General features: G+C 39.2%; 203 protein-coding genes, 12 tRNA genes, 1 other RNA gene, 1 pseudogene and 1 riboswitch (1 of these 218 cut by a window edge). Of the genes and pseudogenes, 147 read left to right on the top strand and 70 right to left on the bottom strand.

All coding sequences use genetic code 11. From position 1 onward, the window contains the following. Positions 1-649: the 5' portion of a DUF350 domain-containing protein gene (locus PX700_RS03355; protein WP_415637533.1), read on the bottom strand. It extends 245 nt beyond the left edge of the window; the window shows 649 of its 894 coding nt (coding positions 1-649); it begins with the start codon at positions 647-649; the stop codon falls past the left edge of the window. Positions 650-726: 77 nt separating this feature from the next. On the opposite strand from PX700_RS03355, the gene glnE reads away from it, so the two are divergent. Next, a complete protein-coding gene (gene glnE, locus PX700_RS03350) occupies positions 727-3,522 on the top strand; it encodes a bifunctional [glutamate--ammonia ligase]-adenylyl-L-tyrosine phosphorylase/[glutamate--ammonia-ligase] adenylyltransferase (RefSeq protein WP_479519852.1) in 2,796 nt (931 codons plus the stop codon). 285 nt (positions 3,523-3,807) lie between these two features. On the opposite strand, the gene PX700_RS03345 is transcribed toward glnE, so the two are convergent. From PX700_RS03345 to tolC, 3 genes are all read right to left on the bottom strand, one after another. Beyond that, entirely contained in the window at positions 3,808-4,380 is a 573-nt protein-coding gene (locus tag PX700_RS03345; RefSeq protein ID WP_415637535.1) for a TcpQ domain-containing protein, read from the bottom strand. Between the two features lie 46 nt (positions 4,381-4,426). After that, complete coding sequence (lpxL, locus tag PX700_RS03340; protein ID WP_479519851.1) at positions 4,427-5,356, bottom strand: LpxL/LpxP family Kdo(2)-lipid IV(A) lauroyl/palmitoleoyl acyltransferase; 930 nt, start codon at positions 5,354-5,356, stop codon at positions 4,427-4,429. Positions 5,357-5,466: 110 nt separating this feature from the next. Then, on the bottom strand, positions 5,467-6,822 hold the full coding sequence (tolC, locus tag PX700_RS03335; RefSeq protein ID WP_415637537.1) for an outer membrane channel protein TolC: 1,356 nt from the start codon (positions 6,820-6,822) through the stop codon (positions 5,467-5,469). A 151-nt stretch (positions 6,823-6,973) separates the two neighbouring features. On the opposite strand from tolC, the gene PX700_RS03330 reads away from it, so the two are divergent. The 10 genes from PX700_RS03330 (at position 6,974) to PX700_RS03285 (ending at position 18,006) form a co-directional block, all read left to right on the top strand. Next, positions 6,974-7,600, top strand: a complete 627-nt coding sequence (locus PX700_RS03330) for an ADP-ribose diphosphatase (RefSeq protein WP_479519850.1) — start codon at positions 6,974-6,976, stop codon at positions 7,598-7,600. Positions 7,601-7,638: 38 nt separating this feature from the next. Continuing rightward, complete coding sequence (locus PX700_RS03325) at positions 7,639-8,097, top strand: DUF1249 domain-containing protein (RefSeq protein ID WP_479519849.1); 459 nt, start codon at positions 7,639-7,641, stop codon at positions 8,095-8,097. After that, positions 8,084-8,869 carry a metallophosphoesterase gene (locus PX700_RS03320; protein WP_479519848.1) on the top strand — a complete coding sequence of 262 codons (786 nt, stop codon included), beginning with the start codon at positions 8,084-8,086 and terminating at the stop codon, positions 8,867-8,869. Before PX700_RS03325 ends, PX700_RS03320 begins: the two co-directional genes overlap by 14 nt. Further along, positions 8,854-9,414: a YqiA/YcfP family alpha/beta fold hydrolase gene (locus PX700_RS03315; RefSeq protein ID WP_415637540.1), complete on the top strand. Its 561-nt coding sequence runs from the start codon at positions 8,854-8,856 to the stop codon at positions 9,412-9,414. Before PX700_RS03320 ends, PX700_RS03315 begins: the two co-directional genes overlap by 16 nt. 108 nt (positions 9,415-9,522) lie before the next feature. Further along, entirely contained in the window at positions 9,523-11,412 is a 1,890-nt protein-coding gene (gene parE, locus PX700_RS03310) for a DNA topoisomerase IV subunit B (RefSeq protein WP_479519847.1), read from the top strand. 29 nt (positions 11,413-11,441) lie between these two features. Continuing rightward, positions 11,442-12,536, top strand: coding sequence for a PQQ-dependent sugar dehydrogenase (locus PX700_RS03305; RefSeq protein ID WP_479519846.1), 1,095 nt, complete (start codon positions 11,442-11,444; stop codon positions 12,534-12,536). Positions 12,537-12,546: 10 nt separating this feature from the next. Continuing rightward, the gene (gene parC, locus PX700_RS03300) at positions 12,547-14,841 is read left to right on the top strand and encodes a DNA topoisomerase IV subunit A (protein ID WP_479519845.1); all 2,295 of its coding nucleotides are present in this window, start codon (positions 12,547-12,549) and stop codon (positions 14,839-14,841) included. A gap of 182 nt (positions 14,842-15,023) precedes the next feature. After that, on the top strand, positions 15,024-15,737 hold the full coding sequence (locus PX700_RS03295) for a 1-acylglycerol-3-phosphate O-acyltransferase (protein ID WP_479519844.1): 714 nt from the start codon (positions 15,024-15,026) through the stop codon (positions 15,735-15,737). After that, positions 15,737-16,072 (top strand): ribonuclease E inhibitor RraB, encoded by a 336-nt coding sequence (gene rraB, locus PX700_RS03290; protein WP_007376503.1) that lies wholly within the window; start codon positions 15,737-15,739, stop codon positions 16,070-16,072. Before PX700_RS03295 ends, rraB begins: the two co-directional genes overlap by 1 nt. Before the next feature lie 752 nt (positions 16,073-16,824). Next, positions 16,825-18,006 (top strand): polysaccharide lyase family 7 protein, encoded by a 1,182-nt coding sequence (locus tag PX700_RS03285; RefSeq protein ID WP_415637545.1) that lies wholly within the window; start codon positions 16,825-16,827, stop codon positions 18,004-18,006. Positions 18,007-18,096: 90 nt separating this feature from the next. Here the strand turns inward: PX700_RS03285 and PX700_RS03280 are convergent, their stop codons facing one another. Beyond that, positions 18,097-19,068, bottom strand: a complete 972-nt coding sequence (locus tag PX700_RS03280) for a zinc transporter ZntB (RefSeq protein ID WP_479519843.1) — start codon at positions 19,066-19,068, stop codon at positions 18,097-18,099. A 286-nt stretch (positions 19,069-19,354) separates the two neighbouring features. On the opposite strand from PX700_RS03280, the gene PX700_RS03275 reads away from it, so the two are divergent. Genes PX700_RS03275 through PX700_RS03265 form a run of 3 tightly spaced genes read left to right on the top strand, consistent with a single transcriptional unit; the run spans position 19,355 to position 21,742 of the window. Then, positions 19,355-19,789, top strand: coding sequence for an ATP-dependent zinc protease family protein (locus PX700_RS03275; protein ID WP_479519842.1), 435 nt, complete (start codon positions 19,355-19,357; stop codon positions 19,787-19,789). A 2-nt stretch (positions 19,790-19,791) separates the two neighbouring features. Next, on the top strand, positions 19,792-20,697 hold the full coding sequence (gene rimK / locus PX700_RS03270) for a 30S ribosomal protein S6--L-glutamate ligase (protein WP_002961977.1): 906 nt from the start codon (positions 19,792-19,794) through the stop codon (positions 20,695-20,697). Then, positions 20,684-21,742 carry a succinylglutamate desuccinylase/aspartoacylase family protein gene (locus PX700_RS03265; protein WP_479519841.1) on the top strand — a complete coding sequence of 353 codons (1,059 nt, stop codon included), beginning with the start codon at positions 20,684-20,686 and terminating at the stop codon, positions 21,740-21,742. Before rimK ends, PX700_RS03265 begins: the two co-directional genes overlap by 14 nt. Before the next feature lie 104 nt (positions 21,743-21,846). Here the strand turns inward: PX700_RS03265 and PX700_RS03260 are convergent, their stop codons facing one another. The 4 genes from PX700_RS03260 to recQ all read right to left on the bottom strand — a co-directional run bounded on the left by PX700_RS03260 (position 21,847) and on the right by recQ (position 26,474). Then, positions 21,847-22,419 (bottom strand): mechanosensitive ion channel domain-containing protein, encoded by a 573-nt coding sequence (locus PX700_RS03260; RefSeq protein ID WP_479519840.1) that lies wholly within the window; start codon positions 22,417-22,419, stop codon positions 21,847-21,849. A 69-nt stretch (positions 22,420-22,488) separates the two neighbouring features. Further along, positions 22,489-24,198, bottom strand: coding sequence for a BamA/TamA family outer membrane protein (locus PX700_RS03255; protein WP_479519839.1), 1,710 nt, complete (start codon positions 24,196-24,198; stop codon positions 22,489-22,491). 160 nt (positions 24,199-24,358) lie between these two features. Beyond that, positions 24,359-24,643, bottom strand: coding sequence for a DUF3630 family protein (locus tag PX700_RS03250; RefSeq protein ID WP_479519838.1), 285 nt, complete (start codon positions 24,641-24,643; stop codon positions 24,359-24,361). Between the two features lie 7 nt (positions 24,644-24,650). Next, a complete protein-coding gene (recQ, locus tag PX700_RS03245) occupies positions 24,651-26,474 on the bottom strand; it encodes a DNA helicase RecQ (RefSeq protein ID WP_479519837.1) in 1,824 nt (607 codons plus the stop codon). A gap of 133 nt (positions 26,475-26,607) precedes the next feature. Between recQ and PX700_RS03240 the strand changes: the two genes are divergently transcribed. Both PX700_RS03240 and rarD read left to right on the top strand, forming a co-directional pair. Next, on the top strand, positions 26,608-27,063 hold the full coding sequence (locus PX700_RS03240) for a thioesterase family protein (protein ID WP_197177943.1): 456 nt from the start codon (positions 26,608-26,610) through the stop codon (positions 27,061-27,063). 51 nt (positions 27,064-27,114) lie between these two features. Beyond that, positions 27,115-28,032 (top strand): EamA family transporter RarD, encoded by a 918-nt coding sequence (gene rarD, locus PX700_RS03235; RefSeq protein WP_415637552.1) that lies wholly within the window; start codon positions 27,115-27,117, stop codon positions 28,030-28,032. A 16-nt stretch (positions 28,033-28,048) separates the two neighbouring features. On the opposite strand, the gene PX700_RS03230 is transcribed toward rarD, so the two are convergent. Next, on the bottom strand, positions 28,049-29,284 hold the full coding sequence (locus tag PX700_RS03230) for a GGDEF domain-containing response regulator (RefSeq protein WP_479519836.1): 1,236 nt from the start codon (positions 29,282-29,284) through the stop codon (positions 28,049-28,051). Between the two features lie 85 nt (positions 29,285-29,369). Further along, positions 29,370-29,744, bottom strand: a complete 375-nt coding sequence (locus PX700_RS03225; RefSeq protein WP_166421308.1) for a MaoP family protein — start codon at positions 29,742-29,744, stop codon at positions 29,370-29,372. A 91-nt stretch (positions 29,745-29,835) separates the two neighbouring features. On the opposite strand from PX700_RS03225, the gene PX700_RS03220 reads away from it, so the two are divergent. From PX700_RS03220 to ung, 8 genes are all read left to right on the top strand, one after another. Beyond that, on the top strand, positions 29,836-30,708 hold the full coding sequence (locus tag PX700_RS03220) for a LysR family transcriptional regulator (protein ID WP_007583736.1): 873 nt from the start codon (positions 29,836-29,838) through the stop codon (positions 30,706-30,708). Positions 30,709-30,874: 166 nt separating this feature from the next. Beyond that, positions 30,875-31,807 carry a porin gene (locus PX700_RS03215; RefSeq protein ID WP_479519835.1) on the top strand — a complete coding sequence of 311 codons (933 nt, stop codon included), beginning with the start codon at positions 30,875-30,877 and terminating at the stop codon, positions 31,805-31,807. 103 nt (positions 31,808-31,910) lie between these two features. Continuing rightward, positions 31,911-31,976: riboswitch (cobalamin riboswitch) on the top strand. 185 nt (positions 31,977-32,161) lie between these two features. Then, positions 32,162-32,974 (top strand): ABC transporter ATP-binding protein, encoded by an 813-nt coding sequence (locus tag PX700_RS03210; RefSeq protein ID WP_479519834.1) that lies wholly within the window; start codon positions 32,162-32,164, stop codon positions 32,972-32,974. Between the two features lies 1 nt (position 32,975). Further along, a complete protein-coding gene (locus tag PX700_RS03205; RefSeq protein WP_479519833.1) occupies positions 32,976-33,980 on the top strand; it encodes a FecCD family ABC transporter permease in 1,005 nt (334 codons plus the stop codon). A gap of 4 nt (positions 33,981-33,984) precedes the next feature. Next, positions 33,985-35,469 carry a cobyric acid synthase gene (locus PX700_RS03200; RefSeq protein WP_479519832.1) on the top strand — a complete coding sequence of 495 codons (1,485 nt, stop codon included), beginning with the start codon at positions 33,985-33,987 and terminating at the stop codon, positions 35,467-35,469. Beyond that, positions 35,462-36,061 carry a cob(I)yrinic acid a,c-diamide adenosyltransferase gene (gene cobO, locus PX700_RS03195; RefSeq protein ID WP_165741361.1) on the top strand — a complete coding sequence of 200 codons (600 nt, stop codon included), beginning with the start codon at positions 35,462-35,464 and terminating at the stop codon, positions 36,059-36,061. Before PX700_RS03200 ends, cobO begins: the two co-directional genes overlap by 8 nt. After that, complete coding sequence (locus PX700_RS03190) at positions 36,061-36,927, top strand: cobalamin-binding protein (protein ID WP_479519831.1); 867 nt, start codon at positions 36,061-36,063, stop codon at positions 36,925-36,927. Before cobO ends, PX700_RS03190 begins: the two co-directional genes overlap by 1 nt. Beyond that, positions 36,924-37,586, top strand: coding sequence for a uracil-DNA glycosylase (gene ung, locus PX700_RS03185; protein ID WP_479519830.1), 663 nt, complete (start codon positions 36,924-36,926; stop codon positions 37,584-37,586). The genes PX700_RS03190 and ung overlap by 4 nt, the downstream gene beginning before the upstream one ends. A 270-nt stretch (positions 37,587-37,856) precedes the next feature. Here ung and PX700_RS03180 read toward each other — a convergent pair whose 3' ends face one another. Both PX700_RS03180 and tal read right to left on the bottom strand, forming a co-directional pair. Beyond that, positions 37,857-38,045 (bottom strand): DUF3545 family protein, encoded by a 189-nt coding sequence (locus PX700_RS03180; RefSeq protein WP_166421303.1) that lies wholly within the window; start codon positions 38,043-38,045, stop codon positions 37,857-37,859. A 224-nt stretch (positions 38,046-38,269) separates the two neighbouring features. Continuing rightward, a complete protein-coding gene (gene tal / locus PX700_RS03175; protein WP_479519829.1) occupies positions 38,270-39,220 on the bottom strand; it encodes a transaldolase in 951 nt (316 codons plus the stop codon). Between the two features lie 225 nt (positions 39,221-39,445). Between tal and yaaA the strand changes: the two genes are divergently transcribed. The 3 genes from yaaA (at position 39,446) to PX700_RS03160 (ending at position 43,632) form a co-directional block, all read left to right on the top strand. Then, positions 39,446-40,225, top strand: coding sequence for a peroxide stress protein YaaA (yaaA, locus tag PX700_RS03170; RefSeq protein ID WP_479519828.1), 780 nt, complete (start codon positions 39,446-39,448; stop codon positions 40,223-40,225). A 118-nt stretch (positions 40,226-40,343) separates the two neighbouring features. Next, positions 40,344-41,300, top strand: a complete 957-nt coding sequence (locus PX700_RS03165) for a mechanosensitive ion channel family protein (protein ID WP_479519827.1) — start codon at positions 40,344-40,346, stop codon at positions 41,298-41,300. Positions 41,301-41,661: 361 nt separating this feature from the next. Beyond that, positions 41,662-43,632 carry a methyl-accepting chemotaxis protein gene (locus PX700_RS03160; protein ID WP_479519826.1) on the top strand — a complete coding sequence of 657 codons (1,971 nt, stop codon included), beginning with the start codon at positions 41,662-41,664 and terminating at the stop codon, positions 43,630-43,632. A 220-nt stretch (positions 43,633-43,852) separates the two neighbouring features. On the opposite strand, the gene PX700_RS03155 is transcribed toward PX700_RS03160, so the two are convergent. After that, positions 43,853-44,173, bottom strand: a complete 321-nt coding sequence (locus tag PX700_RS03155) for a BON domain-containing protein (protein ID WP_165727216.1) — start codon at positions 44,171-44,173, stop codon at positions 43,853-43,855. A gap of 410 nt (positions 44,174-44,583) precedes the next feature. On the opposite strand from PX700_RS03155, the gene PX700_RS03150 reads away from it, so the two are divergent. Next, the gene (locus PX700_RS03150; protein WP_479519825.1) at positions 44,584-44,883 is read left to right on the top strand and encodes a hypothetical protein; all 300 of its coding nucleotides are present in this window, start codon (positions 44,584-44,586) and stop codon (positions 44,881-44,883) included. A gap of 54 nt (positions 44,884-44,937) precedes the next feature. Here the strand turns inward: PX700_RS03150 and srmB are convergent, their stop codons facing one another. Next, positions 44,938-46,164 (bottom strand): ATP-dependent RNA helicase SrmB, encoded by a 1,227-nt coding sequence (gene srmB, locus PX700_RS03145; RefSeq protein WP_479519824.1) that lies wholly within the window; start codon positions 46,162-46,164, stop codon positions 44,938-44,940. A gap of 75 nt (positions 46,165-46,239) precedes the next feature. Between srmB and PX700_RS03140 the strand changes: the two genes are divergently transcribed. The 4 genes from PX700_RS03140 to PX700_RS03125 all read left to right on the top strand — a co-directional run bounded on the left by PX700_RS03140 (position 46,240) and on the right by PX700_RS03125 (position 49,915). Next, positions 46,240-46,938, top strand: a complete 699-nt coding sequence (locus PX700_RS03140) for a tRNA1(Val) (adenine(37)-N6)-methyltransferase (protein ID WP_479519823.1) — start codon at positions 46,240-46,242, stop codon at positions 46,936-46,938. 61 nt (positions 46,939-46,999) lie between these two features. Beyond that, a complete protein-coding gene (locus PX700_RS03135; RefSeq protein ID WP_479519822.1) occupies positions 47,000-48,709 on the top strand; it encodes a DUF4153 domain-containing protein in 1,710 nt (569 codons plus the stop codon). 152 nt (positions 48,710-48,861) lie between these two features. Then, positions 48,862-49,308 (top strand): DUF2147 domain-containing protein, encoded by a 447-nt coding sequence (locus PX700_RS03130; protein WP_415637564.1) that lies wholly within the window; start codon positions 48,862-48,864, stop codon positions 49,306-49,308. A 139-nt stretch (positions 49,309-49,447) separates the two neighbouring features. After that, a complete protein-coding gene (locus PX700_RS03125) occupies positions 49,448-49,915 on the top strand; it encodes a YHS domain-containing (seleno)protein (protein ID WP_415637565.1) in 468 nt (155 codons plus the stop codon). A 90-nt stretch (positions 49,916-50,005) separates the two neighbouring features. Here PX700_RS03125 and fldB read toward each other — a convergent pair whose 3' ends face one another. Continuing rightward, positions 50,006-50,527 carry a flavodoxin FldB gene (fldB, locus tag PX700_RS03120; protein ID WP_007583764.1) on the bottom strand — a complete coding sequence of 174 codons (522 nt, stop codon included), beginning with the start codon at positions 50,525-50,527 and terminating at the stop codon, positions 50,006-50,008. 94 nt (positions 50,528-50,621) lie between these two features. Here fldB and xerD point away from each other — a divergent pair, with 94 nt between their 5' ends. The 19 genes from xerD to PX700_RS03025 all read left to right on the top strand — a co-directional run bounded on the left by xerD (position 50,622) and on the right by PX700_RS03025 (position 68,776). Then, positions 50,622-51,548 (top strand): site-specific tyrosine recombinase XerD, encoded by a 927-nt coding sequence (xerD, locus tag PX700_RS03115; protein WP_415637566.1) that lies wholly within the window; start codon positions 50,622-50,624, stop codon positions 51,546-51,548. 62 nt (positions 51,549-51,610) lie between these two features. Further along, positions 51,611-52,339, top strand: coding sequence for a bifunctional protein-disulfide isomerase/oxidoreductase DsbC (dsbC, locus tag PX700_RS03110; protein ID WP_415637567.1), 729 nt, complete (start codon positions 51,611-51,613; stop codon positions 52,337-52,339). Positions 52,340-52,419: 80 nt separating this feature from the next. Further along, a complete protein-coding gene (gene recJ, locus PX700_RS03105) occupies positions 52,420-54,141 on the top strand; it encodes a single-stranded-DNA-specific exonuclease RecJ (protein ID WP_479519821.1) in 1,722 nt (573 codons plus the stop codon). Positions 54,142-54,284: 143 nt separating this feature from the next. Further along, positions 54,285-55,383 (top strand): peptide chain release factor 2 gene (gene prfB / locus PX700_RS03100; RefSeq protein WP_165727224.1). Its coding sequence is split into 2 segments (ribosomal slippage): positions 54,285-54,359 and positions 54,361-55,383, totalling 1,098 coding nucleotides; the frame shifts between segments, so codons are not numbered across the junction. Between the two features lie 26 nt (positions 55,384-55,409). Continuing rightward, the gene (lysS, locus tag PX700_RS03095; protein ID WP_479519820.1) at positions 55,410-56,945 is read left to right on the top strand and encodes a lysine--tRNA ligase; all 1,536 of its coding nucleotides are present in this window, start codon (positions 55,410-55,412) and stop codon (positions 56,943-56,945) included. Positions 56,946-57,484: 539 nt separating this feature from the next. Beyond that, a complete protein-coding gene (locus PX700_RS03090; RefSeq protein ID WP_415636353.1) occupies positions 57,485-57,667 on the top strand; it encodes a hypothetical protein in 183 nt (60 codons plus the stop codon). Between the two features lie 128 nt (positions 57,668-57,795). Next, positions 57,796-57,888 (top strand) — tRNA-Ser (locus tag PX700_RS03085). A gap of 37 nt (positions 57,889-57,925) precedes the next feature. Beyond that, a tRNA-Arg gene (locus tag PX700_RS03080) sits at positions 57,926-58,002 on the top strand. 74 nt (positions 58,003-58,076) lie between these two features. After that, positions 58,077-58,153 (top strand) — tRNA-Arg (locus PX700_RS03075). A 51-nt stretch (positions 58,154-58,204) separates the two neighbouring features. Further along, positions 58,205-58,281, top strand: a tRNA-Arg gene (locus tag PX700_RS03070). 115 nt (positions 58,282-58,396) lie between these two features. Beyond that, positions 58,397-58,473, top strand: a tRNA-Arg gene (locus PX700_RS03065). 696 nt (positions 58,474-59,169) lie between these two features. Continuing rightward, the gene (locus PX700_RS03060) at positions 59,170-60,345 is read left to right on the top strand and encodes an exo-beta-N-acetylmuramidase NamZ family protein (protein ID WP_479519819.1); all 1,176 of its coding nucleotides are present in this window, start codon (positions 59,170-59,172) and stop codon (positions 60,343-60,345) included. A 9-nt stretch (positions 60,346-60,354) separates the two neighbouring features. After that, entirely contained in the window at positions 60,355-62,013 is a 1,659-nt protein-coding gene (gene pbp4b, locus PX700_RS03055) for a penicillin binding protein PBP4B (RefSeq protein WP_479519818.1), read from the top strand. 191 nt (positions 62,014-62,204) lie between these two features. Further along, positions 62,205-63,581, top strand: a complete 1,377-nt coding sequence (locus PX700_RS03050; RefSeq protein ID WP_415636356.1) for a Na+/H+ antiporter NhaC family protein — start codon at positions 62,205-62,207, stop codon at positions 63,579-63,581. Between the two features lie 213 nt (positions 63,582-63,794). Then, positions 63,795-64,271: a hypothetical protein gene (locus tag PX700_RS03045; RefSeq protein ID WP_479519817.1), complete on the top strand. Its 477-nt coding sequence runs from the start codon at positions 63,795-63,797 to the stop codon at positions 64,269-64,271. Then, the gene (locus tag PX700_RS03040) at positions 64,268-64,858 is read left to right on the top strand and encodes a hypothetical protein (protein WP_479519816.1); all 591 of its coding nucleotides are present in this window, start codon (positions 64,268-64,270) and stop codon (positions 64,856-64,858) included. Before PX700_RS03045 ends, PX700_RS03040 begins: the two co-directional genes overlap by 4 nt. A gap of 91 nt (positions 64,859-64,949) precedes the next feature. Further along, positions 64,950-65,816 carry a hypothetical protein gene (locus tag PX700_RS03035; protein ID WP_479519815.1) on the top strand — a complete coding sequence of 289 codons (867 nt, stop codon included), beginning with the start codon at positions 64,950-64,952 and terminating at the stop codon, positions 65,814-65,816. A gap of 203 nt (positions 65,817-66,019) precedes the next feature. Next, positions 66,020-66,727, top strand: a complete 708-nt coding sequence (locus PX700_RS03030) for a hypothetical protein (protein WP_479519814.1) — start codon at positions 66,020-66,022, stop codon at positions 66,725-66,727. Between the two features lie 306 nt (positions 66,728-67,033). Next, positions 67,034-68,776, top strand: a complete 1,743-nt coding sequence (locus PX700_RS03025; protein WP_479519813.1) for a potassium/proton antiporter — start codon at positions 67,034-67,036, stop codon at positions 68,774-68,776. A gap of 374 nt (positions 68,777-69,150) precedes the next feature. Here PX700_RS03025 and PX700_RS03020 read toward each other — a convergent pair whose 3' ends face one another. After that, complete coding sequence (locus PX700_RS03020) at positions 69,151-70,017, bottom strand: FRG domain-containing protein (protein ID WP_479519812.1); 867 nt, start codon at positions 70,015-70,017, stop codon at positions 69,151-69,153. Positions 70,018-70,081: 64 nt separating this feature from the next. Further along, positions 70,082-70,282 (bottom strand): annotated as a pseudogene (locus tag PX700_RS03015) (hypothetical protein); the annotation flags it as partial. Positions 70,283-70,484: 202 nt separating this feature from the next. On the opposite strand from PX700_RS03015, the gene PX700_RS03010 reads away from it, so the two are divergent. Further along, positions 70,485-70,991, top strand: coding sequence for a DUF3087 domain-containing protein (locus PX700_RS03010; RefSeq protein WP_479519811.1), 507 nt, complete (start codon positions 70,485-70,487; stop codon positions 70,989-70,991). A gap of 45 nt (positions 70,992-71,036) precedes the next feature. Continuing rightward, positions 71,037-71,486, top strand: coding sequence for a low molecular weight protein-tyrosine-phosphatase (locus PX700_RS03005; RefSeq protein WP_479519810.1), 450 nt, complete (start codon positions 71,037-71,039; stop codon positions 71,484-71,486). A gap of 49 nt (positions 71,487-71,535) precedes the next feature. Here PX700_RS03005 and PX700_RS03000 read toward each other — a convergent pair whose 3' ends face one another. Together PX700_RS03000 and PX700_RS02995 are read right to left on the bottom strand one after the other, a co-directional pair. Continuing rightward, positions 71,536-72,648 carry an energy transducer TonB gene (locus PX700_RS03000; protein WP_479519809.1) on the bottom strand — a complete coding sequence of 371 codons (1,113 nt, stop codon included), beginning with the start codon at positions 72,646-72,648 and terminating at the stop codon, positions 71,536-71,538. A gap of 93 nt (positions 72,649-72,741) precedes the next feature. Then, entirely contained in the window at positions 72,742-73,854 is a 1,113-nt protein-coding gene (locus PX700_RS02995) for an energy transducer TonB (RefSeq protein WP_479519808.1), read from the bottom strand. A 251-nt stretch (positions 73,855-74,105) separates the two neighbouring features. Here PX700_RS02995 and PX700_RS02990 point away from each other — a divergent pair, with 251 nt between their 5' ends. The 6 genes from PX700_RS02990 (at position 74,106) to csrA (ending at position 80,178) form a co-directional block, all read left to right on the top strand. Next, positions 74,106-74,729 (top strand): GTP cyclohydrolase II, encoded by a 624-nt coding sequence (locus PX700_RS02990; protein ID WP_024594512.1) that lies wholly within the window; start codon positions 74,106-74,108, stop codon positions 74,727-74,729. A gap of 81 nt (positions 74,730-74,810) precedes the next feature. Next, entirely contained in the window at positions 74,811-75,599 is a 789-nt protein-coding gene (locus PX700_RS02985; RefSeq protein WP_007378958.1) for a BPSS1780 family membrane protein, read from the top strand. Further along, on the top strand, positions 75,599-76,051 hold the full coding sequence (locus tag PX700_RS02980) for a regulatory protein RecX (RefSeq protein ID WP_007583805.1): 453 nt from the start codon (positions 75,599-75,601) through the stop codon (positions 76,049-76,051). Before PX700_RS02985 ends, PX700_RS02980 begins: the two co-directional genes overlap by 1 nt. 19 nt (positions 76,052-76,070) lie before the next feature. Continuing rightward, entirely contained in the window at positions 76,071-78,671 is a 2,601-nt protein-coding gene (gene alaS, locus PX700_RS02975) for an alanine--tRNA ligase (RefSeq protein WP_479519807.1), read from the top strand. A gap of 6 nt (positions 78,672-78,677) precedes the next feature. Then, the gene (locus PX700_RS02970; protein WP_479519806.1) at positions 78,678-79,895 is read left to right on the top strand and encodes an aspartate kinase; all 1,218 of its coding nucleotides are present in this window, start codon (positions 78,678-78,680) and stop codon (positions 79,893-79,895) included. 91 nt (positions 79,896-79,986) lie between these two features. Continuing rightward, the gene (gene csrA, locus PX700_RS02965; protein ID WP_004587515.1) at positions 79,987-80,178 is read left to right on the top strand and encodes a carbon storage regulator CsrA; all 192 of its coding nucleotides are present in this window, start codon (positions 79,987-79,989) and stop codon (positions 80,176-80,178) included. 50 nt (positions 80,179-80,228) lie between these two features. Here the strand turns inward: csrA and PX700_RS02960 are convergent, their stop codons facing one another. The 3 genes from PX700_RS02960 to PX700_RS02950 form a co-directional block, all read right to left on the bottom strand. Then, positions 80,229-80,696: a YcxB family protein gene (locus PX700_RS02960; RefSeq protein ID WP_415636370.1), complete on the bottom strand. Its 468-nt coding sequence runs from the start codon at positions 80,694-80,696 to the stop codon at positions 80,229-80,231. 132 nt (positions 80,697-80,828) lie between these two features. After that, positions 80,829-81,020 (bottom strand): hypothetical protein, encoded by a 192-nt coding sequence (locus PX700_RS02955; protein ID WP_002961938.1) that lies wholly within the window; start codon positions 81,018-81,020, stop codon positions 80,829-80,831. 58 nt (positions 81,021-81,078) lie between these two features. Further along, positions 81,079-81,252, bottom strand: a complete 174-nt coding sequence (locus PX700_RS02950; RefSeq protein WP_002961939.1) for a DUF1328 domain-containing protein — start codon at positions 81,250-81,252, stop codon at positions 81,079-81,081. A 519-nt stretch (positions 81,253-81,771) separates the two neighbouring features. On the opposite strand from PX700_RS02950, the gene PX700_RS02945 reads away from it, so the two are divergent. From PX700_RS02945 to PX700_RS02925, 5 genes are all read left to right on the top strand, one after another. After that, the gene (locus tag PX700_RS02945; protein ID WP_007583814.1) at positions 81,772-82,014 is read left to right on the top strand and encodes an OadG family protein; all 243 of its coding nucleotides are present in this window, start codon (positions 81,772-81,774) and stop codon (positions 82,012-82,014) included. A gap of 11 nt (positions 82,015-82,025) precedes the next feature. Next, positions 82,026-83,807, top strand: a complete 1,782-nt coding sequence (gene oadA / locus PX700_RS02940; protein ID WP_479519805.1) for a sodium-extruding oxaloacetate decarboxylase subunit alpha — start codon at positions 82,026-82,028, stop codon at positions 83,805-83,807. A gap of 14 nt (positions 83,808-83,821) precedes the next feature. Continuing rightward, positions 83,822-84,952 (top strand): sodium ion-translocating decarboxylase subunit beta, encoded by a 1,131-nt coding sequence (locus tag PX700_RS02935; RefSeq protein ID WP_007378925.1) that lies wholly within the window; start codon positions 83,822-83,824, stop codon positions 84,950-84,952. Between the two features lie 127 nt (positions 84,953-85,079). Next, a complete protein-coding gene (locus PX700_RS02930) occupies positions 85,080-86,051 on the top strand; it encodes an aldo/keto reductase (protein WP_479519804.1) in 972 nt (323 codons plus the stop codon). 13 nt (positions 86,052-86,064) lie between these two features. Then, a complete protein-coding gene (locus tag PX700_RS02925) occupies positions 86,065-86,241 on the top strand; it encodes a hypothetical protein (protein ID WP_415636373.1) in 177 nt (58 codons plus the stop codon). An 89-nt stretch (positions 86,242-86,330) separates the two neighbouring features. On the opposite strand, the gene PX700_RS02920 is transcribed toward PX700_RS02925, so the two are convergent. Further along, the gene (locus tag PX700_RS02920) at positions 86,331-87,644 is read right to left on the bottom strand and encodes a peptidoglycan DD-metalloendopeptidase family protein (RefSeq protein ID WP_479519803.1); all 1,314 of its coding nucleotides are present in this window, start codon (positions 87,642-87,644) and stop codon (positions 86,331-86,333) included. A gap of 323 nt (positions 87,645-87,967) precedes the next feature. Between PX700_RS02920 and tyrS the strand changes: the two genes are divergently transcribed. Next, positions 87,968-89,167, top strand: a complete 1,200-nt coding sequence (tyrS, locus tag PX700_RS02915; protein ID WP_479519802.1) for a tyrosine--tRNA ligase — start codon at positions 87,968-87,970, stop codon at positions 89,165-89,167. A 256-nt stretch (positions 89,168-89,423) separates the two neighbouring features. Here tyrS and PX700_RS02910 read toward each other — a convergent pair whose 3' ends face one another. The 4 genes from PX700_RS02910 to folE2 all read right to left on the bottom strand — a co-directional run bounded on the left by PX700_RS02910 (position 89,424) and on the right by folE2 (position 92,831). Beyond that, positions 89,424-90,368 (bottom strand): cobalamin biosynthesis protein CobD/CbiB, encoded by a 945-nt coding sequence (locus tag PX700_RS02910; protein WP_479519801.1) that lies wholly within the window; start codon positions 90,366-90,368, stop codon positions 89,424-89,426. Next, complete coding sequence (mtnN, locus tag PX700_RS02905) at positions 90,369-91,076, bottom strand: 5'-methylthioadenosine/S-adenosylhomocysteine nucleosidase (RefSeq protein ID WP_479519800.1); 708 nt, start codon at positions 91,074-91,076, stop codon at positions 90,369-90,371. Between the two features lie 122 nt (positions 91,077-91,198). Further along, positions 91,199-91,795: a DUF2726 domain-containing protein gene (locus PX700_RS02900; RefSeq protein WP_479519799.1), complete on the bottom strand. Its 597-nt coding sequence runs from the start codon at positions 91,793-91,795 to the stop codon at positions 91,199-91,201. 115 nt (positions 91,796-91,910) lie between these two features. Next, the gene (folE2, locus tag PX700_RS02895) at positions 91,911-92,831 is read right to left on the bottom strand and encodes a GTP cyclohydrolase FolE2 (protein ID WP_479519798.1); all 921 of its coding nucleotides are present in this window, start codon (positions 92,829-92,831) and stop codon (positions 91,911-91,913) included. A 232-nt stretch (positions 92,832-93,063) separates the two neighbouring features. Here folE2 and arcB point away from each other — a divergent pair, with 232 nt between their 5' ends. After that, positions 93,064-95,382 (top strand): aerobic respiration two-component sensor histidine kinase ArcB, encoded by a 2,319-nt coding sequence (gene arcB, locus PX700_RS02890; RefSeq protein WP_479519797.1) that lies wholly within the window; start codon positions 93,064-93,066, stop codon positions 95,380-95,382. Positions 95,383-95,398: 16 nt separating this feature from the next. Here the strand turns inward: arcB and arcA are convergent, their stop codons facing one another. From arcA to trmB, 4 genes are all read right to left on the bottom strand, one after another. Continuing rightward, positions 95,399-96,115, bottom strand: coding sequence for a two-component system response regulator ArcA (gene arcA / locus PX700_RS02885; protein WP_002962549.1), 717 nt, complete (start codon positions 96,113-96,115; stop codon positions 95,399-95,401). Positions 96,116-96,604: 489 nt separating this feature from the next. Beyond that, positions 96,605-98,209, bottom strand: a complete 1,605-nt coding sequence (locus PX700_RS02880) for a sensor histidine kinase (RefSeq protein WP_309167587.1) — start codon at positions 98,207-98,209, stop codon at positions 96,605-96,607. 151 nt (positions 98,210-98,360) lie between these two features. Further along, complete coding sequence (locus tag PX700_RS02875) at positions 98,361-99,386, bottom strand: methyltransferase (protein WP_309167585.1); 1,026 nt, start codon at positions 99,384-99,386, stop codon at positions 98,361-98,363. Positions 99,387-99,451: 65 nt separating this feature from the next. Further along, the gene (trmB, locus tag PX700_RS02870; protein WP_309167584.1) at positions 99,452-100,177 is read right to left on the bottom strand and encodes a tRNA (guanosine(46)-N7)-methyltransferase TrmB; all 726 of its coding nucleotides are present in this window, start codon (positions 100,175-100,177) and stop codon (positions 99,452-99,454) included. Positions 100,178-100,338: 161 nt separating this feature from the next. Between trmB and mutY the strand changes: the two genes are divergently transcribed. Both mutY and PX700_RS02860 read left to right on the top strand, forming a co-directional pair. Next, the gene (gene mutY, locus PX700_RS02865; protein ID WP_479519796.1) at positions 100,339-101,400 is read left to right on the top strand and encodes an A/G-specific adenine glycosylase; all 1,062 of its coding nucleotides are present in this window, start codon (positions 100,339-100,341) and stop codon (positions 101,398-101,400) included. A 35-nt stretch (positions 101,401-101,435) separates the two neighbouring features. Further along, a complete protein-coding gene (locus PX700_RS02860) occupies positions 101,436-101,708 on the top strand; it encodes an oxidative damage protection protein (RefSeq protein WP_166419311.1) in 273 nt (90 codons plus the stop codon). 59 nt (positions 101,709-101,767) lie between these two features. On the opposite strand, the gene PX700_RS02855 is transcribed toward PX700_RS02860, so the two are convergent. Beyond that, positions 101,768-104,551, bottom strand: a complete 2,784-nt coding sequence (locus tag PX700_RS02855) for a hybrid sensor histidine kinase/response regulator (protein WP_479519795.1) — start codon at positions 104,549-104,551, stop codon at positions 101,768-101,770. Positions 104,552-104,890: 339 nt separating this feature from the next. Between PX700_RS02855 and PX700_RS02850 the strand changes: the two genes are divergently transcribed. From PX700_RS02850 to PX700_RS02795, 12 genes are all read left to right on the top strand, one after another. Continuing rightward, positions 104,891-104,966, top strand: a tRNA-Phe gene (locus tag PX700_RS02850). Positions 104,967-105,037: 71 nt separating this feature from the next. Continuing rightward, positions 105,038-105,113: transfer RNA gene (locus PX700_RS02845), tRNA-Thr, on the top strand. 67 nt (positions 105,114-105,180) lie between these two features. Further along, positions 105,181-105,256: transfer RNA gene (locus PX700_RS02840), tRNA-Phe, on the top strand. Positions 105,257-105,315: 59 nt separating this feature from the next. Next, positions 105,316-105,391 (top strand) — tRNA-Thr (locus PX700_RS02835). Positions 105,392-105,523: 132 nt separating this feature from the next. After that, positions 105,524-105,599: transfer RNA gene (locus PX700_RS02830), tRNA-Phe, on the top strand. 102 nt (positions 105,600-105,701) lie between these two features. Next, positions 105,702-105,777: transfer RNA gene (locus tag PX700_RS02825), tRNA-Thr, on the top strand. Positions 105,778-106,189: 412 nt separating this feature from the next. Then, positions 106,190-106,858 carry an oxygen-insensitive NAD(P)H nitroreductase gene (gene nfsB, locus PX700_RS02820; protein WP_479519794.1) on the top strand — a complete coding sequence of 223 codons (669 nt, stop codon included), beginning with the start codon at positions 106,190-106,192 and terminating at the stop codon, positions 106,856-106,858. 56 nt (positions 106,859-106,914) lie between these two features. Continuing rightward, a complete protein-coding gene (locus PX700_RS02815) occupies positions 106,915-107,547 on the top strand; it encodes a putative quinol monooxygenase (RefSeq protein ID WP_479519792.1) in 633 nt (210 codons plus the stop codon). A gap of 241 nt (positions 107,548-107,788) precedes the next feature. Beyond that, positions 107,789-108,439, top strand: a complete 651-nt coding sequence (gene budA / locus PX700_RS02810; RefSeq protein WP_479519791.1) for an acetolactate decarboxylase — start codon at positions 107,789-107,791, stop codon at positions 108,437-108,439. 219 nt (positions 108,440-108,658) lie between these two features. Beyond that, positions 108,659-110,074 (top strand): efflux transporter outer membrane subunit, encoded by a 1,416-nt coding sequence (locus tag PX700_RS02805; RefSeq protein ID WP_479519790.1) that lies wholly within the window; start codon positions 108,659-108,661, stop codon positions 110,072-110,074. Further along, positions 110,064-111,383 (top strand): efflux RND transporter periplasmic adaptor subunit, encoded by a 1,320-nt coding sequence (locus PX700_RS02800; protein WP_479519789.1) that lies wholly within the window; start codon positions 110,064-110,066, stop codon positions 111,381-111,383. The genes PX700_RS02805 and PX700_RS02800 overlap by 11 nt, the downstream gene beginning before the upstream one ends. Then, complete coding sequence (locus tag PX700_RS02795) at positions 111,380-114,463, top strand: efflux RND transporter permease subunit (RefSeq protein ID WP_479519788.1); 3,084 nt, start codon at positions 111,380-111,382, stop codon at positions 114,461-114,463. Before PX700_RS02800 ends, PX700_RS02795 begins: the two co-directional genes overlap by 4 nt. A gap of 141 nt (positions 114,464-114,604) precedes the next feature. Here PX700_RS02795 and ssrS read toward each other — a convergent pair. Further along, positions 114,605-114,787: non-coding RNA, 6S RNA (gene ssrS / locus PX700_RS02790), on the bottom strand. Positions 114,788-114,980: 193 nt separating this feature from the next. On the opposite strand from ssrS, the gene PX700_RS02785 reads away from it, so the two are divergent. Genes PX700_RS02785 through PX700_RS02770 form a run of 4 tightly spaced genes read left to right on the top strand, consistent with a single transcriptional unit; the run spans position 114,981 to position 119,271 of the window. Beyond that, positions 114,981-115,544: a UPF0149 family protein gene (locus tag PX700_RS02785; RefSeq protein ID WP_007587323.1), complete on the top strand. Its 564-nt coding sequence runs from the start codon at positions 114,981-114,983 to the stop codon at positions 115,542-115,544. Between the two features lie 38 nt (positions 115,545-115,582). After that, a complete protein-coding gene (gene pepP, locus PX700_RS02780; protein ID WP_479519787.1) occupies positions 115,583-116,905 on the top strand; it encodes a Xaa-Pro aminopeptidase in 1,323 nt (440 codons plus the stop codon). Between the two features lie 15 nt (positions 116,906-116,920). Next, positions 116,921-118,108: a 2-octaprenyl-6-methoxyphenyl hydroxylase gene (gene ubiH / locus PX700_RS02775; protein ID WP_479519786.1), complete on the top strand. Its 1,188-nt coding sequence runs from the start codon at positions 116,921-116,923 to the stop codon at positions 118,106-118,108. Continuing rightward, positions 118,105-119,271, top strand: a complete 1,167-nt coding sequence (locus tag PX700_RS02770) for an FAD-dependent monooxygenase (RefSeq protein ID WP_479519785.1) — start codon at positions 118,105-118,107, stop codon at positions 119,269-119,271. Before ubiH ends, PX700_RS02770 begins: the two co-directional genes overlap by 4 nt. Positions 119,272-119,554: 283 nt before the next feature. Here the strand turns inward: PX700_RS02770 and PX700_RS02765 are convergent, their stop codons facing one another. After that, the gene (locus PX700_RS02765) at positions 119,555-120,754 is read right to left on the bottom strand and encodes an alpha/beta hydrolase-fold protein (protein WP_479519784.1); all 1,200 of its coding nucleotides are present in this window, start codon (positions 120,752-120,754) and stop codon (positions 119,555-119,557) included. 376 nt (positions 120,755-121,130) lie between these two features. On the opposite strand from PX700_RS02765, the gene rpsF reads away from it, so the two are divergent. The 9 genes from rpsF (at position 121,131) to alr (ending at position 127,495) form a co-directional block, all read left to right on the top strand. Beyond that, the gene (gene rpsF, locus PX700_RS02760) at positions 121,131-121,472 is read left to right on the top strand and encodes a 30S ribosomal protein S6 (RefSeq protein ID WP_007378473.1); all 342 of its coding nucleotides are present in this window, start codon (positions 121,131-121,133) and stop codon (positions 121,470-121,472) included. 44 nt (positions 121,473-121,516) lie between these two features. Next, positions 121,517-121,834 (top strand): primosomal replication protein N, encoded by a 318-nt coding sequence (gene priB, locus PX700_RS02755; protein WP_033015549.1) that lies wholly within the window; start codon positions 121,517-121,519, stop codon positions 121,832-121,834. A gap of 12 nt (positions 121,835-121,846) precedes the next feature. Beyond that, entirely contained in the window at positions 121,847-122,074 is a 228-nt protein-coding gene (gene rpsR, locus PX700_RS02750) for a 30S ribosomal protein S18 (protein ID WP_007378475.1), read from the top strand. 35 nt (positions 122,075-122,109) lie between these two features. Then, entirely contained in the window at positions 122,110-122,562 is a 453-nt protein-coding gene (gene rplI / locus PX700_RS02745) for a 50S ribosomal protein L9 (protein ID WP_415636394.1), read from the top strand. 396 nt (positions 122,563-122,958) lie between these two features. Further along, on the top strand, positions 122,959-123,507 hold the full coding sequence (locus tag PX700_RS02740; protein ID WP_479519783.1) for an RNA polymerase sigma factor: 549 nt from the start codon (positions 122,959-122,961) through the stop codon (positions 123,505-123,507). Continuing rightward, the gene (locus PX700_RS02735; protein ID WP_479519782.1) at positions 123,494-123,976 is read left to right on the top strand and encodes a hypothetical protein; all 483 of its coding nucleotides are present in this window, start codon (positions 123,494-123,496) and stop codon (positions 123,974-123,976) included. The genes PX700_RS02740 and PX700_RS02735 overlap by 14 nt, the downstream gene beginning before the upstream one ends. 9 nt (positions 123,977-123,985) lie before the next feature. Continuing rightward, positions 123,986-124,924: a DUF4097 family beta strand repeat-containing protein gene (locus PX700_RS02730; RefSeq protein ID WP_479519781.1), complete on the top strand. Its 939-nt coding sequence runs from the start codon at positions 123,986-123,988 to the stop codon at positions 124,922-124,924. Between the two features lie 112 nt (positions 124,925-125,036). After that, positions 125,037-126,416: a replicative DNA helicase gene (gene dnaB / locus PX700_RS02725; RefSeq protein ID WP_007587308.1), complete on the top strand. Its 1,380-nt coding sequence runs from the start codon at positions 125,037-125,039 to the stop codon at positions 126,414-126,416. Continuing rightward, a complete protein-coding gene (gene alr, locus PX700_RS02720; RefSeq protein WP_479519780.1) occupies positions 126,416-127,495 on the top strand; it encodes an alanine racemase in 1,080 nt (359 codons plus the stop codon). The genes dnaB and alr overlap by 1 nt, the downstream gene beginning before the upstream one ends. A 24-nt stretch (positions 127,496-127,519) precedes the next feature. Here alr and PX700_RS02715 read toward each other — a convergent pair whose 3' ends face one another. Then, positions 127,520-127,759 carry a DUF2960 domain-containing protein gene (locus tag PX700_RS02715; RefSeq protein WP_415636398.1) on the bottom strand — a complete coding sequence of 80 codons (240 nt, stop codon included), beginning with the start codon at positions 127,757-127,759 and terminating at the stop codon, positions 127,520-127,522. A gap of 100 nt (positions 127,760-127,859) precedes the next feature. Between PX700_RS02715 and PX700_RS02710 the strand changes: the two genes are divergently transcribed. The 3 genes from PX700_RS02710 to PX700_RS02700 all read left to right on the top strand — a co-directional run bounded on the left by PX700_RS02710 (position 127,860) and on the right by PX700_RS02700 (position 129,734). Further along, positions 127,860-128,111, top strand: a complete 252-nt coding sequence (locus PX700_RS02710) for a hypothetical protein (RefSeq protein ID WP_197180991.1) — start codon at positions 127,860-127,862, stop codon at positions 128,109-128,111. A 201-nt stretch (positions 128,112-128,312) separates the two neighbouring features. Continuing rightward, positions 128,313-128,930, top strand: coding sequence for a nicotinamide riboside transporter PnuC (pnuC, locus tag PX700_RS02705; RefSeq protein ID WP_479519779.1), 618 nt, complete (start codon positions 128,313-128,315; stop codon positions 128,928-128,930). Between the two features lie 3 nt (positions 128,931-128,933). Continuing rightward, positions 128,934-129,734 carry a phosphotransferase family protein gene (locus PX700_RS02700; RefSeq protein WP_479519778.1) on the top strand — a complete coding sequence of 267 codons (801 nt, stop codon included), beginning with the start codon at positions 128,934-128,936 and terminating at the stop codon, positions 129,732-129,734. Positions 129,735-129,738: 4 nt separating this feature from the next. Here PX700_RS02700 and PX700_RS02695 read toward each other — a convergent pair whose 3' ends face one another. Then, entirely contained in the window at positions 129,739-129,921 is a 183-nt protein-coding gene (locus PX700_RS02695; protein ID WP_415636401.1) for a helix-turn-helix domain-containing protein, read from the bottom strand. Positions 129,922-130,167: 246 nt separating this feature from the next. Between PX700_RS02695 and PX700_RS02690 the strand changes: the two genes are divergently transcribed. Continuing rightward, a tRNA-Arg gene (locus PX700_RS02690) sits at positions 130,168-130,242 on the top strand. A 168-nt stretch (positions 130,243-130,410) separates the two neighbouring features. Further along, the gene (locus PX700_RS02685) at positions 130,411-131,625 is read left to right on the top strand and encodes a cyclic di-GMP phosphodiesterase (RefSeq protein ID WP_415636411.1); all 1,215 of its coding nucleotides are present in this window, start codon (positions 130,411-130,413) and stop codon (positions 131,623-131,625) included. On the opposite strand, the gene PX700_RS02680 is transcribed toward PX700_RS02685, so the two are convergent. Continuing rightward, the gene (locus PX700_RS02680) at positions 131,585-131,908 is read right to left on the bottom strand and encodes a hypothetical protein (protein ID WP_166419289.1); all 324 of its coding nucleotides are present in this window, start codon (positions 131,906-131,908) and stop codon (positions 131,585-131,587) included. The genes PX700_RS02685 and PX700_RS02680 overlap by 41 nt on opposite strands. A gap of 283 nt (positions 131,909-132,191) precedes the next feature. Between PX700_RS02680 and PX700_RS02675 the strand changes: the two genes are divergently transcribed. Continuing rightward, complete coding sequence (locus PX700_RS02675) at positions 132,192-133,439, top strand: outer membrane protein transport protein (protein WP_479519777.1); 1,248 nt, start codon at positions 132,192-132,194, stop codon at positions 133,437-133,439. Between the two features lie 111 nt (positions 133,440-133,550). On the opposite strand, the gene PX700_RS02670 is transcribed toward PX700_RS02675, so the two are convergent. From PX700_RS02670 to pepA, 3 genes are all read right to left on the bottom strand, one after another. Beyond that, on the bottom strand, positions 133,551-136,406 hold the full coding sequence (locus tag PX700_RS02670; protein WP_479519776.1) for a valine--tRNA ligase: 2,856 nt from the start codon (positions 136,404-136,406) through the stop codon (positions 133,551-133,553). 53 nt (positions 136,407-136,459) lie between these two features. Next, a complete protein-coding gene (locus PX700_RS02665; RefSeq protein ID WP_007587285.1) occupies positions 136,460-136,906 on the bottom strand; it encodes a DNA polymerase III subunit chi in 447 nt (148 codons plus the stop codon). A 158-nt stretch (positions 136,907-137,064) separates the two neighbouring features. Further along, entirely contained in the window at positions 137,065-138,576 is a 1,512-nt protein-coding gene (pepA, locus tag PX700_RS02660; RefSeq protein ID WP_024604878.1) for a leucyl aminopeptidase, read from the bottom strand. A gap of 308 nt (positions 138,577-138,884) precedes the next feature. Here pepA and lptF point away from each other — a divergent pair, with 308 nt between their 5' ends. Together lptF and lptG are read left to right on the top strand one after the other, a co-directional pair. Continuing rightward, positions 138,885-139,997 (top strand): LPS export ABC transporter permease LptF, encoded by a 1,113-nt coding sequence (lptF, locus tag PX700_RS02655; RefSeq protein ID WP_166419286.1) that lies wholly within the window; start codon positions 138,885-138,887, stop codon positions 139,995-139,997. Beyond that, positions 139,994-141,061, top strand: coding sequence for an LPS export ABC transporter permease LptG (lptG, locus tag PX700_RS02650; RefSeq protein ID WP_479519775.1), 1,068 nt, complete (start codon positions 139,994-139,996; stop codon positions 141,059-141,061). Before lptF ends, lptG begins: the two co-directional genes overlap by 4 nt. 113 nt (positions 141,062-141,174) lie before the next feature. Here the strand turns inward: lptG and PX700_RS02645 are convergent, their stop codons facing one another. From PX700_RS02645 to PX700_RS02630, 4 genes are all read right to left on the bottom strand, one after another. Beyond that, positions 141,175-141,675 (bottom strand): RDD family protein, encoded by a 501-nt coding sequence (locus PX700_RS02645; RefSeq protein WP_007587274.1) that lies wholly within the window; start codon positions 141,673-141,675, stop codon positions 141,175-141,177. A gap of 170 nt (positions 141,676-141,845) precedes the next feature. Continuing rightward, entirely contained in the window at positions 141,846-142,610 is a 765-nt protein-coding gene (locus tag PX700_RS02640; protein ID WP_479519774.1) for a DUF6515 family protein, read from the bottom strand. 483 nt (positions 142,611-143,093) lie between these two features. Beyond that, on the bottom strand, positions 143,094-143,351 hold the full coding sequence (locus tag PX700_RS02635) for a hypothetical protein (protein WP_197240168.1): 258 nt from the start codon (positions 143,349-143,351) through the stop codon (positions 143,094-143,096). Positions 143,352-143,737: 386 nt separating this feature from the next. Next, the gene (locus PX700_RS02630; protein WP_479519773.1) at positions 143,738-144,877 is read right to left on the bottom strand and encodes an alkene reductase; all 1,140 of its coding nucleotides are present in this window, start codon (positions 144,875-144,877) and stop codon (positions 143,738-143,740) included. A gap of 80 nt (positions 144,878-144,957) precedes the next feature. Between PX700_RS02630 and PX700_RS02625 the strand changes: the two genes are divergently transcribed. Next, positions 144,958-145,875 (top strand): LysR family transcriptional regulator, encoded by a 918-nt coding sequence (locus PX700_RS02625; RefSeq protein ID WP_479519772.1) that lies wholly within the window; start codon positions 144,958-144,960, stop codon positions 145,873-145,875. Here the strand turns inward: PX700_RS02625 and PX700_RS02620 are convergent. Genes PX700_RS02620 through PX700_RS02610 form a run of 3 tightly spaced genes read right to left on the bottom strand, consistent with a single transcriptional unit; the run spans position 145,870 to position 152,369 of the window. Next, a complete protein-coding gene (locus PX700_RS02620; protein ID WP_479519771.1) occupies positions 145,870-146,940 on the bottom strand; it encodes a cytochrome-c peroxidase in 1,071 nt (356 codons plus the stop codon). The genes PX700_RS02625 and PX700_RS02620 overlap by 6 nt on opposite strands. After that, on the bottom strand, positions 146,933-149,608 hold the full coding sequence (locus PX700_RS02615; RefSeq protein WP_479519770.1) for a TonB-dependent receptor: 2,676 nt from the start codon (positions 149,606-149,608) through the stop codon (positions 146,933-146,935). The genes PX700_RS02620 and PX700_RS02615 overlap by 8 nt, the downstream gene beginning before the upstream one ends. Before the next feature lie 13 nt (positions 149,609-149,621). Then, entirely contained in the window at positions 149,622-152,369 is a 2,748-nt protein-coding gene (locus tag PX700_RS02610; protein ID WP_479519769.1) for an Ig-like domain-containing protein, read from the bottom strand. Between the two features lie 299 nt (positions 152,370-152,668). Here PX700_RS02610 and PX700_RS02605 point away from each other — a divergent pair, with 299 nt between their 5' ends. The 6 genes from PX700_RS02605 to PX700_RS02580 all read left to right on the top strand — a co-directional run bounded on the left by PX700_RS02605 (position 152,669) and on the right by PX700_RS02580 (position 160,832). Continuing rightward, the gene (locus PX700_RS02605) at positions 152,669-154,030 is read left to right on the top strand and encodes a TolC family protein (RefSeq protein WP_479519768.1); all 1,362 of its coding nucleotides are present in this window, start codon (positions 152,669-152,671) and stop codon (positions 154,028-154,030) included. Beyond that, the gene (locus PX700_RS02600) at positions 154,027-155,172 is read left to right on the top strand and encodes an efflux RND transporter periplasmic adaptor subunit (RefSeq protein WP_479519767.1); all 1,146 of its coding nucleotides are present in this window, start codon (positions 154,027-154,029) and stop codon (positions 155,170-155,172) included. The genes PX700_RS02605 and PX700_RS02600 overlap by 4 nt, the downstream gene beginning before the upstream one ends. Beyond that, positions 155,172-158,360, top strand: coding sequence for an efflux RND transporter permease subunit (locus PX700_RS02595; protein ID WP_479519766.1), 3,189 nt, complete (start codon positions 155,172-155,174; stop codon positions 158,358-158,360). The genes PX700_RS02600 and PX700_RS02595 overlap by 1 nt, the downstream gene beginning before the upstream one ends. Beyond that, positions 158,360-159,043, top strand: a complete 684-nt coding sequence (locus PX700_RS02590) for a response regulator transcription factor (RefSeq protein ID WP_479519765.1) — start codon at positions 158,360-158,362, stop codon at positions 159,041-159,043. The genes PX700_RS02595 and PX700_RS02590 overlap by 1 nt, the downstream gene beginning before the upstream one ends. Beyond that, positions 159,040-160,332, top strand: coding sequence for a sensor histidine kinase (locus PX700_RS02585; RefSeq protein WP_479519764.1), 1,293 nt, complete (start codon positions 159,040-159,042; stop codon positions 160,330-160,332). The genes PX700_RS02590 and PX700_RS02585 overlap by 4 nt, the downstream gene beginning before the upstream one ends. 155 nt (positions 160,333-160,487) lie before the next feature. After that, positions 160,488-160,832, top strand: a complete 345-nt coding sequence (locus tag PX700_RS02580) for a PDZ domain-containing protein (protein WP_479519763.1) — start codon at positions 160,488-160,490, stop codon at positions 160,830-160,832. A gap of 411 nt (positions 160,833-161,243) precedes the next feature. Here the strand turns inward: PX700_RS02580 and PX700_RS02575 are convergent, their stop codons facing one another. Together PX700_RS02575 and PX700_RS02570 are read right to left on the bottom strand one after the other, a co-directional pair. Beyond that, complete coding sequence (locus PX700_RS02575; protein WP_479519762.1) at positions 161,244-162,101, bottom strand: MBL fold metallo-hydrolase; 858 nt, start codon at positions 162,099-162,101, stop codon at positions 161,244-161,246. 466 nt (positions 162,102-162,567) lie between these two features. Further along, positions 162,568-164,451: a propionyl-CoA synthetase gene (locus PX700_RS02570; protein ID WP_479519761.1), complete on the bottom strand. Its 1,884-nt coding sequence runs from the start codon at positions 164,449-164,451 to the stop codon at positions 162,568-162,570. Between the two features lie 186 nt (positions 164,452-164,637). On the opposite strand from PX700_RS02570, the gene PX700_RS02565 reads away from it, so the two are divergent. Next, a complete protein-coding gene (locus PX700_RS02565) occupies positions 164,638-165,039 on the top strand; it encodes a nucleotide triphosphate diphosphatase NUDT15 (RefSeq protein WP_415636487.1) in 402 nt (133 codons plus the stop codon). On the opposite strand, the gene PX700_RS02560 is transcribed toward PX700_RS02565, so the two are convergent. Then, positions 165,040-166,137 carry a polysaccharide lyase family 7 protein gene (locus PX700_RS02560; RefSeq protein WP_479519760.1) on the bottom strand — a complete coding sequence of 366 codons (1,098 nt, stop codon included), beginning with the start codon at positions 166,135-166,137 and terminating at the stop codon, positions 165,040-165,042. A gap of 898 nt (positions 166,138-167,035) precedes the next feature. On the opposite strand from PX700_RS02560, the gene PX700_RS02555 reads away from it, so the two are divergent. After that, positions 167,036-168,223 (top strand): GGDEF domain-containing protein, encoded by a 1,188-nt coding sequence (locus tag PX700_RS02555; RefSeq protein ID WP_479519759.1) that lies wholly within the window; start codon positions 167,036-167,038, stop codon positions 168,221-168,223. Positions 168,224-168,241: 18 nt separating this feature from the next. Here the strand turns inward: PX700_RS02555 and PX700_RS02550 are convergent, their stop codons facing one another. Further along, positions 168,242-169,240, bottom strand: a complete 999-nt coding sequence (locus tag PX700_RS02550) for an AraC family transcriptional regulator (protein WP_415636431.1) — start codon at positions 169,238-169,240, stop codon at positions 168,242-168,244. A gap of 97 nt (positions 169,241-169,337) precedes the next feature. On the opposite strand from PX700_RS02550, the gene PX700_RS02545 reads away from it, so the two are divergent. Next, complete coding sequence (locus PX700_RS02545; RefSeq protein ID WP_415636432.1) at positions 169,338-169,778, top strand: SRPBCC family protein; 441 nt, start codon at positions 169,338-169,340, stop codon at positions 169,776-169,778. Continuing rightward, on the top strand, positions 169,775-170,596 hold the full coding sequence (locus tag PX700_RS02540) for a sterol desaturase family protein (protein WP_479519758.1): 822 nt from the start codon (positions 169,775-169,777) through the stop codon (positions 170,594-170,596). Before PX700_RS02545 ends, PX700_RS02540 begins: the two co-directional genes overlap by 4 nt. A gap of 1 nt (position 170,597) precedes the next feature. Here PX700_RS02540 and PX700_RS02535 read toward each other — a convergent pair whose 3' ends face one another. Both PX700_RS02535 and PX700_RS02530 read right to left on the bottom strand, forming a co-directional pair. Then, the gene (locus tag PX700_RS02535; RefSeq protein ID WP_415636434.1) at positions 170,598-170,978 is read right to left on the bottom strand and encodes a hypothetical protein; all 381 of its coding nucleotides are present in this window, start codon (positions 170,976-170,978) and stop codon (positions 170,598-170,600) included. Next, complete coding sequence (locus PX700_RS02530; RefSeq protein ID WP_415636488.1) at positions 170,975-171,280, bottom strand: hypothetical protein; 306 nt, start codon at positions 171,278-171,280, stop codon at positions 170,975-170,977. Before PX700_RS02530 ends, PX700_RS02535 begins: the two co-directional genes overlap by 4 nt. A 273-nt stretch (positions 171,281-171,553) precedes the next feature. Between PX700_RS02530 and PX700_RS02525 the strand changes: the two genes are divergently transcribed. Further along, complete coding sequence (locus PX700_RS02525; protein ID WP_002962853.1) at positions 171,554-171,973, top strand: VOC family protein; 420 nt, start codon at positions 171,554-171,556, stop codon at positions 171,971-171,973. Between the two features lie 310 nt (positions 171,974-172,283). Here PX700_RS02525 and PX700_RS02520 read toward each other — a convergent pair whose 3' ends face one another. Beyond that, the gene (locus tag PX700_RS02520; protein ID WP_479519757.1) at positions 172,284-175,724 is read right to left on the bottom strand and encodes a PAS domain-containing hybrid sensor histidine kinase/response regulator; all 3,441 of its coding nucleotides are present in this window, start codon (positions 175,722-175,724) and stop codon (positions 172,284-172,286) included. 412 nt (positions 175,725-176,136) lie between these two features. On the opposite strand from PX700_RS02520, the gene PX700_RS02515 reads away from it, so the two are divergent. The 12 genes from PX700_RS02515 (at position 176,137) to PX700_RS02460 (ending at position 190,134) form a co-directional block, all read left to right on the top strand. Beyond that, a complete protein-coding gene (locus PX700_RS02515) occupies positions 176,137-176,400 on the top strand; it encodes a DUF4212 domain-containing protein (protein WP_007377498.1) in 264 nt (87 codons plus the stop codon). A gap of 10 nt (positions 176,401-176,410) precedes the next feature. Continuing rightward, on the top strand, positions 176,411-178,135 hold the full coding sequence (locus tag PX700_RS02510; RefSeq protein WP_415636436.1) for a sodium:solute symporter family protein: 1,725 nt from the start codon (positions 176,411-176,413) through the stop codon (positions 178,133-178,135). Between the two features lie 125 nt (positions 178,136-178,260). Continuing rightward, positions 178,261-180,099 carry a DUF294 nucleotidyltransferase-like domain-containing protein gene (locus PX700_RS02505; RefSeq protein WP_415636437.1) on the top strand — a complete coding sequence of 613 codons (1,839 nt, stop codon included), beginning with the start codon at positions 178,261-178,263 and terminating at the stop codon, positions 180,097-180,099. A gap of 15 nt (positions 180,100-180,114) precedes the next feature. Next, the gene (locus tag PX700_RS02500; protein WP_479519756.1) at positions 180,115-180,738 is read left to right on the top strand and encodes a 3'-5' exonuclease; all 624 of its coding nucleotides are present in this window, start codon (positions 180,115-180,117) and stop codon (positions 180,736-180,738) included. A 313-nt stretch (positions 180,739-181,051) separates the two neighbouring features. Continuing rightward, positions 181,052-181,801, top strand: coding sequence for an SIMPL domain-containing protein (locus tag PX700_RS02495; protein WP_415636439.1), 750 nt, complete (start codon positions 181,052-181,054; stop codon positions 181,799-181,801). Positions 181,802-181,880: 79 nt separating this feature from the next. After that, positions 181,881-182,543, top strand: a complete 663-nt coding sequence (locus tag PX700_RS02490) for a peroxiredoxin-like family protein (RefSeq protein ID WP_479519755.1) — start codon at positions 181,881-181,883, stop codon at positions 182,541-182,543. A 192-nt stretch (positions 182,544-182,735) separates the two neighbouring features. After that, positions 182,736-183,752 (top strand): erythrose-4-phosphate dehydrogenase, encoded by a 1,017-nt coding sequence (gene epd / locus PX700_RS02485; protein ID WP_197176256.1) that lies wholly within the window; start codon positions 182,736-182,738, stop codon positions 183,750-183,752. 64 nt (positions 183,753-183,816) lie between these two features. Next, a complete protein-coding gene (locus PX700_RS02480) occupies positions 183,817-184,992 on the top strand; it encodes a phosphoglycerate kinase (protein ID WP_024598977.1) in 1,176 nt (391 codons plus the stop codon). Positions 184,993-185,193: 201 nt separating this feature from the next. After that, entirely contained in the window at positions 185,194-186,258 is a 1,065-nt protein-coding gene (gene fba, locus PX700_RS02475; protein ID WP_182733993.1) for a class II fructose-bisphosphate aldolase, read from the top strand. Positions 186,259-186,987: 729 nt separating this feature from the next. Continuing rightward, the gene (gene phoB, locus PX700_RS02470) at positions 186,988-187,677 is read left to right on the top strand and encodes a phosphate regulon transcriptional regulator PhoB (protein WP_006791869.1); all 690 of its coding nucleotides are present in this window, start codon (positions 186,988-186,990) and stop codon (positions 187,675-187,677) included. Between the two features lie 65 nt (positions 187,678-187,742). Next, positions 187,743-189,059 carry a phosphate regulon sensor histidine kinase PhoR gene (gene phoR / locus PX700_RS02465; protein ID WP_415636441.1) on the top strand — a complete coding sequence of 439 codons (1,317 nt, stop codon included), beginning with the start codon at positions 187,743-187,745 and terminating at the stop codon, positions 189,057-189,059. Between the two features lie 106 nt (positions 189,060-189,165). Beyond that, entirely contained in the window at positions 189,166-190,134 is a 969-nt protein-coding gene (locus PX700_RS02460) for a PstS family phosphate ABC transporter substrate-binding protein (RefSeq protein ID WP_197181333.1), read from the top strand. A gap of 257 nt (positions 190,135-190,391) precedes the next feature. Here the strand turns inward: PX700_RS02460 and PX700_RS02455 are convergent, their stop codons facing one another. The 8 genes from PX700_RS02455 to sfsA all read right to left on the bottom strand — a co-directional run bounded on the left by PX700_RS02455 (position 190,392) and on the right by sfsA (position 196,839). After that, complete coding sequence (locus tag PX700_RS02455; protein ID WP_415636442.1) at positions 190,392-190,628, bottom strand: hypothetical protein; 237 nt, start codon at positions 190,626-190,628, stop codon at positions 190,392-190,394. A 32-nt stretch (positions 190,629-190,660) separates the two neighbouring features. Beyond that, positions 190,661-191,509: a pantoate--beta-alanine ligase gene (gene panC, locus PX700_RS02450; protein WP_415636443.1), complete on the bottom strand. Its 849-nt coding sequence runs from the start codon at positions 191,507-191,509 to the stop codon at positions 190,661-190,663. Next, positions 191,509-192,303 carry a 3-methyl-2-oxobutanoate hydroxymethyltransferase gene (gene panB / locus PX700_RS02445; protein ID WP_007587166.1) on the bottom strand — a complete coding sequence of 265 codons (795 nt, stop codon included), beginning with the start codon at positions 192,301-192,303 and terminating at the stop codon, positions 191,509-191,511. The genes panC and panB overlap by 1 nt, the downstream gene beginning before the upstream one ends. A 30-nt stretch (positions 192,304-192,333) precedes the next feature. Further along, positions 192,334-192,819, bottom strand: coding sequence for a 2-amino-4-hydroxy-6-hydroxymethyldihydropteridine diphosphokinase (gene folK, locus PX700_RS02440; RefSeq protein WP_479519754.1), 486 nt, complete (start codon positions 192,817-192,819; stop codon positions 192,334-192,336). A 4-nt stretch (positions 192,820-192,823) separates the two neighbouring features. Beyond that, on the bottom strand, positions 192,824-194,305 hold the full coding sequence (gene pcnB, locus PX700_RS02435; RefSeq protein ID WP_479519753.1) for a polynucleotide adenylyltransferase PcnB: 1,482 nt from the start codon (positions 194,303-194,305) through the stop codon (positions 192,824-192,826). A 78-nt stretch (positions 194,306-194,383) separates the two neighbouring features. Continuing rightward, entirely contained in the window at positions 194,384-195,328 is a 945-nt protein-coding gene (gene gluQRS, locus PX700_RS02430) for a tRNA glutamyl-Q(34) synthetase GluQRS (RefSeq protein WP_479519752.1), read from the bottom strand. 20 nt (positions 195,329-195,348) lie between these two features. Beyond that, entirely contained in the window at positions 195,349-195,792 is a 444-nt protein-coding gene (gene dksA, locus PX700_RS02425) for an RNA polymerase-binding protein DksA (RefSeq protein WP_024611520.1), read from the bottom strand. 327 nt (positions 195,793-196,119) lie between these two features. Further along, on the bottom strand, positions 196,120-196,839 hold the full coding sequence (gene sfsA, locus PX700_RS02420) for a DNA/RNA nuclease SfsA (protein WP_479519751.1): 720 nt from the start codon (positions 196,837-196,839) through the stop codon (positions 196,120-196,122). A gap of 123 nt (positions 196,840-196,962) precedes the next feature. Between sfsA and pepB the strand changes: the two genes are divergently transcribed. After that, positions 196,963-198,258 (top strand): aminopeptidase PepB, encoded by a 1,296-nt coding sequence (pepB, locus tag PX700_RS02415; RefSeq protein WP_166419240.1) that lies wholly within the window; start codon positions 196,963-196,965, stop codon positions 198,256-198,258. A gap of 184 nt (positions 198,259-198,442) precedes the next feature. Beyond that, positions 198,443-199,009, top strand: coding sequence for a phosphoribosyltransferase (locus tag PX700_RS02410; RefSeq protein ID WP_007377478.1), 567 nt, complete (start codon positions 198,443-198,445; stop codon positions 199,007-199,009). Between the two features lie 92 nt (positions 199,010-199,101). Here PX700_RS02410 and PX700_RS02405 read toward each other — a convergent pair whose 3' ends face one another. After that, positions 199,102-199,758, bottom strand: a complete 657-nt coding sequence (locus PX700_RS02405; RefSeq protein WP_415636449.1) for a Crp/Fnr family transcriptional regulator — start codon at positions 199,756-199,758, stop codon at positions 199,102-199,104. Between the two features lie 287 nt (positions 199,759-200,045). Here PX700_RS02405 and PX700_RS02400 point away from each other — a divergent pair, with 287 nt between their 5' ends. Next, a complete protein-coding gene (locus PX700_RS02400; protein ID WP_415636450.1) occupies positions 200,046-200,282 on the top strand; it encodes a uroporphyrinogen decarboxylase in 237 nt (78 codons plus the stop codon). A gap of 586 nt (positions 200,283-200,868) precedes the next feature. Here the strand turns inward: PX700_RS02400 and rdgC are convergent. Both rdgC and PX700_RS02390 read right to left on the bottom strand, forming a co-directional pair. After that, positions 200,869-201,786: a recombination-associated protein RdgC gene (rdgC, locus tag PX700_RS02395; protein WP_024589755.1), complete on the bottom strand. Its 918-nt coding sequence runs from the start codon at positions 201,784-201,786 to the stop codon at positions 200,869-200,871. 113 nt (positions 201,787-201,899) lie between these two features. Further along, entirely contained in the window at positions 201,900-203,669 is a 1,770-nt protein-coding gene (locus PX700_RS02390) for an ATP-binding protein (RefSeq protein WP_415636451.1), read from the bottom strand. A 366-nt stretch (positions 203,670-204,035) separates the two neighbouring features. On the opposite strand from PX700_RS02390, the gene PX700_RS02385 reads away from it, so the two are divergent. The 14 genes from PX700_RS02385 to PX700_RS02320 all read left to right on the top strand — a co-directional run bounded on the left by PX700_RS02385 (position 204,036) and on the right by PX700_RS02320 (position 219,939). After that, positions 204,036-204,404 (top strand): response regulator, encoded by a 369-nt coding sequence (locus tag PX700_RS02385; RefSeq protein WP_415636452.1) that lies wholly within the window; start codon positions 204,036-204,038, stop codon positions 204,402-204,404. Between the two features lie 228 nt (positions 204,405-204,632). Further along, positions 204,633-207,050 (top strand): bifunctional aspartate kinase/homoserine dehydrogenase I, encoded by a 2,418-nt coding sequence (thrA, locus tag PX700_RS02380; RefSeq protein WP_479519750.1) that lies wholly within the window; start codon positions 204,633-204,635, stop codon positions 207,048-207,050. A gap of 9 nt (positions 207,051-207,059) precedes the next feature. Next, positions 207,060-207,995: a homoserine kinase gene (thrB, locus tag PX700_RS02375; RefSeq protein ID WP_479519749.1), complete on the top strand. Its 936-nt coding sequence runs from the start codon at positions 207,060-207,062 to the stop codon at positions 207,993-207,995. Between the two features lie 11 nt (positions 207,996-208,006). Then, positions 208,007-209,290, top strand: a complete 1,284-nt coding sequence (gene thrC, locus PX700_RS02370; protein ID WP_479519748.1) for a threonine synthase — start codon at positions 208,007-208,009, stop codon at positions 209,288-209,290. Positions 209,291-209,560: 270 nt separating this feature from the next. After that, positions 209,561-210,817, top strand: a complete 1,257-nt coding sequence (gene glyA, locus PX700_RS02365) for a serine hydroxymethyltransferase (protein WP_415636456.1) — start codon at positions 209,561-209,563, stop codon at positions 210,815-210,817. Positions 210,818-210,921: 104 nt separating this feature from the next. Next, positions 210,922-211,371, top strand: a complete 450-nt coding sequence (gene nrdR, locus PX700_RS02360; RefSeq protein ID WP_006794272.1) for a transcriptional regulator NrdR — start codon at positions 210,922-210,924, stop codon at positions 211,369-211,371. Positions 211,372-211,373: 2 nt separating this feature from the next. After that, complete coding sequence (gene ribD / locus PX700_RS02355; RefSeq protein ID WP_479519747.1) at positions 211,374-212,498, top strand: bifunctional diaminohydroxyphosphoribosylaminopyrimidine deaminase/5-amino-6-(5-phosphoribosylamino)uracil reductase RibD; 1,125 nt, start codon at positions 211,374-211,376, stop codon at positions 212,496-212,498. A 27-nt stretch (positions 212,499-212,525) separates the two neighbouring features. After that, positions 212,526-213,179 carry a riboflavin synthase gene (locus PX700_RS02350; protein WP_166419234.1) on the top strand — a complete coding sequence of 218 codons (654 nt, stop codon included), beginning with the start codon at positions 212,526-212,528 and terminating at the stop codon, positions 213,177-213,179. Between the two features lie 29 nt (positions 213,180-213,208). Next, positions 213,209-214,321, top strand: coding sequence for a bifunctional 3,4-dihydroxy-2-butanone-4-phosphate synthase/GTP cyclohydrolase II (gene ribBA / locus PX700_RS02345; protein WP_479519746.1), 1,113 nt, complete (start codon positions 213,209-213,211; stop codon positions 214,319-214,321). A gap of 100 nt (positions 214,322-214,421) precedes the next feature. Then, entirely contained in the window at positions 214,422-214,886 is a 465-nt protein-coding gene (gene ribH / locus PX700_RS02340) for a 6,7-dimethyl-8-ribityllumazine synthase (RefSeq protein ID WP_002961753.1), read from the top strand. Between the two features lie 15 nt (positions 214,887-214,901). After that, positions 214,902-215,312, top strand: coding sequence for a transcription antitermination factor NusB (gene nusB / locus PX700_RS02335; RefSeq protein ID WP_024599862.1), 411 nt, complete (start codon positions 214,902-214,904; stop codon positions 215,310-215,312). Positions 215,313-215,357: 45 nt separating this feature from the next. After that, a complete protein-coding gene (gene thiL / locus PX700_RS02330; protein ID WP_415636459.1) occupies positions 215,358-216,332 on the top strand; it encodes a thiamine-phosphate kinase in 975 nt (324 codons plus the stop codon). Then, positions 216,329-216,814, top strand: a complete 486-nt coding sequence (locus PX700_RS02325) for a phosphatidylglycerophosphatase A family protein (protein WP_197142031.1) — start codon at positions 216,329-216,331, stop codon at positions 216,812-216,814. Before thiL ends, PX700_RS02325 begins: the two co-directional genes overlap by 4 nt. 38 nt (positions 216,815-216,852) lie before the next feature. After that, entirely contained in the window at positions 216,853-219,939 is a 3,087-nt protein-coding gene (locus PX700_RS02320; RefSeq protein WP_479519745.1) for a diguanylate cyclase domain-containing protein, read from the top strand. A 236-nt stretch (positions 219,940-220,175) separates the two neighbouring features. Here the strand turns inward: PX700_RS02320 and dxs are convergent, their stop codons facing one another. The 3 genes from dxs to PX700_RS02305 form a co-directional block, all read right to left on the bottom strand. Beyond that, positions 220,176-222,038: a 1-deoxy-D-xylulose-5-phosphate synthase gene (dxs, locus tag PX700_RS02315; protein WP_479519744.1), complete on the bottom strand. Its 1,863-nt coding sequence runs from the start codon at positions 222,036-222,038 to the stop codon at positions 220,176-220,178. A gap of 105 nt (positions 222,039-222,143) precedes the next feature. Further along, positions 222,144-223,031 (bottom strand): (2E,6E)-farnesyl diphosphate synthase, encoded by an 888-nt coding sequence (gene ispA, locus PX700_RS02310; RefSeq protein ID WP_479519743.1) that lies wholly within the window; start codon positions 223,029-223,031, stop codon positions 222,144-222,146. Between the two features lie 2 nt (positions 223,032-223,033). Then, positions 223,034-223,276, bottom strand: coding sequence for an exodeoxyribonuclease VII small subunit (locus tag PX700_RS02305; RefSeq protein ID WP_002961738.1), 243 nt, complete (start codon positions 223,274-223,276; stop codon positions 223,034-223,036). Between the two features lie 322 nt (positions 223,277-223,598). Here PX700_RS02305 and pomA point away from each other — a divergent pair, with 322 nt between their 5' ends. From pomA to PX700_RS02285, 4 genes are all read left to right on the top strand, one after another. Beyond that, entirely contained in the window at positions 223,599-224,366 is a 768-nt protein-coding gene (gene pomA / locus PX700_RS02300; protein WP_166378100.1) for a flagellar motor protein PomA, read from the top strand. 2 nt (positions 224,367-224,368) lie between these two features. After that, positions 224,369-225,289: a flagellar motor protein MotB gene (locus PX700_RS02295; RefSeq protein WP_415636463.1), complete on the top strand. Its 921-nt coding sequence runs from the start codon at positions 224,369-224,371 to the stop codon at positions 225,287-225,289. A 157-nt stretch (positions 225,290-225,446) separates the two neighbouring features. After that, positions 225,447-225,935, top strand: coding sequence for a hypothetical protein (locus tag PX700_RS02290; protein ID WP_415636464.1), 489 nt, complete (start codon positions 225,447-225,449; stop codon positions 225,933-225,935). A 70-nt stretch (positions 225,936-226,005) separates the two neighbouring features. Continuing rightward, entirely contained in the window at positions 226,006-227,946 is a 1,941-nt protein-coding gene (locus tag PX700_RS02285; RefSeq protein ID WP_479519742.1) for a DNA topoisomerase III, read from the top strand. A gap of 46 nt (positions 227,947-227,992) precedes the next feature. On the opposite strand, the gene PX700_RS02280 is transcribed toward PX700_RS02285, so the two are convergent. Further along, entirely contained in the window at positions 227,993-229,303 is a 1,311-nt protein-coding gene (locus PX700_RS02280; RefSeq protein ID WP_479519741.1) for a M20 metallopeptidase family protein, read from the bottom strand. Between the two features lie 111 nt (positions 229,304-229,414). On the opposite strand from PX700_RS02280, the gene PX700_RS02275 reads away from it, so the two are divergent. Further along, on the top strand, positions 229,415-230,272 hold the full coding sequence (locus PX700_RS02275; RefSeq protein WP_479519740.1) for a tetratricopeptide repeat protein: 858 nt from the start codon (positions 229,415-229,417) through the stop codon (positions 230,270-230,272). Positions 230,273-230,686 lie beyond the last annotated feature (414 nt).

Here is a 230,686-nt window from a genome sequence, read left to right as displayed (position 1 = left end):
CGTACACAGCCAGTGCTAAACCAATTGATTTACCTGCGTACCTTATTCCAATAGACGTATTTTCTAGGTTGAAGTTACTTTGTAGTGAAGCACCTTGATTTGCTTTTGCAAAACGGTGCTCTCGTATTTTACTATCAAGTGCAAACATTCCCTGAAGTGTAAAAAAGCTAACGCAAGCAATAAGTAAGTTACTAAACCCTTGGGTATGTGTCCACGTGTATAAACCAAGTGCAATAATACAGTTGGCGATTAACATGCCGGAATCCACCAGTGCTGCACATACATTTTGCTTTAGTATTGCGGCTTCTTCATTAAACCTGTGGAGTATCCATTTTCTATGAATTAAATGGCCCACTTTTATAAAAGTGAATAAAAGAATAATAATAATTAACACTTTTAATGGATTGGATTGCGCGGTGCTAATGCTTATTTCATCAAACAAAAAGGCCATAGTGGCTATTACAACTGATATTTCAGATGCGAAGCTAATACCCATGGCAAAGTTGTCGTGTTGCGCAAGTTCATCTTTAAGCGCTTGTTTTGCTTTGATTTGAGTGACAACTCGTAAACTAAAAATAGTTATACAAATAACCGCAAAACTAATGGCAATCGCAATAAAACTAGTGTTAGATAAAGACAAATATGACATGGTGATCCTAATTAAGTTAACCTTTCTAGGTTTTAGTCATTCTAGTACGGTTATTGATGATATAAAAGAGAGGATTGATGAGTACCGTAAAGCAACTTCCTATTCAATTACAAAAACTTGGCTTAGAGCGCTTCGAACAATTATATCCACAGCAAAGTAATGAAAGCGAAGTTATACGATTACTCGCCTTGAGCGACTTTGCTTGGCGCTGTTTAGAATCACAACCTGATTTAAATACTTGGCTATTATGCAAAGACGAAATACAAAATAGAGTAATAGATTCTCCTTTTAAAAACCTTAATTTAGCTGACATTGATGAAGTGCAGTGCCATAAAGTACTTCGCCAATATCGTGAAAAGTACTGGCTTAAAGTCGCCTTTTTAGATTTATGCTGTAATAACCCCATTGCAGATAGCATTAATTACATAAGCCAACTGGCTGATATGCTAATTAATAGTGCCAACCAATGGGCGCATGCAGAGGTGGCTAAAGTAAATGGTGAGCCGCTTGATGAGCAAAATCAAGCAATGCCATTAATGGTTTTAGGGATGGGGAAGCTCGGTGGACAAGAGCTAAATTACTCCTCTGATATTGATCTTATTTTTGCATATCCGCGCAGTATAAAAACTCAAGGTGGCCGCAGAAGCCTTGAGGCCCAAGTATTTTATACCAAAGTTGCACAAAAGCTCATTGCATCACTTAACCAAGCCACCGGTGACGGACAAGTATTTAGAGTTGATATGCGCTTGCGCCCGTTTGGCGAAAGTGGTCCTTTGGTTATGAGCTTTAACGCTATTGAAGATTACTACCAAGAGCAAGGTCGCGATTGGGAGCGCTACGCAATGTTAAAAGGGCGCTTAATTGGCACGCCTAATAAATATTGGGATGAATTTATTAAGCTTTTAAAGCCGTTTGTTTATCGCCGGTATATTGATTTTTCGGTGATTGAATCACTGCGTAAAATGAAGCTAATGATTGCACAAGAAGTGCGCCGAAAGCGCTTAACTAATAATATAAAGCTCGGTGCTGGTGGTATTCGTGAAGTTGAATTTATAGTGCAAGCCCTACAAATGGTACGAGGTGGGCGAGAGGCTAATTTACAAACTCAATCACTACTTAAAGCATTAAATGAGCTGGCGCTCAACCAAGTTATTGATGAGCAAGAAGCAAGCGAGCTTAAGCGCAATTATCTTTATTTACGAAAAGTTGAGCAGTACTTACAAATATTTGATGATCAGCAAACGCAAACACTTCCCGATGATGAATTAAATCAACAGCGTTTAAATTTATTATTAGAACAAGCCGATTTTGATGCCACTTTAAGCACTATTGAAAAAGTGATGAAGCAAGTTAACGGTGAGTTTGCACTCGTTATTGGCGAGGAAACTGCGCCACTTGATACCTGTGAAGGCGCATTTATTAGTGCTTGGGATCATGGCGATGTGAGCTTTTTAAAAGAAGCTAGAGATGAATGGCAAACACCCCTTAACGATTTTAAATTAAGGCTTTCTAAGGTAAATATAGGTAACCGAGGGCGTGACACTCTTGATAAATTAATGCCTGTTTTATTAAGTCAGTTAAATGACTTTAATGCCAGCGCAGCTGCTTTTACAATGGTTTGCCAAATTTTTAATAAAATAATTTCACGCACTGCTTATTTAGAATTACTGTACGAAAACCAAGGTGCGTTAAAGCAACTCGTTTTACTGTGTTGTCATAGCAAATGGATAGGCGAGCACATTTCTCGCTACCCTATATTGCTTGATGAGCTAATAGATCCGGCGGTTCTTTATAAACCGACACCATTAACGGCTTATAAAGATGAAATAAGACAGTATTTTTTACGAATAGAGCATGACGATTTAGAACTACAAATGGAGTCGCTTAGACAGTTTAAGCAAACACATCAATTACGAATTGCAGCCGCCGATGCAACCGGTGTTCTAGATGTGATGAAAGTAAGCGATCACTTAACAGTACTGGCTGAAGCGATTGTTGATCAAGCTGTTAATATTGCATGGCATAACACTGTTAAGCGTTTTGGCATGCCCCCTGGCACTGATGACGAAAACAAAGGCTTTGCTGTTATTGCATATGGTAAAACAGGCGGCTTAGAAGTAGGGTACGACTCAGATCTAGATTTGGTGTTTGTACACAATCATGATGGCTCAAGCCAAACAAATGGTGAAAAACCGATAGATTCTCGGCAGTTTTATTTAAAGCTCGCTCAGCGCTTAATGCATTTGTTTAATACTCGTACTGCTTCAGGCATTTTGTATGAGCTCGATACACGGCTTCGCCCTGAAGGTGCATCGGGTTTACTGGCTATCAATCTAGAGAGCTTTAATCACTACCAGCAAACTCAAGCATGGACGTGGGAGCATCAAGCACTTGTTCGGGCTCGTCTGATTTTAGGTCAAGATGATCTGATAGAGCGTTTTTCACAAATTCGTAAAAACATACTTAGTCAAAAACGCGACGATGCCGTATTAAAAGCAGATGTGATAAAAATGCGCGAAAAAATGCGCAATCATTTAGCGAAAGGAAATACTGAGCAATTTGATTTAAAACAAGATATTGGTGGTATGGCTGATATTGAGTTTATTACGCAATATTTAGTACTTAAACACGCTAATGAATTTGAGCAACTTACCGTTTATTCAGATAACGTGAGGATATTAACGGATGCAGCAAATATAGGGTGCATTACCAAAGAGCAAAAACAGCAGTTGATCAAAGCGTATATTGATTATCGTTCACGCTACCATACACTTAGTTTAAATCAACAAGGTCGGTTGATATCGCGTTTAGAGCTTGAAAATAATATTAATAATGTTAAATCCATTTGGGAGAACATATTTTTATCAAAATAGTTCGCAAATTTATTTTTGCGCTATTTATTAGATAACGCTATATATCAATCCGCATAATTATATAAGAGTAACTTATTTTTAGAGTTATTATAATTAGCAGTAATACTTAATCAATTTAAGGGACTAACCTGATGTTTACTGTGTTAAAAATCTCTGATGCAGGACAACTAAATAACGAAGTTTTTGCCTTGTTATCGTCAAGGCTTTTTTAGTTCAAAATAGACCACTTAATTAAGTGAATTGGTATCAAGTAACTATTTATATTCAAACGGATTTATCTCACAGTTATACGGTTAACCTAATACAATTAGAACGTACGAATTCAGAGGGTAATTCAGTGATTATAGCAGCACGTTGTTTGTAACAAAAAAAGGTGTAAACTTCATTTACAAAATCATTATTTATAGAACGACTAACTTTATACAAAGTAGTTATGAAGTCCCCATCCACTCTGAAATGATCTTTAACAACATAGTCTTTATCTAAATACCAATAAAGTATGATGTTCTCTTTTTTTGCGTAGTCAGTTAAAACTTCTTTAAGAGTAAAGCCCCTTTCAAAGCGTCTTGCCTTCGTTTCTCCAACCCAGTTAGCTGACATGGGATCTACGGTTCGTCCTCTTGCACTTAAAACTCGATCTAAACTTTGTTCTGGCTTGCTCAAATCAAGTACGTACTTATCACGTTCTTTATCTTCATTTATTTTACTGCGGATAGACTTATAGAATCGAGATAAGCCGTTTGCAGCTGCATTTGTAGAGTTTTTAAAGTTAACTACAGAATCACTATTTAGAATAAAATAAAGAGCGCAAGTAATTAAAGCAACTCCTATCATTATATGTTTAATCCAAGATAACATAATCGTTGTTCTTCTTATTTTGTTATTTATTACGCTATATATACCATTACTTTTTATAAAAAGAAGGGGTATTTTTATCAGGTCGAGTTTTAAAGCGACGGTGCAGCCACATGTATTGTGCAGGAGCTGCATTTATACACAGCTCTACGCGTTGATTAACGCGTGTTACATCAGCTTTATCATCACCACTTGGGAAGTTTTCAAGCTCAGGCACTACTTCTAAATGATATTTACCATTTTCGTCTCTGTAGCTTATTAAGCTCATTGTTTCGCAATTTTTGCTACCAGCAAACATAAGTGTTCCGGTGGTGGTGGCTGTATCGGGAACTGCGTAAAATGGAACAAATTCACAGCGGTGACGGCCGTAATCTTGATCAGGTAAGTAATAACAGACCTTTTTATTTTTTAATGATTTAAGTAAACCTTTTACATCTTTTCGGCCAATTAGGTATTCGTTAGAACGAAGGCGCCCATTAGTTGTAAAGTATTCCATTAGGGCGTTATTGTGAGGACGATAAAAGCCCAAACCTTGGCATTTTAGCCCCATTACACGACTAGTCATTTCAAGATGCAAGATATGGGGTACAAGTAATAAAATACCTTTACCAGAAGCTTGTACGCGCTCAAAATGCTCTAAACCTTTGATAGAGCCATATACACTTTTAACTCGCCACTGCGGCCACCACCATGCCATGCCAGTTTCGACCATTGCAATGCCGGTATTTTCCATATTTTTGAGCACGAGATCTTTTTGATCTGCTTCGCTCATATCAGGAAAACACAGTTTTATGTTTACTTCTGCAATATGGCGGCGGCGTTTCATAAACTTATGAACTAAGCGGCCAAGTTGTTTACCCATCGCCAACTGTAGTTTTTGTGGCAACCAAGAAATTAAATATAAAAATAGAACGCCAACCCACGTTAACCAGTATCGAGGGCCTAAAAAAGATGCTTTAAAAGGAGATGAAGTGACCACAAAAATCTCTCTGAGAATAAAAATGATAGTTTAACGCTAAGCGCTGTAAAATACAAAAAGCCAGCATTTAGCTGGCTTTCAATGTGTTCATACTACACGAGTAATGATATTTAAGCGGCTTTTAAACCTTGGTTTATAGCCACTAAATCTTCACTTGTTAGTGTGCCCGCAGCTTGTTTTAAGCGAAGGGTAGATAACACATAACGGTAACGTACATCAGCAAGGTTACGCTTTGCATCGTATAAGTTTTGCGTACTTACTAGTACGTCAACAATGGTACGCGTACCTACTTCAAAACCAGCTTCAGTTGCTTTAAGGGCACTTTGAGCTGAAACAACGGCTTGCTCTAGCGCTTTGTAAGTAGCAATATCTGAAACAACTTGATTATAAGATGTAATCACTGTGCGAGTTACTGCACGGTAATTTGTTTCATAGTCTTGGCTAGCACCTACGTAAAATGCACGTGCTTGATTTGTTGCAGCAACTGTTGCACCACCTGAATATAAAGGTACGCTAAAGTTAAGCCCTACAGAGCTTGAGTCTGAACGTGGTTGATCATCAAAGTTAGCGCCATTTATTTGATTGTCTGTAAGAGAATCACCATAATTTGCACTTAGTGTTAGCTTTGGATAATGACCCGCTTTAGCTAATTCAATTTGATCTTTTGCAATATCAACCGTTACTTTAGACACTTGCAGGTTGATATTTTTATCTTCAGCTACTTTAACAAAGTCGCTTGAGCGCTTAGTTGGTTTAGTTGTTGAGAAAGTATCTGTATTTAAAAAGTCTAATTTTTCGTGGTATTTACCTGTAATCTCACGAAGTTGCTCACGTGCTGTTTCTACAGCATTACCTGCAATAATTTCTTGAGCTACTGAGTTATCAAACTGAGCTTGCGCTTCGTGTACGTCTGTAATTGCTGTTAAGCCTACCGCATAACGTTGTTTTGTTTGCTCAAGTTGACGTGCAATTGCACGTTTTTCAGCTTCAACAAATTCAAGGTTATCACTGGCACTTAATACGTTAAAATAACCTTCAGCAACGCGTACAATTAAGTTTTGTTTAGCTGCATCGTATAGGCCACTTGCTTGAAGTGCTTGTTTATCGGCAATATCTAACGTATTCCATGCACCTAAATCAAACAATGTTTGGCTTAAACTTACACCACGAGAGAATTGGTCTGTGTCACTTTCAACTTTTACTAGGTTAGATAAGTCGCCAACGCTTTCGTACGACGTTGCATCGCTTTTTGTATAACCCATAGTTAAACCAATTTGAGGTAATAGTGCACTCATCGCCAAATCGCTTTGATAAGACTGCGCATCGGCTTGGGCTTTTGCTTTTAGCACAGTAGGGTCGTTAGCTGTTGCTATTTCAAAAACTTGTAGTAAATCTTCAGCTTTCACTGCTGTTGCACCTAGTGCGCATGATAAACTAACTAGCGCCGCAAGAATGTTCTTTTTCATGTGGGGTTCGGTCCTTAGACAATTTTTGTACTAAAAGCATGTTAACCTGTTTTACTCCATAACAAAAAAAATAATTAGTAAAACAGTATGTTCAAGTGTAACAGAATATATTAACGCATTTTAAAGCTTTAGATAAGTAGGGGGTAGCTACGTGATTGATAAAAAACTCGTTCAATTTACACATAAAGATGTAGATTTGAGGCCAACAAAAAACCTTTATAAAGGTTTTTTTCAGGTTGATTTATACCAGTTTGAACATGCTCTTTTCGCAGGTGGAAAATCTAAAGTAATTAGCCGAGAAATATTAGAACGTGGCGATGCCATTGCAGTACTCCCTTACGACCCAATATCAGATACTGTTCTTTTAATTGAGCAAATACGTATTGGCGCTATTAAAAGCAAGCATTCGCCTTGGCTACTAGAGTGTATAGCCGGAATGACAGACGGCAGTACGGATTACGAATCAGTTGTAAAAAAAGAAGCGTATGAAGAAGCAGGGCTTGAATTAACTGAGCTTGAATTTATGCTTTCGTACCTATCAAGCCCTGGTGGTACAACTGAGCGCTTACATTTATATTTAGCGCGTGCTGACTTAAGCCAAGTAAAATCAGGTGTATATGGTCTTGAAACTGAAGGGGAGGATATAAAAACTCACATTCTATCGGTTGATGATGCGCTAATGCGCCTCAATAATGGTGAAATGGATAATGCGGCAACGGTTATTTGTATGCAGTGGCTTGCGCTTAATCGCGAAAAAATGGCAAACAAATGGGCATAAATTTTTACTAAAACTATTACTTAAATTATGGCGGTACTTTGACAGCACAATTAGCAGCAAAGCGATATATTCAAAACCTCCCAAAGTATTTAACACTTTGTGAGCATAACTATGTGCGACTATTAAAGTTGTTACCGAGCGAGCGCAATATAGGAAGCATTCGTGAAGTAAAACTTGGCAACAGTGAGTTTGCTACAAAAATTGATGGCAGCGCAAAATACACTATGGATATTTCAATTAAGCAGCTAACAGGAATGGTTAAAGGGATTACGCCGCTGTATTTAACGGTGCGCTTGTATCACGATGCCAAAGTGGCTGAAATTGTTCATCACGATTACCATCAACGCATAAAACCATCGTACGGATACCCCAACCCTAAAATGCATCAAAAAGATGAAAAGTATCAACTTAATGCTTTTTTATACGACTGGTTAGTGGCCTGTGTAGAGCACGGGCAAGCAACATTAAATTGGGATGTAAATAATGGCTTGGTTTGATGATACATATACATTTGATAAATCATCTTTGTGCATTGCGCATATTACCGACAGCCATTTATTTGCAGACAAAAGCGGTGAGTACTTTAGTGTAAATACCGCAGCTCATTTTGAGCAAGCCTTAGCGCACATCGCTAAGCAGCCAATAGACTGCATTATTTTTGGTGGCGATTTAACGCAAGATCATAGCTTTGAATCGTACTTACTATTTAGTGAACTTATAAATGCCAGTGACATTGCTTGCCCTGTATTTTGGGTGCCAGGTAATCATGATGAACTAGCAATGCTTAGTCGCATAAGTGGTGGGCAAATAAATTCGGCTAAACATATTATTGCCAACGGGGTTGAGCTGCTTCTTATCAATTCTAAAGGGCCTACACCCGCAGGATGGGTTACTGGCGCGCATTTAGATGAAATAACGGATACTTTAGTCAACTCGAGTAATAGTAAAGTTATATTTTGTCATCATAATCCGCTGCCAATAAATGGCTATCTTGATAAGCACTTATTAGAAAATGGTCCACAGCTTTTAAATATCTTAGTTAATAGTAATAATGTATCTGCGCTTTTTCATGGTCATGTACATAATGATTATGAACAAAGTTTTAGAGGGCTGCCTATATATGCGACCCCAGCCAGCTCAATACAGTTTGTAAAGCACACTCCAGAGTGGGAGCAAAAAAATGCAGGGCCAGCTTACAGAATGCTAAATATAAAGAGTAAAAAAGATAAAGTTGAAGTAAAAACGGAAGTGGTATGGCTAAACGCGTAATTTATATTCATGGCTTTAATAGTTCACAAAAATCATATAAAGCTGTGCGCTTTGGTGAGCTTATGGCAAACTATGACGTTGATTATTGTGTACCGAACTTAAACCACGAGCCCCTACAAGCTATAATTGAGCTTGAGCAATTACTAACGCCAAATACCGTTTTATTAGGTAGCTCGTTAGGTGGTTTTTTTGCCACGTATTTATCGCAGCGTTATCAAATTCCTGCAGTGGTCATTAATCCCGCGGTCGCACCCTATAATTTATTACAGTCGTTACTTGGACCTAATTATAATCCGTATCAAGATTATCATTACGATTTAAATAGCAATCATATTGAGGCACTTAAATTACTCGCTGTAGATAAATTAGCATCCCCTGAGTTACTGTACTTATTACAGCAAACAGGCGATGAAGTGTTGAACTTTCAACACGCAGTAAAATATTATTCACAATGTAAGCAATTGATAGAATTTGGTGGCGATCATAGCTACGTTGAATTTGAACGCACCTTTGCAAGTATTGTAGATTTTCTTAAAATCACGTAAAACTAGTTAACCTAAACAAAGGTTAGTTACTATATTAACGCTTTAGCGCATATAACAATAAAACTAGTAAAACGTATTAGAGCCTTAGCGGATATAAAGACAAAAACTATGAGTGATCAAAATTATAACGCCGAAGCCATTGAAGTACTTAATGGATTAGATCCGGTAAAACGACGCCCAGGGATGTACACAGATACAACACGTCCCAATCATTTAGGCCAAGAGGTTATCGATAACAGTGTCGATGAAGCTATGGCGGGTCATGCTACTCGTATCGACGTCATACTTCACGAAGACAATTCGCTTGAAGTAAGTGATGACGGACGTGGTATGCCTATTGATATTCACCCAGAAGAAGGTATCCCTGGGGTTGAATTGATCTTCACTAAATTACACGCCGGTGGTAAGTTTTCTAATAAAAATTACCAATTTTCGGGTGGTTTACACGGTGTAGGTATTTCGGTAGTAAATGCGTTATCTACGCGTGTAGAAGTAACAGTAAGACGCGATGCTCAGCAATTTAGAATGGCATTTGAAAGCGGCGATAAAGTAGAAGACTTAAACGTAATTGGTACTGTTGGTAAGCGTAACACCGGCACTACGGTTCGTTTTTGGGCTGATGTTAGCTACTTTGATTCACCAAACTATTCAATTACCAAGCTTAACCATTTATTAAAAGCCAAAGCGGTTTTGTGCCCAGGGCTACGTATTAAGTTTGTTAATAAGCAAACAAAAGAAACCCAAGAATGGTTTTACGAAACAGGCTTAAAAGATTATTTAGTTGAAGCCGTTAAGGGTTTTGAAACATTACCGCAAGACCCATTTGTAGGCGAATTTAAAAGTTCAATTGAAGGCGCTGATTGGGCTGTTGTATGGCTGCCAGAAGGTGGCGAATCAATAGCTGAAAGCTACGTAAACCTTATTCCTACCGCGCAAGGTGGTACGCATGTAAATGGTTTACGCCAAGGCTTGCTTGAAGCAATGCGTGAATTTTGTGAGTTTAGAAACTTACTCCCTCGTGGTGTAAAATTAACGCCTGATGACATTTGGGATCGTTGTAGTTACGTGTTGTCGGTTAAAATGCAAGACCCTCAATTTGCCGGTCAAACAAAAGAAAAACTATCATCACGCTCGTGTTCTGCGTTTGTATCAGGGGTTGTAAAAGACTCGTTTAGTTTATGGTTGAATGAACATACAGATACCGCAGAATTATTAGCTGAGTTATGTATTTCAAATGCGCAAACTCGCTTGCGTGCAGCTAAAAAAGTAGTGCGTAAACGTGTTACTGCAGGCCCTGCTTTACCGGGTAAACTAACAGATTGTAGCGCTGCAGATAACGACCGTACCGAATTGTTTTTAGTGGAAGGTGATTCTGCTGGTGGCTCTGCTAAACAAGCACGCGATCGTGAGTTTCAGGCAATTATGCCGCTACGAGGTAAAATTTTAAATACTTGGGAAGTTGAGTCAGGCCAAATACTCGCATCACAAGAAGTACACGATATTTCAGTGGCACTGGGTATTGACCCCGAGTCAACAGATATGTCGGGACTGCGTTACAATAAAATTTGTATATTGGCCGATGCTGACTCCGATGGACTACATATCGCAACACTTTTGTGTGCACTGTTTGTTCGCCATTTCCCAGAGTTAGTAAAAACAGGGCATGTGTATGTAGCAATGCCGCCATTATTTAGAATAGATATTGGTAAAGAAGTTTATTACGCACTTGATGAAGAGGAAAAAACCGCTATTTTGGCACGTATAGAAGCCGAGAAAAAACGCGGAAAAGTAAACGTACAACGATTCAAAGGTCTGGGTGAAATGAACCCGTTACAACTTCGTGAAACCACGATGGATCCAAATACACGACGTTTAGTGCAGCTTACGCTTGATGAAGAAGTGGAAACCATGGAAATGATGGATATGCTGCTTGCTAAAAAACGATCGCCTGATCGTCGTCAATGGTTAGAAGATCATGGTAACAAGGCACTCGTTTAATTACCTGTGCTTAACACTAGGAGAGGCGAATGAAAAAACTACTAGGAAGTTTACTGTTGCTCGGGCTGACTACCGCTCCTGTAATGGCTAAAAATATACTCGATAAGCTCACAGTAGCACCGGGATTTGAAATAAGCTTATTTGCAAATGATGTAGAAAATGCACGTCAAATAGCCGTTTCAAAAAAAGGTATTGTGTATGTTGGCTCTCGTAAAGCGGGCAACGTATATGCGCTTATTGATCATAATAGTGATGGCGTAGCAGATAAAAAAATTGTTGTGGCTAAAGGCCTAAACATGCCCTCTGGCATAGCAATTAAAGATGGCGATTTATATGTAGGCGAAGTACATCGTATTATTCGCTTTAAAAATATTGATACCCAATTAAAAGATCCAAAGTTTGACGTGGTCTATAACAAGCTACCGAGCGAGCGTCATCATGGTTGGAAATTTTTACGTTTTGCACCAACGGGGGAGTTAATCATTCCGGTGGGTGTGCCATGTAATATTTGTGCTGAGGATGAACGTTTTGGCCGTATTTTTGCGCTTGATGTAGACACAAAACAAATAAAAACAATAGCCAAGGGTGTTAGAAACACCGTCGGTTTTGATTTTCATCCAGCTACTCAAGCTTTATGGTTTAGTGATAACGGTCGCGACATGATGGGTGATGATATTCCACCTGATGAATTAAACCGCGTAACGCAAGATGGTGAGCATTTTGGTTTTCCGTATGTTCATGCCGGTGCCATTATTGATCCTGAGTTTGGTGAAGGCAAAAGCATTGCAGATTACACGTCGCCAGCTCTTGCACTTCCAGCGCATGTAGCGCCATTGGGCATTCATTTTTATAACGGTAAGCAATTTCCAGCAAGCTATAAGCAACAATTATTTGTTGCTGAGCATGGCTCATGGAACCGTTCTAAAAAGTCAGGTTATAAAGTAGGGCTGGCAACAATTGAAGTAGGTCGCGTAACTAAATATACGCCATTTATTACTGGCTTTATGAAAGATGAAACAACATTTGGACGCCCTGTTGCATTTGCAGAATTAGGTGACGGCAGTCTGTTAGTAAGCGATGATTACGCCAATGTAATCTACCGTGTAAGCTATAAGAAAAACTAGGTAAGCTTTAATGAGTGATACAGATACCTTGCTAATGCAAGGAATTGAGCAACAAACAATGGGGCGTTTTACCGAAGACGCCTATTTAAACTATTCCATGTACGTAATCATGGATCGTGCCCTACCGCATGTAGGTGACGGCCTAAAGCCAGTACAACGTCGTATTATTTATGCGATGAGCGAACTGGGTTTATCGGCTAACGCTAAGTACAAAAAATCAGCCCGTACCGTGGGTGATGTACTCGGTAAATACCATCCACATGGCGACAGCGCATGTTACGAAGCAATGGTATTAATGGCGCAGCCGTTTTCTTATCGCTACCCATTGGTAGACGGGCAAGGAAACTGGGGCGCGGCAGATGACCCTAAATCGTTTGCAGCAATGCGTTATACCGAAGCGCGTTTATCTAAGTTTTCAGAAGTACTATTAAAAGAGCTTGGCCAAGGCACCGTTGATTGGACACCAAACTTTGATGGCACAATGGATGAACCTGTAGTACTGCCTTCTCGTTTACCGCATATTTTACTAAACGGTATAACGGGTATTGCCGTAGGTATGGCAACTGATATTCCGCCACATAACGTACGTGAAGTGGCTAGTGCATGTTGTTTATTACTTGATAAACCAAAAACAGAGCTTGAAGAATTACTTGAGCTTGTACATGCACCAGATTACCCAACAGATGCTGAAATAATTACCCCAAAAGCCGATATTCATAAAATATATAAAACCGGTCGTGGGTCTATTAAAATGCGTGCGGTTTACACCGAAGAGCATGGCGATATTGTAATTACAGCACTACCGCACCAATGCTCTGGTGGTAAAGTTCTTGAGCAAATTGCAGCGCAAATGAACGCTAAAAAATTACCAATGATTGCCGATTTACGTGATGAGTCAGATCACGAAAATCCAACACGCATTGTAATTATTCCGCGTTCAAACCGCATTAAAGCTGAGCCATTAATGGCGCACTTATTTGCAACTACCGATCTTGAAAAAAACTACCGTGTAAACTTAAACATGTTGGGGCTAGATGGCCGCCCGCAAGTTAAAGATTTACGCTGTATTTTAAGTGAGTGGCTAACATTTAGACGCGAAACAGTGCGTCGTCGTTTGCAGTATCGCTTAGATAAAGTATTAGCGCGTTTGCATATTTTAGAAGGTTTATTAGCCGCCTTTTTAAATATTGATGAAGTAATTGAAATCATCCGCAGCGAAGATAAACCAAAGCCAGTATTAATGGAGCGCTTTGATTTAACTGATACTCAAGCAGAAGCCATTTTAGAATTAAAACTTCGTCATTTAGCAAAACTTGAAGAGTTTAAAATTCGTGGTGAGCAAGACGAACTAGCTAAAGAGCGTGATAAATTAGCGCAAATATTGGGCTCAGAACGTCGTATGTCGACACTGCTTAAAAAAGAAATTCAAGAAGCCGCTGAAATGTACGGTGACGATCGTCGCTCACCAGTGATTGAGCGTTCAGAAGCGAAAGCGCTTAACGAAAAAGATTTAATTCCATCAGAGTCAGTTACTGTAGTGCTATCAGATAAAGGCTGGGCACGCGTTGGTAAAGGTCATGACTTAGATGTACAAGGCTTAAATTACCGCTCAGGTGATGCCTTTAGAGCCTCGGCTCGTGGTAAGAGTAATCAACCAGCTGTATTTTTAGATTCAGCAGGGCGGGCGTTTGCAACCGATGCGCATAGCTTACCTTCGGCGCGTAGCCAAGGGGAGCCAATGACAGGTCGTTTTAACTTAACACCAGGTGCTAATTTTGAGCATGTGGTAATGAGTGAAGACGAGCAAGTATTGCTTATGGCGTCAGACGCAGGTTACGGCTTTATTACCGACTTTAAAGACTTAGTGAGTAAAAATAAAAATGGTAAAGCGTTGGTAAGCGTCCCTAAAGGTGGAATATTACTTTCTCCTATTAGAGTGAACGATGTTGCTAGCGATTACTGTATGGCTATTTCTAACGAAGGTCGCATGCTTTTATTCCCACTGCGAGACTTACCAAAATTAGGTAAGGGTAAAGGTAATAAAATCATTTCTATACCAGGAGCTAAAGTACAAGCCCGCGAAGAGTTTGTAAAAGTGCTTGCTGTTGTGCCCCAAGGAAGCAGTGTTACGCTTCATGCTGGCAAACGTAAACTAACACTTAAACCAAGCGATTTAGAGCATTATCATGGTGAACGAGGGCGTAGGGGTAATAAACTGCCACGTGGCTTACAACGTGTTGACGAAGCCGTTGTTGAGTTAACACCTCAAGATGATGAGCCTGTAGAAGTAATTAATGAAGAATAATTGATTACTTTTATATGATTAAAAACGGTCTGCATTTGCAGGCCGTTTTTGTTTTAAAACCATTTTAAAGCAATATTAAAACAAGCAGCTTAAATATTTCAGCGTACACTTGTGCGCTATAGACTCGTTTGTGTCACAAAATAACGCTATAATAACCATAATTGATTTTTGGAGAAACCCATTTGCTAGCTGTTATACGCGTTTTTATTATGCTGCTGTTTATATTATTCAGTTGTGTTTTTGGTTTATTATTGTCGATAGTAAGACCATTTCATCCTAACAATGTACATATTATATCGGGCTGGTTTGGCTCAATGGCTAAAATGGTTGGCGTTAAGCTAGTTTTAACACGTCATAAAGATGCAGTTGATCCAGGCCCTGCAGTTTATGTTGCTAATCATCAAAATAGCTACGACTTATTTACAGTGCCAGCAATGGTACCTAAAAACTGCGTAAGTTTGGGGAAAAAGAGCTTAAAGTGGATCCCATTTTTTGGTCAGCTTTATTGGTTGTCGGGTAATATATTAATAGACAGATCGAATCGCTCCAAAGCGGCAGGAACTATCTCAAAATCCGCCGAAAAGATTAAAAATAATGGCTTATCTGTATGGATGTTCCCAGAAGGTACTCGAAGCTATGGAAGAGGGTTGCTGCCATTTAAAACTGGCGCATTTCACACCGCAATGAGTGCAAATGTACCCATAATTCCGGTATGTATGAATACAACGCATAAAACCATTAAGCTAAATCGTTGGGATAATGGTACAATTCACATCGAAATGTTAGCGCCTATACCGCTTGATAAAAACATTAGCGCGCGTGAGCATGCTAAAAGCGTGCATAGCATTATGGCTGCTAAAATAACTGAATTAGATGCTCAAGTGAGAGAAAAATAATGGAAAACTGGCGTGAAATAAGTGAAGACATCGTAAGTTCACTACTTGAAGATGGGTCAGACCCTGAAATACTTTATGAAGTAGAGCATCACTTTGTGTGTGAAGACTTTCCTAAATTAGAGCAAGCTGCGCTTGCTGCCTTTAAATTAGGTTACGATGTTGAAGAACCAGCAGAGCTTGAGCTTGAAGACGGCAGTAAAATTTGGAGCTTTGACATTGTAGTTGAAGCTGAGCTAGACGTAGACGTTATTATGGAAGACGTTGATAAGCTAGCGCAATTAGCCGTTGAGTGCGAAGTTGAGTACGACGGTTGGGGCACTTACTTTCAAGAGTAATGTAACTAACGAGTGTTTAGATTAACTAATTTAAAAGCGAGTGTTGTAAAAACACTCGCTTTTTTGTGCCTATAATTAGGGGAGGGGTTATTTATCGAGGTTAAATAAACATCCTGCTGAAAACTCAACCACCAAAGATCAACACGCCCTAGCTAGAGAGTAATAAGCCTAAATGTTTTAGTGTTTTAATATGCTAGTAAATCTCCTAATTAAATCCCCAAATTAAAGCTCCGGTTAGTTATTTCTTCGTACTAAATCTATTTTCAAACTAAGCTATATTAACGCTTTATTGGTATGACCAGTTTTTCTCGATTACAATTTTATCAAAAATAATTTTAGTTTATTCATAAAGTATTAAGCTATTTATGGAAAATTGGTAATAGAGGCTTTTGTTTGAAGTACTACTATTTTCTGAAATTTATAAATAATTACATTCGATAATTTGAAAGTATTTTATTTTCAACTATATGATTTTTCGTTATTTATGTTTGTTTTTGTTGTGTGTTTTAGAATGTTCCACTGATCCCATGGTAACAATTAACTTGTTGACATATTGGCAACAAAAAATATAGCCTTGCTTTACCAGTTTGGTAAGGTTTTTGGTAATGCCAATTTGAATTATTTTAATTCACTTTTGCTATTACCAATTTTTCGAATCGAAAGTCTGTTTATACAATGCGTTTTAAGTTTGGTATTTACTACCAAGTTAAGTTGTTAAGTTATTTGTATACAGATTTAAAGGAATAAAAATAATGTTTAAATACAAAAAGTTACTTATTTGCTCTGCAATTGCTGCGAGCACTTCTTTTGCGCATGCTGCCACGATTGATAACTCGGGTTTTGAAGATGGTTGGAGCGATTGGAATGAAACAGAGCCAGCAGCGCTATCTTCAGATGCATACAAAGGCTCAAAGTCACTGAAAATACAAGGCAGCCCAGGGCGTGTTTACCAGAATGTAGATGTAGATCTGAACACGGAGTATACACTAACTGCGTACGTACTTGGTAAGGGACAAATCGGCATTAATGATCTTAATGGTTTGTTTAAAAGTGAGAAATTTAACGTTTCTTCGTGGACAAAAGTATCTAAAACTTTCACAACAGCTAGCACTAATTCATTGCAAGTATTTGCTAAGCATGACAATAGCTCAAACGATGTTCGCTTTGACAGCTTTTCATTAACTAAGGGAAGTTCTTCTGGCGGCGGAGACACGGGTGATACTGGCGGTGGCGACACTGGTAGTGGTTCCGGCATAGCAAGCAATATCACCAACGGTAGTATTTTTGACCTTGAGGGTAACGATCCTCATCCATTAGTAAATAGTGACACTTTAGAGTTTGTACCTCTAGAAGCGCGTCATATTACTCCAAACGGAAATGGCTGGCGTCATGAATATAAAGTAAAAGAAAGTGCACGTGTTGCAATGACCGAAACCTATGAGGTTTTTGAGGCAACTGTAAAAGTTGAAATGTCAGATGGTGGTAAAACGATTATTTCTCAGCACCATGCTAGCGATACGGGTACTATTTCAAAAGTATATGTTTCAGATACAGATGAATCAGGCTTTGATGATAGCGTAGCGGATAACGGAATTTTTGACGTTTATGTTCGCTTGCGTAACACCAATGGTAAAGAAGAAAAGCATGCACTAGGTACTATTAAAAGTGGTGGTTCATTTAATCTAAAAGTAGTTAATAATTACGGTGATGTGGATGTAACTGCACTAGGTACTACCTTCGGTATTCCGGTAGAAGATGACTCTGAATCTTACTTCAAGTTTGGTAATTATCTTCAATCACAAGACCCGTACACACTCGATGAGTGTGGCGAGTCAGGAAACTCAGATTCATTTAAAGAGTGCTTTAAAGATTTAGGAATTACAAAAGCTAAAGTAACAATGACTGACGTTAGTTATACGCGTAAAACTAACTAATTATTTATTTAATTGTTAAGTAGTTTAAAAGGCCACTCAGTTTAAAGTTGAGTGGCTTTTTTTAATGCTTTTTAAATGTATAAACTTAATTTATAACCATTTTTTATTTTTAAAATACACACCAATACCGCCAGTAAGTACAATCAAAAATATAACAAATGCACTAAATGCATAGGGGCTATCGGTACCCGGAATACCTCCTACGTTTACGCCTAACAGGCCGGTTAAAAAGCCTAAAGGTAAAAATAATGCAGCCACTACAGACATAACGTACATGCGCTGATTTAATTGCTCAGATACTTGGTTAGTGATTGTTTGTTGAATGATTTGTGCACGCTCAATAGAGCTGTCCAGTTCCTCTAAATAACGAATAAGTAAGTTAGTGGTTTCATTTAACTTTGCTTTATCGTCATCTAGTAGCCACGGATAGTGATTATTTACCATTGAGCTGAGTGCTTCTTTTTGCGGTTTTAAATAGCGCTTTAAAGCGATGGTTTGGCGGCGCAATTGCGATAAACCTTGGTTATCAAATTTTTTGCTTGGCTCATCTATTTCTTCTTCAAATTCGTCGAGTGTTTCATCTAGTGAGTCAATAACGCTTTGCATACGTGAGGTTAGTTTTTGCGTTATAGAGCATACAAGCTCAGAAATATTGCATGGGCCTTTATTTTCATTTAAACAGGCCAGTGTATCTTGCACCGATAATAAACGGCGCTTACGGGTGGTAATTAAAATATTTTCGCTGATGAATAAACGGATTGAAACCATGTCTTCAGGGCTTTGTGCTGGATTTAAATTAACACCACGTAGAAATAACATGTGCCCATTAGTTGTGGCCGTAATGCGCGGGCGTGTTTCATCAGCAATTAAAGAATCTAGCTCGTAATCGGTTAGGTGAGACTGTACTTTTAACCAGTCGACGGCTTCACTTTGGCTATAATCCATATGAACCCAAAGTTTACCTTGTCCTGGTTGCCAGCTATTTAGCTCATTAGTGCTTTCAATAGAGCGTGCGCCACCTTTTTCGTCAAGCACAAGGGCATGTAGTAAACCATTAATCATAATTAATTCTCATAATAGTGTATTTTTAATACTGTTAACTATAGTGTATCTACTTAGTTGCTTACAGACTTACCTTTACTTTTAATAAGTTAAGTTTAAATCGCAAAAAATATGCAGAGCCTCTGTGCTGAGTAAAGTGACATAAAGTACTACTTAGCAAGGCGCGCATTGTGTGACCAGTTGCTTAAAAAGATCAATTTAATTTACTAATCGACTAGATAAATTTATTTCGTTGGTGTTTTTTTGCCTGTAGCGTATAAGTCACTTTTTTATTAAGGGCACATTTATGACAGCAAAGATCACCGTTGGTTGGCGTGAGTGGTTAAGTTTACCTGAGCTTGGTATTAACGACATAAAAGCAAAAATTGATACAGGCGCTCGCACTTCATGTATTCATGCAATTAACATTGAAGAGTACGAAGAAGATGGCGAAAAATGGGTTAAATTTACAGCCCAACCACTGCAAGATGATGAGCAAACTCAAATTACTTGCAAAGCAAAAGTTAAAAAAATGAAGTACGTAACCAGCTCAAGTGGGCAAAAAGAACTACGCTACTTTATAGAAACGACGTTGCATGCAGGCGAGCATAGTTGGCCGATAGAGCTTACTTTAACAAGCCGTGCAACAATGAAGTTTAGAATGTTATTAGGGCGTACAGCCATGGAAAATCGTATAGTCGTTGACCCGGCTTTATCTCAACTATTAGGTCGTAAGGTTTAACTATGAAAATCGGTATTTTATCTCGCAACAGAAAATTATATTCAACACGTCGCTTAATTGAGGCGGCAGAAGCACGCGGCCACGAAGTTAAAGTGATTGATGCATTGCGCTGTTATATGAATATAAACTCAGAGCAGCCAGAAATTCACTATCGCGGTGAAAACTTAAAAGAATTTGACGCAATCGTCCCGCGTATTGGTGCATCAGTTACATTTTATGGCTGTTCTGTATTACGTCAGTTTGAAATGATGGGTGTTTACCCTGTTAACGAATCGGTGGCTATTTCACGTTCTCGCGATAAATTACGCTCACTTCAGTTACTTTCGCGTAAAGGCGTAGGTATGCCGGTAACCGGTTTTGCAAGCAAACCCGATGACGTAAAAGACTTACTAGAAATGGTAGGCGGTGCACCTGTTGTAATTAAATTACTTGAAGGCACACAAGGCATTGGTGTTGTACTTGCCGAAACGCGTAAAGCGGCTGAAAGTGTTATTGAAGCGTTTATGGGTTTAAAAGCCAATATTATGGTTCAAGAATATATTAAAGAAGCAGGCGGTGCTGACATTCGTTGTTTCGTATTAGGCGACAAAGTAATAGCCGCAATGAAACGCCAAGCACAAGAAGGTGAGTTCCGTTCTAACCTTCACCGTGGTGGTAGTGCTACATTGGTTCGCATTACGCCAGAGGAACGTAAAACGGCAGTAGCGGCGGCTAAATCAATGGGCTTAAACGTAGCGGGTGTTGATTTACTTCGCTCATCTCGTGGACCACTTGTGATGGAAGTAAACTCATCACCAGGTTTAGAGGGCATTGAAATAGCGACAGGTAAAGACATTGCAGGCATGGTGATTGACTTCATCGAAAAAAATGCTTCAAGTAAAGGAACAGCAACACGTGGCAAAGGTTAAAATTAACCGCCCTTTTTCCTTATTAGGAGAAAGTGTAGGCGTAGGCGAGCGTAAAACGCTTGCCTTAGAGGCAGCTAAACTTTACACCCATTCACCCCTTAATATTCCTATTGAAGTGGTTAACGGTGTAATGGAAGGCCCTGTGCTTATGGTGTGTGCGGCTATTCATGGCGATGAGCTAAATGGCGTAGAAGTTGTGCGTCAGTTAATTGCTAAAATAGACCCAAGCCAACTGCGCGGTACAATAATCGCTGTGCCTATTGTGAATGTGTTTGGTTTTATTCATAAATCGCGTTACTTACCAGACAGACGCGATATGAACCGAAGTTTCCCGGGTTCTGAGCGTGGCTCACTAGCTGGGCGTATGGCGTATATGTTTTTTAATCAAGTAGCGGTACATTGTACTCATATTATTGATTTACATACTGGCGCTATTCATCGAACTAACTTACCGCAAATTCGCGCTAACTTAGAGGACGAAGCAACCGCTGATATGGCTAAAGCATTTGGTACGCCTGCAGTTATAAATGCATCATTGCGTAATGGTTCATTACGAAGTGAAGCTGCAAACCTAGGTATACCGGTTATAACCTACGAAGCGGGTGAGGCACTGCGCTTTGATCCGATCGCGATTGCGGCAGGTGTTCAGGGTGTTGATTATGTTATGCGTCACTTAAAAATGATCCGTGGCAAGCGTCCTAAAAAACTACCAGATCCTATTATTGCAGGTTCAACAAGTTGGATACGTGCTGAAGTTGATGGGATTGTGCGTGCACAAGTATCATTAGGTGAGCATGTAACTAAAGGCCAAGTGCTTGCTTATATAAGCAGCCCGCTGGGCGATTCTGAGCTTGAACTTTTAGCGCCGAAAGGCGGTATTGTTATTGGTCAGCAAACTATGCCATTAGTAAATGAAGGTGATGCGGTATTCCATCTTGCGTATTTTGCTAGTGATAATAGTTTAGTAGAGCAACAGCTAGAGAACTTTATTGACGAGATAAACGATTTAGATGACGAGCTTAAAACAGCTGAGCTAAATAACTAATAGCTAAACTAAATTGTGGTTAGTTAAGCATTAAAAAGCCGCAGAAGTTAATTACTTACTGCGGCTTTTTTGTGAGTATTGCTTTATAAACGATGCTTTTTAAACTATGTTTTTTTAGGGCCAATAATACGCTTTATAACGGGAGCTTTTGTTGGCTTTGGTTCTTTATTTAAAACCATGACAGGGCGTGTCACAAATAAATTATTAGGGTAAATTACACGGTGCCCATCAATATGCTCAAGTACTACATTCATTAAGCCCATTTCAACAATGCGGCCTTCAATATGATTCGCACCATCAATAATTCGTACCCAATAGCCAACACGGCAATCGTTTTGAATAAACATTAGTAAAAATGCGGTGAGGTTACTCAATAATGACCAAGCGGCAAAAAGTGCTACCCCCAACATGGCAAATAAAGAAGAGCCTAAAACCAATAAACCACGCAACTCTATACCCCAAAATACTAAAACCAAACACAGCACGACAAAGGCGAGTATAATTTTTAGTAGCAGCTCTGCACGATACTTTCGGTGTAAATCAACTTTCCCCTTAATTGCTTTTTCGAGTAGTTTTTTGGTTATTTTTAATAGCAGAGGGAAAACCAAAATAGCGATTATAGTTACAACCAACTTATATTGTGATGCAAACAATTCTAAAACTTCTATTATTTCCACATTAGGTCCTGAACTTTCATAACAATGTAATTTAATGCAATTGGTATTAGTTTAACGTGTTTGTATTATTTAAAAAGTGTTTTTAACGCTTACTAGCCACTGGACTGAGTCTACATCGTCGTAGCTATCAATGGGGGCAGCAATATCAATATGAATCATAGTGCCTGAGTTTGCGCGACTCGGTGCTAAACGAAGACCAACACCTACATTTTTTAATACATGTGCGTTTTCGCCATTATTTTCATCGTTAAACCATGCTCGGCCTACGTCTACAAAAGCGGCTCCACCCACTTTAAATAGTTGCAGCAAATCATACTCCCAGTAATAGCGCTTTTCTAGATTAACTAAAAAGCTGCGGTCGCCATGTTGATAATCCATAGGGTAACCACGCAGGCCTGTTTCGCCGCCTAAAGTAAGCTGTTGATCAGCGGTAAGGTTTTTGGCGTACTGCACGCGGGCTTTAACATACCAAGATTGGTTTTCGCTGGTATTTAAATAATATTGTATTTGGCTGGTGGCCATAAAGTTTTCGAGTTTTTTCTGCTCTTTATTCCAATAGCCATCAATGTCTGCGCTAAAGCGCCATAAAGTATTATCGTTAGTAAAGTGGGCTTTTTTGAAATTAAATGAATACACCGCGCGGCTGTCGTCATTACTTAATGACTCATCTGAATAGCCAATTAAGCTTTTAATATTCCAGCCTAAGTTTAAATCTTCTGTGCGCGATATACTATCGAAATTTCGTACTTTTATGTAGTTGTCTTCAAACCAATGGCCGCTTACAAAGGGATAACTTAAACTTCGGTCATCGGCAAGTGGTGCAAATGTCGTGTCTATCGCTTCAAAGGTATGTTGCTCGTCGGTATAACCTAAGGTTAAGCGCTGGGTCCAATTATTATTAAGTGCTTTAGAGTGTCCTATAAATGCACGGTTTAAATCGGTAGTTTGATCAAATTCACTAAACTCTTCGCCGCGTTTATATAGCGACTCTTCGCGCTGCTCAGAATAGCTTAAAATACCGTAACTAAAAGGGGTGTCTATCGCGTAAAATGGATAGGTTAGCTCAAGCAAATGGCGCTTACCGTCGCTGTTATCCGCGTATTCTAATCGACCGCGGTAGCGAGTAGATAAAATATTAGGATCGTCGTAAACAAATAAGTAGCCGCTTCTGTCACTGTCGGTCGTGCGTGAAAAAGAAAGGCGTTTACCCCAGCCAAGCAGGTTTGATTCTCTAAAACCTATACTCGATTTATTTTCTCCGCCGCTACGGCTAAAGTTTACTTCAGGTAAAAGTGTCCATAAATCACGGGTAACCACTTCTACATTAACGTTGCCGTCGCAGTTTTCGGTTGCACTAATTTGTGCATCATATAGGTAGCTTTCTTTACGAAGTAGGCGCTCAGACTCTGCAAGCTTTTTAGCATCGTACTTGTCACCAGGGGAGAATAATAAAAGGTTATTAATGACATCGGGCTCTGTTTGAATATGAGCGCGGTTAGCAAATCGGAATAGGGCATTATTTTCCTCTTCAAGCTCAGTATTAAATACATTAAGTTGTTTGAGCTTTATTGAGGCTATTTTAGCATTACTATTACTGTGCGTGAGGGTTGTTTTGTCTTGAACTTCTCGGCGTAAGTTTTTATTTGTGCTTAAATCTGTCTGTTCTACAAGGCAGTTATCAGTTTTCATTGAAGATTGTTGTGCGAATGCATTAGGCACATAAAAGCTTAAAACTGTTAAGCTAATACAACATTGTGCTATCCATTTCTTGTCCACCATTAAACCTCTTTACTACTGTGTAGCGAATGACTACCGTAATATCAGCTTACATCATTGTTATTATAATGTAAGTAAAAGGTATGGATTTTGAAACTTATTAATTGTTACCTGTTTTCACTTTTGTTAATGAATGCTGCTTTGGCGTGCTCAGCACTTAAAATTAGCCTAAATAAAAGGCAAGTGCAGCTAATAAGTGTTCAGCTTCAACACCTTCGCCATTAATCCAGACACTTTGGCTGTAATGTTCGTAGTTTAAATTAAAGGTATGGTGGTTATAAGTAAAACGAACTTGATGACGATCGGCGCCTGCAGAGTATTCGTTGATGGTTACATCGTCTGAGTGTAAAAATAGGGTACTCCACAGCTCAAAATCTTCGTCGTGTGGAGGCTCGACTGGTGTAATTAAAATGTATTTATGGGCGTGGTCATATTCTATTTGGGTCATAACATTCTTAATTTGTAGCTAGGTAATTGCGAATTGCAGTTAAAAATTCGCCGCCGTATTTATTTAACTTAGTAAAACCGACACCCGACACTTTTAAAAATTCACTGTCGTTTGTTGGCATAAGCTGCGCCATTTCGGCTAACGTTTTATCATTAAATACCACATAAGGTGGTACATCGTCGGCATCAGCAAGTTCTTTGCGAAGTGCGCGCAGGCGAGCAAATAGTTTTTTGTCGTAATTAAATTGCGCTAATTTATCTTGATAAACGTGTTTGGCTTGCAGGCGTGGCTCGGCTAACTGCAGTGCGTACTCACCTTTTAAAATGGCACGCGCGGCTTCGGTTAATCTAAGTGACGCACCTTGCGTTATATCTTGGCTAAGTAAGCCTTGATGAATAAGTTGGCGTAAAATACTGAGCCAAAACTCACTGCTTTTATCCCTACCTATGCCGTAAGTGCTTAACTCATGATGGTTGTTATCGCGTATGCGGCTAGTATTTGCACCACGTAGTAATTCAACAATGTACCCAAGACCAAAGCGCTGGTCAGCTCTATACACACAAGAAAGCGCTTGCTGGGCAACTAGCGTACCGTCAAAGCTTTTTGGCGGATTTAAGCAAATATCGCAGTTGCCGCAAGGCTCACGTTGATATTCACTAAAGTAATTAAGTAATATTTGCCGACGACATGTTTGCGCTTCAGCAAAACTTGCCATCGCGTTAAAGCGTTGCTCTTCTACACGGCGGCGTTGCTCGTCGTCTATGTCTTCAAAAAAGCGCCTTACGCGACCAATATCAGCCGGGTCAAAATACATTATGGCTTCGGCGGCTAGGCCATCTCGACCAGCGCGCCCGGTCTCTTGATAGTACGACTCTATACTTTTTGGAATATCGTAATGCAGTACAAAACGCACATTAGGCTTGTTTATACCCATACCAAAGGCAACGGTTGCGACCACTATTTGTATATCGTCACGGGCAAAACCAGTTTGTACAAATTGTCGTTGCTCGTTACTCATACCAGCATGGTAAGCGGCGGCGTTTAGCCCTGCATCAGCCAATTTTTCGGCAATGTCGTCTACACGTTTACGGCTGGTACAGTAAATAATACCGCTTTGGCTTTTTTGCTCTTTTAAGTAGCGAAGCAATTGCACCATAGGTTTAAACTTTTCTTCTATGGTGTAGCGAATATTAGGGCGATCAAAGCTACCAGTATGAATATAAGGCTGTTGTAGTTTTAGTTGCTCAACTATATCAAAACGGGTGGCTTTATCGGCAGTTGCAGTGAGCGCCATCATGGGTACATGTGCAAAACGTTGCTTTAATTCGTTTAAGCGGAAGTAGTGCGGTCTAAAGTCGTGGCCCCAATGCGATACACAGTGCGCTTCGTCGATGGCAAATAAACTCACATTTAAATGCGATAAACGCTCTAAAAATTCGCGTTGTAATACTTTTTCAGGTGCTACATATAAAAGTTTAATTTGCCCCTGATGAAGCTGTTGATACACCAATTGCTGTTCTTCTCGCGCTAAGCTGTTATTTACGTAAGCGGCTTTTACCCCAAGTGCTTGAAGTTGACTTACCTGATCTTGCATTAGCGATATAAGCGGAGATATAACAATAGTGACGCCTTCAAGCACTAAAGCAGGAATTTGGTAGCAAACCGATTTTCCGCCACCGGTGGGTAGTAATACCAGTGAGTCTTGGCCATTAATAGCAGCATCAATAACTGCTTTTTGACCGTCGCGAAATTCACTGTAGCCAAACACTTGTTTGAGGACAGTTTCGGGTTTACGCACTAGTGTGCTCGAAGGTGGAGTTGATGTGTTCATTGGCGGGTATTTTAGTGGTTTTTTTATGAGATGTCTTTAGCTGAGTTACTTGATAAATTATTTAAGTGAGGTCTCGTAGTTTTACACTATGTATGCTTTACTCATCGTACCAGTTTAAACGTAGAGAATAATAATGAATAAAGAAATGTTAATTGAACAAGTCGGCGCATTGTTTGTAAATGGTATGCCCTTTAATCAGTTTTTAAATATCTCGGTTGAGTCACTTACTCCAGAGCAAGCAAAAATAAGTTTTCCTTGGCAAGATGTATTTATAGGAAACCCTGCGCAAAAAATATTACACGGTGGCATTATTTCAGCCGTTCTCGACAACGTAGGAGGCATGCTCGCGGCAGCGAGTGTAATTGATAAATTAACTGATATAGACATTAAGAGTGTACAGCAAAAGCTAGCAACCCTTGGCACTATTGATTTACGAACCGATTATTTGCGCCCAGGAAAAGGAGAGAGCTTTATAGCGAGCGCCACACTTATTCGCTCAGGTAATAAAGTCTGTGTGTGCAGAATGGAATTACATAACGAACAGTCTGTTCAAATTGCTTTTGGGACTGGCACGTATTTAGTTGGATAAAACACCTATGGCAAGTAAACTGTCGGCCTTTTAAATCACTAAGTGTTTATTATGTCGATTGATACCGAGCAGCGTAAAGGTGCTATTTTTGCTTGTCTTGCTTTTTTAATGTGGGGCCTCGCACCAATATACTTTAAGTTAATTCAGCATGTTACTGCCTTTGAAATTTTAATGCATCGGGTTGTTTGGTCGGTTGTATTTTTAGTACTGGTAGTAAGTGTTTTAAAGTATTGGGATAAAGTTAAACGTATCATTGTTCAGCCTAAGCTTTTGCTTATGCTTGTTATTACTTCTGCACTGCTTGGTTTTAACTGGGGTTTATTTATATGGGCTATAAATAATAACCACATGCTTGATGCAAGTTTGGGATACTACATTAACCCTCTTTTAAATGTATTGCTGGGTATGCTCTTTTTAGGCGAACGCTTACGTAAGTTTCAAGGCGTAGCAGTGGCACTTGCCTTTAGTGGTGTTGTACTGCAGCTAATTAGTTTTGGCTCGTTTCCGGTAGTGGCATTTTCACTGGCCACATCGTTTGCACTTTATGGTTTATTACGTAAAAAGTTACCGGTTGAAGCCTTACCGGGCATTTTGCTAGAAGCACTTATATTACTGCCTGTGGCACTAACTTATTGGTGGTTAATGGTGCCTACACCAACTTCAAGCCTGCCTGCTAATGATTGGCATACTAATGCACTACTTATAAGTGCAGGCATTGTCACTACATTACCGTTGTTGTGTTTTACCGGAGCCGCCAAACGCTTGCAGTACACTACATTGGGATTTTTTCAGTACATTGGACCAAGCTTAATGTTTATACTTGCGGTGGTGTTTTACGGTGAAGTATTTGACGCTGAGAGATTAGTTACGTTTGCATGTATTTGGAGTGCGCTAGCTATTTTTAGTTGGGATTCTTATCACCAATCACGCAAACGTAAAAAAGCGGCTATTACAGCCGCAGAAGTATGATTAACTAATAGAGTGGTCAACTAACTACTTTATTACGACCAGATTCTTTAGCGTCGTAAAGCTTCAAATCGGCCTGTTTTAATAATTCATCAATTTGATAAACAGGCCCATCTGCAAAACCAATAGATATAGTAAACTTGATTTTTTCTTTACTAAACTCTTGGCTATTCATTTCTATAAAATACCTAAATCCTTCAAGCCTTTTTAAGGATTCTTGCTTATCAGCATCTGCAAAATAAACCGCAAATTCTTCTCCGCCTAAACGTGCAACTAAATGTTTTTCAAAATACTTACTAAAACAGATTGATAGCCCTTTTAATACTTCGTCGCCTACATCGTGTCCGTATGTGTCGTTAATCGCTTTAAAATGATCAATATCAAGCATGGCTAAAGCAGCACAACCTTTAGCACGTTTAATTTTCTTTAATGACTTTTCAGCTTCTTCGAAAAAGTAACGGCGGTTTGGTAAATTAGTAAGGTAATCAGTATTAGCCTGTCGTTTTATGGTGGCCATAAGTTCTAACATATCGACGTTTTGGCTAAGTCTGCAATAAAACTCTTCATTATTAAAAGGTTTATGCAGATAATCATTTGCGCCATTTTTTAAAAACAAAGTTGATAAATCAGATGAGTCTGCGGCTGAAATACCTATAATCACTTTTTCATCGTTATTATATAAACGGCGAATTTCGGTACATAATTCATCACCGTTCATATTTGGCATTTCATTATCAGTGATAATAACCGAGATGTCAGGAGCAGCTTCAAGCATCGCAAGTGCTTCTTTTCCATCTTCTGCTTGTAATATTTGATATTTATGGCGTGCAAGTAAATTACATATATAACTTCGTGTAGAGGCTAGATCGTCAACAACGAGTACTTTTACATTTTCGTTGCGAGTTAGTCTCAATAATTGCTTTTCTAAATATTGGTAAGCTTGTTTGTTTTCTTTAATGATGTAATCGATGATTGGATATTTTTCTACTGTATCGCGAGTTTTTTTATCAATATTACCTGTCATTACAATCGTTGGAATGTCAGCATTTACAGTGCAAGGTACTGCCTCGCCAGACGGGGCATCTGGTAAAATAAAGTCGACTACAGCGCAAAAGTAACTGTTTTTACTTATCAGTTCTTTTGTTTGTGCTAAAGACTCTGCTATATCAACTGCATATCCTGCTTTAAGCGCGATATGCTTTTGCACTCGCGCCATTGCAGGTGTATCTTCAACTATTAGTATTTTTCGCGTCACGTAACACCTTGTTTATATTTTGCAAAATGATTTGCTTATATAAGTTGTAACTGTTAAAACGCAAAAAAGCAAATAACTTAAGTACTTACAGGTTATCAGCTTCTGAATAATACTCTTGGCTAATTGGTGCTGGTCCTGACATTTTTGAGCGGCCAAACAAGGTATGAAACTTACTTTTGCAGGTCGTTAGCTTTAAATATTTTACCCAAGCACGTTCAATTGGGTTGGTAGGTTCTTGTGAGCCAGTGACTACTGCTACAAACTGTTCTTGATGTTCGTTTTGCGGCTCAATTGTTTTGCTATATAAGCCTCTTAAAACAACACCGTGTTGTTCTAATATACTGGCTTCTAATAAGGTGAAGTTTCCGCTGCGGCCAAAACCACGTGGAAAATTCTGATCATCATAAAATTGACGTTGGCTAACAAATGCTTGGCGTAGTAATGAAATGTTATTGCTCATAGCTTTATCCTCATACCCTATTAATTAGCTGGAGTATGATGCAAGTTTGGCAATTTATTAAACAAATTATTTTTATCGTGAGGATAAAAAATTGGATATCGATTTATTAAAAACATTTGTTGAAGTAGTGCGTACGCGTCACTTTGGTAAAGCTGCCGAAAACCTTTATATTACGCAGTCTGCAGTGAGCTTTAGAATTCGCCAATTAGAGCAAGGGCTTGGGGTTAATTTGTTTATTCGCCAGCGTAATAATATTCAACTTACCGCACCGGGAGAACGTTTATTACCCCACGCTCAAATGATTATTACAGGTATGCAGCGCGCAAAAGTAGATGTTGCACTTGCCGATAATATGCATAAGCAAATTAGCTTAGCAGGAACGCCTAATATTTGGGATGCTTTTTTACAGTTTGGTATAACAAATATTGTATCGGCAATGCCAGGCGTGTCGTTGGTTGCAGAAGTTAAAGCACAACAAGAAAGCACACGGCTTTTATTAGAGCGCACTCTCGATTTGGCTATATTATTTGATCCACCAAAAGTAGATGAACTCGTAGTAGAGCGTATTTGTGAGTTACCCATTATTCCAGTAAGCGGATACGACACGGCTACCAACGAAAACTTTTTTGATAATCAATATGTGTATGTTGATTGGGGAACCACTTTTTCACTTTGGCATGCGCGCCAATTTACCGGTAAAACGCCTCCTTACTTTAGAACCAGCACAGGACGTATTGCGCTTGATTTAATACTGCAATGTGGCGGTAGTGCATTTATACCGCAAGTATTAGTAGAAGGGCATTTAGAAAAAGGTGAGTTGTTTCATGTTAAAGGGGTAGAAAATACCTCGCGAGACGTATTTATTGCGTATCACAGAGACAACGAGCAAAAAGAGCTAATAGAAACCTTAGTTAATTTACTCTCGCAAATGACGCCAAGCTTGTCATTAAAGCAAGATAAGTAAGTACGGCCGTTTATTAAATTTTCATGTTATTTAGATTTCACATTTAATGCAGTATTATTAATTAAAAAAGACAAAAATGTTTCGGTTGTAATATTACTGTCATTTATCAATGACAAAATGCAGCTGTTTTAAAAATTAGTCTTTTGTGATTATCCAAGGAAATAACATGAAATTTGTAAAATCGAGCTTATGCTTAGCACTATTAAGTGGCTTATCTTTTAATGCACTTGCCGACGTAGATATTTACGGTAAAGCGAATGTAACAGTGCAATCGTCTGACGATGGCGAAGGGTCTTTTACTGAGATTAAAAGTAATGCATCTCGTCTTGGTGTTAAAGGTTCTGAAAAAATAAATGAGAGTTTAGAAGCCGTTTATAAGTTCGAATTTCAAGTTGACGTGTCTGATGCTGATTCAAAAGGCGATAACGATGATAATATTTCTGCGCGTAACCAATATGTTGGTTTAAAAGGTGCATTTGGCCAAGTTGTAATTGGTCGTAACGATACTGCGCTTAAGCAATCTCAAGGTAAGTTAGATTTATTTAACGACCTTGAAGGCGATATTAAAAATGTATTTAAAGGTGAAAACCGTTTAGGAAACACTGTTAGCTACTCATCAAACTCATACGAAGGCTTTAAAGTACTTGCTACTTTTGTAGCTGAAGACGATGTAGACGCAGACAACGGTTACTCAATGGCGGTTACTTACGGTGACGTGGCACTTAAAAATAGTGCGGTATACGCCTCTATTGCAGCCGATAGCGAAGTAAATGGCTACGATGTAGTACGTGCTTCAATCCAAGGTAAAGTTGAAAACTTTAAGTTAGGTGCAATGTACCAAACACAAGAAAAGGTAGACGGCAGCGCAGAAGCTGACGGTTACTTATTAAATGCAGCGTACAGCATGGGTAACAATACATTTAAAGTGCAATACCAAGATATGGATTTTGACGACAGTGATGATAAGTCAGCAATTTCAGTTGGTATTGATCACAAATTAAATAAAAACATTAAAGTATTTGGTTTTTACTCAAGCTTCGACATGGACAACAACGTTGACCAAGATTACGTAGGCTTAGGTATGGAATACAAGTTTTAACGATTAGTCTAATTAGTTAAAACACTCCCTTTTTAACCGTGCTCCTTTGAGCGCGGTTTTTTTTGCTTTAAATTATTTACCCGCCCATAATAGACCCTCATTTGGAATGAGGTGCAAATCCTCAACTATTCCCGTAACTGTAATTAGCGCAAAGCTTTAAGTCAGATACAAATGAGCAATACTAATCAGCATAAATATTTGAACAATTTAACGAATTAAATTTATCACTTAATAGGTTCTATATCTAAATAGATTGGTATAATTTTTTAACGAGCGGGTTTACTCATTTTTATTAATGCACTAGTTATTGTTAGTTGTATTGTTAGTGAGTACACGCCTACCAAGGACTCACTGTTGCACACTAAATCAGCGCTAAACACGCCTTTACTTAACGTTAAAAATGTTTCGTGGGGGATTGCCAATAAAAGCATTTTAAATAATATTAATTTGCAAATATCGCCAGGTAAATTTGTGGGTTTAATAGGCCCAAATGGGGCGGGTAAGTCGAGTTTGCTGCGTTGCTTATATCGTTTTAACCGGCCAATATCAGGGCAGATTACTTTTAATAACCATGATATTTGGCAACTTAAAAGTGAAGATTATGCAAAGCAAGTCGCTGTGGTACTTCAAGAAACACCTTCGCAATTTAACCTAAGCGTATTTGACGTTATTGCACTTGGGCTAACGCCTCATAAATCGCTATTTAGTTCAGTAACTAACAGTGATAAACAAAAAATTACTCAAGCAATAAATACTGTAGGGCTTGAACAACACAGTAATCAAAGTTTCGAATCGCTCTCAGGCGGTGAAAAACAAAGAGCGCTTATTGCTCGTGCTATTGTGCAGCAACCTCAACTATTAATTATGGACGAACCAACTAGCCATTTAGATGTTAAATACCAAATACAGGTAATGGAGCTTGCTAAATCGTTGGGTGTAACGGTGTTTGCATCGTTTCATGACTTAAACCTAGCTGCTGCAATGTGTGATGAGTTAGTGGTTATTAAAAACGGCGAAATTACGCATACAGGTACGCCAACTGAGGTATTAACCGAAAACATGCTAGGTGATGTTTTTGGTGTCTGCGCCCAAGTAAATAGTCACCCGCAGTTATCTAAAGCAGGAAATAGCATTCCTCACATTACTTACTTTTATGGTTATGACTAATATGAGCGCTGTTAATACTCGCCACTCACTTGCACTATGTATAAGTATTGCAGCTGCTTTATTTAGCTTATTTGCAGCACTTAGTTTTGGCGCCGCAGAAACCTCACTTCAAGACGTATTAAATAGTCTTTTACTCTCAAATGATGCGTCTTTTAATACGCGTATTATTTTTGAACTAAGAATGCCTCGCACATTACTCGCCTTTTTAGCGGGCTCTGGTTTAGCTATTGCGGGGCTTATTTTACAAACCGTAACGCGAAACCCTTTAGCCGATCCTTACTTGTTTGGTATATCGTCGGGCGCCTCTTTTGGGGTGGTGCTACTTATGGCATTTGCCGGTATTAGCGCTGGCTTTATGCTATCAACAGCGGCACTGTTAGGTAGCTTACTCGCAATGAGCTTATTAATACTTATTGCAGGTAGGCAGCAAAGTGCACAGGTAGAATCAATGTTATTAGCAGGCGTTGCGCTGTCATTTTTATTTAGTGCGTTTACCAGTTTGTTGCTTTACTGGAGCGATCCTCAGGCGGTAGCTGCTATTTTATTTTGGACACTGGGCAGCTTTGCTCGTGCGCAGTGGGCTACGCTTTGGTTACCTTTATTGGTAATCACATTGTGTACGTTTGTAATGCTGAGCTTTAGAAGGCAACTCAATGCTATGTTACTTGGCGATGAAAGCGCAATTACATTAGGAGTTAGGGTCCAGCGTTTTAGAATACTTATGCTGGTTTTGAGCTCATTAATTACCGCTGTGCTGGTGGCTATGTGTGGCGGTATTGGATTTGTCGGTTTAATGGTGCCGCATATTGTGCGCTTTTTTATCTCCCAAGGCACTATTGCAGGTTTACTGGTAACTAGTTTGGTAGGTGGTACGTTTATGGTGTGGGTTGATGTGCTTTCGCGCTCATTACTAAAAAACCAAGAGTTACCTGTAGGTGTTATAACCGCTGCTATTGGTAGCGTGTTCTTTTTAAGTTTATTATTTTTTAGAAAGCGAAGGGTGTAATTCCATGAAAACCTTAATGGTGCAAGGCACTACATCAGATGCTGGTAAAAGCACCTTAGTTGCAGCCCTATGCAGAGTATTTGCTAAGCGTGGGGTAAAAGTGGCGCCTTTTAAACCACAAAATATGGCACTTAATAGCGCAGTAACAAAAGATGGTGGCGAAATTGGTCGTGCGCAAGCTTTGCAAGCAATAGCGGCTAAAGTAGAGCCCGAAATAGACTTTAATCCCATATTGCTTAAACCTAATAGCGACACGGGCGCACAAGTTATTATTCACGGAAAAGCCATTAGTAATATGGAAGCGGGCAAATATCACGACTATAAAAAAGTGGCGATGGATGCAGTAATTACCTCACATAACCGCTTAGCTAAACGCTTTGATTTACTCCTTGTTGAAGGGGCTGGTAGTCCCGCTGAAATAAACCTACGCGAAAACGATATTGCCAATATGGGTTACGCCGAAGAGGTAGATTGCCCTGTTATTATAATTGCCGATATAGACAAAGGCGGCGTATTTGCACATTTGGTAGGTACGCTTGCTTTGTTAAGCGAGTCAGAACAGGCGCGCGTAAAAGGCTTTGTTATAAACCGCTTTAGAGGCGATATAGGTTTGCTGCAAGGCGGGCTAGATTGGCTTGAAAAATACACAAACAAACCCGTACTTGGTGTATTACCTTATTTGCACGATCTCGCGCTTGACGCTGAGGACGCCGTCGCAATTGATAATAACGTAACCAACGCCACCATTAATATTGCAGTGTTGCTTGTTCCACACATTAGTAACCATACCGATTTTGATGCACTACGTTTGCACCCAAACATTAATATAAATTATGTGCGTCACACGCAAATGATCCCCGACGTTGATCTAATAATTCTACCAGGCAGTAAAAACGTGCTGGGGGATTTAACCTTTTTAAAAAATGAAGGCTGGGATTTACAAATTAAACGCCACTTACGTTATGGCGGCAAAGTACTTGGCATTTGTGGCGGTATGCAAATGCTGGGTAATACGCTCAACGATCCCGAGGGTATTGAATCGTCATTAAAGCAAGTAAATGGGCTTGCTCTGTGCGACTTTGAAACCATACTCACAACACAAAAAGTATTAACTAAAATAACCGCTACACTACTTTTAAATAACCAACAAACACCGTGTAGTGGTTACGAAATACATGCAGGAATTAGCCAAGGTACAGCGCTTAATAAACCGTTTTTAACCTTTAATGAAAACCACCCAAATGGCTTTAAAACAGATGGCTTTATTAGCGATGATAACGCCATTGCAGGCACCTATTTACATGGTTTATTTGATGAAGCTGATGCTACATCGCAAATTTTAAAATGGGTAAAGCCAAGCGCTACCATTAATCCTATTAGTATTGCCGATCACCGCGAGCAGCAGTTAGAGCGCTTAGCAACCATGTGCGAAACGCATTTAAATATACAGCAAATTATCTCGATTTATGAAGGGCACAATAATGACTGAACAAAATAACGATAAGCACCAGCAGCGCCAGCAAAAAGTAAAAGAGCAAGTAGATGCGCGCGTTGCTGCCGCGCAAGATGTAAAAGGTATTTTTCAGGTAATTACCGGTAATGGTAAAGGTAAATCAACCTCAGGTTTTGGCGTTGTAGCTCGCTGCGTAGGGCATGGTAAAAAAGCCGCTGTGTGCCAATATATTAAAGGCACGTGGGAGTGTGGTGAGCGTAATTTATTACAAGGTGCAGGCGTTGAGTTTGTAGTAATGAACACCGGTTTTACTTGGGATACACAAAACAAAGAAGCCGATACAGCCGCTGCACAAGCAACATGGCAAGAGTCAAAACGTATGCTTGCTGACAGCAGTATTGATTTAGTATTGCTTGATGAGCTTACGTACATGGTGACTTACGGTTACGTTGACTTAGATGAAGTAGTAACCGCGCTTAATAACCGCCCACCCATGCAGTCGGTTATTATTACAGGGCGTGCAGCGCACCGTACTTTAACCGAACTTGCCGACACAGTAAGCGAAGTGCGTAATGTAAAACATGCATTCGATTCAGGCATAAAAGCGCTTGAAGGGTTTGATTACTAATGTTTAAAGCGTTTTTTATTGGGCTACTGCTTTTTAGTGTATCGGGCAGTGCACTTGCAGAGCAGGCGCAGGCTGAGGATTCTAAAAAGCTGCGAATAATTGCGCTTGCACCGCACATAGTCGAAAACCTATTTGCGATAGGGGCGGGCGATAACATTGTGGGCACAGTTGATTACGCTGATTACCCAGCTGAGGCTAAAAATATTGAGCGAATAGGGGGCTATTACGGAATCTCGCTTGAAAAAGTATTGGCGCTTAAACCTGACTTAGTTATTGCGTGGAAAAGCGGAAACCAAAGCGAAGATTTAGCCCAAATAGAACGTTTAGGCATAAAATTATATTTGAGTGATCCCAACACAATCGCTGGTGTAGCCGACGAGTTACTTACTTTTGGTGAATTTACAGGAAATGTTGAGCAAAGCCAGCAAGTAGCAAATGCATTTATTACTAAGCTCCAAAATATTAAAAAACAGCAGCAGGGCAAAAAAATAGTCACTGCATTTTATCAATTATGGTCAGAACCGATGATGACAGTAGGTAAAAATACGTGGATAAACCAACTGATTGAAACATGCCATGTAAGCAATGTATTTTCCGATAGCACCACAGATTATCCGCAAATTAGTATCGAAAATGTCATTGTTACTAAGCCACAAATTATTATTATTCCTGATGAAAAATCAAAAACACCACAGCCGGTTGTTAATTGGCAAAAGTGGCCAGAAGTGCCCGCTGTTAAAAATGATCAATTTATTAGCGTAAATGCCGATTTATTACATCGTTTTACCCCGCGTATGCTAGATGGACTTACGGATATGTGTGATAAAATAGACGCATCACGTAAACAGATTAAGAGTACACAATGAGCGATTGGGCCACATTTTTAAAAAGTGAATTACAGCAACCTTACATGCAACAAACGTTAGAGTATGTGGCTAATCGCCGCAATGAAGGAGTTGCTGTTTATCCGCCTGAACCTCAAGTGTTTAGCGCTTTTGATGCCACCGCGCTTAATAACATTCGCGTTGTAATTTTAGGGCAAGACCCTTACCACGGTGAAGGGCAAGCACATGGTTTGTGTTTTTCGGTATTGCCTGAAGTTAAAAAACTGCCACCGTCGCTTAAAAATATGTATAAAGAGTTAGCTACCGACATTACTGGTTTTACTATTGCTGATCACGGGTACCTGCAAAGTTGGGCAGATCAAGGCGTGTTTTTACTTAATACCGTACTGACCGTTGAGCAAGGGCAAGCGCATTCTCATAAGCATTTAGGGTGGGAGCAATTTACCGATAACGTAATAGCGCACATAAATAAGCACTGCGAAGGTGTAGTCTTTATTTTATGGGGCGCACATGCACAGAAAAAAGGTAAGGGCATAGACAGCGCTCGCCATCATGTTTTAAAAGGGCCGCACCCATCGCCACTTTCAGCGCATAGAGGCTTTTTTGGTTGTCAGCATTTTTCTCAAACTAATGAGTTGTTACAAGCCCAAGGTAAAAAGCCGATTAACTGGCAGGTGTAAATAATACCAATTCCAATAAATAGCTGATCTATTTTACTTGCTAAAACAACCCATTTCTTTGTTGTAAATTTCGCAAAGGGAACAACCATTTACATCAATTTACGCCTAGAACTGAATTGTTTTTTCGGCGTAAAATTTAGATCACATACTTAATGGAATTGGTATAACCTGGGCTCTGAATAATAAATTTATCTCATGCAGCTAATTTCAGCGCATTAAAAAAGGCTTTCATATAATGAAAGCCTTTTTGTTTAGTTGGGGCGTATTGAATTAAAAATTTAGCTCATCAATCGCAATACTGTCTGTAAAAAAATCATATTCCTGTAATTCTTTACGTAAGCGGTGTTTGTCTTTTATTGCTTCTATTTCCCGCCATTTTCTTTTTTTATTTTTCTGAGAGGTTTTCCTTGTTGTATCTGGTCCTTCTAATATCTCTAATATATCGTTTAGGCTATCCATGTACTTCTCCTATTGATTTTATTGACCTCAAGAATACCTATACCACAGGCCTAGCTAAAATAGAATAAAAAAGTGACAGTAATGTTACGAGGATGTGATGAGTTGATGAAGGTTTATACGAAGATTGTATGAAATGATATCAAGATTTATATTAAGGAATAGCGTATTTTAGGCATAAAAAAACGCCGCAATAGCGACGTTTTTTAAAGAACGTTTAAAGCAAATTACATTGCTTTAAAACGTGCTTCTAGTTGTTCTTGTGCATCAGCAAAAGAGCGAATACCTTCAGCTAGTTTTTCAGTAGCCATAGCATCTTGGTTATGTAACCAACGGAACTGTGCTTCTGTTAAAGGCTCTGGTTTTGGCTCTTGTGGAACATCGCTTTCTAGCAAGTATTCTTGTGCGTCTTCTAAGTTACCTAAATCTTCTAAAAGATTAGGGCTAATAGTTAGCTTGTCACAACCAGTAAGTGCAATAATTTCGCCTGTATTACGGAAACTTGCACCCATCACAACTGTTTTGTAGTCATGACGTTTGTAAAATTCAAAAATGCTACGTACAGACTGAACACCTGGATCTTGTAGTGGATCGGTTGGTTTTTCCATGCCGTTAGCAACGTGCCAATCTAAAATACGACCAACAAATGGCGAGATTAAAAATACATTTGCATCGGCACACGCGCGGGCTTGGGCATCGCTAAATAATAAAGTAAGGTTACATTTAGTGCCTTCTTTTTCTAGCTGCTCAGCGGCTTTAATACCTTCCCACGTAGACGCAACTTTAATTAAAATTTTGTCTTTGCTTACGCCTTCTTTTTCGTAAAGGCTAAGTAGGGTATGTGCTTTATCAATTGTAGCTTGCGTATTAAACGAAAGGCGTGCATCTACTTCAGTAGAAATATAACCAGGTACAATCTCGCTAATTTCTTTACCTAGTAATACGGCAAAGTAATCGCATGCTAGTTCAAGTTGCTTAGCAGGCTCTTGCTCGGTTTCTTTTGCATAGCTCCAAGCTTTATTTAGATAAGGCTTATAAGCTTCAATCTCACTCGCTTTTAATAAAAGCGACGGATTTGTAGTTGCATCTTCTGGTTGATGCTTTTTGATCGCTTCAATATCGCCAGTGTCGGCCACGATAGATGAATGTTGTTTTAGCCTTTGTAGAGCTGAAGTCATTTGCTTTCCTCATTCCAAGCAAGTTAAAAGAATAATCTAAACACTCTTAATATATACAATCCATACTGCAACAGTGTGACAATGCTTGATAGGTCTTATGTCCTGATCAATAGAAAAACGGCAATGCATGGGTTATTAAGAGAGGATTTATTTAAACAAAACGTGCTTTTCGTTTCATTTAATGTTGAAATTGACACTAAACAAATTACAAGTCAATAGCTAACTATGATCACTGTTATTTCACCTGCAAAAAATCTTGATTACGAAACGCCACCCGCAACAGACAAGTTCACTCAGCCTGAATTACTAGAGCACAGCGAAGAGCTCATGAAAGTATGCCGTGAACTAACACCAGCGCAAATTGGCAGTTTAATGAAAATTAGCGATAAGCTCTCAGGGCTTAACGCAGCACGCTTTAGCGAGTGGGCGCAGCCGTTCACACAAAGCAATGCTAAACAAGCCGTACTTGCCTTTAATGGCGATGTATACGGCGGTTTAGATGCAGGTACCCTCAAAGCGAGTGAGCTTGATTACGCACAAAACCATTTACGTATACTTTCGGGTTTATACGGCTTATTAAAGCCACTTGATTTAATGCAAGCTTACCGTCTAGAAATGGGCACCAAGCTTGAAAACTCACGTGGCAAAAACTTATACGAGTTTTGGGGCAGCATAATAGCAAATAAACTAAATGACGTATTAAAAGCACAAGACGCACAATACCTAGTTAACCTTGCTTCAAACGAATACTTTAAAGCGGTAGATAAAAAAGCGCTTAATGGTCAAATTATTACCCCACATTTTAAAGACTGTAAAAACGGTCAATACAAAGTAATTAGTTTTTACGCTAAAAAAGCACGTGGCATGATGGCGCGCTACATTATCGAAAATAAAGTAACGCAATTAAGCCAGCTTAAAGAGTTTACTGTGGCGGGTTATTATTTTAGCCCTGAGGCAACAGCAAAAGAGCTTGAGCCCGTATTTATGCGTGACGAGCAAAACTAAGTCAGTAAACCCAATTAAATATTTTAAAGCCATGCATTGCATGGCTTTTTACGTTTGGCGTTATAATTGCACCTCACCTAATATTAATGAGACTACTAATTAAATAGGTGCAAATAAAATGATCAGCATTCCCTCAGTGGGCGAAGCCGAAAAACTAATAGAAGAAAAGCTCGGAGGGTGGTTTGATATTGTTATCAGCCATATCCCTAATTTTATAGTGGCAATTATAATTGCCATAGTGTTTTCAATATTGGCGCGCTTTGCTGGCAAGCTGGTGAAAAACGTATTACGCAGATCCCTCGATTCAAAACAAATTGCCGATTTAATGGCTTCAATATTTAAAGTTATTGTTTTGTGTATCGGTTTATTTATAGCGCTCGATTTTGTTGGCTTAAAAGGCACCGTTACCTCACTACTTGCTGGTGCGGGTATTGTGGGTTTAGCAATTGGTTTTGCGTTTCAAGATATGACCGAAAACTTAATAGCCGGTATTGCTATGGGTGTACGCAAACCATTCAAAACAGGCGACGTAATAGAAACCGATGATGTGTTTGGTTCAATACATTCCATAAACCTACGTAACACGCTAATAGAGAGCTTTTATGGGCAGTTAATACTGGTACCAAACAAAGTATTATTTAGAAACGTACTAAAAAATTACACCACGCTAGGTGTTAGGCGCATAGAAGTACCCGTAGGTATTTCGTACGGCGACGACATAGAAAAAGCAAAGGACGTTATAGTTAAAAAAATCAATGAATTTGACTTTGTAATACGCAAAGACGAAACCGCCGTATACGCCGAAGGTTTTGGTGACAGTAGTATAAATTTACTGGTGTGGTTTTGGATTAAATACCCAGGTGAGCCTGACTTTATGACGGTACGCCACAAAGGTGTAGTGGCAGTTAAACAAGCACTCGACGAAGCTGACATTAGTATTCCATTCCCAATTCGTACTTTAGATTTTGGTATTAAAGGCGGCGAAAAACTCGATGCCATGATCAGCGATAAAATAAGACCGCAATCATCAAATAAAGGCAGTGGTGGTGATGCTGATTCAAGCCAAAGTGAGTAATTTAGTTAAAGCTCATTAGGCAAAAGCATTGGGAAATAGTTACTTAGTAACAGCGCGTTTTTACAGAGTGAAACGCGCTTTTTAAACATTTTATAAAGTCAAAAATATTTCTAATTTTAAAGTTAAGTCCCTTCATACAAGTATAAATTATCATTTTCCAATAAGAGCGCAGTAAATAAACCCGCAACCATTATGGGCACGTAAACAACGAAATATTTGGATAATAAATTCATTCCAGTGTTTTTTTGTACCTTTTTTGTTTGCTTTACTCTGTAAATTCGGATTTTTTGAATAAATTAGTTCATATTTGCCTTTTGTTAAGCTAGATTTAACTTAACAGCCCTTTATTTAGTAAATACAAATGCCAAGTAAGAAAGAAAATTCAGCTTTTCAAACGAGTCACTGGAGTTTAAAAACTAAGCTAACATTAATTTTCCTACTCGTAGGGATAATACCCGCCCTCATAATTACTACAATTTCTACATTACAATCAAAATCACGCGTCGAATACAATATATCTCAGTCGCTTGAGGCGATTAATCAAATAAAAAAAACTCAGATCGAAAGTTATTTTAATCAAAAAAGGGCAGATATTGAGCTTTTGGCTTTAATTATTCCGCAGCTTGAGGAAGACAACTATGATCACTTTTTTACAGAATATATACAGAAGTATGACTATTACGATGTGTTTTTAATTAATAACAATGGGCTTATTTATTACACTCAAGCTAGAGAATCTGATTATCAAACAAACATATTACAAGGGAAATATGCGAGTTCAAATTTAGGCGATTTAATTAAAGAGGTTAAACAATCTAAAAGTTTTAGTATTGCTGATTACAAACCGTATGCACCAAGTAATGGGGAACCCGCTGCGTTTATTGCTGTACCTGTTGATGGTAGCGATACAATAGTTGCTTTACAGCTTTCGAGCAAAGGGACTAATCAAATAATGGGTGTTCGCGAAGGGATGGGAGGAACTGGTGAGAGTTACCTAGTCGGAGAAGACAAGCTAATGCGTTCTGATTCATACCTTGACCCTGAAGGGCATTCACTCAAAGCAAGCTTTGCAGGAACTGTAAAAAATAATGGTGTGGATACCGAGGCTGTAAATTTAGCTTTAAATGCTCAACATGGAACTAAAATAATAAAAGATTATAATGGAAATAACGTGCTTTCTGCCTTCGATAGTATAAAAATTGGAGATTTTAGCTGGATTATATTAAGTGAAATTGACGAATCAGAAGCATTTTCACCAGTCCATCAGACTGTGCTTTTTAGTGTGATTTCTATAATAGTAGCTGCAATTGTTGTTGTATTTATCGGTGTTTTCTTTTCTAGAAAAATAGCGACTCCAATAATTGTAGCTTCCACTTTTGCTAAAAAAGTGGCGGCAGGAGATCTTAGCAGTAATATCGAAGTTAATTCACACGATGAGGTAGGCATGCTACAAGTTGCATTGCATACCATGTTAGAAAATCTCAGAAAAATGATTGGTGAATTATCTAACGTTGCAGTTCAGCAAGGCAGTACAGCAACAGAGCTTGCCTCAGTTACTGAGCAAACTAGCTTAGCAGTTACCGAGCAGCAAGCACAAACTATACAAGTTGCAGCCGCCACTACCGAAATGACTGAAACAGTTAAAGAGATAGCGAGTACAACTTCTAGTGCATCATTATTATGTGAAAATATTCAAAGAATGGCTCGAGAAGGCTCTAAAAATAATGATAGTACTTACAATGCACTTGTTTCTCTTGGAGAAGCTACACAAAAATCAGCACATGAAGTGACAGAGTTGAAGCATAATTCAGAAAAAATAGTGAATGTATTAGGCGTTATTAAAAAGATAGCTGATCAAACTAATTTACTTGCTTTGAACGCAGCAATTGAAGCAGCTAGAGCTGGTGAACAAGGGCGTGGTTTTGCTGTTGTTGCTGATGAAGTACGAAGCTTAGCTAAGTCTACGCAAGAGTCTACAATGGAGGTTGAAGTGATCATTGAAGCTGTTGTGAGTGCCAGTAACGCAGCTGTTCAAGCAATGACAGATAATGTAGGACAAACAATTCAAGTTCAGGAAATAGCTAAGAAAGCAAACTTAATCAATAGTAATGTAGGCAAAGCAGTAGATGAAATTTTTGATATGGTTGTTCAAATTGCAACCGCCTCTGAGCAGCAGGCAACCACCATTGATGAAATATCACGAAATATAGGTGTCATAAATATGGGTATATCAGAGACCGAGCAGGCAGTTAGAGATATTGCACAGTCAAGTAGCGAATTGTCTAGAATGGCAAACGGTTTAAATGATGAGGCCCAAAAGTTTAGTCTTTAACTTACTCTATTAATTTAGAAATCTTCAATTTAATGCCGCTAATCATACAAATATAACTACGGTAGGATGGTACACGGATGTACCATAAAAGACGTAAATAAGCGCGTGCCAAATAGTGCACGCGCATGAATAAATATTAGAGTTGGTGAGACACTTTGCAACCGACGAGCTCGTAAGTAAATTACAAACTTTCAACATATTTATGTTTTATTCTAATATGTTAAATAACGCTAATTTTATTACGAATGATTTTAACCCCATCCATATTTTCTAAAAACTTTTGAGCTAGTGCGCGCTGAAAACCAGTTTGTGCTTCACCGTATAAATCTACTTCACCATTTTTTACCTGCACACGAATATCACTTAACACTAGGTTAGGATTAGTTCGCAGGGTGTTGGTGATAGCTTGTTGTAAGTTAGGTTGAGTGGCTACACTGCTTACTACGGCCATGTTGGTTGCTGCACTTACTTTTGTAGCGCAAGCTAATAAAAATAAACAACAAAATGATACTAAAGCGATAGTTAACTTGAAGCGGTTCATAACTTAATCCTTACATTACGGTGAATAGTGCAGCCACAATATGGAAATTTTATCGGGCTAGTTACCTTTGTTATTACAATTTCGATGCCACAATTAATACACTGAAATATAAGGATATTTTATTAAGTGAGAATTCAGGTGGGCAATAATTACATTAAAATGAGTATGAGTTACATGATCTGATTACATTTGTTACAGGTACAAGTTTATCGGTGTAGGCTTTGTGGGTACTGTCTTTACATGCATTGTGTTTGTAGATGCTGTCTCTATATTTATTAAATATATAGAGATTAAATATAGAGATTAAATATATAGAGACTAGGCATTTAACTGCGAGCTTAAATGTTCACTGCTTTTTTTACTAAAGCTTTATGTAAATATGCGCTTATACAATGTAATGGATTATTTATATGGCACATAATTACCGTGAGCTTTTAGCCTATATAGGTTGGGAAAATAACAACGTTACTATTGAGCTCGTAAAGTTAACTAAAAATGGGCATTCATATTACTTTCAGGATAAATTATGGCTGCGAAATTTAAGAGGATTAGGTGACACTCTGTGTTCTTCTGAGTCAGGGGAAAAGCTAGAAATTGCTGTACTTAATCGAAATCGTATTCCTTGCTGGGTTAACCCAGATGAGGTGGTTGTTGCTGAGTCAGCAGCTGAACGTTTTGAAAAATGGACAAATAAAACCTTAAATAAATAAGCTAATCGCATTAAAAAGCCGACAAAAGTCGGCTTAGTATAAAAATGTTTTAGGTTACTTTTTCTTTTTAACCTTGGCCTTTTTCTTGGCTTTCATTTTTACTGGATCTTTACGCTTTTTAGCCGGTGGCTTAGCCTCTTTATGCTGTGGCTCAACACCTCTAATTACACGGCGTTTTAATTTTTGTTCAATGTAGCGCTCTACTTTATACAAAATACCAATGTCGTGTGCTTCAACTAGCGATATTGCTATCCCTTTTTTACCAGCACGGCCAGTACGACCAATACGGTGTACGTATACGTCGGCAGTGCGCGGCATATCAAAGTTAATAACATGGCTGATGTCAGATACGTCAATACCACGTGCAGCTACATCGGTAGCAACTAATATACTTGTTTTGCCACTGTGGAAGTTTTCCATGGCTTTCATACGTTTGTCTTGTGGCATTTCGCCGCGTAACCACGCTGCTTTTATATCATTAGTGGTAAGTTCACCAATTAATGTTTCTAAGCGTTCGCGAGTTTTAACAAACACAATCGCTTTAGTTACTTCAGGATTCTTTAGCGTATTAACTAACAACTCAAGTTTATGATGGTAGTCGTCGGCTAAATGTACCCATTGGTGAATTTTAGCTTTTTCTTTACGTGACGATTCAGCTTCAAGCAGTGCAGGGTCGTTTAATGTTTTTTCAGCAAACCTTTCTACGCTGTCACCTTCAAGTGTTGCTGAGAATAAAAAACATTGGCGACGATTTTTAGCTTCGTCACAAATACGGCTCATTTCTTTTTTGAAACCCATATCTAACATGCGATCTGCTTCATCAATAATAAGCATTTCTACGTGTTCAGCATGAAAGTTTTCGGTTTCAAGATATTCCATTAATCGACCTGGTGTAGCGATTAAAATATCGTTATTTTTTTCAAAAATTTCTTTATGCGTGCCGTAGTTAATACCGCCTGTTACTACACCAATTTTTAGGTGTGTGCGTTTAGCTAGCAGTTCACATTGTTCATGAATTTGATAAGCGAGTTCACGAGTCGGGGTCATAACGAGTACGCGCGCAAAACCAGGATCACGACGTGGGAAATCCAGTAAGTACTGAATAGCCGGAATTAAAAATGCCGCTGTTTTACCTGTACCAGTAGGCGCAGATGCTAAAATATCGCGCCCCTGTAGTGCTTCAGGAATAGCTTGTTGTTGAATGCTGGTTGGCGTCTCGTAGCCCATTTTATTAATGGCATCGAGTAGCTTGTTATCAAGATCAAATTCAGAAAATTGCATAGAGTGTCTAAAATAAGGGACAATTACCCTGATTATACGCGCTATGCTGCGCTTGGTGAATGAAAAGGTGAAAAAATGTCTGGTTTTGTATTTAAACAATTTAAAGTTGAACATGACCACTGTGCAATGAAAGTTTCTACCGATGGCATTTTGCTTGGCGCATGGGCTAATTTAAGCGGTGCAAAGTCATTACTTGATATAGGCACCGGCACCGGCTTATTAGCACTAATGTGTAAGCAGCGCAGTAATGAGCTTAATATAACTGCGGTAGAAATTGACGAAAGTGCCTATACCCAAGCATTACAAAATGTAGCTAATAGCCCGTGGCCAACTATAAGTATTACGCATCAAACTATTCAACGCTTTAGTAGTGACGTTAAGTTTGATGTGGTTATCTCTAATCCGCCGTATTTTAATCACAGTTTAAAAGGCGATAATACTGCGCGTAATACCGCACGTCATACAGACGGCTTAAGTTTTGAAGAATTAATAAATGCGTTTAAACGTTTAAGCCATAGAGGTTCTCGCTTTAGCTTAATACTCCCACGCGTTGAAGGCGTGCTATTTATTGAGCTTGCTACTCAAAATGGGCTTTATTTAAATGCTCATTGCCAAGTAAAAGCCACGCCAAATAAAGATATTAGCCGCAGTTTAATGACATTTAGCTACGTAAAAAGCGATATAGAATCATCAACACTGTGTATTAGAAACTTAGATAATACCTACACAGCTGGTTATATAGCCCTGTGCAGAGCATTTTATTTGAAAATGTGAAGCAATTGTAAAATAGGAACAAATAACGCAAACTGGCTAAAACCTATTGCTGAGAACAGATATGGATAGTCAGTTACCTAAACCCTTTATAATTACACTTGCCGTATTACAGGCTATTGCTCTTACCCTTTTGTATAGCAGTATAGAAAATAATGTGTGGCCAGCAACAAGCCCTACATGGCTTGTCTCACTTATTACATTTTCTATGAGCTTTCCTTTATTAATGCTAATGACCGTTAATAAAAATAATATAAAAACGTCGTTACTTTTAATCCTTCCTTTTTCCTTGTTGTTATCTTTATTGGGTGCCTATGCAGGCTTTCAACAAGAGCCTCAAGAGTACGTAAGTAATAGTAATTTAATATCAATTTTTATTTTTACTAGTTTAATAGCTGGCTTTAAAGGCCTTATGTACATTCAACAATTTGGTAGTTCAGAAAATGTTAGCTACAGTCGTTTGTTTAAGCTCTCTTGGCGTAATTTTATAATTTTTGGAGAATGCTGGCTGTTTGTACTTATTTTTTGGGGAATACTAAATTTAGGTGCGGCTTTATTTGATATTTTAGATATACAATTTTTCTCTGAGCTACTAAGAGATGAATGGTTTTGGATCCCAACCTTAACGCTCGCATTTGCCTTTGCGAGTGTCATATTTAGAAAGCTTTTGAACATTGAAGACAATATCGCTTTTTTACTACAAACTTTAATTAAGTTTTTATTGCCTGTTCTATCAGTTATTTCTCTCGGTTTTTTAGCAACACTTCCTTTTACCGGACTCAATAAATTATGGGAAACCGGAAGTGGTAGTTTATTAGTAATGTGGCTGCAGGTGCTCACGTTATTTTTTGTTAATACGGTTTATAAAGATGACTCATCAGTTCGCCCTTATCACTTGCTCTTGCACCGACTCGTTTTTATAAGCGTAGCGTTACTTCCTGTTTATAGTGTTATTTCGGCCTACGGAATTTACTTGCGGGTAGATCAGCATGGGCTAACAGTAGATCGTTGTTGGGGCATTTTAATTTGGTTTTTATTAGCGTGTTTTTCGTTTAGTTACCTTGTTGGAATTATAACAAAACGAGACAATTGGCTAGAGCCGCTGAGCAAAATAAATATTGTGATGGGCTGGGTTGTACTTGTAAGTATGCTTGCTGTTAACTCTCCTTTATTAAACTTTCAAAGTTTATCTACAAACAGCCAAATAGCGCGCTTAGATGACGGTAAAGTAACAATTGAAGAGTTTGATTATTACTATTTTGAGTACAGCTTAGGTCGTCAAGGTTATTTGGCTATGCAGTTATTAAAACAGAAAATTGAAACGAGTCACCCAGAGCAATACGCTATTATCGATAGAATGTATGTAAATAATGAGTTTGCTTTAACGCTTGAACACACAGTCGATGATTTTATTGAGCGCAGTGTATTTTGGCCATCACAAGAGCTAATACCTCAAGGCTTAATAGAGGCAGTATTTTCTGATCAACGTTTTTACGATCGTAACTCTTTAAAAGAACATACTTACTATTTCATTGGCATGGACTTGAACAAGGATGATGAGCTAGATTTTATAGTGATTGACGAAAATAATGAAAATATAGCCGCCTATTTCTGGTTATTCGACATGGGTAAGTGGCGCTCAAAGTATATGGATGTCGAAAATCCTGAAGAGATTAGATACCTTAAAAGCATGATTGATAATAATGAATTATCTTTAGTTGAGCCTGAATATTCAAATCTAAAAATAGGGGATGTTGTTTTTAAAGTGAGGTAATACGTTACTTTGTTTTTTATGCTACAGCCCCTTAAACCTAAACTAATGATTATTAGTTTAGGTTTTTTATTTTATGTACAGCGCTTTAATAGTGTGTTTATAAATCACCTGATATGATTTAGCCATTAGCCCCTTAATTTAAAGGCAACACAATGAAAAAATTAAATAAAACAGTATTACTTAGCACGTTAGCAGCCACCATTTTTGCAAGCCAAAGCGCGTTTGCTGCAATTACGCCTGTAGGGCTTTGGAAAACCATTGATGAGGATACAAACCAAGCTAAGTCGTATGTACGTATTACCCAAACCAATGGTGTATTAAGCGGCAAAGTTGAAACCATTCTTAACCCTGCAAAACAAAACGATATATGTACCGAGTGCGATGATGAGTTAAAAGACCAACCTATTCTTGGCATGACTATTATTAAAAACGTAAAAGCACAGGATGATGGCATCTGGGGAGACGGTGAAATACTCGACCCAACAAATGGCAAAACTTATACCTTACAACTAACCCCGCAAGAGGAAGGTAAAAAGCTCGAAGTACGCGGCTACATTGGCTTTTTTTACCGCAATCAATATTGGATAAGAGTAGAGTAAGTTTTACTGCTTATTTAATTACTAAACGTTAAATAATTAACCGTTAACTGAAATCATTTTTGCGCTTTGCCTTTCTTACTCATTAAGTCAGCCATATTTAATTGGCATTAAATTTTGAGTGAATAATAAAGGAAAGAAGATGATTAAGTACGTAGTTGCTTTAATGATGCTAAGTACACTGTTAATAAGCGGCGGGGCAAATGCAAAGGATGATGCTGTAAATACGGGGTGGTTTAATAACACAGCTATTAAAGGGTACGATAGCGTTGCTTACTTTACCCAAAATAAAGCAGTTAAAGGCAGCAGTAAATACACATTTAATTATTTAGGTGCCGACTGGCATTTTTCGAGTGAAGAAAACAAAACGGCATTTGCAGAAGACCCTAAGCGTTATGCACCGCAATACGGTGGATGGTGTGCTTATGCGATTGCCGATGAGGGCAATGCTGTAGGTATAGACCCAGAAGCATTTTATATTCACGAAGGTAAGCTTTACTTAAACTATAGCGAAAGCGTGCAGCAAAAATGGCTAAGTAATTTACTGCCGTACATTGTTATGGCAGATGGGTACTACCCACAAACAACCAATGTTATGACGTTTCAATAAATTTACTCATATTATTAATTAAAAAGCCCGTAACTAGGTTAGTTACGGGCTTTTTAATTTTTAAATACCGGTATTTACTAACGAGAATAACTAAAGCGTTTCGCCGTATTCAGTCATTACCTGTTCAACCCACGTTGCAATACGGTCGTCGCTTAGCTCGTATTGGCTGTCTTCGTCGAGTGCGAGTCCTACAAACTGTTTGCCATCAGGCGTTAATGCTTTTGAAGCTTCAAACTCGTAGCTACTGTCGTTTGGCCAAAAACCAAGTTGAGTAAATGTTTGCGTATTTATTTCGTCGTGCAGCATGCCTAGCGCATCTTGAAACCACTGCCCGTAACCTTGCTGGTCGCCCATGCCAAATAAAGCAATGGTTTTACCGTTTAGGTTTACGTCGGCTATGTCGTCCCACTTTGACTCCCAGTCTTCTTGTATTTCACCAAAATCCCATGTTGAAATACCAAAGATGATAAAGTCATACTGCTCTGCATTTTTTAGTGGCTCGTCTTTAATATTGTGCAGGGTAACTATATCGGCACCAATAATGTCGCGAATCTTTTCTGCTGCCATTTCGGTGTAGCACGTAGTAGAACCAAAAAATAAACCAATTTGCATCGTATTTATCACTGTGTAATTGCCTGATATGATAGGCTCAAGTTTACCGTAAGGTATTTTTAATTGATACCTTAGCAAAGCATGAGAGCATAATGTGACAACGCTATCTGACGATTCTTTTGAAAATAACAGCAGTATGAGCAGTAATAGCGACTACCTAGAAACCTTTTTAGATAGCCTGTACTTAGAGCAAGGCGTAAGCGAAAACACATTAAGTGCTTATCGCAGTGATTTAGATAAGTTTTGCCTATTTTTAAAAGGGCAAAATTTAATGACGGTAACCGGGTTTGATGTAGAGGGTTACTTAGCTCACCGAGTTGATTTAGGTTTAAAACCACGCAGTACTGCGCGCAGCATTAGTGCGCTTAAGCGTTTTTATCAGTACTTTGTGCGTGAAAAACTAATTAGTGATACTCCCATGCTAAATATTTCTCAACCAAAAGCAGGGCAATCGTTACCTAAAACACTCTCAGAGGCCGAAGTTGAGGCATTATTAAATGCGCCCAATACCGAAGAAGCAATGGGACTGCGCGATAAAGCCATGCTAGAGCTACTTTATGCAACGGGTTTGCGTGTAAGTGAGCTTGTTGGACTGCGCATGGAGCAAATTAATTTGCGCCAAGCGGTGGTGTTTGTAAAAGGTAAAGGTAACAAAGAGCGTTTAGTACCACTAGGTGAAGAGGCCATGTATTGGCTTGAGCAATTTTTAAAGGTCGGGCGCGCACAAATGATAAAACACGCCACCGATTTTGTGTTCCCCTCTAAACGCGGAGTAGGCATGACGCGACAAACCTTTTGGCATAGAATTAAACACTATGCTATTTTGGCAGCAGTTGAGTCTCCATTATCGCCCCATACTATGCGCCATGCTTTTGCTACGCACTTATTAAATCATGGGGCAGATTTACGTGTGGTACAAATGATGTTGGGCCATAGCGATTTATCAACGACGCAAATTTATACCCATGTTGCCAACGAACGGTTAAAGTCGGTACATGCGCAGCATCATCCACGTGCGTAAGTTTGAAATTAAATATCATTAAGCCGGTCAATATATTAAGTCTTTTAGGATAGAGAGAAGTTATGAAAAAATTAATGTTAGCAGGTGCCATGTTGTGCACAAGTATTAGTGCATTTGCAAATGGCGTTGCTGTAACACCAGATGCTAATGATCCTATTATTACTAAATTTGCCGAGCTTGGTGTAACTGTAAAGCAAATTAATCCAAGCCCAGTAGCGGGTTTAAAAGAATTGATCACTAATAAGGGCGTGCTTTACGCAAGTCCAGATGGTCAATTTTTAATGCAAGGCACACTAATCGACTTAAACAATCGTAATAACTTAACAGAGCAAGCATTAAACGGCGTGCGTGTTGAGGGCATTAAAGAATACGAAAATTCGATGATTGTGTACAAAGCACCAAACGAAAAACACAGCATTACTGTATTTACCGATATTAGCTGTGGTTACTGTCGTAAATTACACCGCGAGTTAGGCGATTTACTTGATGCAGGTATTACTGTTAAGTACTTAGCGTTTCCTCGTGGCGGACTGCAAGGTTCTGGTTACGCAGATTTAATGAATGTATGGTGTGCACGCGATCAGCAAGAAGCACTTACAGAAGCTAAATCGGGCACAAGTACTAAAGTAGTTGCAGGTTGTATCGCGCCAGTTGCAGAGCATTACCAACTTGGTCAAAGCTTCGGTATTAGCGGCACGCCCGCTATTATTTTAGAAGATGGCACGATGATCCCAGGTTATCAGCCAGCTGCAGCACTAAAAGCAGCATTAGAGGCTAACAAAGCGTCGTAATTAAACGCGTAGCATTATTAAAAAGGCCTTAATGGCCTTTTTTTGTCTTTTTAATACGACTCAATAAGTTAAAACTCTGCATGAAAAAACTAATCATTGCGCGTGAAAACGTTGACGACTCGCATCTCCCGAGTAATTTACACCCTGTAATTAAACAAATTTATGCTAACCGTAATGTATTTAATGCTGAAGAGCTGAATAACAGCGTAGCGACGCTTCACGACTTTAAACTGTTTAAAGACATCGACAAAGCCAGCGACTTATTAATTGAAGCATTAAAAGCACAAAGCCATATTTTAATCGTTGGCGACTTTGATGCCGATGGCGCGACCAGCACTGCAACACTAATGCAGGGCCTTGAGATGTTTGGCTTTAAGCATTTAGATTACTTAATTCCTGACAGGTTTAGCTTAGGTTATGGCTTAAGCCCCGCGCTTGCAGAGCAAATAGTACAAATAAAACCTGATTTAGTGATCACCGTAGATAACGGCATATCGTGTATTGCCGGTATTGATATTTTAAAAGCGGTTGGCATAAAAGTGCTGGTTACAGATCACCACTTACAAGGTGATCAACTGCCAAATGCCGATGCAATAGTAAACCCAAATAGGCACGAGTGTAATTTCCCGTCTAAATCGATAGCAGGCGTTGGTGTTGCTTTTTACTTACTAATAGCACTGAGAAGCGTAATGCGAGACTTAGGTTATTTTGAGCAGCAACCGCCACCTAATCTAGCTAACTTACTCGATATTGTAGCGCTTGGTACGGTTGCCGATGTAGTGGCGCTTGATGCAAATAACCGCACTTTGGTACATCAAGGTTTAGCACGTATTCGCAGTGGTAAAACACGCCCTGGTATTACCGCGCTAATTGAAGTGGCTAACCGTAATGCTGCCCGCTTAAGTGCAAGCGACTTTGGTTTTTCACTTGCACCGCGTTTAAATGCAGCTGGGCGATTAGACGATATGAGTTTGGGTATAGCGTGCTTACTCAGTACCGATATAAATCAAGCTCGCAGCATAGCGGGCGAACTCGATAGCTTAAACTTTGCAAGGCGTGAAATAGAGCAGGGCATGCAAGCAGAGGCACAAGCTGTACTCGATAGACTCGCATTTAGCGACGATAACATTCCTGATGCTATTTGTTTGTTTCAAGATGATTGGCACCAAGGCGTTATTGGTATTTTGGCCGGTCGCTTAAAAGAAAAATACCATCGCCCAACCGTTATATTTGCTGGTGGCGAAAACGGTGAAATAAAAGGCTCGTGCCGCTCTATTGAAGGGCTACACATGCGCGATTTACTCGAAGGGCTTAATACTGCCGACCCACACTTAATTAATAAGTTTGGTGGCCACGCAATGGCTGCTGGTTTAAGTATTAACGAGCAACACTTTAACGACTTTAAACAAGCCTTTGACGCTGCTGTTAGCGCGCAACTCAGTGAAGAAAGTAAACGCTGCATTGTGTTTACCGACGGCGAGCTGCCAAACGACTGCTTTACTATGGAATTTGCCCAGCTATTAAAGCAGTCAGGTCCATGGGGTCAGCAATTTCCTGAGCCGGTGTTTGAGCATACCTTTGAAATAATACAGCAGCGCATAGTTGGCGAAAAACATTTAAAGCTGGTGTTAAAGCATCAATCTGGTCGATTAGTTGACGCCATTGCCTTTGGTATTGATGTAAAAGAATGGCCAGATACCGAGGCTAAATTTGTAAAAGTAGCGTACCAGCTCGATATAAATGAGTTTAGAGGTAAATTTACGCTGCAATTAATAGTTAGAGAGCTTGAAAAAGTGCACTAAAAAATATGTAATATCATGCATAAAATGCTAATAAAGCGCGCGGTTTTTTGTTAAAATCGGGCGTTTTTATCATTTGACGATAATTTATTGCGAAAATCCCATTTTAAGGGGCGCAATTACCTAGCCATTTTGGAGTGATGTACATGTTTGAAGTGAATCCTGTGATTAATCAAATCAAGGAAATTCGCGAACGTACTGAATTGCTTCGGGGGTACCTTTGACTACGCTCTTAAACAAGAACGCCTAGAAGAAGTTAACGCCGAACTTGAAGATTCAGCCGTATGGAATGAGCCTGAACGCGCACAAGCGCTTGGCCGTGAAAAATCAGCATTAGAAGCAGTTGTTGAAACAATCGACAACCTTGTAGCCGGTACAGACGATGTTGAAGGCTTACTTGAGCTTGCAGTTGAAGCTGAAGACGAAGACACCTTTGTTGAAGCGCAAACTGAACTTGCTGATTTAAACGAGCAGTTAGAAGGTTTAGAGTTTCGTCGTATGTTTTCAGGCCCTCACGACTCAAACGATGCTTATCTTGATTTACAATCAGGTTCTGGCGGTACTGAAGCTCAAGACTGGTGTAATATTTTACTACGTATGTATTTACGCTGGGGCGAAGCTAAAGGCTTTAAAGTTGAGCTAGTTGAAGCGACCGACGGTGACGTAGCCGGTATTAAAGGCGCAACAGTTCGCTTTGTTGGTGAATATGCTTACGGTTGGTTACGTACCGAAACTGGCGTGCATCGCTTAGTGCGTAAAAGCCCATTTGATTCAAGTGGTCGTCGTCATACCTCATTTGCTTCTGCGTTTGTATACCCAGAAGTTGACGATAATATTGAAATTGATATGAATCCGTCAGACCTACGTATAGACGTTTACCGTGCATCGGGCGCGGGTGGTCAGCACGTTAACACCACCGAATCGGCAGTGCGTATTACTCACGTACCAACAAATACCGTAGTGCAGTGTCAAAACGAGCGTTCGCAGCATAAAAATAAAGCCCAAGCGATGAAGCAGTTAAAAGCTAAATTATTTGAGCTTGAGCTACAACAGCAAAATGCTGAAAAACAAACGCAAGAAGACGCTAAATCTGATATTGGTTGGGGTAGTCAAATTCGTTCATACGTACTTGATGACGCACGCATTAAAGATTTACGCACTGGCGTTGAAAACCGCAATACCCAATCGGTACTTGACGGTAACTTAGATAAATTTATTGAAGCCAGCCTTAAATCTGGCCTATAACCACCAAGCTAATAAAGAGCTAAAAAATGACTGATAAAATCCAAGACGAAAACAAGTTAATCGCTGAGCGTCGCGGCAAGTTAGACGCTATACGCGAAAATTGCCCAGCCAACGGTCATCCAAACCAATTCCGTCGTGAGCATTACACGGCTGATTTGCAAGCCCAGTTTGGTGATAAGAGCAAAGAAGAATTAGTAGAGATGCAAGAAGTTGTGTCTATCGCTGGCCGTATTTTAGCAAAGCGAGGACCGTTTTTTGTAATTCAAGACATGAAAGGTCGCGTACAAGCGTATGCATCTAAATATGTTCAAAAAGATCTTAAAGAAAAATATGGTCAACTAGACACTGGCGATATTATTGGTGTTAAAGGCGCGCTAAATAAATCGGGTAAAGGCGATTTATACGTAGAAATGACTGAGTATCAACTATTAACTAAGTCACTTCGTCCGTTGCCTGAAAAATTCCATGGCTTATCAGATCAAGAAACAAAGTACCGCCAACGCTACGTTGATTTAATTACTAACGAAGCAACGCGCGAAACATTCCGTATTCGCTCGCAAGTAGTTGAAGGCATTCGTCGCTTTTTAGCAGACCGTGACTTTATGGAAGTAGAAACGCCAATGCTACAGGTTATACCTGGCGGTGCATCTGCGCGTCCGTTTGTAACTCACCATAATGCGCTTGATATCGACATGTACTTACGTATAGCGCCAGAGCTTTACTTAAAGCGCTTAGTGGTAGGTGGTTTTGACCGTGTATTTGAAATTAACCGTAACTTCCGTAACGAAGGGTTATCTACGCGTCACAATCCAGAATTCACAATGATTGAATTTTACCAAGCATACGCTGATTACATCGACCTGATGAACATCACCGAAGACATGCTACGTACAGTTGCAGAAAACGTGCTAGGTAGTGCAGTTGTAGTTAATACAACTAAAGACGAAAACGGCGAAGTGATTGACTCAGTAGAGTACGACTTTGGTCAGCCGTTTACACGTTTAAGCATGGCAGATGCTATCTTAAAGTATAACCCTGAGTTTGATGCTGCGGTATTTAATGACCCAGAAAACCACTTTGACGAATTAAAAGCGTACGCTAAACAAGTGCACGTTAAAATTCCTGAAAATTGTGTTTGGGGCCCAGGTAAGTTCTTGTGTGAAATATTTGAAGAAACAGCAGAGCACATGCTTATTCAACCTACGTTTATTACTGGCTACCCGTGGGAAGTATCGCCACTTGCACGCCGTAACGACGAAAATGCATTTGTTACAGACCGTTTTGAATTTTTTGTTGGCGGTCGTGAACTTGCAAATGGTTTCTCTGAGCTTAACGACGCACAAGACCAAGCTGAGCGCTTTACTCGTCAAGTTGAAGAGAAAGACGCAGGCGATGATGAAGCAATGCATTACGATGAAGACTACATACGCGCACTAGAGTATGGCTTACCGCCAACTGCAGGTGAAGGTATTGGTATTGACCGTTTAGTAATGTTGTTTACTGACTCATCAACAATTAAAGACGTTATTTTGTTCCCGCATATGCGTCCACAAGCTGACTAGGCTTTGGGTAGAACAACGTAAGTTAATAAACGCCGCTTAATAGCGGCGTTTTTTGTTTTTAAATCGGCTTTTGTTATTTTAGTTAATAATACCAATCTGCTTATATACGGGGTCTATTTAACGTTAAGAAAATTACGCTAGAACTAGGCAAAAATTTTTGTATCTAGTTGTTCTCGGCAATTGCTCCCTGCATTGCTCTACCTCCTGCACCCATGCAGTCGTAAATAAAAAATTTTTAACGACGTTATAGTGCAATTTAATTCGTTAAATTGATCAAAGATTTATGCAGGTTGGTATAAGTACCACACTAAAAGTTAAATGTAGTTATTAGTACTGGTTAATCTGCAATTCAGCTTCGCTAATTTATTGTTATTAGCAGTTTTAATATTAAAACTAACAGTGCTATAACTTTTTAGTATGATTGTTTTTTAAACATATGTTGTATTTATGTAAATATATTAGATAGAATACGCACGAAATTTAAACTGCTTAGTATTTAGCAGATCAATATAGATTCTTAAAGGACTTAGAATAATAGTATGAAAGATAAACGAGTAGATGATTTATCAGAAGAATGCACAACAGAGCAAGAACGAGATGCTTACTACCGTGCTTGTATTGCCGAATTTCAACAATTAGGTTACCAAGAACAGTATTTGGCTCAGTTAACGGATGAGTTAGTTCCTGTGCTAGGTGTTAATCCTTCAAATAAAAATACGTAACCCGCTTAAATTTCAAACTAATTACACTTTTAAACCAAGCATATGTGCAATCTGTAACCATATAGTCGTTTTTGGTAGAAAAGTGTTTGACATATTTTCTGAAATCTTTATTATACGCCCCACAAGACGGAGAGGTGTCCGAGTGGCCGAAGGAGCTCCCCTGCTAAGGGAGTATAGAGTTTGTAGCTCTATCGAGGGTTCGAATCCCTCCCTCTCCACCATTTTTTTAATGGCGTGTTTTGTAAAGTTTTAAAGTATGGGTGCATAGCTCAGCTGGATAGAGTACTCGGCTACGAACCGAGCGGTCGGAGGTTCGAATCCTCCTGCGCCCACCATACTTTAATAACTCTGCTTAGAGTCTAAATAAGCAAAAGCTCTACTTAGAGTTAAAATAAGTAAACTATAAAGTGGGTGCATAGCTCAGCTGGATAGAGTACTCGGCTACGAACCGAGCGGTCGGAGGTTCGAATCCTCCTGCGCCCACCACTTTATAGACTCTCACTTAGAGTAAAAACAAGTAATAGTAAAAATGAAAGTGGGTGCATAGCTCAGCTGGATAGAGTACTCGGCTACGAACCGAGCGGTCGGAGGTTCGAATCCTCCTGCGCCCACCACTTTCATGTTTTCATACACTTTTAAGTGTAAGAAAAATAAACCGATGGAAATCGGTTTTTTTATGTCTGAATTTATACGCTCTGCTTAGAGTTTAAATAAGCAATCTATGAAAGTGGGTGCATAGCTCAGCTGGATAGAGTACTCGGCTACGAACCGAGCGGTCGGAGGTTCGAATCCTCCTGCGCCCACCACTTTCATACTAAGCCGACGTTAAGTCGGTTTTTTTGTGCCTGAAATAAAGTGAAATGTAGAGTTTAGGAGGATTGAGAACCAAGAAGTCGGAGATTCACTCTTACAAGATACGTCCTGCGCCCACCACTTTCATAAATAAGCCGACATTAAGTCGGTTTTTTTGTGTCTGAAATAAAGTGAAGCTCGAAGATAACCCCTGAAGACACCGAGTTTAATAATCTGTTGTAGACGCTGAGCTTGCTCGCGTGAGAAGCGAAGCTTCTAATTACTAACCATGAATATAACTCAGACTTTATTTACGAGCTTCGCTCGTCGCGTCAGCAAGCTGCACGCCTACAAGTAAAAGCAATCATATCCAACACCGAGTCTAATAATCCGTTGTAGCCGCAGAGCTTGCTCGCGTGAGAAGCGCAGCTTCTAATCACTTACCATCGATATAACTCAGACTTTATTTACGAGCTTCGCTCGTCGCGTCAGCAAGCTGCACGCCTACAAGTAAAACCTGCCCTAATCTTTAAATCTAAACTCCGAGTTTGTTTATTCGTTGTAGCCGCAGAGCTTGCTCGCGTGAGAAGCGCAGCTTCTATTACTATATCCATTCAAAGCCTAATCAAGTCCACTCGACCCATTTCTAAAGCTGCTCTTTATTATTACCTATGTTATTTTAAACGCCTTGTTTAAAAGGATCTGACTGCATGTTTAAAACCGCATTTATTACTCTATTCTTATTTCTTAGCGCTATTTTTATTTCAAGCGTGCAAGCCAACGAAGCTAATAACTCACTTGTTGTCGGTGCGCAGCAATATGCTAAATATTTACCAGAGTTAAAAAATAAACGCGTAGGGCTGGTGGTCAATCAAACATCAATGGTAGGGCAAACTCACTTAGTAGATGCTCTACTGACTAAAAGCATCAACATAACTAAAATTTTTGCACCTGAGCATGGCTTTAGGGGCGATCACGATGCTGGCGCGTATGTAAAAAATGCCGTTGATAGCAAAACCGGTATTCCGCTTATTTCTATTTACGGTAAAAATAAAAAACCAAGCCAAGCTGCTTTAGCCGATGTTGATGTCATTATTTTTGATATTCAAGATGTGGGTGTACGCTTTTATACCTACATAAGCTCTATGCATTACGTGATGGAAGCTGCTGCAGAGCAGGGGATAGAATTTTTAGTACTCGACAGACCCAACCCAAATATTGCCTACGTTGATGGGCCAATATTAGAGCCAGAATTTAAATCGTTTGTAGGCATGCACCCCATTCCTGTATTGCATGGTGTGACCGTTGGCGAGCTGGCTAAAATGATCAAGGGTGAGAGCTGGATCAATAAAGCGGCCGATTTAAAACTAACCGTGATCCCTGTTGATCATTACACTCGTAAAAGCACTTACAGCTTGCCTGTAAAACCCAGCCCTAATTTACCTAACGATCAAGCCATTGCGCTTTACCCATCGCTTTGCTTTTTTGAAGCAACTCCTATCAGCATTGGCAGAGGCACCGACTTTGCGTTTCAAGTAATTGGTTACTCGCCAGTTGCATTAGGGGATTTTAATTTTACACCGCGCGCAATTAAAGGCGCTGCTTTAAACCCTAAATTTAAAAACCAAACCGTGCAAGGGCTCGATTTAAGACAAGTAAACATCACAGGGCTAAATTTAACTTACTTAATAAATGCGTATACGGAGCTTAGTAAAAATGACATCTCGTTTTTTGAACGTGCTGACTTTATGGATAAACTAGCGGGTACTAATAAATTGCGCTTAGCTATTGAAGCAGGGCAATCAGAGGCGCAAATAAAACAAAGTTGGCAGGCGGGGCTTGTGCAATTTAAAGCGCAAAGAGCGCCTTACTTGCTATATAAATAAGGGCTAAGCATGTTTATTGCTTTTAAAAATCAAAGGTGTAGTTATATAAAAAAAGCATTTATAGCGGCGTTAAGCTTTATTGTTGTGGGTTGTAGTACACCATCTGAGCCTATTAGCTCGGTGCTACCACTTACAAAAAGCCAACTTGTAGAGCTGCCTAATGCACAAGTGGTTGTAACGTTTCCTGAGGTAAATCCAAGTAGCCGGTTTTATGTAAATAACCGAGGAACGTTTAAAGCTTACAAAGGGCGCGGGCAATTATTAATACAAAACCACAACGCACAAAGCGCCGATATTTACATTAATAATCAAAAGCTCGACGTTAATCAATTAAGCGCCAACACCTTGTACAATTACAGCTTGGCAAAAAATACTCACAACGGCGTTAATACTTTTAAAGTTGAAAATATTCTCCCTACTGGCGCAAGTTTAACGCTGCGTTTTGCATTTCCTACTTTAAGCGACGACCCAATAAAAAGCGTAGATTTTAGCGAAGTGGATGCGTTAATAAATCGCGATGTAAAAGCGGGTTTTCCTGGGGCTGTGTTGGCTGTTGTTAAAAATGGCGAGCTAATAAAGTTAACTGCCTATGGCGATGCAAAGCAATATCAGCAAAGTGACTTAATGCTGTTACGCCCGGAGCCAATGCAAACTAATACCTTGTTTGATTTAGCCTCAAACACCAAAATATTTGCCACCAACTTTGCCCTTATGAAATTAGTAAGCGAAGGGCTATTAAATATTAATAAACCCGTACAAAGCTACCTAAGCGAATATAAAGGCGAAGGGCGCTCACAACGCACAGTAAAAGATTTACTTACACACAGCGCCGGATACCCGCCAGTATTTGATTTTCATCGTAAAGATGGCAGCAATGGCGATGCGTTTTATTCGCAAAATAGTAAAACCACCAAACAGCTATTACTTACCAGCGTACCTTTTAGCAGTAAATCATCTGCTCAGCATGTTTACTCAGATATTGATTACATGATTTTAGGTGTGCTCATTGAGCGTATTACAGGGCAACCTTTGGATGAATACTTAGAGCAGCACGTATATGCGCCACTAAAATTAACCAATACGTTATTTAATCCACTTAAAAAAGGCTTTAAGCCGCAGCAATTTGCAGCCACAGAGCTTAGCGGTAACACGCGAGACGGGCGTATTAAGTTTGATAATATTCGCACCACTGTTTTACAAGGGCAAGTGCATGACGAGCGCGCTTACTACTCACTTGATGGCGTAGCAGGGCATGCAGGACTATTTAGTAATGCTCACGACTTAGCCGTGCTTTGCCAGCTATTATTAAATAGCGGTGGCTACGGCGACCAACAATTATTTAGTGCAAGCGCCTTAGCACAATTTTTAACGCCGCAAAGCAGCGACGAAACCTATGGGCTGGGCTTTAGGCTTGCTGGTAACAACCAAGCAAGGCGTTGGCACTTTGGCCCTTATGCAAGCGCACAGGCCTATGGGCACACAGGTTGGACAGGTACAGTGACAGTAATTGACCCCGCTTACGACTTAGCTATTGTTTTACTTACTAATGCTCGCCATAGTGCCATTAAAGGTTCGCAAAAACGTTACGAATTTACAGGCAAGCAATTTGAAACCGCACAGTACGGATCGGTTGTGTCGCTTATTTATGAAGCACTACTAAATCAATAAGTTATCTTATAGGTTAAAACGTACTAACTGTGCCACTTTAAGTGGCTTATTTACAGGTGACTTGAGTAAGCCAATCCATTAAGCTAAGCGGTCTATAAAACTAAGCCGGTTTATGTTGTTAGGCTTAATAAATAAGCGTTAAAACGCGTACAAAGCGAGATTTACTCGCTAATAATTAAGGTTAACTTTTTATGCATTGGTATTCTATTTTACCGCCGCTAATTGCGATTGCTATCGTGTTTTGGCGAAAAGAAGTGATTATGGCGTTACTTGTTGCTGTTGCTTCTTCTGAGTTTTTACTCGCCTTTCAGGGCGAAGGTAATAGCTTGTTTGACACTTTTTTAAATACCATTGAACGTATTATTTCGGTTGCCAGCTCGCCAGGTAATACACGCATATTAATATTTAGTATTTTAATTGGTGCACTGCTTGCCTACATTCGCGAATCTGGCGGCGTTGCAGCAACTGTTAATATGCTAATGAACAAAGGCATTGCAAAAAGTAAGCGCCAAGTGGGCTTTTTAACCATGTTTACTGGCATAGCGGTATTTATAGAATCTAACCTGAGCGTACTTACCTCGGGTATTTTATCGCGTGGCTTATTCGACAAATTTAAAATGAGCCGAGCGCGTTTAGCGTATATTATTGATAGCACCAGTGCGCCAGTGTGTATTTTAATACTACTTAACGGCTGGGGCGCATTTGTACTTGGTTTGTTAGGTAACTACGAGCTAGGTGAGTCAGCCGTATCGGTATTATGGGGCAGCGTAGGGTATAACTTTTACGCCATAATTACCCTTGTTATTGTTTTTTACACCATAGCGTTTGATAAAGTACACGGCCCAATGAAAGAAGCCGAACAAAAACTAGAGCTTCAAACAACCGACTTAAAAGATGAAATAAAAGCCTCTAAAGCGCGTTACATGTTAATTCCGCTTATTACGCTAATTACCAGCATGGTTGGCTTTATGTATTACACCGGTAATGGTGTGTTAGCAGAGGGCAGCGGTTCTAAATCAGTATTATACGCAACGTTTTTAGCTATTGTTGTAGCGTACTTTTTAATGATTGGCTCACGTAAATTTACGCATCATCAATTAGTTGATACCGGTTTTAAAGGTATGGGCGAATTAATGCCACTGGTCGCCATTGTACTGCTTTCGCTTACACTTGGCGCAAGCTTAAAAGAGTTGGGTACTGGCGTATTTGTAGCGTCACTTGTTGGCGACTACTTACCTATTTACTTAATAGTACCTGTGCTGTTTTTAACTGGTGCGGTTATGGCGTTTACTACGGGTACATCGTGGGGCACGTTTGCTATATTAATCCCAATTGGTGTGCCACTTATTCAAGCGCTAGGTTTACCGCCATCGCTTGTTGTTGGTGCTATTTTGGGTGGTGGTATATTTGGCGATCATTGCTCGCCTATATCCGACACCAGCGCTGTATCGGCTATTGCATCGGGGTGTGACTTACTCACCCATGTTAAAACGCAGCTACCGTATGCTTTATTTGGTGGCGGCCTTACGTTTATAGCGTACTTAGTAACGAGTATTATTGTTTTATAAATATAATTGTTTAAATACTCAAAAGCCTGCTTAATTGCAGGCTTTTTTGTTTAATATAATGCGAAAAAAATGATTAGTTGAGTTGGGACTGCCCTTAACAAAGAGAACTTATTAGATAAGCTGTCAAATTGACACTATTATCTATAACTCCTCAGAGAGAGCCCTTTTTCTAGCTGAAGATTTAGAGGCTTTTGGCTTAGCCGATTACGGAAAATGGACCCAGTTGCTCGAATTGGCTATGCTCTGTGGGTCTCTAATACAGAAAAGCTTAAAAGAGAAATAGAAAAGGGTAATCCTCTTTTTTGGAATAATAAAGGCTTTGTCTATTGGGAATTCATGGCACGTTCTACAGTAGTTAATTTAGTTGCTGGGCTTGAGAAAGGAGGATTTAGAGGTACATTTGTAGAGATTCGTAACATGATAAAAAGAGTCGGTTTAGAGGTTGCTAAACAACATATAAAGTATGTCCACCACGATTACCAAGCTGGTAATATAGGAAAAGTTAAAGGGTTACTGAGTTTGAAGCAGATGGCTGATTACCATCATGAGGCATTTAGAAAGTTTAACATACCACCTAGTTTTTATGGTGGTACGTGGCTTGATAGTGTGCCTAATAAAGCTGAATTTAAATTATACGGCGATTTATATTGCCATGACTGTGACACTAATTATCAGAGACCCACACAATGATTAAGTTAGTTCTTTTATTTTTAAACGTTTTATTGGCAAATGGTTGCACTGAGAACAAACTAAAGTGGCAGGGGTATTGTTTACCTCTTGATAAATTAACGCCAGCTAGCTTAGCAGATACGCCAAATAAAGATGAAAATTATGATAGCGCTACTAACTATGGCCCAAGTTTATTTTTCTCAGGGGAAAATGTGACCAAAGAAATAACTACATTTAAAGCGTTTACTTCAGATCTTTCGTCTGGAAAGTATAGACATAATATACAAGTTAACTTATCCAAAACAAGTATTGAGAAATCTCCAAAAACAATACAATCACTAGTTAAGAGTGATTTAGAAGAAATTTATTTTGATATGCAGAGTAAGTATCATTGGGATGCATATAAAAAAGGAGATGAAACCTATGAGTTTTGGGGGAGTTGTATGCTAGATGGTAGCGGCAGATCAAAAGAAGGCTACAGCTGTTTAAGGCAACTCAAGGTTGAAAAAATTGTATTGAATTTTGACTTGGACTATGTGAATTTAAACAGCCACAAAGATGTTGACTCATTTCTCACTAACAAGTTAATAAATTGGAACTGTAACTAACGGATTTTAAAAGCGGTATAGTCCATTGCTTAATAAAATATCCGTATTGGATGTAATGTGTAGATATACAAGCTGGAAATATTTTATAAAAATGAAAAATAAAGCTTTTGTCTTTTTTAGTTTTTTATTGTTTTTGAACGCATGTTCTTATATTGAAAGTGAAACAGAGCAAGCTGAACGATTAGGTAAAACATATCAGCTCGATATTAAGGCTGGTGATACTCGTTTATTTTTCCCAGAACAATTTGCAGTCAGTGATGGAGAGCCCCCAATTCTTGAAATGGAAATGACTACGCTTGCAGATTCTTCTGAGTCACTTGATGGTATTGAGGCCGCATTAACGACATATCCTCAAGGGTTTGTTACTGAAGTAATTGACGCTATTTATCTCTCTGGTCCTATGCTTATGGAAGGAGCTGAAGCGGGTGGGACATACTCAAGCAACTCCATAATATTAGTAAATATTTCAGAACAAAATGGCACGAACTTTAACTTCGAAAACTCATTGAAAGGGGTTCACCATGAATTAAGCTCACTAATTTATATATGTTCACCTTTCGTTGTATTTGCATGGCAAGCTTTACTGCCAAAAGAGTGGGAGCCTGTATCCTCGAATTATGAGGCTTTAACGCAAGATAGGAATATAGGGCCTGATTATGAAAATGGATTTTTATCTAGATATGGTAAAACTAATGCTGAGAACGACTTTAATATTTATGCTGAATTTACCTTTGCTGAACCTGAAAAATTGCGGGAACTTGCCGCAACCTACCCAATAATAGCTAAAAAGCTGAGTTTGTTTATTACTGCGTATACGCAGGTTTTTCCTGAATACCAGCAGGACTTCGAAGATTATTTTACTAGAACGGGTTTAAGTGATGTTGCGGTAGAACCTGAAAATGTAGAAGTGACTATTCAGTTAGACTTGAGTAGCGTTAAGCCGCAAATAATTCATTAATTTAACTTAGTTAAGTACTTAAGTTTTTTAGAAAGCCATCGTTCAAATGTAAGGTATTCCTCTTTCAAAGAAACTCGAGTTAAATACTAAAAAATAGTTTTGCTTATACCTAAAATCATTACAGAAATTTGCTTATTAGGTTTTCTCTACCTCACTTTAAATGGTATGATTTTGCCAATTAAATAATAAATAAGGACATTTTTATGGATATTATTATCGGTCAACATGCGCTAAAGAAAAAAACACAGCTAACGCAACTTTCTGAACGTGCAATTGGTAAAGCCTTTAAAGATCAAGCTGCTTTAGCAATACAAATGACGCAATGTAGTGCAGCTGTTTATCGTCGATTACAAAGAACTTACAAATCAACTGTAACGCCACGCGATGAAAAAAGAGTTAAAGCAGGTGGCTTAAGTACACAATCAGTTACTTTTTCAACAAGTAATAGTAGCCAAAAATCCTTTAATAGCTTACTTCCTGCAATGCGAGGAAGAGGTGCACCTACAAACACTTCAAAAACGTCAAATGATGTTGCAGTTGCTTCTAATCAGCCACAAGCAGTTAACTTGTTGGCTTTGCTACATCCTGTTATAAGCGGCGACATAATGAAAACAGGTAATGCTGTTGAAAAAACAGCGACTATATTAGGGCTAGTAACAACGACTGTAGGTTTTGTAATTCCTGGTGGTGGGGCTGTATCATCAATTGTTAGTTGGGTAGGAAGTGGTGCTACGTATTCGGGTTTCTCAATGTCTAGAATTCGCTCTGATGCGCCAGACCGAGCTTATCACCAATTAACAAATTATATTACATGGCTAGCCGCTTGGAATAAAAAAGCGTGTGAGTTAATTGATATAGCAGATCCTAATGGTCAATGGACCTTTAGAGATATCGAGCATGGACTTTCATAAAATTAGACTCTCAGCAGCGTTTAAAAGAACGTCTATGATGCGCTAAAGTAAGTTATACCTTTAGCTTACGGTTATTGAAAAGCCTGCTTAATTGCAGGTTTTTTGTTTTTAAAATAAATAAAGCTAAGTTAAATTGGGCTAAGTAATATTAAGTCCAATAACACTCTCTCTATTATTTAAACCACTTAAATATAGACTTAAATACCCGTATTTATATTTTTTAGGTTATTGTATAGCATGAGCTTTAAGCTTTTTGATAGCTGGCCATTTTACTTTTCAACTCATATAAGGCTGTAAATCCACACTATGTTTGTAATCGATAATATCATTCTCGTTAGTGCCATTTTAATTTTACTTGGAGTGATCTCGAGCAAGTTATCTGCACGCGTTGGCTTACCGGTGCTAGTACTATTTTTACTTGTAGGTATGCTCGCAGGTGAAGACGGAATTGCAGGTATATCATTCGACAACGCAGAGGCCGCACATGCTCTGGGTACTCTTGCGCTTGCCATTATTCTATTTGATGGCGGCTTACAAACGCCTACCAGTTCAATTAAACAAGTGTGGAAACCCGCGTCTGCTTTAGCAACCGTCGGGGTGTTATTTACTGCTGTAATTACAGGCCTTGTGGCCACTTATATTTTAGACCTGCCCATATTGCAAGGTGTTTTACTGGGCGCCATTGTTGGCTCTACAGATGCTGCAGCAGTGTTTGCGCTTTTACGAAGTGCGGGTATTCACTTAAACAAAAAGCTTAAATCTACGCTTGAAATAGAAAGTGCATCGAACGATCCAATGGCTATTTTTCTAACGGTTGGTTTGCTCGAAATGCTCGTTAACGATATGCCAGTAGGGCTGGGTTTACTACAGTTATTTGCCCAGCAAATGGGTGTTGGCGCTGTGTGTGGTCTTTTAATTGGTAAGGTATCGGTTTGGTTTATTAATCGAATCAAACTAAATGCATCGGGTTTGTATTTAGTGATGGTAACCGCATTTGGACTGCTTTCATTTGGCCTTTCTGCAACGCTCGGCGGCAGTGGATTTTTAGCGGTATTTATAACAGGTGTTATTTTAGGTAACAGCAAGTTTGTATATAAACGCGGTATTTTCCTGTTTCATGACGGCTTAGCATGGCTTGGGCAAATAACCATGTTTGTTGTATTAGGCCTGCTTATTAACCCGTCCTCATTGGTTGATGTATGGTTAGAAGGATTACTTATTGCACTGGCACTCATTTTTGTTGCTCGCCCATTAGCGGTAGCGCCTATTTTAAAACTGTTTGGCTTTAATAATCGCGAAACCCTGTTTGTATCTTGGGTTGGCCTTAGAGGCTCAGTACCCATTATTTTAGCTATATTCCCATTATTATTTGGCCTTTCAGGGGCTGAACTTATTTTTAATGTGGTTTTTTTCGTGGTGTTAATTTCAGCCACGTTACAAGGCTCAACAATGCCTTGGATGGCTAAAAAACTAAATTTAGTAGAGCCGCCACCTGATCTTGCCGCTGCAACACTCGAAATTACAGCATTAAACGATATTGATATAGAAATTGTAGAATACACTTTAAGTGATGTTTCTCGGGTTTCTGGGCGTAGCTTGTCACATGCTGCACTTCCAGAGAGTGTGGTTGTTGCTATGATCACTCGGGGTCCGTCAATCATCCCGCCAAGAGGCTCAACTAAGTTAAAAGCAAACGATCATTTATTTGTTGTTTTAAAACCAGATAACAGGCCTTTTGTTGATTTAGTTTTTACAGCAACCGATAAAACAAACCATCAAGATAGCCACTTAGCCCACAACGAACTTAAAGTTAAAGGGGTAACATTGGTAGGCGATATATTTTACTCTTACCACATGCACATAGACGCCCCAGAAGAGATAAGCTTGGAAGAAGTGATTAACCAAAAGCTTTCAGGAGAAGTCAGTAAAGGCGATATTGTTGTTATTGGTAATGTGCAAATACGCGTTATAACAATGGTGCATACACGCATAGTTACCATTGGCTTAAAGTATTTAAATAATCCAGAAAAACGACTTTTAAAGCCGTAATCATTAACAGCGATTTATTAAGTGGGACAGCTCGTTTATAGCGTACGTAGGTTGGGTTGAGTGACACGAAACCCAACGAACCTGCAATGCAATGAGCACATCCAAAGCTAGTTATATGTATATTTTTGTAGCTAGGTTAGAGATAAAAACTGCCCCAGATGAATTTCTTGAATTACTAATAACAAAGGCGTTAATTGTTAGCTTGCTTTGAGAAATACCTAGACGAGTAGTCCATTATTAGTAATATACAAAGACCCTGGGTAATAACTTTAATGCTTTTTGTGATGAACTTTACAGATGGAAATTTTATCATCATTATATCCGGAACTATAGGTTAACGAAGAAGCAAGAATTTAGTTAATTATTCAGCTCCATTACTTTTGATGCATCCAACATGTTGAGCTTATTTGAGGGTCTTCTAAACTATTAATAGCTGTTTGTTTTGCATCTTTGACTGACCCTTCAATATCGGGAAAGAGGGTTCTATAGTTGATGTTCATTTTATCAAGTATTTTCAAGCATTCTAGTCTTTGGATATCAGAGCAGTTAAAAATGTACTTTGTTAAAAGTGGGGTGCCTAAGCTATTTCGAGGAAGCATTTTGACTACTTGCTGAAGCCATACTTCAAAGCTATTAAAATAAGTATGCTTTGTGAAAAAGCCTTGTTGAAAAGTTATTCGACGGTTACTTTGATTATGCTCAAAAACTATATCTAAAGGTTCAAATATAGATGTATCAATTTTCTTTTTCGATGAGATATTAATTATCTCTCTGTTGAGTGCATTTAAATTGTCAATATTGAGGGCCCAAATACATCTTGATGTTTTGTTATCATCGTGTTTCAGTTCAGCGAGTGCGAAGAAAAGTGCTACATAAGGAGATTCACTCCAATCTAGGAGTGGAGTTGGCAATCCAAAATGCTGACCATACTGCCACAAGTCCATAGATTCAACTTTATCTTGTGGCATGTCATTATTGTTAATGAGGTTTTTCTTGAATTCACTTAATAATGACTTATGTAGTCTGTTTTTTAAGGTTTCAGCCTCATTCCCTGTTTTTCCTAAATTACTAAGAGTAGCTTTTGTGAAGCGTATAAATGTAGGGCTTAATTCCCAATTAGAGTCGGTATGTCCTCTGAAACCAAACCGCGGGTAGCGTTTAACAAGTCGATCTGAGATTTCAGATAGCATTTCTTTTGGCGAGTTAATTTCTATAACATTTATTTTATCCAATCGAGTCATTACAGTCCTTATAGTTGAATTTTTGTCTAACTAGCCAATAGGTTTACTTTTTCTATTCAAAAAATCAAGTAAAAGCTCCACACTGTCTCACCCCAGCTCCCGCACGTTTAATCGCTATAATCTGCCCTTTACCATTATGTGCCATAGCCAACATATCACCCGTATTTAGACCACTTTCTACCGCATGTTTACCCTTTAAATCACTCAACAGTGAGTGCTTGATTTGCACTAGCACCTCAAGATTACAGCTGGAAGCTGCGCAGTCGATGTTTTAATAAATACTGGGTTGTTAGGTACTTCAAGTGTGTGCATAAGCCGCTCCAAATTTTATTGATCACTACAATTAGGGTGTTTTCAAAGCTATAACGGGTGGCAAATCAAAAAGGGGTGAAATAATTTTATAAAAAATGTGGGGTTTAGTTACAATAGCCATTCGCAAATATTAAAACTTAACTTTTTAGGCTGTTATGCAACTCATTGAAATAAATAAAGCGCGTTACCGTAAACATTTAAACCGTGTTATTGCAGGATGTGGTATTGGTTTGGCTGTAGGCAGCTTGGCTATATCGCAAACGCTGATTGCTTTATTTCCTGATGAAAGTGGTAGCCACTTTCATTGGAACTTAATAGGTGTTGCTATTACTAGCGTTGGGCTTGCATGGTTACTTCATAAATACCGTTCACATACGTTTATGACAGAAGTTGTTTATGTGTGGGAGCTTAAAAAAGCACTTAATAAAATAACCCGTAAAATGGCTAAGTTAAAAGCCGCTGGCCGTGAAGGCAATGCCGATGCGTTATTAGCGATTCATTATAGCTACGCGGGCTCTCGGTTATTGTGGCAGCTAGACGACAATCTAATCACTATGGACGATTTAGCCATTAAACAAGCTGAGCTTGAATCTGTTGCAGCGCAACATAACGTAACGCTTAACGTTGAAGATTACGACGCAAGTATTTTAAAACAGTTTTAAAGCAGTTTTAAAACATAGGTTTTTAAATTAGTTAGAGGAGCCTTAATGAAAAAAATACTCATAGTGTGTTTAGGTAATATTTGCCGCTCGCCAACCGCAGAGGCGGTATTAAAAGCACGTGCTAAAAAGCTAGGCGTTAACGTTAAAGTTGATTCGGCAGGGACTATTGGTTATCACGAAGGTAAAACGCCTGATAGTCGCTCAATGGCTGCAGGCGAAAAACGTGGTTATAGCTTTAAAGGTATTTATTCGCGCAAAGTACGCAGTAGCGACTTTACTGAGTTTGATTTAATTTTAGCGGCCGATACGCAAAACTTAGCTGATTTAACAGCGCAATGCCCTGAGCATTTACGCTATAAGCTGGCGCTATTTTTAGAATATGGCGAGCAAACCCAAAGCGTTATTCCCGATCCTTATTACGGCGGCGATGATGGTTTTGAAAATGTGCTCGATTTAATTGAAGCAGCAAGCGATAAAATACTCGCTAAACTTTAGAACTAATTTATAAATATAAAAGCGCCAAATGGCGCTTTTATATTTTAGCTTAGCGGTTAATTTTAAAGTCGAGTTGTACCTGAGAAATAGCACTAACAGGTTTGCCATTTTCGAACTTTGGTGCGTAACGCCATTGCTCAACAGCCGCTTGGGCTGACTTTTCAAATGCGTTGCCACCTTCAGAACTAAGTACTTTTAGATTTTTTACAAAGCCTGCGGTGTCTACCTCAAACTCCATAACAACGCTACCATCGGTACTAAATCGGGCTTTATGCGCTGGATATTTAGGATTAACACGATAGAGTGGTGTTTGCTCTTGTGATTCTTTCCATGGCACCATTTGAGCGATAGCTAGGCAATGTTTAGTTGCTTCTTCGCTTTTACCTTGTTTTTCGTACAGACCTACAAGCTTTGAATGAGCAGTTAGCTCAGCACTGTGATCAAAGCTTAAGTTATCGTCAAATGCAGTAACTATATTATTTAAGCGCTCAATTGCTCGGTTATATTTTTTGCTACCTTCGGCAAATGAGGCTATTAAAAAATTGGCTTTAATTTGTTCTACCGAGCTACTCGGAATATTTTCACGGTAGTATTCGTCGGCTTCTTCTAGGTAGTTTTTAGCTACGCGATATTTTTTAGAGCTAAACTTTTTAGCAAGCAGCGTTGCCGCTTCTAGTTTCATGTCGGCTACAAACTTAGGCTTATTTTGTGTTTTAGCTATTTCAATTACTTGTTCTAAAAAGTTAGCTGCTTTGTAAGCTGATGTTGTGTAGTTAGCTTGGCCGAGTAGTGCATCAATTGTTTCTATTGATAGTTTACCGTGGTTTGCAGCTAAAATAGTATGGGCTTCGTTATAGAGTGCAAAACGCTGTTCGTTTAGCTCATCGCCGTAGCTTTTTATTGCTTTAGCGTAATTAATAGCTAAGTTGGCAGTATTGTCGTCGCTTTTACCGTAAACGGCTTTACCTGATGTGTAAGCAAGTTTGGCAGTTTGTTGTACGTTTTTGTCTGCTTTAACTGCTGCTAAATAGCTTTGGTATGCCTGGCTAAATAACGCTTGAGGATCGTTTTCTTGGCTGGCGAGTGCTGTAGTGCTTAAAGTTGTTGCGCTTAAAGCAGATAAACTTAAGCCTATAAATAAAGCGAGTTGCTGACGTTTCATAATAATCCCTATTAACTTTTAAATTGAAACTAGGTTGACGTAATTACAACAGTTTTCTTATTAATATAATTTTTGACTGAATGGTAAAACTACTTAAAGGCGTTCAAAATACAGTTCAGCTTGAGTTGTTGCATTTACAGGTTTTCCATTTTTAAACTTTGGAGCGTAACGCCATTGTTTAACAGCGGCTATCGCTGATTTTTCAAACGCTTTAGAACCTTCAGAACTAATAACCTTAGGATTTTTCACAAAGCCATGGGTATCAACAGTAATCTCTAATATAACTATTACATGACTTTTATATTCTCCGCGAGGGTATATAGGATCGATTATATAGAGTGGATTTTGCTCTGAGGCATCTTTCCACTGCGTATTTTTAGCAAAGGCTAAGGCGTGTTTAGTCGCTTTATCGCTTTCATCTTGTTTTTCATATAGCTGAACTAAGCCAACATGCGCATTAAGCTCAAAGCTTTGATCTAAATTTTTATATTTATCAAATAAGCCAACTATACGGTTTAGCCTTTTAATTGCTTTGTCGTAATCTTTACGGCCACTCTCAAATGAAACCATTAAAAGGTCAGATTTTATACGCTCTACTGCATTATCAGGTAGCTGGCCTTGGTAATATTTATCTGCATCTTGAGCGTATATTTTCGCTAAAGGATATTCGCTATGGCTAAACCCATAAAGTAATGTTTCTGCAGCTTCAAATTGCATATTGGCGACAAGGCCTGGGTTATTTTGTAATTCAGCGATTTTAATGAGTTGCTTAAAGTTTTTGACTGCGATGTGTGATTTATTGGTATGAGTGGCTTTGGCTAGTAGCGTATCCATAGTCTCTATTGAGTTTTCACCATAGTTTTTAACTAAAATACGGTGGGCCTGTGAATACAAATTAAACCGTTTCTCTTCATTACCATACCCTATAGCCACAAGGTTCTTTGCAACATAACTGTTGATGGCTTTAGCGTAGTTAATAGCAAGCTTTGCCGTTTCATTGCTATTTTCTCCATATAGAGCGAGTCCTTTTTGATAGGCAAGTTGTGCTTCTTTTTCAGCTTGTTCTTTGGCTGCAACAAATGCTGAGTCAGTTTCTTCGGCGTTTGCAGGTACAACTTGAATGCTATTTACTTGGTTTGCGAAAGTGCAGTTAGCGAAGGCTAATAAGCTTAATCCTATCGATATGGCGAGCTGTTGGTGCTTCATAATAATCCCTATTATTTATTAGCCCATAAAATTACCAAAACTATCAAGGCTTGTCATTATTTTAGGTAAATTAAAGTAAACAAGCGAAGTTGTAATATTCGGGTTATTAATTGCTTAACAATCATTGAAAATAACGCATGTCGTCGCCATATATTTGCCATAAACAGTCTTGTACTACGGTGTATTCATCCTATCTTGTGATATTATCACTTTATTATCGTGTCGTAGTTATTTAAATATTTGGATTTGTCGTGGCGCAAGTAAGAGCAAGAGTCCAGCTTAATGTTGGCAAAAATAGTGATATCCCTGCAGAAATAATCTCATTTACTGATTTAAAAGATGGTAAAGAACATATTGCTATGGTGTTTAATAACGCTGATACAGAGCAAGATGTACCGCTTATTCGTATGCATTCTGAGTGTTTAACGGGTGATGTATTTTACTCATCGCGTTGTGATTGCGGCGAGCAGCTAAACGAATGTATTGAAATGATGCACGAGCAAGGCGGTATTTTATTGTATTTACGCCAAGAAGGCCGTGGCATTGGTTTATACAATAAAATTGATGCTTACGTGTTGCAATCGCAAGGTATGAACACCTACGAAGCTAATAATCATTTAGGCTTTGCTGATGATTTACGTGACTTTTCGGATGCGGTGTTAATGCTTAATGCGCTTAATTTAAGCCACGTTAAATTAATGACCAATAATCCTAAAAAGCTTAACGCATTAAAAGATGCCGGTATTAATGTTGACTCGGTTGTGGGCACGCATGCGCACATTAAAGCGGGTGTTGCGGGTAATAAATCGTACCTAGAAACTAAAATTAAGCATGGCGCGCATATGTTAGATATTAAGAAAATTAAAAAACCTTAATCATTTAATTACGTTTCGTCTATTAATACCCCCTCACGCCAAGTTATACTTGGCGTGTTTCGTTTTAAATTAAGAGCAAGTATGTCTACACAATTACGAATTTTTAAAGCCGATGCAGGGCTAAAGTGGTTAAAAGCCGGATGGCTTATTTTTAAAACCCAGCCAGCAACCTTTATTTTTATGCATTTATTTATTGGTATTGTAGGGCTGCTGTCTTTATTTTTACCGCTGCTGCAAGTAGTAGCAGCACTAGCTACGCCATTTTTAACCGCAGGGTTTTACCAAGCGGTGCTTAGTAAGCAGCAGGGCGGAAAGATTATGCTGGCCGATATTCTCAAGCCATTTACGGCTAAGGGAAATCGTTTAGGGTTACTACGTTTAGCACTTTACCAAATGGGTGCGGGCATTTTAATGGCATTACTTGCTAATGGCTTATTTGCCGATGCAGTGGCTGTTATGAGCCAGCCAGGACTTGATCCAAACGTAGCACTTGAGCAAATGCTTGAGAGTATTTCGGGCGCGAATGTCATTTTGTTTTTTATGGCAATGCTAATTTACTTAACAGCGTTTGCTTACGCTGTACCACTTGTTTATTTTAGTAAAGAAACACGTATTTTAACGGCACTTAAAAAATCGTTAATGGTGTTTTATCATAACATTTTGCCACTTGGCGTTTTTGGCCTTATTTGCGCATTATTTATGGCGCTTTCGATGTTCTTATCGTTCTTACCACTGTTGATTTTAATGCCAATTTGCTACATTAGCTTTTTTGTATCTTATCAAGCCATTTTTATGCCTGTTGTACCACCAAGTGACGACATTAATGTTAAGCCACTTAGCAGTGAAACAAGCGGGCGTTTTGACGCTTAATGGATGATAAATTAAAGCAAAAGCTAAAAAACTATGTACTTTGGTTACTAGGGCGCCAAGAATATTCGCGTCGTGAGTTAACGCTTAAGCTACAGCAAAAAGAAGCTACAGAAGAGTTTATTGAAACGCTGCTTGATTGGTGCGAAAAGCACAATTTTATTAACGAGCAGCGATACTGTGAAGGCTTTGTAAGAAAACACATATTTAAATGCCACGGGCTTAAGCGAATACAAAGCGAAGCTATGGGCAAAGGGATTGATCGTTCGCTACTTGAATTAGTAGTAGAGGAGCTTGAAGTAGATTGGTTTGAGCTTGCGCAGGATGCGTACAATAAAAAATATTCGAATACACCGGCCGATCTCGATTACAAAGACAAAGCTAAGCGCGTGCGCTACTTAATGTATCGGGGTTTTAGCTACGATGAAATTAATTTTGCAATGCAAGCACAGTAAATACAGGTGAGACTTTCAAATGCAGCACATGACTACCGCACAAATTAGGCAACAGTTTTTAGACTTTTTTGCCAGCAAACAACACCAAGTTGTACCTTCAAGCTCGCTTATTCCGGGTAACGATGCCACGTTGTTATTTAACAATGCCGGCATGGTGCAATTTAAAGATGTATTTTTAGGCGCAGAAAGCCGCCCTTATACACGTGCGACTAGCTCGCAGCGCTGTGTACGTGCTGGCGGTAAGCATAACGATTTAGAAAACGTAGGCTACACTGCTCGCCACCATACATTTTTTGAAATGTTAGGTAACTTCAGCTTTGGTGATTACTTTAAGCAAGAAGCTATTAAGTTTGCATGGGAGTTTTTAACTGAAGAAGTAAAACTACCAAAAGAAAAGCTTTTAGTAACTATTTACCACGATGACGAAGAAGCGTTTGAATACTGGTCAAAAGACATTGGTTTATCTGAGGATCGTATTATTCGTATTGCTACCTCAGACAACTTTTGGTCTATGGGCGATACTGGTCCGTGTGGTCCGTGTTCTGAAATATTTTATGATCATGGCGAACACATTTGGGGCGGACCTCCGGGCTCTCCAGAGGAAGACGGCGATCGTTTCATCGAAATTTGGAATCTGGTATTTATGCAGTACAACCGTCAAAGCGACGGTACAATGTTGCCTCTACCTAAGCAATCTGTTGATACGGGAATGGGCCTTGAGCGTATTTCTGCAATTTTGCAGGGCGTGCATTCAAACTACGAAATCGATTTATTCCAAGGCTTAATTGCCGCTGCTGCAAGTGTTACTAATGCACAAGATATGGACGATAAATCACTACGTGTAGTGGCTGATCATATTCGTTCGTGTGCGTTTTTAATCTCAGACGGTGTTATGCCATCTAACGAAGGCCGTGGTTATGTACTACGCCGTATTATTCGTCGTGCTGTGCGCCACGGTAATAAGTTAGGTGCACAAGGTTCGTTTTTCTATAAATTAGTTGCTGCGCTAATTGAGCAAATGGGTCAAGCGTATCCTGAGCTTGCTAAGCAACAAGAAATTATCGAAAAAGTATTACGCATTGAAGAAGAACAGTTTGGTAAAACACTTGAACGTGGCTTAGCTATTTTAGAAGAAAGCTTAAGCGATCTTAAAGGCGATATTATACCGGGCGACTTAGTATTTAAGCTTTACGATACGTATGGTTTTCCTGCTGATTTAACGGCCGATGTTGCGCGTGAGCGCCAGATGACAATTGATCATCAAGGCTTTGAAGAGTGCATGGCTGTACAACGTAAAACTGCGCAGCAAGCGGGTAAGTTTGGCGCTGATTACAATGACCAATTAAAATCAGACAAGCACACTGACTTTAAAGGTTACGACAGCACACATTATAGCGCGACCGTTATTGAAATTTTTGCCGGTGGCGAAGCTGTACAGCTATTAGAAGATGGTCAACAAGGTATTGTAGTACTAGACCGCACACCATTTTACGCAGAATCTGGCGGCCAAACGGGTGACACGGGTACTATTACAGTTGCTGGTGGCGAATTTAACGTTACTAACACAACTAAACTTGGTAATGCATTTGCTCACCACGGTACAGTACAAGGCCGTATTGGTGTTAACGATAAAGTTGACGCAACTATTGATGATACGCGCCGCGATAGCATTAAGAAAAATCACACCGCTACGCATATTTTACACGAAGCACTACGCCAACTATTAGGTGACCATGTAGGCCAAAAAGGCTCACTTGTTCAGCCAGATCGTTTACGTTTTGACTTTTCGCATTTTGAAGCCGTAACTAAAGATGAGCTACGTGAAATTGAGCGTGTAGTTAATGACGAAATTCGTCGTAACTTTGCACTTAATACTGAGCTTATGGCTATTGATGATGCTAAAGCGAAAGGTGCTATGGCGTTGTTTGGCGAAAAGTACGATGACGAAGTACGTGTAGTAACTATTGGTGACTATTCTATTGAGCTTTGTGGTGGTACGCACGTTGAGCGCGCTGGCGATATTGGCTTATTCAAAATTGTATCTGAAAGTGGTATTGCTGCAGGCGTACGTCGTATTGAAGCCGTAACTGGCGCCGATGCAGTTGCGTACGTTAGCGAGCAAGAGCAACAACTTAGCGATGTTGCAGCTTTAGTTAAAGGCGATAGCGCATCGGTACTTGAAAAAGTAACTGCGCTTCTTGAGAAGTCAAAGAGCCTTGAAAAACAAATTGCGCAGCTTAACGATAAGCTAGCAAGCGCAGCAGGCGCGTCTTTACTTGACTCAGTTGTGGAAATTAACGGTGTTAAGTTACTTGTAGCTAACGTTGAAGGTACTGAATCTAAAGCGCTTCGCGGTATGGTTGATGACCTTAAAAACAAAATTGGCTCAGGTGTTATTGCACTAGGTGTTGCCAGTGGCGACAAAGTAAGCCTAATTGCTGGTGTAACTAAAGACTTAACAGGCAAAGTAAAAGCCGGTGAGTTAGTTAACCACATGGCAGGTCAAGTAGGTGGTAAAGGTGGCGGTCGTCCAGATATGGCACAGGCTGGTGGTAGTGAACCACAAAACCTTGCTGCTGCACTAGATAGCGTTACAGCTTGGTTAACTGAGCGTACTTAAGCCTAAGTGGCGCTTATTGTTCAAAAATTCGGTGGCACTTCGGTTGGCTCAATAGAGCGAATTGAAGCGGTCGCCGACCTTGTTGTTAAAACCAGGCAACAAGGACATCAAGTGGTTGTAGTGCTCTCGGCTATGTCGGGAGAAACCAACCGCTTAATTAACCTCGCCAAACAAATTGATACTCGCCCGAGTAGCCGTGAACTAGACGTACTAATTAGCACTGGAGAGCAGGTTTCTGTTTCACTCCTTGCTATGGCTATTATTAAACGTGGCCACTCTGCGGTGAGCTTATTAGCCGATCAAGTCAATATTCTAACCGACAACATGTTTGGTAAAGCTCGTATTGCGGAGGTTGCTGCTACGCGCTTAAAGCATGAGCTTGAACATAACCGTATTGCTATTATTGCTGGGTTTCAGGGGCGTGATATTGAGGGCAATATTACAACACTTGGACGCGGCGGCACCGATACATCGGCTGTGGAAATAGCAGCGGCTATAAAAGCCGACGAATGCCAGATCTATACAGACGTTGATGGCGTATATACTACAGATCCTCGTGTTGAACCTAATGCGCGCAGAATGAGCCAAGTTACCTTTGCCGAAATGCTAGAGCTGGCAAGTTTAGGCGCTAAAGTTTTGCATATTCGTTCAGTAGAAGCTGCAGGTAGACACAATGTGCCACTTAGGGTGCTTTCGAGCTTTAATCCTGATGAAGGCACATTAATAAGTTTTGAGGAGAACGATATGCCAAGCAAGGTGGTATCGGGGATTGCGTTTAATCGTGACGAATGTTTAATTAAAGTAGATGGTGTGCCAAGCGGTACGCAATATCTTTCAAAAATATTGAAACTTTTTGCTGATAATGGCATCGAAATAGATATGATTAATCAAGTTAATCATATCTTTGAAAAAATAGACTATGCTTTTACTGTGCACTCGAATGATTATCTGCAAGCACTTGAATTATTGAGCGAAGATCAAGCTCAACTTAGTGCTCAAAATATAAGCGGATTACCAACAATCGCTAAAGTTTCTGCTGTTGGAATGGGTATGAAATCGCATTCTGGTGTAGCAAGTTTATTTTTTGATGCATTAGCGCAGGAAAATATTAATGTAGTTTTAGTCTCGACTTCAGAGATTAAAATTTCAGTTTTAATAGATGAAAAGTACCTAGAGTTGGCTGTTCGTGCATTACATAAAGCATTTTTAACAGAAAATGGATAGATTGGGAGTTTTTACTTACTTTTCAGTCTAATTTTCATTAGTATGTTTAAGCGGAATCTTATAATTTTTATTGGAACATGGGAGCAAGAGAATGCTAATACTAACTCGTAGAGTAGGTGAAACCCTAATGATTGGTGACGAAGTAACAGTTACCGTTCTAGGTGTTAAAGGAAATCAAGTTCGAATCGGTGTTAATGCACCAAAAGACGTATCAGTGCATCGTGAAGAGATTTACATGCGCATACAAGCTGAAAAGTCGAACCCTAATCCGGGCAATGCTTAATCAACACGTATACGTAGTTGAGCAATTAGCTCAACTAGACTAAAAGCCACTCACTGAGTGGCTTTTTTGTTTATAAAAGCGAGTATTTCAGGGGTTAGTATTTGTTTTGAAATGTACTGCATTCCGCTTTTATTTTTAATAATAATACCTTGCTGAGTATCTATTACTTCGCTTATGTTTTGCCAAGTTAGCTCAAAACTTTTGTAATGATTAGCCGACTTAATGCCTTCGTCGTCAAAGGTAAGTGTTACCTCAGAGCCTGATGCTCTACTGAGCATTTGTCTGGTTACCCACCAAGGTCTGCGATAGTAAAAAGCGACGCACTCGAGTACCGCTAACATGATCATAAACGATCCTAAGTAATGATCGTTTAAAACATAAATACCAAATAAACCAAGCGCAACTAACAACACAAGTAAAAAGTACTTAGGTTTTGCACGCTTACTGTAAGGAAGTGACTCATCAAAGCACTCGTAAAAGTAGGGTTTATCTAGTGTGTAGGTGGTTGTGAATGCCATTTTGCCTTGCTTTAAATATCGTTTTTTTTATTTTAACAAGCTAACTGCTAAATGAGCAGCTTTATAGTTAGTGATTTTATTACAGACACAAAAAAACGGCCCTAAGGCCGTTTTTTAGCGTTACAAGAAGAATTAACAGTTAGTTTCTTCAGCGTTTACGCCTTCTTTAACATTTTCACATGCATCTTCAACAGAGTTTTGCACGTCAGTTACTGCTTCGTCGATACGTTCGCCAGCATCTTCTGCATGGTTATCTTCACAACCCATCATGAAAAAACCTGCAAATACTGCGATTAGTGCTGCTTTTAAAGTTGTAGAGTTCATAGTGTAATTCCTTGTAAGTATTGATTAAATTTTAGTGTTTGTTAGTTGAATGCTTTATCTACCTGGGTGATTTACCACGTAGTGCACCTGAAACTAATGAAATCACTAAAAGTACTAAAAAGATAAAAAATATAATTTTTGCTATACCAGCTGCGGCACCTGCGATGCCACCAAAACCTAACACTGCAGCGATTAAAGCAATAACTAAAAATGTAATTGTCCAGCGTAACATTGTTTTCTCCTTGGTTATCAAATTTGCTCACAATAACTAATGCCAGTTATATGCCAAAGTTTATTTTTGTTTTATATCAGCTAGTTATGGTTTTTAACTGTATTTTTAGTTATTAGTTAGTTAGTAATTTTTACGCTTTATTATGTAAGTTATTCACACTGTTACAAGTTACCGATAAATATTCACTAAAAATAATATTTTTGGTAAGACCAATTAACAGTTTATGTGTGTTTTTGTACTTATTATAAAATTTGGTGGTTGTTTTTATTAAGTTGAATAGTTAATTAACAACTTCCATATAACTATTAGCTATAGTCGTTATTTTCTGTATGTATTGTAGGGCGCGTGATTGCTGGGTTATGGCTTGTAAATAAGTTGAGCGTTATGTTGTTTATAGTTTAATTGGTTTTACCAATTTACAAGATGTAGACAAAGCGACTAGTTTTGTTATTATCCAGTGAATAAATATTTAATTAAATCGATTTTTTATTTTCGATATGGGTTTCAAGGGGGAGAAAAATGGATATAGGTGCTCTACTCACAACTGCTGGTAGCTTAATGCTGACTGGCATGGTTGGAGTGTTTGTATTTCTGTCGATATTAATTGGTGCAGTAACGCTTATGTCTAATTTGGTGACGCGCTATAGCGAACCAGAGGCATCACCAGCTAAATCACCGTCTTTTAAATCTCAAGGTGTGCCTAATGAGCACATCGCTGCTATTAGTGCTGCCATTGCTCAGTACAAATCAAATAATAAATAAGGGGCACACACATGGCTAAATTAAAATTAACAGAATTGGTATTACGCGATGCGCACCAATCATTGCTCGCAACACGTATGCGCCTAGACGATATGCTACCTATTGCTAGCAAGCTAGATGATGCAGGTTATTGGTCTATTGAATCATGGGGCGGTGCTACATTTGATTCATGTATTCGTTATTTAGGCGAAGATCCTTGGGAGCGTATTCGTGCGCTTAAAAAAGCGATGCCTAATACTAAACAGCAAATGCTATTACGCGGTCAAAACTTATTAGGTTACCGCCATTACGCTGATGACGTAGTTGAAAAATTTGTAGAGCGCGCACATAAAAATGGCGTTGACGTATTTCGTATATTCGATGCAATGAACGACGTACGTAACCTTGAAACAGCAATTAAAGCGGCTATAAAAGTAGGCGCACATGCTCAAGGTACTATTTCGTATACAGTAAGCCCTGTTCATACACTTGATATGTGGTTAACTCTTGCTAAGCAATTAGAAGATTTAGGCTGTCACTCAATTTGTATTAAAGATATGGCGGGTTTATTAAAGCCGTACGATGCTGAAAAACTAATTAAAGCACTTAAAGAAACCGTATCGGTTCCTATTGCTATGCAGTGCCACGCTACAACTGGTTTAAGTACTGCGACTTATCAAAAAGCGATTGATGCAGGCATTGATATGCTTGATACCGCTATTTCATCTATGAGTATGACTTACGGACACACCGCAACTGAAACTATTGTATCGATAGTTGAAGGAACTGAGCGCGATACCGACCTTGATTTAAACCATCTAGAAGAAATTGCTGCTTACTTTAGAGATGTACGTAAAAAATATGCGGCATTTGAAGGTAGCTTAAAAGGGGTTGATGGACGTATTTTACTTGCTCAAGTGCCTGGTGGCATGCTTACAAACATGGAAAACCAGCTTAAAGAGCAAGGCGCGGCAGATAAGCTTAATGAAGTTTTGCTTGAGATCCCACGTGTACGTGAAGATCTTGGCTTTTTACCTTTAGTTACACCAACATCGCAAATTGTAGGTACTCAAGCGGTACTTAATGTACTAACCGGTGAGCGTTATAAAACAATCACTAAAGAAACTGCTGGCGTACTAAAAGGTGAATATGGCTTAACACCAGCACCAATGAATAAAGAGCTACAAGAGCGTGTACTTGATGGAGCAGAGGTTATTACTTGTCGCCCTGCAGATAACATTGCACCAGAGCTTGCAACGCTTGAAGCTGAATTATTAAAAGAAGCGCAAGAGCAGGGTTTAACACTTGCTGATGAGCAAATTGATGACGTACTAACTTATGCATTATTTCCACAAGTTGGTTTGAAGTTTATTAAAAATCGTAATAACCCTGATGCATTTGAGCCTATTCCTACCGTTGAAGATAAGAGCAATAAGGCAACACCAAAATCGGGATCAAATAATAACGGCGTAAAAGCTGAGCAGTACAGCGTAAAAGTAGACGGTAAAGTTTACGACGTAGTAGTGGCGCAAGGTGGTGAGCTAAAAGAGGTAACATTAAAAGACTCTGAGCACATTCCTCAGTCTGCTTCGGTTGCATCGGGCGAAACACTTAACGCACCTTTAGCCGGTAATATTTTTAAGATTAAGGTAAAAGCTGGGCAAGTTGTTAACGAAGGTGATGTAGTGATTATTATGGAAGCCATGAAAATGGAAACTGAAATACGCGCTATGCACACCGGAACAATTGCTGAAGTGTTAGTTAGTGAAGGCGATGCTGTAACTACCGGCGACGCTATGATTGCATTAGCATAGGGAGTAAATAGAGGATGGACGGTATTTTAAACCTCTGGAATGCTACTGGCATTGCTAACTTTACAATCCCATCGTTAATAATGATTGCGGTAGGGTGTTTATTACTGTTTTTAGCGATAGCTAAAGGTTTTGAACCATTATTACTATTACCTATTGGTTTTGGTGCGATTTTAACAAATGTACCTGTGGCAGGTTTGTCAGACCCTGGTGGGCTTTTGTATTACGTTTATTACGTAGGTATTGATACCGGGATTTTTCCGCTATTGATATTTATGGGCGTAGGGGCGCTGACCGATTTTAGCGCGCTTATTGCAAACCCTCGTATGTTGTTACTTGGTGCTGCGGCGCAGTTTGGTATTTTTGCGACTTTGTTTGGCGCAATACTATTAAACTACGTGCCAGGCTTTGAATTTACTCTACAGGATGCATCTGCTATTGCCATAATTGGTGGCGCTGATGGACCGACTGCCATATTTTTAGCATCAAAGCTGGCACCTGATCTACTAGGCGCAATAGCGGTAGCTGCATATTCATACATGGCACTTGTACCAATTATTCAGCCGCCAATTATGCGTGCGTTAACCACACCAGAAGAGCGCCAAATTAAGATGCCTGAATTACGTAAGGTATCTAAAAAGGAAAAGATTATTTTCCCTCTTATGGTACTTAGTTTAACGGCAATGTTTTTACCGGCTGCTATACCGCTTGTAGGTATGTTTTGCTTAGGTAATTTAATGCGAGAGTCGGGTGTTGTTGACCGTTTAAGTAATAGTGCTCAAAACGAAATTATTAATGTTACAACTATATTTTTAGGCTTAGCTGTAGGCTCAAAGCTTGCTGCAGATAAGTTTTTAACTGTTGAGACGATTGGTATTTTGGTTCTTGGCGCATTGGCTTTTGCAATTGGTACAGCGTCGGGCGTATTTATGGCAAAAGGGCTTAACCGTATATCTAAAACACCTATAAATCCATTAATTGGTGCTGCGGGTGTATCTGCTGTGCCAATGGCGGCACGAGTGGTTAATAAAGTGGGCCTTGAAAGTAACCCACATAACTTTTTACTTATGCACGCTATGGGTCCAAACGTAGCGGGTGTACTGGGTAGTGCAGTTGCAGCAGGCATATTGCTAGCACTCGTTGGCTAAAAGTGTAATTTAAAATAGATTAACTATTAAGCGCAGTTTACTGCGCTTTTTTTTGTGCCTAATTTGTAGCTAGATAAAGCTTTTTTGTTTACAGTGACTATTCTTCAAAACTTTAAGGATAGTTACCATGCTTCACACACCTTTAGCAAAGCACTTACCTCATGTTAGTAAACTTGTATTCGGATGCATGGGTCTGGGCGGCGGTTGGAATAAAGACGCAATCACTGATGCACATGTTAAGCAAACTCATGAATGCATAGATAATGCTATTGAAGGTGGCATTAACTTTTTTGACCATGCTGATATATACACTTTCGGTAAAGCGGAGCAGGTTTTTGGACAAGCACTAAGTGAGCGACCAGAGCTTAGAGAACACATGTATATTCAATCTAAATGTGGGATCCGTTTTGAAGATGACTTAGGGCCAAAGCGCTATGATTTTTCGGCTAAGTGGATTGAGCAATCAGTTGAAGCATCTTTAAAACAATTAAATACAGAATACTTAGATGTATTGATGCTGCATCGTCCCGATCCATTAATGGAAGTGAACGAAATAGCACAAATATTTAGCTGCCTAAAAGAAAGCGGCAAAGTACGTAATTTTGCAGTATCTAACATGCAGCAACACCAAATGAATTTTTTACAGCACGCACTTGATATGCCTATTGTTGCTAATCAAATTGAAGCGAGCTTACAAAAGCACCAGTTTATTGATGAAGGTATATATGCGGGTAACGCTGATGGTAAAAATCTCAATTTTACTCCAGGAAGCATTGAATACTGTCGTCATTTTGAAATTCAAATTCAGAGCTGGGGCAGTTTATGCCAGGGTTTATACAGCGGTAGTGATTTATCAAACGCATCCCAGGCCGATATAAACACCAGCCTTTTAGTTAATAAGCTAGCTGCACTTTACGATACTTCTGCTGAGGCTATTGTGCTGGCATGGTTACTTCGCCTTCCTGCATCGATTCAGCCAATAATTGGTACTACTAATGCTAAACGCATTAAAGCCTCATGTGATGCAGTAAACGTAGAGCTAACTCGTGAGCATTGGTATGCACTTTATGTAAGCGCTAAAGGCCATGAATTACCATAAGTAGGGCGTTAATATGAACATATTCGTTATTTTAATTGGTTTGTTTGTAGCACTTGCAGTACTTATACCTTTGCTTGAAAAATATCAAAGTAAAATGGGGCTGGATGGCGCAACCAAATACAGCAAATATATCTGGCCATTAGTGATGGTGTCTTTAGTTATTCAGCTAATTTATGTATTAATGTATTAATGTATTAATGTATTAATGGTTTATAGCGTACAAAAAAAGCCTTTGCAGGTTTAGCCTGCAAAGGCTTTTTTAATGTTTATTAATAAATTTTATTTAAGTGCTAATTGTAGCTCACGATTGCGCTCAAGCTGGGCAATAAAGTTATCTGCAATAGGTTTAAACTTAGCAAGTTCTGAGCGAGGTAATGGCTCTGACTTAGGAAGTTTTACAGTTTTAGGGTTACGGTGCACGCCATTTACTAAAAATTCATAGTGTAAATGCGCGCCAGTAACACGACCCGTAGAACCTACAGTACCAATTTGTTGGCCCTGTTTAACTTTTTGACCCGTTTTAACTAGTTTCTTATTTAGGTGTAAGTACTTAGTTACATATTGCGTGCCATGGCTAATAAATACGTAGTTACCGTTGTATTTGCTGTAACCTGCTTTAATTACTTTACCATTACCTGATGCAACAACTGGTGTGCCAGTACGTGCTGCAAAGTCGATACCACGGTGAGCTCTAACTTGCCCAGTAACTGGGTGTAAGCGACGTGGGTTAAAGCTCGAACTAATATACTTAAAGTTTACAGGTGCACGTAAAAAAGCTTTTTTCATGCTACGCCCTTCAGGCGTATAAAAATTGCCGTCAGTATGGCGAATCGCTGCAAAGCGCTGACCTTGGTTTACAAATTCAGCAGCAATAATCTTACCAGTGCCAATAAACTCGCCATCAACATAATGAGACTCGTAAATTAAGCCAAACACATCGCCTTTGCGAATATCATTTGCAAAATCAACATCCCAACCAAATATGTCAGCAAAGTTCATTATTTGACGTTCGCTTAAACCTGCCGCAATTGCTGAAGTCCAAAAGTTATTAGATATTTCGCCGCCAGCGGTTTTAGTTAGCGTTTCAATTTCTTTACTATCGATAGCTGTATCGTAATTACCTTCTTCGTTTAAGGTAACAAATAAAGTATCTGTTTTTGAAATTACATAACGCAGTTGAGCTAAAGAGCCATCCTCAGCGGTAGCAAAACTAAGTATTTCACCTGGATGAATTTTAGTTAGCTTGCGAGTCTCTGCATTAGTGTTAATTAGTTTATGAAGCGTTTGAGCTGAAAAACCAGCACGCTTAAAGATAATTGCTAAATTGTCGCCATTTTTAATTTTATGATCGACAAAGTCGTATTCTGGTAACTTTTCTGCTGCTTGCTCTGAATTTAGCTCAGTTAATTTTTCGTTGTTATCAACTTTAACTTGTAACTCATAGCGCTTACCAATCTCTAATGCATTCGCACTATTGTCTTTGGAAGCAGTGGCTTTTTCAGAAGGAAGAAAGGCTAAGCCAACAATAGCAGAAACCAAACCTAGAATAAGCAATTTGTGTTTTTTGGGGAGCGTGTTAACCACGTGAACCATAACGTGCCTTTTTCTGCTGTCAAGATAATAAATACATAATATTGCAGGATATACTTAATAATGTACGAATACTAGTGTTTTGTAGATTTAAACTAACCTTAAACTGCGCTAAAATCGAGGTTAGAAAGCCTTTTTTAACGCTCTACCTCGCTAAGACTTAATTGATTTAGTTTAGTTGCATGAATCACTTAAAAAGTTGTTTTAATTAGGTAGAAATTTGTTATGTTAGCTACATCTATTTATTCGGTTTAAACCTTTATTAAACCGTGACTACACAAGTAACTAGTCGCCCCTTCGTCGGCAGAATTTTGGAGTAATACACAGTGGATTTACAAACCGCTCTAGCAGAGATAAAACGCGGTGCAGAAGAAATATTAATTGAAGACGAACTAGTTGAAAAACTAAAGTCGGGCAAAAAGCTAAAAATAAAAGCAGGCTTTGATCCTACAGCGCCCGATTTACACTTAGGGCACACTGTACTAATTAATAAAATGAAAACCTTTCAGGATTTAGGTCATGAGGTTATTTTCTTAATTGGTGACTTCACTGGCATGATTGGCGACCCAACAGGTAAAAACGTAACGCGTAAGCCACTTACTCGCGAAGACGTACTAGCCAATGCTGAAACATATAAAGAACAAGTATTCAAAATTCTAGATCCTGCTAAAACCACCGTTGCATTTAACTCGACCTGGATGGAGACGTTAGGCGCTGCAGGCATGATTAAACTTGCTGCTAACCAAACAGTAGCGCGTATGCTTGAACGTGATGACTTTAAAAAGCGTTACGCAGGCGGTCAACCAATTGCGATTCATGAATTTTTATATCCATTAGTACAAGGGTGGGATTCGGTTGCACTAGAGTCAGATGTTGAACTAGGCGGTACTGATCAGCGCTTTAACTTATTAATGGGCCGTGAGCTACAAAAAGTTGAAGGCCAAAAGCCGCAAACAGTATTAATGATGCCATTACTAGAAGGGACAGACGGCGTTCAAAAAATGTCTAAGTCACTTGGTAACTACATTGGTATTACTGATGCACCAAACGATATGTTTGGTAAAATAATGTCAATTAGTGATGTGCTAATGTGGCGTTATTACGATTTATTAAGCGCGCTTTCTATTGAAGAAATTGCAGCTCAAAAAGAACGTGTTGAGCAAGGTACTAATCCGCGCGATATTAAAATTGAACTAGCTAAAGAGTTAATTGCTCGTTTTCATAGTGAAGCTGATGCACAAGGTGCACATGACGATTTTATCCAGCGTTTTCAGAAAAAAGCGCTACCAGATGAAATCCCAGAGCTAACAGTCACTATTGCAGAAGATACTATTTTAATTGCTAACTTACTTAAAGAAGCAAACTTAGTAGTAAGTACATCAGAAGCAATGCGTATGATTAAGCAAGGCGCAGTTAAACTTAACGGTGAAGATAAAATCACTGATACCAAACTTGAAGTAGCGAAAGGTACAACGGCTATTTACCAGGTAGGTAAGCGTAAGTTTGCAAACATCACTGTAGCTTAAATACAGTTTGAAACTAAAAACCAGCCTAGGCTGGTTTTTTTGTGCTTGTATTTTGGGGTCTGTAATACCAATCTGCTTATATATGGGGCCTATTTAACGTTAAGAAAATCACGCTAGAACTAGGCAAAAATTTTTGTATCTAGTTGTTCTAAATAAAAAAATTTTAACGACGTTATAGTGAGATTTAATTCGTTAAATTGATCAAAGATTTATGCAGGTTGGTATAAGTAGTTACGAGGTAGTCACTAAATAGTCACTAAATCACTTTTAATATTTCGATACTTACAATTATTAACAACCAAAATACACGCGCTTGATTTAATCTATTAATTATTACAGGTACATCCTCGGGTGTAGGTAGTCTATCAGTACCAATACGCATTTTATTAAAGCGAGTACCTAAATAAACTGCTGGCCCGCCCAGTTGCACGCCAAGTGATGCAGAGCATGTGCTTAACAGCCAACCTGTATTTGTTTGATAAAAATGTTTGCCGTAATACTTAATGTAGCGCATGCTTTGTTTGCTCGCTCTACTTGCTGCAATAGTTAAAGCCAGTAAGCGCACCGGTATATATTCAATAATAAACAAGAGGGTTTTAAGCGGTTTTAAAAAGTAGCTATTTGGGGATATGTCACTACGCCACGCGTGTTGTATTAAGGTAAGCAATCGATAGGCGAGGGCTGCAATAGGGCCAAATGCTAGAAATATAAATATGACTACGAAATAATATCGAGCAGTGCGTAGTATTAAGCTCTCTATTAATGCTTTGATAATGCCTGAGGATGAAAGTCTATTAACTTCACGAGCAAGTAGTGGTTTTAGCAATTCGCGCGCAGTCGACTTTTGATTTTGTTTAGTGAGCTTTGCAATACGGAGTGCTTTTTTATCAACACTTTTGCTTTCAAGGCATAAATATAAAATAAGGCCTGCGAGCAACTCTGGGTAAAAAGCAAACTCGAGCAGTAACACTACAATAATGAGAATAACACTTAAAATAAGCGTGCTTGCGAGTATAGCTGCTAAATATTGATAACTCTTAGGTTCTTTGCTTTTGTATATGCGTTTGCCAATAGCACTAAAAACAGCATTTAGCGCTGTATTGGGGTGATACCAGCTAACAAGAGGAATAAAGCGCTCAGCAAGGAGCGCTAGTATAAAGGCAATAAAGTCCAAGTGGTTTTGAACAATATTGCTAAGCATTTACAAAGACACTGCAGTTAGCTTTTCTAAAAGTGCGACAACCATTTTAGATGAGTTGATTGATGCTGTTTCTAGGTATTCTTCAAATGATTGCGGTGATTCTTTACCTGCAATATCAGACATAGAGCGGATAACAACAAACGGTGTATTAAGTGTGAAACACGTTTGCGCTATTGAAGCACCTTCCATTTCAACGGCAAGCATTGTAGGAAAGTCACAGCGTGCTTTATCAATACGTACAGGGTCACACATAAATGTGTCACCAGTACAAATTAAACCAACAAGTGTTTTAACATCACTAATTTTTGCGATTGTTTGCTGTGCTGCTTCAACTAATTTAGGGTGAGCTGCAAAGCCTGCTGGCATTTGTGGAACTTGGCCAATTTCGTAACCAAAAGCAGTCACGTCTACATCGTGATGACGTACTTCTGACGAAATTACTACGTCGCCGACACTTAGTGATGGATCGAACCCACCGGCAGAGCCTGTGTTAATTACGCAATCAGGTTTAAAGTTATCGATAAGTAACGTGGTTGCAATTGTTGAGGCAACTTTACCAATACCAGATTGAACAAGTGTTACTGTGTTACCAGCTAGCTCGCCAGTATAAAAGGTGAAACCTGCTTTAGTTAAAATTTGTGGGTTTTGCATTGCTTCACGTAAAATTTTAACTTCTGGCTCCATTGCGCCAATAATACCAACATTCATAATGTTTAATTCCTGAGTTTGAATTACTTGATTATACGTGAAGTTAGCTATAAAAAACAAAAAAGCGAGCAGTTTTCACAGCCCGCTTTAAATACTTTTTAGGAAGGTATTTAATTCGGTTTTTAAATTTCAGCTAAAGCAGTTGTTTGTGCTTTAGCTTGTGAGGGCGAAAGTACCGCTGGCTTTTGAGATCTATTACGAACAGGGCGCTGCGTTTGCGTTGCCGTAGGCTTACCTATTTTAAACATAATGGCGTCGCGCACTTCTGATGGGCGATAACCAGATTTAACCTTCATGCGAATATGTGGAATGCCTGCTGATTCCAGTGCACCATTTACAAACCAGTCGCGTTGAGCTTTGTGACCGTCTTTGTTGGCATTGTTAACTAGGTCAACAGCGGCAACAATTGTCAGTTTTTCTTTGTCGATTAATACAAAGTCGAGTTGTTTGTTTTTAGCTTTAGCTAAGGCAGCGCGTTTTGATTTGACAGAAAGCCCTTGTTTACAATCAATCACGTCAATTAACTTAACGCGACTAATAATTTTATATTGGTCGCCAACAGCACGCTCGAGAAGATTTAAAAAAGCGCCTTCAACCTGCGTAAAAACAGTTTGCTTGCGGGTAAAAGGATACGGGTTTCCGCCATCGTCATTAAATTTTGACGCAACAACAGAGGCCCCGACAACTAACACTAGGATTAATAATAAAGCGAATTCCATACGGTAACTCCATAACAACAAATTGACACTGCTTAAGCAAAGCAATTTACGTGCCTAAAAATTATGAGTTATAAAATAAATACCGTCTGTTTTTAAAAGTGAAACTACGCAGCAATTAAGCTTTGTAGCCACCTTCAATACCTTTAACCGCAACAGCTACAGCATCATGAGCATGGAGTGATTCATAATGGTTTATTTGCAGCCAATAATCGCTGTAAGCGTCTGCTTCTAACAATGCTTTAATTTTACGTGCGGCATCTTCACAAAACATCAGGTTTTGACCATTCAAACGGGCAAATTCTTGCTCATCTTCACGCTTAACTGCCGCTTGTACTGGTGTTTTTAGCTCAGCTTCAAGGGTATTAATTAGCGTCACAACATCAAATTCTTGAATATTGCTATCAAGTTTTACTTTTACGTTGGCAATAGAGCGCTGCGAGTGAGGTGTCGCTACAATGCCTTGTGTAGTGCCTAGCCATTCGTGCACATCTTTTTGGCTTAAGGTTTCTTGGTTAAACTTTTCGTTAAATGCATTTTGTATAAGTTGGCGCGCAAGTGCAGCAGAGCATGGGCACGTTGAGGAGTAAGTAACATCTACGGTTAGCTCATAGCTAATAACGTTATTTTCAATTGTGCTAGTTAGTAAAACAGGGTAGCTTTTCCAGCCGGCTTTGCCGCTCAATAATGACTTTCGGCGTAGCGGTAATTCAAATTTAAATTCAATTTGTGCTTTATCACTAAGCCCTTCATGGCTCGTTATAAAGGTGTCGAGTGCTTGCGCTATTGTTTGCGGATTAACTTGCTGCTCGGTTGAAAGCAGATCAAGTGCCAAAAATAAGCGCGACATATGAATGCCTTTCGCATCTTCTTTATGCAAATTTACAAATGCACGCGCTTTAGCATTAACTGTAACCGGTGGTAAGTCTCGTGACTCAAAAATAAATGGCAGTTCTATTTCGCCCATGCCCACCCAGTCTAATTTACCTGTTTGTAAAGCGGGTGCAGTGTCTGCTATATCTGGCATATTGGTTTGCATGTGCGCTACTCATATTTTAGAGATAATAAAGCGGGGCATTTTACACTAAATAATTTATTGCTGAAATGATGAGTTGAGGAGAGAAGCAAAATCAAACATGAAAAATTCTGTTTTTATCGCACAACATGAATATAGGGAGAAGAAAAATGCTAAAATCTGGGGAAATGGTATGTTTATACATGCGCATTACCTTCTTTATATTTAAGCACACAGCTAAGAGATAAAATTACGTATGACCGATTATTCTTTGAGCCCCTGGGCTCGGGTACTTTCCAGCTCAATAACGCGATTTGGTGAATTTAAAACCGCAGCTATTTGTTACACCTTATTTTTAACTGTATCTCTTATTTTATCGAGCATGTTTTATTATGTTGCGATTGGTGAATTAAAGCTTGTTGATATTTTGGCCGTGGTGTTTTTTACTGCTGTGGTTTCCCCTTTAATTATAAGTGTATTGCTTAATTCAATTCGCCAATTAGATGCCTCGTACGCTTATTTAGATAGCGCAACCAAACAAGAAAAGCTTTTAAATCAAACCTTAAAAGATAATATTAGCCGTTTAAATATTGAAATTGATGAACGGAAAATGGCGTTCCATGCCAAGCATCGCGCTATTGAAGAGTTACGACGAGAAATTGCTGAGCGTAAAAAAACTCAACAAGAACTTGCTCAACAAAGTATGTTGCAACGCTCAATAGTTGATTCATCTCCTGATTTGTTTTATTACCGCGATAACAATGGTGTATTTGCCGGTTGTAATAAAATGTTTGAAGAAGTAATGGGGAAATCAAGCAGCGAACTCATTGGCAAAACGGTTGAACAGATATTCCCGAGTCATTTTTTAGCTGAAGTTTTAGCAACCGATAAAGAAGTAGAGCAAAGCCATAAAGCGCTGACTATAGATGTAGGCTATGAAGTGGACGGTGAAACACGTTGGTTTGAGCTTCGTAAATTACCTTTTATAAATGATGACGGTGACTACATTGGTTTACTGGGTTTTGGTCGAGATATTACTAGCCGTAAAGAAGCAGCTCAAGCACTTGAAACTGCCTACAAAGATAAAGGTAAGTTTATTGCTACGCTAAGCCACGAGCTGCGTACTCCGCTTAATGGTATTGTTGGTTTAACACGAATGCTGCTTGATACTGATTTAAACAAACAGCAACGTAGTTGGGGTAATACTATTTTTTCGAGTGCTGAAACACTCGGTAATATTTTTAACGATATTATTGATTTAGATAAAATAGATAGAGATCAGCTCGATATAGCGACCAACTCTATTAATGTGTCAGACTTTATAAACGATGTAGTTAACTTTGCGGGTTTAATAGCAGAGCAAAAAGAACTTGAGTTTGATATTAAGCGCAATGGCATGCTTGATATTTATGCACAGCTCGATCCGACTCGTTTACGCCAAGTTGTTTGGAACTTAATTAATAACGCTGTTAAGTTTACTCAACAGGGTAAAGTAACACTCGAATGTAGCCGAGAAAATCGTGTAGAAGGCCCATGGTTAGTTATTAAAGTGTCGGATACAGGTCAAGGTATTCCGCCTGAGCAGCTTGCTCATATATTTGATATGTATTACAAAGCGCCGGATTTAAAAGGTACTAATGCCATAGGCTCTGGTATTGGTTTAGCTGTAACTAAGGCACTTGTAAGTGCAATGAAAGGGATAATTACAGTAAATAGTACTGAAGGCGAAGGAAGCTGCTTTACAGTGCAAATACCACTTAGTTTATGCGTAGCACCTACCGAGCAAAGTTATGTTGGCCGAGGTTTGTATATTCTACTAGTAGAAGATGTGCCTCTTAATGCTGAGATTGCTACAAACTTATTAGAGCAACGCGGGCATGAGGTGTTATGGGCTGAAACCGGTGAAGATGCACTCTCGTTTGTCGAAACCGAAGATGACTTAGATTTAGTACTACTTGATATGCAATTGCCAGATATAAACGGTGACGAGGTTGCTAAACAAATACGCTCAGATAGCCACTTTGATAAGCTCCCAATAGTTGCTTTAACTGCCAATGTACGCAGTGCTGAAAAAGAGCTTGAAGGTATTTCAATACAAGGTGCGTTGGCTAAACCAATTAACACAGTGAAGCTTGATAAAATGCTGGCTGATTTATTTGGTATTAAGCAAAGTGAATGCACAGAGCCACAGTTAAAAGTCAGTGAAGAAGCGCTTGAGAGTATTGATGCACACTTATTAGATATTGAAACAATAGAAGACTTTGTAAATTCGATGGGCTTAGTTGTGTTTAGACGCAGTAGTCAGCTATTCGAAAAGCTAAGTCCGCAGTATCAGCAAGAGTTACTTACTTCATTAACTGCCGGCGATAGAGAAGAATATGAATCAGTAGCGCATAAGCTTAAAGGTGCGGCTGGCTCCGTCGGTCTTAATGATGTGCAGCTTCATGCCAAAATAATGGAACATGGTGCGATTGATGAATCTGATGAAGTGTTAAAGCAGTGGTTAGATGTTCTAGCAGATAAAATAAATGAAGGACAAAAAGCCCTTCATTTATTTTTACAACAATTAGAGTAAAGCTAATTTACTCTAATTAAGCGTCAATTTTACCGATAAAGCGGTAACCTTCACCATGGATGGTGCTGATTAACTCAGACGTTGAGTTATCACTTTCAAAATGCTTACGAATGCGACGAATAGTAACGTCAACAGTACGGTCATTAGCACGAAGCTCACGGCCCGTCATATGCTTAATTAATTGCTCACGGCTGAAAATACGACCTGGAGAATCAAGCATTAAACGAAGTGCTCTGTACTCACCTTTTGGTAAACGTTTAGCGTCGCCATTTGGAGAAGTAAGACAGCGGCTGTTTTCATCAAGTTCCCAACCATTAAATGTAATAACACCATTTGTTTCTAGTGCTGACTCTTCACCGCCTAAAGCAGTACGAGTAATTAGGTTGCGAGCTCTAATAGTTAATTCACGCGGGTTGAATGGCTTAGTAACATAGTCATCTGCACCAATTTCAAGACCTAAAATACGGTCAACATCGTTGTCGCGACCAGTTAGGAATATAAGGCCTACTTTACGTTTTTGGCGTAATTCACGGGCTAAAATAAGACCGTTTTTACCAGGAAGGTTGATATCCATAACTACAAGATTAACGTCATCGTTATTTGTAAGCTTGTCATGCATATCATCGCCATCAATGGCTTCAATAACTTTGTACCCTTCAGCTTCAAATAAACTAACTAGGTTCAGTCGAGTTACGTCTTCATCTTCTACGATTAGAATGACTGGCGTTTGCATTATTAATTAACCTTTTGGAATATTTTATTTATAAAAAACCGGTGATGAACTTATAACCGATTACTAGAGATTATAGGATTATACCCATTTGTTAACAAGGAAAAAACAAATTGGATAAAAATAAAACAGCAGGGTGTCCAAAGTCTAATAAAAAGGGCCGTGCAAAAACTACTGTTTAATTGATATATACGTAGATGTAGTCATTTGAATCATAAAGTCGAAGCCATTTTCCTTTAATAATTGAAACATCATTCAATCAAACAAGGAACTTAAAATAATCAGACAAATTCAAAGCAAAACTATATCACTTTCTAACCTTTCATCAATGTATGTGATACAGCAAAGATAAAAAAGTTCATAAATCGCTTGGTAATACTTATTTAATGCAATTAAATAACGTTACACGCTTATCACATGCCTCATTAATGAGGTCATTAAATGCTAATTCAAGGATAAATTTTAAAAATATGTACTTTTAGTGATCTTTATTTAAGGAATAGTAATTATAAAGCGAGCACCGTGTTTTTCTTCAAGATCAAACATAATTCTTCCACCAAGTGCCTGTGTTACTAGGTTGTATACCAAGTGCATCCCTAAGCCGCTTGCGCCTTGTCCACGCTTTGAAGTTACAAAGGGGTCAAAAATTCTATTTTTAATGTTTTTATCAACGCCTTGGCCATTGTCAGAATAAACGATTGTTAATTTCTTCCCTACCAGCTCTACGTCAAAGCGAATTTCGTTGTTTTCTTTACCTATAAATCCATGAATTACAGAGTTCATAAGTAACTGTTGAAACACCTGCTGTAGAGGTTCTGACTTACTATGAATAGCTAAATCGGTTGGGCAGTTAATAGTAACAATAGGCTTTTTAGACAGTAACTCAGATTGAATTGATGTTAAAACGTCAGTTATTAATGTATGTACATTAATATAGGTATTAACACCGTCGTCTTGGATTACGGCTACTTTTTTAAAGTTGGATATAAGGTCTGCGGCGCGATTTAGATTACGATAGATTAAGTCTAAGTTTTCTATGCCTTCATCTATAAAGCGTTTTAGGTGGCTTGAAGTCAGTTTTTTATCATTAAAGCTTTGTTGTATATCTGCTAATTTATCGCGAAGTAAGGTTGAGCCTGTAATCCCAAGCCCTATTGGTGTATTAACTTCATGTGCAACACCTGCCACCATTTGCCCTAAAGACGCCATTTTTTCGTTTTCAACAATTTGTGTTTGATACTGGTGCATTCGCTCAAGGGTTGATAAGAGTTCTTGATTTGCTTCTCTGAGAGCGATTGTTCTGTGGTTTACTTTTTCTTCAAGGTTTTGGTTTAGCTGTTTTATTTCCTGTTTATCTTTTTCGTGGCGCTCAAGTTGCCTTTTTGTGCGTGCAAGCATGATATTTAAGCTATTTGAAAGAGCGGTTATTTCTTTTACATCAGTTACTGGCGCTCGCGCATCGTAGTTATGATTTTTAGATACATCTTGCAATAACATACTTAATTGTTCTATCGGTTTGGCTATTCGTCGTTGAACTTTTGTTGCGATAAAGTACACAACCATTAATATTAATAGAGTGAGTAATACATCAATAAATATTTTTTGTTCTATATATGCTTCTAAGCTCTCTAGGCTGCCACGCATATAAACATAGCCAATGAGTTTTTCATTATTATAAATAGGGCGAGTTAGCTCTATATGTGCACTCGTAATACGTGGTGTGGCTAGCTCATCGACACTGTCTGTTTTTAGTGGAACTGGAGGCGTTTTTTTTGCATTAAAGCTAATAAAAAAAGCAGGTTTTTGAGATGTTTTTTCTATTGAGTAAATATGTATGTTTTTTACAAGAGGGATATTTTCAAAGGACTTGAGGCGTTTCTCTTCTGTTTTTCTATCATCTTCAGCTACTGATTTACCCGCATCAAAAGCTACAATTTCAGAAAGTATAACGAGTTTATTAATAATTAATTGCTTTTGCTCTTTAACACTCAAGTACGTTGAAATAGAAATAGATAGCGATAAACAAATAGCTGTAATAAGCATAATTAAATTTATGAGTGCTTTACGAATGCTACTTTGATGAACTTTTTTAGGCATTATTTCATTATCGCCTGAATTAATTTTAATTATTTAGAATTTTAGTTTAGCAAATAAGAAGGAAAGTGAAGGGTAAAAACTAAATTAATTCTTATATTTATTCGAATGTTAGATTAAGCACGTTTGTGCTCAATCATTGTATAGAGTTAAATTAGCTACTGTACACAGCAAATTTATTGTTTTTAAAAACGGTTTGATAGCTTTCAAATTGCGTTTCTAAAATAGGTGGGTATTTTAAAAAGCTGTTAGCGACGATATTTAGCTTTCCAACTTTAGTTAAATGCTGTTTTGCATTTGCTAAAAATGTTTCTGCTACTGTGTAGTCGGTTGCAATACCAGTATGAAAAGGTGGATTACTAATAATTAAATCAAATTTACCGGTGATACTTTTAAGGCCGTCGCTTAATATAGCTTCGCCTTTGATGTTGTTAAGCTTTAAAGTTTGCTCTGTTGCATAAGTTGCCAGTGCACTTACATCACTACACACAAACTCAAGAGATGGGTTGTGTAGCCCTAAAAAGGTCGCGATTAAGCCAGCACCACAACCAAAGTCGAGAACCCTACCTTGCTTAATTTTTGGTGCGTTTTCGAGTAGAACTTTCGTTCCTATATCTAAACTACCGTGATTAAACACTCCAGGAATACTGATCGCTGTAAACTCGGTGTCGGCAACATTAACGACAAACTTTTTATGATAAGTCGTAATATCAAAGTGAGGGTGTTTAGAAATTTCAGCAAATGAATAAAGCACGCAATGCTTAGCCGAATCAATCTTGTTACTAAACTCAGCTTTACCCGCTAATTGCTTTTCAATTGATTTAACACCACTTTTGTTTTCACCAACAACTAATAGCTCGGCATCATCAGTAATAGCAGAACGGATATTATCAAGTGCCATTAGTAATTCTGGTTTAGATTTAGGGTAGTAAAGAATAACTAAATCGTAGCCGCTACCAGGTATTGTGTGATTTACATGGATATCAACGTCTTTGGTGTTTTTAGCAAACTCGCCGTTAGCATGGTTATAGCTAAACGCAGTTACCTTGCTTTGCGGGTTAAGTTTTTTAAGCTCTGCTAAAAAGCCATCTTGAACAAAGTTGACCACCAAGATAGATTTGCCCGTTAGTGCCTCGCTATTACGAAGTAACAGTAAACTTGGGTTGGTTAGTACGCTCATAAATGGCTTTGCCTTACAGTATGTTTAGTTTTATAAAAGTAAAAATGAGTGCTTAAAGTTACTAATTACTCAGTACGTTCAAACATTAGATCCCACACGCCATGACCTAGGCGATGTCCGCGCTGCTCAAACTTAGTAAGCGGGCGCAAATCTGGACGTGGAACATAATCGTTTGTTTGAGATTGGTTTTTAAAACCAGGGGCTACGTTCATAACTTCGAGCATATGCTCTGCGTAGTTTTCCCAATCTGTTGCCATATGAAAAACGCCACCCATTTTAAGTTGGGTTCTTAGTTTTTCAACAAACTCAGTTTGTACAATACGGCGTTTATGATGACGCTTTTTATGCCAAGGATCAGGGAAAAACAACTGTAGTGTTGTTAAGCTTTCGTCAGGTATACAGTCTGCAAGTACTTCAATTGCATCGTGTTCAAAAATACGTAAGTTTGTAATGCCCGCTTCATCAGCATCCATTAAACACGCACCAACGCCTGGGCGGTGCACTTCAATACCAATAAAGTTTAGGTGTGGAGCATTTGTTGCCATTTCGACAAGCGATTTACCCATACCAAAACCAATTTCTACTACTACATCGTTGTTGTTGCCAAAAACTTCGCTTAAATCAAGCATCCCGTTTTTATGCTCTAGGCCCATTGTTGGCCAGCATTTTTCGATTGCAGCGGCTTGGCCTTTGGTTAATCGACCTTCGCGTTTTACAAAACTGCGAATGGTGCGGATGTATTTACCTTCTTGCTTAGCTTGCTCAAGGTTAGTGTTGCTTGATTCACTCATATTATTGGCCTGACAAAAACAATGTGTTTAAAAATGGTTGCATATTATCCCTGACGAAGCCGGCAATCACAAGTATTAGCTGGTTTTACAGCGCCTATAGCTTGATCTTTTTATTAACTACAATAGACTGAGCCGCCATTGAGCATCAGTAAAAGTAAAATATGTTGGATTTAAATAAAGAACAGTCAAATTGGTTTTCTAACCAAGTTGTTGATTGGTATCACCTTCATGGGCGTAAAACACTTCCGTGGCAGCTAGGTAAAACTCCTTATAAAGTGTGGGTATCTGAGGTGATGCTGCAGCAAACTCAAGTTATTACTGTTATCCCATATTTTGAAAAATTTATGCAAAGCTTTCCAGATATTATTGCTTTAGCTGATGCGGATGAAGATTTGGTACTGCACCACTGGACTGGCTTAGGGTATTACGCCCGTGCACGTAACTTACACAAAACAGCTAAAATAGTGCGTGATAAATACCAAGGTGAGTTTCCTCAAACACTTGATGAAGTAATGGACTTGCCGGGAATAGGGCGATCTACCGCCGGAGCTGTTTTGTCATTATCGCTTGGGCAGCATCATCCAATTTTAGATGGAAATGTTAAGCGAGTATTAGCACGCTACTTTATGATTGAAGGTTGGTACGGCGTTAAAAAGGTAGAAAACCAACTTTGGCATTTATCAGAGCAATTAACGCCTAATAATAATGTTACCGAATTTAATCAAGCGATGATGGATTTAGGATCGAGTGTTTGCTCACGCAGTCGTTTTGATTGTGGGGCTTGCCCATTAAACTCCGGCTGTGGTGCTTTTAATACAGGAAAAGTAAAAGAGTTCCCACATTCTAAACCTAAAAAAGCAGTACCTAAAAAGAGCTGTCATCAGTTAATTATACAGTGCGGCGATAAGGTGCTTATGGAGAAACGCCCTAATAGCGGTATTTGGGGTGGGTTATTTGGTTTTTTTGAATTTAATGAATATAAAGAGCTTGAGGTGTTTTTAGCTCAGCAAGAGTTAGAAACTTCCTTAGTAGAGCTTGAAACATTTATTCATGTATTTTCACACTTTGAGCTGACAATTAACCCGCATGTGCTCAATGTTAGTAAAATACCTGATGTAGTAAATGATAAACAATTGGTATGGTATCCGCTTGATCAATCAATAGAGGTTGGCCTAGCAGCACCAACTAAAAAGTTGGTTAAACAAATTACAGCAATAGTATAGAATAGGCCCATATTTAGCGTTAGAGAGAATCAATCATGGCACGTACAGTATTTTGTCAAAAGTTACAAAAAGAAGCCGAAGGCCTTGGCTTTCAGTTATACCCTGGTGAAATTGGTGAAAAGATTTTTAATAACATCTCTAAAGAAGCTTGGGGTCAGTGGCAACATAAGCAAACAATGCTTATTAACGAAAAGCATTTGAATATGATGGATCCAGAGCATCGCACATTTTTAGAAGAACAAATGGTTGGTTTTTTGTTTGAAGACAAAGATGTAGAAATTGAAGGTTATCGACCGCCTGAAAAGTAATTTTTAGACATAAAAAAAGGGCTGATTAGCCCTTTTTTTATGTCTAAAGCATAGTTATATTAATCTGCAAGTTCATCTTCTTGCTTTGCTTGGGCTGTTCTAACTTGTTCTTTTAGAAATTGAGCTGCTTTAGAGTATTCAATTTCTAGTTTATCTCTTAAGTCTATTAACTCATCGGTTGTGAGATCACCTTCTTTACATTTATCTTCAAATGCGCTTGAAAGATCGGCCACCGTTTGGGCACCAATGGTTTTGGAGATAGATTTTAATTGATGACAGCCTTCAATAATCTCATCTAAATCGTTAACCATTACCCCAGAGTTAATACTCTTAATTAAGCTTTGGCTTTGTTCTAAATACATTTTGAAAAAGCGGATTTGCTTAGCGTCATCACCATTTATGTATTTAGCAACTGCTTCCATATCAATAGGTAGCGCAGTTGCTTGGTGAATAATCACATTTTGATTTTGGCTTTGCTTATCGCTCCAACGTTTTAGAGTGCCTTCTAACGCGTTTAGCTCTATGGGTTTGGTAATGAAGTCGTTTATACCTACGGCTAAGCAACGCTCTTTTTCGCCTTTAAGTGCATTTGCTGTTACAGCAATAATGTAAGGCTGTGCATCAATAGACTCTAATAGCTCAGCTTCATTACGAATTTTTTCAACCATATCGTAACCTGACATTTTAGGCATGTGTAAGTCGGTTAAAATAAGCGAATAATCACCTTTTCTCCACATATCTAAGCCTTCTTCACCGTTGTTGGCTATTTCAACGCCAAAGCCTAGTATGTGTAGTTGATCGGTCAGCACTTGCTGGTTTAGGAGGTTATCTTCAACCAGTAAAATCAATTTATTTGATTTACGAGCCTGCTCAACATTTAAATAGTTATTAAGTGTTTTGGTTTTTTTAATTTGCTTAGGAGTATGCAGCCCAGCAGCCACCAAAATAGACAGCATAAAGTTAGACTTACATAAAGGAGAGGCATTAATATAAAAAATATTTTTATGATTTATAGCCGCTTCATCGAGCTTGCTTAGTACAACAACCTGTTGGTTATAATCTTCTAATGAATAAAATAAACGTCTTAGCAGCGCGTTTGTTTTATCCATATTGTCTATGCCATCAGCCACCCAAATAATATCTTGCGTATGCTGATATTCTTCAGCTTCTTCTTCAGTATGTACATAAGTAATTTTAGCGCCCATAAACGATAAGTAGCGGTACATTACTTTTTCACGTTCTAAATGATTACTAACTACAATAATCCTCTTACCATTTAATGCACCTTTGTGTGCGTACTTAATTTTCCCCGATGTACTAAATGGTAATTCAACAGTAAATTCACTGCCAATTCCTGTATGGCTAGTTACATGAATAGTCCCTAGCATAAGCTCAGTTAAGCTTTTACAAATAGAAAGACCTAAACCTGTCCCTCCATATTCTCGGGTAATCGAATTTTCGGCTTGAATAAACGGATTAAATATTTCGCGTAGTTGTGCCTGCGACATCCCTTTACCGTTATCAGTTACGCAGAAGCGTAAAGTAAAGTGATCGGTCGTATTATGCACCACCTCTACTGATATTTTTACATGGCCTTGAGTTTTTTCATCAGTGCTCGTAAATTTAATTGCGTTGCTACATAGGTTATAAAGAACCTGACGTACACGTACGCTATCACCGGTAAGATTTATAGGAATATCTGGTGCTATTGCTAGCTCTAAATCAAGCTCACGTTTTTTAGCAACAGAGGAAAGTACTCGAGCAACTTCTTCAATGGTATCGGTTACCGAAAACGGGATAGGGTCAATATTTAGCTTTCCGGCCTCAATTTTAGAAAAGTCTAAAATATCGTCCAAAATGCTCAATAGTGAGAATGCTGATTCACGAATAATCGTACTTAAGCGATGCTGGGCGCCATCAAGTTCTGTCTGACGCAGTAAATCAATAGTCCCTATAACGCCGTTCATTGGCGTTCTTATTTCATGACTCATTGTTGCTAAGAACGTTGTTTTAGTCTCGCTTGCTTGTTCTGCTTTTAATGTGGCTTGCTCAAGCGCTAAAGTACGATTTTGCACTTCGCCTTCTAGACTATTTTGTAATTTATAAAGCTCTTTTTGTGCAGCTTCATTTTCACTCATTGCAGTTTGTACCTTTCGTAGCAATAAGTTGATGTGTTTTGCAACTACACCTAGGCCAATATCGAGTTGCTCGTCAACATTACTATTGTAATTGGCATCGTCGATGATTGCCTGCAGCTCTTGCGTAAGGGTGTCAGTGCTTTTACGTAAGCGAGTATTAATGTACATATTAAACATTAAAGTAAGTATAAATAATGCAGCAACACACGCTATAGCAATTATATAAGCAATTACTTGAGAATCTTGAGTGCTTAAAGGTGTGGAATGCAAATTTTGCTTAATGATAAGCTCGCCAATTGGCTCATCATTTAACAATAGCAGGTGGTGCATAATACCTTGCTCCACTAAGTGCTTTTCAGCTCTAACGGAGTCGATTGCAGGCTTACTACTGTTGTATACTAACTGAGTATCAGATGTAGTATTAAATCGATATAAAGTATATTCAAAGTCATTATCTAATAAATGTGTTAAATCGAGTAACTGCTTTACTTTACCTTGACCGTACATAGTTAATGCATCAACCATAGGTAAATCTAATCTATCGGCGAGCGTTACTATATTAACCGGCGGTCTGGGTTGAGCTGTGCTAACTTCAGTTTGTGCGTAGAATGAATGAGCAACAATAGCAAGTGCTGTTACAGCAATATTAATGATCAAAAAAAGAGGTAATAAGCCTTTTACCGGTGAAGAGAATTTACTCTGCATTTAACGTTCCCTGGTTGCTATATTTAAATACAATAAGTCTTTATTGTATAATTGTTGTAATCGTAACATTTACGAAAAATAATTCACTACGTTTTTAGTCTGATTTAGTTATATTTATTAATCGTTATAGTCTGATTTGTGGTAAAAATGAACGTTATTAATAAAAAATGTACTGAGTTGCTTGAAAACCGTTCAAACAGTTATAAAGAATAAAAAAAAAGTTGACTTGTAAGGGCAAAACTCGTTTAATACGCCGCACGCCCAGATAGCTCAGTCGATAGAGCTGAGTGGGAATTGCATTAAAAATCCTTTAAGATTTTTAATTAGCACTGTTAAAGTGCCTCGATAGCTCAGTCGGTAGAGCAGAGGATTGAAAATCCTCGTGTCCGTGGTTCGATTCCGCGTCGAGGCACCATTTATTAAAGTAGTGGTGTTTAATAAAAAGTTTAAACATTATTACGCGTGCCTTAGCACACAGTTTTGTGTGCCGACTTAGCTCAGCTGGTAGAGCAACTGACTTGTAATCAGTAGGTCAACCGTTCGACTCGGTTAGTCGGCACCATTTATTTACTAAACTAGTTTAGTAAAAAGTTAACTTAGAAAATTTAGTTAACTAGCACAGTTTATGTGCCTCGATAGCTCAGTCGGTAGAGCAGAGGATTGAAAATCCTCGTGTCCGTGGTTCGATTCCGCGTCGAGGCACCATTTATTAAAAGTTATCAATCTTTAAAATTGATAAAGTGCCTTAGCACACAGTTTTGTGTGCCGACTTAGCTCAGCTGGTAGAGCAACTGACTTGTAATCAGTAGGTCAACCGTTCGACTCGGTTAGTCGGCACCATTTATTTAAAGTAGTTTAAAAAAGAAAAACTGTAATCAGTAGTCTGTTTAAATTACCCGTCGACTCGGTTAGTCGGCACCATTTTTAAAACTAGAGTTAAATGTTTTTACCTTTAGTTAGCACAGTTTATGTGCCTCGATAGCTCAGTCGGTAGAGCAGAGGATTGAAAATCCTCGTGTCCGTGGTTCGATTCCGCGTCGAGGCACCATTTATGTTAAAGCCTTGCTTATGCAAGGTTTTTCTATTTTAAGTGCTTTATAAAAGTTCTCAATCTTTAAAATTGAACGTGCCTTAGCACACAGTTTTGTGTGCCGACTTAGCTCAGCTGGTAGAGCAACTGACTTGTAATCAGTAGGTCAACCGTTCGACTCGGTTAGTCGGCACCATTTATTTAGATAACTTAAAGCAACTGACTTGTAATCAGTAGTCTGTATAAGTTATCCGTTCGACTCGGTTAGTCGGCACCATTTATTTAAAAGCCTCGCTTATAGCGGGGCTTTTTTGTTTTCTATACTGGGATTAAAGTATATGCAGTCGATAGTAAAGCAACTGACGTGCAATCAGTAGTCTGTATAAGTTACCCGTTCGACTCGGTTAGTCGGCACCATTTATTTAAAAGCCTCGCTTATTGCGGGGCTTTTTTGTATCTGTAATTTATTCAACGTCATTATGGATAAAATGTTCCATATTAATTGGATTGTTTCTCTCTTTTTCTATTGCCGTATTTTTTGCACAATCACCTTATCGAAAAGCAAATACCTTTGCTTATATGTTTTCAACCCGAGATAGGGGAAGTTTATGACTCAAGATATTACTCATTACGCAAAAAATAGACAGTCAGCTAAAGCGTACAATCCAACTAAAAAGATCTCTGCTGACAATATTGAAAAAATTAAAGAGTTACTTAGATTTAGCCCTTCAAGTGTTAACTCACAACCTTGGCATTTTATACTCGCGTCTAGTGACGAGGCTAAAGCCAAAATAGCTAAATCAACAGAGCGTTTATTTCCATTCAATAAAAAGTCAATTTTAGATGCATCACATGTACTCGTGTTTGCTAGTAAATTAGATATTGAACAAGACTATTTATTACGTGTTTTAAAGCAAGAAGAAAAAGACGGTCGTTTTGTAGCAGACCCAGTCGCATTTAAAGAGCGTATGCACGGTGGCCGTAATATGTTTATTAACTTACACAAACAAGATTTTAAAGACGTACAGCATTGGATGGATAAGCAAGTTTATTTAAACCTAGGCGCATTTTTATTGGGTGTATCTACCTTAGGAATTGATGCAACGCCAATGGAAGGAATTGAAGTTAGCGTACTTGATGAAGAATTTGGTTTACGTGAAAAGGGTTATTCAAGCTTAGTTGTTGTGCCTTTGGGATATAGCGATGATAAAAATGACTTTAATGCCACTCTTCCAAAGTCGCGTTTAGAGTATTCAGAAATTTTAACTGAAGTTTAATTTTTACTTACTGCATTAGCTTAACTGATGCAGCGCTAATCTCTTTGGAGTTAATTATGATCACGCAAATAGTTAAATTTAATATTAAAGACGAATACATTAATCAATTCAAAGCGCTGCTTGAAGATGACAAGCAAGGCGGCAAAGCCGAAACTGGCTTACTAGAAATGCGTTTATATCAGGATAAAAATGCACCTGGAGTATTTTTTGCCTACGAACGTTTTGAAAACCAAAATGCGGTTAATTACCACGGTGCACAGCCTTATACGCAAGCTCTATTGCAAGCATTACCTAATATTAGCGAGTCTGCACCAGAAGTTATGAACTTAAAAGATACAACGCCAGCACCTTTGCATGAGCGCAATCTTAAAACGCCAAACTCACAAGATGATATATTTATTATCTTCTTTATATTCAAAATTAAGTTGCAGTATAGAACGCAGCTTTTAACCCAGTTTGAAACTCATATTACACAAACGCGTAGTCAAGAAGAGGGTAACCTTATATTTGATTTATACACTATTGAAGGCCAAGACGACACGTTGGCAGTTTATGAGCATTGGCGTAAAGAGTCAGACGTATGGGATATTCACTTTAATCAACCATACGCAATTCAAACCGGTAAATTAATGCATGAAGCAGTAGTAGGCGACCTCGAGCAATATATGAGCTTTGTAACTGAGCTATAAATTACTTTTTGTAATTTATTAAAACGACTTCCCGTTTAGCAAATAGCAGAAGTAACGCTATTTTCTTTTTTTTGGTAGTTAAGCGAAATGCTTAGCTACCTTTTTATTTTGGAAATACCATGAAACCATTTTTTATCAGCGTTAGCTTTTTAGCCTTATTTACACTTAACTCAGCGGCCTTCGCAGCTCCAACTGAAAATGTAATAGAGCAATATGGTTTCCGCTTGCGTTAGTTAATCAGGTGTATACAGGCGATATTACACCTGCAGAAATGCTTAAAAAAGGTCAATTTGGATTAGGGACTGCCGATAATTTAGATGGTGAGCTTGTTGCGCTCAACGGTGTGGTTTATAAAATAGAAGTTGATGGCTCATTAATTAAGGCTCCAGCTAATTTAGCTGCGCCTTATATGACAATGTTTAAGTTTAATCCAAATAAGCGTATTAGTTTAAAAAATGTGAGTTCGTTAGCGCTATTAGGTGAGAAACTTAAAGCAACTATGAGCTCTAAAAATAGTTTTTATGCTTATAAAATTACAGGCACATTTAATTATTTAAAAATGGCTTCTGCACAAAAAGTTAAAAACGACAGTGTTCCGCTTATGGAGTATTTAAAAACGCGAGTTATGTACACTAAGCAAAATATTAAAGGTACTTTAGTGGGGTTATACACACCAGAATATTTAGGCAACATTAGTATTCCGGGAATGCATTTTCATTTTGTATCAAACGATTACAAATTAGGAGGGCATTTAGAAGGTATTAGCTTTGATGAAGTGACTGTTGAGATTGAAGAAATAAATAAAATTAATTTAACCCTTCCTCAAGTTGAAAAATTCAGAACTATTGAATTAAAACAAGCCGCTGTGCCTGCTGCAAATAAACACAAGTAATAAGTTTAAAACGTATTAAATGCCAATGTTGGTTAAACACCTCATTGGCATTTTTTATTTTTAGTATTAAAAAGTGCTGATCATTTGCTCATTTTTACCGTATAACTGGCTATTATGTTAGTTCATCGCTAGCTATGTAATGTTATGTAAAGTAGGTTGAGCAAAAGTTGCCAAAGTGCTTGAATTAACCTCATAAATAGCAGTAATTTAGGTTTAATTATGATTTGGCAATGCAAGCCAACCCTATTGGCAATTAGTGTGATGCTGCTTAGCGGCTGTGCGAGTGATTTAAATCCGTCGCAGCGCATGCAAGCGCCCAATAATATGCCACAGCAATGGCAACAAGAAGCATCAAGCTCGGTATTAAAAGTACAAGAGCAATGGCTTACACAATTACAAAACCCTACGCTTAATAAATTTGTACAACAAGCACTTAAAAACAATCAACAGCTTTTGCAAACGAGTTACGATGTAGAGATTCAAAAACAACAACTTATAGTATCTGGCGCGGCACTCTGGCCTAGTCTCGATTTATCAACGCGTACTAGCCGTAGTAAAGACAACCGCCCTGTAAGTTATAATAACGCAAGCTCTGTAAGTTTAGATTTAACTTATGAAGTCGATTTATGGGGCAAATTGTCTGATTCCAAGCGTGAGGCTAATCTTAACTATTTAGCTCAACAAGCACGCTTTGAGCAAGCTAAACAACAGCTTGTGGCTGATGTGGTAACAGGTTGGTTTGATGTTGTAACATCGCAGCAACTACTCGATTTATTTAAACGCAGAGAAGCGAATGCCCAGCAAAGCCTAGAAATAATTGAATCAGGCTATCGTCAGGGGATTAATGAAGCACTTGATGTGTACCTTGCTCGAAACGAACTTAATACTGAGCGAACTCGCATTGCGACGCAGCAAGCTAATTTATCGGCTTCATCGCGTATTCTTGAACGCCTGCTAGGCGAATACCCAAAAGGTGCTATTAGCGCTAATAGTGACTTACCCGTTATTAATACCGATATCCCACTAGGCTTACCTTCTGAACTTATAACACGCAAACCTACGCTGCGTGCTAGCTGGTATGAACTTTTAGCTACCGATGCATCACTTGCGTATGCGCACAAACAACGCTTTCCAAGTTTAAATTTAACAGCTAGCTTAAGTGATAGCACCGACAGAGTAAGCGACTTGTTTTCTCCGTCGAGCCTTGCATGGTCATTATTAGGTAGTATTTCGGCACCGCTTTTTGAAGGTGGGCGCTTGAAGGCCAATGAAGAAATTGCACGCCTGAATACTCAAAAACAAGAGCAGCTTTATTTACAAACGCTTTATGACGCTTTTGGCGATGTTGAAAATGCAATTTCGCAGCAGCAGTCTCTCAAAGCGCAGTATACGAGTACGCTTGAAGCGCAAGAAAACGCCCTTGCAGCAGAGCAGTTATCATTCGAGCAGTATCAAAGTGGCTTGGTAACTTATACAACGGTACTTGATGCTCAAGACCGTTCTTTTGACGCGCAAAGTTCTTTAATTGAAATCAAAAATCAATTAATAGCTAACAGAATTAACTTACACATTGCCCTTGGTGGTGATTTTGCAAAACCCTCAAGTGAACTAAAGAGCAATAACGATGAAAACTAAAACTGCAAAAATTTTAATCCCTGTCGTAGTTATCGTGGCGACTTTACTAACTGTTATGTTTATTAAAGGTAATCCACCTGAAGCTAGGCGTTCAGGTAAGCCACCTAAAGCAATAATAAGTGTTTCAGCACTTGAGTTAAAACCGCAAAACTATCAAATTATGATAGACAGCTATGGCACAGTAAAACCGCGTACTCAAAGCTTACTTGTCGCGCAAGCATCAGGACAAATAATACAAGTAAGCGATGAATTTAGAGAAGGTGGTTTTTTTGAAAAAGGCGATGTGCTTTTAAAGTTAGATGATAGAGACCATCAAGCTGAAGTTAAATCAGCGCAAGCTAATTTATTAAGTGCAGAGCAAAGCTTACTTGAAGAAAAAGCTCGTGGCCAGCAAGCCATAACTGATTGGCAGCGTTTAGGTGGCTCTGAAAATGCCAGCAGCTTAGTGCTACGTGAACCACAATTAGCAGCTGCTGAGGCAGAAGTTTTGTCAGCGCAGGCTACACTTGAAAAAGCACAGCTTGATTTAGAGCGTACAAAAGTAACTGCGCCTTACGCTGGGCGTATACTCAGTCGCAGTGTTGACTTAGGGCAAGTGGTGAGTAATAACACGCAACTTGCAACTATTTATGCAATCGACAGCGTAGAGATACGCCTACCTATTAAAAATAAAGATTTGTCGTTTGTTAACCTACCAGAGCAATACCGTGATGGCGCTAAAAACCAAGCTGGTTCTTTAGTTGAGTTTACCTCTGATTTAGTAGGAGAGCAGCAATGGCAAGGGCAGCTCACACGTACTGAAGGCGCTATAGATGAAAATGCACAGCAGCTTTATGTTGTTGCTAAAATTGATGACCCATACAAAGCGACAGCTAATAATCAATATCCTATAAAAATAGGACAATATATAAAAGCGCAAATTACCGGGAAAACAGTGTCTAACGCACTCATAATTTCTAATAGCACAATTTACCAAGGCACTTACGTTTACACTGTTGAAGATGGTGTACTTAAACGTAAAGACATTTCACTTGCTTGGCAAAATGCCACACAGGCAATGATCAAAACAGGCCTAACTGCTGGCGATAAATTGGTGCTAACACCACTTGGACAAGTGAGCTCAGGTACTCAAGTGAGTATTTTAGGTGAGCAAAATGCAGAGCAAACTAAAGGGAAAAGTGCGCAGGGGCAAGGTAGAGGAAAACGCATGTCACGAGAGCAGCTTGAGGAAAAAGCAAAAGAGCTTGGTATTAGCGTTGAAGAGTTAATGAAAAAGCGCCGTGCTGAAAAACAAGGAGGCAGACCATGATAGCTTGGTTTACTAAAAACCATGTTGCTGCCAATTTATTATTAGTAACATTATTATTGTCGGGGCTTTTTAGTTTATCAAATAAGATACCGCTTGAAGTTTTTCCGTCTTTTGAAACCGATATGATAAGCGTAAATGTAAGCTTATTAGGCTCAACACCAGAAGATGTAGAGCAAGGGGTGACTATACGTATAGAAGAAGCAGTTCAAGACTTAGAGGGCATTAAACAAATATTTAGTCGCTCATCAGAAGGTTCTGGCTCTGTTACTATCGAAGTCGAAACGGGCTACGACCCTCGTGAATTACTCGCAGACATAAAAAGTCGCGTAGATGCCATTAATACCTTTCCCGCAGATGCTGAAAAGCCTGTAGTAGCACTTGCTGAGCGCATTAGAGATGTAATCGCTGTTACTGTATCAAGCGTTTATGGCGAAAAAGAAACCCTTGAATACGCCGAAAAAGTTCGGGATGATATTTTGCGTCTACCCAACGTAACGCAAGTAGAGCTAAGTGGTGTCCGTGATTACGAAATTGCTATAGAAGTAAGCCAAGATACCCTTCGTCAGTACGATTTAAGCCTTGCAGAAATATCTAGCGCTGTCGCTAATTCTAGTAAAGATATTTCTGCCGGTAACTTAAAAACGCAAGGGGGAGATGTACTTATTAGCTCTAAAGGGCAAGCTTATCGTAAAGATGAATTTGCTAGCATTGTGGTAAAAAACCAAGCTGATGGCACCATTATTCGCCTTGGGGATATTGCATTAATTAAAGATGACTTTGAAGAAACCCCAGTGCGTACTCGCTTTAATGGTAAGCAAGCTGCCTTTATTGATGTGTACCGTATTGGTCCCCAAAGCGCGATAGCAGTTGCGGATGATGTAAAAAATTACATTAAAGAGGGGCAAAGTTCACTCCCTCAAGGTTTTGAGCTAAGTTATTGGGATGACGACTCAGAGCTTGTTAAAAGCCGAATTTCAACCTTAACAACTAATGCGTTACAAGGCGGTATTTTAGTCCTTGCTTTACTTACTTTATTTTTACGCCCTGCAATTGCATTTTGGGTGTTTATTGGTATTCCCGTATCGTTTATGGGAGCATTTATTGCTATGCCTATTTTTGGCGTAACCCTTAATATTATGAGCTTATTTGGCTTTATATTAGTGCTTGGTATTGTGGTGGACGACGCCATTGTGACCGGCGAAAACGTCTATACCCATTTAAAAACAGCCAAGTCGGGCGAGCAAGCCGCTATTATGGGTACTCAAGAAGTCGCGACCCCCGTAACCTTTGGTGTATTAACAACCGTTGCTGCATTTCTACCTTTGGCCTTTATTGAAGGGGCGCGGGGTGCCTTGTTTGCTCAAATTCCGGTAGTGGTTATTCCGGTATTACTATTCTCATTGATTGAATCTAAATTTGTATTACCTGCGCATTTAAAATATATAAAACTGCGTCATGAACAAAGTAAGTCTTCAAGATTTGATGTTCTTCAACAGCGTTTTGCAGATGGATTTGAAAACGCTATCTTGAAGTACTATCAACCAATATTAAATTTAGCGCTACGCCATAAGCTGGCATCGGTTAGCTTATTTATCGGTGTGTTTTGTATCATATTAACGATGATCACCAGTGGTTGGACAAAGTTTGTGTTTTTCCCACGTATCCCAAGCGAAACGATAAAAGTAGAGCTTACGTTACCTACCGGCACTCCGTTTGAAGTGACTAATAAATATGTGATTGATATGTCGCAAAAAGCGCAGCAATTGCAAGAAAAATACCGCGACCCAGATACAGGTGAAAGCGTTATTTTAAATATCTTAGCAACAACTGGCGGGCGAGGAGGCGTTTCTAATTCGGGCTCTGTGCGCTTTGAAATTACACCTGCTGAAGAGCGTGAATCAGACATAGGTTCTAGTGAGCTTGCAAGTGAGTGGCGTGATTTAATTGGGATTATACCAGGGGCAGAAAGCCTCACGTTCAGAGCTGAAATAGGGCGAAGCTCAGATCCAATTGATGTGCAGCTAAGCGGTACCTCGTTAACTATTTTACAAGATGTAGCTGATCATATTAAAACACGCTTGGCGACTTCCCCAACGGTATTTGATATTGCAGATAGCATGTCAGATGGTAAAGAAGAGTTACGCATAGAGCTGACCGATCAAGGCTTAGCGCTTGGATTAAATAGATCCGATGTTGCAGGGCAGGTGCGCAGCTCGTTTTATGGCTCGCAGGTACAGCGTATTCAACGTGGTCGCGATGATGTACGTGTAATGGTGCGTTTACCTATTGATGAACGTCGCTCAGTTGCTGATTTGAAAAACATACTAATAGACACCCCTTCAGGTGGCTCAGTACCGTTATCACATGTGGCTACACTAAGCGCAGGGCAAAGCCCATCGACAATAAACCGTATAGACCGCTACCGTACTTTAAATATTACCGCCGATATTGAAAAAGATAACACCAACATGACGGTGCTTCAGGCCGATTTAGCTGAGTATTTAGATGGTTTAATGCAGCAATACCCTGGTGTTGATTACAAACTCGAAGGTGAAGCTAAAGAGCAAAGAGAGTCGTTTGGCTCGCTTGGCTGGGCGCTCATTTTTGTGTTCTTTATAATTTATGCATTATTAGCTATACCGCTTAAGTCGTACATGCAGCCAATTATTGTAATGAGCGTTATTCCATTTGGAATGATTGGTGCAGTGGTAGGGCATTGGATCATGGGCATGGATTTAACCATTATGAGTTTGCTAGGCATGCTTGCTCTCATTGGTGTTGTAGTAAATGACTCACTGGTTTTAGTTGATTTTATTAATAAAAAACGCAGTGAAGGCGGCGCTATAATTGACGCAGTTAAGATTGCTGGTGCATCGCGTTTTCGTCCTGTAATGTTAACCAGTTTAACTACATTTATAGGCTTAATGCCGCTATTATTTGAAAAAGCGACTCAGGCGCAGTTTTTAATACCAATGGCGGTAAGCCTAGGGTTTGGGATTATTTTTGCGACCTTTATTACTTTATTGTTAGTACCAATAAATTACATGCTAATGGAGCGTTTTCAAGGTTGGTTTAAATAGATAATTATTAAAAGCGTTCTAGGAAGCTGTGAGTAAGAAATTGCTTGCAGCTTTTTTTTTGTCAAATTTATTAATAAAATTTAGAAAGTATCATGAGCAGGGGGTAAAGTTGTATAAAAGAGAGTTATAGAAGTCAGAAAGGTGTTCCCCAAGATACGGTACTCGGTTTCAGTCCTGAAACCAGAAGGTTTCAAGGCGGGAATCTGCGGTTTACCGTAGGCTTCTCGGTACATGCCGAGCCTGCACAATAGTAGACGAACAAAAACCCTGGTATAAAATTTATCGGCTCAGGGACTTAACTAAGCTCCGGTACCCCAGGGAACAATTTAAGTATATAAGACATAATCCAATCCTTAAACCCCAAACGTAAAAAATTAAACCGTTCGCTTAGTTTTTCCGCACCTTTAACGCATCATTTACTTTATCGCATGGTTTTTGAGCTTGATCATACAATTAATTGGAGTTGCTTTTTATCGAGTGGTAGCATTGCCTTAACTTGCAAAGCGAAGATTTTATTATGAACGATTTACCCGATTACGAAAAAGCTCAACTGCTTTTAGAAAAAAACGAAATATTTGTATCACCGGCCGAAGCGCATGGTGTAATTAGTGGTTTACTGGCGTGTGGTTTAACCATTGACGACAAAGAATACTTAGGTCTTTTGAGCGATGTGTTTAACGATGGTGAGTCGTTTAGTAATGATTTAAAGCAGTTTTTTGGTACTATTTATAAGCAAGTAGTGGCTAGCTTTAATGATGATGAATTTCAGTTTGATTTATTTTTACCAAGCGACGACGAAACACTCATCGATCAGGCTAATGGCCTCGTATCATGGGTAGCAGGTTTTATGCTTGGTTTTGGTTTAAAACAAAAAGATTACGGTAAACTATCGAGCGATGTTAAAGAAGTTATTACTGACTTTAGCGAAATTACTCGCCTAGATACTACCTTTGAAGAAACCGAGGAAGACAGCCAAGCGCTGCACGAAGTGATTGAATATGTTCGTGTATCAGCACTACTTTGTTTTGCAGAGTTAGGTAAAGAGCAGAGCACGCAAAGCACTAAAAAAACACTTCATTAAGCATTCACTTTTTAAAAAGTAAAACGGGTTGGTTAATAATGGTTGAAGTAAAAAAGTCAGAATTTAAAGCACGTCGCGAGCGTTTACTTGCTCAAATGGATGAAAATAGCGTTGCTATTATTCCCGCTGCAAGCGAAGTGACGCGCAGCCGCGATACCGAATATGCATTTAGACAAGATAGCGACTTTTTTTACTTAACTGGCTTTAACGAACCCGACGCTGTTTTAGTACTGTGTAATAACAGTGATGCACCCAGTACTTTATTTTGCCTAGATAAAGACAAGCTTGCAGAAATTTGGCATGGCCGCAGAGTTGGCTTTGATAAAGCCAAAAGTGACTACTTGTTTGATGAAGCTTACCCACTCAGTGAATTAAACGATAAGCTACTAACTATACTAAATGAAAAAGATGCGATCTATTTTGCACAAGGCGCCTACTCTTCATTTGATACCAAAGTGTTTTCGTTATTAGGTATGCTTCGAAGTGGCTCTCGAAAAGGACTCAAAGCACCGAGTACTTTAAAAGAAATACGAGGCCTTATTCATGAAATGCGTTTGTTTAAATCGCCAAGCGAGATAGATGTTATGCGAGAAGGCTGTGAAATTAGTGCGCGAGGGCACATGCGCGCTATGCGTTTTTCACATGCTGGAGCTACAGAGTTTCAGTTAGAGGCTGAGCTACATCATCATTATGCTATGAACGGTGCGCCGTACCCGGCGTACGGCACAATTGTTGGTAGTGGCGACAACGCCAATATTTTACATTACACACAAAATAGCGATGTATTAAAAGACGGCGACCTAGTATTAATTGACTCAGGTTGTGAGTTACAAGGCTACGCTGCTGATATAACGCGTACATTTCCGGTTAATGGTCAATTTAGCGAGCCTCAAGCCGCGCTTTATAACATTGTACTTAAAGCGCAAGAAGTTGCTTTTAATGAAGTTAAACCCGGTGGTTACATGTCGCATGCTAATAAATGTGCAATGGAAGTAATGACCGAAGGTTTACTTGATTTAGGTATTTTAATTGGCGACTTTGACGAGCTAATGGCAAAAGGTGCGTGTAAAGAATATTACATGCACGGGCTAGGGCATTGGCTTGGTTTAGATGTACATGATGTTGGCGATTATAAAGTAAATAACGTTGAGCGAGCATTTGAGCCGGGTATGGTACTGACCATAGAGCCAGGGCTTTATATAAGCGAAGACTCAAGCGCATCGCAAAAATACAAAGGCGTTGGTATTCGTATCGAAGATAACTTGCTAGTTACCGAAACCGGCCATGAAAACTTGACCCTAAGCGTACCTAAAAAAATTAGCGATATAGAAGCACTTATGCAAAGTGCTAAAAACGTATAAAGCTCGGAGAATCTAGTGGCTAAGCAGTTTGATGTAGTTATTATTGGCGGTGGTTTAGCGGGAGCAAGCTGCGCATTAAGTGTGGCTAAAACTAATCCCGCGTTAAATATTGCCGTTGTAGAAGCTAATCAAGTAACTGGCGACTACCACCCAAGCTTTGACGATAGAAGCATTGCACTTGCTCAGCAATCAGTAGAGTATTTACAAAGCCTCAATTTATTTGAGCAAAATGCCCCTTACACCGCAGCAATCAAAAAAGTGAGCGTGTCTGATAGAGGTCACTTTGGCAAAGCGCACATTAATTGCGACGAATTTGCTAAGCCCTCACTTGGTTACGTAGTAGAAGTAAATCCATTTGGCCGAGCGCTTCACCTGCGTTTAACGCAGTCAAATATTACGCTTTTGTGCCCCGATAGCGTAACTGCCATTGATCAAACTCTGCATAGCAATACACTCACCCTACAAAGCGGCGAGCAATTAAACGCAGCGCTATTGGTTATTGCTGATGGTGCACAATCACCCACACGTAATTTACTTGGGCTCGGCTTTAATACCCGGCCTTATGAACAAGGCGCTATTATTGCTAATGTTGAAGTGGCTGGTGGGCATAATAATCATGCCTTTGAGCGTTTTACACAAAACGGGCCTATGGCGTTATTACCCATGAGCAACAACCGTTATTCGTTAGTGTGGTGTATGCGACGAGAGCAGGTTGAACAGCACATGGTACTTAATGAGCAAGACTTTTTAAGTGCTCTGCAAAGCGCGTTTGGTTATCGCGGTGGTCAATTTACTAAAGTAGGCATGCGCACGAGTTACCCGCTTGTTTACGGGCAAGTTGAGTCTTTAACTGCGCACCGTACAGTGGTTATTGGTAATGCTGCACATGCGATTCACCCTATTGCAGGGCAGGGTTTTAATTTAGGCCTTCGCGATGTGCAAGTACTTAGTAATTTAATAGCAAATAGCCAACACGATTTAGGCAGCTATGCGTTTACACGTGAATATTCACAAAAGCGCAGTGATGATATAAAAACCGTAATGAGCTTAACCGATGCACTTGTTAGACTTTTTTCGAACTCATCGCGAGTGCTTGCATTTGGGCGTAGTATTGGGTTGTTTTCGATGGATTTATTTCCCGCATTAAAAGCGCCATTAGCCAAACAGTTAATGGGGCAAGTTAAACAAGGTAGGCGTTTATGAAGCAAGCACAGGTTTGTATTGTAGGTGGCGGCTGTGTCGGGCTAACACTGGCACTTGGATTGGCAAAAGCCGATATAAGCGTAGTTGTAATCGACGGCGCACCAACACAAGCGTTACCAGCTAACGAATATGGTTTGCGCGTAAGTGCGCTAAGCATTGCGAGTCAAACCTTGCTTGAACAATTAAACGTATGGCCCGAAATTATCGCACAGCGAGCGTGTGCTTATACGCATATGGACGTACGTGATGCCGACAGCTTTGGCAAAATAGCGTTTAATCACGAACAACTTGAGCTTGAACATTTAGGTCATATTGTTGAAAACGACATTATCCGCTTTGCGCTTATAAAAGAGTTAGAGCAACAAAGCAGTGCAACACTAATGTTTGATACACAGTATCAGCAAATACATCAAAGCGAATCTGATGTATTTATAACACTTAAAAGCGGCGAGCCAATTATTGCAAAACTGCTGGTGGCCGCTGATGGGGCAAATTCAGCTATTCGTAAACAATTTAATATGGCGCTTAGCTTTAAAGATTACGATCACCATGCGCTAGTCGCAACCGTAAAAACCAAAGAGCCGCACGAAAATACCGCACGCCAAGTGTTTTTACCAACCGGGCCACTGGCATTTTTACCACTGAGCGATGCCAACACGCATTCAATAGTATGGTCTACCAGCCCAAACCACTGCGATGAGCTCCTTGCAATGGACGACAGCAGCTTTAATAAAGCGGTAATGGCAGCTATAGATGGCCAATGTGGCTTATGTGAAGTACAAAGTAAGCGCGCGGCTTTCCCACTTAAAATGCGCTACGCCCAGCAATGGGTTTCAGGCAAAGTGATACTCATTGGCGATGCTGCACACACTATTCACCCACTTGCAGGACTTGGTATGAACCTAGGCCTAAAAGATGCGGCTTATTTAATTGAGCTTTTAACAAGGGATAGTAAAGAATTTGCAAGCACTCGCACACTTCGCGATTACGAGCGTACTCGTAAGCTCGACGCACAAAAACACATTGCGATGATGCAAGGGCTAAAAGAGTTATTTGAAGGCGCAAACCCAGTTAAAAAACTTATTCGCGGAGTCGGGCTGTCGCTCGTTGATAACCTTGGGCCAATAAAACACCTGTTCGCTAAAGAAGCGATAGGAAAGTAACGTAGGTTGGGAAGAGTGGAACGAAACCCAACGAGAAAAACAGTAGTTTTAGCTGCCAGCTTTCAGTCAAAGAAAAACCGATGTGTAATTTAAACATCGGTTTTTTGTTTTTAAGTAGTTTGAAACAGATTAAAAGCTGCGCTTTTCACGCGAGCAAGCTCGGCGTCTACATGCAAAGTTTAACACTGAGCTTAATTTTACCTGCAGGCGTTTAGCTTGCTGACGCGACGAGCGTAGCTCGTAATTACTATCATTAGTCAAAAAGCGCTTTGCGTTAAATCAGTTATAAATTATTTTGTGCTTCATTCACCATATCTTGTAGCGCATCAACTAACATTGGGTCTTGCGAGTTTTGTTTAGCAAGTTCTAGTGCGTGTTTCATGCTGGTAACGGCTTCTTTAAACTGTTTGTCAGCAGTGTACCCTTGCGATAATCGCATGTGTGAGTAAGCCGCATTAGGGTAATCGCTAGTAAAGTGCTTAAGCGTAGTTATCGCTTTTTTAGTGTTACCAAATTTTTGCTGGCTATGAGCAAATTCTACGTATACATCTTGTGGAGTTTTAAGCTCAAAACCGTACTTATCACTGAGTGCTTGGTAGTAACCGGTAATAAGCGATACATCAGCAAATCTTCCGTGCTCATCAGTAACTTTAAATATTAGGTCACTAAATAAGTTGATTAGGCTATCGCTAAGGGCTGGTAGTATGGTGCCCATATGACTAAAAGTAGGGTAATGCTTATATTCCCATTTTAGCTGCGAAGGCGTTTGTTGTTCTAAATTAACTAACGCATTTAGTACGCCTGTATAAAAGCGTGACCCTTCACTTGCTACACTAATAAATAACGATTGATCGCCTTTAGGATTTTTAGTGTATTTTATAATATTATTTTTTAACTCTTCATCACTCCACCAACTATTCGGGCTTATAGCTATGTAGTTGTTAAATAGTTCAGGCTGATTAACTAAAGTATAAAGCGCTAAAGTACCCGCATTAGAGTGACCAATTAACGTGTTGTAGCCGTTTGTTGGGTAGTTGCTATTTATATAAGGCATGAGTTCGTCAGACACAAACTTTAAAAACTCGTCAGTTTGCCCAGCTTTAGGCCATTTATTTTTAACAAATGTTTGAAACTCAGTTTTAGGCTCACCTTGCACTTTTGGTAAATAATCGCGAACACGGTTAGTTGTATCAATACCAACGAGCATTGCATTGGGTATTTGCTCGTAATCTACAAGGGATTTAATAACTCCAGACGCCGTATGAAAGTGCTCAACGCCATCAAGTAAATAAATAACATAAAGCGGCTGGTCATCTTTTACAGTGTCAGGTATGAAAATTTTGATAGGCCTGTCTTCGTTAAGTATTTTTGATTTGAGGATTACTTTTTTACCAACGGTTATGTCTGTTGTATTGGTTTTTGCGTGGCTTAAAAATGGTGTACTAAAAGTAAGTATTAATACAAGCGATAGTAAGAGCTTCATAAATATCCTTATTTAATAATGTGTTGCTTAATAATTGCACGACTTTAGGCTTGAGTAAATGTTTATATTTTCGGGGTAAACATAAAGCTTAAGCAATTAAAAGCTGCGCTTTTCACGTGAGCAAGCTCGGCGTCTACAAGATATATTACGCTCCGCGCCTAACTTTTACAGTATGCATGCAACTTACTGACGTGATGAGCGAAGTTCGTAATAACTACCTTTAAGCACTTATCTATAAAAGCTTAAAAAACCTGCTTGCTTAATTATCCGTCTAAGCGTAAAATGCGCGCTCATTTCGGCTTTTAAACTATTAATTCCTTGCCTTAAACCGACCGGCCGAAACGGTAGAAGGCTCTATTAACCGTAAGGAATATCCATGCGTCATTACGAAATCGTATTCATGGTTCACCCAGATCAGAGTGAGCAAGTTGCTGGTATGATCGAACGTTATACTGGTTCTATCACTGAAGCTGGTGGTGTTATCCACCGTCTTGAAGATTGGGGCCGTCGTCAATTGGCTTACCCAATTAACAAGCTTCATAAAGCTCACTATGTTCTTATGAACGTTGAAGCACCAACTGAAGTAATCAGCGAGCTAGAAACTACTTTCCGCTACAACGATGCAGTGCTTCGTAACTTAGTTATCCGCACTAAAACTGCTGAAACTGAAGCGTCTCCTCTTGCAAGAGAAGAGAAGAAAGAAGCACCTGCTGCTTAATTGTTTTGAGTCCTAGCATGGCGTTTAACTGGCGGTAAGTATAAATGGTTAGCCCTTTTATGAATCAGCTGGTTATATCTGGGGTAGTTTGTAAAACTCCCAAGTTTAGCCAAAGCCCTGCTGGCATCCCGCATTGTATTTTTGTTGTAGAACATAAATCGATGCAAACCGAAGCAGACCTTAACCGTAATAGTTATGTGAGGCTTCAGGTAGTTGCCAGTGGAAAGCAAATGCAACAACAGACTCAACATTTGCACGTTGGGCAGGCATTGCAAGTGAGTGGTTTTTTAAATCGCCACGAAGGTCGTAACGGCCTTAGCCAATTGGTTTTGCATGCTCAGCATATAGAAAGAATTATTTGAGGAATTAATCTCATGGCACGTTATTTCAGACGTCGTAAGTTCTGCCGCTTTAAAGCGGAAGGCGTAAAACAAATCGATTACAAAGATCTAGCTACTCTTAGAAACTATGTTACAGAAAGTGGCAAAATCGTACCTAGCCGTATCACAGGTACTAGCGCTAAATTTCAGCGCCAGCTAGCAACTGCTATTAAGCGTGCTCGCTACTTAGCCCTTCTTCCATACACTGACTTACATAAGTAAGCAGCGGATTAACAGTTTTTAAAAGGTGTAGAAACATGCAAGTTATTCTACTAGATAAGATCGCTAACCTAGGTAGCCTAGGTGAACAGGTTGTAGTTAAATCTGGTTTCGCACGTAACTTCCTTTTCCCTCAAGGTAAGGCAGTTCCTGCGACTAAAGCTAACATTGAAACGTTTGACGCTCGTCGTGCAGAACTTGAAGCGAAAATCGCTGACCAGTTAGTTGCTGCACAAGCACGTGCTGACAAACTTGAAGCATTAGCAGAAGTTACATTAGTATCTAAAGCTGGTGACGAAGGTAAGTTATTCGGTTCAATCGGTACTCGTGACATCGCTGACGCTATCTCAGCTGTTGGTGTTGAAGTTGCTAAGTCAGAAGTTCGTTTGCCTCTAGGTACTATCCGTGAGACAGGTGAATTTGACGTATCAATTTCAGTTCACTCAGACGTAACGGCTACTATTAAAGTAATCGTAATCGCTGAAGCTTAATTTTTAATTAAGCGACAAAAGCCGTGCTATTAGCGCGGCTTTTTTGTGTCTGTAATTTGACTAATTTATCTATTCGTCGCTATTATACCAATTCCAATAAATAGCTGATCTATTTTACTTGCTAAAACAACCCATTTCTTTGTTGTAAATTTCGCAAAGGGAACAACCATTTACATCAATTTACGCCTAGAACTGAATTATTTTTTCGGCGTAAAATTTAGATCACATACTTAATGGAATTGGTATTAGTTGGGAACACAGTTAATTAAGACCCCTAAGATCATCTCGTTTTTCTTCAATTATTTTTTCATTAAGTTTAAACCTTTTCGGACTGTCATTACGTCTAACTTATCAATACACTAACTCAATAATAATAATTAAAAGGCGACATCACGGATGTTACACGTTAAACCCGAACAAACGCCTTTATGCGAAACTACACTTATTGAGCGTGTTCAATCGGGTGACCACGTGGCATACGCTACTCTTTATGAGCTGCATATAAAACGCGTATACGGTTTATGTTTACGTTTATTAGCAGACCAAGCACACGCTGAAGATGCAGCCCAAGAAGTGTTTGTGCAGGTATGGCATAAAATAGCGCAATTTGACGGTCGCTCACAGTTTTCTACTTGGCTTTACAGCGTTGCCAGTAATGTTGCGATTAACTACTTACGCAAGCAAAAAAATTGGCTGCAAAAAGTGGTGAGTATTGAACACAGCGGTATGGATGAACAGTCAGCTAACGACTGTGATGGTTTAAATGGCCTTGATAAATTAATAGTAAGGCTTCCTGAGCGAGCACGTATGGTGTTTGTATTGTTTGCCATTGAAGGTTATAGGCATGAGGAAATAGCCGAGCAATTAGGTATGGCTGTGGGATCGAGTAAATCGCAATATCATCGTGCTAGACAGCTACTACAAGAGTGGTATGAAAATGAATAAACCAAATTTTGACGACTATTTAAATGAGTCATTAAACACGCTTGATAAAGAAATTACACCACAAAAAGACCTGTGGGCGGGAATTGAGCGAGCAATGGTTAGTAATAAGCAGGACCTAAAAGGCACTGCTATTTGGCCAAAACTAACGGCAATAGCAGCATGCACTGTGGCTGCTTTAATCGCTATAAATACATTTATTATAACGCCTGAACCAAAGCCAGCAGTGTCAATAAGCGATTACTTTTCGGCGCAAAAAAATAGTTTGTTAGTTGAGTATAAAAATGAAGAAGCACTGACTACTGACTGGCAAACGCAGTTACAAGAACTAGAAGAAGCTGAACAAGCGATAAAGCAAGTTCTTGAAAATGAGCCACAAAACCAAGCGTTGCTGACAATGCTAGCGCAAATATATCAACAACAACTCGATTTAATTAACAAGGTGCATGCGCCACGTTGGCAGCACATTTAGGAGTACGACATGAAAGCGATTTTATTAGGACTGAGCTTATTTCCATTGGCGGTATTTGCGGGGGAAAAAATAGATAAGCAAATAGACGTACCAAATGGCGGCACTATTTTTATTGAAAACCAACGCGGTGAGATACAGATTGAAGGTTGGGATAAAAACGAATTTAAAGTGTCTGGCGAGCTTGATGACAAAGCAGAAGGTTATGAGCTTAAAACGAATGGCGATAAAACACAGTTTATTGTAAAAATGCCACGTAAATCAAATTGGGGTAATAATGGCGATGGCTCAAGCCTAACTATATTTATGCCAAAAAGCAGTAGCTTAGAGTTTGCTGGTGTAAACGTATCGGTAACAGCAAAAGAGCTTAAAAACGGCGCTGAAGTTGATGTAGTTAACGGCGAAATTACGGTAGATGATATTGCCGGGAATATTAAATTGACCACCGTTAATGGCGACGTAAATGCACAAAACTTAAGTGGTAATATTCAGTTTGAAACCGTAAACGGCGAAATTAACGATAGGCAATCAAGTGGTGAGCTACGTTTTAGTGCTGTAAATGGCGATATTAAATCGACTACAACTGCTAATGATGTGCGCCTTGAAAACGTAAATGGCGATATAGACTTTACGTTATCGGCTATTAAAAATCTACGTATTAATACGGTAAATGGCGAAGCCGAAGTACACATTGAAGAGCTTTTAAAAGGCGGTGATGTGCGTTTTGAGTCGGTAAGTGGTGATGCCGGTTTTTACTTCCCACAGAATGTATCTGCAAAGTTTGAAATTAAAGCCCACGCTAATGGCAAAATCATTAATAAAGTGACTAGCGATAAAGTGAGTAAAGCTAAATACGGCCCAGCTAGTGATTTAGAGTTTAGCATTAATGGTGGTAATGCTAATGTTGAAATGGATACTATTAGTGGGCGCATAGAGCTTCGTACTAAATAACACTTATTCCCTTCTCGATTACAAAAAGCAGGAAAAGATTTCCTGCTTTTCTATTTGCACAGCCCCTTCAAGTCGATAGAATAGAGCCATTCAATTTTACTACTGTGAAGTTATGGCCAAACCAGATAAGCAAGTCGATACTCTTAAAGTTCCTCCCCATTCAATAGAAGCTGAACAATCTGTTTTAGGTGGCTTAATGCTTGATAACCAAGCTTTTGACCGCGTAGCTGAACTTGTTGTATCACAGGATTTTTATACCCGCACGCACAAGTTAATTTTTGAGGCGATGACGGCACTTGCTGAGATTGGCGATCCGATAGATTTAATCACTATTTCTGAAAGTTTAGAAAAAAATAATAAACTGGCAGGAATTGGTGGCTTTGCTTATTTAGCCGAAATAGCTAAAAACACGCCAAGTGCTGCTAATATTGACGCTTACGCAAGTATTGTACGCGAACGTGCTGTTGTACGTGAAATGATTGGCGTAGCGAACGAAATTGCAGAAGCGGGTTTTAATACCGAAGGACGTACCAGTCACGACTTACTCGATTTTGCCGAAAGCAAAGTGTTTAAAATAGCTGAGCAACGAACAAAAAATAATGAAGGCCCGCAAAGCATTCATAGCATCCTTGAAAAAACCGTTGATAAAATAGAAGAGCTTTATCAATCACCACAAGATGGTGTTACGGGTGTAAGTACAGGTTATGCCGATCTTGATAAAATGACGACGGGCTTACAACCTTCTGATTTAATTATTGTTGCAGCGCGTCCATCAATGGGTAAAACCACCTTTGCGATGAACCTTGCGGAACATGCCGCGATGACTCAAGACAAGCCTGTGCTAATTTACTCGCTAGAGATGCCTTCAGAACAAATTATGATGAGGATGCTAGCGTCTCTTGGCCGTATTAACCAAACTAAGGTACGTACAGGTCAGTTAGATGATGACGATTGGGCACGACTTTCATCAACAATGGGTTTGTTGATGGAAAAAGGCAAAATGTACGTTGATGATGCGTCGGGCTTAACACCTACCGATGTGCGTTCACGTGCAAGGCGTATAGCCCGCGACCACGGCGGCATTAGTATGATCATGGTCGATTACTTGCAGTTAATGCGTGTACCAAGCCTTGCTGATAACCGAACACTCGAAATTGCTGAAATTTCGCGTTCACTTAAAGCATTGGCAAAAGAGCTAAAATGTCCGGTTGTCGCGCTTTCGCAGCTTAACCGTACACTAGAGCAACGTGCTGATAAACGCCCAATTAACTCAGATTTACGTGAGTCGGGGTCGATAGAGCAGGATGCCGATTTAATCATGTTTATTTACCGTGATGAAGTTTATAACGAAGACAGTACCGACAAAGGTATTGCCGAAATTATCATAGGTAAGCAACGTAATGGTCCAATTGGTAAAGTGCGTTTAACATTCCAAGGTCAGTTTTCTCGCTTTGATAATTACGCGGGACCAGCGGTAGATGACGATTACTAATGCGCTTAGCCACTGCTGAAATTAATTTAACTGCACTTGCGCATAATTTAGCGCAAGTTAAGTGTTTTGCGCCTAACAGCAAAGTAATGGCGGTGCTAAAAGCAAATGCTTACGGGCATGGCTTAGTAACGATTGCGCAGCATTTGAATGATGCTGACGCATTTGCTGTGGCGCGCACTGATGAAGCTTTAGCGCTTCGCGCAGGAGGCTTAACAAAGCCAATAGTTTTACTAGAAGGCTTTTTTAATAAAGCCGATATACCTATTTTACTTGCTAATAACTTTCAAACTGTTATTCACGATGAATACCAGTTAGCAGCGCTTGAAAAAGCAAAGCTCGATGCGCCAATAACCTGCTGGTTAAAAGTAAATACAGGTATGCATCGATTAGGTATTGCGCCAGAGCAGTTTGAAGAGTTTTATAACCGCTTACAAAAAACGCCTAATGCTAAAAATACCGTTAATTTAATGACTCACTTCTCCTGTGCTGATGATGTTGATAATGCTAAAACGGTTCAACAAATTACGTTATTTGATAACTTAGTGAATGGCATAGACCAAGCGCATTGCTTATCAAATTCAGCCGGTATTATCGCGTGGCCAAATGGCCATGGTGATTGGGTACGCCCTGGGCTTATGCTGTATGGCGTATCGCCTATGACAAATAGCATTGGGCAGCAACACAAATTAAAGCCAGTTATGCGCTTAACTACACGTGTAATTGCAGTGCGTAATGTGCCAGCCAATGAAGCTGTCGGGTATGGCGGTCGTTGGATAAGTGATAAACCAATCAAGTTAGCCGTTGTTGCTATGGGCTATGGTGATGGCTACCCTCGGCACGCTAAAGAGGGGACGCCCGTTATAATAGGCAAGCAGCGTTATGGTATTGTCGGTAGTGTAGCTATGGATATGATTAGCGTTGATATAGGCGCTAACGAGCACAATATTAAAGTAGGCGACAGAGTCACTATGTGGGGCCCTGAACTACCCGTTGAAGAAATAGCACTATGCGCTGATACCATTCCTTACGAGCTGTTGTGTAATATTACACCACGTGTAAGTTATGAATATCAGCGTTAATATAAATTAACTATAAAGCAGCGCTTACTCTTTTATAAAGTAAATGTCGCTAAAGCCCATACGGGCAAATTCTTGATCGCGAAAGTTACGAACAGAAGCAGACCCTTTTGAGGTCATTTCTATTTGCTGTACCATGCTTAAGTAACTCGTTAAATCAATACCTTCGGCAGCAGCAATTGCTTGATACATGTCGTGGTATTTATCTTTTGCGAAATTAATTTCGCGAGGTTGGTTTTTAAACGTATACGTTATTCTACGTGCCATAATAAGCTCAGTTAAATTGAGTGTTAGCGTAATTTTACACTGTATTGAACTGGCATTGAATGATTTGTTTAAATCAAATAACTAAAAAGTAGAGTTTAAAATGAAATTATCAGTAGAGATCAGTAAATATCCACTTCACCAAGATTACATTCCGTTTATTCAGGGCTTTATTGACAGATTAAACGAATACAATGATTTAAAAGTGATTACTAATACGTTATCAACGCAAATATTTGGCGACTACGATTTAGTAATGCAGGTGCTAAGTACCGAAATTAAACGTTCATATGAAGAATTTGGTAAAGCTATTTTTGTATGTAAGTTTCTCTCTGGCGATTTATCGCCTGAATAATCTATAATACCAACTTGCATAAATCTTTGATCAATTTAACGAATTAAATTGCACTATAACGTCGTTAAAAATTTTTAATTTAGAACAACTAGATACAAAAATTTTTGCCTAGTTCTAGCGTAATTTTCTTAACGTTAAATAGACCCCGTATATAAGCAGATTGGTATAACAATCGGCACAACTAAACGGTAACTGCATAATATGGACTTTTTAACACAAACCCTAAGTGGTTTTACAGCAATGTCGCATTGGGAATATATTGCGGTAGGGTTGTCGATGGCATATTTATTATTAGCAATTAAAGAAAGCTTATGGTGTTGGCCTGCAGCATTTTTTAGCACCCTTATTTATACAATAATGTATTGGAATGGCGCATTACTTATGGAGTCATTACTTAATTTTTATTATATGTATATGGCTGTATTTGGGTGGGTAGTGTGGCGAAAAGGCAAAGCTGCAAATTTAAATATTACGTCGTGGTCGATGAATCGCCATGCTGCTTTAATTAGTTTAACAACCGTAGCTGCAATAGTTATTGGTTACGTTATGCAAAACTATACGCATGCCGACTTTGCTTACCTTGATAGTTTTACAACGTGTTTTGCAGTAGTAACTACTTACTTAGTTGCTAAAAAAGTCCTTGAAAACTGGCTGTACTGGATTGTAATAGATGCAGCTTCTATGTACTTATATTACGAAAAAGGCTATTACCCAACGCTAGCGCTCTTTATATTTTATACCATTATGGCAGCGTGGGGCTTTAAAACCTGGTACGAAGAGTATGAGCAAAGCCAAGCTAAGCCTTTAGCGCAGCTTTAATTAATGATTGAGCATACTGAGTTAGTAAAAATATGCAGCGCGTTTGTAGAGCCTACAAGCATTGTTTCAAGCGAGCGATTACTTAATGGCTTTAGTAACGATAATTTTTTAATACGTACCGAGCAACAAGGGTATTTATTAAAGTGTTATAAAAGCCATTGGCCAAATGCCGGCCTTGAAGCGCAGCACTTTTTAAGTGACTTTAATATATGCCCAGCGCCTATTTGGCTTGATAAAGAAAACGGTCGAGCAGTATTTAATTATACTGAAGGCAAGAGCGCGCAATCGGATATAACGCTTAGCTTTATTAATAAACTTGCGCAAGTTCACAATTACAATGTGTCCACCGCGCCAATGGATATAGCTAAAGAGCTGATTTTTTACCAAAGCACTGATGTGTATACTCACTATAAACCTCAAATAGAGCAAGCATTAAAAGCGGTTGCAGCAATGCAATTTAATGAAGGCTTTTGTCATAACGATTTAGTAAAAGACAACATTATTGTGAATGCTTCAGGCATGTATTTAATTGATTTTGAATACGCACAAACTAACGATGTGTATTTTGATTTGGCAGCCCTTGCAGTGAGCTTTAATTTAAATGAACAGAACAGATTAGCACTATTAAATAACTATAAGGATTGTACAAAGCAGGAGTGCGGGTTTTATGTGTCAATGGAGAAGCTTGACTGCTATCGACTGTTTTTCTTAATATTGTGTATTGGTTGGTATGAGCAGCGCGACATAAGCACAAAATCTGTAGGGTTACGCGCGCAGCTAACTAAACTTTTAAGTAATTTATAGACTATTAAAGGCCGCCAAAACGTTCAGCTAATTCTTTATATTTTGCTACTTCGGCTGTATCAAATTGTGGTTCACCATTTTCATCTTCTGATTTAGCAATTAATAAACTTTCTCTAGCAAGACGTTTTACACGCTCTACTTTTACACCTAAAAACTCAGCAACTTGCTCAGTAGACATTAAATTCATCTTTATTTCCTCGTATCAAATCAATCTACACAGCGACAATCATAGTTGTAATGTTTATAAACAGTCGCTGTTTTCTTCTTAATATGAATAAATAGCGTGTTTTTGAGTTATTGTGAAGTGTTTTATTTGAAATAGCTTAATTAACGAGCATACAAGCCAATGTTACTGGTATTTACTAAAATATATCTTTATCATTGCCTGTGCTAAAGCACTGATATCGCGAGTTGGTGCGGCGGCAACAAATGTGCTCTCGTGGTGAAATGGATATCACGTGGCCCTCCGGAGGCTGAGTTGTAGGTTCGATCCCTACCGAGAGCGCCATTTGCTTCAATTATTCTGCATTCTATTCAGCTTTTTAATTTTATAAAGCTTACAACGTGTTATTATTTTTGGTTATATATCACTACTTATAACTCAAAAACTAGACTTTTAAGCTTAATTAATGCTATTTATGGTATATATACCTTAACTTTAAAAAACCTCATCTTTATGCTAATTACTTTGCCTGTGTCTGAGCTTACTCCTGGTATGTACGTTGATCGCGTAACTAAGCAGCACGAGGGGATCAATAGCATTAAAATTAAGACCAGTGGTATGGTAAATGATAGCTCTATTATCAAACGACTAATTTCTGAGGGAGTGTTAGAGTTACTTATAGATTTTGCTAAAGGCGATGTGCCGGTTCCTTCTAAATATAAATCTCAAAGTAAACATGAAACATTTAACAGTCAGCAACAAGTAACCAAAACATCTATAGTAATAACGCTTGAACAAGAATTTGCTAAAGCAAGTGTAAATTACGATCAACATGGTAGAAAACTTCAATCGTTATACAGTGATTTAACTTCAGGTCTAACTATTAATATAAAAGCTCTTGATGAAATAGTAAGTGAAATAGTAAATTCAGTTTTTCGTAATCCTAATGCTATGACTATTCTTACTCGTATAAAAGATAAGCACAGTTATAATTGGCGTCATATGATCAACTGCGCCATTTTTACCGCTGTATTTGCTAAATATTTGGGATATGAGAAAGCAGATGTGCAAGAGCTTGCTATGGGCGCGTTACTTCATGATTTAGGCCAAGCTAAATTACCACAAGGCATATTTTCAAAGCCAACGAAAGTCACTAATAATGAGCTTACAGCAATTAAAAAGCATGTAGCACAAGGATTTGGTTTACTAAAGGGGGAGAAGAGGATAACACCGCTTATGCTCGATATGATAGTAAACCATCATGAGCGATTAGATGGATCGGGTTATCCTCGAGGAATAGAAGCTAATAAATTAAGTCGTCCAGCGCGTATTATGGCTATTGTAGATGTGTATGATGCAATAACTGCTGACAGACCACATCAAGATGGTGATGAGCCCATTAATGCTTTGCGTTATCTATTAGCTAATAAACAGCAGTTTGATGCTGAACTTGTACAGCACTTTATTAAGTGTTTAGGAGTACACCCAGTGGGAACTATAGTAAAACTTACCAATGATCGCTTAGCATTGGTACTGGAAGGCAATAAACTCAACCCTATAAAGCCTAAAGTTAAGCTGTTTTATAATGCTAAACATAAACATCAGGTTACACCAAAAGATATAGACTTAAATGAGAATGCACAAGGGCTTAAAATACTAGCAAGTGTTAAGCCCTTAGATTATCAGATTAATTTGTCTCGCCTGCTAAAAGAGCATTTGTTGAATTAGTTTTACTACATTGTCTTTTTTTAGTTTGCTTTGCAGAAATAAACGCCCCTAGAAAGCAATTCCCCATCAGTGTTAGCCATAACAAAGTACCTAGCTCTACGTGCAATGCAAAACAACACAGCGCTAAAGAGATCAACGCATTTAACATTGCCCCTAGCCAATAATGGTTTACGGGGTTATCGCATTGTCCTGCTTGAGTACATGCACAGTAATTTGCTTTGTAAAAGCAAAATACACTCGCCCCACAAAATATTAACCCTGTAATAATAAATAAAATGATCACAGTTTTACTTCCTTTGCGATTTTATAATGAGTGTAAGTGGCTACTAACTCCAAGTCAATCTAAATGATAATTAATTACATTTAGAGTGTTTACTCTAATACCACACTTCTCATCCGATGAGTTTTAAATAGTTGTTAAAATGTCGTTAAAAAACATGTTTTTTACTGTTTTTTGACGCATTCATAGAGTTTTTTACAAAAAATTAAGGTAGTGTAACCACGCTTTAAATCCTAATAACAACACACATAGTACCCAAACAGTCAGTTTGGTTAAGGACTCAACAATGAAATTTTCTAAAACTCTTATTGCAGCTTCGCTTGCATTTGTTTCGGCTGATAGTTTTGCAGCCGCGTTTCAATTATCAGAACAAAATGCATCGGGTTTAGGCCGTGCATACGCTGGTGAAGCTTCTATCGCAGATGATGCGTCTGTAGTTGCTCGTAACCCAGCGCTAATGACTTTATTTAAAGATAAGCAACTAAGTGTTGCAGCTATTGGCGTAATTCCAGATGTAAGTATTGAAGGCGAAAGTACTAATAACGGTATCGATCCAAGTGCATTAGATGACGATAGCATTGCACCAAGTGCTGTGGTACCTGCTATTTACTTTACTATGCCTTACAACGATAAAGTATCGATTGGTTTTGGTGCATTCTCTAACTTTGGATTATCTACAGAGTTTAACGATGACTATGTTGCTGGACAAATTGCCGGTGAGACAGAAATATTTACAGTAAACCTTAATGCAAGTGTTGCTTATAAAGTAACTGAGCAATTTAGCTTTGGTATTGGTTTAAACTATATTTATGCTGATGCAACAATAGTGCGCAAGGTGGGCGCTAACCCAAGTATTCCATTTTCGACAAACGCTGTTGACTTAGAGGGCGATGATACTGGTTATGGGTTAAATATAGGTTTAATGTATCAACTTGATGAAAATAGCCGTTTTGGTTTTAACTATCGTACAGAAACAGATATTACTTTCGAAGGGACCTTCTCGAGTCCAGCTAAGTCAGTGCCAGAACTACCTGGTTCTGTAGATATTACGTTACCTGCTATTGCTGAGTTCTCTGGTTCACACCAATTAGATGAGAAGTTAGGTCTTCACTACAGTGTATTATGGACAGGCTGGAGCAGTTTTGAGTCACTAGAAGCGCAAGTAACAGCACCAACTGGTGATAAATTTGTGGCTTTTGAAAAGCAAGAGCAGTTTGATGACTCTTTCCGTTATTCAGTAGGCGCAGACTATCAGTTAAACGAAGATTTACTACTTCGTGCCGGCGTTGCATTTGATGAGTCTCCAGTATCACAAACACACTTATCAATCTCTATTCCAGATACAGATCGCTTTTGGTTCTCGTTTGGTGGTAACTACACAATTGATCAAAACTCTAACGTTGATCTTGGTGTAAGTATCATCCGTGGTAAAACTCAAACGTTTACAGAAGCTGATGACTCACTTAGCCAATGGGGCTTCGAATCTAAAGGTCACGCAGTACTAGTTGGCGCTCAGTACAACTACAAGTTTTAATGTAGAAGTGTCTTGTGGTTAATCACAGGGCACAAAAAAGCCGCTCACTTATTAAAGTGAGCGGCTTTTTTAATGCCTATTAAATGATGTTAATAGGCATTTTATGAAAGCTTATAAGCTTTCTATTTTAGTTTTTTGCTCAAGTAGCTTAGTTTTAGCATCGCTAAACTCAGCTAGTTTTGCATTTTCTTTAGCAAGTACGGCTTCAGGCGCATTATTAACAAACTTTTCGTTAGCAAGTTTGTTTTGCACTTGTGCTAGGCCTTTTTCAGCTTTTTCGAGTTGCTTATTAATACGTGAAAGCTCGGCTTCAACGTCAATTAAGCCTGCCATTGGGATCATGATCTCAAGGTTGCCAACATAAGACGTTGCACATGCTGGTGCGTCATCTTTGTTTTCAAGCATTGTAAACTCTTCAATTTTTGCAAGTGATGCTAAAAATGATTTGTTTTCTTCAATACGGCGCATGTCGTCACTTGATGCATTAGCAAGTAATACGCTAAGCGGTTTACTTGGACTAATATCCATTTCACCACGAATATTACGAATAGCTAAAATGAATTGTTTAACCCACTCTAAATCTTCCATTGCTTTAGCATCAACGCTTGCTTCGTTATATACAGGGAACGGCTGAACCATAATGCTGGTGTTCTCTGTTTCAAGGCCTGCAAGTGGTGCAACACGTTGCCAAATAGTTTCAGTGATGTATGGCATCATTGGGTGCATTAAACGCAGTAAACTTTCAAGTACCGTTATTAGCGTATGGCGTGTACCACGTTGCTGCGCATCATTACCTTTAAACAATACTGGTTTAGTTAGTTCTAAGTACCAATCACAAAATTGGTTCCATGTGAATTCGTAAAGCGTGTTAGCAGCTAAGTCAAAACGGTAGTTATCTAGATGTTCTGTGTAAGTTTTAACGGTAGCTTCGTATTGACCTAAAATCCAACGGTCAGCTAATGAGAACTCTTTATCAGCACCGCTTGCAAAACCACAATCTAGCTCTTCTGTGTTCATTAGTACGTAACGACTCGCGTTCCATAATTTATTACAGAAGTTACGGTAACCTTCAAGGCGGTTCATATCCCAGTTTATATCACGACCGGTTGATGCCATTGCAGCAAGGGTAAAGCGAAGGGCGTCTGTGCCGTGTGCTTCAATACCGCCGGCAAATACTTTACGAGTATCTTTTTCGATTTTAGCGGCAAGTTTTGGTTGCATCATATTACCAGTACGTTTTTGTACTAGGTCTTCAAGTTCAATGCCGTCTATCATATCTAGTGGGTCAAGTACGTTACCTTTTGACTTAGACATTTTATCGCCGTTGTCATCACGTATTAAGCCAGTTACATACACGGTTTTAAACGGAACTTGTGGTTTGCCATTTTCGTCTTTTACAAAGTGCAGCGTCATCATGATCATGCGCGCAACCCAGAAGAAAATAATATCAAAACCCGTTACCAGCACGTCAGACGGGTGGAAGGTTTTTAAATCATCGGTATTTTCTGGCCAACCTTGTGTAGAGAACGTCCAAAGCGCTGATGAGAACCACGTATCAAGTACGTCTTCGTCTTGGCTTAGCGTTACGCTATCTGCAATGTTGTTTTCACTGCGTACTTCAGCTTCGTCGCGACCAACAAATACGTTGCCTTCATTGTCGTACCAAGCTGGAATGCGGTGACCCCACCAAAGCTGGCGTGAAATACACCAATCTTGTACGTCGTTCATCCACGAGAAGTACATGTTTTCGTATTGCTTAGGTACAAATTGAATGTCGCCGTTTTTAACAGCGTCTTTTGCAGGTTCTGCAAGTGGTGCAACACGTACATACCATTGGTCGGTAAGTAGTGGCTCAATTACCACACCAGAGCGATCGCCGTAAGGAACGGTTAAACCATGGTCTTCAATTTTTTCTAGTAAGCCTAGTTCTTCAAATTCTGCCACAATTGCTTTACGTGCAGCAAAACGATCAAGTCCATGTAGGCGCTCAGGAATTGGCGCGTCAAACTCAAGCTCTTTACCGTCAAAGGTGTATGTTTCACCTTGAGTTAAAATAGCGGCGTCTTTATCGAAAATGTTGATCATCGGCATTTGATGACGCTTGCCTACTTCATTATCGTTAAAGTCGTGCGCTGGGGTTATTTTTACACAACCTGTGCCTTTATCTTTATCAGCATGTTCGTCAGCAACAATTTTAATACGACGATTAACGATTGGTAATAAAATCTCTTTACCGATTAAATCTGTGTAGCGTTCATCATCTGGGTTTACTGCAACACCCGAATCGCCAAGCATGGTTTCTGGACGAGTTGTTGCTACTACTATGTAGTCTTTACCGTCTTGCGTTGTAACGCCATCAGCTAGTGGGTAACGTAAATTCCACATGTGGCCTTTTTTGTCTTTGTTTTCAACTTCAAGATCAGAAATAGCAGTGTGTAATTTAGGATCCCAGTTTACTAGGCGTTTGCCACGGTAAATTAGGTTTTCTTTATGAAGGCGTACAAACACTTCTTTAACGGCTTCAGATAAGCCATCGTCCATTGTGAAACGTTCACGATCCCAATCAACCGATGCGCCTAGGCGACGAAGTTGTTTGGTGATTGTGCCGCCCGATTCTTTTTTCCATTCCCAGATTTTATTAATAAAATCTTCGCGGCCTAAATCATGGCGTGTTTTGCCTTCTTCGGCATGCAGTTTACGCTCAACCAACATTTGCGTTGCAATACCAGCGTGGTCAGTACCTACTTGCCATAATGTGTTGTTACCTTGCATACGCTTAAAACGCGTTAGGGTATCCATTATTGTATCTTGGAAGGCGTGGCCCATGTGCAAGCTACCAGTGACATTTGGCGGCGGGATCATAATTGAATACGGTACGCCTTGGCCAGATGGCTTAAAGTAGCCTTTTTGTTCCCAGTCTTGATATAGAGACTGTTCAATATCTTGCGGATTGTAGGTTTTATCCATTACACAGAACCTTAAATAAGTACTTAAATTAATTGGTTAGTTTGCCTGATTGGCTAGCTATTAATATCTTGCGTGGTGAGATTGGCACCGAGTTGGCGTAGCTTTTTAAAACGCTCGCGGGCTGCCTGTTTAGCAGCTGCTTCTACGGGTACAAAATCAAAAACTTGGTTAAACCGACGAATGTAATCCGGTAACTGAGTAGCCAAGTTAATTAAAACTTTACGATTGCCAACAGGTGGCGTAATACCAATTTCTACCGGTGCGCCGCCTTTAGGGCCTTCACCTTGTAAATTATGTGGCACAAAACTATCTGGATCGAATGCCCAAATTATTTCATCAATGGCACAGGCTGCTTCGTTATCGTTAACACAAATAAACACACGCTGCCCATTTCGATACTGATCGGCTGCAATTTGAGCTGCCAAAGCAAAATGATCGTCAGCCTTCGCTTTAGATTCATCTTGTTGCTTTAGAACGAAAAATTTAGCGTTCATGTTCATTGTATCGGGGTTTCCCATGACATTGAATGCATACCAAATTGATATACATAAATTAAGAGGCAGATTTTGCCATATAACGGGGTTTGCTTCAATTAATACACAAATAAATAAGGCGCCAAACGGCGCCTTATAAACAGATATTAATTTAAACTAAACGTTTAATCTTGAGCGGCTTCACTTACACCAGCTCTATTTAGTAAATACTGAGTAAGCATAGGAACAGGGCGACCCGTTGCGCCTTTTTTAGCGCCACTGCGCCAAGCTGTACCGGCAACATCTAAATGTGCCCAATTATACTTTTTAGTAAATTTAGATAAGAAACATGCTGCAGTAATAGTACCCGCAGATCGACCACCTAAGTTTGTAAAGTCAGCAAATGGGCTGTCTAGTTGATCTTGATAGTCATCCCATAATGGTAACTGCCATGCACGGTCGCCACTTTGCTCAGACGCTTTTAATAAATCGTGCGCAAGTGGGTTATGGTTTGATAGTAAACCAGTCGCATGCGCGCCAAGAGCTACAATACAAGCGCCAGTAAGCGTTGCTACGTCAATAACCGTATCTGGGTTAAAGCGTTCAACGTACGTTAGTGCGTCGCACAATACTAAACGACCTTCAGCGTCGGTGTTTAACACTTCAACTGTTTGCCCCGACATTGTTGTTAAAATATCACCCGGGCGATACGCGTTTGAGCCAGGCATGTTTTCACAACCAGCTAAAACACCAATAACGTTAATTGGCAATTGCATTTGTGCAAGTGCACGCATTGCACCAATTACGCCTGCAGCGCCGCCCATGTCGTATTTCATTTCGTCCATGCCTTCGCCTGGTTTTAATGAAATACCGCCTGAATCAAACGTTAAACCTTTACCAACAAGTACAATAGGGGCTTGGTCGTCAGCGGCGCCTTTGTAGTTAATAATCGACATAATCGATTCGTTATCACTACCTCGGCCAACAGCTAGGTAAGAATTCATACCTAGTTCTGCCATTTGCTTTTCGCCAATAATATCAACAGTGATGTTGTCAAAATTAGTCGCCAACTCTTGTGCTTGCTCGCCTAAGTACACTGGGTTACAAATATTTGGTGGCATATTAGCCACGTCTTTACACAGCTTACTACCTGCAGCAATGGCTAAACCATGCTCAATAGCACTTTCGCCAATCGTTAGTTCGCGTCGTGTTGGTACGTTAAACACCATTTTACGAAGTGGACGACGAGGGTCTACTTTTTTACTTTTTAATTGGTTAAACGTATATAAGCAATCTTGCGTTGTCTCTACTGCTTGGCGTACTTTCCAGTAGGTGTCGCGACCTTTAACGTGTTGTTCTGTTAAAAAGCAAACAGCTTCCATAGAGCCTGTTTCGTTTAAGGTATTAATAGTTTTAGAAATAATTTGCTTATATTGCTTATCATCAAGTTCGCGCTCTTTACCGCAACCTACAAGTAATATGCGCTCGCTTAATACGTTTGGTACATGATGTAATAATAAAACTTGGCCTGGCTTACCTTCTAAATCGCCACGGCGAAGTAAATTAGAGATATAACCATCGCTAATTTTATCGAGTTGTTCACCAATGGGGGATAACCTACGTGGCTCGTAAACGCCAACAACAATACATGCGCTGCGCTGTTTTTCTGGGCTACCACTTTTTACGTTAAATTCCATTGTCACTCCTGGTTTTGAGTCATTTAAGTTATAAATTGGGGCTAAAAAATTATTTTCTAGTCTAAATTACGTAACTTATGTAGAGATAGTTTTAATTTTAGCTGACTTTACTAGACTCTTACTGTGTAATTGAACTTTATATGCTTAAGGGCTACTAATGCAACATTATATCGTGCACTTAGGTAGGATAATTAATTTTGATGGCTTATAATAATAGCCTATTTGCCAGTATTAATTAGGCAAAATAGCTATTTGACTATTCTATTCTCACTATTGTAGTGATATTCCATGTTTAACAGGGGCGAGCATTGCTAATTTTTCGTTATTTGACCGCTGAGGTTTTAAAATCGCAGGTCGCCGTATTTTTAACTTTAATGACGATATTTTTGTCACAAAAGTTAGTTGGTATTTTAGGCGATGCCTCTGAAGGCAGTATTCCTGCTAAGTTAGTGCTATCGATGATTGCGCTAAAACTTCCACAACTAGCCTCGCTAATACTTCCACTGAGTATATTTTTAGGCATTATTTTGGCTTACAGCCGTATTTACGCCGACAGCGAAATGACCGTGCTTAAAGCCTGTGGCGTAAGTGAATGGTATGTTGTTCGCGTAACGCTTATATCAAGCGTTGGACTTGCCATATTAGCTGCTGCACTAACTATGTATATAGCGCCGTGGGCAAGCGAGCAAGAATATCAATTGAAAGAACAAGCCAAAGCTGATGCTGGGTTATCGGCACTTCGGGCTGGGCGGTTCCAAGAAACCGGTAACGAAAAAGCCGTGGTGTTTATTCATAATATTGAAAAGGGCGGCAAAGAGCTCAATAAGGTATTTGTTGCACAGTTACCCGATAGCGAAAAAGGTAACCTAGCGCGCTTGGTATATGCAGAGCAGGGTGTTGTGGTTGAAGCCGTAAATGGTGAACAACAACTAGTGCTGACTGACGGAAAACGCTACGAGACTGACGGCACAACTCCTGCACTTAATTTAACAGAATTTGATGGTTATAGCGTACAAATACGAGAGCAAGAAATAGAGCACCAGCGTCGTAAGTTAGAGGCTGTGCCAACCAATCAATTACTCGCAATTAATACGTCAGAATCTATAGCGCAGTGGCAGTGGCGATTAGCTATCCCACTTTCTATCCCGTTACTTACTTTATTGGCAGTGCCGCTAAGTGTGGTTAATCCTCGCCAAGGTAAATTTGCAAAACTAGTGCCTGCTATTAGCTTGTACTTAGGCTACTTTATTTTATTAAATGCCGCTAAATTTGCCGTTGAAGATGGCAAAATCCCGCCTTCAATCGGCTTGTGGTGGATTCATCTTAGCGCCTTATTTATTGGTGGGTTATTAATTATAAAAGGGCGACCACTGGGCGCTTGGCTTAAAGCCGTTATAACTAAGCGGGAGTTAGGCGCATGATGAAAACACTTGATTGGTATTTAGGCCGCAGTGTTTTACAAACAACAGGCTTTGCGTTGCTAGTGCTTGTTGGCATTAGCACCTTAATTAAATTTATCGACCAGTTAAAGTCGGTAGGGCGCGGCAGTTACGATTTAATGACTGCAATGCTTTATACGCTTTACACAATACCCGGCGATTTAGTGGTGTTTTTTCCGATGGCTGCGCTAATAGGTGGCTTAACAGGTTTAGGGGCGCTTGCCTCAAACAGTGAGCTTGTAGTTATGCAAGCCGCTGGTATGTCGCGCTTACAAATAATAGGCTCTGTGATGAAAACGGCCATATTTATGGCGGTATGCATGATGGCACTTGGCGAATGGGGCGCACCTGAAGCACAATTACACGCTAAAGAAATGCGTAACCAAGCAATACATGGCGGCGATGTGTTTAATACACAAAAAGGTGTATGGGCTAAAGACGGCAATAATTTTATTAATATTGAAGATGTTGATGAAAACGGCAGGCTCAACGGGGTGCATATGTACCACTTTGATAAATCGTTAGAGCTTACCCAGATTACTAAAGCAAGAGATGCACTGAGCCGAAAAGATGGCTGGTTACTTCGTGACGTTAACAAAGTTATTATCACTAGCGAAAAAACGACAACAGAGCAACTGCCTGAAGAGTTTTACCCTTCGCAACTCACAGCTGAAAAGTTAGGGGTTGTTTCGGTAAAACCAGAGTCGCTTTCGTTCACTGGGCTTTGGTCATATTTAAGTTACCTAGAGCAAAACGAGCAAGACACAAGTACCTACGAGCTTGCTCTGTGGCGTAAGTTGATGCAGCCAGTATCTGTTGCGGTAATGCTGCTGGTGGCGCTGTCGTTTATATTTGGCCCGCTGCGTACCGTTACCATGGGCGCACGTATTATTATGGGTGTTGTAACGGGTATCGTGTTTCACTTAACTAATGAAATATTTGGCCCTGTGGTTATGGTTTACCAAATACCTGCCATTATAGGCGCGGTATTACCTAGTATTATATTTATAGGCTTTGCGACCTATTTGATGAATAAACGGGTATAAATTTACTTATTCAAAATACGAAAAAGGGTGACCACTGGTCACCCTTTTTGCTTTTTAATTACTTCTTAATTACCGCTTAACTATCGCTTAACTATCGATTTGAAAAGTTGGTATTAATCAAGCTCACTATAAATACGTCTGTTTTCTTCTTTAGTAAGCGCAATAACTTCTGTTTTAGAGATGTAATCTTGCAGTGCTTTTTTGTTTTTAAAATCAACTAACACCACCAAATTACCTAAACCGAGTAAAGCGCTAACGCTGCGAATAATTGATTGCGGCCAGCTAATTAAATTACCCTCAAGAGTTTGTACTTTTAAACGCCATGCACGCATGCCAATGGTTTGCCCGCTTTTAGTCCAAAAGTAGCCAAAAAATACTAAGGTAACAATAATTAAAAGGGCGGTACGAATACCCGAAAGAAGATTTGAATTTTGAATAAAGGCAGATACATCCTCTGCGCCATTTAAACTAATTACATCGAGAGAAATAAGCCCTTGTACTGCAAATAAATACAGCACTACAGTTAACATCGCAAACGCAATAATGGCTAACGTATCGTAAACTAACGACGCAAAACGGCGCCAAAAACCAGCACGTGGAAACTCACCCGACATAAATACACTCTCACTATTAATATGCGGGGTAGTTTAGCAAAAAAGCTTACAAATACTAAGTTATGTTAATGCTTAGAGAGGGAATTGATTTTATTGCTTAAAGTTATTACCTACAGGGGAAATGAAAAGACCCTGCTATTGGTAGCAAGGCCTTTAAATTTATAGCGGATTTAACCGAGCTTTATAGCAAGGTATTTTATATCGTCACCACTTATTTGCGGTAAAAAATAAATATCGCCGTATTTAAAATACTGCTGCGAGTTAATTATTACGGCCTGTGCTGCCTGAGGCAATGAATCGTAAGTTTGGCCCAAGCTATAATCATTCACGTTACCCACTTTTATTGCCTGATTAAGACGGGTTGGTGGCTCATCAACCACTGTATAGCCGTCATTATTTGCGACGTAATACACGTTTTGATATGTGTAGTAGGTGATATTGTGATGCTTAAAATGCCTGTAATTTCTTGGTAGCGTATTTATACGCAGGCCTCTAGGTGGCGTAACTATATGGTAGCCTCTTTTTGCTTTACGGTAGTAAAGGCCGTCGTTAAACGTAAATGAAATACCATTAAATCTAATCGAGGCACTATTGCGCGGCAAATGATTTATAAATCGATTTTGTCTGTAAGAGACTGAATTATGATGGTTTGTTAAATAGTTATATTTGCGCTGGTTGTAACGGTGTTGTCCATGCTTTTCCTGTTTGTGCTTTGCGAGTCTACGTTTTTCTTGCTTACGGTCTTCTCGTTTTTCTTTTTTATGTTCAATACGCTGCTTTTTTTCATGGCGGCGTTCATCGCGTTTATATTCAACACGTTTGTCGTCATCGCGTTTAAAGCTTTTATCATTCTCTCGCTCGTTTTGTGCTCCAAGCGCAGAGCCTGATACTGCGCCAATGGCGAGCAGTGCAGGTAGTAAAAAAGTAAGTTTCATAGTATTGCCTCGTTTATGTTTTTACATAACTGTGCTCAATACTAGCGCCTCAAACTGAATGTTAACTGATATGTGCTAGTTTCAGAGACAGGCCTTACAGCTTTTTACATTTTACTGACAGTTATTGACATAGTTAGTGGTTTTTGGCGATTTTAAAGGTTCTATAAGCCGACTTTTTTGAGGCGTGATTTAATAATATTGCTATTAAATTATGTGGTTATATTCTTTAATTTTTGGTTAGTGCGAAGCGCCACCTTAAAGATAGCGTGCATTTAAAGCGCAAGCGTGAGGTTTACGATATATGTTTATTATTGTACGTACAGCCTAAAATTTAAAACATAATCAGTCTTTTATGGTTACTTTGATTTACGTAAAGGTAAACCAGCAGAATATGTTTTCTGCTGGTTTATAGGTTGTATACTGAGATTAAATTGCTCCTTGATAGAACACACTTTAATTTGTGGGTTCAACTATATTTATATTTTATCTCTTAACAAATTTAATAGCTGGCTGATAAGTTACAAGTTTAACTTTAACTAATGGCGTATTTTTTACGCTTTTTTTAACCGCTTTAGCAGGCACATATTTAATTACTTTAACTTGTTTTGCTTTTTTCAGCTTCTGCTTTAACTGAACTTTTTTATATTCTTGCACGACATATACATTAGATGACGCTGCAAATGCTGAACCAGATAAAGTGCCGATAACTAATAGCGCAGGTAGTATAAATTTAAGTTTCATAATATTGCCTCGTTTGTGGTTAACATGTTCGATATTAACGTCTGAAACTGAATGTTAACTGACATATAAAAGCAATAGCGGAAGCTTTACACCCTTTTACTTATCTTTACTATTCTTGACGCTAATACCATTGCGCGGTAACACTTAATCAATTTGAGAGGTTAAATCTAGCGTTAACTCTATTAAAAAGTGACTGCTATACGACTGCATAAATGCAGAAGATAGAGCAATGCAAGAGCAATTGTCGAGAACAACTAATAACAAAATTTCAGCAGTGTTATCAACACCGTTTTCTTACCTCAAAACAGGTAGCTTAATTAAGCTACCTGTTATAAAAGCGTATCGGTTCTATACCAATCCCATATATCGTTTAGAGTTTAGGTTGGCTACTTTTGATAAAAAGGATAATCGCTATAACCCACTTCGGTGCCACCATACATGGTCGCTGCATCGGCTTCGTTAAACGTCCAATTATTCGCTATACGCTCTGGTAAATCAGGGTTAGCTATAAACGGACGACCAAATGCAAATAAGTCACCGTAACCTTCGCCTAAAATACGAATTGCTTTTTCTACTGTGTATTTGCCAGCGTAAATAATAAGGCCAGAAAACTCAGATCGTACTGCTTTATAAAACTCTTGTGGTAGGTCAGGAGCATTTTCCCAATCAGCTTCAGCAATCGATAAGTAAGCAATGCCAGCTTGCTCAAGTACTTTTACCGCTTCTATATAAGTGTGGTGAGGGTTTGATTCAACCAGTCCTAAGTAAACACGGTCTTCGTCTGTACTTTCAAATAAAGGGGCAAAACGTACACCTAAACGGTTAGCGCCTACAACGTCACTTACAGCTTCAACAATCTCTTTTAAAAAACGTAGGCGATTAGTAAGTGTTCCACCGTATTGATCGTCACGGTTATTAGTATGCTCAGAAATAAACTGATTAACTAAATACCCGTTAGCACAATGAAGCTCCACACCATCAAAGCCTGCTTCAAGGGCATTGCGCGCAGCTTGAGCATACATGTTTACCAGCTCACCAACCTCAGTAGTGTTTAGTGCGCGAGGGGCGCTTGGGTCAGCCAATGCGCCTTCACCTGGTGCGGTTTCAATAAATACTTTTACATTGTCAGCAATAATATCTGAAGGGCCAACTGGTTTACCTGAATTAGGTTGCAGTGTGTTGTGCGATACGCGCCCTACATGCCAAAGCTGTGCAAAAATAACACCACCTTTAGCGTGTACTGCATGTGTTACTTTTTTCCAACCTTCAATTTGTGCTTGCGAGTGAATACCAGGTGTCCAAGCGTAGCCTTGGCCACGAGGTTCTATTTGTGTGCCTTCGGTAACCATAAAGCCAGCCGATGCGCGCTGCGCATAATACTCAGCCATTAATTGATTAGGAATATTGCCCGGCTGAGTGCTGCGAGAGCGAGTAAGAGGAGGCATCACAATACGGTTTTTAAGAGTAAAAGGGCCAAGCTCAATTGATGAGAATAAAGGGGCGGTATTAACTGATTCTAATTTCATTTTAAATTCTCTTATAAAGCAAATAAAGGCTTAAATAGTGGTTAAGCAACGTTGGCAGCATAGAGATTTAAAGATACAATTTGAAACAACACTTTTTTGTACAGCATACAATTATGAATGGTATTAGTCGACTCGATATAAAACAGTTAAGAGTACTCAGTAGCTTGTTAGAGCTGCAAAATCTGTCGCAAGTAGCTAAAAAAATGGGGTTAACGCAACAAGCCATTAGTGAGCAACTACGAAAGCTACGAGATTTATTTGACGATCGCTTGTTTATTCGACAGGGCAATAACATGGTTGCTACTCCTAAAGCGCAAGGACTCAAGACGCCAGTTAATCATATTTTAAAGCAATTAGAGTCGTTACTAGAGCCAGAGCAGTTTAGTCCGCAAACCTATAAAGGCGTGTTTACCATAAGCGCAACCGACTACGCCACGCAGGCTTTACTACCGCAATTATTTAATATTACCCGTCGCGAAGCCCCCGGTTTAAAGCTGATAGTGCGCGACTTTGCATCCGATAACGTTAATCAACTTATAACAGCAGGCGAGCTTGATTTGCTGATTAGCTTTCCGGAATTTATACCCGACAATCTTTCTTATATTACTTTGTTTGAAGAGCAGCATTTGTGTATTTCTGGTATTGGTAACAACACTTACACGGAGCCTTTGAGCTTGGCGCAATTTGCAAAGCATCCTCAGCTAGTGGTATCGCCATCGCGCGCTAATTTGCGCGGATCGCACGATCAATGGTTTGAAAGCCAAGGGCTAAAACGTAATATTGTTATGTCAGTACCGAGTTTTTCAGCCGTGCCCGACATTTTACATACAACCGATATGTTAGCGTTTTACCCATCAAGATTATTACCAAACAGCAAAGTTAAACAGCTAAAAATAGAAGCTCTGCCTCCTACATTTAAAGTAATAGCCGCATGGCATCCTCGTACTAATAACAGTCCAATTCATAAATGGTTGATAGAGCAGCTGCAAAACTTATAAAATCCGTAGAAATGCAACGAGATCTAAACGCTCTTGCTTAGTTAATTTTAATGGCTTTAGCAGTTTCGTCGTTTTAGGGAAATGAGGATCGTTTAATTGGTTTTTCCTAGGTTTAGGTCTTGCACCACCATGGTTGTACATGTTTACTATGCCCAGTAGATCATCAAAAAGCCCATTGTGCATCCAAGGAAATGTTTGTGTTAAACCTAGTAATGAAGGGGTTCTAAATAACCCTATATCACTTGGATTATTTGTAAAATTAAACCGGCCTTTATCTTCAAAACTACGGCCGTAGTAATGAAGGCCTGTGCCATGAAATTGGTTGTCACTTAATAGTGCGCCATTGTGGCAAGTCATACATTTTGCTTTGGTTCTAAATAAATGTAATCCGTTTAATTCACTATCTGATAAGCGTCTAAGCGCTTTTTTTGGATTACTCTGAACCTCATTAATAAATGATTTAAAACGAGTATTAGGTGCAATGAGTGTTCGCTCAAATGCAACGAGGGCTTCTGCCATTTGTGCCATGGAGAGCGTATTTGAATTAAAAGCACTTTTATTAAATGCCGTATAGCTTTTATCTTTATTGACCCGCATTAAAGCTTTTTGTGGATCTAAGTCCATTTCAATTGGATTGCTAATGGGCATAAGTGCTTGTTGCTCAGCTGTTTTAGCACGACCATCCCAAAAAAAACTTTGCCACTGATCTATACCAAAAATTGCAGGGGTATTGCGGGTGCCCACTTGATCATTTATACCGATTGCAGTGGCACGACCATCATGAAAACCCTTATCTCGTTCATGACAACTTGCGCAGCTTACGGTTTTATCGCGCGAAAGCTGTGTATCATGAAAAAGCTTATTGCCAAGTGCAACGTGCTCTGCCAATGGAGTGGCTATTGGCAATAGCGAAAGAGGCTCAACTATACGTCCGTCACTGGTTTGAATTGGGGGCCATTTTACCTGCTCTTCACTATATACTTTTCGTAGTGATTTAGTATCAAGCTGCTGTGGTTGGGCATTTAAAGAAAGAATAATACTTAGAATACGAATAAATTCAGTCATACTTGTAGCTAAGCCCCAACCAAAATACTCGACCAGGTTCAATACCAGATGCGCCTTCTGCAATAGTATATGTCCTACTATTTAATAAGTTTGAAATATCAGCGCTTAATTCTAATTTTTGGTTACCAGTCAATTTATAGTTGTATTTTAAACTTAAGTTAAGCATTGTTCGGGCGCGTACAGTCTGTTCTTGGTAAATATCAAATAAAGTGGAAACAACGGGACAGCTAGCACAGGCATCCTCTATATCAATGCTTTCACTGCCTCCTGTATTTACTGCGGTATCGTAGCTCCCTGAATACGAAATATTTAATCCAGTACTAAATGAATCAACCCAATCTACGTTCCAACCTAATGCTGCCGTGATAGGCGCACCAAAATTCGTCCGTATCTGAGACAACTGACTTAAAGTTACAAGCGAACCTTCATCTTGTGCATTAACATAATATACCAGCTCGTCGAGTGGGGTGTTATCTACAGATGCATTATAATCGTCGTTTGATATTTCATTCTCAGAGTAAGAAGTGTTCGCCCATATAGAATGTGAACCAAACTTAGCGCTCCAAGCGAGTGAGATCCGCTCTGAACTTCCTGAACCTTGATTGCTAATATCTATATAAGTGTAGCCATCAATATTGGTTTCATCGGAAGTGGTACGAGAAAATTGCTGATGTTTTTTACGCTTTACGTATTTTAAAGAGACATTACCAATCGTCTCAAATGCGTGCGCAATACCCAGTGTAAGTTCATCATCGTAAGGGGTTTCTACGTTATTGAATCTATATTTAAAGCTACCAGTGTAATTTGAATTTAACCAGTTTTGTAAGTACCCACTTTCGATAGGTCTATATTGCAGGTATGAAAACAACTGTTGCTCTTTAATTTTATAGCTAATAACTGCAGAGTCGTAATATCGACTAAGGCCAGCGCTAATAATGGTTTTTTGATTACCAAATACGTCGAATCCTAACGAAATTCGTGGTGCTACGTCGTGGTTTTGCAAAAAGTCATCGTAGCTGTAGCGCATGCCTATATTTACATCAAATTTACCGTAGTTAATATGGTCGGTAACGTAGAGTGCATTACGATTTAAATTTACATCTATATATTCAGCGGGGCTAATGGTTCGACCATTAAAAAATTGCGCGGTAGTGGTAATGTTATTGCTGTACGCGGCTACGTGTAGTGGGTTATTAAAATCAATTTCACCACCTAGCTGCGCTGCAAGTTCATCAACAGAAATAGTCGTTTCAAGTGTTTGGCAGTCAAGCGAGTAGCCACTGCAGTTGAGCGGTGTAGTAGCACTAGACCATATGACGGGGGAGCTGTAGTTATAGCCATCTTGAAAACGCTCACGCTCAATTTGCTGGTATTTAATTTCTGCACCAGCCACAATTGAGTGACTAAAGCCTAAAAACTTAAAAGCTTCCACATTAAATGTATTTTTCCAATTGGTAGTGAACTGGCTGTTATCTAACGCGCCATAGCCACCTTGTCGTGAAAAACGTTCGTCGGCATCACCTTGGTTAGCGTATTGTCCCCAGTCTTTTCCTTTTGCTTGTAGCCAATTATAAAAATGCGCTGGGCCATCCCGACTACTGTCGCTCATGTTAAAGTTTAAATTACTTGTCCATGTTAGGTATTTAAAGTCTTGCTTTAATTGTAATGCGCTACCATAAGCGCCACCTTCTAAGTGATAGTCACTATCGAGTGCATCAGTAATAAAACCATCTACCTCGTAGGGAGAATAGATCATACTTACCGTAAAATTATCAACCCAGCCGTTCTTATAGCCATATTTAAGTATGGCGTTAATGTTACGGCGGCTTTGGGTTTTCGTTTGCCCCAGTGATAAATCACTTATATCACTGTTAAGGTAATTTAAGCTAAACATCACACCGTGGTGTTTATTGAGTTGTTTTTTACCACTTAATGAATAGCTTATTTTTTCATATACTGGTGCTTTTAGTTCAGTTTCATCTGTACTGCTTTGTTCTGCATCATCGGCTTGAATATAATGATAATTAGCCCAATCACTGCGGTTACCGCGTACACTAAAACTAAAGCTGTCATTGCCAAAGGTTTCCTTTGTTTTTGTATCCACTACACCGCCAGAAAAACCACCAAATTCTGCTGGTATATTGTGGTCGTACACTGTTATTGACTCAACTATATCAGAGTTCACATTCATGCTTTGCACACCCCCAGATACATCATTACTTAATGATGTTAAGCGACTGTTACTGGCAGGGTCAATGCGGTTGTTATAGTTCATACCATCGAGTGAAAAGCCTGTTTGCCAAGGCTGAGCACCTGAGATAGATATTTCTGGAGCACTTATCTCCGCTAAACTTTCAATACTAAATGCATCGTTACTTAATTGCACGCCAGGTAAAAGTGCAATAAGTTCATTTATGTCACCATTTCCTTTAGCCGTTGCATCAATAAAGTTGCGGTCTAGATAAGATCGTCCAATAATCTCAGGTACTTCTATCCCTATGTATTGGCCTTTAACCTCAATATGTTCTATGGCTTCACATAAACGTTTTTTTTCATCGGTTAGTATACTGCAATCTTTAGGTAGTGAAGGAGTCTGCTTTTGCTCGGTAGCGCCATTAGCATTATGTGCAAGCAAAAACAGACACGCAAAAATATAACGTGTCTGCATTTTTTTCTCTTATTTATTCGCCAATTGGAGTGCTATCTTCGGTGTCAGTAATGCCATCGTTGTCTGCATCTTCATCTGCAGTTAAGCCCGATATAGCAATATCTTCATCAGTTACATTTGCTAAGAAAAAGTTAGGGAGTCCATCGTGGTCAGTATCAACACTGGCAACTCGGTTATCTCTAAAGTCATCTATGCTTGCAATTAATTCAGCCATTGTGGTGTACAGCTCAAGTTGGTTGGCTTCACCATTTACATCGTTAGTTACAAGCGCAGTTGCTAGGTCATACTCACCAAGTAGGGTATGTGCTTCAATTAAATCTTCCATAGCATCAATAATTACTATATCGGCTTGTGCTAAAATAAGGGTTTCAATACGAGCGACTAGTGCTGAGGTTTGTGTTTTCACACTACTATAGGTGCTGCGAAAATCAGTGATCGTACCTGCATTAGCGCCCATACTTGAAAGCATGCTGAAGCGTTCCCAAAAACCGGTTTTAGGTGCGCTAACTGAAATACTCTCATTTTTAAGGGCTTCAAGAATATCAAGTAGTTGGTCACTCGTTAGCGTGCTTAAGTTTTCGTTTACTTCAGCTATTGCACTATTAAACGTAGTTAAAGCTAAATTGGTAAAACCTGCATCAACTAAATATCCTAATGTTTCTAAACTGTATTCAAAACGGTCTTCAATATCTTCTAGCGCACTAATTTTGCTAAGTAGTTGCGTATTTACAGCAGTAATTTCGTCGGTCAAACCACCACGGTCAAGTGATACCATTACATTGCTGTGAACGGTAATTGCCGAGGTGTCGGTTAAAGTACGTAATGTACCTGAGCTCAGTTTGTTTAGCATAGTTAAGCAAGTATTTGCAGCAGCAGTAGTATCTGTTCCAATTTCTTTGCTAATGCTAACCAGTAAACCACAACCATTAGAGCCAGCTAAATAAGATGCTGAAGACTCAGCGCTTATGTAATCGTCAGATGAAATAAACTCACCCGCATAAGTTAATACTTCCTTAGCTTGTTCAGTAAAACCGAACTGATACAACACTTTCGCTGTGCCTGCGTTATTTGACGTTTCGATTAAGCTTTTGAAAAATTCATTATAATCGCCTTTTTCGGTAAAAAAGGTAAAAGCTTCAGCGGCAGCGTCGGACACAGAAGAACCTGTCATGATGCTTTCAGCCACGCTAAAGCTATACATAACTTGCTTAGCACCGCTAATATCAAAATCAGATGTTACTAGGGCAAATGCAGGGTTTTCCTCAAGGTCGTAAAGGGCTTCTATTAATCCTGCAAGTGTTTGTAGTGGGTAAGTATATGTCCCTAACGTGGCTTCAGAATATTCAGAGGTAGGAAAGTCATAGTTTTCATCTATGCCTGTTACGCCATAAAGCGACATTGCTAGGTTGACATATTCACGAGCTAGCTCAAGCGAGTTAGCACGAAATAAAACTTCAGCTGCCCATGCGGTATAAAGCGCTCTAATTTTTTCTACTTTCTCACCAGTAAATTCACCACTACCACCCTGAATTTGATACCCAGTGTTACTTGAAATATTTACAAGAGCAGCAGCAAAAGTTTGTGCTGTCAGTTTGTTGGCGTCAGAAGGATCCGCTGCATATACATCCAATGCACCTTCGGCTGCATTTTTAAACGCTGTTTGAAAGTAACCGTAAGTTGTTGAGTACTGCTCTTCACGTACAATTTCAGCATAGCTGTTAATAGTGTTTAGCAAGCTTTTAGCTTCGTCGGTTTGACCCACATCCATGTAATCATTCACTAAGCCAAGTAACCAAGATGCATCATTTCGGTTAATGTTTTCAAAGCCTTTTTCAGCTAAATATTGATTATAAGCAGCTAAAGCGCGTGAGCGATATTCTGCACCTTCTTCTATTTTGTTAATGCTATCTAAAGCAACACCTACATCTCTAAGACCACCAGCAAGTGCTGTTTGCTCATTAATGAGTAATAAATACTCTTGTGCGGTAGTTAAAAAACCAGCGCGCGCATAAGCTGCAGCTTGAGTTTGATAAATACTATAACGAGATAGTTCATCGTTAATATTTTCTGTTATTAAATCGGCTTGTTTTAAATGAGACTTATCTGAGCTGTAGTAGTAGTTACGTTTGTCTTCATTTGTTACATAAGAGGGGCTAAGTGAAATAGTCGCAGTTAATGGCCCACTTATAATGCCGTCGGTATAACTAACGGTAAATTCATCATTTTGCGTAGTGAGTGTTTGTGCCTCATAGCTAAATTCACCAGTTTCACTATTTATAGATATTTCACCACTACTTGGCGGTGTAAGTAGCGTAATACTCACTGCATCGCCATCAACATCACTAGTATTTATTTTACCTACACTTGTAGTTGAGGTAGTAAACGTAACATTAGTTGTTGAAATAGTAGGTGCATCGTTAATGTTTTCAATAATAAAACGTACAACAACATTAGCACTTAAACTGCCGTCACTTGCTGAAATAGTCGTGCTATCTTCACCAAAATAATCAGCGTGTGGTGTGTAAGTAAATTCACCATTAGCCTCTAATGTAATAATGCCGTTACTTGGAGATTGCGCCAAAGTATAACTAAGCGGGTCGTCGTCAGTAGCTGAAACCTGTCCTGAAAAAGCAGTATCTTCGTTAAGCGTAAAACTTAAATTTGATTGGGTAAATAATGGTGTATTGTTGCCCGAGCCGCTTCCACAACCAGCTAAAGCGAGTGCGCATAAAATAGGGGTAAATTTAATGAGTTTGTTCATTATTGTTAATATTAGAAGTTAATGATGTTGCGAATGATAACGCATATCAATTGTATTTCATATCCAAGGGTGTGTATTTATCTCATAAATAAGAATGTTTATTTTAATTAGTATGAGTTTTAAGAGGTAAAGCCGCACAAAAATCGAAAGATAAGTAACTAGTTTAAAAAGAATATTGTATTAGCTAGTTCTTATAAAATATAAAGGCCAGCTAAAATTAAACAGTTAATACCATTTAACCCCTCCTTAACCCTCGACCTAATAAGCTATGTGTAATAGTACGAATTAGGCATAGTTAAATGGTTTATTTTACAAAGCACTCAACGGGTTTGTTACTTGCATTTAGTTGTACGCTTGCTGCGTGTAGTAGTCAGCCAAGTTATCAAGGTCAAAGTACTGAGCAGTCGCTAGAGCAGTATACTAATTGGAAGTATGCGCAAAGTAATGCACAGCAAGTAAATTATATTACCGATTTGGTGAATGTAGATGGACTTGACTCGCTTATTGAGCAAGCGATTGCTGATAATCCATCATTTAAACAAGTGCATGTCGCATTAAAGCTAGCCTATGCACAGCGTGATGTAACGGCTGCAAATCAGTGGTTTAGTATAGATGCAGGGTTTGACGCCCAGCGCAGTGAAAGCGATGGTACACAATATAGCTCATCAGTGGGGGTAAGTTGGGAGGCTGATATATGGCAAAAAATTGCTGATAATGTGGCCGCGCAAGATATGACCATCGCCAGTAATCAAGCGACTTATCAAGGTGCAAAAGACGCGTTAGTTGCAAGTGTTATTCGTACCTATTTAAATATTGTTTTACAACAAAATTTACTCAATATAGAGCAGCAACGTTTAGTTGTTTTACAAAATAATGAACAAAGTATTGTTGAGCGCTATCAATATGGATTAGGTGATTTAGAGGCGCTTGATACCGCACGAGCTAGCACGTCATCAACGCGTGCAACCATTGCTAACTATCAAGAACAAATAGCAAAAGCAAAACGTGCTTTAATGCTAATTGTTGGCACAAATAAACTTGAGGGTCTGCCAGATACCTTAACACTGCCAAACGTTATTGAGCCACTAAGCACCTTACCAGAGCAAGACCTAGCACGGCGACCTGACTTGCAAAGTGCTTATTACGATATTCAGGCAAAGCATTACTTGGTTGATGTATCTTATAAAGAATTACTGCCTAGCATTTCGCTTTCAGCGTCATTAAGTGATTTAGCAAGCACCCCAAGCCAAGCATTATTAGCCAGCCCAGTGTGGAGTTTATTGGGGAGCTTAAGTGCACCTTTATTTGAAGGCGGTGCATTACGGGCGCAAGTTGATATAGCAAAACTTAATGCTGAACAAGCATTTTGGCAGTACCAAGACACTCTATTAAATGCGGTAAACGAGGTAGAAAATGCCCTCGGACAGGAGCAGTCATTAACCGAGCAGCGACTACAAATAAGCAATGCGCTTGCCAGCGCTAAAAGCAGTTTTAGTAACTATCAAAGTAAATATCAACAAGGTTTGGTTGATATTTTAGATTTGCTAACAGTGCAACAAAAAGTATACGACCTGCAAGCTCAACTTAGTCAAATAAACTACACCCTTTTAACTAACCGCATAGATTTAGGCCTTGCTTTGGGCCTTGGAGTATCGTCATGAGAATTTCGCCAACACCTGTTGTTGTAACCCTTGTTGCAATTATTAGTATAGGGCTTGCTGTTGCGTATAACGCTAAAAAAATGGATGAACAAGCTAACAGCTCAAAATCTGCCACGGTTAGGGCTATTGCACCAAATGTATCGGTAATTAATGCTGTTGCGGGTACTTACCAAGCTTATGTGAACGGACATGGTGAAGCAAAGGCGCATTGGACACTGACCTTAAAAGCACAAGTTAAAGGCGAAGTAACTAATATGAGTGAGCAATTTGCAACCGGAAACTTTGTATCTAAAGGGCAGGTGTTTGCAAAAATAGATAATACTGAATACTTACAAGCCCTCGCAAATGCCAAAGCCACACTCGCTGATGCGAAACTCGCGTTACAAGAAGAGCAAGATTTAGGGGAGCAAGCAAAACGTGAATGGGAACGCTCAGGTGTTACGCAGGCGCCAAGCTCACCACTGGTATTTAGAACCTTGCAGCTAGAAGCCGCGCAAGCCACGCTTGATGACGCCCAATATGCACTTAAAACAGCACAGCGTGATGTAAATAATACCCAGTTAAGTGCTCCGTTTGATGGTGTTATTCTATCGCGAGATATCGATTTAGGTACTTATGTTGGTATTGGCGATACGCTTGCCACATTAAACAGCACTGACAAAGTAGAAATAAACGTGCCGCTTTCATTGAATCAGTGGCTAAATCTGGCAAATAATAAGTCAAATGAGGTTATTTTAAGTGATGTAGCTACTAATACCAAATGGACTGGTTACATTGATCGTTTTGAACAACACCTAGACGAAAGCTCTCGCCAGCGCAGCGTTATAGTTGCTCTTGATAAACCGTTTGAGCAAGCGACGCCATTATTACCAGGTACATTTTTAGAAGTTGAAATTGCTGGTAAACAATTAAGTAACGTAATTGAACTACCTGCTTCAGCGGTATCGCAAGATGGCTTAATTTGGTACGTGAATGATAAAAACAACTTAGTAAGCACACAAGCCAATAAAGTATTTGAGCGTGGAGATTACGTATACATTTCACCAATAGAGGGTGTTAGTAATTTAAAAGTAGTTGTGCGTCCACTTGTTAGTTATTTAAACGACATGAGGGTAAATCCAATTGTTGAGGGGGTACAATAATGAGCCCTCATCAACCACCTCAAGTACCTAGCAGTAATAACCCGTTGCACGGTATTATTAACTGGTTTGCAAATAACTCTGTTGCCGCTAATTTATTGTTAATAAGCGTGATTATAATGGGGATTATGTCGCTTTCTACGTTGCGTAAAGAAGCTTTTCCGAGTTTGGAGCCTGATACTGTTTCGGTATCAGTTGTTTATGACAGTGGTGATGCATTACAGGCTGAAGAGGGGATTGCGCTCAAAATAGAAGAAGCTCTTGAAACAGTACAAGGTATAAAGCGCATTACCTCTACATCTGATGCTAGCGGCAGTCATGTCAGCATTGAAAAAGAAACAGATTATTCACTAGATGAGCTACTCTTTGATGTAAAAAATCAAGTTGACGCAATTAACAACTTCCCGGTTGATGCTGAGCAACCTGTTATTGATAAAGCGCGCAGGCAAGATCATGCATTAACACTACAGCTTTTTGGGGATGCAGATCGCCATACATTACAAAACCTAGGTGAAAAACTTAAAGCCGATTTATTAGCGCAATCAGGTATTAGTGATGTAACTCAGTCGGGTGTTCTCGATCCGATGATGTCAGTAGAAATCGATGAAGGTAAATTACAAGCCTATGGGTTAACCATTAGTGACATAAGTGAGGTGATTAATAACGAGTCATCAAGCCCACTATCAACTAGTTTACGCGATAGCAGTAAAATTATACGTCTGAAAGCGGCTGACCAAGCCTACTGGCAGCGCGACTTTGCCAATATCGTTTTACTCACTACCGCATCTGGCGCACAAATCAAATTAGGTGATGTTGCTATTGTTAGCGACAGTTTTTCTGAAGATAACAACTCACTAAGTCGTTATAACCAACAAAATGCAGTCGGCGTTGAAATTCTAATGGGTGATACCAGCGACATAATCACCATTGTTGAGCAGGCTAATAATGTAATAAAAACGTGGCACGAAAGTGGTTTATTACCTCAAAATGTAGAGCTAGAAAGCTGGAATGACAAAAGCACCATGATCACCGAACGTTTATCGCTACTGACTAAAAACGCGGTGACCGGTATTATTATGGTGTTTGTAATACTAGCCATATTTTTAAATGTACGTGTGGCTTTATGGGTTGCTGGTGGCTTGCCATTTGTATTTTTTGGCACGCTGTATTTTATGACCGATGGCTACACCGCACTGACCATAAACGAAATGACTACCTTCGGCTTTATTATGGCGCTGGGCATAGTGGTAGACGATGCCGTTGTTGTCGGCGAGAGTATTTACACTACACGTAAAAAACATGGCGATACAATAAATAACACGGTTTTGGGTACGATGAAAGTAGCTGTACCGACAATATTTGGGGTATTGACCACTGTTGCTGCATTTATGGCACTGTCGAATGTATCTGGTAATCTAGGCAAAATTTACTCTCAATTTGCCACCGTAGTGACCATATGTTTACTGCTTTCACTCGTTGAATCAAAACTTATATTACCCTCGCATTTAGCCCATGTAAGTACCAAGCGCCAAATTAAAAAAGGGTTAAGTGGGGTATGGTCCAAAATACAACATGGCGCCGATAGCGGTCTAAATTGGTTTAGCAAAAACATTTATTGTAAGGTTATTGAACTCTCATTGCGCTTTAGATATGCAGTCGTTGCTGGGTTTATTGCTTTTTTTATACTCGTCATAGGTATGCCAATGACAGGCGTAGTAAAAGTAGGTTTTTTCCCAAGCATTCTGGGCGATACCGTATCCGCCAACTTGGTTATGCAAACTGATGCTGCTTATGGTCAAACAAACAAAAACTTACTAATGCTTGAGCAAAGTGCAATACAAGCTGAGCAAAACTTAATGACTAAGTTTAATTCAGATAAAAGTGAAATAACCAGTTTACAAGTAATTAGTAGCAACGATACAAGTGGTACGGTAAGCGTTGAGTTATTAGATGATGGCGCTTTCACAGCAAGTGAATTTGCTCAAGAATGGCAGCGTTTAGCCGCAAGTCCTGAGGGCAGTAAAAAGCTACAAATATTAGCTACGCGTAAAATGGTTGATAACTTTAAAGTTGAGCTTAAAGCATGGGACGACGAAACCGTAATGGCAGCGGGCGCACTATTTAAAGAGCACTTACAAAATACGGCAGGCGTTAACGGAATAGACGACAATTTAAATCCCGGTCAACCACAGTTAAAATTTACACTAAGCGCGCAAGGTCGCGCCCTAGGTATGGATACCGCGAGCTTATCAAAGCAAGTACTGCAAGCCTTTGGCGGCGCAATTGTACAGCGTTATCAACGTAATAAAGACGAAATAAAAGTACGTGTACGTTATCCAGAGAACGCCCGTCAAACACCTGCCGATATTATGCAATCGCGTATCCGATTGCCTGATGGCACCGTTGTACCGCTTGTAAACGTAGCGACAATTAACAGTGAATACCAACACGATGAAATAACGCGTATTGATGGACTTCGTGCAATTTATTTAAGTGCGCAAGTAGATAAAGGTGTGATTGCTCCAAACGAATTAGTGGCTGATTTACAACGCGACTTAATACCAGAATTAACTCAGCAATTTCCTACTTTGAATATTCATTTTGCTGGTGAGGCTGAAGAGCAAGACGAAACAACAGGGTCAATGCTTGCCATGTTTGTCGCTGCTTTATTAGTTATATATGTACTGCTGGCTATTCCGCTTAAATCGTATGTTCAACCTATGTTGATTATGGTAGCAATTCCGTTTGGTGTAGTTGGTGCAATACTTGGGCATTGGTGGAACGACTTAACCATTAGCATATTGTCATTGAACGGTATATTGGCGCTCAGTGGTGTGGTGGTAAACGACAGCCTATTACTTGTTTCGCGTTTTAACGAACTAACAAAAGAAGAGGATATGAATACGCATGACGCCATAGTTGAGTCGTGTACGAGTCGTCTGCGTGCTGTTTTACTAACCTCAATTACAACTTACGCAGGCTTGGTGCCGCTTCTTAGTGAAACCTCAATTCAGGCACAATTTTTAATCCCTGCTGCGGCATCACTTGGTTACGGTATTTTGTTTGCCACGGTTATTACTTTAATTCTTATACCTGCGTTGTTGATGATTCAAACCGACGCTAAACGCGGTATTGATGCTGTGCTAAAATCGCTAGGTGCTAAAAATAAAACGCAGGAAATAGCCTCTTAATGATAAACGTACTACTGGTTGAAGACGACATAGACTTGGCAACCACCATTGTTGATTATCTCGAAATTGAGTCAATAGAGTGTGACCATGCAAGCAATGGCGTAATGGGTTTAAATTTAATAGAACGTAATCAATATCAAATGATTATATTAGATGTAAACATGCCAAAAATGGATGGTTTAACCATGTGCAAAACATTACGTGAGCGAGGCATTGATACACCAGTATTAATGCTGACAGCGCGTGATAGCCTCGACAATAAGCTTGAGGGATTTGCAGCCGGTAGTGACGATTATCTCGTAAAACCATTTGCTATGAAAGAGTTAGTAGCGCGCGTTAAAGTATTAGCAAAACGCAAAAGTGGTGAAGTAAAACGCCTTACATTTGCTAATTTAACACTTGATTTAACCGCGCATACGGCAACAGTCGAAGCAGGTAACTTAAAGCTATCTCCTATTACTTTTAAGTTATTAGAATTACTTATTAGGGAGCAACAAAAACCAGTTACCCGACACGCAATTATGCAAGCCATTTGGGGAGAAGCGCAGCCCGACAGTAACAGCCTAAAAGTACATATTTACCATTTACGAAAACAGTTAGAGCAAGCTAATTGCCACGCGGTACTTGAGACAATTCCCAGTGTAGGGTTTGTATTAAAACTAAAAAATGAGACACATGCATGAAAATAAGACCTAGTTTAAGGTTGTACTTTTTTGTCAGCATGGTGCTTTTAAGTTCGTTAATGGCTATTGGTTTTTCGTTTTTAAGTGTTAGCTATTTTACCGATGGTTTAGACAAAGGCTTGAATGGCGTAATGCATGCACTTTCGCAATCGGCTGAGGTTAAAAACGGGCAACCGAAAGAAATGATTGGCTTTAATATAGCGAGTCGTTGGGAGGATGTGCCAAATGAGATTAAGAAACGTTTTATAAAGCCTACAGAGCGAGGTATATTGCAAAAAAGCCAAGAGAAAACAGCGTTTTTTTCTATGCCAAAAGACTTATATTTTGTTGTGTATTTTGAAAACCCTGCTGGTGAAGCTCGTTATGTATCACGTATTATGCTTGAGGAAAACCGCCTTCCAAAAAAAGGAACACCCGAAAAACCAATACAAAGGTTATTATGGATAGCGTTAACGGGAATAACGGCAATAGCGCTGTTTACCTTCTTTTTGTTTATGGTAATGAAAAAGATAGCAAAACCGGTAGAGTCCCTGCGGGGTTGGGCTAAATCGTTAAATCAAACAAATTTACAACACACACCGCCCGATTTTACCTATAACGAACTAAATACCTTGGCAACGTTAATACGCAGCAGCTTGCTTTCAGTATACGAAAGTGTAGAGCGTGAACAACGCTTTTTAAGTTATGCCAGCCACGAATTGCGCACACCAATTTCGGTTATTCGCAGCAACGTTGAGTTACTGAACCGTTTAAGCGAAAAAGCGCCTTTAAGCGATAAGCAACAACTTACACTGCAGCGAATTGAGCGCGCAGGTTTAACCATGAGCGATTTAACTGAGACGTTATTGTGGCTTAGCAGAAATGACGACCAGCAAAGTTCACCAGAGCCTGTAAACCTAGCCGAAAAAATAACGACCTTGGGTAACGAGCTCGATTATTTACTCAATTCAAAACAAGTTGATGTACTTATAAATACCGATAACCAAAATACGACTATTAGTACCGAAGCCACCGCATGCCACATAGTACTTACAAATTTGATACGCAATGCGTATCAGCATACACAACAAGGGCAAGTGCGTATTACTCAACAAGGTAGCCGCGTAATTATAGTAAATAGCAGCGCACAAACTGATACGTCACACGTTACTAATAGCGCAAATAAGACTACCAATATTGGCTACGGTTTAGGATTAGAGTTAAGCGAAAAAATAATAAAACGACACGGTTGGGTATACGAAGTAAACGACATGCCAGGGCGCTACGAAGTGGTGGTCGATTTTAGTTAATAGACTTTTTTATACTTAGGTTTTTTACATTCAAAAATATTTAATTTAACGCTGAGAATATAAAAAACTTAGTGATAGTAATGTGTTAAGTAATTTGTTAAAACTATAAATAGTAAAGAATACTAACGATAGACTTACATGGAGTGTTAATTCATATGTTCAAATTCATAATTATTTTAATCTCAATTATTTCTTTCAATGCCTTGGCTGCAGAGGAGGTTAAACTTGGAATTATAGGGAACGTTGGGGCTGATGGCTTTTTTAGCCCGACAGTAACGTCATTTATTATTCAAAAAGTAGAACCTAATTCACCCGCTGAAAAAGCTGGGATTGTTGCAGGGCAGAAAATCATTTCTATAGAAAATTGTAAGATTCCGGGATGCCCTGCCAGTGAAGCAAAAGAATTAATGCGCAAGGAGTCTGGAGAGGTTTTACAATTACTTTTAGAGAATGAAGATGGTAGCAAGGTACCTTTAAAAATACCTATGAATGCTTGGTAAACCTAAGACGTTTTTAAAATACCTAAATATACCCAGCCTATAAAGCATGGTTATTCCCAAAGCGTGGGTTTGTGTAAATGAACTAGATGCAATTGGAGTATTACTTACTCGGTTTGTATGTAGGTTACTGCTTAAAGTAATTGGGATTGATTAAAAAGGTTTGATCAGTAATAACCTTATTTAACCAATTAATGAATACATTGGTATTGCGTTAAATACGGCAATACCAATGATTATACCAATTCCATTAAGTATGTGATCTAAATTTTACGCCGAAAAAATAATTCAGTTCTAGGCGTAAATTGATGTAAATGGTTGTTCCCTTTGCGAAATTTACAACAAAGAAATGGGTTGTTTTAGCAAGTAAAATAGATCAGCTATTTATTGGAATTGGTATTATTAGACTAAAGCTTATAAATCGCTGCGCCAACCCATACCAGACTCTTCCATTAAACGCTCGTACACGCCTTCTATGTTAAGTGGTAACCATGCATCAAACTGTTTAAAGTCACTAAATTGGTCTAATTTTACATTTTGTTTAATTTCATCAAGCGTATTACCAGCTAAAACGCCTGCGGTTACTTGGCTATACAAAAGCTCTAAATAACTTAAGTAACGCGCTACATCAGCCTTGCTGCCAATATCGGCATGTCCACCTACAAAAGTATCAAAGTTATATTTGAGTACCGCTTGGGTTGAGTTAATCATGCCTTGAATATCGTAACTCCACAGCTTTTGCCACGGCATTCTGCCAATAACAATCCAATCAACTACAAATAACGTTTTTTGCTTTTCGAATAATATACTAACCGAACCACGACCATCGTTTGGACCATGGTAGTTAAGTTTTACTGTGGAATCACCAAGGGTAAGTAGTAGCTCGTTATCAAAAGTAAGGCTGGGCATTACCGTTTTCATTTGTGTGTTTTTAATATCTTGCGCAGCGAGTTTATGCGCTACAAACGTGGTGTGCGGGCTTTTAAATACCTCGGCGCCGTAAATATGATCGCTGTGATTATGGCTATAAATTACATATTTTACCGGTACGTTAAAGCGAGTTTTAATTTGCTCGTTTAACCAGGTGGCGGCTTTTTTATTAAGCGGGTCGGTAACAATTGCGCCCTCAGGAGTAATTAAAAATACTGAGCGGTGTCTGTCGTCTATAAAACGGTGTAAGCCATCCCCTAAGTCTTCTATTTCATAGGCTTGTGTGGCAAAGCCTATAAATAATAGGGCTGTAGTTAATAGTTTTTGTAGCAAGCGGGGCATACACCACTCCTTTTTTAAATAGATTAAATTAGGGTCTGTTGATCTTTCAAGGTTAAATTTACAGCTGTCTGTTTGGTATTTAGGCAAGGCAGAGCCTATGTAGTGTGGTTATTCCCCATAAATGGGCGATAACGTAGCATTAATGCCAAACAGGCGCTGCCCAAAGGGTTCTTCCTAGGGGCTATTTACTCTTTGTTGCTCGGTTTTTACTTAGCCCACTAGGTTACAAGCCTCGCGCCGCGATTAAATAGCCCCTAGTTTGAACAAATTTTAATCCGCAAAGATCAACAGACCCTAATAACGCTATTAAAAGAAGAAAGCATTAAGCCGTAAAAAATTTCAGTTATTGGTTAAATTAAAACTTAAAACTAAACCTAAACCTAAACCTAAACCTAAGTCAAAGGATCAAATATAAGGATGAAATAAAAAGCCATTATAAAAATGGCTTTAGATAGGTTGGTTAGGTTTATCTTTGTGTTAGTTGTTGGTTTATTTCTTCAAAAATACTGGCATCATCTATGGTTGAAGGTATTTGTAGTTCTTCGCCATCAATTAGTTGGCGTAAATTTTTACGTAATATTTTACCTGAGCGTGTTTTAGGTAATCTATCTACACTGACTATATTTTTAAGGCACGCAATAGCGCCAATCTGATTACGAACACTTAAAACAAGCGCTTGTTCTACGTCGGTACTTGAGCCCATAAAATCATTTTTAAGCACGATCATTCCCATAGGGAGTTGCCCTTTTAGAGGATCGTTTACACCAAAAACAGCGCATTCAGCAACAGCAGGGTGCGCAGCTACTATCTCTTCCATTTCACCGGTAGAAAGCCTATGTCCCGCTACATTTATAACATCGTCGGTTCTGCCCATAATAAATAGGTAGCCGTCTTCATCAATATAACCGCCATCGCCAGATAAATAATAACCTTCGTATTCATTTAGGTAGCTTGCTTTAAAACGAGCGGTATCTTGCCAAATGGTTGGAAGGCAACCTGGCGGAAGGGGCAGTTTAATTACTACGGCGCCTTGCTCGTTAGCTGCGCATTCATTGCCATCCATATCCAATATTCGCACATCAAAACCTGGAGTAGGCACGGTAGAACTGCCAGGTTTTGTTGCTAAGTACTCAAGCCCTACAGGGTTACACGCAATAGCCCAACCAGTTTCGGTTTGCCACCAATGATCGAGCACCGGTAGATTAGTTTTTTCTTTAAGCCATTCGTAAGTAGGGGGATCTAATCGCTCGCCTGCTAAAAATAAACGTTTTAAGCTAGAGGTATCGTATTGATTAAAACCATCGGCATTTGGGTCTTCTTTTTTAATTGCTCTAAATGCAGTGGGGGCACTAAATAATGCATTTACTTTATATTCTTCAACCACGCGCCAAAATGCACTGGCATCGGGCGTTTTAACCGGTTTACCTTCATATAATACGGTCGCGCAGCGATACATTAGCGGCGCGTAAACTATATAAGAGTGCCCAACTACCCAGCCAATGTCAGACGCTGCCCAAAATACGTCGCCGGGCTTCATACCATAAACGGTTTCCATGCTGTATTGCATTGCCACTGCGTGACCACCATTTTCGCGCACTACGCCTTTGGGTGTGCCTGTCGTGCCTGAGGTATATAAAATATAAAGCGGATCGCTACCATTTACAGGCACCGGATCTGCGCTTGCAGCCGTTTGCATTGCCTGAGTCCAATCTATGTCTCGTTTAGGCTTAAGAGTGGCGGTTACTTGTGGGCGCTGATAAATAACGCAGTGTTCTACTTTGTGCGCAGCTAAGTCTATTGCGTTATCAATAAGTGGTTTGTATTCAATAACGCTGTTTACTTCAACACCGCATGAGGCGCTAAGTATAAGTTTGGGCTTGGCATCATCAATGCGTACAGCCAATTCGTGTGCAGCAAACCCACCAAATACCACCGAATGAATAGCACCAAGGCGAGCGCACGCCAACATACCAATAACCGCCTGTGGGATCATTGGCATATAAATAACAACGCGATCGCCTTTTGTAACACCTAACGATTGTATTACGCCTGCAAATTTAGCAACTTCTTGTTGTAGTTGTGAGTAGCTATAAGTTTGCTTTGTATTAGTGACTGGAGAGTCGTAAATAAGTGCTGTTTGCTCGCCAAATCCGGCAATAACGTGTTGGTCTAGCGCTAAAAAACTGGTGTTTAATTGCCCGTTACTAAACCAATGATAAAGCCCATCGTCGTCTTGTGTATATGCTTTTTTGGGGGGGTTATACCACGGAATATTTTTACTTTGTTCGAGCCAAAATTGGGCTGGGTTTTGCTTGAAGGCATTATATTGCTGTTTATATTTGCCTGACATGTAAGGCTCCTAAAGCTAAATTTGTGTGTGAGAGACCTTACAAAATGTAGGCTTTTTTTAGCAAGCAAGCTATTCGACCTTGGTCGGTTAAAAGTTAATCAACACACTGGTTTTAAAAATACAAAATTGACAACACAAAGCGTGTGGTTCAGCATGGCGGGCAGTAAAAATAAGAGAAAATACGATATGAGTAACGTAGTAAGAGTGGGTGTGGCGGTTATCATAAAGCACCAAAACACAATTTTACTAGGTGAGCGTATTGGCGCGCATGGTGCTAATACATGGGCAACACCTGGTGGACATTTAGAGTTTGGTGAAAGTGTTGAGCAATGTGCAATACGAGAAGTGTTTGAAGAAACAGGTTTAAAGGTAAGTAAAATTACTAAGCTTGATTTTACCAATGATATTTTTACAGCAGAGAACAAACACTATATTACGCTGTATGTAAAAGCTGATTTTGAAGGCGGAGAGCCTGAGCTTAAAGAGCCTAATAAATGTTTAAAGTGGCGCTGGTGCGATATTAATAATCTACCAACGCCACTGTTTACATCATTAAAAAATTACTTATCTGAGGCTGTACTAACCTAGTTATTTTGTTGGCGGTGTCGCTGGGCTTAACGCTAGTTTACTAAAGCTTACTTGAGCGTAATCGCCATTTTGTTTATCTGTAGACCAATCACCCGTACCTAAACACGCAGCATACCAACGACCTGGAGCATCTTTGGTACTACATTGGTTGTATGCACCCGCTTTGAAGTAATTAGAATCACCTGCATAACCAAGGGGATGATCTTTTTTGTCTACTTTGCCATAAGCATCAACGTTATTAGCAAGATTTATCGAGTAATTTACGTCTGGCTTACCTTCTGCAGTGAACGTTAAATACATTGTATTTTTATATACATTTACTGTGTAGCTAAAATCTTCACCTAACGCAATACCTTCAGAACCTGGTTCATTAGGATTTTCCCATGTGTTACCCCATACAGGGTAAGCAATGTCTGTACGGTCAGGATCTGCTTTTGGTAAGTTTCGCTCGTAGTTCCAAAATACAGAACCTGTTTTATGGTTTGGCCATTTTTTATAGTATATTTTAAGTGGTTCATTACCCCAGCCAAATCCAGAATTTTCTGCGACAAGCGCTTTGTTTTTTTCTGCATGTATTTGCCCTACTACAACAGAAAATGCAGCATCTCTATCTGAGTTTTTAGCTCTTAATGCAACATGGTCTACTTTTAATGTAGCCTGCATTTTTCCGCCTTCAGCACCAAACTTTTCAGCTAAAGGATGAGCAGCCAGCGCAAAGTTATTACCCGGGTTATTTGTTTTAATTTTAGTATTTGATCCACGGATCATTTGTCTAAGTTCGCTACGCGTATTAGTAGAGTTAGCACTTGTAAGTGCCTTATTTGGTGAGGTAAATACCATGTAGCCTAGTTCATCAAGATAGAAAAAATCAGGATGCGAGTAGGTTTGAATTTCTTCAACGTCAATTGTGTCAATTTTACCGTCGTTGTTTAAGTCGACTGGTACATTTATTTTCCATTGCGATAAATCAAATTTAGTTGCAGGTACTAGCGCATCGCTTTGTTGATTATTACTTTGTGTGCTTGTGCAAGCGGTAAAAAGTAGAGGTGTTATAACGGCTAAGGCTGTGAGTTTAAATGTAGATGTATTTTTTATCATTATTGTCTCTGTGTGATGAAGCAAAAATTGTGCGGTACAGGCATCGTTTAACCTCAATCTAGCATACCAATTTAACAATTAAAACTTACCAATTAGTAAAGCTAAATGTTTTTTAAATGATTTTTTGTTATACCAATTTTATTGGGTTTTATTTTTATGGTTTTTATGGTGTACATTCTATGTACTTAGTTATCCATTGAGAGATGTTTGGCGTGAACTTATTTTAGTTTTTCAAATTTGTTTTAAAGCGTTAACCGAAATCATTAATTAGTTATACGCATGAATAATTAACGCTGTCGTTTTTTAATATAACTAGGGCGTGTTGACCTTTGTAGATTGAAATTTGTTCAATCTAGGGACGATTTAATCGCGGCGCGAGGTTTGTAACCTAGTGGGCTAAGTAAAAACCGAGCAAAGCTTCCGCGTCCTGCTCACGCCCCTTATCTACATCCATGCAGGCAACAAAGAGTTAATCGTCCCTAGAAAGAACCCAAAGGGCAGCGCATGTTTGGCATTTATGCTGCGTTATCGCCAATTTATGGGGAATAACCACACTACATAGGCTCTGCCTTGCCTAAAAACCAAACATACAGCTGCAAAATCAATCACGAAAGATCAACACGCCTAGCATTGTTAATAGGTGTTTATAACTGCTTGAATCATGTAAGTGTCCTATCTTTTTGATATTAATCGTATGTATAGTCAATTCAGCCATGTTGAAAATTTAAACTAAGTATGAAATTACTCTTATTGAAATTTAGAAATATCATTATTTTTTCTTCAAAATAAAATCCTAAAGTATGTGTTTTTGTTTTTAGTTTAATATAAAAGTAGAAAATAATATTCATATCAATACAATAATGTATCTATTTTTCGGTTAGCGTTGTTGGAGTTTCAGTTGTTGGATTTTAAAGGGATTAAGTCTACTTTTTTAAGCGCTCTTGGTGTTTCAGGTCTTTTTTTTGGTTTAATACACTTTGAGGCTTTATGGCAAGACAAACTAACAATTATAAATTATTTAGTATTTCCCTTACTTATTATTACAGCTGTATTCGCAACTCAGTTTAATCGAAGTCGTATTGCTATTTTATGTTTATTATGGGGACTATATTTAATAAGTGAGCAGTCTACTTTTACGTGGTCTAAATGGTTGGTTGGTAACTCCCAGTGGCTACTCTTATGTGGAGCAAGTTTATTACTGCTGCTCGCATTCATGAAAGATAGGGCTATCTTCTCAATACACACCCTTACTCGTGTCGTACTTATTGTTTTTTGTGGTGGGATTACGTTTGCTTGGCTTAAAGTAAGTGGTAGTTTTGTAGAGTTATTTCCTAACACTGAAATATGGAAACAGATAACGCCATATATCCCAATTTTTTTGCCATTAAGAGTAATTGGAATTGTATTATTATGGCGAAGCTTACGAAATCATGACTTAACACAAACGATATTACTAGTAACTTTTGTTGTTTGGTATTTAAATCAACTTCATGTAATTACATTACCTTGGTCTGTTATTGCTGTTGCTATGTCATCTATATATTTATTAGCAGTAAGTACAGACTCATATTATTTAGCGTATAGGGACGACTTAACTAGCCTCCCTACTCGTCGAGCTTTAAATCAGCTTGCATTATCTTTAGGCAGAAAATACACAGTTGCTATGCTTGATATCGATCATTTTAAAAAGTTTAATGATACTTATGGGCATGATATTGGTGATCAAGTACTAAAATTAGTTGCAGCAAAAATGGCAGGCGTAAAAGGTGGTGGTAAAATTTATCGCTATGGGGGAGAGGAGTTTACGGTAGTATTTCCCCGTAAATCTATAGAGCAAGCAATCCCTGAGTTAGATGCCCTGAGGGAAAGCATTGCAACTTATGGCATGGTTATACGTAACCCAAAAAGAACAGACAAAAACTCCAGAAAATCGAAAAAGGTAAGTGATTACAAAACAGTTAATGTGACTGTCTCTATTGGCGTAGCGCAAAGAGTCGCAAAACAAAGCTTTGATCAAGCCTTAAAAAACGCTGATTTAGCTTTGTATAGAGCTAAGAAAAATGGCCGTAATAACGTAAGTAAATAGCTTTGATTACGTAAGTATTTAAGCTTTTTTACCTAAATACTTACTCGGAGAGTGGCCATACCATCGGTAGAAAGCACGATTAAAAGAACTCTGATCTTTAAAGCCTAAAATATTTGTCAGTTCTATTAAAGGTGTATTGCCAATTAAGGTATTAGTACGTTTTTTTCTTTCTTTTTCAAGTAACTGAGCAAAGGTTAAATCTTGTTGTTTTAAGCGTCGTTGGAGCGTTCGGGGTGTTAAATTAAGTGCATTAGCTATGGCTATTAAGTTGCAGTTTTGCAACGTGGTTTTAGCTGTAAGTAACTGATTAACTTTATCGCTTATACATTGCTGGCTTTTAAAGTTAGAGAGTTGCTGCTCTGATAATTGCTTAAAAGTAGAATTAATAATGGCGTTATCAGTTTTAAAAGGCAGCGTTAAATAATAGCTCGGAAAGCTGATTTGATTATATTCAGCACTACTTTTTACAGGGCATTTAAACCACGATTCAAGAACGCGCCTTTGCGATGGCAGCCAATTATAAGTAAAGCTAATACTACTTGGCGAAAGCGTTAGATTTATTAACTGACGAATAACGCTTACCCAGGCAGTCATATTTCGTAAAACAACGTGCTCATTACAGCTTTTATGAGCGACCCAACGAACAATTGCCGTGTCATTGTTTAATTCAAACTGCGCTTTACCAATATCAGCCACTAGGCTGTCGTAACTTAACAATGCTTTTATAGCACTGCTTAAGTTGTCGCTCGATTCAATTAAGTAACCCAAAACACCGTAGTCAGCAGTACGAATTTGCTGACCTAGGGTAAAACCAAAAAGAGAGTCGTTAAGGCTTTGTTCGCCATAAATTAATAAGGCATTGTAACTATTTAAACTAATACGCGGCGCTAGTTGATGAATATGCTGATTGCTAAATTCGTCAAAGTTAATAGCGTGCAAAGCCGTTTCAGCACTAATGCCTTGTGCTTGTAAGTAATCGAGAATACTCGAAAAATAATGATCAGCTAATGTGTGCATTTGTCATCTAAAGCTAAAAAATAGTCGTGTATTAGCAAGTTTGCCACGTTAAATTTTTATATGCTAGTTGAATGCCTAATAACCTCTTGCTATAAAAATGATACTTATAACAATAAAACAAACGGTTAATGCACAGCCAAAGCAAATAATAAGCACACTATTGGATCATCAACAGTTACATCGATTTTTTAACGCTAAATTTAAGCTATTACAAGCACAAGACGAAGGGCAAATAAAAGGTGGGAAAGGATCTGTTAGGCAAGTGAAAATAGGAAAAATAACGTTTTCAGAACGAATAATTAGTGCCGATCAAAATCATATTTGTTACCAAATAGTAGGCGATAAGCCAGTTGCTAATCATCGAGGCGATATATGCCTGGCAGCAAATAAAGAGCCTAATGTTACCGAGCTTAACTATTATATACGTTGCTCGGCACCGTGGTGGATACCAAATGCATTACTCAAATACGTTATTACAAAAGATATAACCCAAGCGTTAAACAATTTAAATAATTATTTTTTGGCAGGTGAAATATGAATTCAGAAATTATCTTGCTCGCGCTTAGTCCAATATTTTTAATATTTGTTTGCTGTGAATTTATTAAATTTAAGCGTCACTACGACATAAAAGATAGTCTAGCGAATACAGCGTTAGCGCTATTGCACCAAGGCGCAGATGCTATTGCGTTACTGCTGTTAATGCCGTTATTTAATTGGCTTTATGAATATAGGTTGTTTGATATTGAAGTGAGCGTGTTAAGTATCGCATTTGCATTTTTATTACAAGATTTTTTATATTATTGGTTTCATAAAGCATCGCATCATGTTCATTGGCTGTGGGCCGCGCATGTGGTTCACCACAGTTCAACTAAAATGAATTTTACTACTGCATTTAGGCAAAGCTTAATGTACCCCGTAGCCGGTATGTGGGTGTTTTGGTTACCTATGATTTTAATTGGATTTGAGCCACTTACAGTATTTAGCGTCGTTGCACTAAATTTGGCGTATCAATTTTTTGTACACACCCAAATAGTGGGGAAATTAGGCTGGTTTGAAAAAGTATTTAACACGCCTTCGCATCATCGAGTTCATCACGCAATAAATGCAGGTTACCTTGATAAAAACTTTGCCGGTGTACTTATCATTTGGGATAAGTTATTTGGCACCTTTGTAGAAGAAGATAAATCAAAGCCTTGTAAATACGGCATTATAGGGCAGCTTAATAGCAATAACCCAGTCGTTATTACGTTTCATCAGTGGGAGCACTTATTTAAAAGTGTTTATAAGGCATCAGGAATAAAAGCTAAATGTAGAGTGCTATTTGGCTACCCTACAACTAGTATTAAACGTAAGTAAGTTATTGTGGCTTTTTACTTCTTGGGGCACCTAGTAAAATACAAGTATGGCAAATACAAACAGACAAAAATGCACTAATACCTAGTGCACCGCCATAGCCGTCAAGTTTTGGTACGAGGTGCTCAAACAGTATTGAAAACAAGATAGATGAACTTGCTACGGTATAAATACCAAAGCGATGTGGGGCGCTCATACCTATAAATGTACCGCCAAAAAATATAATCGCGTATAAATCTGGATTCAAATTTAAGGCGCTAAAAATTAAATAAGCAATAATAGAAAGTGAAGACGATGCTCTTACGCCGTCAAAGCGGCTATGTTTAGCTAAATAAAATGTTAAAAAAGCCCCAAGAAGTACCAGTAAAGAGTATTCAATACTCACAGGACTATTCCTCTGGCTAATACAAAAAGTGCCACACTTGCAAAAGCAACACTACCAAGCTTGCCACCAAAACCTGTAAACATGTTCATAGTGAGCACATATAAACTTGAGCCAATAAGCGAAATAATAGCAATCTCCCAGTAACTGGTAATTAAATGTGTTGAGCACATGCCCGCAAAGCTCCCAGCATAAATTGCAGCATACGGATGGTTTTTATAACGCTCAGGAAAAGGAATAAACGAGCCAATAAGTCCCGTTAGCGCTGCAGAAATTACTAAAGGTAGTGCAAAAGTAGTGTGCATAGCAAAGCAAGCTACAAAGCCTAAAAAGAAAGTGATGAATTTTAAAGATAAGAATTTGATCATAGCCGCGCATTTTAAACTAATCCTTTTGCGCTTTCTAATACTCTCTAACAAATAAATGTTATAAGTAATTACAAACCTAAAAAGAGTGTTTTTTAAACGACTATTAGGTATTAAATATGCTTAATAGTATCGTTGTTAATGTTCTATAAATCACAAGTTATGTATAATAGTGATAATTTAATATATTAAAGAGTTAACCAAGGGTAATTTATGTCTAACTGTTTGCATCTGGCTATTCCAGCTGGCGATTTAAAAGTGGCTAAAGCGTTTTATTGTGACGTACTAGGCTGCAAAACGGGTAATAGTGAAGAAGGTCGCTGGGTAGATATAGATTTTTGGGGTAATGAACTTACCTTGCACCAAAGCGTTGAGCGCTTACCGACAGTTCGCCACGACGTAGATATGGGCGCAGTTGCAGTACCTCACTTTGGGATTCACTTATCTGAAGATGAATTTAATGGATTAAAAAAACGTATTGAAGATGCGGGTATTGAATACCTAGATAAACCATACCGTCGTTTTATTGGTGATGAGTTTGAGCAAGAAACGTTTTTTATTGAAGATCCAAATGGCAATGTGCTTGAAATGAAAACCATGGTAAACCCAGAGGTTTTGTTTAAAAAAGTATAAATATTACTTTGCTAATAAGGCTAAAAAGCCATCTTATACCAATCTGCATAAATCTTTGATCAATTTAACGAATTAAATTTCACTATAACGTCGTTAAAAATTTTTTATTTAGAACAACTAGATACAAAAATGTTTGCCTAGTTATAGCGTAATTTTCTTAACGTTAAATAGACCCCGTATATAAGCAGATTGGTATTATTGAGTAATATTGATTGTTTTCGATCGTTGTTAGATATTTAAACATTTTAAAATAGGTCCTAACAATTGTTAGAGCCTATTTTTTTATGCCTGTTAAAGCCTGCTACTGAAATTATGTACTGTGATTAAGCAACGCTTTTAGTTTGCCTGGTTTAATTGGCTTACTTAAATAATGAATATTAGCGGCTTTAGTTTCTTGCTTAAGCTCGGTGTCGCGCACTGCGGTTATTAAAATAGCAGGTACTTGGCTTTGCCAAATTTCGCGCAGGGTTTTAATTAGCGTTATGCCATCGCAGTCATTACCTAATTGATAGTCCATTAAAATAACGTCGGGTGCACCGTTTTGCTTAGCATGTGCGAGTACATTATCTACGTTATCAAACAGGGTGTAATTAGCTTGCCACTTTTTAAGTAAGCTCGCCATTGCAGCTAGGTTTTCTGGGTCGTCGTCTACGGCTACAATATTAATTGCTGCACGGTTTTCTATTAGGCTGTTTGTGGTACTTTTTTGTTGCACAAACTGCTCTTCTCCATAAGGTACTTCAATGCTAAAACGGCTACCTTTATTAGGCTCCGAATGCACATCAAGGGGCAAACTTAATAAGTCAGCCATACGTTTTACAACACCTAAGCCTAAGCCTACGCCTTTGTTATCGCCCGACTCAACACGGTAAAAGTCGTTAAATATTTTAGCTTGCTCTACTTCGCTAATACCTGGGCCGGTATCCCATACTTCTATTCGTAAATTGTGCTTTCGGTTCCTACAGGCAATTAATACACGGCCGTTATCGGTGTATTTAACCGCATTAGAAACTAAGTTTTGAATAATTCGGCGTAAGTAGGTTATATCGCTGTGCACTACTTGATGGCTTGAACGCATACTCAACTTAAGACCTTTATCGCTCGATAAAATAGCGTATTCACTTTGTAGCGGCGCTAAAATTTCTTCAATATAAAAGTGGCGAGGGGTTGGGGTCATAGCGCCTTGTTCTAACTTAGCTATTTCAAGCAGTGCTGACATTAAATGCACGGTTGAGTCGAGACTGTCGCCTAGTTTTTCAAAGCTGTTTTGGTTAGTACTGTCGAGCTGTTTTTCGTCAATGGCAGCAAGGTATAAACGCGCTGCGTTTAATGGCTGTAAAATATCGTGGCTCGCCAATGCTAAAAAGCGTGTTTTACTGTCGTTGGCTTGCTCTGCTTCGCGCTTGGCTAAGGTAAGTGCTTGCTCTGTTTGAACACGGCTATCTATTTGGGCTTGTAGGTCTTTATTTATGGTTTGTACTTCTTGAGTACGCGCTTCTATGCGGTTTTCAAGATCCATGTTTACTTCTTCAAGCGCATTTTGCGTACTTATGTGGTTTGTAATATCCGAAAAGCTGGTAACAAAGCCGCCATCGGGCAGCGGGTTACCAATCATTTCGTACACTTGTCCATTACGACGGTGGCGAATAAAGTGATGCGAGCTGCCATATCTTAAATGCTGCACGCGTTTTTCTACTTGGCGCTCTATTTCTCCAGGGCCACATTCACCACGGTTAGCGTTGTATCTAATAATGTCTTCTATGGGTTGGCCTACTTCTAAAAAACCTTCAGGATAGCCAAACATTTCGCTGTAGCGTTTGTTCCATGCCACCAGCTTTAAATCTTTATCAACAACCGATATACCATGGCTTAAATTTTCGAGCGAAGTAAACAATAGGTTTTGATTAAATTGCAGCGCTTGAGTGGTTTCGTCAAAAAAGTTGACCACTTCTTCAAACGCCATGCGTTTACCAGACGAAACTGTGTGTATTAATGCCTGCGCCGACGATGCGCCCAGCACGCCTGTTAATGCACGTTCGCAGTAAGCTATAAATTCGGGTTCTGGGTGTGCGTTATTATCGCTTAAATGATGTGCAAGAGCGTAATGCGCTAATACCTGCTGGCTGCGCTGAATCCCTAAAAAGGTTTGCAGTAGTATTTTAAAGTCGTAAACAGTGGCTTTTACATCTTTGTTTAAGCGTCTTGCTAAAATAGCCTGATCTTTGGGATTAACAAAAGCAGCGGCCTGAATTTTATCAATTAGGCGCTCCTCTGCCCCTAGTGAAAAACTAATATAACACCCAATATTGGCAAACAACGCAATTAAGGTTCCGCGCGTTATTAGTGTTTGCTGTAGCTCGCTATCAAGTGTTGCGCCAGCGTCGAGTATTGGCAGCATTAAAAATAGTATCCAGCAAATAAAACCTGCAACTAAGCCTGCGTACACGCCATATGCATGGCCTTTTCGCCAATATAATCCGCCCACAATAGAAGGCAGTAATTGCGTAACAAGTGAAAAAGCCACCAAACCCATACTCGCCAGCGCACTACTGTGCCCAAACCATTGCTGGTAAAAGTAGGCCAGTATTAAAATGCCCGCAATAGCAAAGCGTCTTACAAGTAAAATACGAGACTTATAACTGGTAGTGATTAAGTTACGTTTAAATTTACGACGAAGCATAAGTGGTAGCACAACATCGTTTGAAATCATGGTACTTAGCGTCAGTGTAGCGACTACTATCATTGCGGTGGCGGCCGATAAACCGCCTATAAATACAAAGGTGGTTAAAAAGGCATTGTCGTTAATGAGCGGCAGGGCAAGTACAAAGCTATCTGGTGAATAACCACTGCCAATTTCAGGATGAATAGCGGCTGTGGCAATAGGTAAAATCATTGCCGCAGTTAACAGTAAGTACAGCGGAAAAGCCCAGCGAGCGGTAAGTAAGTGGCGTTTGTTTTGGTTGTCGACCACGGTTACATGAAACTGACGTGGTAAACATATAATAGCGGCTGCCGCCATTAAGGACTGACCAATAAAGTTAAAACTAAAAAAGTTAAAGTTGGTCCAGTGATCCCAAATCGATTCGGTTACTTTATTTGCAGTGGTTTCGGGCAAGTTAAAGAGTGTAAATACCGCAAGTCCAGCAACAGCAATAAGGGCAATTAGTTTAATCATTGATTCGAAGGCAACAGCGAGCATTAACCCCGAACGATATTCGGTTACATCCACTTTGCGAGTACCAAAAAATATGGCAAACAAAGCCATAATTAATGTAGCCGAAAGCGCCAACATATCGCCCGATATTTTAGTGCTACTTTGCAGCAGTAAAAAGCTGGTACTAAGCGCTTTTAACTGCAGTGCAATATAGGGAATAGTAGCGAGCAAGGCGATCACTGTAACCATAATTGCCGTGGTTTGACGTTTGCCATAGCGAGCTGAAATAAAATCGGCAATAGTGGTTATGTTTTGCTTTTTACTCACAAGTACCAGTTTACGTAAAAAACCTTGGCCGAAAAAAAACAACAAGGCAGGGCCAAGTAAAATGGGCAAATAACTCCAGCTGCTGGTAGCCGCTGTACCTACCGAGCCGTAATAAGTCCACGACGTACAATAAATACCTAATGACAGCGAATATACAAAAGGATGGTGGCTAATACGCTTTGCCAAAGGTGTTGTTTTATCGCCCCAGTTGGCAAGCCAAAACAGCACACCTATATAACTTAAAGCAACAATAATGAGTACGGCAGTCATGTTGTTATTAAACCTTATTATTTTAAATAGTTCCTCAACCCTATGAGGAATTAACACAATACCAGAACTCCTAGCGAGTGTGCGTGCAGATTTTTATTTCTAAATAGTATTTATTTTATAAGATTATGAATTTAAAGGTTTAAATTTAAATTTGGAATTATATTAGACTAATGTCGCAGTATTAACTAATTTGTAACATTTGCTGTATTTTAAATATCCATAAATGATTAACTCTATGTAATTAAAAAGTTTTTTATGTTTTAAATAGAACTTAATCTGCAGTTTACGTAAACGTTAATAAGCTGTTACGACTATTGTCTCAATTCAATATTTAACCAGCGTTGCTAAATTGGTAAGCGAAGATAAAAAACCACTCATCGCGATATTGCGGTGCTTAAAGGGGAAAACAAAAATGGCTTTTAAAGATGAAGAACAAGCAAAAGCTTATTGGGCAGAAAACATTTCGCTGTTATTTAAACTCTTAGCAGTGTGGTTTATCGTGTCTTTTGGGTTTGGCATATTACTGGTTGATGTACTTAATGAAGTACGTTTTTTTGGGTTTAAACTTGGCTTCTGGTTCGCCCAGCAAGGCGCGATTTATACCTTTGTTGCTTTGATTTTTGTGTACGTTTTCAAAATGAATACGTTAGATAAAAAATACGGCGTAGACGAATAGGAGCTAAGCAATGGATGTTCAAACACTCACGTTTATAATTGTTGGTTTAAGCTTTGCGCTTTATATCGGCATAGCAATTTGGGCTCGAGCGGGTTCAACTAAAGAGTTTTATGTAGCGGGTGGCGGCGTACCTCCTCTTGCTAATGGTATGGCAACAGCAGCCGATTGGATGAGCGCCGCGTCGTTTATTTCAATGGCGGGTATTATTTCGTTTGCAGGTTACGATGGCAGCGTTTACTTAATGGGGTGGACAGGTGGTTATGTACTATTAGCCATGTGTTTAGCGCCTTACTTACGTAAATTCGGCAAGTTTACTGTTCCTGATTTTATTGGCGACCGTTACTATTCACGCACCGCACGTTTAGTGGCAATTGTATGTGCCATATTCATTTGTTTTACTTACATTGCAGGGCAAATGCGTGGCGTAGGCGTGGTATTTTCACGCTTTTTAGAAGTAGAAATTGAAACCGGTGTTTACATTGGTATGGTGATTGTATTCTTTTATGCGGTACTTGGCGGCATGAAAGGCATAACTTACACTCAAGTAGCGCAGTACTGTGTACTTGTATTTGCCTACCTTGTACCAGCCATTTTTATCTCGATGATGATGACGGGTCACTTCTTCCCACAAACCGGTTTTGGTGCCACATTAATTGGCAGCGATGGCGTGTACGTACTTGATAAACTAGATGGCTTAAGCGCTGAACTTGGTTTTGCACAATATACCGAAGGCTCTAAGAGCATGATTGACGTGTTCGCTATTACTGGCGCGTTAATGGTAGGTACTGCGGGTTTACCACATGTAATTGTTCGCTTTTTCACTGTACCTCGCGTAAAAGACACACGTATTTCTGCAGCATGGACATTAGTATTTATTGCGATTGTTTATACCACAGCACCAGCGGTTGCCTCGTTTGCTCGTGTAAACATGATTGATACCATAAACGGTAAAGACGGCAGTGGTACAGAGTACGCAGAAGCACCAGGGTGGATTAAAAACTGGGAACGCACAGGTTTAATTACATTTAATGATAAAAACGGCGATGGCAAAATGTTCTACACGGCGGGTAAAATTACCGATCCGAACAGTGCTAACGAAGTAAACGTAGACCGCGACATTATGGTATTAGCTAATCCAGAGATTGCTAACTTACCAGCGTGGGTAATCGCACTTGTAGCTGCAGGTGGTATTGCCGCTGCGCTTTCTACAACAGCCGGTTTACTACTGGTTATTTCAACCTCCGTTTCGCACGATTTACTCAAGCGAACTCTCAAGCCCGATATTACCGACAAGCAAGAGTTACTTGCAGCGAGGTTGGCAGCCATGGTCGCTATTGTTATCTCCGCGTACTTTGGTATTAACCCGCCTGGGTTTGTGGCATCGGTAGTGGCATTTGCATTCGGCCTAGCGGCAGCGAGTTTCTTCCCAGCAATTATTATGGGTATATTCTCTAAAACAATGAACCGCGAAGGCGCAATTGCAGGCATGGTAACGGGTATTGGCTTTACCGCTGCGTATATTATCTTCTTCAAGTTTGTTAGCCCTGAGCTTAACAGCCCTGAAAACTGGTTCTTAGGTATTTCGCCTGAAGGTATTGGTCTAATTGGTATGATTATTAACTTTGCAGTTGCTGCAATTGTTCTTAAGTTTACCCAACCTACACCACCAGAAATTCAACTAATGGTTGAAGGTATTCGTAACCCTAAAGGGTCTGCAGAAGCGCATGATCATTAGGCTACAATTTATAGGCTAGATTTAAAAATCATAAAGCACCAAAAGCCCGACTTTAGTCGGGCTTTTTATTTGTTTAATAAATAAGTACATTAGATTGGTACATCACCATTTAAAGAGCGAATACAATGAGTGTAGAACAACAAGAAATAGCCCAGTATGTATGTTTGCAAGCGCCTTTTAGCCTCCTTAACAGCAGTGCATGCGAGTACTTTGTAAATCACCTCGATGTTATTTACCTTACACGCGAAAACCAAGCGCAGTGGTTACAAAGTGAAAACCCCAAACTATTTTTAATTCGCTCTGGTCTATACGATTTAGTTGATGCCAAAGGCGATGTGGTAACGCGCCTTGCACAAGGTGATTATTTTGGTTTTCCGTCGCTGTTAACCGGCGAGGCCATTCAAAATAGGTTGGAAGTACAAAAAGAGGGCATAGTGTATATGCTCTCCCAAACAGACTTTGACTTTTTACGCCGAGAATATAAATCGTTTGAACAATATTTTGTACGCGCTCATGCAAACCGCTTGTTGTCATCGCATTATAAAAGTAAAAACGACAGTTGGTCTGAACGTAAAATATCAGAACTGATGACCCGCACTGCTATTACCCTTGCACCCGATGCAAGTATTAGACAAAGTGCTAAAAAAATGAAAGAGCATGGTGTGTCGTCAATAATGATAACGCAGCACGCGCACTTAGTAGGGGTTGTGACCGACCGTGATCTACGTAACCGAGTACTTGCTGACGAAGTAGATCCACAAGACGCAGTAAGCAGTATTATGACCGCCAAACCTAAGTTTATATTTGAAAATAACCGGGTGTTTTCGGCGCTGCACTTAATGCTTAAATACAACATTCACCATTTGCCCGTGCTTGACGAAAATCATAACCCGATAGGAATGATAACCAGCACCGATTTACTGCGCCAACAAAAAAGTGACCCCGTGCAGCTTATCGGACGCATATATAAAGCACATACCATTACCGACTTAAAACGCTACGCAAAAGAAATCCCCGAACTTCTGCGTGGTTTTTCGTACAACATTGACGATATATCGCTAATTGGTAAATTACTCAGTGGTTTAACCGATGCGCTTACGTCGCGCCTTATTCACTTATTTCAAGAAGAGCATGGCGCAGCGCCAACCAGCTTTAGTTTTATTTGCTTTGGCTCGCAAGCACGCGAAGAACAAACCCTGCATTCAGATCAAGACAATGGCTTATTACTCCCAAACGACTTAACCACCGATCAGCACGCTTACTTTAAAAGCATGGGTGAGTTTGTATGTGAAAACTTGGTTGAATGCGGCATTAGGCGTTGCCCAGGTAATATTATGGCAAGCAGTGATGAGTGTCGAATGAGTGTAAACGACTGGAGCGAGCGCTTTTTTAAATGGATAAAAAGTCCGACACCCAATGCAATGCTTAACTGTAAAATATTTTTTGATCTGCGCTTTATAGAAGGCTCTAACACTTTATACACCGCTTTTTGCGAGCAACTAATTCGTATATCACGTAATGATTTATTCTATGCCGCAATGGCAAGCGATATAAGCAGTAACAGCGTGCCAATTGGTTTATTTAATAAATTTAAAACCGAAAAAACAGATCAAAATAATAAATACATAGATTTAAAAAAACGCGGTGTCGTAATTATAAATGACATAGTGCGGTTATACGCTTTAAAAGCGGGTATTAGGCGCGCCAACACGCAAGAGCGGTTGGACGCACTACTAAAACATAAACTGATCAGCAAAGAGGATATATACAACCTAAAAGACTGCTGGCGGTTTTTAACGCAACTTCGCTTAAGTACTCAAATAAACGAAGAGGGCTTACCGAGTAATTGTATTAATCCTAATAAATTAAACTCACTAGAGCGCCATCAACTAAAAGAAGCGTTTTACCTTGTTAAACAAGCCCAGCAAGCCGCTGCGTTTAAGTTTGCTCGCGGCAGTTTATAATGATGGATTACTAACATGGTAAAAAAGCTGCTCACTCGGTATTTAAAGCGCCGTAAATTACTCGGTAAAAATGCCTTACAACAACGTTACTTAGTGATTGATTTAGAGCTCACTGGCCTTGATGCAAAACAGCACGAAATTGTATCGGTAGCATGGGTGATAATAGATAACCAATGTATAAAAATGAGTGAGTCACAGCACCTTATAAATAAAGATGTAAAAAGCCTTGAGCAAAGTCCTGTTTTTCATGGAATTAGCGACGATGCTATAACAAAAGGACAAAGCCTGAACAGCATACTAACGCAATTAAGTAGCCACTTTAGCGACTGTATTTTAGTATTTCATAATGCCATGCTCGATTGGGGCTTTTTAAAAATAGCGCTTAAAAATGCCAATATAACAACGCGGCCTAAACTCATAATCGACACGCTCCATATCGAGAAAAAGCGCTTACTTCATCATTCAACTGAAATAAAACAAGATGATTTAACCCTTAATGCGTGCCGTGCGCGTTATGAGTTACCAAGCTATCATTGTCATCATGCACTGACCGATGCACAAGCCACCGCCGAGTTACTGCTAGCGCAGTGCCATCAAATAAGCCGTGACAAAGAGCTAAAAGTAGCTGAGTTGACGTAGGTTGGCTGTAGGCGGGGCTTTATGCCGCGCGAGGTAAACTCCCGCCTACAATAAAGAGGCGGTTACTGTAGGCGGGGCTTTATGCCGCGCGAGATAAACTACAATAAAGAGGCGGTTACTGTAGGCGGGGCTTTATGCCGCGCGAGGTAAACTCCCACCTACAATAAAGAGGCGGTTACTGTAGGCGCGGCTTTATGCCGCGAGGCAAACTCCTGCCTACAATAAAGGACAGTTTACTTTTATTATTACCTGTATAATTATAGGTACGCTTACGTAATCATTACTATTTAACTAACCACTTCAAGGAACGAACATGAAACTCATCACTACTATTTTCTTAACTTTATTCCCACTCATCACTTTTGCTAATTCAAGCTTGCCTACAAATCGTCATATTGTGGTTCAAGGGACTGCGGAGGTATTAGTTGAACCTGATATGGCTCAAGTTTCCTTTGAAGTATCGAGCACTAAAGATACGTTGCTTGAGGCTAAACGAGATCTTGATGCCCAGATTAACTTGTTACTAGAAGGAGTCGATAAATACGGTTTTAAGCAAGACGATGTTTTTATATCTGCTTTAAAAAGCAATGTATACAATATTATTGGTACAGAAACGGGGACTGTTTCAGGCGATAAGTACTTAGCGCTAAAAACAGTTAAAGTAGCAATAAATGATATTAGAAAAATAGATGGTTTTATTGAATTTGCACAAAGTCTAAAAATAAATAATGTTATAGCAATCGAGAGTGTATCTTCAAAAGCAAAGTTGTTAGAGGCGCAGGTAACACAAGCGGCAGTAGATGACGCAATAGCTAAAGGGAACCTGCTTGCTAAAGCATTTGGCGCTAAACTTGGAAAAGTTTACAGCATCAGTTCAAATTCAAACCGAACGAATTTCGGCGATAATGAAGGCGATGCAAAGCACTCAGTTTTATCGGATTATACAAATAATTCAAACCCCTTCGAACATAAACGGTATGTAGATAAAATAATAAGTACCAATTCAATAATAAGCATCACCTCATCAATAAACGTGGTATTTGATTTAGAGGTAGATGAATAAGCTAAAATTTTCATTTCAAATACATTTTCATAATGTAAGCTGGCTTTAAGTTTTTGATTAATTTGAAGGTAGCGATACTATGAGCGATGAAGGCAACACATTAAAAGCACAAACCGAGGCAAAAGTAGCCGCTGGGCGAAAAGGTAATCCTGATTTTATGAAAGGTGTTGATGAAAGTATTGCTCAAGCAAAATCCTTTCAAGAGGGTGCAAATGCACTTAATTTAGCTCAAAGTGCCCCACGCTTTGAGCTGCCGAATCAACAAGGTGAGCAAATTTTATTAGAAGAGCTACTTGCACAAGGACCTGTGGTTATTACTTTTTATCGTGGTAGTTGGTGTCCGTACTGTAATTTACAACTGAAAGCACTGCAGTCACGTTTACCTGAAATTCATGCTTTAGGTGCGCAGCTGGTGGCTATTAGCCCGCAAGTACCTGATGGCTCAATGAGCGAAAACGAAATAAGTAAAATGGATTTTTTAGTGCTAAGTGATCAAAATGCGGATGTAGCAGCAAGCTACGGCGTAGCATGGCAAGTACCTACATTTTTACTAGAGCATATGCGAGTAGACCGTGGCCTAGATTTAGAGTCGCTGAATAACGGAAATGGCAGTATTTTACCTATTCCTGCCACCTTTGTTTTAGATAAACAAGGTAAAGTGACTTGGCGCTATGTTGATGTTGATTACCGTACTCGCTCTGAGCCAGAAGATATAATTAATGCATTAAAAAAACTAGTTTAAAAAGCTTAATTTACAAGGCTTAATCTAAAAGCCCAGATCCATTAAAGAGCTTGCAACGCGTAAGCTCTTTACTCTTAATTTAAAGTTTCTAATGCTACCCTCTTATAATAATACTCAAGGTCGATTACAATACAGCCATCTAAAAGGCGTATTGCCTTTATCTGCACGCTAAAAGAGTGGATTTTATATTTCATGGCAATCAAACTTGCAATTAATGGTTTTGGTCGTATTGGTCGAAATATTGTCCGCGCGTTATACGAGTCTGGTTTGAGCGACGATATAAAAATTGTTGCGATTAACGAACTTGCTGATCCTGAAGCTATTGCTCATTTATTAAAATACGACACATCCCATGGTCGTTTTTCTTTTCCTGTAAAACTTGGTGAAGACACCATTAGTGTTGCAGGCGATACCATTGCACTTTTTTGTGAAGAAAACCCAATTGAATTACCTTGGCAAACGCTCGATGTAGACGTTGTACTTGAATGTACGGGTGTTTATCACTCGCGTGAACACGCACAGTTACATATTACTGCAGGCGCTAAAAAGGTGTTGTTTTCGCATCCGGCCGATAACGATGTTGATGCTACGATTGTGTATGGCATTAACGACGATGAGCTTAAAAGCGAACACACGATTGTGTCTAACGGGTCGTGTACAACTAACTGTGTTGTGCCGGTTATTAAAGTACTTGATGATGCATTTAGTATTGAATCGGGCGCTATTACGACTATTCACGCGTCGATGAACGATCAACAAGTGATTGATGGTTATCATCATGATTTACGTCGTACTCGCGCTGCAAGCCAATCAATTATTCCAGTTGATACAAAGCTCGCCCGTGGTATAGACCGTATTTTACCTAAATTTAAAGGCCGTTTTGAAGCCATCGCCGTACGCGTACCTACTATAAATGTAACGGCAATGGATTTAAGTGTAACGGTTAATACCGATGTAGATTTAAATGCAGTAAATAATGCACTTAAAGCGCAAGCCAAAGACCGCTTAGAAGGTATTTTAAGTTATACCGAAGAGCCGCTTGTATCGGTTGATTTTAATCACGACCCACATTCTTGTATTATTGATGGTACACAAACACGTGTTAGTCACAAACGACTGATAAAGTTATTAGTATGGTGTGATAACGAATGGGGTTTTGCTAATCGTATGCTCGACACAGCGCGTGCTATGATGGCAGTGAATAAGTAATTTATTAATATAATAATTTTAAACGTATTTTTCAGGTTCAGTATCGTTAACTAAGGAGATGTTCATGTCGGTCATAAAAATGGCAGATTTAGATTTAAACGGCAAACGCGTATTAATTCGTGAAGATTTAAATGTACCAGTTAAAGCAGGTAAAGTGACGTCAGATGCGCGTATTCGTGCAGCACTACCTACTATTAAATTAGCGCTTGAGATGGGTGCTAAAGTAATGGTTATGTCACACCTTGGCCGTCCTACGGAAGGGGAATATGATGAAGAGTTTTCGCTTGCACCTGTAGCTGATTACTTAAACGATGCTCTTGAGCAAACTGTACGTTTAGAAAAAGATTACCTAAACGGTGTTGATATTGCTGATAACGAAGTGGTTGTTTTTGAAAACGTACGCTTTAACAAAGGCGAGAAGAAAAACGACGAAGCGTTATCTAAGCAACTAGCAGCACTGTGTGATGTATATGTAATGGATGCATTTGGTACGGCTCACCGTGCACAAGCATCGACCCATGGCGTTGGCTTATTTGCCGATGTGGCATGTGCAGGTCCGTTATTATCAGCTGAGCTAGAAGCGTTAGGCAAAGCACTTGATAACCCAGCGCGTCCATTAGTGGCGATTGTTGGTGGTTCTAAAGTATCTACTAAGCTAACTGTTTTAGATTCACTTTCTAAAATTGTTGACCAATTAGTTACTGGTGGCGGTATTGCTAATACCTTCATTGCCGCATCAGGTAGCCCAGTTGGTAAATCGCTTTACGAACCTGATTTAATGGATGAAGCGAACCGTTTATGTGCAGCCGCGATTGCTAATAATGGTGAAATCCCTGTACCGACTGACGTAGTTGTTGGTAATGAGTTTTCGGAATCTGCTGTAGCTACGCTTAAAGACGTAAGCGAAGTAACAAGCGACGATATGATTTTTGATATTGGTCCTGATACAGCGAGCAAGCTTGCAAAAATTATTGCAAATGCGGGCACTGTTGTATGGAATGGCCCTGTTGGCGTGTTCGAGTTTGACCAGTTTGGTAATGGTACACGTGCTATTGCACAAGCAATTGCTAACTCAAATGCGTTTTCAATTGCTGGTGGTGGTGATACCTTAGCCGCAATTGATAAATACGGCATTGCCGATAAAGTCTCTTATATTTCTACTGGTGGTGGTGCGTTCTTAGAGTTTTTAGAAGGCAAAAAACTTCCAGCAGTTGAAATGCTAGAGTCGCGCGCTAAGTAATTTTAGTAGCGTAAGGTGAGGGGGTAATAGCTCTCACCGACAATTAATTATTAAATACCTCTCACCCTAATTTAATAGTTAATTTAGACGGAATTTTACTGCAAAGCAGTAGTTTTTCGTGGCGTTGTTATAACGCCAAACTAACACATCCGTTCAAACTAGATGGTAGGGAACTACTGTCGATAAATTGGAGAATACCCAATGGCTTTAATCAGTATGCGACAACTTTTAGATCATGCCGCTGAGCATGGTTACGGCGTACCTGCTTTTAACGTTAATAACCAAGAGCAAATGCGCGCAATAATGGAAGCGGCTGACAAAACAAACAGCCCTGTAATTGTTCAAGGATCAGCTGGCGCTCGTGCTTATGCCGGTGCCCCATTTATTCGCCATATGATTTTAGCAGCCGTTGAAGAATGGCCACATATCCCCGTTGTTATGCACCAAGATCACGGCACATCGCCAGGTGTATGTCAGCGTTCAATTCAGCTTGGTTTTTCATCAGTAATGATGGATGGCTCGTTAATGAGCGACGGTAAAACCCCTTCAAGCTACGAATATAATGTAGAAGTAACGCGCGAAACTGTTGCTATGGCTCATGCTTGTGGCGTATCGGTTGAAGGTGAGTTAGGTGTACTTGGTTCACTTGAAACAGGTGAAGCTGGCGAAGAAGATGGTGTTGGCGCAGAAGGCATATTAACCACTGATCAAATGCTAACAGATCCTGAAGAAGCGGCTGACTTTGTAAATAAAACACACGTTGATGCACTTGCAATTGCCTGTGGTACTTCGCACGGTGCTTATAAATTTACTCGCCCACCAACAGATGACATTTTAGCGATTGATCGCATTAAAGCGATTCATGCACGTATTCCTAACACTCACTTAGTGATGCATGGTTCATCTTCTGTTCCTCAAGAATGGTTAGAAATTATTAATCAGTATGGTGGCGAAATTCCAGAAACTTATGGTGTGCCGGTTGAGCAGATTGTTGAAGGCATTAAGTTTGGTGTTCGTAAAGTAAATATTGATACCGATTTACGTTTAGCATCTACTGGTGCAATTCGTCGTCATATGGCATTAAACCCATCTAACTTCGATCCACGTAAATACCTAGCTGAAGCAACTAAAGCCATGACAGAGATTTGTGTTGCACGCTACAACTCGTTTGGTACTTCTGGTCAGGCTAGTAAAATTAAGCCAATTTCACTTGATGAAATGCACCTTAAATACTTAAGCGGCGAACTAGACCCTAAAATTAGATAATAGATTAGTTTTATAACTGATCACTTTAAAAGCCAGTAACTTTGTTGCTGGCTTTTTTAATGCCTGCGCTTTTATATTACAAGTTACGGCTTCTATTGATCAGATCACTGTACTATCAACGCCGCACTTTGGGATCACGCATTTACTAACACAGCACTTTTGGATCATTACTTTACTAAGCCAACTACGCTTTGGCGCTATTTTAGGCTTTGAAATAATTTGATCGTTATTTATTTGTACAAACAATCAACAACTTATGGCTTTAACTAGGTACAACTCTGATCTGAGAATGGATCAGCTTGGTAAAAATCTGATCCTTTAATTTAGGCTTAGTAAAATTTAGATCTATTTTTAAACGTATTAATGGCGACACAGACGGGGTGGTTGATTTTAAAATGGTATTAAAGTTAGTTTTAAGCCGTCGATCTGTAAAAAGGTATGGGTTAGTAAAACAATGATCCCAGCTAATTCGCTATTATGTAGTAATTTAAATACGGGCAAAAAAGCAGGTAATTTAAAAAATTCTGACATTTTAAAAATTTATCGTAAATCTCTTTTTATTACGTTCAATATTAAAAAGGTTTTAAAAATATGACGTTAATGAGGTTTTTTGTCACTAATTTGTGTTTTTTTTACCACCATTTTAATTTACACGTTACACTTTCATAAAAATGTCATACTTAGTCATAATAATGAAAACTAATTCGATAGCGTAAGAGATAAATTGGAATGTCACGTAAAGTACTAGTCGTAGATGACGAAGCTCCTATCAGGGAGATGTTGGTTTTTGTTTTAGAGCAAAATGGATTTCAAGCAATTGAAGCAGAAGATTACGACTCTGCTATTGCAGCTATGGTTGAACCTTATCCAGATATGGTTTTACTTGATTGGATGTTACCAGGTGGAAGCGGTATTCAAATTGCTAAAAAGTTTAAGCAAAACGAACACACCCGCCAAATCCCAATTATTATGCTTACAGCTCGCGGCGAAGAAGAAGACAAAGTACGCGGCCTTGAAGTAGGTGCTGACGATTACGTCACCAAGCCGTTTTCTCCTAAAGAGCTCATGGCACGTATTAAAGCGGTTATTCGCCGTGTATCGCCAACCTCATTAGAGGAAGCTATTGAAGTACATGGCCTGCGTTTAGACCCAATATCACATCGCGTTACCTCAGAAGGTAACGAGCTTGATATGGGACCAACCGAATTTAGATTACTGCACTTTTTTATGACTCACCCAGAGCGTGTTTATAGCCGTGAACAACTGCTTGATCATGTATGGGGAACTAATGTTTACGTAGAAGATCGTACGGTTGATGTGCACATTCGTCGCCTGCGTAAAGCAATTGGCCCACTTGGACATGACCGCTTAGTGCAAACTGTACGCGGTGCAGGGTATCGTTTTTCAAGTAAGCTGTAATCAGCTTAAAGCTTAGTTTATGTGTGAAATACGCATGAATTACTACTCTAAGGTAAAGTGAGTGTATGTATCGAGTTGTTAATAAGCAGGCGTTAGTAAAGCGCCTGTTTATCTATTTTTTACCCTTACTATTAATTGGTGTGCTGGTTGGCGCGCCATTTTTGCTTTTATTTTTAGGATCTTTTTCCCTCCTTATTTGGCACTATCATCAGCTCTATCGCCTGAGCGATTGGCTACTTAATCAACGCAGTTTTAATCCGCCAGAAGGTGAAGGCGCTTGGGAACAAGTATTTGAAGGTATTTATCATCTTCAGCATCGCAATCGTAAAAAACGTAACGAACTTGCCGATTTAATTCGTCGTTTTCGTGATGGTGCAGAAGCGGTGCCTGATGCTGTTGTGGTCCTGCAAAATGATTTAAGTATTGTGTGGTGTAATCAACTTGCGCTTAAGGTACTTGGTTTGCAGTGGCCAACCGATCATGGTCAGCGCCTTGATAATTTAATTCGCGAACCTAAGTTTGCTAAATACATGCATAAAGGCGAGTTTGACGACGCGCTTGAGCTTGATAACGGCCACAGCATTGAGCAAGTACTTGAGTTTAGGGTAATGCCTTATGCAAGCACGCAACTTATGGTTGTAGTACGTGATGTAACGCGCTTAAAACAGCTAGAGCAAATGCGTAAAGACTTTGTTGCCAATGTGTCACACGAACTACGTACACCGCTTACAGTGGTTACAGGCTATCTTGAGATGATGGATGGCGACATGATGCCGCCCCCAGCTATGTGGAACAAAGCGCAAAATACTATGCTTGAACAATGTAAGCGCATGGATAGCTTAGTCAGCCAATTATTATCGCTTTCGCGAATAGAAGGTGCGAGGCGCCAAGATAACGATAAAGCCATAAATGTACCGCAATTATTGGGTTATATTCACACTGAGGCAAAGTCAATTAATCAAGATAAAGGCCATGAGCTTATTTTTAATATTGATAAAACCCTTGATATTAAAGGCTCTGAGGATGAACTGCGTAGTGCGTTTTCTAATTTAGTATTTAACGCCATTCATTACACAAAACCAGGCGGTAAAGTAGAAGTATGCTGGCAGCGCAAAAACAATAAAGCATGTTTTAGTGTTACCGATAATGGTGATGGTATTGCGCCTGAGCATATTAACCGTTTGACCGAGCGTTTTTACCGCGTTGATAAAGCCCGTAGCAGAACAACGGGTGGCTCAGGTTTAGGGCTAGCGATTACAAAACATGTACTAACGCGCCACGATAGTAAATTAAATATTAGCAGCGAAGTAAACAAAGGATCGTGTTTTTCCTTTGAATTTTCAATGGATAAGATAGTTCCATTAACTAAAAAATTAAGCTAATCAGTCAAGTCATAAAAGTGTCATTTAAGAGTAATGTAACTGTCATGTACTCACTTTAGAGTGGGCAGCAGTTAGAAAATGGGACGAACAAACTGGAGAACCCACCATGAAATTTAAAAATTTAGTTGCCGCAATGGGTGTGGCTGTTACAACTTTCGTATCTGCACAAGCAGTTGCTTTAGACCAAGATATTCCTGAGTATCAAAAAATTAGTGGTGTTTCAGGTAACTTTTCATCAGTAGGTTCTGACACTTTAGCCAACATGATGACGTTTTGGGCTGAAGAGTACAAACGTATTTACCCAAATGTAAATATTCAAATTCAAGCGGCAGGTTCTTCTACTGCTCCACCGGCACTAACCGAAGGTACTGCTAACCTTGGTCCAATGAGCCGTAAAATGAAATCTAAAGAAATCGAAGCGTTCGAAAGACGCTACGGTTATAAACCAACTGAAGTACGCGTTGCTATTGATGCACTAGCGGTTTATGTACATAAAGACAATCCAATTGAAGGTCTTCGTATTGACCAAGTAGATGCTATTTTTTCATCTACTCGTAAGTGTGGGGCACCAGAGCAAGTAAACCGTTGGAGCGATGTTGGCCTAACAGGTGACTGGGCAGCTAAAGATGTTCAATTATACGGGCGTAACTCTGTATCAGGTACTTACGGTTACTTTAAAAAGAAAGCACTGTGTAAAGGTGATTTCCGAAATAACGTAAATGAACAACCGGGTTCTGCATCAGTAGTACAGTCAATTTCATCTTCATTAAATGCAATTGGTTACTCTGGTATTGGTTATAAAACATCGGGCGTACGTACCGTACCGCTAGCTAAAAAAGGCGATAACTTTGTTGATGCAACACTTGATAACGTTGCGCAAGGTAAATACCCATTATCTCGCTTTTTATATGTTTACGTAAACAAGCACCCAAATAAGCCATTGTCTCCAATGGAAGCACAGTTCTTAAAAATGGTACTTTCAAAAGATGGTCAGCAAATTGTAGAAAAAGATGGTTATGTACCACTTTCTGCAAAGTTAGTAGAAACAGAACTTAAAAAGCTTGGTTTAAACTAATACCAATTGCATTAAATTAGTGAGCCATTATAGCGATAAGAAAATAGCTCAATAACAAGGCTAAAATTATGATACATAGTTGTTCTATATAAATAATTTTTAACGTAGTTAGTGAGTTATTTAATACGCTAGAATGATCATTTTTTTAATAAAATTGGTATAATAAATCATAAGCAATAAAAAACCGCTCACTGAGCGGTTTTTTTGTGCCTAAAATTGAAGACCTGAAATATAAACAAAGCCAGTATTTTAAACGATTAAATATTACCTATTTTTTCAGCTTGTGCTTTACATTGATTATAACTATCAACACATTTTGCAGAGCATACTTGTTGCTTTAAGCCCTTAGCAGTTGTTTGCTGTTCACAGTTGCTTTCGCATTGGTAATTTTGTTGAGCACACTGGTTCATTTCAGGGTTTTCAACTTGGTTTTGACAACCTGCTAATAGTGCAAAAGTAAGGGCGACTACGCTTGTTTTTATTAATGTGTGCATGCTTAATCCTTAAAAAGTGAGTCGCAATAATATTAAATTTCGACCTGAATATTGTCGATCAATCTAACACCACCAAAATAGGCTGCGGCTAAAATAACAAATTGAGTATCTTCGATTGTAGCAGTTTTTAATGTATCTCGTTGAGCAATCTTAAAATAGTCTGGTTTTAAACCCGCTTGTTCTAAACTCACTTTAGCTGCGGCTTCAAGTTCTGCAAAGTCTTTTTCGCCGCTTTTAAGTTGCTCAGCGCATGTATTAAGTGCTTTAAATAATACGGTTGCAGTCGCTTTTTGCTCATCAGATAAGTAACCATTACGCGAGCTCATAGCAAGGCCAGAAACTTCACGCATTGTAGGTACACCAATAACTTCAACCGGAATTGATAAGTCGCGTGTCATAGTTTTAATTACTTGCAGTTGCTGAAAATCTTTTTCACCAAAGCAGGCGTAATCTGGTTGTACAAGGTTAAATAATTTTGTAACTACCGTGGCAACGCCTCTAAAATGCCCTGGGCGTGAACCACCACAGTAACCTAATGAAATGTCAGGCACATCTACAAAGCTTTGTGCGTCAAGCCCGTTTGGGTAGATTGTGTCTACACTTGGGGTAAATACAATGTCAGTGCCTAGTTCAGCAAGGCCTTGTTTGTCTTCGCTTAGCGTACGAGGATAGTTATCTAAATCTTCGTTAGCACCAAACTGCATTGGGTTAACAAAAATACTCACAACGACTTTATCGGCTAAGTTTTTTGCTTTTTCTACTAGCGAAAAATGCCCACGGTGCAAGTTGCCCATTGTTGGCACAAGTGCCACGCTAAGACCCGCTTGGCGCCATGCTTTAATTTGACTACGTAACGATCTGATTTCAGTAATTGACTGCATTATTTAAACTCGTGTTCAGCGCTTGGAAATGCGCCATTTTTAACGTCTGTACAATATTTTTGAACGGCTGCAGGCATATTGCCTGTTTCGAGCAAAAAGTTTTTAGAAAATTTAGGAATGTAACCTGCTGAAATACCAACAAGGTCATGCATTACCAATATTTGGCCGTCAGTTAAACTGCCAGCACCAATACCAATAGTTGGAATGCTAAGTGCGTCAGTAATACGTTTTGCCAATGCACTTGGTATACATTCAAGTACTAATAATTGTGCGCCAGCAGCTTCTAGTGCTTTTGCGTCATCAATCATTTTTTGTGCTTTATCTTCTTCGCGACCTTGTATTTTAAAGCCACCAAATACATGTACTGACTGTGGTGTTAGGCCTAGATGCCCGCAAACTGGAATACCTTGTTGAGTAAGCGTTTTAATGCTCTCGTAAAGCCATTCTCCGCCTTCAAGCTTAATCATGTTTGCGCCAGCGCGCATAAGCTCAGCTGCATTTTTACAGGTATCACTTACGCTTGAGTAGGTCATAAACGGTAAGTCAGCAATTACAAATAATTCGCGGCTACCAGCGCGTACACAGCGGGTATGATAAGCGATATCTTGATTGGTTACGCCAAGCGTATCATCGCCGCCTTGTAGTACCATGCCCAAGGAGTCGCCCACTAAAATAACTTCAACGCCATTATCATGAAATAACTTTGCAAAACTAGCGTCGTAGGCTGTTAATGCAGTAATTTTGTTATTTTCTGCTTTCATTTTATTTAAAGTAGAAACGGTTATTTTAGACATAATATCCTCGCAGGCAAAAGCCTAGGTTAATTACAGAGGTAATTGTTGTAAGTCGTTGAGCGGTAAGTTATTTGCAATGGTTTTTAATGCAATGCCGCTAGGTAAAATAAGTTCAGGTGCAAGCTCTAACAGTGGGTAAACCACAAACTCGCGATTATTCAAACCATAATGAGGCACGGTTAAGCGCTGTGTATTTATAATTTGATCACCAAATAATAGGGTATCTATATCAAGCGTGCGTGGACCCCAACGCTCAGCCTTTCTTACTCGGCCGTGCTCAAGTTCAATTGCTTGAGTTAAATCAAGTAATTGCTCTGGCTCGAGTGTCGTTTCAATGCACGCTACTGCATTGATATAGTCAGGTTGATCTTGTGGGCCCATAGGCTTACTAGCATAGTAATGCGATACGTTTATAAATTCACAATTGGGCAGCTTTTTAAGCGCGATTACCGCGTTATCAAGCTGCTCTTTTGGTGAGTTTAGGTTTGCACCTAAACCCAAATAAACACGGTGCATGTTATTACTCAGTTGGCTTTTTATTTGGACGACGGCGTTTTCGTGGTTTAGGGCCACCTTGATGACCTAAGTTTTTAACCATCTCTTTTTGGCCGTTTATATCTTGGCTTAAATACTGTGTCCACCACTGTGCAAGCTCAGTATGCTGCGTTTCGCCTGCATTTACGCGTAATAATAAAAAGTCGTAAGCGGCTTTAAAGCGAGGTTGCTGCGTTAGTCGGTAAGCACGTTGGCCAGCACGTTTATCTAAACGATGCTGAATATGCCAAATATCGCGTGCACCTAAAGTAAAGCGCTTAGGAACGGCAATATGTTGTGAGTTGTCACTGAGTACTTTATTCATTGCTTGTGCGAAAGCATCGTATTCAGATAGTTGCTCTTGGCTTTGAATTTTTTTAGTACGCTCAAGTAGCGGGAACCAAAGTAGGGCAGCAAAAATAAACGCTGGTGTTACTTTTTTATCTGCATTAATACGCTTGTCGGTATTTTGAAACATTAGCTGAATAAGTGTGTGCTCTAAGCCACTTGGATTTTTATCTAAAATTTTATCAAGATCAGGGAACAGTGAGCGGAATAAGCCGTATTTACGCAGCATTAAAAAGTTAGCTTCGGCCTTGCCGTTCAAAAATAGTTTAAGGATTTCTTCAAATAAACGAGCCGGCGGAATGTTATCAAGCAAGCTTGCAAGCTCGCTAATTGGCTTTTCGCTTTTAGGCGCAATGCTCATATCAAGTTTAGTAGCAAAACGTACTGCACGTAACATACGCACAGGGTCTTCGCGGTAACGCGTTTCGGGGTCGCCAATTAGTTCGATTTGTTTAGCTTTAATAGCAGCTAAGCCGTTGGCGTAATCGTGAATACTAAAATCTTTGATTGAGTAATAAAGTGCATTGATTGAAAAATCGCGGCGCTCTGCATCTTCTTCAATACTGCCAAATACGTTGTCACGTAGCAGTTGGCCTTCATCACTTGATTGGCTTATTTGATTTTTATCTTCTTGCGCTTCGTGGTGGCCACGCATAGTTGCCACTTCAATAATTTCACGGCCAAACACAATATGCGCTAAACGAAAGCGACGGCCAATAAGGCGACAGTTTCTAAATAGTTTTTTTACTTGATCGGGTGTTGCATTTGTAACTACGTCAAAATCTTTTGGCTGTTGGCCTAACAATATATCGCGAATACAACCACCAACAAGGTAGGCATCGTAGCCACCGTCTTTTAAGCGGTATAATACTTTGATTGCATTTGGGCTAAATTGTTTGCGAGAAATACCATGCTCACCACGAGTGACAACAATAGGTTCACTGCTTACAGAAGCGCTTTCGGCACTGGTATTCGGGCCGATTATTTGTCGGCAAAATTGAAAAAGCTTGGAAATAATAATCTGTCTCCTAGAAGGTATGATTGACACTACATTGCAATCAAAAGTTACAGCAAATAGGGCGGTTATAACCCAGCACAAGCTGCTTAGCTTAATTAGCATATATTTAGGCGGCTATCATATACCAGCAGGGTTTAAAAATTAAGTTGATGTGTTGAAATTAAGCCGTTTTTAGCTATTTTATTTACTTAAATGTGTAAATTGGACTTTTTGGCTATGTGGATGTTGAGAAATTTGTATTTCGGATACGTGTGGTACCTGCTTTAAGCTAAAGTTTTTAACGCCCCAAGCGATTAATTGTTCAATATTTAAATCGGCTAAATCAGCCATAACAGGCAATCCTAAAAATTCAAATGCACTAATTAAAGCAGGCTTTGGATTTTGTTTGCTAATGGCTGGAGCATAATTTTGTTTAGACAGTTTAAAACCAGGTTTGGCAACCGCTAATGGTAAATGAGCGAATTCGGGTACAGGGCTGTTGAGCTGTTTAAACAAACTAATTTGTCGTGCTGTTGGCTCAATTAAATCAGCGCCTCTAACAATTCGATTAATCCCTTGGTCAATATCATCGACGACCACAACAAGTTGATAGGCAAATAAGTCATCGCTGCGTTTAATTAAGTAATCCTCATGGGCGAGGGCACTATTAACGCTCATGTCACCTTGAATTAAATCACTAAATTGAGTCGTTGGATGTTGCTGAACTAAACGAAGCGCACCGGATTGGGTGTTGTGATTAAGTGCTTTGCAATGCCCCTGATAAATACCGCCAATAGCTTTTATTTGTTTGCGAGTACAGGTGCAACCATAAACAAGGTTTTGTTTTAAAAGTGAGTGGGTAATATCTTGATATAAAGACAGACGCTGCGTTTGATATACAACAGGTTCATCCCAGTAAAGGGCGTAGGCTTGTAAGGTATTAAGAATATCGGAGTCGGCGTTTTTAACCACGCGCGTAGTGTCTATGTCTTCTATACGAACTAACCATTTTCCTTGATTAGCTTTTGCATCCAGATAGCTACCCACAGCCGCTACAAGTGAGCCAAAATGTAATGGCCCAGAAGGAGACGGTGCAAAACGACCGCGATATTTACGCATAGGCGCAGTAACGGCTGTAGGAGACATAACTAATTAATAAGTATTAATTAGCCGCGTCCAGATTGCTTTTCTTTGATTTCTGCAAGTGTTTTACAGTCTACGCATAAATCGGCAGTAGGACGTGCTTCTAAGCGACGTATGCCAATTTCGATGCCACAAGACTCACAAAAGCCAAAATCATCTTCTTTAATCAAATTAATTGTTTTTTCAATTTTTTTGATTAATTTACGTTCGCGGTCACGAGTACGAAGTTCTAAAGAGAACTCTTCTTCTTGTGCAGCGCGGTCAACTGGGTCAGGAAAGTTAGCAGCTTCGTCTTGCATGTGCGATTTAGTGCGATCAACTTCGTTACGTAAATCATTACGCCAAGTTTCTAAAATCGTTCTAAAATGAGCACGTTGTGCATCATTCATGTACTCTTCGCCTGGTTTTTCTTGGTATGGTTCTAAACCGGCTTGAGCCAATAAACCATGTTTCTTTTGGTCTGGCATAACTCTCTCCTAAATCCTTAATTTAATGCCTCAGCATTAGCCGGCGGTATAAATAACAGAATCTTATACCCTAGGCAAATTTATTTTTAATTAATCGAATTAGCTTCAACCATGCTTACTGAGTAAAAAGTGTATTAATAGTTTGTTTACACTTTTAATTAATTCACATATTCGCTTTCTAAAACTTGCCTTGTTATATGGGCAAAAGCTTTAAAAACAAGTTAATTTTAATAATTCATTTTTGTAACTTTCTATATTTTGAGCTCGTTACTTACTTTGCAAATTACGAATAGTTCAATCCTTTGTTTAAATAAACACATCAATACACTATTCTATAAATACTATTTTTTTATGAAGTAAAATCTCATCCGCCGAAATAGTCGCTTTGTATGCTAATACTTCAACACCGGCTGTTATTGCTTGGCTTAATAATGAGGCATATTTTTCATCAATATGTGCTGCTGCACTTACCGTATTTATTCCTTCATGCAAAACTGCGAACAGTAATACTGCTCGGTGGCCTTGTTCGATCATTTCTATTAGTTCGCGAATATGTTTTTGTCCGCGCAGTGTTTGCGCATCAGGAAAGTAGCCTTGCCCACTTTGTGGAGCATTTTCGCTTAATAATGTGACTGATTTAACTTCTACATAGCAATCAGGTTTATTTTCGTCTGTGAGTAAAAAGTCGATTCGGCTGTTTTCGCTGCCGTACTTTACTTCGCTTTTTAATTGACTGTAGTCGAGTAGCTCGCTTATCACATTATTGTTTATTGCTTCTTCTACTACTTTATTTGCCACCGCTGTATTTACACAAATAAGCTGAGATAAGTTATTTTTCGTAAGCTCTAATGAATGCGGGTATTTTCGTTTTGCGTTATCGCTTGTTGAATAAAAAGCAGCAAAACCTGATTCTGCGCATCCCGTCATTTTACCTGTATTTGCACAGTGGGCGGTAAATTCGCTGCCATCACTTAGTTGTAAATCAGCTAAAAAGCGTTTGTAGCGTTTTAATAAAGTGGCTGGTTGCAGCGCTGGCGTGTACTTCATAATGACTTCCAAAGTGTAAATACTGCACAGCAGTGTGATTTATGTTATTTATCTCAAGCTGTTGGGAACTTAAGCGCTCTATAGTAAACTCGGTGGCACATTTAAGTGCAAGGGTATTCTAACATGAGTGAAAAATTTGTTGTTCAACTAAGCGAACAAGCGGCAGCTAGCCATTGGGGCGATAATGCGTCGTTGTCTTTTAACGAGCGCGGTGCAACGGTACATTTGTCTGAGCAAGAAACATTGAAAAATGTTCAAAAAGCAGGTCGAACTCTTGCAATCCAAGGCGTTAAAAACGTTGAACTAGCAGGCGATACTTGGTGTACAGAAAGCCAGTGGGCCTTTTATCAAGGCTTTGTAACACCAAAATCGTTAAATGGTGTTGAGTTTGTTGATAACGCACAATCAGATATTAAAGAACTTGCTCATTTAAAAACGTCAGCAATTTGGGCACGTGAAATGGTTAACGGCACGGCCGATGACATTTACCCTGAAAGCCTTGCTGAAAAAGCAGCTGAGTTTATTCAATCACTAGCGCCTGAGCACGTTAGTTACCAAATTATTAAAGGCGATGCGTTACTAGAGCAGCAATGGATTGGTATTCATGCTGTTGGTCGCGGTAGTGTTCGCCCACCTGTATTACTTGAGCTTGATTACAACCCAACAGGCGACGAAAATGCACCAGTAAGTGCAGCGCTTGTAGGTAAAGGTATTACGTTTGACTCAGGTGGTTACTCAATCAAATCAAGCGAAGGTATGCTTGGTATGAAGTGCGACATGGGCGGCGCGGCAACAGTAACTGCAGGCTTAGCATTGGCTATTAACCGTGGTATTGAAAAACGTATTAAGCTGTTTTTATGTTGTGCAGAGAACTTGATTTCGGGTCATGCATACAAATTAGGTGACATTCTTACTTATAAAAATGGCACAACAGTTGAAATTGTAAACACCGATGCTGAAGGTCGCTTAGTACTTGCTGATGGCCTAATGGCTGCTGGTGAGACTGGTGCTCCACTTATTATTGATGCAGCAACACTAACTGGTGCAGCACTAGTTGCTGTTGGCCAAGAGTACAATGCATTATTTGCACTTGATAAAGAACTAGCACGCGAAGTTGAAGGGTTTGCCTCTCAAGAAATGGAAGCTGCTTGGCCTCTTCCTCTTGAAAAATGGCATCAACAAAACTGCCCATCGCCTTACGCTGATACGGCAAATAGCCGCGCACAAAAAGGTGGCGGTTATGGCGGTGCATCAAATGCAGCAGGCTTTTTATCACGCTTTGTGCCAAACGATGGCAAAGGCTGGGTACACATAGATTTAGCAGCTGCATTTAACATGGGCAGCACAAGCCAATGGGCTGCTGGTGCAACAACTCAAGGTATGCGTACTGTTGCACGTACATTGTTAGAAAAAGCTTAATAATACGTAAAATAGGCTTTTAAGATACAAAATAGGCACCACTTGGTGCCTATTTTTTGATTTGCAGACAAGCAATTTAGTTTGATTTACGGTAAAATCTGTCGCCAATACCTGTTTGAGTTTAATTTTTTGCTTAACTCTAAGCTGCGCTCAAATGTTATATCCACCACTGGGGTTTCTAATTATGTCAGATAAGTGCTACATCACAGCTCAACAGCTGCTTGAAGATTCGTTCCGCGTAGCGGCACAAGTATACCAAGATGGCTTTCGTCCTGATTTTATCATTGGTATTTGGCGAGGTGGTGCACCAATCGGTATTGCTGTTCAAGAGTATTACGATTACAAAGGCATTGAGACTGACCATATTGCGGTACGTACATCGTCTTATTACGGTATTGGTAAACAATCAAAAGAAATTAAAGTTCACGGATTACATTACATTGTTGAGAACGCAAATGCAGGCGACTCATTATTAATTGTTGATGATGTATTTGACTCAGGCCGTAGTATTGTTGCACTAAAAGAAAAGCTTTCAGAGCTTATGCGCTTAAATTTGCCACGTGATATTCGTATTGCGTGCCCGTATTACAAGCCTAAAAATTCAAAAGTAGACACTGTTCCAGATTATTATATTCATGAGTCTGAAGAATGGTTAGTGTTCCCGCATGAATTATCGGGTTTAACGCCAGATGAAATTATTGCTGGTAAATCTGACCTTGCAAAAATTCATGACATTTTGCTAGAGAAGTAATTAGTAATTTGCATAAATAAAAAAAGGCCGTTAAGGCCTTTTTTTATACGTAAAGTTGAGCGCGTTACTTAACTTATCATTTAATCAATAAACTAAAGCTGAGCAAAGCTATCCACATATTTACTGAGTTTTGGTATATCGACTGCTTGTAAGCCATCGTTACTTCTAAGTACCAAACCTTTTTCTACGAGTTCAGTAACAACACGCCTGTAAGCTCGCTCAGTGGTAGCAAAGCGTTCGGCTTCAGCATTTACAGTTGGGTAGGCTCTAAGTAGCGTAGGGTTGTTGTTCTCGGCTCTTAGTAAGCAATCTTTAGCTATGTTATAGCTAAGTGGTAGTAATAACTTATCTAAATTGATTTTTTGGTTCTCTTGAAACTTAGCCGCAATGGTTTGTGCGGTGTACAAGCTTAGTTCTGGCTTTTCAAGCAGTAGAGCACGCCAATGCCTTAATTCAATAAGGTTATAAGTCACATCACTAAAGCACGTGACCGTATAAATACACGGATTATTATTTAGCGCTTCTATTTCACCTATAAGGGTGTTGTTACAATCCAATTGTCCTAACAGCAGGCGTCGTCCATTACCTACGTCGTAACTAAACGACACAGTGCCACTGCGTACAAGCACAAGCTTGCTTAAAGGCTGATCTTGATGGATCAGGACTTCTTTTTTTGATTGTTGATAGCTACTACCGGCAAAGGTTAAAAGCTGATCAACAAGATAACTAGAAAAATGGTATTGAAACATCAATGTGCTCTTCGGACATTTGTCCTATTTATTACATCTTAATGACGATAGCATTAAGACACTAAGAATTTACGCTAACTTGCTACTAATATTATTAGCTTTGCTAAGAGTATTATTTTACCTTCATTTCCCGTGTAATGATTTAAGAAGTTGCTGGTGTTTTCCGGCAAGTTTTTCAGGTTTTTTAAGCAGGTTAGCTTTTTTATTTCGTTGTAACTTTGCAATACTTACAAATGCCATAAGCTAGCAGTACATGTAATGCTAACCTAAAGGCTAGGAGAGAACAATTGAGTTGGGAATATTTAGGTTATATTGCATCAGCTTTATTGGTCGCATCGTTAACAATGACAGATGTAGTAAAACTACGTTGGTATAACATGTTTGGTTGTATGGTGTTTACTGCATATGGTGTTGCCATTGACGCAACACCTGTGATTTTTACTAACGGCTTGTTGTCGTTAGTAAACATGTATCACATCATAAAAATATACCGCAAACCTACAGTTGAAGACATTAAAAGCTAAAATAATAGCCTATCCCCAAAAGATAAATTAATGGGCCTGATTAAAATTAAAAGCTCGCCTGAGTATCTGTTCATTCTTTTTAAATAATACACTTCACACAATAGTTTTATACAAATTGCTTTTTGTTCTGTATTCAATAAACCTACAAACCTTTGTAACCCTCTTAAATAATGAACTCCCTTTAGCGCAGGTGAACTCTTATGTTTCACTTAATTGGTTAGTTTACTCTAATGTCGTTGGTATAAATTTGTGTGAAACCTATAAAATTTCCATAAAAAAATCCGATAACAACAGCTGCTATCGGATTTTTATTAGGGCCTGTTGACCTTTCAGGATTAAAATTTGTTCAATCTAGGGGCAATTTAATCGCGGCGCGAGGTTTGTAACCTAGTGGGCTAAGTAAAAACCGAGCAACAAAGAGTAAATTGCCCCTAGGCAGAACCCTTCGGGCAGCGCATGTTTGGCATTTATGCTGCGTTATCGCCTATTCATGGGGAAAAACCACACTGCATAGGCTCTGTCTTGCCTAAATACCAAACAGTCTGCTGCAAATTTAATCTCAAAAGATAAACAGGCCCTAGTATATTTACGCTTTTTCTAAATCTTCAACGTCGCCTAAACCCGCTGTTAGCTCTTCAAGTAATTGCTTTATTTCTTCAGAAGCTAAAATAAAGTCAGCATCAAGTTTTAAAGCCATATCTTCTTTAGGAATATCTGCGTTTTCTTCTTTTAGAGTTTCAGAGTAGCTTAAACGTTTGATAGAGCCATCGTTTTGCAGCATAAACTTAAGACGCTCTTGCCAATCAAGGGCTAGTTTAGTTACGCGTTTACCACTTTCTAAATGCGATTTAACTTCATCACATGATAGGTCATGACCTTTAAGCTTTACTTGTGCGCCGCTGTCGTCTGCTTCTTCAAGTTCAGCATCTGAGCCAATAGCAAAACCTTCTGGTGTACTAAAGTTAGTTAACCAATCAGTTAAAAATACATCTAGATCGTAGTTAGCAAACGCAGGTACAACCGGAAGCGTTCCTAACGATTTACGAAGTAATGCCAGTAGCTCTTCTGCTTTATTAAAGCTTCCGCTATTTACAACAACCCAACCGTTTTCTTGGTCAATAAAAGCAAACTGCAAGCTCGACTTTTTAAATGCTTGAGGTAGTAGGGTGTGAAGAATGTTTTCTTTTAATTCGTCTTTTTCTTTCTTTTTAACTGGACGGTTTTCTTCAGCTTCTATCAGATCAATTTTCTCAGCGACTAGCTCGTTAATAACAGAAGCCGGAAGTACTTTTTCTTCACGTTTAGCGCAAACTAAAATACTTTTTTGAGAAAAATGCGATAGCGTATCGCCATGCTTTCCAAACGCTTTTGTCCAACCAAATGTAGCAAGCTCTTGGCCCGTACATGGGCGAAATAAATCTTGCTCTAATGCTTTGTCAAAATCTTCTTGAGTGTATGAAACGTCTTGCTTAAAGCGGTAACAAATAAGGTTACTAAACCACATAGGGGAATTAATCCATTTGAAAAATTTGTACAATCATAGCAATAAAAACAGTATCTCGAAATGACTGATTTGTTACTGTTGAATATGAATAAATTTAACGCATGTACTTTTATTTATTCATATTTATCAAAAATAGGTAGAGGCTTAGCCATGTTCTTTGGAAATTGAATATAGTAACGCAAGCCTTTGCCAGGTTCACTCGTTGCATCAATAGAACCACTAAGGGTTTGTTTAACTAAATTAAGCATTATGTGGGTGCCTAATCCGCTACCGCCTTCATCTCGTTTAGTCGTAAAGAATGGGTCAAATAATTTTTTTAATTGCTCATTGGTAACACCGTTACCATCATCTTTGTAATCAATAGTTAAGTTGGTGTCATCTGCGCTTATTTTAATATTCATTACACCGTTGCTTTTACCTTCAAAGCCATGAATGAGTGAGTTCATAATTAGGTTAGTAAAAATTTGGCTTATAGCCCCTGCAGGTAAATTTAAAACTAAATCATCAGGACATTCTAATTTTATAGTGTGGGATGTCTTTTTTAGTTGTGGGTGCAGTGAGCGTATTACTTCGTTAGTGTAATCTTTAAAGTTAATGGTTCTTACTGCTTCACTGGCTTGATCGACCGCTATTTGTTTAAAGCTGGCAATAAGTTCTGAAGCTCTATCTAAGTTAGTCGTTAGTAAGCTTGTGCTTTGTTTCGCTTCGTTAATAAATTCTTCTAGTGCTTTTGGTGAAAGCGTTTTTTCGGTATAGGCATTTTCGAGTTTATTTAAACGCTCTTGTAAAAACGAAATTGCCGTTACGCCAATGCCAATGGGGGTATTTATATCGTGCGTAATACCTGCCACCAGCCCGCCTAGCGCAGCCATTTTTTCTGTGCCTAATAAGCGCTCCTGTGCAAGACTTAGCTCTTCTATATATCGCTGAGATTCAGTTTGTTTTGTAATTAACTCTTGCTCTGTGCTGCGGCGTAAATCAATTTCTTCCGTGAGGACAATTTTTTGCTTTTCGAGTTCGTACTTTTGCTGCTGTAAATCCATCATTGCTTGGCTTAAGTTTGATGTTTTACGAGCTACGTCTTGTTCAAGCTGTATGTTGTGATGATCGAGCTTTTCGTTACTTATAATGAGTTCTTTTTGGGTATGCTCAAGCTCTTTTCTATACTGAACCACTTTATCTATTAGTTTGTTAAACGACTGCTCCATTACTTTTAGTTCGTTATGCTCTTCTGTCTCTATTTCTATGTGCTGGCCTTCTAGCTCATCTATTTCTAAATTTTCTAGTTGTTCAGTGAGTTCAGTTAAAGGCTCTGTTAGGAGTTTTCTAAATGCCATTAAAAACAGAATTATCAAAAATGTTGTTTTGATCATCGCATTACCAATCAAAAAGTAGATTGATACCATAATGCGACTAAATACAACTTCTCGACTTGAGAATAAGGTAACGTCGCCGACTTGGGTAGCACGACCTGAAAACTCAAAAATAAGTGGGAAGGTGTAACCAAATAAACCTGATTTACTATCCTCTAAAATAACTTCCTCTTGCACTAACTGTTGGTTATAAAGCTTGTGTATATCGAGCGATCGTCCTAACTGTGAAATAATTTCGCCGCTATCGTCACGAACAATAATTCCCTCAATCATAGGGATGGCGAGTAAACCTTCTGCCGTTGTAATTGTTTGCTTAGTATTAAGCTCCCAAATTGCACGCGTTAAGCTACGGCTAAAAGTTTTTTGTAATGTACTCAATTCGTCACGAATATAGTCTTTAGTGTTGAGGTACTCAGCAAGCACCTGTCCGCAAGTCACTACAAAGGTAAGTAAAAAATAAACGGATAAAACGCTAGTCAGTAGCTTTTTTGAAAGGCTTTTCTTTAACATGAGTGACTTGTACATCCTTAGTTATTTTTATGACGTTACTATAATTATTTAAAATTTAGTCAATAAACCTCTAAAAATAAATAAAAAAGTTAATGTTTAGTAACTTTAACTAGCAAAACTGGTATGTAAGATCAAAGTAACCAAACGAAGTTATAGATTAGTTATTTTGTTACCTGCTAAGGATTGTCGCTTTGATTTCGTTAACCATAAAAAAATAGATTTATTCTATATCAATTCATTGAATTGAATTATTAATGTGTTGGTTATTTAGGAACGTGTTAAAGTACCTTAAGTGCAAAAGAAAGTGTTATTTTAATAACCTTTCAATAGCCTTTTAATAACTTTAATGGTTGTGTAGTAGTAAACATGATGAAATTTTCGATATTAGTTTGTGATGATTCTGCAGTTGCTCGTAAGCAAGTTGTACGGTGTTTAAACGAATGTATAGACGCAGAAATAGAACAAGCTATAAATGGAGCGTACGCTTTAGAACTTTTACGAGCACAAAGTTTTGATTTACTTTGCTTAGACCTAACCATGCCTGAAGTAGATGGTATACAAGTACTCGAGACTATAAAAACAGAAAAAATAGAGTGTTTTGTGTTAGTAATTTCTGCCGATATACAAGAAAAAATGAAGTTCAGAGTTATAGAACTTGGAGCGATAGATTTTGTAAATAAACCAATTGATAAAATACGCATGAATGATATTTTGCATAAATTTGGCATTCACTAGGTTTTTTTATCTTTAAAAAGACTGTTTTATCTTTTAATTTAGGGTTGACAGCATAGCCTTTGTTAAGGCAGTCTTAACCTATGAAAACAATTAATCGCGTACTGACCATTATTATTACAACCATCATTCTTACTGGATAGTGGCATAGGTCGGTGCAACAAATTTAAAGGCCTGTGTTCACTTAGAACACAGGCCTTTTTTCGTTTTATGGGATGAGGAACATAAACAATGCGCGTTTTAAAATTTGGCGGGTCTTCGCTTGCCGACTATGCATGCTTACAACAGGTAGCTCAGCTAGTTAAAGCACAATTAAAAGATGAAATGCTTTTGGTACTTTCTGCTCCAGGTGGAATGACCGACTCCTTAGTTGCACTTGCAAGTGCTGCAGAACAAGGCTCTGACTTTTCGCAGCAATGGCAAGCATTGGTAAGCCGCTGTGAAGGTTTGAAAGCTAACGTTGAAGAAAGTGGTGCGGTAGTTGCACACTGGCCAAATTTGGGCGAGCTTAAAAATAAACTAGATGGCGTGTCACTTATACAATGTTGCCCTGATCAAGTTCGCGCATTTGTAATTAGCTTTGGAGAGCGCGTTAGTGTTTCTTTAATGCAGGCTTTATTGAACTCGCACGATGCAAGATACTTAGAAGCAACAAGCTGTATCGCTTCAACTGGTGGCTATATTGATGCTGAGGCTGACTTAGTTACAAGTAAAGCTCGCTTTCAAGCTGTGCTTAAAGAAAGCCCTGCAACTATTTATATCATGCCTGGTTTTACAGCGAGTAATGATAAAGGTGAGCTTACAACGCTTGGCCGTAATGGCTCAGACTACTCAGCAGCCATTGCTGCGGCATGTTTAGAAGCTGAAATTTGCCAAATTTGGACTGACGTTGATGGCGTATATAGCGCTGACCCTCGTTACATCAAAAAAGCGACTAAGGTAGATTTCTTATCTTATAAAGAAGCGATGGAGCTTTCTTACTTTGGTGCAAAAGTACTTCACCCTAAAACAATTTTACCGTGTGCTAAAGCGGGTGTGCCGTGCGAAATTAAAAATACACATAATCCAGACGCACAAGGTTCATTAATTGGTAACGATTATTCATCAGATGAGCCAGTAAAAGCGCTTTCGAGCTTACAAGACCTTGCAATGCTAACGGTTTCAGGCCCAGGTATGAAAGGTAAAGTGGGTATGGCGTCTAAGGTATTTAATGCGCTTGCTCACGATAATGTATCAATTGTATTAATCACGCAGTCATCATGCGAATTTAGCATTAGTTTTTGTGTACACGAAACTGATTTAGCACTTGCACTTGATGCGCTACAAACTGCGTTTGAACTAGAGTTACAAGCCGGACTTATTGAACCTGTACAAGTGCAGCGCAATTTAGCCATTGTTACTTTAGTGGGCGATAACATGCGCGCACACCGTGGCTTAGCAGCTAAGTTTTTTGCATCGCTTGCACAAGCGCAAGTAAACATTGTGGCTATTGCGCAGGATTCTACAGAAAGCGCTATTTCAGCCGTGATTGACGGCGAGCTGTGTAACGACGCAGTTAAAATATGCCATGAAAACTTTTTCACGCATGTGCCGTCAATTGATGTGTTTTTACTAGGTTGTGGCTTAGTAGGGCAAGAGCTTATTAATCAGCTTGAGCGCCAGCAAGCGTGGCTTGAAAAACGTAATATTAAACTTAATTTGTATGGTGTTGCTAACTCTCGTCAGTTACACCTAGATAGTGAAGGCATTGCTTTTAATGATTGGCAGCAAAAATTGGCCTCATCTGAGCAAGCCTTTGATTTAAAAATAGTAGAGCAATTTGTTAAGCAAAATCATTTAGTAAATCCTGTGCTTGTTGACTGTACATCGTCAGACGCACTCGCTGCGCAATATGTAGACTTTTTAAATGCAGGTTTTCATGTGGTTGCCGCTAATAAAAAAGCAACAACGAGCTCATACACGTATTACCAAGATTTAATTGCTGCTACGCAAAAGAATAATCGTAAATTTCTATACGAAACAAACGTTGGTGCAGGCTTACCTGTAATCGACAACTTACAGTCATTATTTGGTGCCGGTGATGAGTTATTAGAGTTTAGCGGTATTTTGTCAGGCTCACTTTCGTACATGTTTGGTGCACTTCAAGATGGTTTATCACTTTCTGAGGCAACTATTAAAGCCAAAGAGAGCGGCTTTACAGAGCCAGATCCTCGTGATGACTTATCGGGTACCGATGTAGCACGTAAGTTACTGATTATTGCTCGCGAAGCGGGTATGAAATTAGAGCTAAGCGATATTGAAGTTGAGTCAGTATTACCACAAGGTTTTGCACAAGATGATAATGTTGATGAGTTTATGGCAAAACTACCAAACCTAGATGCTGATTTTAACGACCGTATTAAAAGCGCAGCGAGCGAAGGTAAGGTGCTTCGCTATGTAGGTACAATTAAAGAAGGCCACTGTAAAGTAGGTATTGAAGCGGTAGATGCAAAACATGCGCTTAGTGTCATTCGTGATGGCGAAAACGCGCTGGCTATTTTAAGTCAATACTATCAACCACGTCCGTTTGTCATTCGTGGTTATGGCGCCGGCTCTGAAGTAACAGCAGCGGGTGTGTTTGCAGATATTTTAAAAACATTATCGCGCTAGGAGCCTATTATGATTGAAGTATATGCTCCGGCATCTATTGGTAATTTTGCAGTAGGTTTTGATGCCCTTGGTGCAGCACTTGCGCCAATAGATGGCAGTTTATTAGGCGATGTAGCTGTTGTAAGCGCCGCATCAAGCGATGAATTTATTTGCACAGGCGAATATGCTCATAAGTTACCAAGTGATGCTAATGAGAATTTAGCGTACCAGTGTTTAGTGCATTTTAGAGCGCATGTTGCGCCTAATATGCCAAGCGTAAAGCTTGAGCTTAAAAAGAATTTACCAATTGGCTCAGGGCTTGGCTCTAGTGCGTGTTCGGTCGTGGCTACTTTTGCTGCCCTTGATAAGTTTGCAAAAACTAATTTAAGTCAGGTTGAGCTTATTGAGCTTATGGCTGACTTTGAAGCGGTTGTAAGTGGTGGTCGTCATTACGATAATATTACGCCATGTTATTTAGGTGGTTTGCAATTAACAGGTGATTTAATCCCTGATAAATCAATTGCACTGCCTGTTGACGATAATTGGTATTACGTTGCTGCGTTTCCTGGTTTTTCGCTAAATACAGCAAAAGCACGCTCTGTTTTGCCAAAAGAGATGAGCATGCATGCAAGTGTTGAGTTTGCACAGCGATTATCGGCATTTAGTAGTTTGCTGTTAACTAATCGTTTTGACGATGCGCTTAGCATAATGAAAGATGAAATAGCAGAACCTTACCGCGCACCGCTTATTAAAGGTTTTAGTGAAGCCAAAGCAAGCCTGCCAAAACTAGGCGCTGAAATAGTGAGTATTTCGGGTGCAGGACCAACGCTATTTACTGTATGTAAAACACTTGAAGCTGCGCAGCAATGCGCACAGTGGTTAGAGGCAAACTACATTAACGATCAAGGCTTTTGCCACATTTGTAAATTAGATAACGACGGCACGCGTCAATTAACAGTTTTATAGGATAGGTAGTCATGCAATTACATAATTTAAAAGAGTGTTCACAAAAAGTGTCGTTCGTTGAAGCCGTAAAAACAGGTTTAGGCCGTAACCAAGGTGTATTTTTTCCAGAATCATTGGCGCCACTGTCCGATGTTGATGCATTGCTTGATATGGACTTTGTTACGCGCAGCGGCAAAATATTATCTCACCTAATTGGTGATGAGTTACCAGGCGATACTGTGGCACAAATGGTTAAAAATGCATTTAACTTTCCGGTTAAGCTGGTGGAAGTTGAAGAAAACACCTACTGTTTAGAGCTGTTTCATGGTCCTACACTTGCGTTTAAAGACTTTGGCGGTCGCTTTATGGCAGAGTGTTTAGCGCAGTTTAATAAAGATGAAAAAGTAACTATTTTAACCGCAACATCAGGCGATACTGGTGCAGCTGTAGCGCATGCTTTTTATAATAAACCAAATATCGATGTTGTTATTTTATACCCTAAAGGCAAAATTTCACTTGCTCAGCAAAAGCTATTTACTACGCTAGGTAACAATATTCATTGTTATGCAGTTGAAGGCAGCTTCGATGATTGCCAAGAGCTGGTTAAAAATGCCTTTTTAGATGAAGAAGTTAAATCAACACTTGGGCTTAACTCAGCTAACTCAATTAACATTAGCCGTTTAGTTGCTCAGGTTTGTTATTACTTTGAAGCCATTGCACAGCTACCAAAAGAAAAACGCGCAACAGCGCATATATCAGTGCCAAGTGGTAATTTTGGTAATGTGTGCGCTGCAATGATTGGTGCGGTTATTGGTTTACCTGTTGGCAAATTAAGTGCAACAACAAACCAAAACGATACTGTGCCGCGATTTATGCTTGATAAAACGTGGACGCCAAACGCAACTCTTGAGTCGCTTTCAAATGCGATGGATGTAAGTAAGCCAAACAATTGGCCGCGTGTACAAACAATGTTAGATAATAACTGGTTTAGCTACGATAATTTTTATTCAACAAGCGTAAACGAGCAAGACACGCAAACCGTGATGAAAAAAATTCAACAAACTGGCTATGTTGCAGAGCCTCATACTGCGATTGCTTACCAAGGTCTTGTTGAAAATCGTGCTCCTGGTGCAGCGGGTATCTTTTTAGCAACGGCTCATCCCGCTAAGTTTAAAGAAAGCGTAGAAGATATTTTAAATATTGAATTGGATATGCCAAAACCACTTAGCGACGCATTAGCAAAACCATGCTTAGCTAGCGATATAAATGCCGATTACGACGCATTACGCACTGAAATGCTGGCTAAGTTAGGTTAGTGAAAAAGAGTAATTGAAGCGGCTTAGGCCGCTTTTTTTATAACTGTAAATAATAAAAATAAGCCGCTTTCATTAGCTAATTAAATGTAGGAAATAAAATTCATTTAAAATAGTTATGTGTTTATTAAGAAATATCATCTTAAAAGGGCTGTGAAATACTCTCAATCCCTGTTTAAATATCCTCAACTTAAGAGCGTAGGCAAAGAGTCGTTTAAAGCGTACAATAAAGCCTCTAAAAAAACACCATACACGTTGCCCTAGGAGACCCCAATGTTAGAACGTAGCATGAATATTTCGGATTTTGATCCAGAGTTATTTGACGCGATAACCAAAGAAACTGCTCGCCAAGAAGAGCATATCGAACTAATCGCTTCAGAAAACTACTGTAGCCCACGCGTACTAGAAGCGCAGGGTTCACAGCTTACAAACAAATACGCAGAAGGTTACCCTGGCAAACGTTATTATGGCGGTTGTGAGCATGTAGATGTTGTTGAGCAATTAGCAATTGACCGTGCTAACGAATTATTTGGTTCTGACTACGCTAACGTACAGCCACATGCTGGTTCGCAAGCAAATGCGGCTGTTTTTCTAGCATTATTAGATGCTGGCGATACTGTACTAGGTATGAGCTTAGCTCATGGTGGTCACTTAACTCACGGTTCTCACGTAAGCTTCTCTGGTAAGCTTTACAATGCAATCCAATACGGACTAGATGAAGCAACGGGCGAAATTGATTACGCACAAGTTGAAGCGCTAGCACTTGAGCACAAACCAAAAATGATTATTGGTGGTTTCTCAGCGTACTCAGGTATTGTTGATTGGGCTAAGTTCCGTGAAATTGCTGATAAAGTAGGTGCTTACCTGTTTGTTGATATGGCTCACGTTGCCGGCTTGATTGCGGCAGGCGTTTACCCAAGCCCAGTACCTCATGCACACGTTGTAACAACAACTACGCATAAAACACTTGCAGGCCCTCGTGGTGGTTTAATTATTTCTGCATGTGGCGACGAAGCTATTTACAAAAAGCTTAACAGCGCTGTTTTCCCTGGTGGCCAAGGCGGTCCTTTATGTCATGTTATTGCAGCAAAAGCAGTGGCATTTAAAGAAGCACTTCAACCAGAGTTTAAAGTATACCAAACACAAGTTGTTAAAAACGCAAAAGCAATGGTTGCAGTTATGCAAGAACGTGGCTACAAAATCGTTTCTGACAAAACTGAAAACCACTTATTCTTACTTGATTTAATCGACAAAGATATTACTGGTAAAGATGCGGACGCTGCCCTAGGCAACGCTAACATCACAGTTAATAAAAACTCAGTGCCAAACGATCCACGCTCACCGTTTGTAACATCTGGTTTGCGTATTGGTTCTCCTGCAATCACTCGTCGTGGTTTTAAAGAAGAAGAATCAAAAGAGCTTGCTGGCTGGATTTGTGACGTGCTAGATAACATCTCAGATGAATCTGTACAGGCGCAAGTTAAAGAAAAAGTAAAAGCTATTTGTGCAAAATTACCTGTATACGCTTAATTACATAAGCAGCAGTAATTTAGAGCACAACTGTTTAGTTTTTTGCTAAGATAAAAGGCCGCTATTTAGCGGTCTTTTTTGTTTTAAAACGGAAGTACCGAGTTATGCATTGTCCATTTTGTACCGCAAAAGATACTAAAGTAATTGACTCACGCCTTGTTGGCGGAGGCCATCAAGTTCGCAGGCGTCGTGAATGTAACGATTGCCACGAGCGCTTTACTACATTTGAAGGCGCTGAACTGGTTATGCCTCGCGTTGTTAAGCAAGATGGCAGCCGGGAACCGTTTAACGAGGATAAGCTTTTAAATGGCTTAAATCGCGCACTCGAAAAACGCCCAGTGAGTACAGAGCAAGTAGATGAAGTTGTAAATATAATAAAATCACAACTACGCGCAACGGGTGAGCGAGAAATTTCAAGCCATTTGGTGGGCGAATGTATTATGGAAGCACTTAAAAAACTCGATAAAGTTGCGTACGTAAGATTTGCTTCTGTTTATCGCTCGTTTGAAGACATACGCGAATTTGGCGAAGAAATTGCCCGTTTAGGGGAGTAATAATGCAAAGCCAAACTATTTTTACCGAACATGACGAAATGTATATGGCACGCGCCATAGAGCTTGCCAAAAAAGGCCGGTTTACTACCACGCCTAACCCTAATGTTGGCTGCGTATTAGTTAAAAATAATCAAATAATTGGTGAAGGTTTTCATCAGTTAGCAGGCCAAGGCCATGCTGAAGTCAATGCGCTAGCAATAGCTGGCAACAATGCAAAAGGCGCTACCGCTTATGTAACGCTTGAGCCTTGCAGTCATTATGGACGTACGCCACCGTGCGCTGAAGGCTTAAAAGCCGCAGGGGTGATAAAAGTGATTGCCGCAATGGTTGATACAAATCCACAAGTTGCAGGTAAAGGTCTTAAAATACTGAGCGATGCCGGTATTGACGTTGCTTATGGGTTACTTGAATCGCAAGCTCGCGCATTAAATTTAGGTTTTTTTAAGCGAATGGAACAAGGCTTACCTTATGTGACCTGTAAAATGGCAGCAAGCATAGATGGTAAAACAGCGCTTAAAAATGGGCAAAGTAAGTGGATCACAAGTCCCGCTGCTCGCCAAGACGTACAATTATACCGAGCGCAAAGCTGCGCTATTTTAACCGGTGCCGATACCGTGTTAGTAGACGATGCTAAACTTAATGTACGACCAAGCGAGTTGCCTTGCACGCTACCTACCGATTTACCGCTTCGCCAGCCCGTGCGTGTTATAATTGACTCGCAAAATCGCTTAACACCTGACCTTGCTTTATTTAAAATCCAAAGTGATGTAATAATATTTACGAATAAGGTTGATAAATCACTGCAATGGCCGCATTTTGTAAAGCATATTGAAGTAAGTGAAAGTAACGGTAAAGTTGATTTACAGGCTGTTTTAGAAAAGCTTGGGCAACTGCAGTTTAATAATGTGTGGCTTGAGAGCGGAGCAACACTTGCTGGTAAAATGGCAGAGCTTAATTTAGTTGACGAGTTTGTTTTTTATTTGGCGCCTAAATTAATGGGCCATGATGCAAAAAGTTTAGTTAACTTTCCTGAATTGACGAGTATGCAAAACACCGTTGATTTAACATTTAATGAATGTGCGCGCATTGGTGACGATTTACGTATCACCGCGTTAAAAGCTCATTAAAACCACTTAATAAAAAAGAGTAGCGCTATGTTTACTGGAATAATAGAAGCCACAGGCAAAATTGCTTTATTACAAAAAAAACAAGGCGACCTAGCTATTCGCATTCAAAGTGCTGATCTTGATATGAAAGATGTAAAGCTAGGCGACAGCATTGCAACCAATGGCGTTTGCTTAACCGTAGTTGATAAACATATTGACGGTTTTAGTGCTGATTTATCTAACGAGACGATTGGTTTAACCGGTTTTGCTCACTATGCTTTAGGGCAAACGGTTAATCTTGAAAAAGCCATGCAACCTGTTTCGCGTTTAGGCGGTCATTTAGTATCAGGCCATGTTGATGGCATTGCGACTATCACAAGTATTGCAGCAAATGCGCGAGCAACAGAATATTGGCTTACAACCGACGAAAATTTAATGAAATACATTCCGTACAAAGGTTCGGTATGTATTGATGGTATAAGCCTGACAGTAAACGCTGTAGAGGGCAATAAATTCAAATTAACAATTGTCCCACACACGAGTGAGCAGACCACAATTGCTCATTTTAAAGTTGGTACTCAAGTTAATTTAGAAGTCGATCAAATTGCACGTTATTTAGAGCGCCTTATAAAAGGTGCAGAGCAACCAACGGGCTCTGATATTTCGATGAGCTTACTCGCAAAAGCGGGTTTTATTAAATAACGAAACTGATAACTTACACGAGCAAATTTATGAATTTACACAGCGCACAAGAAATCATCGACGATATTAAAGCCGGTAAAATGGTTATTTTAATGGATGATGAAGATAGAGAAAATGAAGGCGATTTAATAATAGCTGCTGAGCATATTAGCGCACAAGCGATTAACTTTATGGCGACTCATGGCCGTGGTTTAATTTGTTTAACCATGACGCAAGATCGTTGTGAGCAACTTGATTTACCGTTAATGGTTAAAAACAATGGTGCTGCATTTTCGACTAACTTTACAATGTCGATAGAAGCATCAAAAGGTGTTACAACAGGTATTTCAGCGGCAGATAGAGCGCGTACAGTGCAAGCGGCTATAGCTAAAGGCGCAGTGCCAACTGATATCGTTCAGCCTGGTCATATTTTTCCTATTATGGCACAACCTGGCGGCGTATTAACTCGTGCAGGACACACTGAAGCTGGCTGTGATTTAGCTCGTTTAGCTGGGCTTGAAGCATCCTCTGTTATTGTTGAAATACTTAATGCCGATGGCACCATGGCGCGTCGCCCTGATTTAGAAGTGTTTGCGAAAGAGCACGATATTAAAATTGGTACTATTGCTGATTTAATTGAATACCGTAACTTAAATGAAACAACAATTGAGCAAGTTGCAAAATGTAAGTTGCCTACTGTTCACGGTGAGTTTGATTTAGTGACTTACAAAGACACAATTGACGGCCAATTACATTATGTATTGCTTAATGGCGACATAAAAGAGCAAGAACCGACAAATGTACGTGTACATTTGCAAAGCACTTTTAACGATATCCTACTTTCAGACAGAAGTGCTGATCGCAGCTGGGGCCTTTCTGAAGCAATGGCCTATATTGCTAAAAATAAAGGTGCTTTAGTTATTTTAGGTAAGCAAGAAAGTACTGAAGAGTTAGAGGCAACTGTAAAAGCATTTGCAGCAGCTGATGCTGGCGAAAGCGTTACGCCACGTAAATTCAAAGGTACATCTCGTACTGTTGGCGTAGGTTCGCAAATACTTGCAGATCTGGGAATTAAACAGATGCGCTTAATGAGTCGTCCTAAAAAGTATCATGCACTTTCGGGCTTTCATTTAGAAGTTGTTGATTACATTGAGCCACAATAAGCATCACGCTTAAACTAGGCTATTATTTTATTTTTATGGTATGATGCGCAGCAATTTTTGCGCAATCGCAACCGCTTGAACTTATTTTTAGGGTTATCAAATGAAAATTATTGAAGGTAATAAGTACGCTCCAGGCAAGAAATTTGCCATTGTCATTTCTCGTTTTAATGACTTTATTGGCAGCAGCCTCCTTGCAGGTGCTGTTGATGAGCTAAAACGCACTGGCGGCGTATCTGATGACGACATTACCGTTATTTATGTACCAGGTGCGGTAGAATTACCTTTAGCGGCTAAACGCGTTGCGGCAAAAAAAGAGTATGATGCAATCATCGCATTAGGCGTAGTGATCAGAGGTGGTACACCACACTTTGACCTAGTTGCTGGCGAATCAAACAAAGGTCTTGCGCAAGTATCACTTGAGTATGATATCCCGGTTGCATTTGGCGTATTAACCACAGAAAGCATTGAACAAGCAATTGAGCGTGCTGGCACCAAAATGGGCAATAAAGGCGGCGAAGCTGCTTTAGGCGCGCTTGAAATGGTTAATGTGTTAGATAAAATTTAAGTTTAAGGAATTTTTGTGAAACCAGCAGCAAGACGTAAAGCACGTATCTTAGCACTCCAAGCCGTTTATTCTTGGCAAATAAGTGGCAATTTAATTGCCGATATCGAACAACAAATGTTGATCGAAACAGACGTTACTAAAATTGATGTTGAATACTTTAAAGACCTAGCGACAGGTGTTGCTGTAAATTACAAGCAACTAGATGAAGCTGTATCGCCACATTTAACACGTCCGTTTAATGACTTAGATATGGTTGAGCGCGCAATTTTACGTTTAAGCAGCTATGAGCTTAAGTTCCGCGACGATGTACCTTATAAAGTTGCTATCAACGAAGGTATCGAGCTGGCCAAAATATTTGGCGCTGAAGACAGCCATAAATTTGTAAACGGTGTACTTGATAAAGCTGTTAAGCATTTACGCAAGTAAGTAACCGTTAAAGAGGGGAGCCGGCATAGGCCGGCTTTTTTGTGTATGAAGGAATTTGAATTAATTAACCGCTACTTTAAAGGTCGCGGGATCACCCGCCGTGATGTAAACCTAGGTATAGGGGATGATTGCGCTTTAGTAACTGTTCCACAAAACTGCCAACTTGCCGTTACAACAGACACTCTTGTTGCTGGCGTACACTTTTTTGATGATATTTCCCCTCGTGCATTAGGCCACAGAGCGCTTGCTGTTAATTTAAGTGATTTAGCGGCCATGGGCGCTGAGCCAACGTGGGTTTCAGTTGCGTTAACCTTGCCAAGTATTGACCCAAAGTGGATTGAAGAGTTTACTGAAGGCATGCATGAAATTGCAGAATACTTTAATGTGCAAATTATAGGTGGCGATACTACTCAGGGTCCATTAACTATCACTATTTGTGCAAAAGGGACTGTACCAGAAGGGACTGCACTTCGCCGTAGTGGTGCGAAAGTGGGTGATTGGATTTATGTTACAGGTCCGCTAGGTGACGCTGGACTTGCAATTGAGTCTCGCAAACAAGGTATAAGTATTGAGCCTGAGCATTTAAAGTACGTAAATAAACGCTTTGATTTTCCTACCCCACGAGTTGCTGCAGGGCAGGTGTTACGAGGCCTTGCATCATCGGCTATTGATGTGTCTGACGGTTTAATCGCTGATTTAAGTCATATACTTGATATGTCGCAAGTAAATGCAGTGGTCAATATTGAAAGTATTCCGACTTCAGATGCAATGAAAGCAAGCCTTGATTTTAATCAGCAGCTTCCATTTATTCTCAGTTACGGTGATGATTACGAATTAATTTTTACTGTCCCTGATAGTAATAAAAGTATGTTAGATATAAAACTACGCCAGTATGGGGTAGATGCAACATGCATAGGCCAAATTAAAAGTGGCGATGGTCAAATTGAGCTTTTACACAACGGTGAAAAGTTTGATTTTAAGCAACAAGGTTTTGAGCATTTTGCAAAGGAGTTGGTTTGAATACTAACCGCAAGTTTAATTTAAAGCGTCCACATCAGTTTTTTGGTTTGGGTTTTGGTACTGGGCTTGCGCCTAAAGCACCTGGTACATTTGGTACATTTGCTGCACTACCATTTATTTTTATGACTATGTATTACCCACTATGGCTGCAAATTGTATTTGCTGTAGTGATCAGTATATTTGGTATATGGGCGTGTGGTAAAACGGCTGATGATTTAGGCGTGCACGACCATCCTGCTATTGTATGGGATGAAGTGGCAGGGTATTACATTACCATGATTGGCGCAGCACTTAGCTGGCAAACATTACTCGTTGGCTTTTTGTTATTTCGCTTTTTTGATATAGCAAAACCTGGCCCAATCCGTATGCTAGACAAACGAGTACATGGTGGTTTGGGCATTATGGCTGATGATATACTTGCGGGCGTTTTTTCGCTTATATGCTTACAGGCGCTAATAAAAGTGGGTTTACTACCCTTTTAATTTTTTATATTTGATTTGTTTAACTAGGTGGCAGCAATATGATGCGATTTTTACTGGTTTGTGTACTGATGTTGTGCGCGACACCAAGTTGGGCTTCAATTAGTGATTACGTAGTTAAGCAATGGAATATAAAAGATGGTCTGCCTTCGCAATCACTTAAAAGCGTAGTACAAGATCAGCAAGGCTATATGTGGCTGGGTACTCAGTTTGGCTTAAGTCGTTTTGATGGAACAACATTTACAAACTACAACACGCAAAATAGCCCGTTCTTGCCTAGTAATGGTATTAATAAACTTTTAGTAGATTCGAGTGGCTTATTATGGGTAGGTACTAAGAGTGGCTTGGTAGTTATTAATCCTGCCACATTTGCAGCGCAAGAGTTTAATATTAAAGGTCCAGTAAGGGATATTCTTGAGGACTCTAAAGGCAGCATATGGATAGCGGCCAACGGCCTATACTATGTAGATAGAGGGCAAGTTGATTTACGCACTGAAGTAAATGGTCCTCTACCTATTGTTAATGCTACTGTGATCACACAAATAGTTGGCTCTGTTAGCCAAATGGCACTCTCTCCTGAAGGTATTTGGCTGGTTAATGATCGTCATTTATTACGTCTTACAAAAAATTCGTCTGATTTTTCTAAACTACGTTTAGAGCTTACTGCAAAAATATCGTTACCAGAGCGCTTAGCGCAAACCATAGTGCACGATTTATCATTCTTAAACGGTAATTTGTATATAGCCTCTGAGCTAGGTGCATACTTTTTAGATTTAGATGATGAACTAAGACCTTTTCCTTTACCTAATGCAAATAACTCAGCCGTTTATAAGTTTATGAGTGATACCGATGGAGGTTTGTGGGTTTCGACCTATGGGCGTTTATTGTTTAGAGATAAAACGGGTGAATGGCAATGGGTAGAGCCAAGCCAGCTTGATCAAAGTATATGGTTTGCTGATATTTTTAGAGATGATAAAAATAACGTTTGGTTAGCAAGTTTTAGTGAAGGCTTATGGCTTGCCCATGAAGGGCGAGTAGAAAGGCATTCAGCAGTTTCAGATATGACCGAATCTGTTATGGCCATTAGCCAAGCTCCTGATGGAAAACTCTGGGTTGCTAACAAAAGCGGCATTGGTTATTTCGATTTAGATAAAAGTTTTATTAATTTAGTCCCAAGTAGTAAATATGGGTACGCGTCAGTACACGATCTACAATTTGATGGTGAACGATTATATATAGCTACAGGACGTGGATTATTTGTTTTTGAAAATAAGACACTTTATACCATTCCAGGTCGAGCGCTTCGCGATAATCCGGTATTTGCAATAAGTCGCTCTAGTAAAGGCGGATTTTGGATTGGTACAGGACGTGGTTTATATCGATTAAACTATGCTGGTTTAACGCCTTTTGCCTATAACGCTTTTTTAGGTAGTAAGTTTATTACCTACGTATTAGATAAAACAAACTTTGGTGTGATTGGTACTAGTAAAGGGGCATATTACTTTACAGACCGCGGCATTGAAAAAATTGGCGACCAAACAACACTTGAAAGCGCATACGTAACTAGCGTGCTACATATAGATGGCGTGGGTATTTTAATCGGCTCTCTTAACGATGGGCTTTTTTACAGAAGTACGCAAGGGCAATGGCGTCAACTCGATGCAGCTAATGGTTTACCGTATGGTTCTATATTTAGCCTAGAATATGATGAAAAGTTAAAGCATGTTTGGGTAAGCACCATGAAAGGTGTTTACAGAATGCCTGTAGAGCAATTTAAAACAGAGATAAAAAGCTTAAAAGTAGAAGAAGTAATTTCATCTTTTGACCGTCAACTCGATGGTAAAGCAAATCAATGTTGTAGTGGCCTTGGTCATGATGCGGTAGCAGACACCGGAAACTCTATTTGGTACCCAAGCTTACAAGGTGTTGTTGAAATACCTAAAAATGTAGAGCTATTTGGTGTGCTTGCGTTAAAGCCAACAATAGAGACAATAACAACGCCACTTCGTCATTTAACTACCGCTGCGCTTGGTAAAAAACCATCATTAGAAACAGACGAGCGTGATATAACGCTAACTTACACAGCTATTGATTACTATGCACCAAACAGCATTGAATTTAGATATAAACTAAGTGGCTTAGATAGTGATTGGCGCTATGCTAATACGCGACGTGAAGCTATTTATACTAACTTGCCTCCAGGCTCGTTTTTGTTTCAATTAGAAGCGAAGCGCCAAGGTGAAGATTGGACTAAAGCGCAAGATGTAGAATACGGCTTTGTAGTGCCTGAGCGCTTTGACGAAACTATTTACTTTAGGCTTTTAATTACCAGTGGTTTTATTTTACTTTTCTATCTGATTTTTTGGGTATTTAGAGCACAAGAGCGCAGAAAACAAGAAGCATTAGAGGGCTTGATCACTGAGCGTACCTTAGAGCTTCGTCAAGCTAATGATAAATTAGGCCAAGTGAATTCACAGCTTAAATTAGTGAGTCACTCAGATGAGCTAACGGGGCTGCGTAGCCGTCGCTTTTTGTTTGATCAACTCCCTAAAGATATTGAACACTTTCAACGTAATTCACAGTCGCTACAGGCTCAGGGTAAGTCGCTTGTTTTAGTTATTATTAATTTTGATAACTTTAGCCGTATTAACGATGCCTATGGCCCAATTGCAGGTGATAGCTGCTTACAGCAAATGGCTGCATTGTTAAACTCGCGTACACAGGGTTCTGACTATGTGGCACGCTGGAGTGGTGATGAGTTTTTACTATTATTACGTGACTTTAAATGCAATAAAATAGACAGCTATGCTTCGGATCTTTGTAAAGTAATAGCGGCTAATTCATTTCAATTACCAAATGGAAAAACAACTAATATCACGGCATCAATTGGTTGGTCATTTTATCCATTACCACTTTTGGGTGGGCAGGTAATTAGCTGGGAAACATCTATTAATTTAGCTGATATTTCATTGCACCAAGTTAAAAAGCGCGGTGGTGATGGTGTTGCAAATATTACGTTTGATGATCAGCTTGATGCATTTGAGTTTGAACAAAATTCTAACGTTGATCAACAATTAGGTATTTTACAAAGCAATGGCCTAGCTGATATAAAAGTGTGGATGCGCTGATCAGCAATATTTGACATTAAAAAAGGAGCCTAGGCTCCTTTTTTAATGTGCTCTACTTTATACCAATTCCAATAAATAGCTGATCTATTTTACTTGCTAAAACAACCCATTTCTTTGTTGTAAATTTCGCAAAGGGAACAACCATTTACATCAATTTACGCCTAGAACTGAATTATTTTTTCGGCGTAAAATTTAGAACACATACTTAATGGAATTGGTATTAGATGTATAGGAAGTTAATTAATAAACGCTTTAATAGCGGTTAATATTCCTTGCTCGCCTAATCCCATTTCATTGTGCATTTCATCTTGGGTGCCGTGTTTAATAAACTCATCAGGAATACCTAAGTTAAGAATATTAATATCAGCTTTTAGCGTTGCTAAGTATTCGTTAACTGCAGAGCCGGCACCGCCAGCAATAGCATTATCTTCAAGCGTAACAATTACATCGTGGCTAGTTGCAAGCTCATTTAAAAGTGCAGTATCAAGTGGTTTAATAAAACGCATATTAACAAGCGTTGCATCTAATTCATCTGCAGCAAACTGTGCATTTTCAAGTAATGTACCAAATGATAAAATGGCAATTTTACTGCCTTTCTTAATTGTATCTGCCTTACCTATTTCAAGCAGTTGCATAGTGCTTTCAATGTCTGCAGTACCTGCACTACCTCGAGGATAACGAACTGCAACAGGGCAGTTTGCTTTATAACCGGTGTACAGCATTTGACGACACTCATTGGTATCGCTTGGTGCCATAATTACCATATTTGGAATGCAGCGCATAAAGCTTAAATCGTACGCACCTTGGTGAGTTTCACCATCGGCTCCCACAATACCAGCGCGGTCAATGGCAAATAATACAGGTAAGTTTTGCAGTGCAACATCGTGTATTAATTGGTCATACGCACGTTGTAAAAAGCTCGAGTAAATAGCAACAACAGGTTTTAAACCTTCACATGCAAAACCCGCAGCTAAAGTAACGGCATGCTGCTCTGCAATAGCCACATCAAAGTATTGATCTGGATGTTCTTTAGAAAAACGGACCATGCCTGAACCTTCGCGCATTGCAGGCGTGATAGCCATTAACTTGCTGTCTTGCTTTGCCATATCGCATAACCAATCGCCGAATACTTTTGAAAAAGTAGCAGCACTAGGTTTAGATTTAGGCAGACTAGTTGTGCTTGGGTCGAATTTTGGTACACCATGGTAGCCAATAGGATCGGCTTCAGCCGGTTTGTAGCCCTTACCTTTTTGCGTTTTTATATGTAAAAGCTGTGGGCCTTTTAAATTACGCATATTACGTAGCGTATCAACAAGCATGTTTACATCGTGACCATCAATTGGGCCAATATAATTTAGACCTAATTCTTCAAAGAAGGTACCCGGAATCATCATGCCTTTAATATGTTCTTCCATTTTACTGGCAAGTTGTTTTACCGGAGGCACACCTGAGAGCAACTTTTTACTACCTTCACGAATGTTAGTATAAAAGCTACCTGATAAAATTCGAGCAAAGTGATTTGTTAATGCACCCACATTTTCAGAAATCGACATTTCGTTATCATTTAAAATAATAAGCATGTCTGATTTTACATCGCCTAAATGATTCATCGCTTCAAATGCCATGCCTGCGGTTATAGCCCCGTCGCCAATAATGGCAACAGACTTTCGACCTTTACCTTCTTTTTGTGCGGCAATAGACATGCCTAAAGCAGCCGAAATAGACGTGCTTGAATGGCCTACGCTAAACGTATCGTATTGACTTTCATCGCGAAAAGGAAAAGGGTGTAGGCCGTCTTTTTGGCGAATAGTGTGCATTTGGTCGCGACGACCAGTAAGAATTTTATGCGGATAAGCTTGATGACCCACATCCCAGACTAGGCGATCGTCTGGAGTGTTATAAACATAATGCAGCGCAACGGTTAGTTCAACCGTCCCTAAACCAGACGCTAGATGACCGCTACTTTGCGATACTGAGTTGAGTAAATAATCGCGCAGCTCATTGCTAAATGCAGGGAGTTTATCTTGCGCTAAGTCACGCAATTGGGCTGGCTCGTCAACCAAATTAAGTAATGGATACTTGCTACTGTCAAGTGTCATGGTTTTATATATATCCTTCGCTAACACTAATTAATTCAAAGCTTTTACGAATAATTAATGTTGAGTAATAATGTCAGTGCTAATTGCAATACGTATGAGCAAAAATTAGTGGTCACGCTCAATAAGATAATTTGCTAGCGACGCAAGAAGTATTGTATCAGCATCTATATTTGCCAACGCTTCATGGGCTTGTTGTATTAAATTTTGCGCCTTTTCTTTAGCGCCTAGCATACCTAATAACGCCGGATATGTCGCTTTATTCGCGGCAATATCGGAGCCTTGTGGCTTTCCTAAAGTAACCGTATCACCTTCAACGTCCAAAATGTCGTCGTGTACTTGAAATGCCAGCCCTATAGCATACCCAAAAACACTTAAATTTTCTAAGGTTTGTTGGTCTGCTTTTTCACTGCACAGTGCACCGAGTGTAATTGCACAATTAATAAGAGCCCCAGTTTTTAGTTTATGTATCCGCTCAAGCTCTTGTACGGTAATTACTTTATCAGTTGCCGCTATATCAAGACCTTGCCCGCCAACCATACCCTGAAGGCCTGATGCGTGGGCAAGTGTAGCCATCATTTTTACCTGTGTTTGCGATGAGCATTCAAATTTATGATTCGCAATAAGCTCAAAGGCGAGAGTTTGTAGAGCATCACCGGCTAAAATTGCATTTGCCTCGCCAAACTCTATATGACAAGTAGGGCGCCCACGGCGTAAGTCGTCATCGTCCATTGCTGGTAAGTCATCATGAACTAACGAATAGCTATGAATGCACTCAATTGCAGCAGCAAGTACATTTAAGTCTTGCTGGTTCGCGCCGAGCATTTTCCCTGTGGCATAAACTAAAAATGGACGTAATCTTTTACCGCCATTAAATAATCCATACTGGGTAGCGTTCTTTACCGTTTCTTCTGTATCGAGAGGCTGTTTAAAATGCTGCTGTAAGGTCGCTACTACATCTTTTTGAGCACGTTCAATATGATTTTTTATGCTCACAGCTATTCCATATCATTATCAAAATTTGTAAGTACTGACTTTTCGCCATTCCCCATCAAAATTGATACTTTTTGTTCTGCTTGCTGTAATTTTCCTGATGAAGCGCTTGCCAATGCAATTCCACGCTCAAATTGCTTTAACGATTGCTCAAGCGATAAGTCACCTTGTTCCATGTCACTAACGATTGTAGACAATTCTTCTAGTGCTTGTTCGAAACTTAAGTTTTCAGGTTTTTTAGTCGCCATCTTTATTTCAGCTTACATAATAAATTTAGGGGTCAATTTTAGGGGGAATGCTAAACTAGGTCAAAGGATGATATTGGTTTTTTACCTTTATAACGTTAAATTATATTTCAAGTGCATTAATGAGGCCTTAACAGCGCTCTGTTGGTTTAATAAATCAATTGATAATTAGGTAGCCTCTATAACTTGATCTAAGATAGTGCTAAAGACTTCTTTTTATGTTTATTTATAAAAATGGCTCAAGCAATTCAATATGTTGCCGATAAGCAGTCAATAATAAAAAATTTATGATAAGGCCATTAAGCATGAAACTTCTGGAGGAAATGTGGATTTAGCAACCATTATAGGGATTTTGGGCGCAGTTGGCTTAATTGTTATGTCCATGTTCATGAGTAGTAGCGGCGAAGTCGCTATGTTTTATAATACCCCATCTGTAGTTATTGTATTTGGTGGTTCACTTTTTATTGTTTTATCAAACTTCACTATGTCGCAATTCTTGGGTATAGGTAAAGTTGTTACTAAAGCGTTTATGTTTAAAATTGAAACGCCAGAAGAGCTTATAGAAAAAGCAGTTGAGCTTGCTGATTCAGCTCGTAAAGGGGGGTTTTTAGCACTCGAAGAAGCTGAAATACCAAATCCTTTTATGCGCAAAGGAGTCGATATGCTCGTTGATGGCCATGATGCTGATGTAGTTCGCGCAACACTTCAAAAAGATATTTCTCTAACAACTACTCGCCATGAAATGGGGGCGGGTTTATTTAAGTCTTTAGCTGACATAGGGCCAGCAATGGGTATGATTGGTACTTTAATTGGTTTGGTTGCAATGTTGTCTAACATGGATGATCCAAAGGCAATTGGTCCAGCAATGGCTGTAGCGTTATTAACAACCCTATATGGTGCATTCTTGGCTAATGTTATAGCTATACCTATTCAGGTTAAATTAGAGCTACGTAAAGATGAGGAAGCTATGAATCAGCGCTTAATTTTAGATGCAATTCTAGGTATTCAAGATGGCCAAAATCCAAAAGTAATCGAGGGTATATTGAAAAACTACTTAGCTGAATCAAAACGTAAAGTAGATACCGAGGAGTAACTATGTCTGAACAAGAGTGCAAATGTCCGCCACCAGGTCTACCTGCATGGATGGGAACGTTTGCCGATTTAATGTCACTATTAATGTGCTTTTTTGTACTCTTGTTGGCTTTCTCTGAAATGGATGTACTCAAATTTAAACAAATTGCAGGCTCTATGAAGTTTGCTTTTGGTGTACAAAACAAAATTGAAGTAAAAGATATCCCTAAAGGGACTTCTGTGATTGCCATGGAATTTACTCCAGGTAAACCAGAGCCCACCCCAATTGAAACTATTCAGCAACAAACAGTAGAAATGACTCAGCAAATGTTAGAGTTTCAAGCTGGTGATGAAAGCTCAGCTGGTGGTAGGCAAGAGCAGCGTGGTGACAAACGAGGTGGTGAGTCCAGTAGCACTTCACAAGATCAAGGAGCTGAACAAGCAACTTCTTCAGCCGATCAGGAGCAAACTAACGAGTTAGTCAAAAAAATAGCCCAACAGTTAGAAACTCAAATAATAGATGGCGCAATTGAACTCGAGTCCTTGGGACAGCAAATAATTATTCGCATTAGAGAAAATGGCTCTTTTCCTTCAGGTAGTGCATTTTTACAGCCTAAATTTAAACCTATAATTAAAGATATTGGTGTGCTGTTAAAAGATGTACCTGGTGAAATAACAGTATCTGGCCATACTGATGATTTTCAGGTTTCGAATGAGTTATATATTAATAATTGGGATTTATCGTCAAAACGGGCAGTAGCCGTTGCAAGTGAACTGCAAAAAGTCCAAGGATTTGATAAAACCCGAATGATGGTGGTTGGGCGAGCTGAAACAAGACCACTGGTACCGAATGATACAGATGAAGATCGTCGTCGTAACAGGCGTGTAGAGATTTCTATTTTACAAGGTAAAGCAAAAGAGTCTGAACCTATTGATGTAAGATAACTTTACTTGGCAAGTACGTTTATTTATCATAAAGTAATGGTTCTTTAACAAATGTAACGAAGTGAATTATGAAAAAGATAGATAAATTTAGTTATATGCCAGGTAACGGTAATGGGCAAGATGATGATGACAACAAAAAAGATGATTAAATAGTCCCATGCCCATATGGTTTGATAGTGGTATGAGAATACTTGGAAATAGCTGGTTCTTAATTCTAAGCCCAGCTATTTTTATATTTTATTTACGCAAAGATCATTTAGCTCTGCGTTTTGTGTTAATTACGGCTGCATTTTTTTTATACGGTACTCTTACTTATAGCGCCTTAAAAGATTTTGATGATGGCATATATTTGTATCGTTACGTTATTTGGGCGTGTAATGATCTTGCTTGGATGGCTTTGATTGCCTATTTAGGAATAAAAGATAAAATCTATTTGTGGCAGTGTGTTTTAGGTCAACTGGTTGTAGTTGGTGCTCCTATTTTGCAACTATTTAGATTAGTCGACCGCCATTTATGGGATCTTTCTTATAGTACATACATTTATAAAACCTTATTGCCATTTATTAATATAGGCACCGTTGTTGTTTGTTATCTTCCGCTTATTTATATTTTAACAAAAGACAAAAAAAGCCCAGCTAGCCAATAGTTACAAAAATTTCCCTCCTTTAAAGTAGCTGTGCTAAACTACTGTTTATATAAACAGTGGTGAGCAGGCTATGAAACTCTACATTGCAGAAAAACCTTCACTTGGACGCGCTATTGCTGATGCGTTACCAAAACCACATAAAAAATATGATGGTTATATAGAAGTCGCTAATGGCGATTGTGTATCGTGGTGTATTGGACATTTGCTAGAACAAGCAGAACCCGATGATTACGATGAGCGCTTTAAAAAGTGGCAGTTTGAACACTTACCTATCATACCTGAACAGTGGAAGTTAAAAGCAAAAACCAAAACGCGCAAACAGCTCACTGTTTTAAAAAAATTAATTAAACAAGCCTCGCAACTTATTCACGCTGGCGATCCAGACCGTGAAGGTCAGCTACTAGTTGATCAAGTAATTGAAGAGGCTAAAATAAGTCAGGCTAAAAAGCAGAGTACGCAACGTTTACTCATTAGTGATTTAAATTTGTCCGCAGTAAAAAAATCATTGGGTAATATGCGCTCTAATCGAGATTTTATTCCGTTAAGTGTATCTGCTTTAGCACGCTCTCGTGCTGATTGGCTATTTGGTATGAATTTAACGCGAGCATATACATTAGCAGGGCAAAAAGCAGGATTCGGCAATGTACTTTCGGTAGGGCGAGTACAGACCCCTATTTTAGGTCTTGTTGTTAATAGAGATAACGAAATAGCACACTTTGTATCTAAGCCTTTTTATGATGTACTGGCGCATTTGCTTACTCCAGATAACCAGCCATTCATAGCTAAGTGGATTCCCAGTAAAGCATGTGAGCCACATCAAGATGAAGAAGGCCGAATACTTAACAAAGCACTCGCAGAAAATGTTGCTTCGCGTATTAGCAAACAAAATGCTGAGCTTACAGCGCTTGAGCAAAAACAAAAAAAACAAAGTGCACCGTTACCGTATAACTTATCAGCCCTACAAATAGATGCCGCTAAAGCATTTGGTATGCCAGCTCAAAAAGTGTTGGATATTTGCCAAATACTTTACGAACGACATAAATTAATTACCTACCCACGCTCGGATAACCGCTATTTACCCAAAGATCATCACCAAGATGCATCTGCTATTTTTAAAGCTATAAGTGCTAATGGTGGGCAAAGCACAGAATTAGTAAATGGGGCTGATGTAAAAAAGCATAGTAAATGTTTTAACGATTCAAAAGTGGCTGCACACCATGCAATTGTGCCGACGGCAAAACAGTTAAAGTCAGCGAGTTTGAGCGGTGACGAAGCGAAGGTATATCAATTAATAAGTCGGCATTACCTAATTCAGTTTTATCCCGACTATATATATAACGAAACTAAAGCAGAGATAACAATTGCTGGCGGATTATTTAAAGCAAATGCAAAGCAAGATGTAAGTTTGGGCTTTAAGGTGTTAATGGGTAAGTCTGAATTAAAAGATGAAGCTACGTTACCTCCTTTAACAAAGGGTATGTCTCTTTTTTGTGATAGAGGCGAAGTAGTCGAAAAGCATACATCACCCCCTGCTTATTTTACCGATGCTACATTATTGGCTGCGATGACTGGCATTAGCCGCTATGTTAAAGATCCACAAATTAAAAAAGTATTAAAAGACACAGATGGTTTAGGAACTGAGGCAACACGTGCGGGAATAATCGAGTTGCTATTTAAACGACGATTTTTAAAACGTGAAGGTAAGTCAATTAGAGCAACCGAAACGGGGCTTGCCCTTATTAGCGTATTACCACAAGGTTTAGCGAGTCCTGACTTAACCGCAAAATGGGAATCGAGCTTAGGTGATATCGCGCAGCAAGTAATGAGTTATCAGCAATTTTTGCAACCATTACTTGCCGACTTAAATGGGTTTGTACAATTAGCAGCAAACTGCGATAGCAATGCATTTGCAAGGTTACCAAAAACCTCAGCTAAAAAACGTTTTGCTAAACGAAGTGGAAAAGCAACGTCTAAAAAATCGAGTTATAAAAAAAGCTCTGTTGCTAGTTAGCTACAGAGCCATTTTATTAAACGATATTACTTAATGTTGATTGGTATTACTTATTAAATAAAGCAGCAGCAGCGTTACTCATTGCTTTTATTCCGGTAGGAATTGCAACTTTGTAGTCAGGTGCAAATTTACTAGAGTGTAGGGAAGGGAGCATTTCACCTGTTTTTATTGAATCCGCGTATTGTGTTTGGTTTACACCACCTAGCCAAAATAAGGTAATAGGGATGTTTTCATTGGTGCGTCCGTATAGGCCAAAGTCTTCACCCGCCATTACAGCTTGTGTTTCAAGTACATTATTATCGCCAATAGCGCTTGCGATAGACTGTCTAACAATATCTGTTTGTGCTGGGTTATTATAAGTAGATGGAATGGATTCATCTTCATGTACATATACTACAGGGTAGTTTGGTTCATCTAATCCAGCACTTTGAGCAATACCTGCTGTGATTCGTTTTATTGCTGCTATCTGAGCGCTTCTTACATCGGGATTATAGCTTCTGAGAGTGAGTTGTAACTTTACTTCATCCGAAATAACATTATGTTTTGAGCCACCATGAATAGAACCAACAGTAATAACTGAAGGCTCTAGTGGTGAAAGCTCTCGGGAAGTAATTGTTTGCAGAGCAAGTACAGTGCGTGCAGCTATAACTACAGGATCTATAGTTGTATGCGGATAAGCACCATGACCACCTTTACCTTTTATTGTAATATCGACAGAATCGACACTTGCCATAGTGTATTCGTTTTTCATTGATATCTTACCAGCGGGGACGCTAGCACTTACATGCAAAGCAATTATATGATCAGGTTTTGCATATTTACTAAATAGTCCTTCGCTTAGCATTGCTTTAGCACCGCCGCCCACTTCTTCGGCAGGCTGTGCAACCATCATCAAAGTGCCTTTCCATTGATCTTTGTGTGCTATTAATTGCTCAGCAGTACCAATAAAAGAGCTCATGTGAATATCGTGGCCACAACCGTGCATTACACCTACTTTCGCACCATGTTCGTCTATGACTTTAACTTTTGAGGCATAGGACTTTCCTGTCTGCTCTATAATAGGTAAACCATCGGTGTCTGTACGGATCATCACGGTTGGACCGTTTCCGTTTTTGTAAATGCCGACAACACCAAAGCCACCTACATTACTTGTTACTTTAAAACCCAGCTGAGTTAATTTATCCGCTATTTTATTACCCGTTTCTTGTTCGTGATAAGAAAGCTCTGGCGATTGGTGTAAATCGAGGTAAAACTTTTCTATAGCTGGCATGGTTTTGCTTAAATTTAAATCGAGTCCATTTGCCTGCACAAATGGGCTTGCTAATAAAAGTACTGCACTTAAGTAAGTTAGTTTCATGTTTTCCCTCATTGTTGAATATGTATACCGAGTGATTTAGGTATATGACTTGTAATTATTATGTTCACCACCATATAAAAACCTAAATAGATGAATATGGCAATCAATTCAATGAGCAACATAGTTAGTATTAATGCGCAAAACCTTCAACAAGTACTCGGTGAAACATCACAGCAAAAATTGGTGTTGCTTAACTTTTTCTCTCCTCAAAGTCCTGACTGCATCGGACAGGCTGCAATTTTAGATAAAGTAGCGGCTGAATATGCAAGCTATATAGTAGTAGCAAACCTAGATTGCGATGCAGAGCAAGCTCTTGCTTCTCAACTGGCGCAACAAGTTGGCCTTCAAACACTGCCTACGCTTGTATTATTAAAAGATTCTGCACCAGTAGATTTACTTGCAGGTGTTCAGAGTGAGGCACAAATACGCGAAGCCCTAGCAAAGCATTTACCTGCGCAACAAGACTTACTGTTAGAGCAAGCAAAACAAGCGTTATTAAAGTCAGATTTAAATGCTGCATTTAACTATGCAAAGCAAGCTTATGAAATAGATAGCGGTAACGCACGCATCAAATTAGTGCTTGCAGATATATGTATTCAAATTCATAAGGTAGATGAAGCGCAAGCGCTTATAAATACAATAGATGCACAAGAGCAAGATGCTTACTTTAATAATATAAAAGCAAAATGCGAAGCTGCGCTTGAAGCAAAAGACTCACCAGAGATTAAAGAAAAGGAACAACAAGTAGAAAAGTACCCAAATGACTTAGAATTAAAAGAAGAGCTAAGTATTTTACTCAATGAAGCTGGCAGAAAAGAAGAAGCATTGGATGTACTATTTACCGTGCTGCAAAAAGACCTGAACTTCAATGAAGCAAAACCAAGCTTTTTAGCCATTATCGCCTCTTTACCCGATGGCGATGCACTTGCAGCTAAGTATCGTCGCAAGTTATATAGTATTTTATACTAGGGTCTGTTGCTCTTTGCGGATTGAAATTTGTTCAAACTAGGGGTTGTTTAATCGCGGCGGGAGATTTGCAACCTAGTGGGCTAAGTAAAAACCGAGCAAAGCTTCCGCGTCCTGCTCACGCCCCTTACCTACATCCATGCAGGCAACAAAGAGTAAATAGCCCCAAGGAAGAATCCTTTGGACAGCGCCTGTTTGGCATTAATGCTACGTTATCGCCTATTTATGGGGAGTAACCACACTACATAGGCTCTGCCTTGCCTGAATACCAAACAGGCTGCTGCAAATTTAACCTTGAAAGACAAACAGACCCTAGATTCTAATAACTATTACTTTTGAGAAGCGCCTATATAAGGTGCTTTTTGTATTTTAAGGTTTTAATTAAAAGCCTTAGCATGGTTTAGCTATGTAAAAACA

Source organism: Pseudoalteromonas sp. TP27 (assembly GCF_056470645.1).
Note: the sequence above shows the minus strand (reverse complement) of the source record. Positions and strands in the feature narration are given on the sequence as shown.

Bases quoted from the DNA above. Each gene is read 5' to 3' on its own strand.
- PX700_RS02860 (WP_166419311.1), top strand. From the start codon at position 101,436: ATGGCACGTACAGTATTTTGTCAAAAGTTACAAAAAGAAGCCGAAGGC.
- PX700_RS02785 (WP_007587323.1), top strand. From the start codon at position 114,981: ATGAACGATTTACCCGATTACGAAAAAGCTCAACTGCTTTTAGAAAAA.
- ribH (WP_002961753.1), top strand. From the start codon at position 214,422: ATGAAAATTATTGAAGGTAATAAGTACGCTCCAGGCAAGAAATTTGCC.
- PX700_RS03320 (WP_479519848.1), top strand. From the start codon at position 8,084: ATGGCTTGGTTTGATGATACATATACATTTGATAAATCATCTTTGTGC.
- arcB (WP_479519797.1), top strand. From the start codon at position 93,064: ATGACCGATTATTCTTTGAGCCCCTGGGCTCGGGTACTTTCCAGCTCA.
- PX700_RS02495 (WP_415636439.1), top strand. From the start codon at position 181,052: ATGAAACTCATCACTACTATTTTCTTAACTTTATTCCCACTCATCACT.
- PX700_RS02275 (WP_479519740.1), top strand. From the start codon at position 229,415: ATGAGCAACATAGTTAGTATTAATGCGCAAAACCTTCAACAAGTACTC.
- PX700_RS02710 (WP_197180991.1), top strand. From the start codon at position 127,860: ATGAAATTATCAGTAGAGATCAGTAAATATCCACTTCACCAAGATTAC.
- PX700_RS03035 (WP_479519815.1), top strand. From the start codon at position 64,950: ATGAAAAATAAAGCTTTTGTCTTTTTTAGTTTTTTATTGTTTTTGAAC.
- arcA (WP_002962549.1), bottom strand. From the start codon at position 96,115: ATGCAAACGCCAGTCATTCTAATCGTAGAAGATGAAGACGTAACTCGA.
- PX700_RS03275 (WP_479519842.1), top strand. From the start codon at position 19,355: ATGACAGCAAAGATCACCGTTGGTTGGCGTGAGTGGTTAAGTTTACCT.
- thiL (WP_415636459.1), top strand. From the start codon at position 215,358: ATGAAGGAATTTGAATTAATTAACCGCTACTTTAAAGGTCGCGGGATC.
- tal (WP_479519829.1), bottom strand. From the start codon at position 39,220: ATGACTTCAGCTCTACAAAGGCTAAAACAACATTCATCTATCGTGGCC.
- PX700_RS03000 (WP_479519809.1), bottom strand. From the start codon at position 72,648: ATGAAACGTCAGCAACTCGCTTTATTTATAGGCTTAAGTTTATCTGCT.
- PX700_RS02665 (WP_007587285.1), bottom strand. From the start codon at position 136,906: ATGAACATGAACGCTAAATTTTTCGTTCTAAAGCAACAAGATGAATCT.
- PX700_RS03060 (WP_479519819.1), top strand. From the start codon at position 59,170: ATGTTTAAAACCGCATTTATTACTCTATTCTTATTTCTTAGCGCTATT.
- PX700_RS02815 (WP_479519792.1), top strand. From the start codon at position 106,915: ATGATCACGCAAATAGTTAAATTTAATATTAAAGACGAATACATTAAT.
- PX700_RS03190 (WP_479519831.1), top strand. From the start codon at position 36,061: ATGTTTAAAGCGTTTTTTATTGGGCTACTGCTTTTTAGTGTATCGGGC.
- PX700_RS02695 (WP_415636401.1), bottom strand. From the start codon at position 129,921: ATGAATTTAATGTCTACTGAGCAAGTTGCTGAGTTTTTAGGTGTAAAA.
- PX700_RS02580 (WP_479519763.1), top strand. From the start codon at position 160,488: ATGTTCAAATTCATAATTATTTTAATCTCAATTATTTCTTTCAATGCC.
- PX700_RS02995 (WP_479519808.1), bottom strand. From the start codon at position 73,854: ATGAAGCACCAACAGCTCGCCATATCGATAGGATTAAGCTTATTAGCC.
- PX700_RS02590 (WP_479519765.1), top strand. From the start codon at position 158,360: ATGATAAACGTACTACTGGTTGAAGACGACATAGACTTGGCAACCACC.
- pnuC (WP_479519779.1), top strand. From the start codon at position 128,313: ATGGACTTTTTAACACAAACCCTAAGTGGTTTTACAGCAATGTCGCAT.
- PX700_RS03180 (WP_166421303.1), bottom strand. From the start codon at position 38,045: ATGGATAGCCTAAACGATATATTAGAGATATTAGAAGGACCAGATACA.
- oadA (WP_479519805.1), top strand. From the start codon at position 82,026: ATGGCTAAATTAAAATTAACAGAATTGGTATTACGCGATGCGCACCAA.
- rarD (WP_415637552.1), top strand. From the start codon at position 27,115: ATGTCGATTGATACCGAGCAGCGTAAAGGTGCTATTTTTGCTTGTCTT.
- PX700_RS02950 (WP_002961939.1), bottom strand. From the start codon at position 81,252: ATGTTACGCTGGACAATTACATTTTTAGTTATTGCTTTAATCGCTGCA.
- PX700_RS03020 (WP_479519812.1), bottom strand. From the start codon at position 70,017: ATGACTCGATTGGATAAAATAAATGTTATAGAAATTAACTCGCCAAAA.
- PX700_RS02585 (WP_479519764.1), top strand. From the start codon at position 159,040: ATGAAAATAAGACCTAGTTTAAGGTTGTACTTTTTTGTCAGCATGGTG.
- PX700_RS02635 (WP_197240168.1), bottom strand. From the start codon at position 143,351: ATGAAACTTAAATTTATACTACCTGCGCTATTAGTTATCGGCACTTTA.
- PX700_RS03225 (WP_166421308.1), bottom strand. From the start codon at position 29,744: ATGAGCAATAACATTTCATTACTACGCCAAGCATTTGTTAGCCAACGT.
- nfsB (WP_479519794.1), top strand. From the start codon at position 106,190: ATGACTCAAGATATTACTCATTACGCAAAAAATAGACAGTCAGCTAAA.
- PX700_RS02570 (WP_479519761.1), bottom strand. From the start codon at position 164,451: ATGTCAGGCAAATATAAACAGCAATATAATGCCTTCAAGCAAAACCCA.
- PX700_RS02960 (WP_415636370.1), bottom strand. From the start codon at position 80,696: ATGGCATTCACAACCACCTACACACTAGATAAACCCTACTTTTACGAG.
- folK (WP_479519754.1), bottom strand. From the start codon at position 192,819: ATGCACCGTGTTTATTTGGGTTTAGGTGCAAACCTAAACTCACCAAAA.
- PX700_RS02615 (WP_479519770.1), bottom strand. From the start codon at position 149,608: ATGCAGACACGTTATATTTTTGCGTGTCTGTTTTTGCTTGCACATAAT.
- PX700_RS02985 (WP_007378958.1), top strand. From the start codon at position 74,811: ATGTCTACACAATTACGAATTTTTAAAGCCGATGCAGGGCTAAAGTGG.
- alr (WP_479519780.1), top strand. From the start codon at position 126,416: ATGCGCTTAGCCACTGCTGAAATTAATTTAACTGCACTTGCGCATAAT.
- PX700_RS02540 (WP_479519758.1), top strand. From the start codon at position 169,775: ATGAATTCAGAAATTATCTTGCTCGCGCTTAGTCCAATATTTTTAATA.
- priB (WP_033015549.1), top strand. From the start codon at position 121,517: ATGGTTAGCCCTTTTATGAATCAGCTGGTTATATCTGGGGTAGTTTGT.
- PX700_RS02455 (WP_415636442.1), bottom strand. From the start codon at position 190,628: ATGCACACATTAATAAAAACAAGCGTAGTCGCCCTTACTTTTGCACTA.
- PX700_RS02550 (WP_415636431.1), bottom strand. From the start codon at position 169,240: ATGCACACATTAGCTGATCATTATTTTTCGAGTATTCTCGATTACTTA.
- ung (WP_479519830.1), top strand. From the start codon at position 36,924: ATGAGCGATTGGGCCACATTTTTAAAAAGTGAATTACAGCAACCTTAC.
- rimK (WP_002961977.1), top strand. From the start codon at position 19,792: ATGAAAATCGGTATTTTATCTCGCAACAGAAAATTATATTCAACACGT.
- phoR (WP_415636441.1), top strand. From the start codon at position 187,743: ATGTATCGAGTTGTTAATAAGCAGGCGTTAGTAAAGCGCCTGTTTATC.
- PX700_RS02980 (WP_007583805.1), top strand. From the start codon at position 75,599: ATGGATGATAAATTAAAGCAAAAGCTAAAAAACTATGTACTTTGGTTA.
- phoB (WP_006791869.1), top strand. From the start codon at position 186,988: ATGTCACGTAAAGTACTAGTCGTAGATGACGAAGCTCCTATCAGGGAG.
- PX700_RS02880 (WP_309167587.1), bottom strand. From the start codon at position 98,209: ATGCCTAAAAAAGTTCATCAAAGTAGCATTCGTAAAGCACTCATAAAT.
- PX700_RS02640 (WP_479519774.1), bottom strand. From the start codon at position 142,610: ATGAAACTTACTTTTTTACTACCTGCACTGCTCGCCATTGGCGCAGTA.
- PX700_RS03125 (WP_415637565.1), top strand. From the start codon at position 49,448: ATGATTAAGTACGTAGTTGCTTTAATGATGCTAAGTACACTGTTAATA.
- PX700_RS02930 (WP_479519804.1), top strand. From the start codon at position 85,080: ATGCTTCACACACCTTTAGCAAAGCACTTACCTCATGTTAGTAAACTT.
- PX700_RS02505 (WP_415636437.1), top strand. From the start codon at position 178,261: ATGAGTGTAGAACAACAAGAAATAGCCCAGTATGTATGTTTGCAAGCG.
- PX700_RS02910 (WP_479519801.1), bottom strand. From the start codon at position 90,368: ATGCTTAGCAATATTGTTCAAAACCACTTGGACTTTATTGCCTTTATA.
- ribD (WP_479519747.1), top strand. From the start codon at position 211,374: ATGCAAAGCCAAACTATTTTTACCGAACATGACGAAATGTATATGGCA.
- PX700_RS03305 (WP_479519846.1), top strand. From the start codon at position 11,442: ATGAAAAAACTACTAGGAAGTTTACTGTTGCTCGGGCTGACTACCGCT.
- PX700_RS02605 (WP_479519768.1), top strand. From the start codon at position 152,669: ATGGTTTATTTTACAAAGCACTCAACGGGTTTGTTACTTGCATTTAGT.
- PX700_RS03045 (WP_479519817.1), top strand. From the start codon at position 63,795: ATGGACCCAGTTGCTCGAATTGGCTATGCTCTGTGGGTCTCTAATACA.
- PX700_RS02530 (WP_415636488.1), bottom strand. From the start codon at position 171,280: ATGCACACTACTTTTGCACTACCTTTAGTAATTTCTGCAGCGCTAACG.
- dxs (WP_479519744.1), bottom strand. From the start codon at position 222,038: ATGACACTTGACAGTAGCAAGTATCCATTACTTAATTTGGTTGACGAG.
- PX700_RS02730 (WP_479519781.1), top strand. From the start codon at position 123,986: ATGAAAGCGATTTTATTAGGACTGAGCTTATTTCCATTGGCGGTATTT.
- PX700_RS02675 (WP_479519777.1), top strand. From the start codon at position 132,192: ATGAAATTTTCTAAAACTCTTATTGCAGCTTCGCTTGCATTTGTTTCG.
- fldB (WP_007583764.1), bottom strand. From the start codon at position 50,527: ATGCAAATTGGTTTATTTTTTGGTTCTACTACGTGCTACACCGAAATG.
- PX700_RS02770 (WP_479519785.1), top strand. From the start codon at position 118,105: ATGAAGCAAGCACAGGTTTGTATTGTAGGTGGCGGCTGTGTCGGGCTA.
- alaS (WP_479519807.1), top strand. From the start codon at position 76,071: ATGCAGCACATGACTACCGCACAAATTAGGCAACAGTTTTTAGACTTT.
- PX700_RS02525 (WP_002962853.1), top strand. From the start codon at position 171,554: ATGTCTAACTGTTTGCATCTGGCTATTCCAGCTGGCGATTTAAAAGTG.
- pepB (WP_166419240.1), top strand. From the start codon at position 196,963: ATGAGTGAAAAATTTGTTGTTCAACTAAGCGAACAAGCGGCAGCTAGC.
- trmB (WP_309167584.1), bottom strand. From the start codon at position 100,177: ATGAGTGAATCAAGCAACACTAACCTTGAGCAAGCTAAGCAAGAAGGT.
- mutY (WP_479519796.1), top strand. From the start codon at position 100,339: ATGTTGGATTTAAATAAAGAACAGTCAAATTGGTTTTCTAACCAAGTT.
- panB (WP_007587166.1), bottom strand. From the start codon at position 192,303: ATGTCTAAAATAACCGTTTCTACTTTAAATAAAATGAAAGCAGAAAAT.
- PX700_RS02875 (WP_309167585.1), bottom strand. From the start codon at position 99,386: ATGAGCGTACTAACCAACCCAAGTTTACTGTTACTTCGTAATAGCGAG.
- PX700_RS02805 (WP_479519790.1), top strand. From the start codon at position 108,659: ATGATTTGGCAATGCAAGCCAACCCTATTGGCAATTAGTGTGATGCTG.
- PX700_RS02295 (WP_415636463.1), top strand. From the start codon at position 224,369: ATGTCTGAACAAGAGTGCAAATGTCCGCCACCAGGTCTACCTGCATGG.
- tolC (WP_415637537.1), bottom strand. From the start codon at position 6,822: ATGAAAAAGAACATTCTTGCGGCGCTAGTTAGTTTATCATGCGCACTA.
- pepA (WP_024604878.1), bottom strand. From the start codon at position 138,576: ATGGAATTTAACGTAAAAAGTGGTAGCCCAGAAAAACAGCGCAGCGCA.
- PX700_RS03315 (WP_415637540.1), top strand. From the start codon at position 8,854: ATGGCTAAACGCGTAATTTATATTCATGGCTTTAATAGTTCACAAAAA.
- PX700_RS02900 (WP_479519799.1), bottom strand. From the start codon at position 91,795: ATGGAATTCGCTTTATTATTAATCCTAGTGTTAGTTGTCGGGGCCTCT.
- PX700_RS03010 (WP_479519811.1), top strand. From the start codon at position 70,485: ATGCAACTCATTGAAATAAATAAAGCGCGTTACCGTAAACATTTAAAC.
- PX700_RS02490 (WP_479519755.1), top strand. From the start codon at position 181,881: ATGAGCGATGAAGGCAACACATTAAAAGCACAAACCGAGGCAAAAGTA.
- PX700_RS02935 (WP_007378925.1), top strand. From the start codon at position 83,822: ATGGACGGTATTTTAAACCTCTGGAATGCTACTGGCATTGCTAACTTT.
- parE (WP_479519847.1), top strand. From the start codon at position 9,523: ATGAGTGATCAAAATTATAACGCCGAAGCCATTGAAGTACTTAATGGA.
- PX700_RS02390 (WP_415636451.1), bottom strand. From the start codon at position 203,669: ATGTTAAAGAAAAGCCTTTCAAAAAAGCTACTGACTAGCGTTTTATCC.
- PX700_RS02925 (WP_415636373.1), top strand. From the start codon at position 86,065: ATGAACATATTCGTTATTTTAATTGGTTTGTTTGTAGCACTTGCAGTA.
- PX700_RS02800 (WP_479519789.1), top strand. From the start codon at position 110,064: ATGAAAACTAAAACTGCAAAAATTTTAATCCCTGTCGTAGTTATCGTG.
- csrA (WP_004587515.1), top strand. From the start codon at position 79,987: ATGCTAATACTAACTCGTAGAGTAGGTGAAACCCTAATGATTGGTGAC.
- sfsA (WP_479519751.1), bottom strand. From the start codon at position 196,839: ATGAAGTACACGCCAGCGCTGCAACCAGCCACTTTATTAAAACGCTAC.
- lysS (WP_479519820.1), top strand. From the start codon at position 55,410: ATGACTGATAAAATCCAAGACGAAAACAAGTTAATCGCTGAGCGTCGC.
- PX700_RS02500 (WP_479519756.1), top strand. From the start codon at position 180,115: ATGGTAAAAAAGCTGCTCACTCGGTATTTAAAGCGCCGTAAATTACTC.
- PX700_RS03215 (WP_479519835.1), top strand. From the start codon at position 30,875: ATGAAATTTGTAAAATCGAGCTTATGCTTAGCACTATTAAGTGGCTTA.
- PX700_RS02520 (WP_479519757.1), bottom strand. From the start codon at position 175,724: ATGACTGCCGTACTCATTATTGTTGCTTTAAGTTATATAGGTGTGCTG.
- PX700_RS02920 (WP_479519803.1), bottom strand. From the start codon at position 87,644: ATGGTTCACGTGGTTAACACGCTCCCCAAAAAACACAAATTGCTTATT.
- PX700_RS02405 (WP_415636449.1), bottom strand. From the start codon at position 199,758: ATGTTTCAATACCATTTTTCTAGTTATCTTGTTGATCAGCTTTTAACC.
- rpsF (WP_007378473.1), top strand. From the start codon at position 121,131: ATGCGTCATTACGAAATCGTATTCATGGTTCACCCAGATCAGAGTGAG.
- PX700_RS02645 (WP_007587274.1), bottom strand. From the start codon at position 141,675: ATGTCGGGTGAGTTTCCACGTGCTGGTTTTTGGCGCCGTTTTGCGTCG.
- PX700_RS03130 (WP_415637564.1), top strand. From the start codon at position 48,862: ATGAAAAAATTAAATAAAACAGTATTACTTAGCACGTTAGCAGCCACC.
- PX700_RS02670 (WP_479519776.1), bottom strand. From the start codon at position 136,406: ATGGATAAAACCTACAATCCGCAAGATATTGAACAGTCTCTATATCAA.
- PX700_RS02735 (WP_479519782.1), top strand. From the start codon at position 123,494: ATGAAAATGAATAAACCAAATTTTGACGACTATTTAAATGAGTCATTA.
- PX700_RS02410 (WP_007377478.1), top strand. From the start codon at position 198,443: ATGTCAGATAAGTGCTACATCACAGCTCAACAGCTGCTTGAAGATTCG.
- PX700_RS02700 (WP_479519778.1), top strand. From the start codon at position 128,934: ATGATTGAGCATACTGAGTTAGTAAAAATATGCAGCGCGTTTGTAGAG.
- PX700_RS03200 (WP_479519832.1), top strand. From the start codon at position 33,985: ATGAAAACCTTAATGGTGCAAGGCACTACATCAGATGCTGGTAAAAGC.
- PX700_RS02765 (WP_479519784.1), bottom strand. From the start codon at position 120,754: ATGAAGCTCTTACTATCGCTTGTATTAATACTTACTTTTAGTACACCA.
- PX700_RS02715 (WP_415636398.1), bottom strand. From the start codon at position 127,759: ATGGCACGTAGAATAACGTATACGTTTAAAAACCAACCTCGCGAAATT.
- PX700_RS03240 (WP_197177943.1), top strand. From the start codon at position 26,608: ATGAATAAAGAAATGTTAATTGAACAAGTCGGCGCATTGTTTGTAAAT.
- PX700_RS02685 (WP_415636411.1), top strand. From the start codon at position 130,411: ATGCTAATTACTTTGCCTGTGTCTGAGCTTACTCCTGGTATGTACGTT.
- PX700_RS02460 (WP_197181333.1), top strand. From the start codon at position 189,166: ATGAAATTTAAAAATTTAGTTGCCGCAATGGGTGTGGCTGTTACAACT.
- lptG (WP_479519775.1), top strand. From the start codon at position 139,994: ATGATGAAAACACTTGATTGGTATTTAGGCCGCAGTGTTTTACAAACA.
- PX700_RS03040 (WP_479519816.1), top strand. From the start codon at position 64,268: ATGATTAAGTTAGTTCTTTTATTTTTAAACGTTTTATTGGCAAATGGT.
- PX700_RS03165 (WP_479519827.1), top strand. From the start codon at position 40,344: ATGATCAGCATTCCCTCAGTGGGCGAAGCCGAAAAACTAATAGAAGAA.
- recJ (WP_479519821.1), top strand. From the start codon at position 52,420: ATGAAAAAACTAATCATTGCGCGTGAAAACGTTGACGACTCGCATCTC.
- rraB (WP_007376503.1), top strand. From the start codon at position 15,737: ATGGAAAACTGGCGTGAAATAAGTGAAGACATCGTAAGTTCACTACTT.
- ribBA (WP_479519746.1), top strand. From the start codon at position 213,209: ATGAATTTACACAGCGCACAAGAAATCATCGACGATATTAAAGCCGGT.
- PX700_RS03030 (WP_479519814.1), top strand. From the start codon at position 66,020: ATGGATATTATTATCGGTCAACATGCGCTAAAGAAAAAAACACAGCTA.
- PX700_RS03285 (WP_415637545.1), top strand. From the start codon at position 16,825: ATGTTTAAATACAAAAAGTTACTTATTTGCTCTGCAATTGCTGCGAGC.
- PX700_RS02855 (WP_479519795.1), bottom strand. From the start codon at position 104,551: ATGCAGAGTAAATTCTCTTCACCGGTAAAAGGCTTATTACCTCTTTTT.
- panC (WP_415636443.1), bottom strand. From the start codon at position 191,509: ATGCAGTCAATTACTGAAATCAGATCGTTACGTAGTCAAATTAAAGCA.
- PX700_RS02630 (WP_479519773.1), bottom strand. From the start codon at position 144,877: ATGAAATTAGAATCAGTTAATACCGCCCCTTTATTCTCATCAATTGAG.
- PX700_RS03135 (WP_479519822.1), top strand. From the start codon at position 47,000: ATGGATAGTCAGTTACCTAAACCCTTTATAATTACACTTGCCGTATTA.
- PX700_RS02480 (WP_024598977.1), top strand. From the start codon at position 183,817: ATGTCGGTCATAAAAATGGCAGATTTAGATTTAAACGGCAAACGCGTA.
- PX700_RS03025 (WP_479519813.1), top strand. From the start codon at position 67,034: ATGTTTGTAATCGATAATATCATTCTCGTTAGTGCCATTTTAATTTTA.
- recQ (WP_479519837.1), bottom strand. From the start codon at position 26,474: ATGAACACATCAACTCCACCTTCGAGCACACTAGTGCGTAAACCCGAA.
- PX700_RS02280 (WP_479519741.1), bottom strand. From the start codon at position 229,303: ATGAAACTAACTTACTTAAGTGCAGTACTTTTATTAGCAAGCCCATTT.
- PX700_RS03205 (WP_479519833.1), top strand. From the start codon at position 32,976: ATGAGCGCTGTTAATACTCGCCACTCACTTGCACTATGTATAAGTATT.
- PX700_RS03005 (WP_479519810.1), top strand. From the start codon at position 71,037: ATGAAAAAAATACTCATAGTGTGTTTAGGTAATATTTGCCGCTCGCCA.
- folE2 (WP_479519798.1), bottom strand. From the start codon at position 92,831: ATGCAAACCAATATGCCAGATATAGCAGACACTGCACCCGCTTTACAA.
- fba (WP_182733993.1), top strand. From the start codon at position 185,194: ATGGCTTTAATCAGTATGCGACAACTTTTAGATCATGCCGCTGAGCAT.
- PX700_RS02350 (WP_166419234.1), top strand. From the start codon at position 212,526: ATGTTTACTGGAATAATAGAAGCCACAGGCAAAATTGCTTTATTACAA.
- gluQRS (WP_479519752.1), bottom strand. From the start codon at position 195,328: ATGTCTCCTACAGCCGTTACTGCGCCTATGCGTAAATATCGCGGTCGT.
- PX700_RS02320 (WP_479519745.1), top strand. From the start codon at position 216,853: ATGATGCGATTTTTACTGGTTTGTGTACTGATGTTGTGCGCGACACCA.
- PX700_RS02620 (WP_479519771.1), bottom strand. From the start codon at position 146,940: ATGACTGAATTTATTCGTATTCTAAGTATTATTCTTTCTTTAAATGCC.
- srmB (WP_479519824.1), bottom strand. From the start codon at position 46,164: ATGCAATTTTCTGAATTTGATCTTGATAACAAGCTACTCGATGCCATT.
- PX700_RS02305 (WP_002961738.1), bottom strand. From the start codon at position 223,276: ATGGCGACTAAAAAACCTGAAAACTTAAGTTTCGAACAAGCACTAGAA.
- PX700_RS02545 (WP_415636432.1), top strand. From the start codon at position 169,338: ATGATACTTATAACAATAAAACAAACGGTTAATGCACAGCCAAAGCAA.
- PX700_RS02510 (WP_415636436.1), top strand. From the start codon at position 176,411: ATGGATGTTCAAACACTCACGTTTATAATTGTTGGTTTAAGCTTTGCG.
- rpsR (WP_007378475.1), top strand. From the start codon at position 121,847: ATGGCACGTTATTTCAGACGTCGTAAGTTCTGCCGCTTTAAAGCGGAA.
- PX700_RS02955 (WP_002961938.1), bottom strand. From the start codon at position 81,020: ATGAACTCTACAACTTTAAAAGCAGCACTAATCGCAGTATTTGCAGGT.
- PX700_RS02595 (WP_479519766.1), top strand. From the start codon at position 155,172: ATGAGCCCTCATCAACCACCTCAAGTACCTAGCAGTAATAACCCGTTG.
- nrdR (WP_006794272.1), top strand. From the start codon at position 210,922: ATGCATTGTCCATTTTGTACCGCAAAAGATACTAAAGTAATTGACTCA.
- dnaB (WP_007587308.1), top strand. From the start codon at position 125,037: ATGGCCAAACCAGATAAGCAAGTCGATACTCTTAAAGTTCCTCCCCAT.
- pcnB (WP_479519753.1), bottom strand. From the start codon at position 194,305: ATGCTAATTAAGCTAAGCAGCTTGTGCTGGGTTATAACCGCCCTATTT.
- PX700_RS03255 (WP_479519839.1), bottom strand. From the start codon at position 24,198: ATGGTGGACAAGAAATGGATAGCACAATGTTGTATTAGCTTAACAGTT.
- rdgC (WP_024589755.1), bottom strand. From the start codon at position 201,786: ATGTGGTTTAGTAACCTTATTTGTTACCGCTTTAAGCAAGACGTTTCA.
- PX700_RS03090 (WP_415636353.1), top strand. From the start codon at position 57,485: ATGAAAGATAAACGAGTAGATGATTTATCAGAAGAATGCACAACAGAG.
- PX700_RS02515 (WP_007377498.1), top strand. From the start codon at position 176,137: ATGGCTTTTAAAGATGAAGAACAAGCAAAAGCTTATTGGGCAGAAAAC.
- yaaA (WP_479519828.1), top strand. From the start codon at position 39,446: ATGATCACTGTTATTTCACCTGCAAAAAATCTTGATTACGAAACGCCA.
- cobO (WP_165741361.1), top strand. From the start codon at position 35,462: ATGACTGAACAAAATAACGATAAGCACCAGCAGCGCCAGCAAAAAGTA.
- PX700_RS03160 (WP_479519826.1), top strand. From the start codon at position 41,662: ATGCCAAGTAAGAAAGAAAATTCAGCTTTTCAAACGAGTCACTGGAGT.
- PX700_RS03140 (WP_479519823.1), top strand. From the start codon at position 46,240: ATGTCTGGTTTTGTATTTAAACAATTTAAAGTTGAACATGACCACTGT.
- mtnN (WP_479519800.1), bottom strand. From the start codon at position 91,076: ATGAATGTTGGTATTATTGGCGCAATGGAGCCAGAAGTTAAAATTTTA.
- PX700_RS02575 (WP_479519762.1), bottom strand. From the start codon at position 162,101: ATGCCCCGCTTGCTACAAAAACTATTAACTACAGCCCTATTATTTATA.
- glyA (WP_415636456.1), top strand. From the start codon at position 209,561: ATGTTAGAACGTAGCATGAATATTTCGGATTTTGATCCAGAGTTATTT.
- PX700_RS02385 (WP_415636452.1), top strand. From the start codon at position 204,036: ATGATGAAATTTTCGATATTAGTTTGTGATGATTCTGCAGTTGCTCGT.
- dksA (WP_024611520.1), bottom strand. From the start codon at position 195,792: ATGCCAGACCAAAAGAAACATGGTTTATTGGCTCAAGCCGGTTTAGAA.
- parC (WP_479519845.1), top strand. From the start codon at position 12,547: ATGAGTGATACAGATACCTTGCTAATGCAAGGAATTGAGCAACAAACA.
- pepP (WP_479519787.1), top strand. From the start codon at position 115,583: ATGGTTGAAGTAAAAAAGTCAGAATTTAAAGCACGTCGCGAGCGTTTA.
- PX700_RS03250 (WP_479519838.1), bottom strand. From the start codon at position 24,643: ATGACCCAAATAGAATATGACCACGCCCATAAATACATTTTAATTACA.
- PX700_RS03150 (WP_479519825.1), top strand. From the start codon at position 44,584: ATGGCACATAATTACCGTGAGCTTTTAGCCTATATAGGTTGGGAAAAT.
- pbp4b (WP_479519818.1), top strand. From the start codon at position 60,355: ATGTTTATTGCTTTTAAAAATCAAAGGTGTAGTTATATAAAAAAAGCA.
- PX700_RS03155 (WP_165727216.1), bottom strand. From the start codon at position 44,173: ATGAACCGCTTCAAGTTAACTATCGCTTTAGTATCATTTTGTTGTTTA.
- PX700_RS02740 (WP_479519783.1), top strand. From the start codon at position 122,959: ATGTTACACGTTAAACCCGAACAAACGCCTTTATGCGAAACTACACTT.
- PX700_RS03345 (WP_415637535.1), bottom strand. From the start codon at position 4,380: ATGTTATCTTGGATTAAACATATAATGATAGGAGTTGCTTTAATTACT.
- dsbC (WP_415637567.1), top strand. From the start codon at position 51,611: ATGAAAAAATTAATGTTAGCAGGTGCCATGTTGTGCACAAGTATTAGT.
- PX700_RS02600 (WP_479519767.1), top strand. From the start codon at position 154,027: ATGAGAATTTCGCCAACACCTGTTGTTGTAACCCTTGTTGCAATTATT.
- thrC (WP_479519748.1), top strand. From the start codon at position 208,007: ATGCAATTACATAATTTAAAAGAGTGTTCACAAAAAGTGTCGTTCGTT.
- PX700_RS02285 (WP_479519742.1), top strand. From the start codon at position 226,006: ATGAAACTCTACATTGCAGAAAAACCTTCACTTGGACGCGCTATTGCT.
- PX700_RS02945 (WP_007583814.1), top strand. From the start codon at position 81,772: ATGGATATAGGTGCTCTACTCACAACTGCTGGTAGCTTAATGCTGACT.
- PX700_RS02565 (WP_415636487.1), top strand. From the start codon at position 164,638: ATGAGTAACGTAGTAAGAGTGGGTGTGGCGGTTATCATAAAGCACCAA.
- PX700_RS02290 (WP_415636464.1), top strand. From the start codon at position 225,447: ATGCCCATATGGTTTGATAGTGGTATGAGAATACTTGGAAATAGCTGG.
- glnE (WP_479519852.1), top strand. From the start codon at position 727: ATGAGTACCGTAAAGCAACTTCCTATTCAATTACAAAAACTTGGCTTA.
- PX700_RS02560 (WP_479519760.1), bottom strand. From the start codon at position 166,137: ATGATAAAAAATACATCTACATTTAAACTCACAGCCTTAGCCGTTATA.
- PX700_RS03280 (WP_479519843.1), bottom strand. From the start codon at position 19,068: ATGATTAATGGTTTACTACATGCCCTTGTGCTTGACGAAAAAGGTGGC.
- epd (WP_197176256.1), top strand. From the start codon at position 182,736: ATGGCAATCAAACTTGCAATTAATGGTTTTGGTCGTATTGGTCGAAAT.
- thrA (WP_479519750.1), top strand. From the start codon at position 204,633: ATGCGCGTTTTAAAATTTGGCGGGTCTTCGCTTGCCGACTATGCATGC.
- PX700_RS02610 (WP_479519769.1), bottom strand. From the start codon at position 152,369: ATGAACAAACTCATTAAATTTACCCCTATTTTATGCGCACTCGCTTTA.
- rplI (WP_415636394.1), top strand. From the start codon at position 122,110: ATGCAAGTTATTCTACTAGATAAGATCGCTAACCTAGGTAGCCTAGGT.
- thrB (WP_479519749.1), top strand. From the start codon at position 207,060: ATGATTGAAGTATATGCTCCGGCATCTATTGGTAATTTTGCAGTAGGT.
- PX700_RS02795 (WP_479519788.1), top strand. From the start codon at position 111,380: ATGATAGCTTGGTTTACTAAAAACCATGTTGCTGCCAATTTATTATTA.
- PX700_RS03050 (WP_415636356.1), top strand. From the start codon at position 62,205: ATGCATTGGTATTCTATTTTACCGCCGCTAATTGCGATTGCTATCGTG.